The 224,836-nt window shown below is 60.7% G+C and carries 217 protein-coding genes, 3 pseudogenes and 1 riboswitch (1 of these 221 cut by a window edge); of the genes and pseudogenes, 103 read left to right on the forward strand and 117 right to left on the reverse strand.

Going from position 1 to position 224,836, the window contains the following annotated elements:
• From M5B42_RS10365 to M5B42_RS10390, 6 genes are all read right to left on the reverse strand, one after another.
• On the reverse strand, nt 1-819 hold an 819-nt coding region (locus M5B42_RS10365), incomplete at its 3' end, for a F0F1 ATP synthase subunit A (protein WP_248745735.1).
• The gene (locus M5B42_RS10370) at nt 809-1,105 is read right to left on the reverse strand and encodes an ATP synthase subunit I (protein ID WP_152740783.1); all 297 of its coding nucleotides are present in this window, start codon (nt 1,103-1,105) and stop codon (nt 809-811) included. The genes M5B42_RS10365 and M5B42_RS10370, both read right to left, overlap by 11 nt.
• Nucleotides 1,098-1,433, reverse strand: a complete 336-nt coding sequence (locus tag M5B42_RS10375) for an AtpZ/AtpI family protein (RefSeq protein WP_103498173.1) — start codon at nt 1,431-1,433, stop codon at nt 1,098-1,100. The genes M5B42_RS10370 and M5B42_RS10375 overlap by 8 nt, the downstream gene beginning before the upstream one ends.
• Nucleotides 1,426-1,815 carry a F0F1 ATP synthase subunit epsilon gene (locus tag M5B42_RS10380; RefSeq protein ID WP_152740889.1) on the reverse strand — a complete coding sequence of 130 codons (390 nt, stop codon included), beginning with the start codon at nt 1,813-1,815 and terminating at the stop codon, nt 1,426-1,428. Before M5B42_RS10380 ends, M5B42_RS10375 begins: the two co-directional genes overlap by 8 nt.
• Entirely contained in the window at nt 1,805-3,232 is a 1,428-nt protein-coding gene (atpD, locus tag M5B42_RS10385; protein WP_248745736.1) for a F0F1 ATP synthase subunit beta, read from the reverse strand. Before atpD ends, M5B42_RS10380 begins: the two co-directional genes overlap by 11 nt.
• Nucleotides 3,233-3,346: 114 nt before the next feature.
• Entirely contained in the window at nt 3,347-3,994 is a 648-nt protein-coding gene (locus M5B42_RS10390) for a BON domain-containing protein (protein ID WP_103498175.1), read from the reverse strand.
• 309 nt (nt 3,995-4,303) lie between these two features.
• Between M5B42_RS10390 and M5B42_RS10395 the strand changes: the two genes are divergently transcribed.
• The 4 genes from M5B42_RS10395 to M5B42_RS10410 all read left to right on the forward strand — a co-directional run bounded on the left by M5B42_RS10395 (nt 4,304) and on the right by M5B42_RS10410 (nt 7,238).
• The gene (locus tag M5B42_RS10395) at nt 4,304-4,450 is read left to right on the forward strand and encodes a hypothetical protein (protein WP_248745737.1); all 147 of its coding nucleotides are present in this window, start codon (nt 4,304-4,306) and stop codon (nt 4,448-4,450) included.
• Nucleotides 4,447-5,136 carry a 2,3-bisphosphoglycerate-dependent phosphoglycerate mutase gene (locus M5B42_RS10400; RefSeq protein WP_248745738.1) on the forward strand — a complete coding sequence of 230 codons (690 nt, stop codon included), beginning with the start codon at nt 4,447-4,449 and terminating at the stop codon, nt 5,134-5,136. The genes M5B42_RS10395 and M5B42_RS10400 overlap by 4 nt, the downstream gene beginning before the upstream one ends.
• A 223-nt stretch (nt 5,137-5,359) precedes the next feature.
• On the forward strand, nt 5,360-6,508 hold the full coding sequence (locus M5B42_RS10405; protein WP_103498178.1) for an HD-GYP domain-containing protein: 1,149 nt from the start codon (nt 5,360-5,362) through the stop codon (nt 6,506-6,508).
• A 181-nt stretch (nt 6,509-6,689) separates the two neighbouring features.
• Nucleotides 6,690-7,238 (forward strand): cupin domain-containing protein, encoded by a 549-nt coding sequence (locus tag M5B42_RS10410; RefSeq protein ID WP_103498179.1) that lies wholly within the window; start codon nt 6,690-6,692, stop codon nt 7,236-7,238.
• A 397-nt stretch (nt 7,239-7,635) separates the two neighbouring features.
• Here M5B42_RS10410 and M5B42_RS10415 read toward each other — a convergent pair whose 3' ends face one another.
• Nucleotides 7,636-8,517 (reverse strand): SDR family oxidoreductase, encoded by an 882-nt coding sequence (locus M5B42_RS10415; protein ID WP_177098632.1) that lies wholly within the window; start codon nt 8,515-8,517, stop codon nt 7,636-7,638.
• Nucleotides 8,518-8,611: 94 nt separating this feature from the next.
• Here M5B42_RS10415 and M5B42_RS10420 point away from each other — a divergent pair, with 94 nt between their 5' ends.
• The gene (locus M5B42_RS10420) at nt 8,612-9,220 is read left to right on the forward strand and encodes a TetR/AcrR family transcriptional regulator (protein ID WP_248745739.1); all 609 of its coding nucleotides are present in this window, start codon (nt 8,612-8,614) and stop codon (nt 9,218-9,220) included.
• An 11-nt stretch (nt 9,221-9,231) separates the two neighbouring features.
• Nucleotides 9,232-9,359: pseudogene (locus tag M5B42_RS10425) on the forward strand (IS630 family transposase); the annotation flags it as partial.
• Nucleotides 9,360-9,541: 182 nt separating this feature from the next.
• On the opposite strand, the gene M5B42_RS10430 reads toward M5B42_RS10425, so the two are convergent.
• From M5B42_RS10430 to M5B42_RS10450, 5 genes are all read right to left on the reverse strand, one after another.
• Nucleotides 9,542-10,924, reverse strand: a complete 1,383-nt coding sequence (locus tag M5B42_RS10430; RefSeq protein ID WP_103498183.1) for an LLM class flavin-dependent oxidoreductase — start codon at nt 10,922-10,924, stop codon at nt 9,542-9,544.
• Nucleotides 10,925-10,958: 34 nt separating this feature from the next.
• Nucleotides 10,959-11,804: an amino acid ABC transporter permease gene (locus M5B42_RS10435; protein WP_103498184.1), complete on the reverse strand. Its 846-nt coding sequence runs from the start codon at nt 11,802-11,804 to the stop codon at nt 10,959-10,961.
• Nucleotides 11,801-12,505 (reverse strand): transporter substrate-binding domain-containing protein, encoded by a 705-nt coding sequence (locus tag M5B42_RS10440; RefSeq protein WP_248745740.1) that lies wholly within the window; start codon nt 12,503-12,505, stop codon nt 11,801-11,803. Before M5B42_RS10440 ends, M5B42_RS10435 begins: the two co-directional genes overlap by 4 nt.
• A 238-nt stretch (nt 12,506-12,743) precedes the next feature.
• The gene (locus M5B42_RS10445; protein WP_248745741.1) at nt 12,744-13,640 is read right to left on the reverse strand and encodes a LysR family transcriptional regulator; all 897 of its coding nucleotides are present in this window, start codon (nt 13,638-13,640) and stop codon (nt 12,744-12,746) included.
• Entirely contained in the window at nt 13,637-14,806 is a 1,170-nt protein-coding gene (locus tag M5B42_RS10450) for an alpha-hydroxy acid oxidase (protein ID WP_248745742.1), read from the reverse strand. Before M5B42_RS10450 ends, M5B42_RS10445 begins: the two co-directional genes overlap by 4 nt.
• A gap of 153 nt (nt 14,807-14,959) precedes the next feature.
• On the opposite strand from M5B42_RS10450, the gene M5B42_RS10455 reads away from it, so the two are divergent.
• A complete protein-coding gene (locus M5B42_RS10455) occupies nt 14,960-15,622 on the forward strand; it encodes an RraA family protein (protein WP_248745743.1) in 663 nt (220 codons plus the stop codon).
• Nucleotides 15,623-15,680: 58 nt separating this feature from the next.
• On the opposite strand, the gene M5B42_RS10460 is transcribed toward M5B42_RS10455, so the two are convergent.
• From M5B42_RS10460 to xylA, 4 genes are all read right to left on the reverse strand, one after another.
• Entirely contained in the window at nt 15,681-16,817 is a 1,137-nt protein-coding gene (locus M5B42_RS10460; RefSeq protein WP_248745744.1) for a sugar ABC transporter permease, read from the reverse strand.
• A complete protein-coding gene (gene xylG / locus M5B42_RS10465) occupies nt 16,818-18,374 on the reverse strand; it encodes a D-xylose ABC transporter ATP-binding protein (RefSeq protein WP_103495590.1) in 1,557 nt (518 codons plus the stop codon).
• A gap of 32 nt (nt 18,375-18,406) precedes the next feature.
• Nucleotides 18,407-19,408, reverse strand: a complete 1,002-nt coding sequence (gene xylF, locus M5B42_RS10470) for a D-xylose ABC transporter substrate-binding protein (RefSeq protein WP_248745745.1) — start codon at nt 19,406-19,408, stop codon at nt 18,407-18,409.
• A 141-nt stretch (nt 19,409-19,549) separates the two neighbouring features.
• Entirely contained in the window at nt 19,550-20,866 is a 1,317-nt protein-coding gene (gene xylA, locus M5B42_RS10475; protein WP_248745746.1) for a xylose isomerase, read from the reverse strand.
• Nucleotides 20,867-21,019: 153 nt separating this feature from the next.
• Here xylA and M5B42_RS10480 point away from each other — a divergent pair, with 153 nt between their 5' ends.
• Complete coding sequence (locus M5B42_RS10480; RefSeq protein ID WP_103495593.1) at nt 21,020-22,207, forward strand: XylR family transcriptional regulator; 1,188 nt, start codon at nt 21,020-21,022, stop codon at nt 22,205-22,207.
• Nucleotides 22,208-22,378: 171 nt separating this feature from the next.
• Here M5B42_RS10480 and M5B42_RS10485 read toward each other — a convergent pair whose 3' ends face one another.
• From M5B42_RS10485 to M5B42_RS10510, 6 genes are all read right to left on the reverse strand, one after another.
• The gene (locus tag M5B42_RS10485; protein ID WP_248745747.1) at nt 22,379-24,280 is read right to left on the reverse strand and encodes an acyl-CoA synthetase; all 1,902 of its coding nucleotides are present in this window, start codon (nt 24,278-24,280) and stop codon (nt 22,379-22,381) included.
• Nucleotides 24,280-25,236: a fumarylacetoacetate hydrolase family protein gene (locus tag M5B42_RS10490; protein ID WP_103495596.1), complete on the reverse strand. Its 957-nt coding sequence runs from the start codon at nt 25,234-25,236 to the stop codon at nt 24,280-24,282. Before M5B42_RS10490 ends, M5B42_RS10485 begins: the two co-directional genes overlap by 1 nt.
• Before the next feature lie 155 nt (nt 25,237-25,391).
• Nucleotides 25,392-26,480 (reverse strand): VOC family protein, encoded by a 1,089-nt coding sequence (locus M5B42_RS10495; RefSeq protein ID WP_248745748.1) that lies wholly within the window; start codon nt 26,478-26,480, stop codon nt 25,392-25,394.
• A gap of 84 nt (nt 26,481-26,564) precedes the next feature.
• Nucleotides 26,565-27,179 (reverse strand): TetR/AcrR family transcriptional regulator, encoded by a 615-nt coding sequence (locus M5B42_RS10500; RefSeq protein WP_103495598.1) that lies wholly within the window; start codon nt 27,177-27,179, stop codon nt 26,565-26,567.
• Nucleotides 27,180-27,343: 164 nt separating this feature from the next.
• A complete protein-coding gene (locus tag M5B42_RS10505; RefSeq protein WP_248745749.1) occupies nt 27,344-28,012 on the reverse strand; it encodes a TetR/AcrR family transcriptional regulator in 669 nt (222 codons plus the stop codon).
• A 2-nt stretch (nt 28,013-28,014) separates the two neighbouring features.
• Nucleotides 28,015-29,670, reverse strand: a complete 1,656-nt coding sequence (locus M5B42_RS10510) for a bifunctional 3-(3-hydroxy-phenyl)propionate/3-hydroxycinnamic acid hydroxylase (protein ID WP_248745750.1) — start codon at nt 29,668-29,670, stop codon at nt 28,015-28,017.
• Between the two features lie 183 nt (nt 29,671-29,853).
• Between M5B42_RS10510 and M5B42_RS10515 the strand changes: the two genes are divergently transcribed.
• The 6 genes from M5B42_RS10515 to M5B42_RS10540 all read left to right on the forward strand — a co-directional run bounded on the left by M5B42_RS10515 (nt 29,854) and on the right by M5B42_RS10540 (nt 38,634).
• Nucleotides 29,854-31,545, forward strand: a complete 1,692-nt coding sequence (locus M5B42_RS10515) for an AAA family ATPase (protein ID WP_248745751.1) — start codon at nt 29,854-29,856, stop codon at nt 31,543-31,545.
• Between the two features lie 60 nt (nt 31,546-31,605).
• Entirely contained in the window at nt 31,606-31,821 is a 216-nt protein-coding gene (locus M5B42_RS10520; protein WP_248745752.1) for a hypothetical protein, read from the forward strand.
• 117 nt (nt 31,822-31,938) lie between these two features.
• Nucleotides 31,939-33,453, forward strand: coding sequence for a TolC family protein (locus M5B42_RS10525; protein ID WP_248745753.1), 1,515 nt, complete (start codon nt 31,939-31,941; stop codon nt 33,451-33,453).
• A gap of 28 nt (nt 33,454-33,481) precedes the next feature.
• Nucleotides 33,482-34,594 (forward strand): efflux RND transporter periplasmic adaptor subunit, encoded by a 1,113-nt coding sequence (locus tag M5B42_RS10530; protein ID WP_248745754.1) that lies wholly within the window; start codon nt 33,482-33,484, stop codon nt 34,592-34,594.
• Nucleotides 34,591-37,674: an efflux RND transporter permease subunit gene (locus M5B42_RS10535; protein WP_248745755.1), complete on the forward strand. Its 3,084-nt coding sequence runs from the start codon at nt 34,591-34,593 to the stop codon at nt 37,672-37,674. Before M5B42_RS10530 ends, M5B42_RS10535 begins: the two co-directional genes overlap by 4 nt.
• 57 nt (nt 37,675-37,731) lie before the next feature.
• Nucleotides 37,732-38,634 carry a hypothetical protein gene (locus M5B42_RS10540; protein ID WP_248745756.1) on the forward strand — a complete coding sequence of 301 codons (903 nt, stop codon included), beginning with the start codon at nt 37,732-37,734 and terminating at the stop codon, nt 38,632-38,634.
• 120 nt (nt 38,635-38,754) lie between these two features.
• Here the strand turns inward: M5B42_RS10540 and M5B42_RS10545 are convergent, their stop codons facing one another.
• The 8 genes from M5B42_RS10545 to M5B42_RS10580 all read right to left on the reverse strand — a co-directional run bounded on the left by M5B42_RS10545 (nt 38,755) and on the right by M5B42_RS10580 (nt 49,003).
• Complete coding sequence (locus M5B42_RS10545; protein WP_248745757.1) at nt 38,755-39,246, reverse strand: GNAT family N-acetyltransferase; 492 nt, start codon at nt 39,244-39,246, stop codon at nt 38,755-38,757.
• Between the two features lie 177 nt (nt 39,247-39,423).
• Complete coding sequence (atzF, locus tag M5B42_RS10550) at nt 39,424-41,187, reverse strand: allophanate hydrolase (RefSeq protein ID WP_248745758.1); 1,764 nt, start codon at nt 41,185-41,187, stop codon at nt 39,424-39,426.
• Nucleotides 41,184-44,783 carry an urea carboxylase gene (uca, locus tag M5B42_RS10555; protein WP_248745759.1) on the reverse strand — a complete coding sequence of 1,200 codons (3,600 nt, stop codon included), beginning with the start codon at nt 44,781-44,783 and terminating at the stop codon, nt 41,184-41,186. Before uca ends, atzF begins: the two co-directional genes overlap by 4 nt.
• Nucleotides 44,784-44,966: 183 nt before the next feature.
• Nucleotides 44,967-45,593: an urea amidolyase associated protein UAAP2 gene (locus M5B42_RS10560; RefSeq protein ID WP_248745760.1), complete on the reverse strand. Its 627-nt coding sequence runs from the start codon at nt 45,591-45,593 to the stop codon at nt 44,967-44,969.
• Between the two features lie 10 nt (nt 45,594-45,603).
• Nucleotides 45,604-46,317 carry an urea amidolyase associated protein UAAP1 gene (locus M5B42_RS10565; protein WP_248745761.1) on the reverse strand — a complete coding sequence of 238 codons (714 nt, stop codon included), beginning with the start codon at nt 46,315-46,317 and terminating at the stop codon, nt 45,604-45,606.
• Nucleotides 46,314-47,108, reverse strand: coding sequence for an ABC transporter ATP-binding protein (locus tag M5B42_RS10570; RefSeq protein WP_152740817.1), 795 nt, complete (start codon nt 47,106-47,108; stop codon nt 46,314-46,316). Before M5B42_RS10570 ends, M5B42_RS10565 begins: the two co-directional genes overlap by 4 nt.
• Nucleotides 47,105-47,920: an ABC transporter permease gene (locus tag M5B42_RS10575; protein ID WP_152740818.1), complete on the reverse strand. Its 816-nt coding sequence runs from the start codon at nt 47,918-47,920 to the stop codon at nt 47,105-47,107. Before M5B42_RS10575 ends, M5B42_RS10570 begins: the two co-directional genes overlap by 4 nt.
• A gap of 15 nt (nt 47,921-47,935) precedes the next feature.
• Nucleotides 47,936-49,003 carry a putative urea ABC transporter substrate-binding protein gene (locus M5B42_RS10580; RefSeq protein ID WP_177104722.1) on the reverse strand — a complete coding sequence of 356 codons (1,068 nt, stop codon included), beginning with the start codon at nt 49,001-49,003 and terminating at the stop codon, nt 47,936-47,938.
• Between the two features lie 65 nt (nt 49,004-49,068).
• Nucleotides 49,069-49,171, reverse strand: a riboswitch (guanidine-I (ykkC/yxkD leader).
• A 462-nt stretch (nt 49,172-49,633) separates the two neighbouring features.
• Between M5B42_RS10580 and M5B42_RS10585 the strand changes: the two genes are divergently transcribed.
• A complete protein-coding gene (locus tag M5B42_RS10585; protein ID WP_248745762.1) occupies nt 49,634-52,258 on the forward strand; it encodes an EAL domain-containing protein in 2,625 nt (874 codons plus the stop codon).
• On the opposite strand, the gene M5B42_RS32180 is transcribed toward M5B42_RS10585, so the two are convergent.
• A complete protein-coding gene (locus M5B42_RS32180) occupies nt 52,245-53,159 on the reverse strand; it encodes an AraC family transcriptional regulator (RefSeq protein ID WP_248745763.1) in 915 nt (304 codons plus the stop codon). The two genes, M5B42_RS10585 and M5B42_RS32180, sit on opposite strands and share 14 nt — an antisense overlap.
• Nucleotides 53,160-53,260: 101 nt before the next feature.
• Here M5B42_RS32180 and M5B42_RS10595 point away from each other — a divergent pair, with 101 nt between their 5' ends.
• Entirely contained in the window at nt 53,261-53,986 is a 726-nt protein-coding gene (locus M5B42_RS10595) for an SDR family oxidoreductase (protein ID WP_248745764.1), read from the forward strand.
• A gap of 37 nt (nt 53,987-54,023) precedes the next feature.
• Here M5B42_RS10595 and M5B42_RS10600 read toward each other — a convergent pair whose 3' ends face one another.
• Nucleotides 54,024-54,788, reverse strand: coding sequence for a helix-turn-helix transcriptional regulator (locus M5B42_RS10600; RefSeq protein WP_248745765.1), 765 nt, complete (start codon nt 54,786-54,788; stop codon nt 54,024-54,026).
• Nucleotides 54,789-54,886: 98 nt separating this feature from the next.
• Here M5B42_RS10600 and M5B42_RS10605 point away from each other — a divergent pair, with 98 nt between their 5' ends.
• Nucleotides 54,887-56,020, forward strand: a complete 1,134-nt coding sequence (locus tag M5B42_RS10605) for a multidrug effflux MFS transporter (RefSeq protein ID WP_248745766.1) — start codon at nt 54,887-54,889, stop codon at nt 56,018-56,020.
• A gap of 27 nt (nt 56,021-56,047) precedes the next feature.
• On the opposite strand, the gene M5B42_RS10610 is transcribed toward M5B42_RS10605, so the two are convergent.
• A complete protein-coding gene (locus M5B42_RS10610; RefSeq protein ID WP_248745767.1) occupies nt 56,048-56,551 on the reverse strand; it encodes a hypothetical protein in 504 nt (167 codons plus the stop codon).
• A 78-nt stretch (nt 56,552-56,629) separates the two neighbouring features.
• Complete coding sequence (locus M5B42_RS10615; protein ID WP_248745768.1) at nt 56,630-57,217, reverse strand: TetR/AcrR family transcriptional regulator; 588 nt, start codon at nt 57,215-57,217, stop codon at nt 56,630-56,632.
• Nucleotides 57,218-57,478: 261 nt separating this feature from the next.
• Between M5B42_RS10615 and M5B42_RS10620 the strand changes: the two genes are divergently transcribed.
• Nucleotides 57,479-58,069, forward strand: coding sequence for a hypothetical protein (locus M5B42_RS10620; RefSeq protein WP_248745769.1), 591 nt, complete (start codon nt 57,479-57,481; stop codon nt 58,067-58,069).
• A 67-nt stretch (nt 58,070-58,136) separates the two neighbouring features.
• Here the strand turns inward: M5B42_RS10620 and M5B42_RS10625 are convergent, their stop codons facing one another.
• From M5B42_RS10625 to M5B42_RS10640, 4 genes are all read right to left on the reverse strand, one after another.
• A complete protein-coding gene (locus M5B42_RS10625) occupies nt 58,137-58,547 on the reverse strand; it encodes a hypothetical protein (RefSeq protein WP_248745770.1) in 411 nt (136 codons plus the stop codon).
• Nucleotides 58,548-58,551: 4 nt separating this feature from the next.
• Nucleotides 58,552-59,484, reverse strand: a complete 933-nt coding sequence (locus tag M5B42_RS10630) for a hypothetical protein (protein ID WP_248745771.1) — start codon at nt 59,482-59,484, stop codon at nt 58,552-58,554.
• Entirely contained in the window at nt 59,485-59,847 is a 363-nt protein-coding gene (locus tag M5B42_RS10635; protein ID WP_349292770.1) for a YkgJ family cysteine cluster protein, read from the reverse strand.
• Nucleotides 59,848-59,992: 145 nt separating this feature from the next.
• Entirely contained in the window at nt 59,993-60,265 is a 273-nt protein-coding gene (locus tag M5B42_RS10640; protein ID WP_248745772.1) for a hypothetical protein, read from the reverse strand.
• 339 nt (nt 60,266-60,604) lie between these two features.
• Here M5B42_RS10640 and M5B42_RS10645 point away from each other — a divergent pair, with 339 nt between their 5' ends.
• Complete coding sequence (locus M5B42_RS10645; RefSeq protein ID WP_248745773.1) at nt 60,605-60,967, forward strand: hypothetical protein; 363 nt, start codon at nt 60,605-60,607, stop codon at nt 60,965-60,967.
• 199 nt (nt 60,968-61,166) lie between these two features.
• On the opposite strand, the pseudogene M5B42_RS10650 reads toward M5B42_RS10645, so the two are convergent.
• A pseudogene (locus M5B42_RS10650) lies at nt 61,167-61,391 on the reverse strand (transposase); the annotation flags it as partial.
• 145 nt (nt 61,392-61,536) lie between these two features.
• Between M5B42_RS10650 and M5B42_RS10655 the strand changes: the two are divergent.
• Nucleotides 61,537-62,154 (forward strand): C58 family peptidase, encoded by a 618-nt coding sequence (locus M5B42_RS10655; protein ID WP_248745774.1) that lies wholly within the window; start codon nt 61,537-61,539, stop codon nt 62,152-62,154.
• Nucleotides 62,155-62,270: 116 nt separating this feature from the next.
• Nucleotides 62,271-62,450 (forward strand): metallothionein, encoded by a 180-nt coding sequence (locus M5B42_RS10660; protein ID WP_248745995.1) that lies wholly within the window; start codon nt 62,271-62,273, stop codon nt 62,448-62,450.
• Between the two features lie 156 nt (nt 62,451-62,606).
• Here the strand turns inward: M5B42_RS10660 and M5B42_RS10665 are convergent, their stop codons facing one another.
• Complete coding sequence (locus tag M5B42_RS10665) at nt 62,607-62,954, reverse strand: hypothetical protein (RefSeq protein WP_248745775.1); 348 nt, start codon at nt 62,952-62,954, stop codon at nt 62,607-62,609.
• Nucleotides 62,955-63,584: 630 nt separating this feature from the next.
• Between M5B42_RS10665 and M5B42_RS10670 the strand changes: the two genes are divergently transcribed.
• From M5B42_RS10670 to M5B42_RS10700, 7 genes are all read left to right on the forward strand, one after another.
• Entirely contained in the window at nt 63,585-64,781 is a 1,197-nt protein-coding gene (locus M5B42_RS10670; protein WP_248745776.1) for a colicin E3/pyocin S6 family cytotoxin, read from the forward strand.
• An 8-nt stretch (nt 64,782-64,789) separates the two neighbouring features.
• Entirely contained in the window at nt 64,790-65,032 is a 243-nt protein-coding gene (locus M5B42_RS10675; protein WP_248745777.1) for a pyocin S6 family toxin immunity protein, read from the forward strand.
• A gap of 32 nt (nt 65,033-65,064) precedes the next feature.
• Nucleotides 65,065-65,304, forward strand: a complete 240-nt coding sequence (locus M5B42_RS10680; RefSeq protein ID WP_248745778.1) for a pyocin S6 family toxin immunity protein — start codon at nt 65,065-65,067, stop codon at nt 65,302-65,304.
• 135 nt (nt 65,305-65,439) lie between these two features.
• Nucleotides 65,440-65,679 (forward strand): pyocin S6 family toxin immunity protein, encoded by a 240-nt coding sequence (locus tag M5B42_RS10685; RefSeq protein WP_248745779.1) that lies wholly within the window; start codon nt 65,440-65,442, stop codon nt 65,677-65,679.
• 120 nt (nt 65,680-65,799) lie between these two features.
• Entirely contained in the window at nt 65,800-65,970 is a 171-nt protein-coding gene (locus M5B42_RS10690) for a pyocin S6 family toxin immunity protein (RefSeq protein ID WP_349292771.1), read from the forward strand.
• 81 nt (nt 65,971-66,051) lie between these two features.
• Nucleotides 66,052-66,342, forward strand: coding sequence for a hypothetical protein (locus tag M5B42_RS10695; RefSeq protein ID WP_248745780.1), 291 nt, complete (start codon nt 66,052-66,054; stop codon nt 66,340-66,342).
• A 10-nt stretch (nt 66,343-66,352) separates the two neighbouring features.
• Complete coding sequence (locus M5B42_RS10700) at nt 66,353-66,634, forward strand: pyocin S6 family toxin immunity protein (protein ID WP_248745996.1); 282 nt, start codon at nt 66,353-66,355, stop codon at nt 66,632-66,634.
• A gap of 36 nt (nt 66,635-66,670) precedes the next feature.
• On the opposite strand, the gene M5B42_RS10705 is transcribed toward M5B42_RS10700, so the two are convergent.
• Nucleotides 66,671-67,612 carry a LysR family transcriptional regulator gene (locus M5B42_RS10705; RefSeq protein WP_349292772.1) on the reverse strand — a complete coding sequence of 314 codons (942 nt, stop codon included), beginning with the start codon at nt 67,610-67,612 and terminating at the stop codon, nt 66,671-66,673.
• A 98-nt stretch (nt 67,613-67,710) separates the two neighbouring features.
• On the opposite strand from M5B42_RS10705, the gene M5B42_RS10710 reads away from it, so the two are divergent.
• Nucleotides 67,711-68,463, forward strand: coding sequence for an SDR family oxidoreductase (locus M5B42_RS10710; protein ID WP_248745782.1), 753 nt, complete (start codon nt 67,711-67,713; stop codon nt 68,461-68,463).
• A 191-nt stretch (nt 68,464-68,654) separates the two neighbouring features.
• On the opposite strand, the gene M5B42_RS10715 is transcribed toward M5B42_RS10710, so the two are convergent.
• The 3 genes from M5B42_RS10715 to M5B42_RS10725 form a co-directional block, all read right to left on the reverse strand.
• A complete protein-coding gene (locus tag M5B42_RS10715; RefSeq protein WP_283099735.1) occupies nt 68,655-69,350 on the reverse strand; it encodes a tRNA (adenine(22)-N(1))-methyltransferase TrmK in 696 nt (231 codons plus the stop codon).
• A gap of 136 nt (nt 69,351-69,486) precedes the next feature.
• A complete protein-coding gene (locus M5B42_RS10720) occupies nt 69,487-69,960 on the reverse strand; it encodes a hypothetical protein (RefSeq protein ID WP_248745783.1) in 474 nt (157 codons plus the stop codon).
• A complete protein-coding gene (locus M5B42_RS10725; protein WP_349292773.1) occupies nt 69,957-71,081 on the reverse strand; it encodes a saccharopine dehydrogenase NADP-binding domain-containing protein in 1,125 nt (374 codons plus the stop codon). Before M5B42_RS10725 ends, M5B42_RS10720 begins: the two co-directional genes overlap by 4 nt.
• A 149-nt stretch (nt 71,082-71,230) precedes the next feature.
• Between M5B42_RS10725 and M5B42_RS10730 the strand changes: the two genes are divergently transcribed.
• Nucleotides 71,231-71,665 (forward strand): nuclear transport factor 2 family protein, encoded by a 435-nt coding sequence (locus M5B42_RS10730; RefSeq protein ID WP_248745785.1) that lies wholly within the window; start codon nt 71,231-71,233, stop codon nt 71,663-71,665.
• A gap of 11 nt (nt 71,666-71,676) precedes the next feature.
• Here M5B42_RS10730 and M5B42_RS10735 read toward each other — a convergent pair whose 3' ends face one another.
• Complete coding sequence (locus M5B42_RS10735; RefSeq protein ID WP_248745786.1) at nt 71,677-73,074, reverse strand: MFS transporter; 1,398 nt, start codon at nt 73,072-73,074, stop codon at nt 71,677-71,679.
• 96 nt (nt 73,075-73,170) lie between these two features.
• Here M5B42_RS10735 and M5B42_RS10740 point away from each other — a divergent pair, with 96 nt between their 5' ends.
• Complete coding sequence (locus M5B42_RS10740) at nt 73,171-74,046, forward strand: LysR family transcriptional regulator (RefSeq protein ID WP_177099229.1); 876 nt, start codon at nt 73,171-73,173, stop codon at nt 74,044-74,046.
• An 11-nt stretch (nt 74,047-74,057) separates the two neighbouring features.
• Here the strand turns inward: M5B42_RS10740 and M5B42_RS10745 are convergent, their stop codons facing one another.
• Complete coding sequence (locus M5B42_RS10745; RefSeq protein WP_248745787.1) at nt 74,058-74,930, reverse strand: helix-turn-helix transcriptional regulator; 873 nt, start codon at nt 74,928-74,930, stop codon at nt 74,058-74,060.
• A gap of 327 nt (nt 74,931-75,257) precedes the next feature.
• Nucleotides 75,258-76,307 carry a LacI family DNA-binding transcriptional regulator gene (locus tag M5B42_RS10750; protein ID WP_248745788.1) on the reverse strand — a complete coding sequence of 350 codons (1,050 nt, stop codon included), beginning with the start codon at nt 76,305-76,307 and terminating at the stop codon, nt 75,258-75,260.
• A 183-nt stretch (nt 76,308-76,490) separates the two neighbouring features.
• Here M5B42_RS10750 and M5B42_RS10755 point away from each other — a divergent pair, with 183 nt between their 5' ends.
• From M5B42_RS10755 to M5B42_RS10770, 4 genes are read left to right on the forward strand one after another with little or no spacing between them, the layout of a single operon-like run.
• On the forward strand, nt 76,491-77,588 hold the full coding sequence (locus M5B42_RS10755; protein WP_248745789.1) for a fatty acid desaturase family protein: 1,098 nt from the start codon (nt 76,491-76,493) through the stop codon (nt 77,586-77,588).
• A gap of 42 nt (nt 77,589-77,630) precedes the next feature.
• Nucleotides 77,631-77,951, forward strand: a complete 321-nt coding sequence (locus tag M5B42_RS10760; RefSeq protein ID WP_103494329.1) for a MocE family 2Fe-2S type ferredoxin — start codon at nt 77,631-77,633, stop codon at nt 77,949-77,951.
• A gap of 18 nt (nt 77,952-77,969) precedes the next feature.
• On the forward strand, nt 77,970-79,211 hold the full coding sequence (locus tag M5B42_RS10765) for an FAD-dependent oxidoreductase (RefSeq protein WP_248745790.1): 1,242 nt from the start codon (nt 77,970-77,972) through the stop codon (nt 79,209-79,211).
• A 1-nt stretch (nt 79,212) separates the two neighbouring features.
• Complete coding sequence (locus tag M5B42_RS10770) at nt 79,213-80,073, forward strand: sugar phosphate isomerase/epimerase (protein WP_177099224.1); 861 nt, start codon at nt 79,213-79,215, stop codon at nt 80,071-80,073.
• Between the two features lie 49 nt (nt 80,074-80,122).
• Here M5B42_RS10770 and M5B42_RS10775 read toward each other — a convergent pair whose 3' ends face one another.
• Nucleotides 80,123-80,536 carry a MarR family transcriptional regulator gene (locus M5B42_RS10775; protein ID WP_218171198.1) on the reverse strand — a complete coding sequence of 138 codons (414 nt, stop codon included), beginning with the start codon at nt 80,534-80,536 and terminating at the stop codon, nt 80,123-80,125.
• Between the two features lie 139 nt (nt 80,537-80,675).
• Between M5B42_RS10775 and M5B42_RS10780 the strand changes: the two genes are divergently transcribed.
• Nucleotides 80,676-82,217 (forward strand): FAD-dependent oxidoreductase, encoded by a 1,542-nt coding sequence (locus M5B42_RS10780; RefSeq protein WP_248745791.1) that lies wholly within the window; start codon nt 80,676-80,678, stop codon nt 82,215-82,217.
• Here the strand turns inward: M5B42_RS10780 and antC are convergent.
• The 3 genes from antC to antA are packed head-to-tail and all read right to left on the reverse strand — an operon-like array spanning nt 82,181 to nt 85,127.
• Entirely contained in the window at nt 82,181-83,212 is a 1,032-nt protein-coding gene (gene antC, locus M5B42_RS10785) for an anthranilate 1,2-dioxygenase electron transfer component AntC (RefSeq protein ID WP_248745792.1), read from the reverse strand. The genes M5B42_RS10780 and antC overlap by 37 nt on opposite strands.
• A 17-nt stretch (nt 83,213-83,229) precedes the next feature.
• Nucleotides 83,230-83,721: an anthranilate 1,2-dioxygenase small subunit gene (gene antB / locus M5B42_RS10790; RefSeq protein ID WP_103494335.1), complete on the reverse strand. Its 492-nt coding sequence runs from the start codon at nt 83,719-83,721 to the stop codon at nt 83,230-83,232.
• Nucleotides 83,722-83,723: 2 nt separating this feature from the next.
• On the reverse strand, nt 83,724-85,127 hold the full coding sequence (gene antA, locus M5B42_RS10795) for an anthranilate 1,2-dioxygenase large subunit (RefSeq protein WP_248745793.1): 1,404 nt from the start codon (nt 85,125-85,127) through the stop codon (nt 83,724-83,726).
• Between the two features lie 268 nt (nt 85,128-85,395).
• Between antA and M5B42_RS10800 the strand changes: the two genes are divergently transcribed.
• Both M5B42_RS10800 and chrA read left to right on the forward strand, forming a co-directional pair.
• Nucleotides 85,396-86,406, forward strand: coding sequence for an AraC family transcriptional regulator (locus M5B42_RS10800; protein ID WP_103494337.1), 1,011 nt, complete (start codon nt 85,396-85,398; stop codon nt 86,404-86,406).
• 270 nt (nt 86,407-86,676) lie between these two features.
• Nucleotides 86,677-87,870: a chromate efflux transporter gene (gene chrA / locus M5B42_RS10805; RefSeq protein WP_248745998.1), complete on the forward strand. Its 1,194-nt coding sequence runs from the start codon at nt 86,677-86,679 to the stop codon at nt 87,868-87,870.
• A gap of 40 nt (nt 87,871-87,910) precedes the next feature.
• Here the strand turns inward: chrA and M5B42_RS10810 are convergent, their stop codons facing one another.
• Genes M5B42_RS10810 through M5B42_RS10820 form a run of 3 tightly spaced genes read right to left on the reverse strand, consistent with a single transcriptional unit; the run spans nt 87,911 to nt 92,327 of the window.
• Nucleotides 87,911-90,298, reverse strand: coding sequence for a serine hydrolase (locus tag M5B42_RS10810; protein ID WP_248745794.1), 2,388 nt, complete (start codon nt 90,296-90,298; stop codon nt 87,911-87,913).
• Entirely contained in the window at nt 90,250-91,518 is a 1,269-nt protein-coding gene (locus M5B42_RS10815; protein WP_248745795.1) for a putative glycoside hydrolase, read from the reverse strand. The genes M5B42_RS10810 and M5B42_RS10815 overlap by 49 nt, the downstream gene beginning before the upstream one ends.
• Nucleotides 91,515-92,327: a polysaccharide deacetylase family protein gene (locus tag M5B42_RS10820; RefSeq protein WP_248745796.1), complete on the reverse strand. Its 813-nt coding sequence runs from the start codon at nt 92,325-92,327 to the stop codon at nt 91,515-91,517. Before M5B42_RS10820 ends, M5B42_RS10815 begins: the two co-directional genes overlap by 4 nt.
• Before the next feature lie 212 nt (nt 92,328-92,539).
• Here M5B42_RS10820 and M5B42_RS10825 point away from each other — a divergent pair, with 212 nt between their 5' ends.
• Nucleotides 92,540-93,100 carry a nitroreductase family protein gene (locus M5B42_RS10825; protein WP_248745797.1) on the forward strand — a complete coding sequence of 187 codons (561 nt, stop codon included), beginning with the start codon at nt 92,540-92,542 and terminating at the stop codon, nt 93,098-93,100.
• Nucleotides 93,101-93,123: 23 nt separating this feature from the next.
• Here M5B42_RS10825 and M5B42_RS10830 read toward each other — a convergent pair whose 3' ends face one another.
• From M5B42_RS10830 to M5B42_RS10840, 3 genes are all read right to left on the reverse strand, one after another.
• Nucleotides 93,124-93,528 carry a hypothetical protein gene (locus M5B42_RS10830; protein ID WP_177099207.1) on the reverse strand — a complete coding sequence of 135 codons (405 nt, stop codon included), beginning with the start codon at nt 93,526-93,528 and terminating at the stop codon, nt 93,124-93,126.
• Nucleotides 93,529-93,562: 34 nt separating this feature from the next.
• Entirely contained in the window at nt 93,563-94,036 is a 474-nt protein-coding gene (locus tag M5B42_RS10835; protein WP_349292774.1) for a Spy/CpxP family protein refolding chaperone, read from the reverse strand.
• A gap of 260 nt (nt 94,037-94,296) precedes the next feature.
• Nucleotides 94,297-94,722 carry a potassium channel family protein gene (locus M5B42_RS10840; RefSeq protein WP_103494345.1) on the reverse strand — a complete coding sequence of 142 codons (426 nt, stop codon included), beginning with the start codon at nt 94,720-94,722 and terminating at the stop codon, nt 94,297-94,299.
• A gap of 305 nt (nt 94,723-95,027) precedes the next feature.
• Here M5B42_RS10840 and M5B42_RS10845 point away from each other — a divergent pair, with 305 nt between their 5' ends.
• From M5B42_RS10845 to M5B42_RS10860, 4 genes are read left to right on the forward strand one after another with little or no spacing between them, the layout of a single operon-like run.
• Nucleotides 95,028-95,747, forward strand: a complete 720-nt coding sequence (locus M5B42_RS10845; RefSeq protein WP_103494346.1) for an ABC transporter ATP-binding protein — start codon at nt 95,028-95,030, stop codon at nt 95,745-95,747.
• Complete coding sequence (locus M5B42_RS10850) at nt 95,744-96,631, forward strand: efflux RND transporter periplasmic adaptor subunit (protein WP_103494347.1); 888 nt, start codon at nt 95,744-95,746, stop codon at nt 96,629-96,631. Before M5B42_RS10845 ends, M5B42_RS10850 begins: the two co-directional genes overlap by 4 nt.
• A complete protein-coding gene (locus M5B42_RS10855; protein ID WP_248745798.1) occupies nt 96,631-98,124 on the forward strand; it encodes an efflux transporter outer membrane subunit in 1,494 nt (497 codons plus the stop codon). The genes M5B42_RS10850 and M5B42_RS10855 overlap by 1 nt, the downstream gene beginning before the upstream one ends.
• The gene (locus M5B42_RS10860; protein ID WP_152740861.1) at nt 98,121-99,263 is read left to right on the forward strand and encodes an ABC transporter permease; all 1,143 of its coding nucleotides are present in this window, start codon (nt 98,121-98,123) and stop codon (nt 99,261-99,263) included. The genes M5B42_RS10855 and M5B42_RS10860 overlap by 4 nt, the downstream gene beginning before the upstream one ends.
• Here the strand turns inward: M5B42_RS10860 and M5B42_RS10865 are convergent.
• A complete protein-coding gene (locus tag M5B42_RS10865) occupies nt 99,253-100,290 on the reverse strand; it encodes a zinc-dependent alcohol dehydrogenase family protein (RefSeq protein WP_248745799.1) in 1,038 nt (345 codons plus the stop codon). The two genes, M5B42_RS10860 and M5B42_RS10865, sit on opposite strands and share 11 nt — an antisense overlap.
• A gap of 57 nt (nt 100,291-100,347) precedes the next feature.
• Nucleotides 100,348-102,234, reverse strand: a complete 1,887-nt coding sequence (gene ftsH / locus M5B42_RS10870) for an ATP-dependent zinc metalloprotease FtsH (RefSeq protein WP_248745800.1) — start codon at nt 102,232-102,234, stop codon at nt 100,348-100,350.
• A 303-nt stretch (nt 102,235-102,537) separates the two neighbouring features.
• On the opposite strand from ftsH, the gene M5B42_RS10875 reads away from it, so the two are divergent.
• The gene (locus M5B42_RS10875) at nt 102,538-102,792 is read left to right on the forward strand and encodes an Lpp/OprI family alanine-zipper lipoprotein (protein ID WP_152740864.1); all 255 of its coding nucleotides are present in this window, start codon (nt 102,538-102,540) and stop codon (nt 102,790-102,792) included.
• Between the two features lie 155 nt (nt 102,793-102,947).
• Here the strand turns inward: M5B42_RS10875 and M5B42_RS10880 are convergent, their stop codons facing one another.
• The 4 genes from M5B42_RS10880 to M5B42_RS10895 all read right to left on the reverse strand — a co-directional run bounded on the left by M5B42_RS10880 (nt 102,948) and on the right by M5B42_RS10895 (nt 106,272).
• Nucleotides 102,948-103,490, reverse strand: a complete 543-nt coding sequence (locus M5B42_RS10880; protein ID WP_177099253.1) for an Hsp20/alpha crystallin family protein — start codon at nt 103,488-103,490, stop codon at nt 102,948-102,950.
• 189 nt (nt 103,491-103,679) lie between these two features.
• Nucleotides 103,680-104,948: a pyridoxal phosphate-dependent aminotransferase gene (locus tag M5B42_RS10885; RefSeq protein ID WP_248745801.1), complete on the reverse strand. Its 1,269-nt coding sequence runs from the start codon at nt 104,946-104,948 to the stop codon at nt 103,680-103,682.
• Nucleotides 104,945-105,607: an RraA family protein gene (locus tag M5B42_RS10890; protein ID WP_248745802.1), complete on the reverse strand. Its 663-nt coding sequence runs from the start codon at nt 105,605-105,607 to the stop codon at nt 104,945-104,947. The genes M5B42_RS10885 and M5B42_RS10890 overlap by 4 nt, the downstream gene beginning before the upstream one ends.
• A complete protein-coding gene (locus M5B42_RS10895) occupies nt 105,604-106,272 on the reverse strand; it encodes an RraA family protein (protein WP_248745803.1) in 669 nt (222 codons plus the stop codon). The genes M5B42_RS10890 and M5B42_RS10895 overlap by 4 nt, the downstream gene beginning before the upstream one ends.
• Nucleotides 106,273-106,377: 105 nt before the next feature.
• On the opposite strand from M5B42_RS10895, the gene M5B42_RS10900 reads away from it, so the two are divergent.
• Together M5B42_RS10900 and M5B42_RS10905 are read left to right on the forward strand one after the other, a co-directional pair.
• Nucleotides 106,378-107,271 (forward strand): LysR family transcriptional regulator, encoded by an 894-nt coding sequence (locus M5B42_RS10900; protein ID WP_248745804.1) that lies wholly within the window; start codon nt 106,378-106,380, stop codon nt 107,269-107,271.
• 149 nt (nt 107,272-107,420) lie between these two features.
• Nucleotides 107,421-108,257 (forward strand): alpha/beta hydrolase, encoded by an 837-nt coding sequence (locus M5B42_RS10905; RefSeq protein ID WP_248745805.1) that lies wholly within the window; start codon nt 107,421-107,423, stop codon nt 108,255-108,257.
• A gap of 72 nt (nt 108,258-108,329) precedes the next feature.
• On the opposite strand, the gene M5B42_RS10910 is transcribed toward M5B42_RS10905, so the two are convergent.
• From M5B42_RS10910 to M5B42_RS10920, 3 genes are read right to left on the reverse strand one after another with little or no spacing between them, the layout of a single operon-like run.
• On the reverse strand, nt 108,330-109,040 hold the full coding sequence (locus M5B42_RS10910; RefSeq protein WP_103494357.1) for an SDR family oxidoreductase: 711 nt from the start codon (nt 109,038-109,040) through the stop codon (nt 108,330-108,332).
• Between the two features lie 42 nt (nt 109,041-109,082).
• Nucleotides 109,083-109,733: a DsbA family oxidoreductase gene (locus M5B42_RS10915; RefSeq protein ID WP_103494358.1), complete on the reverse strand. Its 651-nt coding sequence runs from the start codon at nt 109,731-109,733 to the stop codon at nt 109,083-109,085.
• Nucleotides 109,730-109,945 (reverse strand): 4-oxalocrotonate tautomerase family protein, encoded by a 216-nt coding sequence (locus M5B42_RS10920; protein ID WP_248745806.1) that lies wholly within the window; start codon nt 109,943-109,945, stop codon nt 109,730-109,732. Before M5B42_RS10920 ends, M5B42_RS10915 begins: the two co-directional genes overlap by 4 nt.
• Nucleotides 109,946-110,239: 294 nt before the next feature.
• On the opposite strand from M5B42_RS10920, the gene M5B42_RS10925 reads away from it, so the two are divergent.
• The 3 genes from M5B42_RS10925 (at nt 110,240) to M5B42_RS10935 (ending at nt 114,010) form a co-directional block, all read left to right on the forward strand.
• A complete protein-coding gene (locus tag M5B42_RS10925) occupies nt 110,240-112,129 on the forward strand; it encodes an ATP-binding protein (RefSeq protein WP_248745807.1) in 1,890 nt (629 codons plus the stop codon).
• 193 nt (nt 112,130-112,322) lie between these two features.
• Nucleotides 112,323-113,561, forward strand: a complete 1,239-nt coding sequence (locus tag M5B42_RS10930; protein WP_248745808.1) for a porin — start codon at nt 112,323-112,325, stop codon at nt 113,559-113,561.
• The gene (locus M5B42_RS10935) at nt 113,561-114,010 is read left to right on the forward strand and encodes a phosphate ABC transporter substrate-binding protein (RefSeq protein ID WP_248745809.1); all 450 of its coding nucleotides are present in this window, start codon (nt 113,561-113,563) and stop codon (nt 114,008-114,010) included. Before M5B42_RS10930 ends, M5B42_RS10935 begins: the two co-directional genes overlap by 1 nt.
• 4 nt (nt 114,011-114,014) lie before the next feature.
• Here the strand turns inward: M5B42_RS10935 and M5B42_RS10940 are convergent, their stop codons facing one another.
• A complete protein-coding gene (locus M5B42_RS10940; protein WP_248745810.1) occupies nt 114,015-116,387 on the reverse strand; it encodes an EAL domain-containing protein in 2,373 nt (790 codons plus the stop codon).
• Nucleotides 116,388-116,735: 348 nt separating this feature from the next.
• The gene (locus tag M5B42_RS10945; protein WP_248745811.1) at nt 116,736-117,638 is read right to left on the reverse strand and encodes a LysR family transcriptional regulator; all 903 of its coding nucleotides are present in this window, start codon (nt 117,636-117,638) and stop codon (nt 116,736-116,738) included.
• 117 nt (nt 117,639-117,755) lie between these two features.
• Between M5B42_RS10945 and M5B42_RS10950 the strand changes: the two genes are divergently transcribed.
• The 5 genes from M5B42_RS10950 to M5B42_RS10970 are packed head-to-tail and all read left to right on the forward strand — an operon-like array spanning nt 117,756 to nt 122,608.
• The gene (locus M5B42_RS10950; protein ID WP_152740877.1) at nt 117,756-118,946 is read left to right on the forward strand and encodes a CoA transferase; all 1,191 of its coding nucleotides are present in this window, start codon (nt 117,756-117,758) and stop codon (nt 118,944-118,946) included.
• Between the two features lie 15 nt (nt 118,947-118,961).
• Nucleotides 118,962-119,930, forward strand: a complete 969-nt coding sequence (locus tag M5B42_RS10955; RefSeq protein WP_248745812.1) for a hydroxymethylglutaryl-CoA lyase — start codon at nt 118,962-118,964, stop codon at nt 119,928-119,930.
• Complete coding sequence (locus M5B42_RS10960; protein ID WP_103494366.1) at nt 119,927-120,322, forward strand: VOC family protein; 396 nt, start codon at nt 119,927-119,929, stop codon at nt 120,320-120,322. Before M5B42_RS10955 ends, M5B42_RS10960 begins: the two co-directional genes overlap by 4 nt.
• Nucleotides 120,319-121,260 (forward strand): D-2-hydroxyacid dehydrogenase, encoded by a 942-nt coding sequence (locus tag M5B42_RS10965; protein ID WP_248745813.1) that lies wholly within the window; start codon nt 120,319-120,321, stop codon nt 121,258-121,260. The genes M5B42_RS10960 and M5B42_RS10965 overlap by 4 nt, the downstream gene beginning before the upstream one ends.
• Before the next feature lie 31 nt (nt 121,261-121,291).
• A complete protein-coding gene (locus M5B42_RS10970) occupies nt 121,292-122,608 on the forward strand; it encodes a dicarboxylate/amino acid:cation symporter (RefSeq protein WP_248745814.1) in 1,317 nt (438 codons plus the stop codon).
• A gap of 31 nt (nt 122,609-122,639) precedes the next feature.
• On the opposite strand, the gene M5B42_RS10975 is transcribed toward M5B42_RS10970, so the two are convergent.
• Nucleotides 122,640-123,014, reverse strand: a complete 375-nt coding sequence (locus M5B42_RS10975; RefSeq protein ID WP_248745815.1) for an antibiotic biosynthesis monooxygenase — start codon at nt 123,012-123,014, stop codon at nt 122,640-122,642.
• Nucleotides 123,015-123,223: 209 nt separating this feature from the next.
• Between M5B42_RS10975 and M5B42_RS10980 the strand changes: the two genes are divergently transcribed.
• Nucleotides 123,224-124,081 (forward strand): helix-turn-helix transcriptional regulator, encoded by an 858-nt coding sequence (locus M5B42_RS10980; protein WP_248745816.1) that lies wholly within the window; start codon nt 123,224-123,226, stop codon nt 124,079-124,081.
• A gap of 57 nt (nt 124,082-124,138) precedes the next feature.
• Here the strand turns inward: M5B42_RS10980 and M5B42_RS10985 are convergent, their stop codons facing one another.
• On the reverse strand, nt 124,139-126,196 hold the full coding sequence (locus tag M5B42_RS10985; protein WP_248745817.1) for a carbon starvation CstA family protein: 2,058 nt from the start codon (nt 126,194-126,196) through the stop codon (nt 124,139-124,141).
• Nucleotides 126,197-126,359: 163 nt separating this feature from the next.
• Here M5B42_RS10985 and M5B42_RS10990 point away from each other — a divergent pair, with 163 nt between their 5' ends.
• From M5B42_RS10990 to M5B42_RS11005, 4 genes are all read left to right on the forward strand, one after another.
• Nucleotides 126,360-127,721 (forward strand): cache domain-containing protein, encoded by a 1,362-nt coding sequence (locus M5B42_RS10990; RefSeq protein WP_152739601.1) that lies wholly within the window; start codon nt 126,360-126,362, stop codon nt 127,719-127,721.
• Between the two features lie 30 nt (nt 127,722-127,751).
• Nucleotides 127,752-128,384 (forward strand): response regulator transcription factor, encoded by a 633-nt coding sequence (locus tag M5B42_RS10995; protein WP_248745818.1) that lies wholly within the window; start codon nt 127,752-127,754, stop codon nt 128,382-128,384.
• 108 nt (nt 128,385-128,492) lie between these two features.
• The gene (locus M5B42_RS11000) at nt 128,493-129,818 is read left to right on the forward strand and encodes an LLM class flavin-dependent oxidoreductase (RefSeq protein ID WP_248745819.1); all 1,326 of its coding nucleotides are present in this window, start codon (nt 128,493-128,495) and stop codon (nt 129,816-129,818) included.
• A 77-nt stretch (nt 129,819-129,895) separates the two neighbouring features.
• Entirely contained in the window at nt 129,896-130,837 is a 942-nt protein-coding gene (locus M5B42_RS11005) for a 5'-nucleotidase (protein WP_248745820.1), read from the forward strand.
• On the opposite strand, the gene kdpD is transcribed toward M5B42_RS11005, so the two are convergent.
• The 7 genes from kdpD to M5B42_RS11040 form a co-directional block, all read right to left on the reverse strand.
• Nucleotides 130,824-133,493 carry a two-component system sensor histidine kinase KdpD gene (gene kdpD, locus M5B42_RS11010; protein WP_248745821.1) on the reverse strand — a complete coding sequence of 890 codons (2,670 nt, stop codon included), beginning with the start codon at nt 133,491-133,493 and terminating at the stop codon, nt 130,824-130,826. The genes M5B42_RS11005 and kdpD overlap by 14 nt on opposite strands.
• Before the next feature lie 26 nt (nt 133,494-133,519).
• Nucleotides 133,520-134,092, reverse strand: coding sequence for a potassium-transporting ATPase subunit KdpC (kdpC, locus tag M5B42_RS11015; RefSeq protein ID WP_248745822.1), 573 nt, complete (start codon nt 134,090-134,092; stop codon nt 133,520-133,522).
• Between the two features lie 12 nt (nt 134,093-134,104).
• Nucleotides 134,105-136,183, reverse strand: coding sequence for a potassium-transporting ATPase subunit KdpB (kdpB, locus tag M5B42_RS11020; RefSeq protein ID WP_248745823.1), 2,079 nt, complete (start codon nt 136,181-136,183; stop codon nt 134,105-134,107).
• A gap of 10 nt (nt 136,184-136,193) precedes the next feature.
• Nucleotides 136,194-137,966, reverse strand: coding sequence for a potassium-transporting ATPase subunit KdpA (kdpA, locus tag M5B42_RS11025; protein WP_248745824.1), 1,773 nt, complete (start codon nt 137,964-137,966; stop codon nt 136,194-136,196).
• On the reverse strand, nt 137,963-138,055 hold the full coding sequence (kdpF, locus tag M5B42_RS11030; RefSeq protein ID WP_248745825.1) for a K(+)-transporting ATPase subunit F: 93 nt from the start codon (nt 138,053-138,055) through the stop codon (nt 137,963-137,965). The genes kdpA and kdpF overlap by 4 nt, the downstream gene beginning before the upstream one ends.
• Before the next feature lie 307 nt (nt 138,056-138,362).
• A complete protein-coding gene (locus M5B42_RS11035) occupies nt 138,363-139,361 on the reverse strand; it encodes a bile acid:sodium symporter family protein (protein WP_248745826.1) in 999 nt (332 codons plus the stop codon).
• A 258-nt stretch (nt 139,362-139,619) separates the two neighbouring features.
• A complete protein-coding gene (locus M5B42_RS11040; protein WP_248745827.1) occupies nt 139,620-140,393 on the reverse strand; it encodes an SDR family NAD(P)-dependent oxidoreductase in 774 nt (257 codons plus the stop codon).
• Between the two features lie 155 nt (nt 140,394-140,548).
• On the opposite strand from M5B42_RS11040, the gene gcvA reads away from it, so the two are divergent.
• Nucleotides 140,549-141,472, forward strand: a complete 924-nt coding sequence (gene gcvA, locus M5B42_RS11045; protein WP_248745828.1) for a transcriptional regulator GcvA — start codon at nt 140,549-140,551, stop codon at nt 141,470-141,472.
• 36 nt (nt 141,473-141,508) lie between these two features.
• On the opposite strand, the gene M5B42_RS11050 is transcribed toward gcvA, so the two are convergent.
• Together M5B42_RS11050 and M5B42_RS11055 are read right to left on the reverse strand one after the other, a co-directional pair.
• Entirely contained in the window at nt 141,509-142,573 is a 1,065-nt protein-coding gene (locus M5B42_RS11050) for an alginate lyase family protein (RefSeq protein ID WP_248745829.1), read from the reverse strand.
• 181 nt (nt 142,574-142,754) lie between these two features.
• Nucleotides 142,755-144,011, reverse strand: coding sequence for an MFS transporter (locus M5B42_RS11055; protein WP_248745830.1), 1,257 nt, complete (start codon nt 144,009-144,011; stop codon nt 142,755-142,757).
• Nucleotides 144,012-144,085: 74 nt separating this feature from the next.
• Between M5B42_RS11055 and M5B42_RS11060 the strand changes: the two genes are divergently transcribed.
• Nucleotides 144,086-144,778, forward strand: a complete 693-nt coding sequence (locus tag M5B42_RS11060; protein ID WP_248745831.1) for a helix-turn-helix transcriptional regulator — start codon at nt 144,086-144,088, stop codon at nt 144,776-144,778.
• Between the two features lie 5 nt (nt 144,779-144,783).
• On the opposite strand, the gene M5B42_RS11065 is transcribed toward M5B42_RS11060, so the two are convergent.
• A complete protein-coding gene (locus M5B42_RS11065; RefSeq protein WP_248745832.1) occupies nt 144,784-145,506 on the reverse strand; it encodes a CerR family C-terminal domain-containing protein in 723 nt (240 codons plus the stop codon).
• A 99-nt stretch (nt 145,507-145,605) separates the two neighbouring features.
• Between M5B42_RS11065 and M5B42_RS11070 the strand changes: the two genes are divergently transcribed.
• The 3 genes from M5B42_RS11070 to M5B42_RS11080 are packed head-to-tail and all read left to right on the forward strand — an operon-like array spanning nt 145,606 to nt 149,712.
• A complete protein-coding gene (locus tag M5B42_RS11070; protein ID WP_248745833.1) occupies nt 145,606-146,712 on the forward strand; it encodes an HlyD family secretion protein in 1,107 nt (368 codons plus the stop codon).
• Complete coding sequence (locus M5B42_RS11075) at nt 146,705-148,291, forward strand: DHA2 family efflux MFS transporter permease subunit (RefSeq protein ID WP_248745834.1); 1,587 nt, start codon at nt 146,705-146,707, stop codon at nt 148,289-148,291. The genes M5B42_RS11070 and M5B42_RS11075 overlap by 8 nt, the downstream gene beginning before the upstream one ends.
• On the forward strand, nt 148,288-149,712 hold the full coding sequence (locus tag M5B42_RS11080) for an efflux transporter outer membrane subunit (protein WP_248745835.1): 1,425 nt from the start codon (nt 148,288-148,290) through the stop codon (nt 149,710-149,712). Before M5B42_RS11075 ends, M5B42_RS11080 begins: the two co-directional genes overlap by 4 nt.
• Nucleotides 149,713-149,753: 41 nt before the next feature.
• On the opposite strand, the gene M5B42_RS11085 is transcribed toward M5B42_RS11080, so the two are convergent.
• From M5B42_RS11085 to M5B42_RS11095, 3 genes and pseudogenes are all read right to left on the reverse strand, one after another.
• Entirely contained in the window at nt 149,754-151,322 is a 1,569-nt protein-coding gene (locus tag M5B42_RS11085) for a sensor domain-containing diguanylate cyclase (RefSeq protein ID WP_248745836.1), read from the reverse strand.
• 162 nt (nt 151,323-151,484) lie between these two features.
• A pseudogene (locus M5B42_RS11090) lies at nt 151,485-151,577 on the reverse strand (AsnC family transcriptional regulator); the annotation flags it as partial.
• Between the two features lie 40 nt (nt 151,578-151,617).
• Nucleotides 151,618-152,073, reverse strand: a complete 456-nt coding sequence (locus tag M5B42_RS11095; RefSeq protein WP_248745837.1) for a GFA family protein — start codon at nt 152,071-152,073, stop codon at nt 151,618-151,620.
• A gap of 265 nt (nt 152,074-152,338) precedes the next feature.
• Between M5B42_RS11095 and M5B42_RS11100 the strand changes: the two genes are divergently transcribed.
• Nucleotides 152,339-153,232: a LysR family transcriptional regulator gene (locus tag M5B42_RS11100; protein ID WP_248745838.1), complete on the forward strand. Its 894-nt coding sequence runs from the start codon at nt 152,339-152,341 to the stop codon at nt 153,230-153,232.
• A 17-nt stretch (nt 153,233-153,249) separates the two neighbouring features.
• Here M5B42_RS11100 and M5B42_RS11105 read toward each other — a convergent pair whose 3' ends face one another.
• The 3 genes from M5B42_RS11105 to M5B42_RS11115 form a co-directional block, all read right to left on the reverse strand.
• Nucleotides 153,250-153,936, reverse strand: a complete 687-nt coding sequence (locus M5B42_RS11105) for an amino acid ABC transporter permease (protein WP_248745839.1) — start codon at nt 153,934-153,936, stop codon at nt 153,250-153,252.
• Nucleotide 153,937: 1 nt separating this feature from the next.
• Entirely contained in the window at nt 153,938-154,666 is a 729-nt protein-coding gene (locus M5B42_RS11110; RefSeq protein ID WP_248745840.1) for an amino acid ABC transporter permease, read from the reverse strand.
• Nucleotides 154,667-154,745: 79 nt separating this feature from the next.
• Nucleotides 154,746-155,552 (reverse strand): ABC transporter substrate-binding protein, encoded by an 807-nt coding sequence (locus M5B42_RS11115; RefSeq protein WP_152739620.1) that lies wholly within the window; start codon nt 155,550-155,552, stop codon nt 154,746-154,748.
• Between the two features lie 214 nt (nt 155,553-155,766).
• On the opposite strand from M5B42_RS11115, the gene M5B42_RS11120 reads away from it, so the two are divergent.
• A complete protein-coding gene (locus M5B42_RS11120) occupies nt 155,767-156,426 on the forward strand; it encodes an isoprenylcysteine carboxylmethyltransferase family protein (RefSeq protein ID WP_152739621.1) in 660 nt (219 codons plus the stop codon).
• Between the two features lie 9 nt (nt 156,427-156,435).
• On the opposite strand, the gene M5B42_RS11125 is transcribed toward M5B42_RS11120, so the two are convergent.
• Nucleotides 156,436-156,870 carry a GNAT family N-acetyltransferase gene (locus M5B42_RS11125; RefSeq protein WP_103496187.1) on the reverse strand — a complete coding sequence of 145 codons (435 nt, stop codon included), beginning with the start codon at nt 156,868-156,870 and terminating at the stop codon, nt 156,436-156,438.
• Between the two features lie 172 nt (nt 156,871-157,042).
• Here M5B42_RS11125 and M5B42_RS11130 point away from each other — a divergent pair, with 172 nt between their 5' ends.
• Nucleotides 157,043-157,966, forward strand: coding sequence for an alpha/beta fold hydrolase (locus M5B42_RS11130; protein WP_152739622.1), 924 nt, complete (start codon nt 157,043-157,045; stop codon nt 157,964-157,966).
• 46 nt (nt 157,967-158,012) lie between these two features.
• Here the strand turns inward: M5B42_RS11130 and M5B42_RS11135 are convergent, their stop codons facing one another.
• Together M5B42_RS11135 and M5B42_RS11140 are read right to left on the reverse strand one after the other, a co-directional pair.
• A complete protein-coding gene (locus M5B42_RS11135) occupies nt 158,013-158,321 on the reverse strand; it encodes a hypothetical protein (protein WP_103496189.1) in 309 nt (102 codons plus the stop codon).
• A 40-nt stretch (nt 158,322-158,361) separates the two neighbouring features.
• Nucleotides 158,362-159,474: an AbrB family transcriptional regulator gene (locus M5B42_RS11140; RefSeq protein WP_248745841.1), complete on the reverse strand. Its 1,113-nt coding sequence runs from the start codon at nt 159,472-159,474 to the stop codon at nt 158,362-158,364.
• 109 nt (nt 159,475-159,583) lie between these two features.
• Between M5B42_RS11140 and M5B42_RS11145 the strand changes: the two genes are divergently transcribed.
• Nucleotides 159,584-160,189 (forward strand): TetR/AcrR family transcriptional regulator, encoded by a 606-nt coding sequence (locus M5B42_RS11145; RefSeq protein WP_248745842.1) that lies wholly within the window; start codon nt 159,584-159,586, stop codon nt 160,187-160,189.
• 2 nt (nt 160,190-160,191) lie between these two features.
• Here M5B42_RS11145 and M5B42_RS11150 read toward each other — a convergent pair whose 3' ends face one another.
• Nucleotides 160,192-160,458, reverse strand: coding sequence for a hypothetical protein (locus tag M5B42_RS11150; protein ID WP_248745843.1), 267 nt, complete (start codon nt 160,456-160,458; stop codon nt 160,192-160,194).
• Between the two features lie 3 nt (nt 160,459-160,461).
• On the opposite strand from M5B42_RS11150, the gene M5B42_RS11155 reads away from it, so the two are divergent.
• Complete coding sequence (locus tag M5B42_RS11155; RefSeq protein ID WP_248745844.1) at nt 160,462-160,854, forward strand: hypothetical protein; 393 nt, start codon at nt 160,462-160,464, stop codon at nt 160,852-160,854.
• Nucleotides 160,855-161,554: 700 nt separating this feature from the next.
• Here the strand turns inward: M5B42_RS11155 and M5B42_RS11160 are convergent.
• From M5B42_RS11160 to M5B42_RS11175, 4 genes are all read right to left on the reverse strand, one after another.
• The gene (locus M5B42_RS11160) at nt 161,555-162,511 is read right to left on the reverse strand and encodes a glycoside hydrolase family 6 protein (RefSeq protein WP_248745845.1); all 957 of its coding nucleotides are present in this window, start codon (nt 162,509-162,511) and stop codon (nt 161,555-161,557) included.
• Nucleotides 162,512-162,624: 113 nt separating this feature from the next.
• Complete coding sequence (locus M5B42_RS11165) at nt 162,625-163,551, reverse strand: sugar ABC transporter substrate-binding protein (protein ID WP_248745846.1); 927 nt, start codon at nt 163,549-163,551, stop codon at nt 162,625-162,627.
• A 98-nt stretch (nt 163,552-163,649) separates the two neighbouring features.
• Complete coding sequence (locus tag M5B42_RS11170; protein ID WP_248745847.1) at nt 163,650-164,438, reverse strand: TIM barrel protein; 789 nt, start codon at nt 164,436-164,438, stop codon at nt 163,650-163,652.
• Nucleotides 164,438-165,457: a Gfo/Idh/MocA family oxidoreductase gene (locus M5B42_RS11175; protein ID WP_248745848.1), complete on the reverse strand. Its 1,020-nt coding sequence runs from the start codon at nt 165,455-165,457 to the stop codon at nt 164,438-164,440. The genes M5B42_RS11170 and M5B42_RS11175 overlap by 1 nt, the downstream gene beginning before the upstream one ends.
• Before the next feature lie 199 nt (nt 165,458-165,656).
• Between M5B42_RS11175 and M5B42_RS11180 the strand changes: the two genes are divergently transcribed.
• Nucleotides 165,657-167,672, forward strand: a complete 2,016-nt coding sequence (locus M5B42_RS11180) for a sigma 54-interacting transcriptional regulator (RefSeq protein ID WP_248745849.1) — start codon at nt 165,657-165,659, stop codon at nt 167,670-167,672.
• A 94-nt stretch (nt 167,673-167,766) separates the two neighbouring features.
• Here M5B42_RS11180 and nhaA read toward each other — a convergent pair whose 3' ends face one another.
• The 3 genes from nhaA to M5B42_RS11195 all read right to left on the reverse strand — a co-directional run bounded on the left by nhaA (nt 167,767) and on the right by M5B42_RS11195 (nt 172,407).
• A complete protein-coding gene (nhaA, locus tag M5B42_RS11185) occupies nt 167,767-169,110 on the reverse strand; it encodes a Na+/H+ antiporter NhaA (RefSeq protein ID WP_248745850.1) in 1,344 nt (447 codons plus the stop codon).
• A gap of 167 nt (nt 169,111-169,277) precedes the next feature.
• On the reverse strand, nt 169,278-170,600 hold the full coding sequence (locus tag M5B42_RS11190; RefSeq protein ID WP_248745851.1) for a chloride channel protein: 1,323 nt from the start codon (nt 170,598-170,600) through the stop codon (nt 169,278-169,280).
• A gap of 133 nt (nt 170,601-170,733) precedes the next feature.
• Nucleotides 170,734-172,407, reverse strand: coding sequence for a methyl-accepting chemotaxis protein (locus M5B42_RS11195; RefSeq protein WP_248745852.1), 1,674 nt, complete (start codon nt 172,405-172,407; stop codon nt 170,734-170,736).
• 395 nt (nt 172,408-172,802) lie between these two features.
• On the opposite strand from M5B42_RS11195, the gene M5B42_RS11200 reads away from it, so the two are divergent.
• A complete protein-coding gene (locus tag M5B42_RS11200; RefSeq protein ID WP_103496210.1) occupies nt 172,803-173,735 on the forward strand; it encodes a chemotaxis protein CheV in 933 nt (310 codons plus the stop codon).
• Between the two features lie 72 nt (nt 173,736-173,807).
• Here M5B42_RS11200 and M5B42_RS11205 read toward each other — a convergent pair whose 3' ends face one another.
• Nucleotides 173,808-174,044, reverse strand: coding sequence for a hypothetical protein (locus tag M5B42_RS11205; RefSeq protein WP_248745853.1), 237 nt, complete (start codon nt 174,042-174,044; stop codon nt 173,808-173,810).
• Between the two features lie 173 nt (nt 174,045-174,217).
• Between M5B42_RS11205 and M5B42_RS11210 the strand changes: the two genes are divergently transcribed.
• Nucleotides 174,218-174,559 carry a hypothetical protein gene (locus tag M5B42_RS11210; protein WP_152739631.1) on the forward strand — a complete coding sequence of 114 codons (342 nt, stop codon included), beginning with the start codon at nt 174,218-174,220 and terminating at the stop codon, nt 174,557-174,559.
• Nucleotides 174,560-174,757: 198 nt separating this feature from the next.
• On the opposite strand, the gene M5B42_RS11215 is transcribed toward M5B42_RS11210, so the two are convergent.
• Nucleotides 174,758-175,036 carry a DUF3077 domain-containing protein gene (locus tag M5B42_RS11215; protein ID WP_177099149.1) on the reverse strand — a complete coding sequence of 93 codons (279 nt, stop codon included), beginning with the start codon at nt 175,034-175,036 and terminating at the stop codon, nt 174,758-174,760.
• Between the two features lie 731 nt (nt 175,037-175,767).
• Here M5B42_RS11215 and M5B42_RS11220 point away from each other — a divergent pair.
• The 3 genes from M5B42_RS11220 (at nt 175,768) to M5B42_RS11230 (ending at nt 178,014) form a co-directional block, all read left to right on the forward strand.
• The gene (locus tag M5B42_RS11220; RefSeq protein ID WP_152739634.1) at nt 175,768-176,448 is read left to right on the forward strand and encodes a hypothetical protein; all 681 of its coding nucleotides are present in this window, start codon (nt 175,768-175,770) and stop codon (nt 176,446-176,448) included.
• Nucleotides 176,449-176,504: 56 nt separating this feature from the next.
• On the forward strand, nt 176,505-177,032 hold the full coding sequence (locus M5B42_RS11225; RefSeq protein WP_152739635.1) for a hypothetical protein: 528 nt from the start codon (nt 176,505-176,507) through the stop codon (nt 177,030-177,032).
• A gap of 466 nt (nt 177,033-177,498) precedes the next feature.
• Nucleotides 177,499-178,014, forward strand: coding sequence for a cytochrome b/b6 domain-containing protein (locus tag M5B42_RS11230; protein WP_247263136.1), 516 nt, complete (start codon nt 177,499-177,501; stop codon nt 178,012-178,014).
• Between the two features lie 3 nt (nt 178,015-178,017).
• Here M5B42_RS11230 and M5B42_RS11235 read toward each other — a convergent pair whose 3' ends face one another.
• The 4 genes from M5B42_RS11235 to M5B42_RS11250 form a co-directional block, all read right to left on the reverse strand.
• Entirely contained in the window at nt 178,018-178,371 is a 354-nt protein-coding gene (locus tag M5B42_RS11235; RefSeq protein WP_103496206.1) for a VOC family protein, read from the reverse strand.
• Nucleotides 178,372-178,452: 81 nt separating this feature from the next.
• A complete protein-coding gene (locus M5B42_RS11240; protein ID WP_103496207.1) occupies nt 178,453-178,932 on the reverse strand; it encodes a VOC family protein in 480 nt (159 codons plus the stop codon).
• Between the two features lie 91 nt (nt 178,933-179,023).
• A complete protein-coding gene (locus tag M5B42_RS11245) occupies nt 179,024-179,185 on the reverse strand; it encodes a DUF2986 domain-containing protein (RefSeq protein ID WP_103496208.1) in 162 nt (53 codons plus the stop codon).
• Nucleotides 179,186-179,359: 174 nt separating this feature from the next.
• Nucleotides 179,360-180,607, reverse strand: a complete 1,248-nt coding sequence (locus M5B42_RS11250; protein WP_248745854.1) for an outer membrane protein transport protein — start codon at nt 180,605-180,607, stop codon at nt 179,360-179,362.
• Between the two features lie 332 nt (nt 180,608-180,939).
• Here M5B42_RS11250 and M5B42_RS11255 point away from each other — a divergent pair, with 332 nt between their 5' ends.
• The 4 genes from M5B42_RS11255 (at nt 180,940) to M5B42_RS11270 (ending at nt 184,250) form a co-directional block, all read left to right on the forward strand.
• Nucleotides 180,940-181,713, forward strand: a complete 774-nt coding sequence (locus M5B42_RS11255) for an SDR family oxidoreductase (protein ID WP_248745855.1) — start codon at nt 180,940-180,942, stop codon at nt 181,711-181,713.
• 76 nt (nt 181,714-181,789) lie between these two features.
• Nucleotides 181,790-182,992, forward strand: coding sequence for a low temperature requirement protein A (locus M5B42_RS11260; RefSeq protein WP_103498727.1), 1,203 nt, complete (start codon nt 181,790-181,792; stop codon nt 182,990-182,992).
• Between the two features lie 6 nt (nt 182,993-182,998).
• Complete coding sequence (locus M5B42_RS11265) at nt 182,999-183,904, forward strand: LysR family transcriptional regulator (RefSeq protein ID WP_177099144.1); 906 nt, start codon at nt 182,999-183,001, stop codon at nt 183,902-183,904.
• A 70-nt stretch (nt 183,905-183,974) separates the two neighbouring features.
• Nucleotides 183,975-184,250 carry a GNAT family N-acetyltransferase gene (locus tag M5B42_RS11270; RefSeq protein ID WP_248745856.1) on the forward strand — a complete coding sequence of 92 codons (276 nt, stop codon included), beginning with the start codon at nt 183,975-183,977 and terminating at the stop codon, nt 184,248-184,250.
• An 8-nt stretch (nt 184,251-184,258) separates the two neighbouring features.
• Here M5B42_RS11270 and M5B42_RS11275 read toward each other — a convergent pair whose 3' ends face one another.
• The 3 genes from M5B42_RS11275 to M5B42_RS11285 form a co-directional block, all read right to left on the reverse strand.
• Nucleotides 184,259-184,750, reverse strand: a complete 492-nt coding sequence (locus tag M5B42_RS11275) for a GNAT family N-acetyltransferase (protein WP_248745857.1) — start codon at nt 184,748-184,750, stop codon at nt 184,259-184,261.
• Between the two features lie 537 nt (nt 184,751-185,287).
• A complete protein-coding gene (locus tag M5B42_RS11280) occupies nt 185,288-186,142 on the reverse strand; it encodes a transporter substrate-binding domain-containing protein (protein WP_152739644.1) in 855 nt (284 codons plus the stop codon).
• A gap of 81 nt (nt 186,143-186,223) precedes the next feature.
• Nucleotides 186,224-187,012: a 2OG-Fe(II) oxygenase gene (locus M5B42_RS11285; protein ID WP_248745858.1), complete on the reverse strand. Its 789-nt coding sequence runs from the start codon at nt 187,010-187,012 to the stop codon at nt 186,224-186,226.
• A gap of 105 nt (nt 187,013-187,117) precedes the next feature.
• On the opposite strand from M5B42_RS11285, the gene M5B42_RS11290 reads away from it, so the two are divergent.
• Nucleotides 187,118-188,014 carry a LysR substrate-binding domain-containing protein gene (locus M5B42_RS11290; RefSeq protein ID WP_248745859.1) on the forward strand — a complete coding sequence of 299 codons (897 nt, stop codon included), beginning with the start codon at nt 187,118-187,120 and terminating at the stop codon, nt 188,012-188,014.
• A gap of 166 nt (nt 188,015-188,180) precedes the next feature.
• On the forward strand, nt 188,181-188,849 hold the full coding sequence (gene lepB, locus M5B42_RS11295) for a signal peptidase I (RefSeq protein ID WP_248745860.1): 669 nt from the start codon (nt 188,181-188,183) through the stop codon (nt 188,847-188,849).
• Nucleotides 188,850-188,980: 131 nt separating this feature from the next.
• Here the strand turns inward: lepB and M5B42_RS11300 are convergent, their stop codons facing one another.
• The 4 genes from M5B42_RS11300 to M5B42_RS11315 all read right to left on the reverse strand — a co-directional run bounded on the left by M5B42_RS11300 (nt 188,981) and on the right by M5B42_RS11315 (nt 195,215).
• Nucleotides 188,981-190,696 carry an amidase gene (locus tag M5B42_RS11300; RefSeq protein ID WP_248745861.1) on the reverse strand — a complete coding sequence of 572 codons (1,716 nt, stop codon included), beginning with the start codon at nt 190,694-190,696 and terminating at the stop codon, nt 188,981-188,983.
• Between the two features lie 147 nt (nt 190,697-190,843).
• On the reverse strand, nt 190,844-192,022 hold the full coding sequence (locus tag M5B42_RS11305) for a cystathionine gamma-synthase (RefSeq protein WP_248745862.1): 1,179 nt from the start codon (nt 192,020-192,022) through the stop codon (nt 190,844-190,846).
• On the reverse strand, nt 192,019-193,395 hold the full coding sequence (locus M5B42_RS11310; protein WP_103498720.1) for a cystathionine beta-synthase: 1,377 nt from the start codon (nt 193,393-193,395) through the stop codon (nt 192,019-192,021). The genes M5B42_RS11305 and M5B42_RS11310 overlap by 4 nt, the downstream gene beginning before the upstream one ends.
• Nucleotides 193,396-193,658: 263 nt before the next feature.
• A complete protein-coding gene (locus M5B42_RS11315; RefSeq protein WP_248745863.1) occupies nt 193,659-195,215 on the reverse strand; it encodes a rhomboid family intramembrane serine protease in 1,557 nt (518 codons plus the stop codon).
• A 134-nt stretch (nt 195,216-195,349) separates the two neighbouring features.
• On the opposite strand from M5B42_RS11315, the gene M5B42_RS11320 reads away from it, so the two are divergent.
• Entirely contained in the window at nt 195,350-196,081 is a 732-nt protein-coding gene (locus M5B42_RS11320; protein WP_248745864.1) for a type 1 glutamine amidotransferase, read from the forward strand.
• A 21-nt stretch (nt 196,082-196,102) separates the two neighbouring features.
• Here M5B42_RS11320 and M5B42_RS11325 read toward each other — a convergent pair whose 3' ends face one another.
• On the reverse strand, nt 196,103-196,813 hold the full coding sequence (locus M5B42_RS11325) for a murein L,D-transpeptidase catalytic domain family protein (RefSeq protein ID WP_152739653.1): 711 nt from the start codon (nt 196,811-196,813) through the stop codon (nt 196,103-196,105).
• A gap of 143 nt (nt 196,814-196,956) precedes the next feature.
• Between M5B42_RS11325 and M5B42_RS11330 the strand changes: the two genes are divergently transcribed.
• Nucleotides 196,957-198,534: a L,D-transpeptidase family protein gene (locus M5B42_RS11330; protein ID WP_248745865.1), complete on the forward strand. Its 1,578-nt coding sequence runs from the start codon at nt 196,957-196,959 to the stop codon at nt 198,532-198,534.
• 86 nt (nt 198,535-198,620) lie between these two features.
• Nucleotides 198,621-200,825, forward strand: coding sequence for an OsmC domain/YcaO domain-containing protein (locus M5B42_RS11335; protein WP_248745866.1), 2,205 nt, complete (start codon nt 198,621-198,623; stop codon nt 200,823-200,825).
• Between the two features lie 56 nt (nt 200,826-200,881).
• On the opposite strand, the gene M5B42_RS11340 is transcribed toward M5B42_RS11335, so the two are convergent.
• On the reverse strand, nt 200,882-201,382 hold the full coding sequence (locus M5B42_RS11340; protein ID WP_248745867.1) for a GNAT family N-acetyltransferase: 501 nt from the start codon (nt 201,380-201,382) through the stop codon (nt 200,882-200,884).
• Nucleotides 201,383-201,531: 149 nt separating this feature from the next.
• Nucleotides 201,532-202,512, reverse strand: a complete 981-nt coding sequence (locus tag M5B42_RS11345; RefSeq protein WP_248745868.1) for a helix-turn-helix domain-containing protein — start codon at nt 202,510-202,512, stop codon at nt 201,532-201,534.
• 107 nt (nt 202,513-202,619) lie between these two features.
• Between M5B42_RS11345 and M5B42_RS11350 the strand changes: the two genes are divergently transcribed.
• From M5B42_RS11350 to M5B42_RS11360, 3 genes are all read left to right on the forward strand, one after another.
• Nucleotides 202,620-203,180, forward strand: a complete 561-nt coding sequence (locus M5B42_RS11350; protein ID WP_248745869.1) for an acyl-CoA thioesterase — start codon at nt 202,620-202,622, stop codon at nt 203,178-203,180.
• A 97-nt stretch (nt 203,181-203,277) separates the two neighbouring features.
• A complete protein-coding gene (locus M5B42_RS11355; RefSeq protein ID WP_283099737.1) occupies nt 203,278-205,224 on the forward strand; it encodes a patatin-like phospholipase family protein in 1,947 nt (648 codons plus the stop codon).
• Between the two features lie 173 nt (nt 205,225-205,397).
• Entirely contained in the window at nt 205,398-206,144 is a 747-nt protein-coding gene (locus tag M5B42_RS11360; protein WP_152739656.1) for an EcsC family protein, read from the forward strand.
• A 4-nt stretch (nt 206,145-206,148) separates the two neighbouring features.
• Here M5B42_RS11360 and M5B42_RS11365 read toward each other — a convergent pair whose 3' ends face one another.
• A complete protein-coding gene (locus M5B42_RS11365; protein ID WP_248745871.1) occupies nt 206,149-206,955 on the reverse strand; it encodes an AraC family transcriptional regulator in 807 nt (268 codons plus the stop codon).
• A gap of 96 nt (nt 206,956-207,051) precedes the next feature.
• Between M5B42_RS11365 and M5B42_RS11370 the strand changes: the two genes are divergently transcribed.
• Complete coding sequence (locus M5B42_RS11370) at nt 207,052-208,008, forward strand: threonine dehydratase (RefSeq protein WP_152739658.1); 957 nt, start codon at nt 207,052-207,054, stop codon at nt 208,006-208,008.
• Between the two features lie 42 nt (nt 208,009-208,050).
• On the opposite strand, the gene M5B42_RS11375 is transcribed toward M5B42_RS11370, so the two are convergent.
• Nucleotides 208,051-208,578, reverse strand: coding sequence for a DNA-binding protein (locus M5B42_RS11375; RefSeq protein WP_349292775.1), 528 nt, complete (start codon nt 208,576-208,578; stop codon nt 208,051-208,053).
• 186 nt (nt 208,579-208,764) lie between these two features.
• Here M5B42_RS11375 and M5B42_RS11380 point away from each other — a divergent pair, with 186 nt between their 5' ends.
• The 6 genes from M5B42_RS11380 (at nt 208,765) to M5B42_RS11405 (ending at nt 214,416) form a co-directional block, all read left to right on the forward strand.
• Nucleotides 208,765-209,097 (forward strand): hypothetical protein, encoded by a 333-nt coding sequence (locus M5B42_RS11380; protein WP_248745873.1) that lies wholly within the window; start codon nt 208,765-208,767, stop codon nt 209,095-209,097.
• A 186-nt stretch (nt 209,098-209,283) separates the two neighbouring features.
• Nucleotides 209,284-209,550 (forward strand): ParD-like family protein, encoded by a 267-nt coding sequence (locus M5B42_RS11385; RefSeq protein WP_103494412.1) that lies wholly within the window; start codon nt 209,284-209,286, stop codon nt 209,548-209,550.
• Nucleotides 209,547-210,359, forward strand: coding sequence for a type I methionyl aminopeptidase (gene map, locus M5B42_RS11390; protein ID WP_248745874.1), 813 nt, complete (start codon nt 209,547-209,549; stop codon nt 210,357-210,359). Before M5B42_RS11385 ends, map begins: the two co-directional genes overlap by 4 nt.
• A gap of 249 nt (nt 210,360-210,608) precedes the next feature.
• A complete protein-coding gene (locus tag M5B42_RS11395) occupies nt 210,609-211,319 on the forward strand; it encodes an AraC family transcriptional regulator (protein ID WP_248745875.1) in 711 nt (236 codons plus the stop codon).
• Nucleotides 211,320-211,475: 156 nt separating this feature from the next.
• Nucleotides 211,476-212,744, forward strand: a complete 1,269-nt coding sequence (locus M5B42_RS11400) for a DUF1479 domain-containing protein (protein WP_248745876.1) — start codon at nt 211,476-211,478, stop codon at nt 212,742-212,744.
• Nucleotides 212,745-212,847: 103 nt separating this feature from the next.
• Complete coding sequence (locus tag M5B42_RS11405) at nt 212,848-214,416, forward strand: GGDEF domain-containing protein (RefSeq protein WP_248745877.1); 1,569 nt, start codon at nt 212,848-212,850, stop codon at nt 214,414-214,416.
• Nucleotides 214,417-214,546: 130 nt separating this feature from the next.
• Here M5B42_RS11405 and M5B42_RS11410 read toward each other — a convergent pair whose 3' ends face one another.
• On the reverse strand, nt 214,547-215,803 hold the full coding sequence (locus M5B42_RS11410) for a Zn-dependent hydrolase (protein WP_248745878.1): 1,257 nt from the start codon (nt 215,801-215,803) through the stop codon (nt 214,547-214,549).
• A 207-nt stretch (nt 215,804-216,010) separates the two neighbouring features.
• On the reverse strand, nt 216,011-216,868 hold the full coding sequence (locus M5B42_RS11415) for a LysR substrate-binding domain-containing protein (RefSeq protein WP_177099122.1): 858 nt from the start codon (nt 216,866-216,868) through the stop codon (nt 216,011-216,013).
• Nucleotides 216,869-217,111: 243 nt separating this feature from the next.
• Here M5B42_RS11415 and M5B42_RS11420 point away from each other — a divergent pair, with 243 nt between their 5' ends.
• The 9 genes from M5B42_RS11420 to M5B42_RS11460 form a co-directional block, all read left to right on the forward strand.
• Nucleotides 217,112-217,945 carry a transporter substrate-binding domain-containing protein gene (locus M5B42_RS11420; protein ID WP_248745879.1) on the forward strand — a complete coding sequence of 278 codons (834 nt, stop codon included), beginning with the start codon at nt 217,112-217,114 and terminating at the stop codon, nt 217,943-217,945.
• 152 nt (nt 217,946-218,097) lie between these two features.
• On the forward strand, nt 218,098-218,919 hold the full coding sequence (locus M5B42_RS11425) for a transporter substrate-binding domain-containing protein (RefSeq protein ID WP_248745880.1): 822 nt from the start codon (nt 218,098-218,100) through the stop codon (nt 218,917-218,919).
• Entirely contained in the window at nt 218,916-220,325 is a 1,410-nt protein-coding gene (locus M5B42_RS11430) for an FAD-binding oxidoreductase (protein ID WP_248745881.1), read from the forward strand. Before M5B42_RS11425 ends, M5B42_RS11430 begins: the two co-directional genes overlap by 4 nt.
• Nucleotides 220,322-221,536 (forward strand): aminotransferase class I/II-fold pyridoxal phosphate-dependent enzyme, encoded by a 1,215-nt coding sequence (locus M5B42_RS11435; RefSeq protein WP_248745882.1) that lies wholly within the window; start codon nt 220,322-220,324, stop codon nt 221,534-221,536. The genes M5B42_RS11430 and M5B42_RS11435 overlap by 4 nt, the downstream gene beginning before the upstream one ends.
• Nucleotides 221,536-222,258, forward strand: a complete 723-nt coding sequence (locus M5B42_RS11440; protein WP_177099118.1) for an amino acid ABC transporter permease — start codon at nt 221,536-221,538, stop codon at nt 222,256-222,258. The genes M5B42_RS11435 and M5B42_RS11440 overlap by 1 nt, the downstream gene beginning before the upstream one ends.
• Nucleotides 222,248-222,922 carry an amino acid ABC transporter permease gene (locus M5B42_RS11445; RefSeq protein WP_248745883.1) on the forward strand — a complete coding sequence of 225 codons (675 nt, stop codon included), beginning with the start codon at nt 222,248-222,250 and terminating at the stop codon, nt 222,920-222,922. Before M5B42_RS11440 ends, M5B42_RS11445 begins: the two co-directional genes overlap by 11 nt.
• Nucleotides 222,909-223,730, forward strand: coding sequence for an amino acid ABC transporter ATP-binding protein (locus M5B42_RS11450; protein ID WP_248745884.1), 822 nt, complete (start codon nt 222,909-222,911; stop codon nt 223,728-223,730). Before M5B42_RS11445 ends, M5B42_RS11450 begins: the two co-directional genes overlap by 14 nt.
• A gap of 29 nt (nt 223,731-223,759) precedes the next feature.
• Nucleotides 223,760-224,359 carry a cysteine dioxygenase gene (locus M5B42_RS11455; RefSeq protein WP_248745885.1) on the forward strand — a complete coding sequence of 200 codons (600 nt, stop codon included), beginning with the start codon at nt 223,760-223,762 and terminating at the stop codon, nt 224,357-224,359.
• Nucleotides 224,356-224,836, forward strand: the 5' portion of a protein-coding gene (locus M5B42_RS11460; RefSeq protein WP_248745886.1) for a glutathione binding-like protein. 176 nt of this gene lie beyond the right edge of the window; 481 of the gene's 657 nt are visible here — the first part of the coding sequence; its start codon is at nt 224,356-224,358; its stop codon lies off the right edge, out of view. The genes M5B42_RS11455 and M5B42_RS11460 overlap by 4 nt, the downstream gene beginning before the upstream one ends.

Below are 224,836 nucleotides of genomic sequence, written 5' to 3' on the forward strand. Positions count from 1 at the left end.
AGGGGGGGGGGGGGGGGAGGGGGGGGGGGGGGGGGGGGGGGGGGGGGTGGGGGGGGGGGGGGGGGGGGGGTGGGGGGGGGGGGGGGGGGGGGTGGGGGGGGGGGGGGGGGGGGGGGGGCATGTGGTTGAGGCAGGTTCAGGGGTTCTGGGTGATTTGCGCGAGCGGGTTGCCGCGGCGATGTAGACCGCCGCCAGGATGCTGAAAATGTAGGCCTGGACCATGCCGGTCAAGAGTCCCAGGGCACTCAGGAGCACGGGAAAGATGAAGGGGGTGATGGTCAGCAGGATGGCCAGGATCATCGTGCCGCTCATCATGTTGCCGAACAGCCGGGCCGCCAGTGCCAGGGTGCGCGACAATTCGCTGACGATATTGAACGGCAGCATGATCACCGTCGGTTTCAGGTAGGCGTTCAGGTATTCAGCCACGCCGCTTTCGGCGATACCGAACAACGGCACGGCGATAAACACGCAAATAGCCAGTGCCGCGGTGGTCGACAGGGAGCCGGTTGGTGGCTCGTAGCCGGGCACGATGGTGAAGAGGCTGGCCGTTCCCACGAAAAGGAACAGGGTGCCGAGAAACCCCAGGTATTTGCGCGGTTGGACCAGGCCGACTTCGCCGATCTGCGTGACGATGCCGGTCACGACAATTTCCAGCAGGTTCTGCCAGCGGCTGCGCTCCAGCCCTGTCGCCAGACGTCGGGTGATCAGATGGGAACCCAGTGTCAGCACCAGCATCAGGCCCCAGGTGAAGGCGATGGTCGCGTTGATCTTGAACAGGCCGTATTGCCACAGCACGATGTCGTCCGGACTAAGGTGCATGGTCACCCTCCAGGTTCACCACTGCCGGGCGCGAGAGCCGCATAATGAGCAGGCGTGCCACGACAAAGCCGGACAAGGCGGCCAGCCAGCGTTGCCAGGTGTCGCCGCAGGCCAGGTAGAGGCCCACCAGCACGATGGTTGTACGCACCAGCAGGCTGGCAAAAAACCACAGCCCGACCCACGGCGACGCCATCGCCCGCCGAACCGTCCACCACAGGCCGCCAAAAAACACGACACCCAGCACCACACCGGCCAGCAGGGGCGCCAAGAGGTTTAGTTCATTCATCGTCATCGGTCTCCTGTTCGTGTATTTCGCGCTCTTCCTTGGCGACCCAATGCCAGGCATTGAAACAGCCCAGCACCAGGCCGGCGGCCATGAGTGCCAGCGTCCATGAGCGCCCGCCCGGGTAGCGCCCATCCAGCCACAGGCCGGCGGCCGCGCCGAGCAGGGTGGGAATCACCACCGACCAGCCGATCAGCCCCATCATCCCCAGGCCTGACCAGACGGTCCGCGTCCTATGGCGTTGAGCCTTGAGTTTGCGGGCCGCCTTGCTGCCGACTTGCTGGCTGAAGGCCTTTTCGCCGGGTGTCGGCTTTTTCTCGTCGTCACTCATGATGCAGGGCGGCGAAGCGGCGAATGAAGCTGCTTTCCAGTTTAGCCAAGGCCGAACGAACGCTTTGCTCTTGCTCGTGCCGGCTGAGGAACTCCCGTTCGATCACCTGGCGCAGCTGCGCAAGGTCCATATTGCCGATCGCATCGCGCACGCACACCAGGACTTCGCCACCGGTTTTAACCAGCACGCCTTCGTCGACCGCCAGGCAGACTTCGCCTCCCTCCCTCGTTTCATAGGTCAGGATGCCCGGCACCAGGGCCGCGGCGCAGTCGAGCCGGTTGGGCAGCAGGCCAAAGGCGCCACTGAGTGATTCGGCAACGATGCGCAGGACCTCGTGCTCCTCGGCGAAGACCTTGAAGGGCAGCAGAATCTTAAGATGCATGCGGGTTGACGGCATTTCCCACCTCCGGGACGTGCTTGTCCATGGCTTCGTCGATACGGCCAATCATGTACAACGCCGCCTCCGGCACATCCTTGAACTCGTCCCGCAGAATACGCTCGCAGCCGTCAAGGGCGTCCTTGAGGCTGACCAGTTTGCCCTGCATGCCGGTGAACTGTTCCGTGGTGAAAAACGGCTGGGTGAGAAAACGCTCCAGCCGGCGTGCACGCGCCACCACATTGCGGTCTTCGCTCGACAATTGTTCGAGGCCGAGCATGGCGATGATGTCCTTGAGATCGGCGTATTGCGCCAGCGTACGGCGGATCTCCTGGGCCAGTGCGTAATGTCGCGTGCCGATAACCCCGGGCGTCGCCATCTTCGAGTTTGACTGTAGTGGATCTATGGCGGGATAGAGCCCCTCGCTGGCCCGTTTGCGCGAAAGCACGATGGACGCCGACAGGTGCGAGAAGGTGTGCATCGCGGCCGGATCGGTGAAGTCGTCCGCCGGGACGTACACCGCCTGGATCGAGGTGATGGCACCGGAGTCGGTATTGGCGATACGGTCTTGCAGTTGGGCCAGCTCGGTCCCCAGGGTCGGCTGATAGCCCAGGCGGGCGGGCATCTGCCCCATCAGCCCGGAGATTTCCATGCCGGCTTGAATGAAGCGGAAGATGTTGTCGACCAGCAACAGCACGTCACGGTGTTCATCGTCGCGGAAATACTCGGCCATGGTCAGCGCCACATGGCCGACCCGGAAGCGGGCACCTGGTGGCTCGTTCATCTGGCCGAACACCATCACCATGTTGTCGAGCACGCCGGCCGACTTCATGTCGCGATAAAGCTCTTCGCCCTCGCGACAGCGCTCGCCAATGCCACAGAAGATGCTGACCCCTTCGTGCTGGCCGACCATATTGTGGATCATCTCGGTCAGCAGCACTGTCTTGCCGACTCCCGCACCGCCAAACAACCCGGCCTTGCCGCCACGTTCCAGTGGCATCAGGACGTCAATGATTTTCACGCCGGTCTCGAACACTTCGGATTGGGTCGTACGGTGCGCGAGCGGAGGCGGTGGGCAATGCACGCTGCGCCAATCCACCTCGGGTGCCGGCAGCCGGTCGATGGCGTTGCCGAAGACATCGAACATCCGTGACAGGATTTCCTTGCCAATGGGGGCCAATAGCGGCCCGCCACTATCCGCGACCGGCATACCCCGGGCGAGTCCCTGGGTGGGGGTCAGGGCGATGCCACGCACCCGTTGTGCATCGAGCTGGGCAAAGACTTCAATAAAAACCTTGCCGTCCACTCCGGCATGCAACAGCGAGTGTATCGGCGGAAGCAGGGAATCGAAGTGAATATCGACGACGCTGCCCCGTACTGACACGATGACCCCCATGTTCGAGAAGCCGGCCATGTTGTTCATGGGGTTGCCCATAAGCATCCAACCACCGGGACGCCACATTCCTGGCTGAACTCGATGCTGATACGGCTCAAGTGAACGACTGCATCCGGCATGGCTGTCCTCCGGGCGATTGAATCAGGCAATCAGCAAGTGATCCTGTACTTTTCTCACGCCGGGCACCGACCAGGCTGCCCGGGCGGCCAACTGGCGTTCACGCCATAGATGAACCTTGCCTTCGAGCTTCACGACATCGCCATCGACCTCGACGTGAATGCCCTTGGCATCGAGCTCGGCATTGCGCTTGAGGGCTTCTTCGATGCGTTGCTGGATATCGACGACGTCCACCCGCGCGCGCAGGGTGATCTGGTTGTTCACACCCAGCACACCGGACAGCTTGCGCACGGCCCGTTCAGCGGTTTCTTTCTGATACTGCCAGTCCACTTCGCCTTCCAGGGTGATCCAGCCTTTCTGCACAATGACCTTGACGGCGTCTTCGGCAATATCGGAGCTCCAGGTGATGATATTCAAGGCGCGGTTGGCGATGGTGTCGTCGTCCATGCCGGCGCCTTTGGCCAGCCGTACCTGTATTTCTTCCGCCACCGCGCGAACGCCCCTGACGCTTTTGACCGTCTGTTCGGCGCTGACTTTCTGAGCGTAGCTTTTGACATGACCGGAGAGCGTGACAACACCGTTGTCCACCGCCACGCCAATATTGGCGGCGTCGATTTCGGGGTGGAACTCAAGCTCTTCCATTATGGTATTGCGCAGACTCAAATCGCTCATGAGGGTGTCCTCTGGCTGATGCACGGGGGAGGGTCGCGAGAACCCGTCAATCTTTTCTACGCCTGAGCACCGGAAAATCATTGAGCTAAATCAACAATGCCTTGTTGAGGTCGATCCCGATGTCGTGTCTTGCGCGTGCGTGGTGTCGCCGCGTTTGCGGATCAATAGATTGGCAGCACAACACTTCAGTAATTTGGCATCGACGCGGGGGTATCCTGTACGTGCTGCTAGGCTATCTTCTCAATCTGGAGTCCATGATCACGGGTGGGGTTGATACAGCCGGACTACATCAAGTGGAGAGACATTGAGATGAACATGCCAACGTTTACGGGGCAGGGCACGGGCCATCAGGCGGTGCTCGATCAGCCCCTGATCGAGCAAGCTGACACGGCACTGGTCGCCATCGACGCGGGCATCGGGGCCTATGTGGGCAAATCGCAAAGGCAAGCATCGTGAGCCGGTTGTTCCTGGTCAGGCATGGCCAGTCGATCTGGAACCTGCAAGACCGGTTTACCGGTTGGGTGGATGTTTCGCTCAGCCAGCAGGGCGTGCTTGAGGCGCAACGGGCGGGGGCGTTGCTGAGGGAGGAGCATTTTGATGTGGCCTTTACCTCCACCCTGTTGCGGGCACAGGACAGCCTGTATGAGATCCTCAGGCAGAATCGCCATTGCGATCAATATGTGCGGGTGCATGAACAGAGCAGTGAGTGGTATGAGCATTTCATGCCGACCGACGGCGATGCTAACGAACTGAAAATCCACGTCTCGGAAAAGCTCAACGAGCGTTACTACGGCGATCTGCAAGGCCTGCAAAAAGACTGGGCCAGCCAGCATTACGGCGCGGAACAGGTGCACCTGTGGCGCCGCAGCTACGATATTCCGCCTCCCAATGGCGAGAGTCTGCAAATGACCGCGGCCAGAACCCTGCCTTACTATCAGGCGCGAATTGTCCCGCATCTGCAGAACGGTGAGAGCGTGTTGATCGCCGCCCACGGAAACTCCCTGCGTTCCATCATCATGCACATCGAGAAAATGACGCCGGAACAGATAATCGACTACGAGTTGGCGACCGGTGTCCCCCATCTGTATACATTCGATAATGATTTACAGCTTGTCGATAAGCGGATTTTCACGGTGGCGTAGGGATTTTCCTACCCTGTTTCCGTTGTTCCTATCCCGGAATAGGGATTCACCGATGGTGAGGGTGCCATTGTTGGGCCAGTATCTTTCCCAGGCAGTCGAGATGTCGGTACGCCGACAAGGAGATGCCCCGACCGAGAGAGCGGCGGTGGGCGAAAAGGCATGACCTACCCCGGCTTTGACACTGTTAGAAGTGCCATAGAATAAAATTCAACGAGGGCAGGTCATGTTGAAATGTCATGAGTTCTGTCAGGCGGCGCCCGACAGCGAGGCAAGGCCTTTTTGGAGGGATCGACCCACTCACTCCGAGTTGGAAGTTGATTGCGTGATGGGGTGCGCCAGTGAAACGCCAGACAGCAGCGTTTTATCAGCCTCAGCCTCTCCCCATGACGCTTCCAGTTCCCCGCAGCCCCCGCGAATAGCGATGAACGACGAGCTGGTTGCCGCCAGGAGCCTCTGCGCAAAATCCCGCGCCGCCGTGGTTGAGATGTTCAGACACGCGCGCATGGGCCGTGCCCTGGAACTGGAAAGCATCGGTGCACTTGTCGATGACATTTCCAGTTCGATTTCACGCCACCCCGACGCGTTTATCAGCCTGGCTCGTCTGAAAAGTCTCGATGATTACACCTATATGCATTCGGTTGCCGTCTGCGCCCTGATGATCGCCTTGGGCAATCAACTGGGCCTGCCTGAAGCATTGATCCGCAGAGTGGGGCTCGCCGGCCTGTTGCACGATATTGGAAAAATGGCTATCCCTGGCGCCGTCCTCAACAAACCCGGGCGATTGACCGACGAGGAATTGCAGTTGGTTCGTACCCACCCTCTGGAAGGAGAAAAAACACTGTCGGCCACCTCGCAGGTGTGCGAAATGGTTGTGGATGTATGCCTGCACCATCACGAAAGATTCGATGGCCAGGGCTACCCGCATCAATTGGCCGGTGAGCAGATCAGCCTCTTTTCCCGGATGGCCGCTGTTTGTGATGTCTATGACGCAATCACCTCCGATCGTGCTTATAACGAGGGCTGGGATCCAGCCGTTGCGGTCCAGAAAATGTCATCGTGGGAAGGGCACTTTGACGATGAAGTATTTCGAGCTTTCTTGAAGTGCGTGGGTATTTATCCCGTGGGGTCGCTTGTTCAACTGAAAAGTGGCCGCATTGGCGTCGTTGTTGAACAGAACAGTCATTCGCTCTTGACCCCCAAGGTGAAGCTGTTCTATGTGCCGGTCTTGAATGTCCATATAACACCCAAACTCGTGGACCTGAGTGATCCGTTGCAGAAGGACCGGATCTGTACGCGTGTGCCTGTCCAGCGCTACAGGTTCAAAGACACCGACTTATTGTGGCAGGAAGAGAGCAAACCCCAACAATCCTGACGAAAGCGCCGGGCTGTAGCGTCTGCATATGCCGCTCGTCGAACCATGACATGACTCGGGCGGCTAGGTTCCGCGCCTGCAAACATGGTCTAATCAGGCGACAATTTGGGGGCGCGGAAATATTTTCGTACGACACCAGCAGGCCGCCCCTCGCAACCCTCAGGTTCTGAATAGGGCTGTCATGGATACCGGTTCACGACTCAAGCTTGTGCGAGAAAGTTACAAGATATCCCAGCGGGAGCTGGCCAGGCGCAGTGGCCTGGCCAATGGAACGATTTCGTTGATCGAATTAAATCGCGTGAGCCCCTCGGTCAGTTCGCTGAAAAAACTCCTCGAGGGGTTTCCCATGACCTTGGCGGACTTCTTCTCCTTCGATCAGCCCGTGGAGGAGCAGCGCTATATCTTCCGCGCCAACGAACAACCTGATCTGGGCCGTGACGGACTCAGGTTGCTGCTGGTCGGTGCCCAGGTGCCTGGTCGGCAAATGCGCATGTTGCGCGAGCAGTACGCCCCGGGGGCAGGCTCAGGGGCAGAGCCGATCGTGCATGCCATCGGCGAGGAGTGCGGGTTGGTCACGCGCGGCACGATTGAGCTGACGGTGGACGGCAAGATCAGCGTACTGACGGCCGGGGACGGGTATTACTTTCCGACGACGCTACCCCATAGTTTTCGCAATATCGGCCAGGATGAAGCCGAGATCATCAGCGCCAACACACCGGCGAACTTTTGATCGCTATCCTCGTGCGTCGGTCCCCCCATGCCTCTGCCTGGGGTTCAATTTGCTTGATTGGGAAGACCTGCGCTTTTTCTCCGCATTTGCCCGTGAGGGATCTGGCAAACCAATCGCGGAGAGGTGCGTGCAGAGGGCCGCAATCTGACAACGAGTCTGTGGTCGCGGGTTTGACCACGGACTCGGTTCTAGGTCTGTCTTATGGCTGAACGGCTAATCCCATAAGGCGAAATGGATGCCAGCGACCTTGTCCAACCTTGCTCTTTACGAGCTCTCTATAGGTTTGCCATTGCCGAGTCATCTTGCCTTAGAACTGCTACTGAACGCCTCCCGAGGAAGAATGCGATTGTAATATGGCTGATACAGGGCAAGAAACAGCTTGCCCTGATACTGGAGATTAGACGTCAGCACCGCCTAAAATATTTTCTAGTTGCATTTCTTTTAAAACACGGTCTTGAATGGGTTGCTTGGCAGCGTTAATTTCATCAACACCCCAAACCATGCCGACCGCTGTGCGTGTAGGGCGTTTGCCAGCAGGCATATCTGCTAGCGCTAAATAAGTATCTACGACCAACTGTGGATCTGGTGCTTGGTCAGACTGCATAAATTTCGCGAACTCTGCGAACATAGCGGCAGGTATCTTTGCTAATTCACCATAGCTGTCCAGCACGTCAATACGGGAAGGCTCTTGCCCTCCTGCACTTAGACCTGTAGGGAACGGGCCTGGTTGCACGATGGCAATATCAATGCCGAAGGGCGCCACTTCGTAACGTAAGCCTTGGACGTAGCCTTCCAAAGCATGCTTGGTGGCGGCGTATGTAGAGAAATACGGCGCCGAAATCTGGCCGACCATTGATGAGGTGTTAATGATCAGACCGGACTTGGCTTCCCGCATAGCGGGCAAGACAGCCTGTATAATGCGCATAGCGCCATAGTAGTTGGTTTCCATCTGTTCCCTGGCTTGGGCAATACTAAATGCCTCCGTAATGCCAAGGTACATTACGCCTGCATTGTTAATCAAAATATCAATCTTGCCCGCTTTAGCCAGCAAACTTTCAATGGCTGTTTTGACGGATTCGTCGCTGGTGACATCCATATCTACAACATGGATGAGCTTGCTATACGCTTCCAGCTCGGTCTTGACTGCGGCGTTCTTGCCTTCTGTGCCACGCATGGTGGCGAACACTCGGTAGCCCTTATCTGCAAAATCTTTCACTGCTTTTAGGCCAAATCCACTGCTGCTACCTGTGATGATTACGTTTTTTTGTGCGTCACTCATATTTTCTTTCCTGGTGGCTTGTCAATTAAATACCGGCTGGTACAATAAGGTGGCAGGGCATCGCATGTCAAGTTAAAATACCAGGTGGTACGAAATGAGCTCAAATCCAACAAAGCCTTCAAGGGGACGACCTAAGACCCTGGACCGTGATCACGTTTTGGATGTGGCAATGGATGCCTATTGGAAAGAGGGCATAGGCAACTTATCCCTTAATGAAATTTGCAGAAGATGTGATATATCGAAGCCAGGTCTTTATCGTGAATTTTGGAATGAAGATGGCTTGATGAAAGCTGTTATTCTTAAATATCAGGAGCAGGTGCTAGATCCTGTGCGGCAGATGTTAAATACAGAAATGCCGTTTCGAGAGGCGCTTGACAACTTAGTGTCATTTGCCACCTCGGTTAGTGATAGTCAAGAGATCCCAAAGGGATGCCTTTTGATAAAAATGCGCGAATCACGCACGCACTTGGGTGAAGCAGCACGAGCACAAATTGATTTCATTCAGGCGCAAGCATTAACTGCTTACTGGAAATGGGTGGAACGTTCAAAGGCCAAATGTGAGTTTTCTGCAGACATGTCATCAGAGTTTGCATCTGCCTATATCGATGCACAGTTAAGTAATGCTTCGTCACAGATCTCTCGTGGTGAGGATCCACAAATTGTAAAGAAAATACTAGTAGTCGCTTTTTCGATGTTGGGATGACTAGTGATCACATGAGCTCTCAGGGCATCGTGCTCAGGGAAGACGAACAAATTGAACTGAGTCGGCGCATAAGATCAGTCCGCGCGACGTTCGTCGGGCGCGGATGATTTTGCTAACCGCTCAAGGTTGTTCTCGTTCGGCAGGCCAGACCTCAAAAATGTAGCTACTGCCTGTGTGATGGCCGAGGTCTATGGCCGTTCATCAACCAGGCCAGCCCCCCGAACATGGCTTTTTCCGACAATCCTTCCACGATGGGAAGTTGGTCACGCATCAGTTCTTCGAGTCCGGGGTCGCGAGCCATGAGTCGTACCTTCCTATGCCCTAGAGCTTCCTGCCGAAACGAAATGATGCTCCGTAGGCCGAGTCGGGTAAATGGTTGCTGCCATCTTCCCTCAGCCTGGACCGGAAGGTTCCGCTATGGGGCTGGGTTCTGTAGAGGCCGCGCTTTTGCAATTCAGGAATGATCAACTCCACGAAGTCTTCAAGCGAGCCGGGACTGATCAACGGATTGATCATGTAGCCGCTGGTGCCGGAGATACGTGCATGCTCCTCGATCCGGTCGACGACCTGTTGCGGGGTGCCGACCAGGATCAGGTCGCTGCCGCGGGTGACCTTGGCAAAGCGCTGTTTTACGTCGCCTGCCGTCAAAGGTTTGCCACTGCCATCGGGGTGCATGACGTAGGACGTCAAGCCTTCGGTATGGGTCGACAGTGCATCACTGTCGGCATAGCGGCTGATATCGATACCGGTGTCGCCGGCATAGCTGACCAGTTGCGCCTGAAGATGGTAGTTGCTTTGCAAAACATCATATTTGCGCTGGGCTTCAATCTCGCTTTTGGCGGTGACAATCCGCAGCACGGTCAGGGACTTCACATCCTCACGCTTACGGCCGCGTGCCTGGGCCTTGGCCCAGATGTCTTCCAGCCCCTGACGAATTTCATGGGGGTTGGATTTGGCGATGAAAATCAGCTCGGCATGCTTGGCCGCGAATTCACGACCCCGACCCGACCAGCCGGCCTGGATCAGCAGCGGTGTGCGCTGTGGCGACGGCGAGGTCAGATGCGGTCCGGCCACTCGATAATGCTCGCCCACGTGATTGATCGGCCGTACCCGGTCACCCCGTGCATACACTTGGCGAGCCTTGTCGGCCACCACGGCATCGTCGGCCCAGCTGCCTTCCCAGAGTTTGTACGCCACATCGAGAAACTCTTCGGCGCGTTCATAGCGGTCATCGTGTTTGATCATCTGTTCCAGGCCGAAATTACGCGCGGCACTGGAGAGATAGGAGGTCACGATGTTCCAGCCCACGCGGCCGTTGGTCAGGTGATCCAGGGTGCTGAAGCGCCGGGCATGAGTGAAGGGGTGTTCGTAGCTGGTGGTGACCGTGACACCGAAGGCCAGATGCTCGGTGACCGCTGCCAGGGCCGGAATGATCATCAGCGGATCGTTGGCCGGCGCCTCCACGGCCCATTTCATCGCGGCATCGGCGTTGCCGCCAAAGACGTCGTAGAAGCCCAGCACATCGCCGAAGAACAGCATGTCGAGGTTGGCCTGGTCGGCAATGCGCGCCAGGTTTGTCCAGTAGCCCAGGGAGTTGATGGCCAGGCGTTCGTCGGCCGGGTGCGTCCAGAGACTTGGCGCACCGCCGCAGCCGACACTGGCTTGTTCGTAGAGGGCAAACAATAGAGGTTTTGGATCGGACATCTTCGTTCCTGAAAAAGTCGTTGAAGGGGTGGACTCACCGCTGGTTCTTGAACCCTTTGCCGTAATGGCGCTCTAGGCGTACCTGTATCAGCTCCAGGCCGATGGAGAGCAGCCAATAGATGACTGCGGCGGTGGTGAGCATTTCGATATAGCGATAGGAGGAGCGGCCATACGACTGCGCCAGGAACATCACTTCCCAGACGCCCATGACCGAGATCAGCGAGGAGTCCTTGAGCATGGAAATGAACTGGCTGGTGGTCGGCGGAATGATCGTGCGCATCGCTTGCGGCAGGACGATGTGCAGGAAGGTCGCTGTGGGGCGCAGGCCGAGGGCGGCTGCCGCTTCCCGCTGACCGGGTGCCACGGCCATGATGCCCGCGCGAAAGATCTCGCTGAGGTAGGCGCCGTAGTTCAGCGAAAGCGCAATGATGCCCGCGCTGATCGCCCCGGGCACCACACCCAGTTGCGGCAGGCCCAGGTAGATCAGCAGTATCTGGATCAGCAGGGGCGTACCGCGGAAAAACGAGGCGTAGAAACTGGCCACGCCGAAGGCTACCGCGCTGGATGACAAGCGTGCCAAGGCCGTCACGAAGCCCAGCAGCAGCGACAGCCAGATCGAACAGAAGCACAGGAACAACGTCAGTGCCGCCCCCTGCAGAAAGCCGTTCGGTCCCAGGCGCAGGCCGACCAGGTTCGGCCATTTATCCAGAATGATCGAGAACTTCAGATCGAAGCTCATGAAAAACAGCACGCACAGTCCGAGCATGACCGCCCAGGTCAGATACAGCCGGGCCCGGAAACTCAATAGAGGGTGCCAGCGGCGCGGCTTGCTGTCGGTTGCCGAAGTCACGGGCGTGGGGGTTGGCTCAAAGGCTGTCATTGGCTGATATCGGCACCGATCCACTTCTGCGAAATCTTGCTGAGTGTCCCGTCGGCTTTAAGCTGGGCAACGATCTGAGTGACCTTGGCATTCCATTGCGCATCGCCTTTTTCGACGGCCACGACGTTGGGTTCCGCATACAAGGTGTCACCGGCAATCTTGAAACGAGGGTCCTGGGCAATCCGTTCGCGGGCGGTGATGAGGTTGGTGACCATGGCGTCAAGACGCACGCCGGTTCCCAGGGCGAGGTCCTGGAAGGCCACCGTTTCATTGTCGTAGGGCGCGACCTGGACCTGATCGAATGGGTACTTCAGGGGTTTGTCCTCGGCACCCTCGATCACCAGATCCTTGTTCAGGTAGGCCTCGTAGGTCGAGGCGCTGATCACGCCGACTTTCTTGCCCGAGAGGTCCTTGCCCGAGACGATGTCATTGTTCTTGGTGTTCACCACAATGACCGCCGGCGACTGGTAATACTCCACCGGGAAATCAAATACTTCAGCGCGTGCCTTGCTCGGGGTCATCGAGCAGACGCATATGTCATAGCGTCCGCTCCAGTGGCCTGCCGCGATCACATCCCATGAAGGGGTTTCCAGATGCAGCTTCACCCCAAGACGCTGTGCCACGGCCTTGGCGACATCGACGTCAAAACCATCCAGCTGGTTTTGATCGTTGAGAAAGGAGAAGGGCGGGTAGCTTTCCATCAAGACACCGACGAGCTCGCCTTTTTTTGTCACTCGATCAAGGGTGGAGCCGGCCAGTGCCAGTGAGCAGTTCGCAAGCAGAGCGAGACCCAGCGGTAGAAAGACTGTTTTTTTCAAAGGCGATTACTCAGGCAGTTGTTTAAAAAGACTGAATAGATTTAAACGCACTATAAAATTGATTTGTAATACTTAAAATGAATATTCAGCTTGGATTGGGCTATATCGTAGGGGCGACGAGCTACAACACCATGCGGCTGAAGTCACAGCACTGAGCCGCCAGGCGCGCCACCTCGACGCTGAGGCCCTGAAGGCGATCGGCACGGTGCACGGCGATGTAGTGGATGGGAGGCAGCGCAGGTTCGGTTTCGATGATCTGCAACCGGCCCTGTTCCACCAGCGGCGCAAGGCACTGGCGAGGCAGGTAGCTGATGCCGATACCGGAGAGCGTCAGCCCCAGTTGGGCGATCAGGTAGTTGCTTTTGATCGTGCGGTTGACCCGGACATCGTTCTGGGCGAGCCAGCGCTCATAGATCAACCCGGTGCCGGAGCCACCTCCCTGGGTCAGCACGGTGTACGAGGAGATGGCCTGCATGTTCATTATCCCGTTGCCCTGATGCAATGAAGGCGCGCACATCCAGGCGTTCTCCACCGAACTCAGCGGGGTGCTGACGAAACGGGCGTCGGCAAAAATGTCGGGCACGATGATCAGGTCGAGCTGATCGTTCTCCAATTTCGCCACCAACTCGGTGCTGAGTTCGATCGAAGGTTCCAGTACCACTTTGGGATAAGCGCTGCGGATGCCCTCGATCAGCACCGGTAGCCAGGTCATCGCGGTCAGTTCGGTGACGCCGATGCGAAAGCGCCGGACCAGCACCTCCTTGGAACTGATGCGCTCAAGCAGGTAATCGCGTTGGCGCAAGATCTCCGAGGCCTGTTCGAACAACTCCGTACCTTTTTCCGTCAGGCGCGCGCTGCGTTTGGATCGATCGAAAATGGGCATGTCAAAGGCGTCTTCCAGTTCCTGGATACGCTTGGAGACGGCTGACTGGGACATGTTCAGTTTCATGGCGGCGGATTCGAAGCTGCCCAGTTCCACAATCCAGTAGATCGCTTCCAGTTGCTTGAACGTGATCATTGCTCAGGCCCGGTTGAGGAAAACAGGTTCTCGACACCCAGGTCTTCGGGCCTGGCGACACCGAGCAGACCCAGGTCGCGCTTGAGCTCAGCGCCGATGAGTTTGAGTGCATGCCGCACGCCTGCTTCGCCGGCCACGGTCGCGGCGTAGTTGAACGGCCGCCCGATAAAGACCGCCTTGGCCCCCAGCGCCATGGCTTTCATGGCATCGGTGCCCCGGCGCACGCCGCTGTCGAGCATCACCGTCATATCCGGTACCGCCTCGACGATACGCGGCAGGATTTTCAGGGGGGCGACGCTCCCATCCAGTTGCCGCCCGCCGTGATTCGACACAATCACCGCATCGGCACCGATGTGTTGGGCCCTCACCGCATCCCGTGGGTTCAGGATGCCCTTGATGATCAACTTGCCCTTCCAGCGGCGACGAATGTCGATGACATGCTCCCAGGTGAGATGGCCTCGGTCCGAAAAGTCCCGCAGTACATTTCTTGAGAGGATAGGTGCGCCGCGAGTCGCGTAATTGTTCTCGAAGTGCGGCATCCCGTGAACGATCAAGGTCCGCAAAAATGTTCCGAGCAACCATCGGGGATGCAGAAGCCCTTGGACGGCCAATCCCAGGCTCGGACGCAGTGGTGTCGAAAAGCCCGCTCTGATGTTGTTTTCCCGGTTGGCGGCTACCGGCGTATCGACCGTCAGCACCAGGGTTTCAACAGGGGCTGCGGCAACGCGATCAATCAGGGCATTGATCTGTTTCCCCTCTCCCGGGAGATAGGCCTGGAACCAGGTACCCGGCGCTTGCTCCATCACCTCTTCCAGGCGGATCAATGAAGAGCCACTCATGATGCACGGTACCTTCGCCTGGGCCGCCGCGCGGGCCAGCACGATATCGCCGCGGTAGCTGGTCAGCGCGGAGATACCCATGGGCGCAATGCCGATCGGAGATGAATAGGTTTCGCCAAGCAACCTCACCGACGTATCGACGTGCGCCACGTCCACCAGCACGTTTGTCAGGAAGCTGTAGTCCAGGAATGATGCCCGGTTTGCGATGGCCGAGAGTTCGTCTTCAACAGCGCCTGATACATAGGCGAAGAGGGGAGCGGGCAACAGGCGTCGCGCCAGGGGCTCGAAATCCTGGAGTGAAAGACAGCGGTGCAAGGGGGAGGGCATAGGGCTCATCCTGGAGGCGTGGGCTGCGGTGCGGCGCAAATATGATTACTAAAAGAGATGCTAAAACATAGATAAATATCGCTAAAAGTATTTTTTGATTCTCCCTAAGATCAAGTCTTCGTGAAAGCACACCTAATAACACCGGGAGATATCATGTTACTTCCAGGCACCCGTATCGAACCATCGCCTGTGCTTGCTTCTGATGCCTTGATCAAAGCATTTGCCTCTGTCGTGACACCTCATATCAGCGACAACATGGGGCGCCATATCGGTGCCCGTGGCCTGACGCGCTACAACCGCACAGGCAAGCTCGTCGGTACCGCACTGACGGTCAAGACCCGTCCAGGCGACAACCTCTACATCTACAAAGCACTGATGATGTTGAAGTCCGGTCACGTGCTGGTGGTGGATGGGCAAGGCGATACCAACAACGCGGTGATCGGCGAGTTGATCAAGTTGTATGCCCTGCAACGGGGTTGCATCGGCTTTGTCATCGACGGCGCCATTCGTGATGTGGCGTGTTTTGAGAGTACCCCGTGCTACGCCAGGACCGTCGTGCACTGCGGCCCTTACAAGACGGGGCCGGGTGAGATCAATGTACCCGTATCTATCGGCGGGATGATCATCCATCCGGGAGACATCGTTGTCGGTGACGAAGATGGGGTGGTGGCGTTCTCTCAAGAGGACGCCGAGGGCGTGTTGGCGAAAGCCCGTGAACACGAAGCACACGAAGAGCGGGTGAAGGCAGAGATCGCGACCCAGGCGATCGAGCAATCATGGATCACCAACGCCCTTGTCAGAGCCGGCCTGATGTGAGGAGGCCATGAGCAGGCCCGGCCTGGTTGATCACGGTAATCGGCAAGCGGCTCTGCACTCAGCGTCGCCCGTTCCGGGTGCTCACATCCACCCATACGGCCAGCACCAGGATGCTGCCTTTGACAATCATCTGCCAGTAGCTGTCGACATCGAGCATGGACATGCCGTTGTCCAGGCTGGTGATGACCAGCGCGCCGAGGAGGGCGCCGTAAACGGTGCCCGAGCCACCGCGCATGGAGGTGCCGCCGATGAAGCAGGCGGCAATGGCGTCGAGTTCGCCCATGGTCCCGGCCGAGGGTGAGCCCGCGGCCAGGCGCGCGGTATTGACCACGCCGGCGAGGGCGCACATCAGGCCCATGATGCCGAAGATCCACAGCTTGACGGCCTGCACGTTGATGCCGGACAGGCGCGTGGCTTCCATATTGCTGCCCACCGAATAGATGCGTCGTCCGAACACGGTCTGGCTGGTGATGTAGCTGAACACCCCCAGCAGCATCAGCAGAAGCAGCACCGGCACCGGGATCCCGTCGTAGCTGTTCAGGGTATGGACGAACCCGGCCAGCACCGCGCCGATCAACACCACGCGCAAGACATCACGTACCAGTGAGTGTGCCGCCAGGCCATGGAGGGCCCGATTGCGGCGTTGTTTCCAGGTCAGGAAAAGTGTCAGGGCGAGCAGCAGTATGCCCAGGCCTGTCCCGACCGTGTGTGGCAAATAACCCTGGCCGACATAGACCAGCGACGGTGATACCGGGGCGATGGTGGTGCCGCCGGTAATCCCCAGCAGAATGCCGCGAAACGCCAGCATGCCGCCCAGGCCCACAATGAATGACGGGATGCGCAGGTAGGCGGTCATAAAGCCGTTTGCCAGGCCAATCATCCATCCGCACAGGGCGACAATGCCCAGGTTCGCCAACAGCGGTACGTGATAGACCACGTCGAGAATCGCCGCCAGGCCACCCAGCAGGCCAAGCAATGAGCCCACCGACAAGTCGATCTCGCCGCTGATGATCACCAGCACCATGCCGCAGGCGAGAATCCCGGTGATGGACATCTGCCGCAGCAGGTTGGAGAGGTTGCGCGGGGTCAGAAACCCACCGTCGGTCTGCCAACTGAAAAATAGCCAGATAATCGCCACGGCGATCACCAGCGCGAGCATTTTGTAGCGGGTGAAGAGTTGTTTGAGCTGATTCATCTACGCGGTTTTCCGATCATTATTGTTATGGTCATCGGGAGAGCTGAGGGCGGCGGTGAGCAACTGTTCCTGGGTGAGTTCGTGGTTGATGAAGTCGCCGCGCAGCTGGCCTTCGCCGATCACCAGGACGCGATCGGAAACGCCCAGCACTTCGGCCAGCTCCGAGGACACCATGATGATCGACACGCCTTCGGCCGCCAGCGCCCCCATCAGCTTGTAGATCTCATACTTGGCGCCGACATCCACCCCGCGGGTGGGTTCATCGAGAATCAGCACGCGGGGGTTGGTCAGGAGCATCTTCGCCAGCACGGCTTTCTGTTGATTGCCGCCGGAGAGGCTGGTGATCGGCAGGAACGGGCTCGCGGTCTTGAGGTGCAGGCGTGAGATTTCCTTGTTGATGCTGCCCAGTTCGGCTTCGGCGTCGATACGGGTCATTCTCGAGTAGTTGCCCAGCACGGCCAGGGTGATGTTCTGGCCGACCCCCAGGTCCGGAATGATGCCCTGGCGCTTGCGGTCTTCAGGGACCATGCACAGGCCGGCGCGGATGGATTTGAGCGGCGTGCGGGTGTCGATCGGCCGGCCGTCCAGCCAGACTTCACCTTCATGGCGGCCGGGGTAGGCGCCGAACAGCGCCGACACCAGTTCCGTGCGACCGGCGCCGACCAGCCCGGCGATGCCGAGGATTTCCCCGCGTTTGAGGACAAACGAAATATCGTCGACCCGTTTGCGCCTGGGGTTGTCGACGTCGTAGCAGGTGATGTGGCGCGCCTCGAAAATCACCTCGCCGATCTCATGGGGTTCGGTGGGGTAGAGCGTGCTCATTTCCCGTCCGACCATCTGGGTGATGATCGTCGGGATGTCCAGGTTCGCCATGGCGGTCGTGGCGATGTGCTTGCCATCGCGAATCACCGAAATGGTGTCGCACACGGCGGCCACTTCATCCAGCTTGTGGGAGATATAGACGCAGGCAACGCCCTTGGCCTTGAGGTCGCGAATGATATCCAGCAGCACCTCGATTTCCGAGCGGGTCAGGGCCGATGAAGGCTCGTCGAGGATCAGCAGGCGCGCCTGCTTGTTCAGCGCCTTGGCGATTTCCACCAGTTGCTGGTAGCCACCGCCATACTGTGAAACCGGTAGCGAGACGTTCATGTCCGGCACCTTGAGCTCACGCATCAAGGCTTCGGCACGGTGGATCATCGCCGGGTAGTTCATGCGCCCGCCGGGCAGCGTCAGCTCGTGCCCCATAAAGATGTTTTCGGCCACCGACAGGTCGGGGACCAGGGTCAGCTCCTGGTGAATGATGACGATTCCGGCGGCTTCGGTGTCGCTGATGGACTGCGCCTTGAGCGGCTGCCCGTCCCAGAGAATTTCGCCTTCCCAGGTGCCATGGGGGTAGACCGCCGACAGGACTTTCATCAGCGTGGATTTGCCGGCGCCGTTCTCGCCGCACAGACCCACGCATTCCCCCGGCTTGACCTTGATATCGATGCCATTCAGGGCTTTGACACCGCCAAAGGATTTGACGATGCCATTCATTTGCAGCAGGTAGTCGGACATAGCGAGGTACTCACAGGGTACAGCTCGGTGGGTCACTGTCCGGCAATCTGCGCCTTGGTATAAAACCCGTCTTTTTCCAGCAGGTCGATATTGTCTTTGGTCAAGGGGATCGGAGTGAGCAGGATGGTGTCGACCTTCTTGCTGCCGTTGTCGGATTGCGAGCTGTAGCTGGGTTTCTCGTTACGTGCCAGTTGCACCGAGAGCTTGGCTGCTTGCGAGGCGATCAGTTTCAGCGGCTTGTAGACGGTCATGGTCTGGGTGCCATCGATCACCCGTTTCACCGCTGCCAGGTCTGCGTCCTGACCCGAGATCGGTACTTTCCCGGCCATCTGCTGCGCGGCCAGTGCCTGGATGGCACCCCCGGCGGTGGCGTCGTTGGAGGCGACGATGCCATCGATCTTGTTGTTGTTCCGGGTCAGGGCATTTTCAACAATGCTCAGGGCTTCGGTGGGGTTCCATTCCTTCACCCACTGTTGGCCGACAATCTTGATATCTCCCTTGTCGATGGCCGGTTGCAGCACTTTCATCTGGCCTTCGCGCAGGACCTTGGCGTTGTTGTCCGTGGGCGCGCCACCGAGCAGAAAGTAGTTGCCCTTGGGCGCCGCTTTCAGCACGCCGCTGGCCTGCATCTCGCCGACCTTTTCGTTATCGAAGGAGATATAGGCGTCTATATCGGCGTTGAGGATCAGTCGGTCATAGGACACCACCTTGATCCCGGCCTTCTTGGCTTCGGCGACGGCATTGGTCAGCACGGTGGCGTTGAACGGCACGATGACGATCACATCGACACCACGGGAAATGAGGTTTTCAATCTGCGAAATCTGCTTCTGCTCGTTGGCATCGGCCGACTGTACGAAGACCTTGGCGTCCATTTTTTCCGCCGCCGCGACGAAGTAATCACGGTCTCGCGACCAGCGTTCCAGACGCAGGTCATCGATGGAGAAACCGATCTTCGGGTGGGCGGCATCGGCCATGACCGGTAGCGAGAGCAGGGCCAGAGCGCTGGCGAGCAGAGTGCGTTTTAGTGCGTTCATGATGGTGCGTCCTTTTATTGTTGTTGGAAAGACACTGCCTGGCGATGAATAAGCTGCCGGTGGAACTGTAGAGCGTCGCAGGGCGCCGCGAGCATGGATTTGTCGTGAGAATGTCACCGCGACGCCGGGGTTCGCCCGTCCTCAGGGGTAGATGAAACGGTTCACCACGCCTTCGAGCATCTCCTGTCGACCGCTGACGGCCTGCGGATTCAACCCGTGGCTGAAGGCATGTTCGGCCAGTGATTCGAGGCTGAACTCACCCGCCAGCACCGCCTGGCCGAGTGGCTGCTGCCAGCCGGCGTAGCGTTGATCCTTGAATTGCTGGAGTCGGTCGTTCTGCACCATGGCCGCCGCGCGCTCCAGGGCCAGGGCGAGGACGTCCATTGCCGCGACGTGGCCGTGGAACAGATCGACCTCGTCCACGCTCTGGCGACGGACCTTGGAGTCGAAGTTGAACCCGCCATTAGTGAACCCGCCGGCCTTGAGGATTTCATAGGTGGCCAGGGTCATCTCCTCGACGCTGTTGGGGAACTGGTCGGTGTCCCAGCCGTTCTGCGGATCGCCGCGGTTGGCGTCGATGCTGCCGAAGATCCCCAATGAGACGGCCGTGGCGATCTCGTGATGGAAGCTGTGCCCGGCCAGGGTCGCGTGGTTGGCCTCGATATTGACCTTGATCTCGTTTTCCAGCCCGTACTGGTGCAGGAAGCCGAAGACCGTGGCGCTGTCGTAATCGTATTGGTGCTTGGTCGGCTCCTGGGGCTTGGGTTCGATCAGCAGGTCGCCTTTGAAGCCGATCTTGTGCTTGTGCTCGACCACCATGCGCATAAAGCGCCCCAATTGTTCACGTTCGCGTTTCAGGTCGGTATTGAGCAGGGTTTCGTAACCCTCGCGACCGCCCCACAGTACGTAGTTGGCCCCTTTGAGCCTTTGGGTGGCGTTCATGGCGCTGAAGACCTGGGCGGCGGCGCAGGCGAACACTTCCGGGTCGGGGTTGCTGGCAGCGCCCGCGGCAAAGCGCGGGTTGCTGAAGCAGTTGGCGGTGCCCCACAGCAGCTTGATCCCGGTTTGTTCCTGATGGCGCTCCAGGTGATCGATCATCTGCGCGAAGTGATTGCGGTACTCCTTCAGCGAGTTGCCTTCCGGGGCGACATCGGTGTCGTGGAAGCTGTAGTAGTCGATGCCCAGTTTGGAGAAGAACTCGAAGGCCGCTTCGGCCTTGCCGATGGCCAGCTCCATCGGATCCCCGGCATGCTGCCACGGACGCTTGAAGGCGCCAGCACCGAACATGTCCGCCCCTGGCCAGACGAAGGTGTGCCAGTAGCAGGCCGCCATGCGCAGGTGTTCGCGCATGGGTTTGCCGAGGACCAGCTTGTCGGCGTCGTAGTGGCGGAAGGCTAAGGGTGAGTCGCTGCTGGGGCCTTCGTAGCGAATCTTGTCGACAACGGGGAAGAACGGCATTGGAATGTCCTTGTTGTTCTTGGCTGTACCCCGATACTAGCAACGGCCCGGTGGCTGAAAATTATGAAAATCACCAAGTCGCAGTGCGATTTTGAGTCTTGAGATTCGTCGTTTGCGCGCCTAGTCTGTGTTGACCGGTCCAGGATCAAAACAATGAAAACCGTCCCGCCCGTCCACCGTATTGCGCTGTTGTTCAACGGCAGCAAGATCTACGATCGAGGCATTATCAGTGGCATCGGCAACTACCTGAGCAGCACCCGTGCATCCTGGGACCTGTTCCTTGAGGAGGATTTTCTCTGTCGGTTGAAAGGGATCGAGCGCTGGCAGGGCGATGGGATCATTGCCGACTTCGACGACCCGCTGATCGGCGAGGCGCTGGCCGGAATCAAGTTGCCAGTGGTGGCGGTGGGCGGGTCCTATCAGGATGCGCGCGCCTATCCGAAGGGCATTCCCTATGTCGCCACCGACAATGACGCACTGATGAAATTGGCCTACGAGCACCTGATCGAGGCCGGGTTGACCCGCTTTGCCTGCTTCAGCCTGCCTGAAGCGCAAGCCAATCGCTGGGCGCAGGAGCGGGAAAAAGCCTTTCGTCGGCTGCTGAAACGCGATGGTTTGCCTGTCGAGGTCTATCGCGGCATGGGCACCAGCGCGCCGCTCTGGGACAGCGCCGTCGAACAGCAGATCGCCTGGTTGCAAAGCCTGCCCAAACCCATCGGCATCATCGCCGTCAGTGACGCCCGTGCCCGGCAGTTGCTGCAAGCCTGCCTGACCGCCGGGATCGCCGTGCCGGAGCAGGTGGCCTTGATCGGCATTGATAACGACCCGCTGACCCGCAGCCTGACCAGGGTGCCGCTGAGTTCAGTGGTCCAAGGCACCGAGACCATGGGCCGGACCGCCGCGCACCTGCTCCACCAGATGCTGCACGGCATGCCGTCCACGGGCACGCAGATACTGATCCCCCCGGATGCGATCAATGTGCAGGCCTCGAGTCTGCATCAACCGTTGGGCGATCCCTATGTCATGCAGGCGCTGCTCTTTATCCGCCAATACGCCTGCCAGGGCATCAAGACCGCACAGGTGGCCGCGTACGTGGGCGTGTCGCGCTCATCGCTGGAGTCGCACTTTCGGACGGTGCGCGGCTGCAGCGTGCACGACGAGATCCTGCGCTTCAAACTGGCGGCGGCGGCCAATGGACTGGAACACACGGATTCGGCGATTGCCGATATCGCGCAGAATTGCGGCTTCAAATCGGCGCAATACCTGCACACGGTGTTCCGTCGAGAGTTCGGCTGTACGCCGCGGGAGTATCAGCAGGGCGTCAATGCAGCGATTCATTGAGTCAATAGATCAAAGTGTCCAGTGGCTCAGGCGTATCAAGAGCGATCGTGATGTTATATTTTCCATTCAGGGGTAGAACGGCAGGGGCGTCGGAAACCTCGGCTTGTCCTTTGAGGTTGACCTTCGAATGATAAGTCACTCCCATTCAGGGTTGCTGAGATACACTCGTTATCAGTCAACCCAGTCAACTTGAAAGTTGTAACGCCCCAGGAGAGGGGCAAGGGTTTTCTGGTGAACTCCGGATTGAATGCGAACTAAAAGTCCTCGGTTACTTTCTTGTACGACGTCGACCGCAATGCCAGAGAGTCCAAGGTGTTCAATCTCCAGTTGTACCGTGCTGGCGATTTCCCGTTGCTGCAGGGCCGGTTTGAATATCTTGCCGACCGCAGTCAGGGGTAACGCCTCGAGTATTTCAATGCGTTTGGGGATGGCTGCGCGTTCGCTGATGCTGAGATTGGCGAACGCCAGCAGCTCTTCGGCGCCGCAGAATTGGCCGGGCTTCAATTGGACATAGGCGACAGGTACTTCCCCTGAATAGGCATCAGGGCTGCCGATCGCGGCCACCAATGCCACAGCAGGGTGGGCCTGCAATACCTCCTCTATTTGCTTGGGGTCGATATTGTGTCCGCCACGAATGATCAATTCCTTTTTGCGTCCGGTCAGCCAGAAATAGCCCTGTGCATCCTGGCGACCCAGATCGCCGGTATTGAGCCAGCGTCGGCCGTCGATATCGATCCACAGTCCCTGGTTGTGACCCTCTTCCAGATAACCGTCGAACAGATTGGGACCGCTGATCGTGATCAGCCCGGTTTCGTCGACATTGGCATCGCGCAGGTATTCCCCGGCCTCATTCAATAGCACCGCGCGCATGTCCTGGTAAGCAAGGCGTATCCCGATGGAGCCGGTGCGTCGCTCGCCATGGGGCGGATTGACGGAAGAAACGCAGGCGCCCTCCGTGAGCCCATAGCCTTCAAGGATATGTACCCCGGTCTGCTCTTCGAACTCGCGCAACAAATCCACCGGCATGGGGGCGGCGCCACACAACGCATAACGAAGGCTGGACAGATCATGGGCACGTGGATTGTTTCTTAGCAGGGCCGCGTAGACGGTGGGCACGCCGGAAAAGAAGTTGATGCCGAAGTGCTCGACCATTTCCCAGAAGTTCGGGATAACGCCAGGGTCCCGGTAGCCTTGGGTCGTGCCCAGGATGACATGGTCACCCTGGCTCCAGGGCATCAGTCCCGTGACCAGTTGTCCATTGACATGAAAAAGTGGCAGGCCGCAAAAGATCACCTGGCCACTCTGGCAAGGTTGTAAGTGCGCGGCCATGGCCCAGGCGTTGAATACTTCCGAGCCATGGGTGCGGGCGGCAATCTTGGGCAGCCCGGTGGTGCCGCCGGTACAGAAGTAAGAAGAACGCTCTTCAGGGCGGATGTGTCTGCCGCTCTTGAGGTGAGTTTCTGGCTGGGCTTCCATCAGCTCGCGCAGATCGTGGATCACGGTATTACCGTGAAAGGCCCGCTCCCTCTGCGCCAAGCTTCTGAGCATGTCGCGCTCAGGCTCGCTGACATAGGGTTCCAGGCTGACCCAGATGATATGCCTGATTCCGGGCAGATCGTTCAATTGATCAGCCAACTTGGCCCACAGATTGTTATCTGGGGTGGGTGCCAGTGTCACCACTACCGAGGCTTTGGCCGAGTTCAGCAAGCTGGCAATCTGCTTCGCCTCCTGCAATGGGTTGATTGCCATGACGATGCCCGCTGCCTCGGCGCCCCAGATAGTGAAATGGGTCTCCGGTAGATTGGGCAGGACGAAGGCGAGTACTTCTCCCGGCACGATGCCCAGGTCGTGGAAGGCATTCGCCGCGCGGGTTATTTGCGCGAAGAGTTGGGAATAATTCCATTCGAAGGTACGCGTGAAGTGAGTGGCGTCAGGGAAGAAGCTCAACGCCAGCGCTTGAGGATTGCATACGGCGGCACGGCGCAAGGCTTCATAGGTGCTGGCGGCCAGATTGCGCTCTGAAAGCGGGGGTTGTTCCAGGTGCTTGATGTCTACCAGGCTCTGCACGCTCATCAGACTTCTCCTACTACCTGATTGCGTTGTATGCCCAGATCGATCAAGCCGTCGGCGCTACGAATATGCGCCTCGACCTTGTCGCCTGGCTTGAGATACTGGGAGCGTTTCTCCTGGGCCTTGAGGAACAGTTTCCACTTGCTGGCTTCGGGTAGCAGGGCGGCGATGCGCTGCTTGCCGGGGGAGGGGATGCTCAAGGCGCAGCCGGCCGGCGTGCCGGTGGCAATCAGGTCTCCCGGGGCAAGATCTTGTACGGACGAAAGCTCGGTCAGGGTTTGCGCGGGGCCGTAGACCAGGTTGGCGGTGCTGTCGTTTTGACGCATCTGGCCGTTGACCGTCAGGCGCAATTGCAGGGCCTTCAGATAATGCATGTCCTCGGCCCCCAGCAGGCAGAGGTGGGGGCCGACCGGGCCAAAGGTACGGAAACTCTTGCCTTTGTAGAACTGCATCTGTGGAATCTGGATGTCACGAGCCGAGTAGTCGTTGACAATAACGACGCCGGCGATGAATTCATGCAGATTGTCGTCAGTGACAGAGACAGGGCCGGTGATCTCGCGTTTCATCACCAGGCCCAGCTCGATTTCGTAGTCCAGGAACTGGACATTGCGCGGCTTGATCAGGTCGCTGTCGGCCGCCACCAGGCAACTGGTCGCCTTGGTGAACATCATGTTGAAGTGCTTTGCGTCGGGGTTCATGCCCGATTCGATCATGTGCTGACGGTAGTTGGCACCCTGGCAAAGGAACTGCTGATTACGGGTCACCGGGGACAGCAACTTGACGTCGCTCTTGGCCAGTTCGATGCCTTTCAGTTGAAGCAAATCGTCGATGGTGTTCTGGCGGATGAACTCGCCGGTCGTGGCAAAGACTCCGGGAACCGGTGTAATAAGGTTCTGGCGTATGACGCCCCATTGGACGGTGTTCTGGTATTCGAAGCGGACAATATGGACAACGGACATTGAAGGCACTCCAGAAGCATTGTTTGCCCGACTTTTGCCAGGCTTAGTTGTTGTATTGGGCCCATGCAGGGCATGTTGTCGGCGTGCGAGCGGCCTGCACCAGGGCGTCGGCGCCACACGCAGCGCACTTGTCGGGTGGTACTGAACAGGCGGACTTATCCGAACAGGCGGGCCAGCGCCATAAGCTTGCGTAGCGTCAAGTCCGGGCTGCGTCGCAGAGTGCGAATCAGCATTCGCAGATTGCCCAGTGTCAGCTTGGGCTGGGTAAAGCTCTTGGGCATGCGTTGCCCCCATTGCGCCATGGCCTCGCGGCTGACCGGATGAATGCCGGTGGGCTGTGTGGCAGTGAAGAGGTCGCCGTCACAGTAGTGCTCGTGTTTGTCTGCCCATGGGTCCTGCCAGTAATCGAAGATCTGGCTCCCCAGAATGTGCCGGCCGATCCCCCACGAATGCTTCCAGCCTCGCTCCCGCAGGACCCGCTGTCCCATGCCCAGTGCATCGGCATCGACCACTTCATAGGCGCTGTGGCTGTAGGTCGCCGTGAATCCCTGGGCAATGGCGAGGGTATGGTGATCTGTTGGAATCTCACCGCGATCCAGGCGCATGAAGGTGACGATGGGGGAGCCATCCGGGAGAACCTGTATATCGCTGGGGATCAGCCCGAAATGCTGTGTATACCAGGCGCAGGTGGCTTGATAATCGGCGACTTCGATGACGACATGACCCAGGCGCAATATTTCCGGGGGCGTTATTGGTGGGCGTTGAGCTCTGTTGATGCGTGGCTGCTTATCCGCCAGATTGAGCGAAAGAGCGGCCCTGTGCGGCAGTGGAACACTTGAGGACTGGCCGCAGATGGCTTCCACGATGAAGCCGGAGGGGTCGAGCAGCCGGACCTGTTTTCCGCCCCCCGGATGTTCGATCCGCTCGATAGCTGAAGCACCCTGGAGCTGGGTCAGGTGATCCAGATCGCCGAGACGGCCGACTTCCAGCCCGTAGCCCAGAAAGCGTGCTTGGGCCGCTCGATGAATACGGTAGCAGTAGGGGCTGGGGTCGGCAGCCCGGAGATAGAGCGTATCCGTGTCCCGGTGACTGACGCTCAGACCGAAGTCGCTCAGAAAGTGCGCCGCTTCATCAAGGTCCGGTCGTTCGAAGATAAGATGGGTGAGGCGTTGAGCTTTGACGCTCGGGGTGGGATGCCGGGCGGGTTGCAACGTGCTCAGTCGAGGTGCTGCGCTATCGTTCATTATTGTTCTCCGAACTTTTTTCGGGCAAAGCAGCGCCGAGCCCCATAAACAACAGGGGCGAAAACCACAGCGGTGGTGAAGGGGTTAGTCGAGCGCCGGGAGTGTGGGCAGTTCCTCGCTCGCCAGTCTCGCAGCCTCCTGTGCCGGCACGCCGAGCGCCCGGAGTACGAATTCCGCCGCGTCGGAACCCGCATCGCGCCAGGTTCTATGACCTTCCAGCACCAGGAACATCGCACCCAGTGCAGTGCTGGAGATCAGCGTAATGACCGAGAGCAGTTGATCTTGTCGGAAGCTGTAGCAGCCACTGGCGTGCCCCTCCAACAGGTCCTTCGTGGCCTGACTGGCGAACATCTCGCGCAGCGCGGCGTTACTCATCGCGAATCGATGAATGAAAGTGCCCCACTGGGGCTCCTCATGGGTGCGTCGGATAAAGAAGCGGATGCCATTGGCCAGACGGTGGGCAGGCTGGGCGAGGGTCTCGAAACTCTTATTGACCCGTTCGTGCATTTCAGCGCTGAGATGGGCCGCAACCGCTTCGAACAGCTGCTCCATGCTTTTCACGTTGCTATAGATCGTCCCGCGAGCAACACCGGCCTCAGTTGCAAGATCGCTGATACTCACGTCAATGGCGCCGCGCTCGGCAAAAAGGCGAAGGGCGGCTTGATGGATGCGTCGCTGTACCGGATTCAGTGATTCCACGCTTTATCTCCAGAGTCGTCTTACAATCAATTGAACACTTGTGTTCAATGTTGGTCAATTGTTTTTTGAGCTGGAGAGCGCGTTTTATCGGTTTATGTCCGTTATCCAAGGGTTTTTGAGGCGTTTTTTCATCGACAGGCTTTGCGTGTTTTGAACATTGGTGTTCAGTTTTCTGGCTGAGTGTCCATGTTCACAACAGGCAGTGGCAAGCTGGCGATTTTCCTGGCTTTGGCTGGCGTGACGCCCAGCGCCTTGAGGACCATTTCGGCGACCCGCACATCGTGTTCCGCCACTGTACGACCCTCGACAACAGCGCGCATGGCCCCGGTGGTGCATGACAACACCAGGTCCAGGGCGATGCCTTCGTCTTCGAATGCAAAAGCACCCTCATGGCGACCTTGGCGCAGGTCGTCAAGTACATGGGTGGCCAGTCGCGAGCGCGTCGCCTCGCCGAAGTGGATGATGCGCAGCAGCGCGCTGGCCCACGGGTGGTCATCGCCGGCTCGGTTGATGAACATCCGCACGCCGACGCAAAGGCGCTCGGCACCGCTGTGCAATCCGCTGCTCAAGACGGAAATGGCATCGGAGAACTCGGTGGCCATGGCGATGCCCACGGCTTCGAGCACTTCGTCGCGAGTGCGGAAGTAGTTGTAGATGGTGCCATTGGAGACCTCCGCTTCCGCGGCGATCTCGAGCAGGGCGATCTCCCCCACCTCCTTGCGTGCGACCAGGCGTCGCGCTGCGTCGACCAGGCCGCGACGGGTGCGCTCACGTTTCTTGTGGCCTCGCGTGAGAGGCTGGGGCGCTGCGGGTGCTGGGGGGGAGGAGGGCATACTCAGGCTCGTAGTCGAGGGGGCTCGCTGATGGTAATGGAAACCCGTTCAACAATGCAGTCGTCGCCCGTTATCAGATCAATGCAGGCTTGAACCAGATGGCCCGCCTGCGCGCCGTCGGCATGGTGCATGACGAGGCGGTCGGGGCGTACCACCACCAGCGTGCCCTTGGCCGCCAGCGGCAGGATGTCATGGTTCAGATCCTCGATAAAGGCGCAATCACCCACCGGACGTTGACCGCGCGGCCCGATATGCAAGAAGTTGCCGCCGGTTCGTTTCCAGGCCTCGACCTGCTCGGCGCAGAGCAGCGACAGCGGGTCGATGCCGAATCCGATCAGGGTCAGGTGGTCTCCGAGCGCATCGTCACTCAGGTGGATCTGCTGTTGGGCATTGCGAACCCAGGCCTGGGGAAAGAGCCCTCCGCGAACCAGCTTGTCACCACGGCGATGAGGGGCGAACAGGCCTTTCCTGAAGATGTTTTTCGGTTTGATGTCCAGCTCTTCGAAGTACTTGCGGGTGGTCGGCATCAAGGCGAGCAGGCGCATCAGGCCATGGGTGAAGAAGGCCGCCAGTTTGCTTCTGGGCATGACCAGGCGTCCCATGAGCTTGGCCATGTCGATCATTGCCTTGGCATGGGGGCGGCGCTCCTCGTCATAGGAGTCCAATATCGAGGGCGAGGCTTGTCCGCGCAGGACCCAGGCGAGTTTCCAGGCCAGATTGGCGGTATCGCGAAGGCCGGCGACCAGGCCCTGTCCGACGAAGGGCGGCGTGATATGAGCGGCATCTCCTGCAAGAAAAACGCGCCCCTGGCTGAAGCGGTTGCAGCAGCGCGCGTGGAACCGATACACCGCCGTGCGCTCGATCTGCAGCTTTTGCGGATCGATCCAGGGGGCGATCAGTCGGGCGATGTTTTGCGGATTTTCCATTTCTTCGCGGGTTTCACCCGGTTGCAGCATGAACTCCCAACGCTCCCTTCCGCCGGGCGCCGGCATGTGCGGCGTGGGCCGCCTTGGATCGCAAAGGAACTCGATGTGATCGATCGCTGACCGGTGCCGATTGCCGGCATCGACAATCAGCCAGTCCTCGGCATAGGTCTGCCCTTCGAAATCCTGGCCGATCAGGGTTCTGACCCTGGAGCTCGCACCATCGGCGCCTACCACGTACTGGGCGCGAACAGAGTGGACTTGGCTCTCCTGGTCCCGGACGGACGCAATGACGCAGCCTGGTGCATCGGTCAGGTGTTCGAGCTCGAAGCCACCCAGGCTGACCACCGACTCGAACCGTGAGACCTGTTCTCGCATCGCCCGCTCGAGGTCGGGCTGATAGAACGTCACCAGTTTGGGATGGCCATCAATGCTCCCGGTGGTATTGGCGCGACTGAAATCCCCGAGGGTCGTGGAGCGCATCCGCACTTCGGGGATCACGATCTTCTCGAAAGCGTCCTGGGCCAACCCGGCGAGTTGCAGGATGCGTAGCGCCTCGTTGTCCAGGGCGATGGCGCGAGGCATCAGCAGGATCTCATGGGCCTTGTCCAGGATCAGTGTCCTTACGCCGTAGCGTCCCAGCAGTGCCGCGAGTGTCGCGCCTACCGGGCCGTTGCCCACGATCAATACATCGACTGCGCTTGGCGGCAGCGTGCCGGCTTTCTTGTTATTCATACCGAGCCCTTGTTGTGGTTGTTTTTTTGGCAGTGAAACCGAGGGTTTCATCGTCAGGCAGCATGAGGTTATGCAAAAATGAGGTTTGTTTCAATATTGATTATTGTGTCATTATATCGAGGTCACTCTTTTTGCCAGCATGGAACGCATAACTGTCTTCATCTGAGCCTGTAGGAGTCGCCTGTGGTGCGTGCGCTGTGTCATCCGAATCCACTGCGGATCCGCTTTGTCGATTTTGAACTCGATGAGGCCAATGCTCGCCTGTCGTGCAATGGAGAGGCGGTGGCGCTGGCGCCGACGCCGTTCAACCTGTTGTGCGCGCTGGCGCGCGAGCCGGGGTCGCTTCTGAGCAAGGATGCGTTGCTTGACGCGGTCTGGGGACACCGCTTCGTCAGCGAGTCGGTGCTGAAAACCGCCATCAGCGATCTGCGCACGACACTGGGCGACTCTCCCCGAGCACCACGTTTTATCGAGACCGTGTCCCGGCGTGGCTATCGCTTTATTGCCACGCCGTCCCTGACGCCTTTGACGCCGACCAGCCTGGCGATAACACCGCAAGCCGTCACGCAAGCGCCGCTGTTTATCGGCCGTGGCGCTTCGCTTTCGCGCTTGCAACGGGCCTGGGTGCAGGCGCAAGGCGGCCAGCGCTCGATGTTCTGGCTCGCCGGCGCGCCGGGAATCGGCAAGACCCTGCTGATCGAGCATTTCATGGCGGGGCTCGACGGCGCCACCTGCGCGCGCGGCCATTGTGTGGAGCCCCTCGGTACTGGCGAGCCGTACCTGCCGGTGCTGGAAGCGATTGCCGGTTTGTGCCGCGTCGACCCGGCGCTGCCGGCACTCTTGCGGAGCGTGGCGCCCACCTGGCTGTTTCAACTGCCGTGGCTGAGTAGCGCCCAGGAGCGTGAGGCGTTGCGGCACGAGCTTGCCGGTGTCGGCCCGGAGCGCATGCTGCGGGAAATGGGCGAGTTGCTGGAGCGTTACACGGAGCAACGCCCCTTGTTGCTGGTCACCGAAGACCTGCATTGGGGCGACAGGGCCACCCTCCAACTGATCGACTACGTCGCCCGGCGACGCGGGCGCATGCGGTTGATGTGGGTGGCGAGTTTTCGCGTCGCCGAGGTGGTGGCGCTCGATCATCCGCTCAGTTCGTTGCGACACGAACTTCGTTTGCAGCGTTTATGCGAAGAAGTGCTACTCGATCCGTTTTCGGAGACCGAGATCGCCGATTATGTCGCTACGCGTTCGGTCTCACTGGCGCGCGATGAAGGGTTCGTGCGGGCGCTGCACGATCACACCGACGGCGTGCCACTGTTCGTCTCGTCGTTGCTCAATGAAGTGATGGACCGTGCGGACGATGACGCCACCGTCGAGGCCCGGCTGGCGAACCTCACGGTTCCCGAGAATCTGGCATCTATCATCGATCATGTGATCGCCAGGCTCGGTCGGGAGGAGCGTGATCTGCTCTCGGCGGCGGCGATATGTTCGGGGGCTTTCCGGGTGGAAACGCTTTCGCTGGCCCTTGAGCGTGACCTCGCTTCGCTGGCTTACGCCTGCGAGGAACTGGTTCGCGGGCAGGTGTGGCTGACACGGTCACGGACGGTCGATGGAGCAGAGGTGTCCGCGCAGGCCTACTCGTTCCGCCACGCGCTCCTGCGTCAGGTGCTGTACGAGCGCACGCCGCTTTCGCTGCGTGTTCACCTGCATCGTCAGATCGGCGACGCCCTCGAGCGTGAGCGGTCGTTCGGCGTGCCGGTCGCCGCGTCAGACCTGGCGATGCACTTCGAACGGGCCAGTCAGCCAGTGATTGCGCTGTCGGACTTCGGCCCGGTCGCGACCATCAGTGCCCACGGCGACCGGATGCCGACCCTTTGCTGACAACTTGATCGGGGCATGGCTTTAGGCTGTTGCCGAACTTCTCCGATCCCGTGGTCTGCAATGGTCCTGAATCCTGAATCCAAGTATCCAAACCGCCGCACGTATGTGCTGAAGCTGCGTAGCGACGCCGCGCCGGGGGGCCTTGCCGGGCGCCTGGAAAATCTGGTGACCGGCCGCCAGTGCGAGTTCTCATCCGTCGAAGAGCTGTCGGCGTCGATTGCCGACGACCTTGCATCGATAGCCGCTGAGCGTGCCGCGGATGCCGCCGGCGAATGACCCCACCTACCCGATGGAACGCTCCATAGGGCGACCTAATCACGACGCTTGGCTGACAACTTGGCGTGCCGCGGACCCTATGCTGGCTTCACCTCGAATTCCTACGAGTCCAATCCGATGTCGCGACTTCAGCTCCTTCTTTCGTTGATCCACCCTGGCGGGCAGACGTCCCGCCCATCTGCCGATTGCCTGGGCGGCCTTGCCGCTGCGGTGACGCTTGCCGTGTCTATCGCGCTGGTCCTGGCGGGCTGTTCCACGCCCATCGTCAAGCCTGTGGTGGACCTGCCAGGCAAGTTCGCCGCGACCACGGCCTCGGGGATGGAGCCCGAAGTCGCATGGTGGGAGGCCTTCAAGGATCCGGTACTGAGCGATCTGGTACGCCGCGCGATGCGCGATAACCGCGATATCAAGATCGCCTCCGAGCGCCTGTGCGCCGCGCGCGCCGGCGAGAGCATCAGCCGCTCCTGGTTGTTTCCGAGCGTCAGCGGGTCCGCCTCCGGTACCGACCGCAGTAGCGGGTACGACACGGCCACGAAGGCGGGCTATCCCGATACCAAAACCGCAAGCGTGGGGCTGGACGTTTCGTGGGAGCTGGATCTGAGCGGCCGTTTGCGGGCCGGCGCGAGCGCGGCCCAGGCCCAGGCGCTGGCCGCGGAACACAGCGTACGTGGTGTGCGCCTGCTGGTGATGAGCGATGTTGCCAGCAATTACTTCACATTGGTCGGTGCACAGCGTCAGGTCGATACCCTGCGGGCCATGTCGGCGATGCAGGACGAGACCTTGCGTCTGGTCACCGCACGCCAGCGCGTGGGCCTGGCAACCGTCTTCGACGTGGAGCGTGCCGAGGCTGACGCGGCCTCCGCGCGTGGGCAGATTCCGCCACTGGAAACCCTGGCGGCGGTGGCACGCCATCGCCTTGCGGTACTGATCGGTGACCAGGCCTTCAATGCCGCCGCCATCGTACCCTCGCGCGGCGATGTAGTGGTGCCTCAGCCGCAGCCCGGCCAGCCGGCCACGCTGCTGGAGCGCCGGCCCGACGTGCTGGAACTGATGGCGCAACTGGATGCGGCCAACGCTCGCCGTCAGCAGGCCGCCGCCGAATGGTTTCCGCGTCTGTTCCTCGGTGCCTCCTACGGCAGCCAGGGCCTGGAACTCAATGGTGTGGGGCTGGGCGCTGCCCGCTATACCAATGTGACGGGCCTGCTGACGATGCCGCTCTTCAACGCCGGGCGCACCCGTGCCATCAATGAGGTTGCCGAGAGCGGCCAGCGTGAAGCGCTGCTGCGTACCGAGGACGGCATCGCCCGTGCGCTCGAAGACGTGGAGAACTCGTTGGTCAGCCTTTCCCAGGAGCGTCGTCGCTCGGCGTCGTTGCAATCGGCTGTGGTGGCCGCGGATTCCGCGCTGGGCCGGGCTCAATCGCTCTACGACCGGGGGCAGATCGACCTGTTGCCGCTGCTGGATGCGCACCGTGTGCGCCTGACGATGCGCCTGAACGCCAACGACAGCAACACTCGTCTGCTGCTCGACAGCGTACAGCTCTACAAGGCGCTGGGCGGCGGCTGGCAGGTTTTCGAGTCCGCGCCTCCCGCCGACACCGCCACTGCCGGCGCCGTGCGTCCACTTTCCTGAATCCCGTCGCTTACAACGAGGAACTGTCTTGAATAACTCAATTACCGCCGTCGGTGTCATGGCCGTCGCCGCGTTACTCTGCGCCTGCAGTCCGGACCAATCGCCGGTACAGGTGCCGCGGCCCGTACGTACCGTCGAACTGCGCTATGACAACGCCCGCGAAGCCAATCGCTATGTCGGCACCGTGCAGTCTCGCCATGAAGTGGACCAGGCTTTCCGCGTGGACGGCAAGGTCGTCCAACGCAAGGTCGAGGTCGGCCAGTTGGTGCACGAGGGTGATGTGCTCGCCACGCTGGACGACAGCGACTACCGGCTGGCCGTGGAAGCGGCGCGGCAGTCGTGGGCCGCTGCGGTGGCACAGGCCCGTCAGGCCGACTCGGACCACCAGCGCCTGGGAGCGCTGAAGGCCGATGGCTCGGTCAGCGTGGCCGATGATGAGCGTGCGCGTACCAGCGCCGAGACTTCCCGGGCGAACGCCGAGGCCGAGGCCCGCAAGCTCGAACTGGCGCGCAACCGGCTCAATTACTCCGTGCTGCGGGCCTCGTGGAGCGGCGTGGTCACGGCCGTGCATTTCGAGGTCGGGCAGGTCGTGACGCCGGGGGCCGCGGTGATCTCGATCGCCGACCCTGGCTTGCCCGAAATCGTCGTCGATGTGCCGGAGGATCACCTGGCTGCCTTCAAGCAGTCGGGCTTCAAGGCCTCACTGGCCAGCGCTCCGGGCCAGACCTTCGCGGTGGCCTTGCGCGAACTGTCGCCGCAAGCCGCGCCGCAGACAAGGACCTACCGCGCGCGCATGAAGCTCCTGGACACGCAACCATTGCCCCTGGGGGCGACCGCCACCCTCGAGGTCGAACGCCAGATGACCGGGCGCCCGGTGGCGGCGGTGCCGGCCACCGCACTGACGCAAAGCGGCGGGCAGCCGGCGCTGTGGGTGGTCACGCCGACGGGCAAGGACCCGGTCGGCACCGTCGAGCTGGTACCTGTGGGGGTGTCGGGCTATCGAAATGACGAGGTGCTGGTCTCCGGCCCACCGGCCGGGGCGCTGATCGTGACCGCCGGTGTCCAGAAGATGGCGCCTGGCCTGAAAGTAGCGCTGCCAGGTGCGGTTTCCCCTGAAACGAAGGCAGTGGTGACGCGATGAGCCATTTCAACCTTACCGATTGGGCGCTGCGTCACCGTGCCATCGTCCTCTTCCTGATCCTCATTGTCGCGGTGGCCGGCCTGTTCAGTTTCACCCGGCTTGGCCAGCTCGAAGACCCGAACTTCTCGGTGCCGTCGATGACCGCCGGCGTCGCCTGGCCAGGCGCGACCGCCCAGCAGATACAGGATGAGGTCCTGAATCGCATGGAGAAGAAGTTCGAGCAGATCGACCACTTCGAAAAGGTGGTCACCTTTGCCCGGCAGGGTTACGGCGGCATGACGCTGACCGTGCGCGGCGGTACCTCGAAGGCCGACCAGCGCGAGGCCTGGTATCAGGCCCGCAAGAAACTCAATGACCTGCGCCTGGAGCTGCCCGACGGCGTGACCGGTCCGGTGGTCAACGACGAATATGGCGACGTGTACGGCCTGATGTACGCCGTCAAGGGCGACGGTATCGACCACGCCGATCTGTCGAATGCCGCCGAGGACATCAAGCGCAGTCTGCTGAAGGTGCCGATGGTCAAGAAGGTCGACCTGATCGGCGAGCAGGCCAAGCGTGTCTATGTGGAGTTCTCGCACGAACGCCTCGCTGCGCTGGGCATCACGCCGCTGATGATCGCCGAGAGCTTGCGCGCGCAAAATGCCTTGCAAGCGGCAGGGCAGGTTGACACGCAAGGGGACCGTGTCGTCGTGCGCGTGAGTGGCCAGTTTGCCAATGAAGATGACATTCGCAATGTGCCTGTCGCGGCCGGTGGCCGGATGATCAAGCTGGGCGACTTCACGACCATCAAGCGTGGTTATGAAGACCCACCGACCTACACCGTGCGTCACAATGGCCAGCCGGTGCTGATGCTCGGCATCTCGATGACCGAGGACGGTAATATCGTCGAGCTCGGCAAGGCGATGGAAGTCGCGGTCGCCCAGCTGCAGTCCGAGCTGCCCCATGGCGTGGAACTGGAGCGCGTGGCCGACCAGCCCACCACCGTGAAAGAGGCCGTCTGGGATTTCGCGCGCTCGCTTATCGAGGCGCTGGTCATCGTGATCATTGTCAGCTTTGTCAGCCTGGGCTGGCGTACCGGTCTTGTGGTGGCGGCCACGGTGCCGCTGGTACTGGGCGGTGTCGCGATGTTGATGCTGGCGATGGGCTGGAACCTGGAGCGTATCTCGCTCGGCTCGCTGATTATCGCCCTGGGCCTGTTGGTCGATGATGCGATCATCGCCATCGAGATGATGCTGGTGAAGATGGAAGCCGGTTGGGACCGTGTGAAGGCCGCCTCGTTCTCCTACCAGTCCACCGCCATGCCGCGCCTGACCGGTGCGCTGATCACCGTTGCCGGGTTCATGCCGATCGGTCTTTCGAAATCGACCACGGGCGAGTATGCCGGTGGCATTTTCTGGATTGTCGGCGCGGCGGTGTTGTTTTCGTGGATCAGTTCGGGGATCTTCACGCCTTACCTGGCGGTCAAGATGCTGCCCAAGGATTTCGGCAAGCACCAGCATGCCGGCGATCCGTACGACACCCGGTTCTTCCGCAAGCTGCGCGGCATGATCGACTGGGCCATCCAGCGTCGCTGGGTGGTCATCGGCGTGACGCTGGGTGCCCTGCTGCTCGCCTTGGGCGGCTTGAAGCTGGTGCCGCAGCAGTTCTTCCCCAGCAGTTCGCGTCCCGAACTGGTCATCGACCTGCGCCTGAAAGAGGGGGCTTCTTTCGCGGCGACGGCCGAGCAGGTCAAGCAGATGGAAACCCTGCTCGGCAAGGACGAGGATGTCCGGTTCTATACCGCCTACACCGGTGCCGGGGCGCCGCGCTTCTATCTGGCGCTCAATCCGGAGTTGCCCAATCCGGGCTTTGCCCAGTTCGTCGTGATGACCCAGGACCTGAAGGCGCGGGAACGGGTTCGTAAGCGCTTGATGGCTTCGGTCGATCAACAGTTCCCGCAGGTCTGGGTCCGTGTCACGCGGCTGGAACTCGGGCCGCCGGTGGGCTTCCCGCTGCAGTTCCGCATTGTCGGGCCTGATACCCAGGTCGTGCGCAAGATTGCCCGTGAAGTGGAGCACGTCGTGACATCGAATGCGAAGGTCCGTGACGTCCAGCTCGACTGGAACGACCCGGTGCGTTCGCTGAAGGTGCAGTTGGACCAGGACAAGGCCCGCGCGCTGGGACTCACGCCGGCTGAGGTATCGCTGGCCACCCAGACCGTGATGAATGGCGCGACCCTGTCGCAGTTGCGCGAGCACGAGGACCTGATCGACATCGTCGCCCGCGCCGTGCCTGGAGAACGCCTGAGCCTCGACACATTGAAGGACATCAACCTCTACACCCGCAAGGGCACCGTGGTGCCGTTGTCGGAAGTCGCGCAGGTGCGCTATGAACTTGAGGAACCGGTGCTGTGGCGGCGTAATCGCGACATGGCGATCACCGTGCGCGCCGATGTGAAGGATGGTGAGCAGGGCGTATCGGTGACGCAGGAGATCCAGCCGCTACTGAAGGATATTCAGGCCAGGCTGCCCTCGGGCTACCGCATTGATGTGGGCGGTGCGGTGGAGGAAAGCGACAAGGCCAACCAGGCACTGCTGGCGGTGGCGCCACTGATGCTGGTCACCATCTTGCTGTTGCTGATGCTTCAGTTGCAGGACTTCTCGCGCATGTTGATGGTGGTCTTGACCGCGCCACTGGGCCTGATCGGTGTAGTGCCGGCGTTGTTGCTGTTCAACGCGCCGCTGGGGTTCGTCGCGATCCTGGGCATCATCGCCCTCGGTGGCATGATCATGCGCAACTCGGTGATCCTCATTGATCAGGTACGGATCGAGATCGAAGAAGGACGCGACCCCTGGAATGCGGTACTGGACGCGGCCATCCACCGGACCCGTCCGGTGCTCCTGACGGCGCTGGCGACGGTGCTGGCGATGATTCCGCTGACGCGCAGCGTGTTCTGGGGGCCGATGGCGATCGCGATCATGGGCGGTCTCACCGTGGCGACGCTGTTGACCATCTTCTTCGTTCCGGCGCTGTATGCCGCCTGGTTCAAGGTTCGCCGCCACACGGCGCAAGCAACTGTCGTCAGTATTGGCAATTGCTGAGTCATTCGGCGGCGGGTCTCCTCTGACTCGCCGCCTTTTCATGGAGCACCCAACACCATGCTGAAAAAACTCGGGCTCGCCCTGGCGGCCTTGCTCGCTGTCGCCGCTATTGCGCTGTGGAGCCTATTCACCCAGTTGGGACCTGCCATCAAATCCGCCATCGAGACCGAGGGCGCCCTGGCCACCCAGACGCAGGTGCTCGTGGGGAGCGTCGAGTTCTCGCCCCTCACCGGCGTGGGCTCGCTTGATGGACTTGCGGTGGGCAACCCCAAGGGGTTCTCTTCGCCCTATGCCGTGGTTGTGGAGCGCATCGCCCTGGAGGTGGAAAGTACTTCCCTTCTCGGCGGTGGCACCGTCATTGTCAACTCCGCCACAGTCATCGCGCCGCAGATCACCTACAAGGCACAAAGCCCCACCGCCACCAGCAACCTGGAAACCATCAAGAACAACGCCCAGGCCTATTCCACCACTCCGGCGGCAATCCTGGCCGGTAGCAAAGCGCGCAAGATCATCATCCGCAACCTCACCGTGATGGGAGGCTCGATCCTGCTTGATATTCCCCTGCCCGGCGGGGCGCTGACGGTGCCGTTGCCTACGTTGCATCTCGCCAATGTCGGCGCGACCACAAACGGCGCGACCCCACCGCAGATCATTCGCGCCGTGTGCGAGGCGCTCGTTGACGAAGCCAAAAAGGCGGTCACCGTAACCATCACCGAGAAGGTCAAATCGGTAGTCGATAAGCTCAAGCTGCCCACGGGCCGGTTGCCAAAGTCGCCGCCACCACCGGCGCTGCGGTCTCCACCGCCGCTGCCATCTGCGCCATCCATGCCATCCCCACCGTCGCTGCCATCTGCGCCATCCATGCCATCCCCACCGTCGCTACCCTCTCCGCCATCCCTACCGTCCTTGCCGCCCGGTCCACCTGGCATGCGGCTCTTGCCGCCGCCGCCTGGTTTTTAACCTGGCCTGGTTGGCGCCGGCCGCCCATGAGCGCTTGCCGCTGATTATTGACTTGCCAGAGTTGGGTGAACTGGCCTCGGGCGGTCGGGGAGGGCGACTTCAGGCCGTGGCGAGCAGGCGTTAGAGGTCCATGACCATCTCGTGCCAGGCCATGCCACCGTGGTCGGAAGGCGAGGGCTGCACGTAGCGATAGCCCATGCGCTGATACAGCGCCACGTGCTGCTCCTTGCACATCAGGTGGATGGTTTTCTTGTCCAGTGTCTGCATGCGCCGGACGAACTCGTCCATCATCCGTGTGGAGTGGCCTTTACCCTGCTGCGCGGGATCCAGCACCACGGACATGATCACCACGTTCGGCGCCTCGGCCGAATGCCCCACCAGTTCCTTGAAGGCCTCATCGGACATCACCACCTCGTGGGCGCAGCCACTGTTGATGAAACCGATGACCTCGCCGCCATCCTCCAGAATCAGAAAACCCTGCGGGTACTGGGCGATGCGCGTTGCAATCTTCTCCAGGGTCGCGGCTTCATCGCCTTCGTAGGCGCAGGACTCGATTTGATAGCAGCGCGCAGCGTCTGACGGCGCGGCATTGCGAAAGCTGAGGGTGGACATTGCGGTTCCTGGTCGTTGGGTGGGTCTTGAGGGAGACGGGAGGCGCTATGTTAGAGCAAGCAGGTGGCGGATGAGGAGGTACCCGGGTGCTTAATTCCATCGCGTTGACGTTCGCCGGGGTTGGGCGCCCCAGGATCAGTGTTGTCTGATGCCGGGGCGCTTGTTCAGGCGATGGACTCAGGACTGCGCGGACAACCAGGCGCGCCAGCCGCCCCAAGCGCTGATATCCGTGGCGCCCTCCAGGCCATAGGCGTCGCAAATGAACCCGGTCTCCCAACGACCATCGTCCAACTGCACCTTACCCAACCCCAGCGGGGCCGGGATCCCGGTCAGGAACGAGCCCAACTCGCTGCTGGGCAATTGCCAGACCTCCACGGCGATGGCCACGCCACCTTCAGCGACCCGGACCATCCCCGGACGCTTCAGCGGGCCGCCGGCCAGTGCGTACAGCCGGTAATCCGGTGAACTCCGGGTCGTTTCGAGCAGGCGCGCGCCGCGTTGCTTGAGTTGCCCGTTAAGCGCCAGGCCGTCAAGGTGCGCGCCGCAGACCACCAGGCGGGCCTGATCATGGCGAGCCTCATGGGCAGGTTTTTTACCGCCCTGATACGCATGGGCGAGGCTCAGCAGGTATTGATCGGTGAAGGCCCGACCCAACAAGGTCACCCCCCAGGGCAAGCCGTTGGCCATGAAGCCGCTCGGTACGGCCACGGCGGCATAGTCCAGCAGGTTCATGAAGTTGGTGTAGTAACCCAGCTCGGCGTTGCGCAGGACCGGCTCTTCGGCAAGCTCGGCCAAGGTCACCGGGCGACCGATGGTGGGCGTCAGTACACAATCCAGCCCGGCCATCAGGCGGTCGCACTGCGCCTTGAGTGCCTGCAGGCGATACTGCGCGCGGAAGGTTTGCACGCCGCTCACCTGGGGGGCTTTCGCCAGCACGGCATGGATCACAGGCAGTAGCGCATCTGGCCGAGCCTGCGCCAGCTCGCCGACGACGCTATAGCGCTCGACCACCCATGGACCTTCATAGAGTAGCCGTGCGGCCTCAAGAAACGGCGACAGGTCGAGACTGACCGCTTCGCCGCCCAATGCCTGCAAGCGCTCGATCGCGGCGGCAAACAGCCCCGGTCCTTCAGTACAGCCGAAAAACTCCAGGTCCTGGGCCCGTGGCACGCCAAATCGAAACGGCCGCACGCTGCCGAACGCCGTGCCATCGTTCCAGGCGGGATTGGCGCGGCTGTATTCATCTTCAGGATCCTGCTGCGCGATCAGCGCCAACAAGCGGCTCGCCTCGGCGGCACTGGCGGTGAAGGTCGTCACGCAGTCGAGGGTGCGACAGGCCGGCACCACCCCGGCCGTGGACAGCAGTCCCTTGGTCGCCTTGAGCCCCACCAGGTTGTTGAGCGCCGCCGGCACCCGGCCCGAGCCCGCGGTATCGGTGCCCAGGGCAAAGCTGGTCAAACCCAGTGCCACCGTCAAGGGCGAGCCCGCGCTGGAGCCCCCCGACGGGTATTCAGCGAGCACGCTGTTACGGCAGGGGCCATAGGGTGAGCGGGTGCCGTTGAGGCCGGTGGCAAACTGGTCGAGGTTGGTTTTACCCAACGGCACCGCCCCCAGGTCGATCAACTGCTGGACAACGGTCGCCGAACGCTGCGGGGTATAGGCGAACGCCGGGCACGCCGCCGTGGTGGGGATACCCGCCAGATCGATGTTGTCCTTGATGGCAAAGGGCACGCCGTACAACGGCAGGCTTTCCATCGTGCTGGATTCAAGGGCGACCAGGTAAGGCTCCAGCTCCTGGGCACTGAGCAGGTGGATGAACAGATTGAAGTCGGGATTCAACGCCTCGGCCTGTTCACGTAGGGCGAGGATCAGGCGACGTGGCGAGCATTCGCCGCTGGCGTAGCGTGCCCGCAGCACGTCCAGTTGCAGATCGGTTTTCATGGCTTTTCTCCTGTAGGGGGGACGGGCTCAATCACGACCACCCGTTGCCCGGCGCGCACCGCCGAGCCGGGTTGCACGAGCACTTCTCGAACAATGCCGGCACAGGGCGCGAGCACCGGAATTTCCATCTTCATCGACTCCAGCACCACCAACGCCGCGCCTGCGGCGACCCGCTCGCCGACAGCGACCTGAACCTGCCAGAGGTTCCCCGCAATGGGGCTTTCCACGCTGGTTTGATGAGCCGGCAAGGGCGCCTCTTCGGGTGCCTCGACAAGCGCTTCGCTGCTTTCGAAGTGCGCTTGGCCGCTGTCGATCCAGCGCCGTCTTTCAGCGGAAAAAGCGCTCTGTTGCCGGTCTCGGAACGCTTGGATGCTGCTCGACTCACTGGCCAGGAAGTCCTGGTAGTCGGCCAGGCGCAATTGGCTGTGCTCGATGTTCAAGTCGAAGCGACCGAGGGGGAAATCGCGACGGATGTGCAGCAACTCCTGCGCGCTGACCGGGTAGAACCGAATCTGATCGAAGAAGCGCAACAGCCAGGGTTTGCCGGAGAACGCCGCCACTTCGCGGTAACGGTTCCACATCTGCAGCGTACGCCCGACGAACTGGTAGCCGCCGGGGCCTTCCATGCCATAAACGCACAGGTAGGCGCCTCCGATACCCACCGAGTTCTCGGCGGTCCAGGTCCGCGCCGGGTTGTACTTGGTGGTCACCAGGCGATGCCGGGGATCCAGCGGCGTCGCTACCGGTGCCCCGAGGTAGACATCGCCCAGGCCCATGACCAGATAGCTGGCCTCGAACACCGTGCGCTGTACTTCATCCAGGTCGGGCAGGTCATTGATGCGGCGAATGAACTCCAGGTTGCTGGGACACCACGGCGCATCCTTGCGCACGGTGGTCATGTATTTTTCAATGGCCAGCTGGCAAGCCGGGTCATCCCACGACAGCGGTAAATGCACGATGCGAGAGGGGACCTGCAAGTCGCGGGCAGCACAGACCGCGTCCCATTCGCCAGCCACGATCTCCAGCAAGTGGGCCAGGGGGAGTTGCTCGGGTTGGTAGTGGACCTGCAGCGAGCGGATACCGGGGGTAAGGTCGATGACCCCAGGCAACGCCTTGGCTTCGAGCGCCTGCATCAAGGCGTGGCCCCTGAAGCGCAACACCAGGTCGAGCTCGGCGGCGCCGATCTCCAGCAGCAGGTGGGTATCACCGGCCAGGCGTGCCACCAGGCGGGTATCATCCTGGCCCAGGTCCAGCACAATGGGGGATTGCAGCCCGATCACGGCGGCGTCCCTGGGGGGCTCGGTGGTCAGCGCCGCGGTGGCGAGTTGGCGTGCCTGGGCGAGATTGGTCGGGATGAACCGCACCTTGTCCCCGGCCTTGAGCTGCCCCAATTGCCAGAGGTCGGCCTCGATCACGGTCACCGGGCACACGAAGCCACCCAGGCTGGGACCGTCGGGGCCGAGAATCACCGGCATATCACCGGTGAAATCCACCGCGCCGATGGCATAGGGGTTGTCGTGGATATTGGACGGATGGAGCCCGGCCTCTCCACCGTCGGCCCGAACCCACTCGGGTTTGGGGCCTATCAGGCGCACGCCGGTACGGCTGGAGTTGAAATGCACTTCCCAGTCGGTGCTGAAGAACGTGTGGATGTAGTCTTCGGTAAAGTATTCCGGTGCGCCGTGGGGGCCGTAGATCACGCGGATGGAGCGCAGCGCCGCCAGCGGCGGTTGCCCGGCAAGCACCGCGCCGGCCGTTGCGTCGGTCAGCGGGGCCAGGTGCAGCACATCGCCGGCTCGCAGCGCCCGTCCACCGTGGCCACCGAACTGACCGAGGGTGAAGGTGCTTTTGCTGCCCAGGTAATCCGGCACCTGCACGCCACCGCGCAGGCATAGATAGCTGCGTGCGCCGGCTCCGGCGATGGTGCCCAGGCTCAATACCGAACCTGCTTGGACCCTAAGCGCGGTATTCATTGCCACTGCTGCGCCATCGAGCGTCACCGGCAACACCGCGCCGGTCACTGCCAGCACGGCGTCAGTATTGAAGCGCAGGCTTGGCCCGCTCATGGTGATCTCGAGACCGGCGCAACCCTCGGGGTTGCCCAGCAGCAGGTTACCCAGGCGCAGCGAGCGGCTGTCCATGGGCCCCGAAGGCGGCACGCCCACGGCCCAATAGCCCTGGCGCCCCGGGTAATCCTGCACGCTGGTCTGGGTACCGCCACTGAGTACTTCGAAGGTGTGGGCGTGATAGACCAGCGCTTCCAGGCAACGGGTCCAGGGCCGGCCGCTGGCGAACGGCACATCGAGCAGGATCTGGCGAAGGTAGTCGCGGTTGGTCTCGACGCCGTAAAGCTGGCTTTCGCCCAGCGCCCGGTGCAGGTGCAGGCGCGCCTGCTCGCGGTCCTCGGCCCAGGTGATGACTTTGGCAATCATCGGGTCGAAGTAGGGCGGGATCTCACAACCGGCCTCGACCCAGGTATCGATACGCAATGCCTGGCCATCGGCCGGCGGGAATTTCACCGCCGTCAGCAGGCCCGGGCTTGGCTGGAAGTCCTTGCCCGGATCTTCGGCATACAAACGGGCTTGCACCGCGTGGCCGCGAGGTCGCAGGCGGGAGCCCAATTCGCCGAGGGGCGGCAAGTCACCCGCGGCCAGTTGCACCATCCAGCGCACGAGGTCGACGCCCCAGACCTGCTCGGTCACCCCGTGCTCGACCTGCAGGCGGGTGTTCACCTCCAGGAAGTAAAAGCGTTGATCGTCGCTGTCGAAGACAAACTCGACAGTGCCGGCGCTGCGGTAGTTGACCGCCTTGGCCAACTGCACGGCGGCGTTGCAAAGGGCTTCGGCCATGCCGTCGGGCAGGTTCGGTGCGGGGGTTTCTTCAAGGACCTTCTGGTTGCGTCGCTGCACCGAGCAATCGCGTACGCCCAGGGCCAATACCTCGCCGGCACCGTCACCGAATACCTGGACCTCCAGGTGGCGGGCGCGCTGGATGTATTTCTCGATAAACACCCCGGCGTTGCTGAAGTTGTTCTGGCCCAGGCGCTTGACGGTCTCAAAGGCTTCCTGCAGCTCCTTGGCGTCGCGGCACACGCGCATGCCGATGCCACCTCCGCCGGCGGTACTCTTGAGCATGATCGGGTAGCCCACCTGCGTCGCGGCCCGCAGGGCGTCGTCGAGGCCGTCGAGCAGGTCGCTGCCTTCCAGCAACGGTACGCCCTGCTGGCGGGCGAGGGCGCGGGCGGTGTGCTTGAGGCCGAACAGCCGCAGTTGTTCTGGCGTCGGGCCGACGAAGGCGATCCCGGCGGCTTCGCAGGCCTCGGCAAAGGCGGCGTTTTCGGAAAGAAAACCATAACCGGGATGAATGGCCTGGGCGCCGCTGGCCTTGGCCGCCGCCAGGATCTTGTCCACCACCAGGTAGGTGTCGGCCGCGGCCCCTTCACCCAGGCTCAGGGCCTGGTCGGCTTCAAGGATGTGGCGGCTGGTGATATCCGCTTCGGAATACACCGCCACGCCCTTGATGTCGAGTTCGCGCAAGGTGCGCAGGAGACGGCAGGCGATGGCACCGCGGTTGGCAATCAACAGTGTGTCAAACATGACGGATTCCCTGGAGGCGGCGCTGGTCCGCCTCGGCTGGGGTGCGGGTCGTCCCACAGTTTTTCGAAAGGGTCTCGGGGTCGTCCCCAGACCGCGATCAAGGCCGCTTGCGAGGCAGCGTCTGGCCCGAGCGACTCTGGCAAATCGTGAACAGCCATAGCCGCAGGGGCTTGAGCCAGGGTTTCAGTCCCATATCAGAAGCTCCGCGGGGGTGGGGTTATAGCCATTGCACGGGTTGTTCAGTTGCGGGCAGTTGGAAATCAACACGATCACGTCCATCTCGGCCCGCAACTGCACGTACTTTCCGGGGGCGGAGATGCCGTCCTCGAAGGTCAAGGCGCCTTCGGGCGTTACCGGCACGTTCATGAAGAAGTTGATGTTCGGGCTGATATCCCGTTTGCCCAGCCGACCATCGTGGGTGCAGGCGCGCAGGTAGTTGTCGCGGCAGCTGTGCATGTGGCGTTTGTCCAGGGCATAACGCACGGTGTTGCTTTCCTGGGCGCAGGCACCGCCGAGGGTGTCGTGGCGACCGCAGTTGTCTTCGACGATGGTCAGCAAAGGGCGGCCAAGATTGGAGTAGAGCACGCTGCCGGTGCTCAGGTAGACGTTGTTCTGGCGTCGCAGGGTGCGTTGGACGTCGTAACGCTCGCGCGGGTTGGCCGCGCTGTAGAACAGCGTGTCAATGGCCTGGTTGCCTTCGAGGTCGAGGATGCGTAGGGTCTGGCCGGCCTTCACTTCGGTGAGCCAGGGCTCGCCCGCCGGGACGGTGGCCCGGTAGACGGCTGATTCGGGATGCAGGTGGGTGGTCATGGGGTCGTCCTCAAGCGAACAGGCGGTCGGTGTTGATGAAGCCGCGCAGGTTTTCGGGGCGCGAAGTCCGGCAGTGTTCGGCGACGCTGGCGTCGGCGTTCATAAAGGTCAGTTGCACCGGTTTGGGCGCGTATTCAGGGGCGGGGTCCATGGGGTGTTGCAGTGCGGTGATGATGAACAGGGTGTCCATCGGCGCATAGAGCTCAATGCAGTCGCCCGCTTTGGAATGCGCTTCGACAAAGTGCAAGGCACCGTGAGCGTCGACGTCGACGCGACTGAACAGATTGACGGTCATGGACAGATCGCAGAGCCCCAGTCCCCACTTGCCCATCTCCACCAGCAGGTTGTCTGCGCCGTTGCGGTAGAACCCGTTGCGCAGCTCCTGATAGCGACCGCGGCCGTACTTCTGTTCGACTTCGTCGGCGCAGAGCACACCACCGAGGCTGTCGCTCCAACCGCAGGTGTCACGGGTGATGGCCGCCAGCACCCGGCCCATGTCCGAGTACAGGCAATGGCCGGCTGTCAGCTTGGCGGTGTGTTGGCACTTGAGGCTGTCAGGCAGGTTCAAACGCTCGGTTTTCTCATGCGCGTTGAACAGCATCAGGCTGACGTTGGCGCCGCCTTGAAGGTCGGTCAGGCGCAGTAGCTGCCCGCGCTTGAGCACGAAGGAAAGGTGGCCGCCGCCGGGCAGGCGTTCGTCGGCAAAAACAGCAGTGTCATTCATGGGGTCAGTCCCAGGATCGGTTGAAGAGCGCTCGCCAGCGAGGTCGCGAGGGCCGCCTGGGCCTCGCTGCGCTTGCTGTTGAGCGGCAGGTCGTAAGTAATGCGGGCCCCATAGGCATAGGGCGCATGGGGATCGACGCGCACCTTGTCGAAAACCATCAGTCGAGTGCCCAGGCTGAAGCCTTCGCTGAGGTCGTGGGTGACCATGAATACGGTCAGCCGGGTTTCGCGCCACAGGTCCAGCAGCAGGGCGTGCATGTCCTTGCGGATGCCGGGGTCGAGGGCGCCGAAGGGTTCGTCAAGCAGCAGCACCCGTGGCTTCATGATCAAGGCCTGGGCGATGGCCAGGCGTTGCTGCATGCCGCCCGAGAGCTGCGCCGGGTATTTGTCCAGGGCATGACCGAGACCGACCTTGTGCAGCAGCGCCGCCGCCTGTTCGCGGGCGGCGCGTTTGCGTTGGCCGAACAGCCGGCCCAGCAGCGGCGCCCGGGGCAGTTCCAGGCCCAGGGCGACGTTGTCCAGCGCGCTCAAGTGGGGGAACACCGAATAGCGCTGGAACACCACACCACGGCTCGGGTCCGGCTCCGCGGCCAACGGTTGACCGTCGAGCAGTATTTCGCCACGGCTTGCTCTTTCCTGGCCCAGCAACAGCCGCAGGAAGGTTGATTTTCCGCAGCCGGACGTGCCGACCAGGGTGCAGAACTCGCCCTCGGCGATACTCAGGTTCAGGCCCTCCAGCACCACATGGTCGCCATACTGCTGCCACACATTGTTGACTTGGATAAAGCTCATGAGCGGGCTCCTTCGTACCAGGGAAAGGCACGCCGGGTGAGCTGCTTCAAGCCCCAGTCCATCAGCCAGGCCAGCAGGGTGATCCACACCACATAGGGCAAAATAACGTCCATGGCCAGGTAGCGGCGCACCAGGAAGATCCGATAGCCCAGGCCATCTTCGGAAGCGATGGCCTCGGCCGCGATCAGGAACAACCATGCCGATCCCAGCACCAGCCGCAGGGAAATCAGCAGCCGTGGCAGCAGTTGCGGCAGGACCACGCGCAGGATCAGGGTCCAGGTCGAGGCTCCCAGGGTCTGGGCCTTGATCAGCAACTCGACGGGGATTTCCCGGGCCCGTTGTTCCAGGTCGCGGGCCAGTATCGGCGTGATGCCGATGACGATCAGCATCACCTTGGAAAGTTCACCCAGGCCGAAGACGATAAACAGGATCGGCAGGATCGCCAGCGGCGGCACCATGGACAGCACCACCAGCAACGGCGACAGCGGCGCGCCGAACAGCGGCAGCGTGCCCGCGGCGATGCCCAGGCACAGGCCCGCCACGGCGCTGACGCCCAGGCCGATGGCCAGGCGTCGCAGGCTGGACGCGGTGTCCTGCCAGAGCACATAACCACCGCTGCGCTTGTCCTCGCTGAAGGCCATGCGTTTCACCGCATCGGTCATCTGCACGGCGCTGGGCAGCAGCTTGTCGTTGGGGTTGTCTGCCAACCGCTGCGCGGAGCCCAAAAAATAGGCACACAACAACAGGGCGAAGGGCAGGATCACCAGCAACAAGCGTGTGGGCCGATCAGGGTGACGATTGATCAGGTGCATGGACGTGTCCTCTGCTTACAGCTTGCCGTCGACCGCCATCTGCACGTAGCCGGGGTCAAAGCGCAGCTTGAGATTGCCCTTGTCGCCGCGAGTGACCTCATGGGCGAAGCGCATGCCGACCGCGCTGCTGTCCTTGGCCGCCTGGCCAAGCAGGCCATGCTCAAAGGAGAAGCCAGAGACCTTGTCCATGGTTTTCGGCAGTTCGGGGCTGTTGACGAAGTCCAGCATCTGCTGCGGTGTACGGAACAGCTGGGTCGTCGCCAATTGCGCCTTGAAACCGGCCAGGTCGGTGCCGGAGGCCTTGGCCATATGTTCCAGGGCTGCTTCGCCGGCGGCGGACTGACTGCCCATCAAGGCCACGACTTCGAACCAGGCGCCGGTCAGGGCTTTACCCAGCGCGGGGTTATCTTTGAGCGTCTGGGTATTGACCACCATCATGTCGATGATCTCGCCAGGGATCTTGCTGGAGTCGAACACCTCGGTGACCCCCGGCTTGGCCTTGATGTCGGCGAGCATGGGATTCCAGGTCGTGACGGCCTGGACGGCGTCGGTGTTGAAGGCGGCGGAAATATCCGCGTCGGACGTGTTGACGACTTTCAGGTCCTTTTCCTGCAGATCGACGCTGTCCAGTGCGCGCGCCAGCAGGTAATGGGAGACCGAAAGTTCGACCAGGTTGACGTTCATGCCCTTGAGGTCGGCGACGGTCTTGCCGCTGCCCTTGATGACGATGCCGTCGTTGCCGTTGGAGAAGTCGCTGACCAGCAGCGCGGTGCTGTCCACGCCACCGGCGGCGGGGATGGTCAGGGCGTCCATGTTGGTCATGGTGCAGCCATCGAACTGGCCGGCGGTGTACTGGTTGATCGACTCCACGTAATCGTTGAGCTGGGTGACCTTGATGTGGATGCCGTATTTTTTGCCCCACTTGTCGACGATGCCTTGGGCTTGCGCATACTCCCAAGGCATCCAGCCCGCATAGATCGTCCAGCAGACGTTGAAATCAGTCTTGGCCGCGGCGTTGGAAGGCAGGCTGACCAGCAGGGCAATACCGGCGGCGAGGAGGGCGGATAGAAGGGGTTTTCGCATGGTAAGACTCCAGTTGAGGATGGGCGGACAGGGAGCAGCGCGACACCTGTATGAATAGGTGGTCTGTCTCCCGGGCTTTTATCCCGCCGTGTAACCTCAACTGGAGGTCGTTGGCTCTCGGACCAGTCACTCGCTTTTCAGCGAGCCGGAACCCTAGCCAACTATTTGCAAATTGTGGTGCGTCTAGCTCGCGCTACTCCTGCACGCCCTGTTCCTTGCGAGAGGCGTGCCAGATCATGGTCTTTTCTCCAACGCCAGGCTCAAGGGGGGAAAGCGGCGAGATACAGCGGATTTTCCGGGGCTGAGTTCGGTTGCTTTGCACCGCCCATCCTTGAGAGATGCTCCGGGTTGGGGCGGCTCGCACTCGATTGGGGCGATCCGGCGAGGCCGGAATATACGACGTTGTTTAAAAAACTCGGGTGTTTCACAGCGGAAATACACGAAACCGTTAAACTGACACCCCAGGAGCGGATTATATCCGTCCAGCTTGTTTTCATCGCAGTGCCTGACACGAGGTGCTTTGGGTGAGAGAGTCGTACACTCGGTTGTAAAGACAGCGTCGCGCTTCCGGTGCCTTACGTGCTCCCAAGGGCGTAGGGCGGTGATTACAGGTATACAGTGGTAAGAGAAATGGACTCTAGCGTCGGGTTGATCAGTGGCGAAGAAGCGGAGCCCTTTTTCGTGCAGACACTGGAGCAGGCAATTGATGCCGTGGTGGTCATTGATGATCACAACTGCGTGGTGTTCTTCAACGGGGCGGCCGAGCAGCTCTGGGGGTGTCCGCGCAGCGAAGTACTGGGCCAAAACGTCAATACCTTGGTGCCCCAGGCTGTCTATGCCCAGCATGACGGTTTTATCAGCGCCAACCGCGAGACCGGGGTCAACAAGATAGTCGGCAGCAGCCGGGATCTGCGTATTGTGCGCAAGGATGGCGAAGAGCGCTGGGGCTCGTTGTCCATCTCGAAAATCACCTTGCAGGGCCGCATTCTCTACGCCGCCTTTCTCAAGGACATCACCCAGGCGCGCTTGAAGGACATCGAGCACCGCTTGCTCTCGATATCCGTCAATGCCACCCGTTCGGCCACCTGTATCGCCGATGCGAATGGAGACCTCATTTATGTCAATGACGGGTTCGTTCGCTTGTTGGGCTATTCCCGTGAAGAGGTGATCGGTCAGTCACTGCTGATATTCTTTACCCCGGGTACCCAAGCCAAGGCGAATGCACAGCAGGTGCTGGAAAAGCTCCTCGGCGGTCAATCCAATGAAACCAGCGCGCTGATCGGCAAGCGCAATGGCCAACGGCTGTGGCTGCATGTTTCCTCGACGCCGGTGTTCGATGCCCGGGGCAAGGTCGAAAACATCGTGATCGTGTTGACCGACATTACCCGGACAAAGCTGCATGAGGTGTTGCAGGACAAGATCATCGGCGCGCTGTTGAAAGAGGCGTCGCTGGAGAGCGTGCTGACCTTGCTGTGTGAGGAGATTGAACACATTGCCCCCGAGGTCGCTGTTTCGATCCTCAGTGTGGACAAGAACGGAATCCTCCACCCCTTGGCCAGCCCGGGCTTGCCGCCGGATTACTCCAGGGCGATCGAGGGCCTGTCAGCCGGTCCGGCCAGTGGCTCCTGTGGCACGGCGGCCTACCGGGGCGAGCCGGTTCTGGTGACGGACATTCACCACGACCCGCTCTGGGCCGACTACAGGGCCCTGGCTCAACAGTTGGCTTTCCAGGCGTGCTGGTCGGTTCCGATCCGCAACGCCGCGGGACGGGTCGCGGCGACCTTTGCGCTCTACTTCCGGGAGTCCCGCGGACCGGATCCTCTTCATACCCATCTGGTAACGGCAGGTATCCACCTGTGCCTGCTGGCCCTGGAGCGGGAAGAGGCCCGGCAGTCCATTCTGCGATTGGCCTTTTATGATGCCCTGACCGGCTTGCCCAATCGCAATTTCCTCCTGGCCCAGGCCGAGCGGACCCTGCTTGAAGCGGCTGAAGAGCAGACCGAACTGGCGGTATTGTTTGTCGACCTGGACCGTTTCAAGCAGATCAACGATGCCCTGGGGCACGCCTCGGGGGACGAACTGCTGCAAGTCATGGCGCAACGGCTGCGCAGTGTGCTGCGGGAGTCGGACATTGTCGGGCGTTTGTCCGGGGACGAGTTCGTGTTGGTGTTGCCACGGATGGGCGCCACCCAGGTCACATTCTTTCTTGAGCGGCTGCTGCTGACCCTCAGCGTCCCGGCCACCGTTGCCGGGACTTGCGTGGTGTTGTCGGCCAGTATCGGCATCAGCCTGTTCCCCAGGGACGGGCAGGATATGGAAAGCCTGCTGCATTGCGCCGATATCGCCATGTACCAGGCCAAGCGCGTCGAACGCGGCAGCTTCAGCTTTTTTCTCGAGGAGATGAACAAGACCGCCCAGGAGCGCTTGATGCTGGAGACGGACTTGCGCAGGGCCCTGGCCGGCGATGAGCTGTATCTGGCTTATCAGCCGCAGGTGGATCTGCGCAGCGGACGTCTGGTGGGGGCCGAAGCGCTGGCGCGTTGGGTGCATCCGACGCTGGGCCCTATCGGCCCCGACCGGTTCATTCCTCTGGCCGAGGAGTGCGGGCTGATCAATGCGCTGAGTCAATGGGTGCTGGAGCAAGCGTGCGAGCAACTGGCGCAGTGGCGTCGGCAAGGGTTGGGGATTCCTTCCTTGTCGATCAACCTGTCGCCGATCAACTTCCACAATCGCAATCTGGCCGAGTTGGTCGACCGGCAATTGCAATATTGCGACTTGCAGCCGAGCGACCTGTGTGTGGAGTTGACCGAGGGCGTCTTGCTGTCCAATAGCGCCAGCACCGAGCAAACCCTCCGTGATTTGCACGCCTTGGGCGTGCGCCTGGCCATCGATGACTTTGGCACCGGCTACTCCAGCCTGGGGTATTTGCGGCGCCTGCCGATCAGCGAGTTGAAACTGGACAAGAGTTTCGTCGACGACCTGGAGCGCGATGCTTCCTGCCGTGCCCTGAGTGAGTCCGTCATAGGTATCGGCAAGGGGCTTGGCTTGCACGTGGTGGCTGAAGGCATTGAACAGATCGCCCAGCGCGACATCCTCGTGGCGCAGGGCTATGAGGTGGGGCAAGGCTATTTGTTCTCGGTCCCGCTGCCGAGTGAGGCGTTTGCACAATGGGTCATGGCGCGTGACACCGAGCGCTGCGTGGACGAAGGCAGCATGGTGATGACAGCGATCACGGACAACCTCAGCCGGCCATAAGTGGATCCGCCTCGTTCTGCGCATAACGCGTGGGCGGCAGCCCGACATGGCGGGTAAAGGCGACGCTGAACGCGCTCGCCGAGCTATAGCCGACGCGTTGTGCAATCTCCGCCAGGCCAGCTTCCTTGCGGCGTAGCAGATTCTTGGCCAGGGCCATGCGCCAGGTCAGCAGATAGGCCATCGGCGCTGTCCCCAGTGCGCGATTGAAGCGCTCGAAGAAGGCCGAGCGGGAGAGGGCGGCCTCTTTCGCCAACTGCGCAATCGTCCAGGCTTGGGTCGGGCTTTCGTGCATTCGTCTGATCGCCACGGCGAGGCGTTCGTCGGCAAGCCCGCGCAAGAGGCCGGGTGAGGTGGCGGGTCCCGCCGTGGAGCGGAGGGCCTCGATCAGCAGCACTTCCAGCAGGCGCTCCAGGATCACTTCCCGCGCCGGCCGCCGCTCGCGGGACTCTTCGCTCACCAGTTGAACCAGGGTGGTGAGTCTTTTTTCGCCGCGAACATGGATCAACCGCGGGAGCAGCGACACCAGCAAAGCCGCGTCCGGCGAGCCGAAGACGCAGTGCCCCACCAGCACCAGCACTTCGTGCGGCCCGTCTTGCACACCCAAGCGGAACCCGCCCTGGAGCTGTGCGACGGGCGCTGTCTCAACCTCCTCGGGCGGCGGCTCAAGACTCGACATCGCAAACCCCGGCGAGGAAGGAATCAGGACAAAGTCGCCGGCCTGGAGCTCGATCGGCTCGCGTCCTTCAACCGCGAGGCGGCACGTACCTTCGAGGATCACGCAGTAGAAAGGCTGCCCGGCTTCCGATCGGCGAACACGCCAGTGACCCGCGCCGCTGACGACCTTCGAGAACGGCGCGCACGGCTGGAGCAGGCTGACGACTTCCGATAACGGATCAATCACGGCAGGACTCCTGCGAATGAGATATGGACTTTCGAGTGTAGCAAGTCCGGATGCGCGGCCGTATCGTTTCCGTACCGCCTATCACCTGCAGGAAGTCATTGATGAAAACCGTTCTGATAACAGGCTGCTCATCCGGTTTCGGCCTTGAAACCGCCCGATACTTTCTCGACCACGGTTGGAAAGTCATCGCCACCATGCGCACGCCGCGCGAGGAGTTGTTGCCAAGCTCCGCGCATCTGCGTGTGCTGGCGCTCGACGTGACCGACCCGCAGAGCATCCAGCGGGTGGTAGAGGCCGCGGGCCCCATCGATGTGCTGGTCAACAACGCCGGGATTGGCATGCTCGGCGCCCTTGAGGGTACGCCGATGGACGCCGTTCGCGATATTTTCGAGACCAACACCTTTGGCACCATCGCACTGACCCAGGCACTGCTGCCCCAGTTCAGGCAGCGCAGGGCGGGCACGGTGGTGAACGTCACGTCGAGCGTGACCTTGAAGCCCCTTACGCTGCTTTCCGTGTACACCGCGAGCAAGGCGGCGATCAATGGGTTTACCGAGTCGCTGGCGCTGGAGCTTCAGCCATTCAATATCCGCGTGAGCCTGGTACTCCCGGGACGGGCGCCTGAAACACGCTTCGGTGAAAACGCGCAGGCGCGAATACTCATCCCTGAGGCGTATGCCGATCTGGCGAAGAACGTCTTTGCACAATGGGCTCAGTCGTCCGAGATCACCTTGGCGCGCGATGTGGCCGAAGCGGTGTGGCGTGCTGCCAATGACCCGGCAGCGCCGCTTCGCATTGTTGCCGGAGCGGACGCTTTGGCGTTATAGCTCCGCTAATGCGCAGGTCGTGGTGCCGCCATCTGGGTCACTTGAGCCACGCCCCCGGTGTCGTGCCGGTCAGGTCCCTGAAGAACGCAATAAACGCGCTGTCACTGGAAAAGCCCAACTCGAAGGCGCTGTAGCTGAGGCTGCGGCCGGTGGATAGCAGCTCAATGGCCCGCATCAACCGCCACTGCTGCCGCCATTGCTGATAGCTCATGCCAGTCTCGCGCTGGAAGATGCGGCCGATGGTCCGGCTGCTGGCGCCGATTTGCTGCTCGAGTACCTGAACGGTCGGTGGCAGTTGTTCGGGCATGGCCAGCAGCGGCTTCAAACGTCTGTCCTGGGGCAGCGGCAACAGCATGGGCTGGCGCACCGCGTCACGAATTTCGCTGAGGCACAGCCCCAGCAAATGAACGAATTTGCCTTGTCGCCAATCGGTGTCGAAATCGGCAATGGCGATGGGTTCCAGGACTGCCCGCAGCAGCGGCGTGACTTCGATCACGCAAACCTGTTGTGGCAGTTCGGCGCACAACTCGGCAGACAGATAAATCGATCGATAGTCCACGGTCTGCTGCATCACCGCGCGATGATTCACGCCCGCGGGGATCCAGGCGGCACGGGAGGGCGGTAGCAGGCACAGGTGCTGCGCCAGTGTGATGCGCGTGCAGCCCTGATGGGTAAACAGCAACTGGCCCCGTTGATGTTGATGGAGGCCGGAGTCGTGATCCCCCAGGGTGGACGCGATACCAATGACCGGTGCGGGGTATCGGTCGGGGTTGAAAGCGTCATGGGTGTCGAGCCAGGCCATCGATTGTCCGATTTCAATGATTAGTTGTCTGAGTCTTGATAATACGACACTTGGCACGCTTCAAACTTGCTGCCTGTTTTCTGGCGAGTGAAGCCGCGATGAAGTCTACAAAGTGGTTGGGGCCGGCGATTGCCCTGTTGATGTTCCCGCAAATCGCGCAAACCCTTTACAGCCCGGCGCTGGCGGATATCAGTCGGGCCTTTGCCGTGGGGCCGCGGCAGGCGGCGCAAACCCTGTCGGTGTACTTCCTGTCCTTCGCTTTCGGCGTGGTGGTGTGGGGGCGGCTGTGTGACCGGATCGGACGGCGGCCGGCCATGCTGTCGGGGCTGTTGTTGTACGCCATGGCGTCGATACTGGCGCTGGCTGCGCGTACCTTTGAGGCCTTGTTGGTCGCCCAGGTGCTGGCGGCATTTGGCGCGGCAGTGGGTTCGGTGGTCACGCAGACCCTGCTGCGCGACCGCTTCAGCGGTTTGGAGCTGGCGCAGGTGTTTTCGCTGGTGGGCATAGCGTTGGCCGCCAGTCCGGCACTTGGACTGTTCGGCGGGGCGAGTCTGGTGCAGGCCTTCGGTTATCGAGGCGTGCTGGGCTGTCTGTTGCTGTTGTCCCTGGGGTTGGCGCTGTGGTCTTGGCGAGCATTGCCAGAAACCCGACCGCAGCACCTGGTCACTGTCGGACTGTTCGAGACCTTGTGGCGCATGGTGCGGGACCTGGACCTCTGGCGTTCGGCGCTGTTGGTGGCGGTATTCAACATTGCCCTGTTCAGCTACTACAGCCTCGCACCGTTCATGTTTGAAAAGCTCGGTTTGAGTGGGCAACTGTTCGGTTACAGCGGCGTGGTTCTGGCCTTGGGGTCGGGTCTTGGTGCCTGGTTCAACAAACGCTTGTTGCGCCGTGGTTTTACCAGTGCCCGGTTAATCCGTGTGGCGGCGTTGTCGGGATTATCGGGTGGTGTGGGTGTGTGGCTGCTGCAGGACAGCGTGCTGTTTGTGTTGGCGATGCAACTGGTGGTGCTGGCGTTCGGCATGGCGATTCCCAATGTCCTGGGTTCGGCACTCTCGAACTATGGTGATCGATTGGGCACCGCCGGTGCGCTGTTCGGTTTGTTGTATTACTTGCTGATTGGTGTGGGGATGCTGCTGGCGGCGTGGTCCCAGGCGTTGGGCCTGACCTTGCTGGTATGCGGCTCGTTGGGATTGCTGTTGGCGCTGATGCCGAAGCAATACCGTGCTTGAGCCGCGTAACCGTCTGATGATCCCGCTTTATGTCCGTACCGAGACCTTGTTCCGCGAATAAATCTGCCGGCATTGCGCAGCAAACCCCACGATGAAAAAGCCTAGCCATACCAGCAGCGTGCTCAGCACCACGGGCGCCATCGGATGATCGGCAATCGGATGCGAGACGGGGAGGCGGGTCAGGGTTTCATTGGTGGCGGGCACGAATGACAGCAGGAAACTGAACGACAGCCCGAAGGCGCTCAAATACGGGCGAGCTCGTCCCAGGAAACTCAAGGCTGGCGCGTATGCACCTGCGAAGGCGGCAAAAAGTACAAAGAGGCCAAACGCATGCCCGGCATTTAAACCACCGGTACTGGAGACCCCAAAGGACGTGGCGACCGTGAGCGTCAAACTGATGAGGTAGAGACTGCCTGCGCGGGTCTTCGGGTCGATCTTGTAATGGCGGATAAAGCTGTAGGTGCCTGCAATCACGGGGATCAGGCTGATAACGGTATGGATGGCGCCTAAAGTCGATATGGGATGAGTCATGGCATCTATCTCTCTACTAGTTGGTTGGGTATAAGGGCAAAATAAAAGACCGGTCTTCACCAGTCTTCTCGGTACGGATCAGCGGGTTGAAGTCAGCCGGCTGATGGACAATTGAACCAGCGCCTGGAAGGTCTCGGGATCGCCGAACCCACGCGCGGCCAGCATGGCTCCATGCACGCTGGCCATGAACGCCTTTGCCTCGATCGTCGAACTGTCTTGCAAGTGAAACTGCCCCGTGGCGGCGCCCTTTTCGAGGACCGATGTGAGCCAGTCGGTCAGGTCCTGGAAATGCCCGCGAACTTCGGCCGCCACTTCGTCAGGAATCGTCGGCAGTTCGACGGCCAGCATCGCGCAAATACAGAACGGAGAGCTGCCACTACGGATACAGGTGGACCAGTAACCGACATAGGCATTGAGCTGTGCCAATGGATCGGCAACCTGCCGAGCGAGCGCCGCCAGGCCTTCCCGTGCTTGCTCGCGATACCGGGCGACCACGACGCGAACCAACTCGGCCTTGCTGGGGAAGTGGTGATGGATGGTGGCCTTGGTGATACGCACCCGTTCGGCTATATCCGCATAACTGAAGCTGTTGTAGCCCCCGACGGCCAGCAATGACTGGGCATACTCGGCGATTTCGGTCGCCTTCGGGGACAGTTCTGTGTTCATAGACAATTCCATAAAATTACCGCGCAACGCTGGATATACTCGGCCCCGTGAGAGGGGGTTGAGTCAGCCTGCTGGCTGTTGGATGGGATAAACCTACTAGTAGGTTGGTTTTCTGTCAAGCGACGGCTCCCTACGAAAGGGAAAGCCTGCGGTCGGTCAAGGGAGGCGATTTACATCTATGTATTTCTACAGGCGGCTCGCGTGGTGGTGCAAGGCATAAAGGCGTTGGGCATCGCGGCGAGCAATCGCCCTGGAGACGCCTTGACCCATGGCAATGCCGTGCTTGAGCAACGACACGCGGTGCTCAGCCAGTCGTATGTTGACGACGGCATCTTCGGCTTCGAAGGGAAGCCCTATGTAAAGGCGGTCGCCGCTGCGGCGCGGGCGTCACGAGCGGGAAACTGCGAGGAACAGGCGTGCCTCGCGTTCGATATGCTCGCCAGTACCGGGATCGCGCCGCTCGAACTGATGTCCCTGCAAAACCACGTGGGAATGGAAGGCTATCAGGGCCCTGCGGTCAGCGGCGCGATTACAGGGGTTGTGGAGGCCGATTACGCGGGCCCTGATCACGTCTTCGTCGTCTGCGGCCGAAGCGCGCAGACCAATCTGCAAGACCCCACGACCTGGAACAACGACGCCGTCATCTGTGATCCTTGGGCGAAGAGGGCCTATTTCGTGGCCGATATGGCGGACGAGATGAAGCTGATCAATCGCGTCAGCGGGGGCAGTATGTCGACCTCGCAGAAATATCGGTTTGAGGGGCAGGGGGGGGGTGAGTTGCGGGCCTTGAAAAAGAGGCTGGCAACGCGAACGTTGCCGCCTCCAGGATCAGCGTGGCGGTGGACTGCGTGAGGTCCGGTATTGCGCCGTAATCAGGCGTTGTGTCGATCACCTTCCGGATAGCCCCGGCGTGCCTGGGTCAGATCTCTATGGTCTTGATGTCCGGATCATACATCGCTCCGATAATCTCCCGTGCACCCGCAAGGGGAGACTGTTTGGTGATATCGACAATGGCGCCTATGGCCAGGCCAATCAGTTCGCTATCGCCACTTTCAATACCCTTATCCAGTCGTTCGAAAAAGCCATTTATCGTCGAGGCCCTTTCCTTGAACACATTTGAAAGGTACTGCTCAAGGATACTTCTCTGAGATTCAATCTGAGCCAGCTTGGTTTCTTTGAACGCGCAGATGGCCGTCCTTTTTGTACCTTCTACCTCGGCAATTTTTTTGTAGTCGGCCCAGGCCGAAACCAGCATATCGAAAGATTTCCCAGCAGCCTCTGTCGGGTTGATAGGAAGGTTTTTAACCAAACTCGCAACTTGTTTTTTCATGAGGTTAGTCCAGGGTCAATATGCCAGAAATAGTGCGTTTGATATCCTTGGTCGCAGCCCCATCCTGGGTAATGATTGGCACATCCAGTACCTTCTTCAAGCCCATACCCAACGCCACCATTCTTTCGAATGCGGGACGGTCACTGTCGTCATCGACCTTGATTAATTCAAAGCGTGTAACCAGTTCATTAATGGTCTTGGCCATCTCCGCAGCGTTGGACCTTATTGCCTTGAGCGCGGTTTTTAGCACTTCCATTTCAGCAATCGCAGTTTCAACTTCAGAGTCGTACTGATGGGCCTTGGTCAAGGCCTCCTCAGCCTTGCCCGCCATCATGAAGCCGCCGATGGCCAGGGCCGGTCCCAACACGATTCCGCCCAAGGCCAGCATTCCGCCAGCCATGCCGAATCCGCCCGCACTCAGTGCTCCTCCGCCCAGCCATGCCAAAGTAGCATTGGTCGCTGCGGCCCCGGAAAGCCCGGAAATGGCTGCGCCGGTGGAGGCACTGGCCAAGGCGCCAACCGAACCGTAGGCCCCGATGGCTGCCAAGGCACCACCACCAATGCCGGAGGCGAGGCCTTTTTCAATGGCCAGAGAGCTGAGCACCAATGTTTCATAGGCCTTCAGCTCATCAATGCTCAGGTCTTCATTAAAGCCTTGTAGGGTGCTTTTGGCGTTCTTCTGTTTTTTGATCGCTTCGATGAGGTGTTTTATCTGTCGAGTGAACGTATGGACTTTCAGTTCTCCCAGTGCTGCCAGCGCCGTTTGGGTTTGGGCACGAGACTCATCCAGCTTTTTTGATGCTTTTTTGTAGTTGTTCTCGGCGGCTTCACCGATTTCCTTGGCCTTGCTGAAATTGCCGGAAGCCTCGACTCCCTTGAATACTCCTGTCGCTGCCAATGCGGCGGCGGCGCCCCACAAAATAAATGGAATAGGCACTTAAGATCCCTCTTGGTTAATTAACGAAATAGATAATTCTTCTGCAGCTTGTATGTCCTTGCAGCTTTGTATATTGGCGGCGATATACTCGTCCCTGCTCATGCTGGCAGACAGAATTTGTTCATGGTAAGCGTCGATTCTGCAGATCAGAGGCCGATCCTCATAAATTTTGCAAAGATTGCTTTCACTATCAAAATTGACGCAGGTGCCATCGCCTCTATTCAAATATGAATAAACAGAAGATTTGTCCAGGTTTTTGCAGCACAGCCCGCACTTGGTACATGGAAACACAATCAGCGCTCCCGGCTGGCGCTGTGGATTTTCAGTGGTGCAGTTAAGAACAATCCCTTGCCCATGATTCACATCCTTTGTGCCGCTGCTTGCGATGACAGTCGAGGCAAAGATAGCTCAGTGCCATTATTCAGTCCACCACAACGTAGCACCGGGTTCTGAATGGCGGAACGATCAACAAAACGGGAAGCCAGCTTCCCGTTTTCACGTAGAGTTGTCAGCCGCCGATGCCGACTGTCTGCCCATCCAATACCGAGTCCATCCTCAGTTGCGCCAGCTCTATTAGATGCACCACACCCATCGCCACCTTGCGGTTTGAACCGGTTTGGTTGTCGGCGTGCTCATAGGCAGTGGCCGCAGCGGATTGCAGAATGGAGTAGACGTTGACCAGTACGTCTTCCTGATATCTAGGGTCAGGCAGATGACCATGCAACACATTATTTGGGGCGGCTTTCGAGCCTGCATCCGGACCGAGGTTATAGTGAGACAACGCCCGATCGGCTATACGAGGGTCAGGATTTTCTAGGAGATTTCGGTCAAGGGAAAGAGAGTTTTCTTGTGGATTGCTGAAATTGTCGGCTTCCGTGTCCGTGAGAAGCGGCGAGCACCATCTGAGAGCACTGTCAGATTATGTGCTGCGTGCTGTTTATTCATACACACGTAACCCTTTTCGTGCTTGAGTGGCGAGTTTGTGGTCGAAGGTTTTTGTGGGAAAAAAACCTTCTTTTTTTATGAAAAGTCTCCTGATTGAAACCAAAGCACGCTCCAGCGATTAGTAGTTAAATAGGGGGGTAGTCAAATAACAGTGTTTCTGAAGGAGCGCTAAGCTATGAGTGAAAATATGCTTGTTTCATTTCGCAATGAAGTACTTCTCAAAGGCCCAGAGTCTACATTGCCCTGCAACTTGGATGAGAGGTGGCTTGATGTGCTTTCGGCGCATATGGAACAATTTTTCGAAAGCGATGTTGATGGTGCGCTATCTCTTCCGTTGGCAGCGGTTGTCCATATTTTGTTTGCGAAGAACGGTGGTGAACCCGTAAGGGAGTCGCAGGATGAACTTATTGAACAGCTATGCAAGTATCGCTTGGAATTGGGCTTCGAAGAAATTAGGCGAAAGACGAATTTGAGCATCGAGCCTGCAAGTTTGGAAACGATTTTGACGAATCGTGATGTTTCTTTTAGCTTCAACTAGCTCAGTTGAGTGAGGGGTGGCTTGTCTCAAACATGACTCTCAATCTTGCTTACATCACACCTGTGATCGATTTGGAGGCGCGACCACCAAATATTGTCACCCATTGAAACCATGTCGGTCATTGGCTCGTCGCACTAGCGGGGGCTGGCGGCAGCAATATCAGGAAGGGTTATTCGGCCCGGTCAGCCAGAGTGCAACGCTTTTGCTCCAACTGCCGAATACTTTGCTGCTCAGGTGTCAGCGGCTTACCGATCCCGGCTTGCCCCAGTTGCTCCGATTCATACTGTTGGACCCAGCGCCGAACCGCCGAATCGACCAGATTGAGATCCCGGCAGACTTGTGAAACGGCCAACCCCTGGTCTGTGATCATTTTCACGACTTGCAGCTTGAAGCTGTCGTCGAATGTCCTGCGCTTGTCGGTCATGAAAAACTCCTCGATAGATGCATTTTCCACCTATCGGGTGTCCGGGGGAAATTAAACCACCACAAAGTCAGCTACAGTTGAGTGATCATTCACAAGGAGGTGGCGATGAGCATCACTGTCTCCTTGCTCCCTGGAGAAAGCACCTGTGTTTACATTCCCCCGAGCACACCAGAAGACGCAATGGCAAGGGCAGGGCAGCCTGCTCGATGGGTTGATCCCATACTTCGGTGGGGACAGCCTAGGCGTGTGCTTTGGTATTAGCGCGCTGTGGATCAAAATCGACGCGCCCTTTGACTGCATTAGTGCGCTACGGGACAAGAAGGAGGAGATCGAAGCTGCGCAGAAGTGGCTGACCGAAGAGATGGAACACGACCCGCTCGTTGCCTTGGACTCTATCGCAAATGAGACGATCGGGCCCAGCTCTATCCCTGGTAGGAGGTACGCCGACGGAGTCGCCAGCCACATCATCCTCGACATTCACCAGGCGAACCAAGCCCAACACTACATCGTTGCGTTCTATTACACGGGCGGTTTGCAGGGAACTGGTGGCCACGCGATTGCAGTGTCCTTCGACGAGGTGGAGATGGGTAAGATCCTCGACCCGAACTATGGTGTCGCCTCGTACCAATCGAGGACCAGCCTGTGCAACGACCTACACGGACTATTGGCGAGCTACGTCGTCCCCAGCGGGCACATTACCGAGAGCTACCTCTTGGAGTTCGACAACGAGAATGTGTTCGGTGATTTTCAGGGCGCGTCCTAGGTGTAGCCATTGTCTCCAATCGCTCTTCAGTTATGTAGGTAGCTTAGAAACACGACACTTTGTCGTACTCGATACTGAGCACGTTCACTGTCGCACAGGCCGCTCGGAAGTAATTCATAGACAGTCGGGTTTCCTATCGGCGGCGCGCGCCAAGCCCCCACTGCACCTGCAAGGTTGGCGAGCATGCGGTCGTGCGTCATAAACACTACTGCTGCCAGGCCTGCGCCGACCATCACCCGAATGGTGAGCCTTGCACTGCCTCCGCCAAATGCTACTGTGCTGACAATCCCAGGTAGAGGTTCTATCGCCTTCCCTGGAGTAGGCGATGGTTGATGAGATAATCAGGCGCAAAGACATCGGCCCAACAATGGTTTGGAAATGTGTCAGGCACCGGATGCTCTCGACCTGCAAACAGAAACGGGAAGCTAGCTTCCCGTTTTCACGTAGAGCCGTCAGCCGCCGATGCCGACTGTCTGCCCATCCAATACCGAGTCCATCCTCAGTTGCGCCAGCTCTATTAGATGCACCACACCCATCGCCACCTTGCGGTTTGAACCGGTTTGGTTGTCGGCGTGTTCATAGGCCGTGGCCGCAGCGGATTGCAGAATCGAGTAGACGTTGACCAGAGCGTCTTCCTGATTCCTGGGGTCAGGCAGATGACCATGCAACACAGTTTTTGGGGCGGCTTTCGAGCCTGCATCCGGACCGAGGTTGTAGTGAGACAAAGCCCGGTCGGCGATACGAGGGTCGATGGTTTCCACGTTGGGTGTTGCAGGTGGATTTGGGGTGATCTTGAACATAGAGTGGTTACTCCCGATCTGTTGAGGGAGCCGCCACATTCGCGACTAAACGAGGGGGTGGCAGCCGTACGCAGGTTAGTCGACCGGTGATCAGGAAACCCGGCGCACCGAAGTGCCCTGCGCACGACCACCATAAAACGGAGGCTGAAAAAAAGCGCCTCGTAGAAGGTGGCGCTGCGCGCCTGATCAAACCAGCGGGCGACTAAACCCGGTCACTGAATTGGCAGTGACGGAATGAAGACTAGCCGCCAGATCAGGCGCAAACAAGCGGCTGGGATTTTCTAGGAAACTTCACTCAATGGAAAGAGAGTTCTCTTGCGAGAGACTGAAATAACTGACCTCCGTGAGAGGTCACGAGCACCCTCTGACCGTCCTGCCAGATAGATGTGCTTCGCTCATTCATTTCGTAGGAAACCTGGACCGTGCTCAGCCAGGCACGGTAATCCACAGGGCCTGCTGGGTGAGGACGCTAAAAGCTTCGCGGGCAAGCGAGCGTCGACCGGCGGCTTGAAGTAGGACCAATCTGTAAGTACTGAAGGGCATTTTGTAAATGCTCTTCAGGGGCTTTATCGCCGTAAAAACTTCCTCCATGTTCCTTCGTACTCCGAACCAGTACGAAGGAACATGGGTTTGAAATGGAGCAACGATTTTTTCGGACGCGACAAAAAAGATTGTCTCTTCTGTCGGCCCGGCCAGCCATGCTCCTGGTGCAAGGAGCCTGACTGGCGGACCGAAAGCTGGGGCTGCTTCGGTGGTGTCGAACAGAAAGAACCCGCCCCGGCGCCTCCGGAGATCCCCCTCAAGAAGGATCCATGGCCGCAGCCGAAACCATCACAAGGCTCGATCTTTGCCAAGTCCTGTGACCCCGCAAACTGGTGCTGTACGGAGGCGGGCACGGCTACGGAACCGGCCTCCCATTTCGGCAAGGTCATGGTGTCGAAAACCAAGGCGATTCCCGCTGGAGCCGCCGTGCTTGGCGCGACGCTGGGAGCCGACGCGGCGCTGGGTCGAATCGCCGGAGGCGGCATCGTCCAACAGGGTTTCCGGTGGATGTTGCGTAGCGCCATGGTGGCCGGTGGTGGTGCCACGGTCTTTATCGCCGGCATGCTCCCCGCTCGCATGGGGGACGGGACCCTGTACAGCGACGACGAACTGCGGCAGATGGCGGCTGCGGCTTCCCGTGTGCGTTTCCAGTTTCGTCATGACGCTGAGGGGGCGTTGCAGCTCTACGGTATTCACACCGGGGCTTCCGGGGACGATAGCGTCCGTATTGTCAAAGCCCAATGGCGGGCCGACGGCCGCACGCTGGAAGCCCATCTGGGCGACGGCATCACCCTGCTCTGGACGCCCAACGGTGGCCCGCTGCTCACCCCCGAACTGACTTTCCCGGAACACACGGATGCGCCGATGGGCAGCATCCTTGTGCATCCCATTGAGGAAGGGGTGGATTCACAGATCGACGGTTATCCCGTCGCCGACGACGTTACCCTTGGCGACCGGATCATCACGTTCCCGCTCGATTCCGGGTTGAAGTCGATTTATGTGGTGTATTCGAAGCCGTTTGGGGGGGATCATTCTTATCATCAAGCGCCTAAGGGGTTGCTGGCTTTCCCTGATGCTACGAGGGTCAGAGTAAAAAGTGGCGTTCAGGGGGGAGGCAAAAAGCGTACTCGCTGGAAAGATCGTAAGGGACGTATTTACGAGTGGGATAGCCAGCACGGGGCGGTCGAAATGTATGACAGGCAGGGTAATCATCTTGGGGAATACAACCCAGAGACAGGTGAACAAACGAAACCGGCCAAGCCTGGTCGGAAAATAGAGAAGTAGGAGATTTTATGCATCTATACATAACTGGTTTCTTATCGGAAGATCATGAAGATGATTCGTTAAAATATGATCTCGATGTCGCCCCTGAGTTTGAACAGGCAGTCATGGATGTGTTGGGCTGGAAAAGCTTAGCGGAGGAAAGTGATGGGGAGCTACCGCTTACCAACCATCAGATTTTACAGATTGCTTCTGTTATCAAAGAGTCGCTACCCAGCGATTTGGACCTGTTTATTGGAGTGGTGAGAGATTAGGCTCTCTACACCGAAGTAGGAGAAAGGTCGTCATGTACCTATGTGTCAGTGGGTTTTTACCTGAAAGCACCTATGATGATTCGCTCAAATTTGAGCTTGATTTGGGCAGCTGTTTTAACGAGCAAGTCGTGCAGCTTCTCGGCCATAAAAACCTAAATGAAATGTCTGCAGCAGAATGGTTGCTGGATAAGGAACAGCTAGAGAAAATAGCTGAGCTTATCGGGCTGCCACTGCCAACTGATTTAAAGATGTTCATTGGTGTACTGGCTTAGGAGGGGCTGATTTTTTAAAGCGGGGCGGTCGAAATGTATGGCAGACAGGGTAGTCATCTTGGGGGGCAGCCCAGAGATAGGTGAACAAACAAAATCAGCCAATCTTGATCGAAGAGTCGAGAAGTAGGAATATTTATGTATCTGTGTATTAGTGGCTTTTTACCCGATAACGCCGATGATGATTCGCTCAAGTTCGAACTTGATCTGGATAGCAGATTTAACGAGAAAGTCATGCGGCTACTCGGTTATGAAAACCTGAATGTAATGGCGGAGGGTGAATGGCTACTGTCTGGGGAACAACTGGAGCAAATATCCGAACTCATTGGGCAATCGCTTCCAACTCACTTAAAGATGTTCATTGGGCTTGAGGAGTGACGGTTAGAGCTTGACTGGGGGGGCAGGCAGACCTGATGGAGCCGGCCGATACTGGCCAGCGGTAGGGTGGTCGCAGATACGGTGATCACCTAGCCGGAAAGTAGAGAAGTAGGAGAATTTATGTACCTGTGCATCACTGGCTTTTTGGTGGACAACTCTGTAGACAGCTCGCTGAAATATGAGTTGGATGTGTGCCCCGAGTTTGAACAGGCAGTCATGGAAGTGCTGGGTTGGAAAAGCCTTGCGGATGAATGTGATGGGGATTTACCGCTAACCAGTGACCAAGTCTAATAGATTGCTTTTGTTGTCAAAGAATCGTTGCCCGACAACCTTGATCTGTTCATCGGTGTAGTGGCTGGAGAGATAAATTAAGTGCCACGCACAACCCACACTGAAGCAGGGATAGGCAGTGATAGACTGGTTGATGACCTGAGATACGTAATTGAAGCATTCGATAAAGAAACCGAGTTGATAGTCTTTGAAATTGAGCTTCCTGACGACTGCGAGGAGCAATTATCAGCGGTCATGGCGTGGTCAGCTCCTCAGCGTGGAGATGAAGGCTACGATCTTAGTACCTCACAGTTGGATGCCATTGAAGCATTGGCGGGTAGAAGATTTTACGACCAACGCTATGTTTTTCAGCTGACCTGTGATGCCTTTTGAGTTATCGGTGATGCATTTGTGGATTAGCGGTTTTTTGGCAGGCGATAACGAGGATGACTCGTTGAAGTACTCCCTGACGGTTCAGCCCGATTTTGAGCAGGCAATAATGGGCGTTCTTGGCTGGGATGGGTTTGATAAAAGTCCTGACGGTGAATGGTTACTGACATCCGAGCAAGTGAGAGAAATTGCTGCCGTCAGGCTTATGATACGAAGCACGAGCTCAACCGAGAACCTGGCGAATGACAATGCATGCACTGACCAAGACGTCTTCCTGATGCCTGGGGTCAGGTAGAGGACCATGCAGCACATATCGGTCAGAAGCAGACATCTAAGCGTTTCGAACGATCTCGTCCCAGACCGTGGGGGTCGAGAAAAGCTCCTCGAGCAGCCCCACAAACGCTTTGACGTTGGGGCTGCCTCGTCGACTTTCCGGCCACAACGCCGTGATGGAAGCCCGGTCCACCGTAAACTCAGGAAAGAGCGGCGTTAATTCCCCACGAGCCACGTAGGGCGCCGCGACATAAGTTGGTGACATACCGATTCCGCCACCCGCTGCAACCACTGCCGCAACGGCATCGCTCGCATCGATGACGATGGCCGAGTCCGGCATCCACTCGATCAGTTTCCCATCCACATTGAACGGCCAGCGCAATGCCTGGCCGGAGCTTTGATAACGAAAGTTCACGCAGTCGTGGTGCGCCAGGTCGCTCAGTTCCAGCGGAGTGCCACGTCTGGCCAGGTAGGTCGGTGAAGCGAAAGCGGCTATCCTATGCGGCCCCAAGGCTTTCGAGATCAGCCGCGAGTCCGCCAGGTTGCCCACGCGTACCGCGACGTCGATGCCTTGCTCGATGATGTCCGCATACGGGTCGCCCAGGCGCAGGTCGATGGCCAGCTTTGGGTAACGCTCGCGAAATCTGGGAATGGCAGGCGCCAGGATGTTCAGGCCGATCGGCGGCGGCGCGGTGACCTTCAATATGCCGGAAGGCTCGGCCCGAGAGGCTACGGCGGCCTGATCGATCTCTTCCACCTCGCGCAAAATACGCAATGCCCGTTCGTACAAATCCCGTCCTTCCGGGGTCAGGGTGAGCGAGCGGGTGGTCCGGCTGAACAGCTTTAGTGCGAAGTGCTGTTCAAGGCGTTGCACGCTTTTGCTGATGGCTGACGGCGAGACAGACAAGTCGCGGGCCGCGGCGGTATAGCTGCCCAGGGAAGCGGCGCGGGCAAAGGCAATGAGACCGGTAAGGCGGTCCAACCCTATTTGTTCCTTCATAGCATGAGTAAAGCGACTTTTGCCCTAATTATCAATCTCGACCCAAGGCTTTAGCCTTTCTCCCATCGACGCCATCCGGGCGTTCAAGGAGATGGACCATGACGACTACACCGGCTCTCAATCAAGCTTTGCCCGCCAATCTGCATGGCCGTACCGTGGTGATTTTCGGGGGGACATCCGGCATCGGTTTGGCCGCGGCCATTCAAGCCAAGGCCGACGGCGCTCACGTGACCGTCATCGGTTCCGATGCCAACCGTGCCGAGCAGGCCGCCCGCGACAATGGCCTGGATGCCTGGTGCGCAGCCGATGTCACCGATAGCCAAGCCCTCTACGCTGCCCTGGCGGATATCCCGAAAGTAGATCATCTGGTGCTCCTTGCCGGCACGTATGTGGTGGGCAAGGTGCTGGATGCCGAGATTGACCATCTGCGCCAGGCATTTGAGGAACGTATGTGGGCGTCGGTGCATGCCATTCGAGCCCTGGGCGAACGCCTGGCGAAAGACGGTTCCATCACCTTTATCTCCGGGATGTTGTCGGAGCGACCCAATGCCCATGGCAGCGCTGTGTTGGCGGCTGCGTCAGCTGCGATGGAAGCGCTGGCTCGGGGTCTCGCCCTGGAATTGGCGCCGATCCGGGTCAACACGCTGTCACCCGGTCCGATCAATACCCCCATTTTCACTAAAGCACTGGGCGACGGGCGGGATGCGTTCGTGGCGGCGCTGGAACAGTCGCTGCCGTTGCATCGTCTGGGCACCGCAACAGAGGCGGGCGCTGCCGTTGTTTTCCTGATGAGCAACGGGTTTATGAACGGCGCCACCTTGAATATCGACGGCGGCGCCAGGCTGGTCTGAGCTCACTGGCTGCCGTCTACCAGTATGCGGCCGAACGGGGCGTGACGTTGCGTGCAGGTGATGGAGCCATGTGTGAACCCTTTGACGTTAAAGGTGCCGGTCACGTTGTGTCAGTGAGTTACTTCAATAAAGAGCTGACGTTCTCCCTTTGAGCTTCAGGACACATCAGTCATAGCGCGAGCTAAAGTCTCTCAAGCCAGCAGCTCGGTGATCCACCGGGCCTGCTGGGCGAGGTCCTGCACCTTCTCCTCCGGTACAGCCTGACGCGCGCGGGCGAAGCTGGTCAGAGTCTTCTGCTTCTCGCGCAACACGCGCTGCCACTTGGCCAGAAACACCGGGCTGCGTGCCTGCATCTGCAACGGGCCGAAGTACAGCTCCTCGGCGGTGTACATCACCGGTCCGGCGCGCTCGGCGACGATGATTTCGTAGTCGAAGCGGTTTTCCCGCAGCAGTTCCTCGCAGAGGATGCAGTAGCCATTTTCCATCAGCCATTGGCGCAGTGGCTGCTCGCCGCCGTTGGGCTGCAGGATCAGGCGTTCCCGGCCGCTCAGGTGTGCCTTGCCGCTCTCGAGAATATCGCGGATGGTTTCGCCGCCCATGCCGCAGATGCTGATCGCCGTGATTCCGTCTCCCGGCTCGATTGCCGTCAGGCCATTGGCCAGGCGCACGCTGATCCGCTGCTCCAGGTCATTTTCGCGCACGGTGCGTTCGGCCGCATGGAACGGCGTCAATGCCACTTCGCCGGCCACCGCCACCGCGATAACGCCACGACGCATCAACGCCACCGGCAGGTAGCCGTGATCCGAGCCGATATCGGCCAGGCGCGCACCTGCGGGCACATGCGCCGCCACACGCTCCAGGCGCATGGACAATGTCTGTTCGTTCAACGGCAACCCCTTTTCACCACGAGCATCCGGCACCTTTGGCCGGATCGGGGCGCGACTCTATCGAGCAATGCCGCGTATTTCAAATGCCGGCGACCAGGGCTATGGTTTCCGCTCGCCTCGGCTCGAAAGCCGACCTTCACACCCCACGCTCCTTGGTAACACCCCGCAGGTACGCCGCCATCGCCGCAAACCGTTGCCGGGTTTCCCATTCGAACACCCGGTTGACCAGCGGATCCAGCATCCACCCCAACCACCGTGGTCGCAGCCGGACGCTAAACGTATAAATCAGCTCCGAGGTTGCATCGTCAATATCACGGTGGCGCATTGAAGCCGCCCACCACTGAAAGCATCCAGCCGGTTCCACAATTACCGCTGCCGCCACTTGAGCAGGCCGGTAGTTAACAAACCGCGTACGCAACGCAAACAGACGTTTCCAACCACGCCCTTGGTTGATCGTGATCGCACCGATATAAGGGTGATTGCCCCCACCCTCGACCGCCGCATGGGACAGCAGCGTATCCCACTGCCGACGCACACTGTGGTTGTGAAAAGCTTCAAAAGCATCGGCGGCCGAGGAGGGCATGATCAGGCTGATTCGACGTTGCTTCATTGCGATTCCTCGACAATGGCAGACGTGAATTTCCAGCGTTGGAATTCAACCTCGAACTCTTCCAACTCCAGTAACCCCATGCACGGGAGCGCTCCCGTCAGGCGAAGTTCGTTCTTCGCCAACTTGCAGGCGAGCAGCACCGCCGCCATGCAGGGAATCTCCGGCCCGTTCCCGCCCGGTGCGGTTAATTGCCATGTCAAACATCCTTGTTTGCCACCCTCAAGCACCCCACGTACTTGAACCTTCATGGCACCCATGTCGCTGCCCAGCGGATCAAGTACCCGCGCGGACAGTGCGTCCAGCCGAGCCGCCCATCGATCGATCGGCAATGGCACGCCAAGCCGACGCAAGGCCGCTGCCAACCAGAGGCAGATATGCTGAATCCCCAGTTCCAGCGCCGCATGGAACTCGACATCGCGCACACCCGGGTATCGGGCAGGAAACAGGGCGAGGTCCGGCACATCGCACGACGCTCCCAGACGCGGGGCCAGGCCCACGAAGCTGAAGCGCCGGATATCCTGCCAACCGTATTGTTTGCGCCATGTGCCGCCATTCCAGCGCGCAAAGGCCAACCCGGCATAACCAAACACCGCCTTGATGGTGGCAATGCCGCGTGCGGCCTGTTGACCGGGGGCGATAACGGTCCTGATGCTGTCTACACGGGCAAAGGACTTGGCCAGGTGATCGACCACTGCGGACGACAACCCGGGCACGCTGCTGGCTCCCGAAATGGCAAGCACCCCAGCGGCTTTTGCCTGCGCGTCTACATTGGCTGAGAAGTGCTCGACAAAGTCCCGACCGTCCGCGAGGTCCAGGTAATGTGCGCCGGCAGCACAAGCCGCCTTTGCGACGCGATAGTCCTGGCCCTGAAAGGGGCCGGCACAGTGGATGACCAAACCCGGCGAAGCTTCGGCGAGACGGGCTTCAAAATCGATGGAATGGATATCAAGGGGGAGGGTGGTTACGGTCTGTCCGGAGCTGAACCTATGGACGCCCCCGCCAGTGCTGCGACTGGCTGCTATCACGGTCAAACCGGGCTCCTGTGCGAGGCGTTGGCAGATACGCGCTCCGAAGTTGCCCAAACCGCCGATTACAATAACGCGCATGACTATCCTTGACATAAGCTCTGATCGGCTAGGGTATAAGGCTGCACCGCACAGTTCAATGAAGGTCGAAGTCCCTCCGCAAATCCTCGATACCTTCAGGGCTCGCGGTGGTCCGCTGAACGTTGAATGCACTCCAGAACAATAACGATACCGAGGAACGCAAGATGTCCGAACTCAAGCTTCACCCGCAAGCCGCCGCGTCGCTGCAACACTGGCATGACATGGTCGCCCACGGCGACCTGGCCGCCTTGCCCGAACTGTTGGCGGCGGATGTGGTGTTCCGTTCTCCCATGGCGCATACCCCATACCCTGGAGTACTGGTGGTCTCGACCATCCTCGGTACGGTGATCCAGGTCTTTGAAAACTTCACCTATCACCGTGAGCTAGCTACGGCTGACGGCCTCAGCGTGGTGTTGGAATTCAGCGCCGAGGTGGCGGGGCGACAGCTCAAGGGCATCGACATGATTCGTTTCGACGAGACCGGCAAGATCGTCGAGTTCGAAGTCATGGTCCGCCCCATGAGCGCGCTGCAGGCACTCGGTGAGGAAATGGGGCGGCGTTTGGCACCCTACCTGGCGGCCGCGAAGGCCCAGGGCTGAAGTTCACGTCTTCAGGCGCCGGCACGACTACCGGCAAGGCGTTGAGCGGGGTTCTTTTTCAAGCCAAAGAACCCCGTAACAATGCTCACCGCCAGCAGTACCACGCAGGCAATCAGTGCCTGTTTCATGCCGAGCATAAACAGCGCTGGCTGCGAGTGCCGGACCAGGCCGCCAAATAGCGCTACGCCCATCACGCCCCCGACTTGTCGCGCCGCATTCAGCAGGCCGGAGGCGACGCCCGCACGGTTTGCAGGAACTGCCGTCAGTACCGCCTGGGTGATTGTTGGAATCACCAGTGCGATGCCACTGCCGGCAAGGAGCATCGGCACGACCAGAAGCGTGTAGGACTGTGCCGCCAGTGCGGGCAGCATCAGGGCGTAACCGCAGGCAGAAACCGTCAGTCCCGCCATCACCAGGACCCGCTCGCTCAGGCGCTCGGCGAGTCGCCCTGCGAGGATATTCATCAACATCAGCACCGCCATCATTGGCAGGAAGGCCAGGCCGGTGCGTTGCGGAGTCAATTGCCAGATCGACTGGAAGAGCAGGCTGAAGGTAAAGACCATTCCGTAGAACACCAGGTTGATGATCAAGCCGATGGCGGTCGTGCTACTGACTGTCCGATCCCGGAACAACTCCAGCGGCAGCATCGCATCGGGGTTGCGCGCCTCCAGCCAGAGAAAGGCGCCGCTGAAGGCGATGCACAACCCCATCACGCCCAGGACAGTCGGACTGGACCAACCCAGTTCGGTGGCTTCGGTCAGGGCCAGGGTCAGCGTTCCCAGCGCAAGTAAACCGGTCACTTGTCCGGGTAGATCAAGGCTGCGTCCGTGCTGCGCTACAGAGGCGGGAGCATGACGCGCGGTCAGCCAGAGACCGATCAGACCGATGGGCAGGTTGATCAGGAAAATGCTGCGCCATCCCCAGCTCTCTATCAGCACGCCGCCGAGCACCGGTCCCGCGGCCAAGGCGATACCACCACCCGCGCCCCACCAGCCGATGGCCCGGCTGCGGGCAACCGGGTCCTCGAAAACCTGGCGCAGCAATGACAGCGAAGTGGGCACCAGCAGCGCGGCACCCAATCCCTGCACCACTCGCCAACCGATCAGGGCGGCCAGGGATGTCGCCAGGCCGCAGCCGACAGAGGCAAGGCTGAACAAGGTGAATCCCGCCATAAACACGCGCTTGGCGCCAAAGCGATCCCCCAGCGCCCCGGCCAGCAGCAGTGAAGAGGCGAATACCAAGCCGTAGGCGTTGACCACCCATTGCAGGTCTAGGACGTTGGCGCCGAATGCCAGGCGGAGCGCATCGAGAGCGACATTGACGACGCTGACATCGATCAGCACGACGACAAATCCGAGGCAGGTGGCCACCTGGGTTAAACCGGGGCGCGAGCGGATCGGGCTGGGCATGGGAGCTTCCTTCACATGGAAAGCCTCTAGCGTACGGACGGTCCTTCTGTTCGAATACTCCATAAACCTGCACAGTTAACCGGAGAAAATGCACCGATGTTTGACTGGGAAAACTTGCGTTATTTCATCGCCGTGGCCCAGACCGGGAGCCTTTCCGCAGCGGCACGGCAACTGAAAGTCGACCACGCCACGGTTGGTCGACGTCTGGGCGCGTTGGAAACCGAGTTGCAAGTGCGTCTGGTCGACCGCTTGCCGCGCGCCTGCCGGCTCACGGCCCTGGGCCGGCAGGTGTTCGAGTTGGCCACGCAGATGGAGGCGAGTGCCTTCGCCGTGGAGCGCGTAACGCGCGCCGAACAGCCGTCGATGACGGGGAGGGTGACCCTGAGTGTTCCCCCTGTGCTCGCCAGCAATTTCTTCGCCCGACACTTGGGGGTATTTCGTCAGCAGTACCCGGGCATCCAGTTGTCGATTGCCAGCCAGGTACAGAGCGTCTCGCTGGGACGGCGCGAGGCGGACATTGCGGTACGGCTGTTCCGCCCGAGCGAGCCGCGCAATGTCACGCGAAGATTGGGCCGGATGCCCTTCGGGCTGTACGCCAGCTGTGACTACCCGCATGCACGGCAACCGGATGATTGGGGCTTCATTATCTATGACCCACAGTATGCGGATATGCCCCATCAGAAATGGATGCTGACGGTCGCTGCTCATCGACCGATCGTCTGTGAAGTCAGCGACCTCAGTACGCAGAAAGTGGCGGCGCTCACGGGGATCGGTGTGGCTGGCCTGCCGCTCTTCATGGGCGAGGAGGAGCCTGGCCTGCAACGATTGCCGTTCGAGGGTGAGGCTTTCCATCGCGACATATGGCTGGTCGTGCACGCCGATCTGCGTAATTCGCCGATGATTCGAGCGGTTATCGACTTCATCGTCGACGCAATGAAGCAGATGTTCGAGATTGAGGTGAGCGATGAGTAGGGATGCCGGGCTCACCCATAGTGATCCTTTCGTGTCCCGGCCTTGGCCTCCGGTGCGGCAGGCATATCTTCTGCAACCGCGGATACATGCTTCGCCCGGCTGGGCACAAACGCCATCCAGCGCGTCAAGCCATGCCGGCCACTGACCCCCAGTTTGGTGGTGGCGCGCTTGAGGTAGGTTTCCACCGAGCTGTTCTTGACGTTCAGGCGCTGGGCCATTTCCGATACGGTGATACCGGTCAGCAGGCCCAGGCAAACCTCTTGCTCGCGCGCGGAAAGGTTGACCGCATCCTGCGCCAGCCTTCCGCTGAAGGCCTGATGCAGGGACTCCAGCTCCGAGTCGGCCTGCGTGGTGCCGGTCCATCGTGTTCCGGGTTGGGCCAGCAGCTGTGCACGGTGCGCCACCAGCGGTAGCAACGTATCGGAGAGGCTCTTGAGCAGCGTCAACTCAGCCACGGAGAACGCCCGCAAACTCGCCAGGCGATGGACGCAGATGACCCAGCGCAGATCGCCACTGCCCGACACCAGATGGCACTGGTGAGTGCTGCGCCGTGGGTGTTGCGGGCTCGGCGGTGTCTTGAGCTGGATCAGCAATGGCGCCTCCATCTCCATGACGCTTTGCAGCAGCGGATGGGGCAGCGTGTCCGGCGCGCAAAGGTCGTGGGGCTGGCCGGCGCTGCCGAGGCATTTGCTCGGGCCGATACGGGTCCGGTCCGCATCCAGGGTCCATTCGCTGAGGTCCAGTCCGTGAATCGGCACCAGGCTGTTGACGAACGCCAGCATATGCTCGGCAAAGGCGTCCTCGGCGGCGCTGGAAACCAGTTCGCCCAGGCGCAGGTAAAGGTACGGATCGTGGCCGTGGGTGAGGTCGTGCGTCAGCTTCATGCTGTTATCTTCCCTGATAGTGATTGTTCGAAAAGTAGCTCCATGCTGGGGGCGCCGTTATCAGTCGATGATATCCGACATTCAATCTCAAGGTTTTATCCTACGTCTGTACTGGGAAATAGGGACGCAAGCTGTAGGCTTTTCAGGTGGAGGGAAACCCTGGCAAACCCCCTATGGCCATTGGCCTTTATGGCTGTCGAAGCCTTCTGCGCAAGGGTTGTCCGGGGCGGCCTTTCAGTCGTTGTCGGGGTTTCAAGGGACAGACAGGGGCGGCAGGCTGCTGTCTAATAGGCGGTTCATCAGCCTGCAAGAAGGATCTTGTTCCAATCAGCCTCGAGCATTCTCCGAGGTCATGATCTGCAAGGGCACATGGATGCGCTGGCGAAGCGGATCGAAGTCCGGCCGGGTTTGCAGCTCCACCATCAGTTCGATCAGGGCCTGTGCCAACAGCGGCGGCTGTGAGTCGATTACCAGGCTGATCAGGCCTTGCTCCAGTGCTTGTCGCGAACGTTCGGTGGACTCCGGCAGGATGCTGCACAAGGTCGGTGGCCGGGGTTGTTGCGCGAGGGCACTGATGATCCCGTCGCCACCGCCGCCGACCACGCACAGGCCGCGCAGATCGTCATGGCGCGCCAGCAGGTCCAGGGCGACCTCCTCGGTGAGATCGTTATTGTCCAGGTTGATCACTGCCTCGAGCATTTTCAGCCCCGGCGCGTGCTGTGCCAGATAGCTGCGCAGCCCGTCGATGCGGGCCTGGTGCCCGAGAAAGCGGTGCCCGCCCAGCAGCGCGGCGACGCTTCCCCGGCGCGCGCCGCAGGTGTGCGCCACCAGCCAGCCCATGGTGCGTCCCACCTCGTGATTGTCCTGGCCGACATAAGGCTCCTGTGCGGCTTCGTCGATATCCGAGAGCAGCGCGACCACGGGTACGCCGGCGGCACGGATCTGGGCGATGCAGGCGTTGATCAATGGGTGGGCGAAGCTGACCACCGCCAGGCTGTCGCATTGCACCGCGAGTTGTTCGATCTGGGCCACGATGGCACTGGGGCTGCGATCGAAGACGTAGTCGAACTGGCAGCTCAGGTTGGCGTCGGGCTGGCGTTGCGCCGCTGCGTTGATCGCCGCTGCAAGGTTGCCGTAGAAGGCCTGGGCGGTGCCGAGCAGGAGAATGCCGAAACGGTAGCTGGGACGTCGTTCGCGGATGCGTTGGCCGATCAGCCGGGCGGCGAAATAGCCGACGGCTTCGGCCGCCTGGAACACCCGCTCAGCGGTTTGCGGGTTGACCGGGGCGCGGGCATTGAGCACTCGGTCGACGGTCGCGACACTCAGGCCGGCCTGTTCGGCGACGGTGGCGATGGTGGGGCGTACACGCGAGTTCATGGCAGGCCTCAGGAGTGCCTTGATAGAAAACTATCAAGCGCTACAGGGACCGGATGATAGCTTGATAGGGAATGAGTGCAAGGGATTGAGGAGCATTTCCCGGCTCCCTATATTTTCCTCCAGCGATGTGATCCCACATCCAGGCAAGCGCCTGAAATCACCCAGCTTGCGGAGAATAAGAAGATGCCCGAACCAAGCGCGACCTTTACCCATGCCCCCCGAGCTTCATCCCGTGATTATCGCCTGACCGGCCCCGAAGCTGCCCGCGCGGTGGAAAAGGGCCTGGCCTCGGGCCAATGGTATCAATCGCCGATACCGCGTAAACATCTCAAGGAACTGATGCAACGTCGCGACGGCCCGGCCTTGCGCGACACTGCGATCTGGCTGCTGGCACTGGTTGCGACGGGCTGGGGCGGCTACTGGTTCTGGGGTTCCTACCTGTGCATTCCGTTCTTCTTCGCCTATGGCGTGCTCTACGGCACGGCCGCCAATCCCCGTTGGCACGAAGCCGGTCATGGTACCGCCTTCAAGACCCGTTGGATGAACGATGCGGTCTATCAACTGGCGAGTTTCATGATCATGTTCGAGCCCCATGTCTGGCGCTGGAGCCATGCCCGGCATCACACCGATACCATCGTCGTCGGCCGTGATCCGGAGATCGTCGAGCCACGGCCGCCCAGCCTGGCGAAGATGTTCCTCAGCCTGTTTGCCCTGCCTCATGCCTACAAAACGTGGTGTTCGGTGGTGCGGCATGCCCTGGGACGGATGGACTCTCAGGAGAAGACCTTCATTCCCGAATCCGAGTGGCCCAAGGTGATTGCCTGTGCCCGTATCTGGCTGGTCATCTACGGCCTGACCGTGGGGGCTGCGTTGTACCTGCAGAGTGTGTTGCCCCTGATGTTCATCGGCTTGCCGACCCTGTACGGCGGCTGGCTGTCCTACCTGTTCGGCCTCTCGCAACACGTGGGGTTGGCCGAGGACACCCTGGACCACCGCAGCAATTGCCGCACGATCCATATGAATCTGCTGCTGCGTTTTATCTACCTGAACATGAACTATCACCTCGAGCACCATATGTACCCGATGGTGCCGTACCACGCCTTGCCACAGTTGCACGAGGCGATCCGCAACGATTGTCCGCCGCCTTACAGCAGCCTGTTCGCGGCGCTCAGGGAGGTTCTCCCGACGATCTGGCGCCAGCGCAAGGACCCGGGTTATTTCATTCAGCGGCCGGTCCCGCAGCCTGCACAGGCTCCAGCCCGGGCCTTGGCCACCAGCTGACACCGGCCCCTTCCTTCATTCAGAACAACAAGAGAGATGGTCATGACAGATCAATGGATCGACGTATGCGCCGTGGACGATATCGATGAAGAAGATGTCATCCGCTTCGACCATGCCCAGCATAGCTATGCGGTCTACCGTTCGGCCGAGAGCGAGTTTTTCGCCACCGACGGCCTGTGCACCCACGAGTCCATTCACCTGGCCGATGGCCTGGTGATGGAGCATGTCATCGAATGCCCCAAGCACAATGGGCGCTTCGATTACCGCTCCGGCAAGGCCTTGGGGGCGCCGGTGTGCGTCAACCTCAAGACCTACCCGGTGCGGGTCGAGGCGGGCCGGGTGTTGTTGGCCATTGCCCACTGAGCGGAGGGCGGTTCTGTCATGAATATTGGCAACGCTCCACTGGTCATCGTCGGCGCCGGACATGCGGGCGGCCGGGCCGCCTTGACCCTGCGCGACGAAGGTTACTCCGGACGCCTGATCCTGATCGGCGATGAAGCCCATCCGCCCTACGAGCGTCCGCCGCTGTCCAAGGGCCTGCTGCTGGGAGCCCAGGCCCTGGGCGATTACAGCTTGAGCGACCGTTCGCAATTGGCCGGGCTGGAGATCGAGCACTTGTCGGGCACCACCGTGCAACACCTGGATACCCAGGGGCATCGATTGCAACTGGCCGACGGTGGCTGGCTGCCCTATGGCCGTCTGCTGCTGACCACCGGCGGTCGGGCGCGGCGGCTGCCCAATGTTCCCGAACACTGGCGCAATGTGCTTTACCTGCGGACCCACGATGAAGCTATGGCCTTGCGTGAGGGCTTACGTCCGGAGACACGGCTGGTGATTGTCGGCGGTGGATTTATCGGGCTTGAAGTCGCGGCCAGCGCCCGGGCCCTTGGCTGCCACGTGACTCTGCTCGAAGCCGGTCCAAGACTGGCCGGGCGGGTACTTCCCCAGCGCTTGTCCGAGGCTTTGCTGGCGTTGCATCGAAGCCAGGGCGTGGAGGTTCGTCTGGGGGTGGTGATCGAGGCGGTGGAGGGCGGCGAGCAGGCCGAGGCGGTGCGTCTGGTGGATGGCCGGCGCTTGCCTTGTGATCTGCTGCTGGTGGGCATCGGCATGCAACCCAATATTGAACTGGCCAGGGCTGCGGGTCTTGAAGTGGGGCAGGGGATTCGGGTCGATGCGCAATTGTGCAGCAGCGCACCGGATGTCTTCGCCGCCGGGGATGTCTGCGAGTTCCGCCTGCATCCGCAAGGGGCTTTTCAGCGCCAGGAAACCTGGCGTAACGCCGAGGCCCAGGGCCGTCATGCCGCGCTCAATCTGCTGGGCGCCGAGTTGCCCTTCGAGATGATTCCCGGTTTCTGGTCCGATCAGTACGACTGGGGACTGCAGACCGTCGGGGTGATTACCGGTAGCGAACCGAGTGTCAGCCGGACGCTTCCAGGGGGCGCTTTCCTGTTGTTCTACCTCGATGCAGAGCGGCGTTTGCAAGGGGCCTGCGCGTGGGGGCCGGGCAACAGCGTCGCCAAGGACATCAAGTTGTGCGAGCGCCTGATTGCCACTCGAGCTCCCCTGGATGCGCACCTTCTGGCCGATCCCGGCGTGCCTCTCAAACCCTTGCTGCGGAGTTGATATGCGTGAATTTCTGGTGTTTCAGTCCTTGTGGGCGATGCTCGATCACCGTGGCCAATGCGAGCAACCCCTGGAGGCGCAACTGGAGCGAATTGCCGTCGCCGGCTTTGATGGGGTTACCGATCATTTCTGGATCGGGCCACACGCGGCACGCCTGAGCGCCGCCGCCCGGGGGCTTGGTTTGCAGATCGAAGGCCAGGCCTTTCCACGCACGGTGGATGACTTGGCGGCGGCGCTGGAGGTTGCCAGCCGCCATGGCTGCCATCACCTCACCTTGCAGGCGGACGTGCGCCCGCGAACCCTGTCCCAGGCGGTCCACCTGATCGAGGGCTGGCAACGGTTGGCCGAGCAGGTGGATTTTCCGATTCTCCTGGAAACCCATCGTTACCGACTGACCAGTGACCTGTTGTTCACCCTCGACCTGCTCGCCGAGATGCCGGATCTCCAATTGCTGGCTGATCTGTCCCACTATGTCGTTGGTCGCGAACTACCGGAGCCGGCCGCTGCCGAGGACGACCAGCAGATCCGGACGATCCTGCACCACAGTTGGGGCTTCCATGGTCGCGTGGCCAGTTGCGAGCAGGTCCAGGTGCCCTTGGGTTTTGCCCAGCATCAACCTTGGCTGGAGCGCTTCCTGGGTTGGTGGCGCTATGGGATCGAGGATTGGCTGAGCCGTCCGAATACCCCGGCCAGCCTGTCCTTCACTTGTGAGCTGGGGCCACCGCCGTACGCCATTACCGGAGCCGATGGCCTGGAGATCAGTAACCGTTGGGACGAGGCGCTGATGCTCAAGGAGCAGATACGTCGGGTGTGGAATGACAGCCTCCAGCCTCGGCACAATGCCCGTCGGCTCAACCTGTGAACCGGTGACAGCCAGGTAATCCGCCAGTCATTGTTTTGCGCTGACTCGATCAGTCGGCGCTCACCGAGTCAGCCGAACCATCCCCCTTGAGCTCATCGGCAAACCGGCGCATCAGGCGCACCAGGTCATCCACATCCTGGTCGTCCCAGGTTGCGAAAATGGCCTGCCCAAGCCTTTCACGTGCTTCATCGATCCGATCGGTCATCACCTTGCCTTTCTCGGTGATGACCGTTTCACGGACGCGGCGGTCGTTCGCGTTCGCCTGGCGGTCGACCAGGGCGAGGCTTTCCAGTTTCGCCACCTGCCGGCTGACCGTGGTGTAGTCGCGTCCCACGCGATCAGCCAACTCGACAACGCCGATAGGGCCTAGCCGTTCAACCAGGACCAGCAGCGGGAACAGTGCACCTTCGAGGGAGATACCGGCTTCTCGAACCATCGCTTCGTCACGCTGCGGGCGGTTCATAACGCCCACAATCTCGACCAATGCCCCATGAAGCTCACGAATCCGAGTATTGATATGTGTATTTTGCACATTTTTTGTTGACACTATTTTCCCTCCGGACTAACACTGATATGTGCAAATTACACATATCGAGGTCGAGATGAAAGCGCAGTGTGAAGTCGATGTACTGATCTGTGGTGCGGGGGCGGCGGGTCTGACGTTGGCGATTGACCTGGCGCGAAGGGGGATTTCCTTTCGCCTGATCGAGAAAATGGATGGCCCGTTCGGCGGTTCCCGTGGCAAGGGCATTCAACCCAGGACCCAGGAAGTCTTCGAGGATCTTGGCATTCTGGACCGGCTTGTCGCGGCGGGCGGGGTATACCCGCTGCAACGGCATTACCGCGACGATGGCGGTTACAGCGATTCCGATCTTATGGAACCTAATGACACGACGCCGGGCGAGCCTTATCAACTGCCGCTGATGGTGCCGCAATTCCTCACCGAGGGCGTTATGCGCGAGCGTCTGCTTGAGCTGGGGCGGCAGCCTGAATTCGGTTGTGAGCTGGTCGCTTTCGAGCAGGACGCGGACGGCGTTACGGCGCAGCTTTCGGGCCCTTCCGGCGAACAGAGTCTGCGCGCGCGCTGGCTGGTGGGTGCCGATGGCGGTCGCAGTTTTGTGCGCAATGCCCTTGGCATCGGCTTCCCGGGCAAGACCCTGGGCGTTCGCGCCATCGTCGCCGATGTGCTGCTGACGGGGCTTGCGCGGGATGTCTGGCACTGTTTCAACGATGGCGACATGCAGCGGCAGCTTTTTCTTTGCCCGCTCGCCGGGACCGAAATGTTCCAGATACAGGGGCCAATTCCGCTCGACGTCGATGTCGACCTTGGCGTCCAAGGGCTGGCAGCCATGGTGGCCGAGCGTACAGGGCGCGACGATATCCAGATCCGGTCCGTGTCCTGGGCATCGGCGTACAACATGAATGCACGGCTGGCGGATCACTACCGTGTCGGTCGGGTGTTCCTCGTCGGGGATGCCGCGCATATCCATCCGCCGACCGGTGGCCAGGGCCTCAATACCAGCGTGCAGGATGCCTACAATCTGGGTTGGAAGCTGGCGGCGGTGGCGCAGGGGGCGCCCGATACCTTGCTCGATACCTACGAGGAAGAACGTCGGCCGGTGGCGGCCGCGATGCTCGGGTTGGCAACCAGGCTGCTCGATGCCCAGACCCGAGGCCAGATGCGCCGTGGCCGGGAAGTGCACCAGCTCGATATCGGTTATCCCGAGTCCTCGCTTGCGCTGGGAAAGGCCATATCTGCCAGCGGCGTGGTCGCCGGCGACCGTGCCCCGGATGCCCCGGTCCGGGGGGCCGCCGGTCAATCGAGCCGACTGTTCGAACTGTTCCGAGGCGGGCATTGGACGCTGCTGGGCTATCAGGTCGAGCGTGGTTCGGTGCAACCACGCCCGGGCCTGCATATCCATGTTTTCGGTCCGCACGGTGACGTGTTCGACTCGGGAGGCCACTTTCACGACGCCTATCATCCGGCGGTCGGCGATTGGCTGCTGGTGCGGCCGGATGGCTACATTGGGGCGATTATCGCGTCCGGGGAGGAGGCGATGCTGGAGGCCTACCTTGAACAGGTCGGGCTCGGCAGCGCGGTCGCTGGTCAGGTCCCCGAGTTGCTGTCGATAAACTTCTCGTAATAGAGATGAAAGCCGTCGACATCCTGTTCGGTCAACCACGTTTTGACCGCCTCTATCATCGGCGGCGGACCACACAAGTAAATGTCGAATGGATTGGCGTTCATGGCCTGGCGATCAAAGTGTTCGGGAATTCGCCCTGTCTTGCCTGGCCATTCCGCCGCCGGCTGGCTGACCACCAGGTGATACTCGAAACCTTCGATGCGGGTTTGATAGTCCGCCAGGCGACTCAGTTCGCACAAATCAGTGTGCTGGTTGACGCCATAGAACAGCTTGATGGGGTGTTGGCATCCGCCCCTGTCGGCAATCTCGTCGAGCATGCCGAGAAACGCCGAAAGGCCCGTGCCGCCCGCCACCATCACCAGCGGCTTGTTGACCTCGCGCAGATAGAAACTGCCCAGCGGGGCCTCGAACTCCAGCGCTTGCCCAGGTTCACAACGTTCGCGGATAAAGTTGCTCATCACACCCTCCGGCAGCAGCCGAATAAGGAATTGCAACTGATTGCCCGGGTTGGGCCGGTTGGCGAAGGAATAGGAGCGCCAGGCATCGGTGCCGGGCACCTTCAGGCGCGCGTATTGGCCGGGCAGGAAATCCAGCAGCCGCTCGCTGGAACTGGCGTCGACATGCAGGATCGCGGTGGTGCCGGAAACCTGCTCGACCTTGGCGATAACGGCCTGTATGCGCTGGGTGGCGCCGGCATTGCACAGGCTTGAATCGAAGTCGAAGTAAAAGGATGCCGCGGACTGCACGCGGGTCTGGCACGAAAGCATCCTGCCTTGCGCCAGATCGGTGTCGCTGAACACTTCGTCGTCGACATAGTCCTGTGTGTACTGGCCGGACTCACAGCTCCCCTGGCAGGTGCCACAGACACCTTCGCGACAATCCAGGGGAATGTTCACACCGTTGCGCAGGGCCGCATCGAGCAGCAATTCGTTGGCCTTGACCTCAAAAAACGAGGTCTTGCCGTCGGCAAAATTGAAAGCCACTTTGTGGGTCATGGCGCGTACTCCGTGGCTTACAGGTGGTAGAAATCGAGCACTGAATTGATCGTGTCGTTGAGCAGCAGCACATGCTTGCGGGCAATCTTCCAGCTCTCGCCGTCGGGCCGCAGGCGGTAGGTGGCGCGGCCGTAGAACTGCTCGGAAGTGGCCATGCGGTAGTACAGCGTCTGCCAGTTGACCCTGACCTCCAGCTCATCGTTTTCCAGCGCCGCGATGCGCACATTGTTGACCATGTGCAAGGTGCGCGGCATCGGGATGGTCGAGGCGGCCTTGCCGGTGCGCAGGCGGAATACCCGATCTTCCAGGCCACCGCGGTTGGCGTAGTAGATCAGCGACATGCCTTTCTTCGGATCGGTGGTGTAGACGTGCTCCGAGTCCCATTGCGGCAGGTGGAACTCGCTGTCCTCGCTGAACAGCTCGAGGTAGGCGTCCCAGTCCTGGGCATCGCAGAGTTCGGCCTTGCGGTAAAGAAATTGCTCCACACGGTATTGCAGTTGCGAATTCATGCTTACACCTCGCGCAGTTGCAGGGGTTGTTCTTCGGCGGCCTTGCGCGCCAGGCCTTCGAGCAGGAAGCGCTGCCAGTTGCCGTGCTGGTTGACGTAGAGCCCTTCGTGGGTGAATTCGGTTCCGGTCAGGGCCGGTTCGATGCCGAGGGTTTCACTGTTGCGGGTCGGCCCGGTAACCCATTTGTCGTGGCCGCGGGAGATGTCACTCCAGCGCTCCAGGCGAGCCTGGAAGCCGCGTTGGGCTTCACGGAATTCCACCAGGTCGTCGGGGGTACCGAGGCCGGAGACATTGAAGAAATCTTCGAACTGGCGAATACGGTTTTCGCGATCGGCATCCGACTCGCCTTTGACTCCCAGGCAGAAGCTGTGGATCTCGGTCTTGTTCCAGGCCAGGGGACGAATGATCCGCAACTGCGAGCTGATCTGGTCGAGGAAAAACATGCTCGGATAGACGTTCAGGTTGCGCAGGCGATGCATCATCCACTCGGCCTTGTCCTGGCCATACTCCTCGATCAGGCGCGGCATGATGGTGGCGTAACCAGGGCGCACCGCCGGGTTGGGCGTATCGCTGAACAGCAGGCTGTGGCCGTTGTTGAAGGAGAACCAGCCATCGTCGGTCTCGGCATCGCCGGCGCCCAGTTTGCTGTAGTCCAGGGTGTCGCCCGAAGCGGTGCCTTTTTCGGCGTTGACCTGTTGGCGATGCTGCACCGTGGCGACATAGTTGTAGTGCACGGTACTGACGTGATAACCGTCCAGGCCGTTTTCGTTCTGCAGCTTCCAGTTGCCGTCATAGGTGTAGGACGACTTGCCGGGCAGCACTTCCAGCTCGCCAGTGGCCGATTGCGCCACCATCATGTCGAAGAACACCCTGGCGTCGCCCAGGTAGTCTTGCAGGCTGTCGTTGCCGTCGACATCCAGGCTGACGAAGACAAAACCCTTGTAGCTTTCGATACGGGCTTTTTTCAGGCCGCGGGTGGCCTTGTCGAAACCCTCGGGGTACTCACCCGGCGCCTTGACCTTGACCAGGCGGCCATCGCTCTTGTAGCACCAGGCGTGGAAAGGGCAGGTGAAGGTCGACTGGTTGCCCTTGCCGACGCGGGTCAGGGTCGTGCCGCGATGCTGGCAGGCGTTGATCAGGGCGTTGAGGCGACCTTCGCCGTCGCGGGTGATGATCAACGGCTGGCGACCGGCACGCATCGTCATGAAGTCGTGTTTGTGGGCGATCTCGCTTTCGTGACAGGCGTAGATCCAGTTCTTCTCGAAGATCAGTTCCATCTCGAGATCGAACAGTTCAGGCTCGGTGAACATTTCCCGGGCGATACGGTAGATGCCTTCCACCGGACGGAAGTCCAGGCAACCCTGGATGAAGGTCTGCCATTGGGCGACGCTTTTCGAATAATGCATGAGTCGGTACCTGTTTCATCGGGCGAATCGGTACCTGCATTTAAAGTGGCCGCCAGCCTTGCGGTCTATCCGCATAGTTGGCGAAGACAGTCCGGAAATTTTGTGGCCGGTAATCGCACACTAAATGCCGGAAACAAGGTCGTCTGCTCACCGGATGACACCCGACGCCCGCCTATTATGTAACGATGACTTGGCGCGGGGATTGCTTCTATACCCGCGAACGTGCCGTCAGAGCGCGTACCGATAAAAGCCTTGTTGAGTAACGCCGATGAGTAGCAAACCCGAACATCATTTTCGAGACATTCATGCCGATCGCTTCGATCTGGCCGGGGCGCACTCATGGATGTCGGCTATCTGCGGCCCCCATTTGCTCTATGCGAGCAAACCCGACAGCATCCAGTTCCACCACAGTGGCAACGTGCTCAAGTCGATGTCGACCACCCTGGGCATCATCGAATACGGCACCGATGTCACGGTCGGCGTCACCGACGTCGACAGCTTCAACAGCTACAGCCTGAGCCTGCCCTTGAGCGGTGAGCAGGAACTGAGCAGGGGCGGGGTGCTGTTACGCTCTGATCGTGATCATGGCGTCATCGTTTCGCCTAACCAGAGCCAGCAATTGAGCATCACCGGCGACTGCCGCAAGCTGCAGGTGGTCATCACCCGCAGTGCCATGCGCAAGACCCTGGAAGACATGTTGCAGCATCCCTTGGACACCCCGCTGTGTTTCGAGCCCGAAATGGATGCGGTGACCGGGTCCGTTGCCTCGTGGTGGCGCACGGTCAGGCACTTTATCGAGGAAATGGAGCGCAGTGAGCTGTACGGCCAGTTGCTGTTCAATCGTGACCTGGAGAGCGCCTTGCTCAAGGGCCTGATCCTGTCCCAGCCGCACAACTACTCCACCGAGCTGCGCGAACGTCTGGGCATCAAGCTGCCGCACTACCTGGTTCGCGCCAAGGACTTCATTCATGCCCATGCCCGTGACGCGCTGAACCTCGACGATATCGAGGCCGCCGCCGGGGTGTCGCGTTTCAAGTTGTTCGAAGATTTCAGGAAGTACTTCGAAATGTCGCCCATGGCTTACCTGAAGAAATACCGCCTGATGGGTGTCCGCCAGGAAATCCTTGAAGATCGCTCGGCCCACAATATCTCGGTGATCGCGATGGGCTGGGGGTTCAGCCATCTGGGGCGGTTTTCCTGCGAATACCGCAAGCTGTTCGATGAGACGCCGAGCATGACCCTGCAGCGGGTCGATGCCCGGCGTGACAGGTCCTTGTAAGGGGCTCCGGCAATAGGCTCCGTGTCGGGTGTCAGGCCCCGATGGATTTCGGATCAGTGGCACCGCCCCAAGGGGGTCGACATGCTTGAGGTCAGACAGTAAGGCTCGCCCACATACATAGACTGAAACCTTTGATTGCCAGGCGGGTGGTCGATGGCACTGGATATTTCTTCTGTACTGCTGCGAGACTTGAGAGGCCAGCCAGCGGATAACCGCTGAATCACAGTGGCCAGCTTGGGAGTCTGTAGATTGTCAGTAGAACCTAATGCCATGGGCGGCAAGCCTGACTCCGCATGGTCGGTGTTCCTGGTGTTCTTGCGCCTGGGGCTGACCTCTTTCGGCGGTCCGATTGCGCATCTGGGCTATTTTCGCGAGGCGTTCGTGGTCCGACGCCAATGGCTCAGCGAGCAGAGTTATGTCGATCTGGTCGCCTTGTGCCAGTTTCTTCCGGGGCCCGCCAGTAGCCAGGTCGGCATTGGAGTAGGGCTTTCACGTGCCGGGCTTCGGGGGGCTGTCGCTGCGTGGGCCGGGTTCACCTTGCCGTCAGCTATCGTCCTGGTTCTGTTCGCCCAGGGGATGTCCATCTGGGGAAGTGCATTGCCCAGTGGCCTGCTGCACGGCCTCAAGATCGTCGCGGTGGCCGTGGTGGCTCAAGCGGTCTGGGGCATGGCGCGCAATCTTTGCACCGATGTGCCTCGGGTGACCATTACCGCCTTCGCTGCCTGCGCCGCCTTGCTGTGGCCCAATGCCTGGGGGCAGATCGGAGTGATCGTCTGCAGCGCTGTCATCGGTTTGCTGCTGTTCAAACCGGCTCAAGGTCGGGCGGCGGAGTCTTTGCCGATCTCGGTCAGTCGCAAAGCCGGGCTGATTTCGCTGGTGCTGTTCTTCGCCCTCTTGGTTGGCTTGCCGTTGGCGATCGAGGTCTGGCCTTCACCCTGGCTTGCCATGGTGAACGCCTTCTACCGTGCCGGTTCCTTGGTCTTTGGTGGCGGGCACGTGGTGCTGCCGTTGCTGCAGGCGGCCACGGTACCCAATGGTTGGGTCGCCAATGATACGTTTCTCGCCGGCTATGGCCTGGCGCAGGCGGTCCCGGGCCCACTCCTGACCTTTTCGGCTTTTCTCGGGGCCTCCATGAGCGTCCAGCTTTCGGGTTGGGCTGGCGCGACGCTGTGCCTCATCGCTATTTTCGTGCCTTCGTTCCTGCTGGTGATCGGTGTGTTGCCATTCTGGGAGCGCCTGCGGCACAGCGTGCGCACCCGGTCGGCGCTTGCCGGGGTTAACGCGGGGGTGGTCGGGTTGCTCCTGGCGGCCTTGTACAACCCGGTCTGGAGCAGCGCAATATTCAAGCCTCAGGACTTCGGTCTGGCGCTGCTGGCCCTGGTCGCCCTGATGTTCTGGAAGGTCCCGCCGTGGTTGGTCGTCCTCGGCTGTGGCTTGCTCGGATGGCTGCTAAGCGTTGTATAGGATGGCGGTGACGCTGCCGTCACCCAGGTGGCTGGCTCGCTCAGTAGCGCAAATTCTCCTGGCGCAGTCGCGCGAAGCGCTCAAGGGACGAGGCATCGAGCGCTTGCGCCGCGTCCGCTGCCGCGCCGTCGTGGATCGCTTGCCACACCGCTTGTGAACCGACCGACGCCCGGGTCGCCGCCAGATCGAAGGTGTCGGGGTAGAGCGCGTGCAGGGTGGTGAGCAGCGTCAAGCCGAGGCTGGCGACGGGACGCGGAGCGGCGGTGGTGTCGCGCACGATGCTGACGCCATGACAGAGTTGACCGCGCCAGGTCGACTCGGTGGGGACGAAATCGATCTTTTCGAAATGCATGCCTGTATCCAGTGCATTCAGCCTGTCTGCCAGTCGGCCGGCATCGATCCAGGGGGCGCCTATCCATTCGAACGGATGCGCTGTGCCGCGTCCGACACTCAAATTCGCACCTTCGAGCAAGCCGACTTCCGGGTACAGGTCCAGTTGCGGCAGCGTGCGCAGGTTCGGTGAGAGCGGCACCCAGCCCAGGCCTGTGTCGGCGAAGGTCATCGAGCGCCGGTAGCCTTGCATCGGCACGACGCGCAGGTCCGCGCCGATGTGCTTGTTGTGGTTGAACAGACTTGCCAGTTCGCCGACGGTCATGCCGGGGAGCAGCGGAAGCGGGAAATAACCGGTGAATGAGGTGTGGCGGCTGTCCAGCAGCGGCCCGCCGAAGCGCTGCCCGCCGAGCGGATCGGGGCGGTCCAGGACAAACAGCGGTATGCCTCGTGCCGCCGCGGCCTCAAGTGCGTAGCCCAGCGTGGTCTCGTAGGTAAAGAAACGCACGCCGGCATCCTGGATATCGAAGACCAGCGCATCCAGCCCCTGGAGCGAGCCGGCCGGGAAGCGCTGTGTCGCACCGTAGAGGCTATGGACGGTGAGGCCTGTGGCGCTGTCGAGGGTGTCGCCGACCCGCTCGTCGAGATCGGTGTTCAGCCCGTGCTCCGGCGAGAACAGTGCTGTCAGCCTGACGCCTGGCGCATGGGCGAGCACGTCGACGGTGCGCCGGCCGTTGGCGTCGAAGCCGCTGCGATTGGTGATCAGGCCCACGCGCAGGCCGGCGAGTGCTGCAAACTGCTGCGCCTCCAGTACGTCGATGCCGGTCTGCACCGGGCCGGTCGAGGTGGGCAACTGAGTGGCGGCCTGCAACGCCGGCCATGCCGACGGTTGCAATCGAGCGATTTGCGCGGTGCTGGTCGGTGTCGCCCGGCTGGCCAGCAGCGCGAGCAACTGGGCACGCAGCGGGCGCGCGTCACCGCGATCATTCGGATGCACGCGGTTGCTCAGGATGACGATGAACTGGTGTGTCTGGGTATCGATCCACAGGCCCGTGCCGGTATATCCGGTGTGGCCGAGCATGCCAATGGGCGGTAGACGATCACGATTGGGCACCAAGGGGGCGGCCAGTTCCCAGCCGAGTCCGCGCCACGGCGGGCTCGCGAGGGGCGAGGCGGCCGTGGCGAGTGCGCTAATGCTCTGCGGTCGCAGTATCGGCGTGCTGCCCACGCGTCCGTCGTTCAGTAGCATCTGCGCGAAGCGGGCGAGGTCGTCCGCCGTGGAAAACAGCCCGGCATTGCCGGAGACACCGCCCATCCATTGGGCGGTCGGATCGTGCACGCGGCCCTGGCGCATGCCGGCCTTGTCCGGGGTTGTCGGGGCACTGCGTGCCGCTCGCCGGACGTCCGGGAGAAAGAGCGTGTCGCGCATGCCGAGCGGAGCAAAGATATAAGCTTGGCAATAGGCATCGAGCGAACGGTGGCTGATCCGCTCGACCAGTTCGCCGAGGACCACGAAATTCAGGTCGCTGTAGATGACCCGTTCACCGGGTGCGCTGCGCGGAGACTCTGCGGCGATGGCCTTCAATACGCCTTCGCGGCCCGGCTGAGCGGGGCGTGCGGGCAGGCCCGCGCGTAGCCCGGAGGTGTGCGCCAACAGGTTGCGCACGGTTACCCTGTCCTTGCCGTGGGCCGCAAAGGCCGGCCAATAGTGTGCAACGGGGGCATCCAGGTCGAGGCGGCCGGTTTCGGCCAGTTGCATGATCGCCGTGGTGGTGGCGATGACCTTGGTCAGGGAGGCGAGGTCGAACTCGGTGTCCAGCGTCATCGGCTCAGGGGCCGGTAGGGTGGCGCGCTGTCCAAAGGCCTGGCGGTAGAACACATGGCTGGCGTCCCCGATCAGCACGACGGCCCCCGGGATACGCCTGGCGGCGATCTGCCCCTCGACGATCCGTGCGGCTTGCAGGCGAGCGGCCGCATCGAGGTCGGCGGCCCCGGCGATCTGTATTGTTGCCAGGCCGGCGAGGAGCACCGAGCCTTTCAGTGCCCCGATCAACGTTGCGGCAAATCGGCGGCGGCGTAGTGATTGTGCGGGTTCCATAACATCCATCCATCGCTGTCGGCGGCGTCGGCAGCCTTTATCTGGGCACTGATCGCGGCGGCGTCAAATACGCGATGATCGAATGCATAATCGCGAAAGGCTTGCAGCCACGGGCGAAAACGCACGCCTGGCAGGTGGGTGCGCTTCACGGCCTCCGCCAGGGAGCGCCTGACGACCTGGCCGGGATCGCTGACCGGGTTGCTCAGGCCCGGCAGTCCCCAGGTGAAACCGGATGGGTAGAGCATCGGCGAAATATAGTCCAGCGGTGCGCCGAGGGTTTCGAGTTGCTGGCCGATGGCGGTGTCGTCGAGATTCCAGCAAACATAGCCGAAGATGTCGGCGGAGACGAATACGTTGTAGGGCGCCAGTCGCGCGCGGGCGGCTTGCAGGAAACCGACGATCGCCGCTGTCCGGTTGCCCCGGGTATTCGGCTGGGCAAAGTGTAATCCGCCCTTGTCGGGAAAGCGCACATAGTCGAACTGGACTTCATCGAAGCCCATTTGTGCTGCCTCCTCGGCGATATCGAGATTGTGCTGCCAGACGTCGTGGGAAAACGGGTCCATCCATTGCAGCTTTTCGTTATCACGCCATGGCGCGCCTTGCGTGGTGTGCACGCTCCATTCCGGATGCGCGCTGGCGAGCGGGTCGTCCTTGAACACCACGATGCGCGCGATCAGGTACAAGTGTTGCGCATGCAGCCTGGCCAGCAGTGCCGGAAAGTCCTGTACCTGCGGTGCGCGCTCGGCCAGATGGGCGGTGGCGCCACTCTTCTCGCGGGCCGCGCTGTGATAGGGCGTCAGGCCGCGATCGCCCTTGACGTCGATTACCAGGGCATTGATGACCGTGCTCTGGGACAGGCTGACGGCCTGGTTGCGCAGGGTCGCGCTGGTCACGCCGAATACCGACAGATAGACCGCTTTCGGACGAAATGGGGTCAATACGAGGGTGATGGGCGTTTCGTCGGACACCTGGGCTTGCGCACGCAGGTACCCGGGCGCGCGAGCTCCGACGCTCGTGGCCGCCTGGGCGGTCTCGAAGCTCCCGTGCTCATCGGTGCGGGTGACGCCGGCCGAGGTGGTGATGATTGCGCCGACCAGTGGCTCCTGCGTGCTTGAGTCGAGCACGACGCCGCTCACGGCCAGGGCTTCCTGGCCTGTCAGCAGGGTGGCAACGGTGAGCAGCAGCGCAATCGCGTATCGCCTTGAGGAACGGAGGGTCATGGTGTGTTCCCCGCTGCGGGTGTCGTCGGGGTATCCGGTTCGCCGAGCAGGCGGGCGAACGCCCTGGCGCCATAGGCGTCGATCATCAGGAAGCGCGGCAGTGCCAGCAGCCGTGCGTGGCGGTCGGTCTTGCGGGCGTCGAGGGTGAAGGCGGCCACGTAGTGCTCTTCGGCGGCCAGTGCGAGCAATTCGTCGTCGTAGATGCCGTAAGGCCAGGCGAGCATGTCGATAGACGCGCCCGTTTGAGCCTCGAGACGGCGACGTGAATTGTCCAGTTGCGTGCGGACGAACTGCTGGAAGTCGGCGGGCGTACGCTGTTTGCGCTCGACCTTGAAATTGGGATGCCAGTAGGTGTGCGACTGGATGTCGAACAGCCCGCTCTGCTTCAGGGTCCGCAATTGCTCCCAGGTCAGCGCATAGGAAGCGTTCGAGATCGCCGATGGATAGATGAACAGCGTGACCGCAAAGCGATCGCGCAACACGATGGGCAGCAGTTTTTCGAAGACCGAACGATGCCCGTCGTCCACCGTGATCACCACCGGCTTCGGCGGCAGCGTCGCATGGGGATCGCGCAGCCAGTCGACCACCTCACGCAGCGGTACGATGTGATAGCCACGCTCGTGCAGGACCTGTAACTGGGCTTCGAAGGTGCTCATGCGCACGGTCATCGAGTCGTCCGCCGTTTCCGAGAAACGGTGGTAAACCAGGATCGCGACACGGGGTTCCGCGGGCGGTGTGACGCCGTCCGTGCCCCAGGCCAGTGCGCAGAGACCCGCCAGCACGACACACACCATGAATTTACCGCACATCTGAGCGCTCCTGCGCAAGTCACGCTCACTCGCGTCATCCGTCTCGCGAATGCGAGGCGGATTCAGTGTGTGTCGAGTCCGGCCGCGTCCATATGATGAAAGTCAAAGCCGTGTGACATGGCACTGTCCGGAGTGCTGACTTGATCTATATCAAGGTTAGCTCATCGTTGCCGCGCGACTGTGTGAAAGGACACTATCGGAGGTCTACGTTCATGAATATCGATGAGGCGATTTCGGGCCGTCGCTCGATACGCGAATACACCACGCAAGCCGTTGACGAACCGCTTATTCAGCGCTTGATCAATGCCGCCATCCAGGCGCCCAGCGCGGTCAACCAGCAACCGTGGACGTTCACGGTGATAAGTGATCAGGCGTTGCTGGATCGGATCTCTCGCGAGGCCAAGGCCCATATGCTCGCGACCATGCCCGCGGGAACCCTGTCCGAGCACTTCCATTCGGTGCTTAATGATGCGGATTTCCAGATATTCTATCAGGCACCGGTGCTCATCCTGATTTCGGGGAGCACCCAAGGCCAGTGGATGGTCGAAGATTGCGCATTGGCTGCCGAGAACCTGATGCTCGCCGCCTATGCCGAGGGGCTCGGCAGTTGCTGGATCGGGTTTGCCCAGCGTTTTCTCGATACGCCGGAGGGGAAGGGCCTGCTGGGGCTTCCCGCCGAATGGTTGCCGGTTGCGCCGATCATCCTGGGGCATCCCAAGTCCGTGCCGGCCCCGGTCCAGCGCAACGAGGCGCAGATCCGCTGGATTGGCTGAGCCGGACGATCAGACTGCTGGTCTTACTTGGGCGCGGGGGGGGTCGCCGGCACCATCCGCCAGCCTTCAGGACACTCGCGCACATAGGGGTAGTAGCCCTTGGCTGACGGACAGTAATACCAGTTTGCCGCAGAGGGCGTCGCGGGCGCGGTGACCACCGGCGGTGCTGCGATCACCACCGAGGGCGGGATATCCGGGTAGTAGTACTCAGGGGCCGGGTAGTAGTAGACCGGATAAGCCGGAGCGTAATACGGGCCGCTGAGACGTCCCGCCTCCCAACCCAGGCCCAGGCCAAGCGCCAGCCCCCACCAACCCGCGCCACCTCGATAACCGCCTCCACGCGGTGCGGCGCTGGCCGGTACCGCGAGACTGGTAGCGATCACAAGCATGCCCACGAGAACGCAACGTTTTACCGAATCGATATTCATGATCTCTGTCCAATAATGGAACGTTCAGTGGCGCCTATTGTTCGACGGTTTCGTCGCGGTCTTCTTCCAGCGCCGGGGTGAGCGATTGCATGGGCATCTGCCAACCATCGGCGGCGGAGGCCCGGTGGTGCATCACTGTCCAGAACAGATCGAAAATGGTCTTCTGTTCGGCGGCCAAGGTGTCGTAGAAGGCCTGGGTACGCACCTGCGCCGCATCCAGGCGTACCAGGTGGGCCTGCATCCACTGGGTCTGGGCGCGCAGGCGCTCTATGCCCCTGGCCATTCTTTCCGGCGTGGTCTGGTCAACCAGTGCCTTCGGGGCGGCGGCGTCCTTTTCACCTTCGCCGTTGTCCTTTTTCAGTTGCTCCTTGGCATCGGCCAGGACCCCTGACGACCAGGTCTCCCAGGCCGGCAATTGCTCCGCTTTCAGATTCAGTTTGCCTTTGAGATCGTCAAGGGTCAGTTGGGTATGTTTGATCCAGTCGAACTCCGAATGGAGTTTGAACATCCCCCCTGACGCTGGCATTTGTGGATTCGCCATGACCTGGGTGGAGGGCAACAGAAAAGCGCTGGCTGCCACCAACAAGCATTGAGCGATCAAACCTGACTTTTTCATCTTCAGCCCCTGCCGGTACCGTGATTGTCAGGTCGAGCATAGGAGTGGCGCACGGGGGGGAATCTGATCTATGTCAGAAGACCCCGAGTGCCTTGATGAATGTTTTCTCAGCGCGCCAATCCGGGAAAAAAGCCTGACGGCGGCCTCGGTAGCTATTTGTTCTTCCAGTATTTCTGCATTTCGAGAAACAGAAACGAGGCGGTCCAGGAAATCAGCACCAGGCCGGTCAGGCCCTGCAGCCCGGTCAGGTACTTGAGGTGGCCGACGGGGGAGATGTCGCCGAAACCGATCGTGGTGTAGGTGGTGAAGGAAAAGTACACGCAGTCCATGAACGAGCCATCGAAGTTGCCCTCCAGGCTTCCCCATTTGCCGGAACTGACCATCAGGTAATAGACCAGGGCGAAGCACCAGACTTCCGCCGCGTGGGCCACCAGCGCGCCGAATACCCCGATGACAATCCTGAAACGGTTCGAGAGCTTGAGTCGGGGCAGCCAGTCGTTTAGCCGTAACAGGCACTCGTAGTGGATCACCACGACGACGATGACGGCCAGTGTATTGATCAGGGTGACTGCCAGCATGGTCGGCCTCCAGCAATGGAAGAAAAATGATCGCCTACCACCCTCGCGCCTGGTACCGATCAGTGCTTTCTACCCTGGGGCGACGAAAAATTATTGAGCTAAATCAACAGTGCTTTTTGTAGACCGATAGATGGCCATTTGTTGATAAAGATCAGGGGGCATTGGCAAGGGCGCCAGATACTTGCCACACCCCCTGGAGTTTCCAACGGAGACCCGGGAAAGCGCGCCGTCACAACCGATGTCCCCAAGGCTGGCAAACACCGCGTAGCTATTTCCATACCTTGGCCTGCCGGGCAGGAGAGATCATGAGTACCGCTCCAGTCGTTTCTACAACGCATCCGGCGATCGTTTCAAACGGCCTGAGCAAATGGTTTGGCGAAGGCAATGCGCGCATGCAGGCGGTCAACCAGGTATCACTGGTCGCCGGGTTTGGCGAGATGGTGTTTATCGTCGGTCCCTCCGGGAGTGGCAAGACCACGTTTCTCAGCATGATCTCCGGCATCCTGCGCCCCGATGCCGGCACGGTGACCATCAATGGCCAGGATATCTGGAGCCTGGGCACTGACCAATTGGCCGAGCTGCGCCTCAATAACATTGGCTTCGTGTTTCAGGACTATCACCTCTTCGCCCGCTTGACCGCCGCCGAGAATGTGGCGATTCCGCTGATTCTCCAGCATCACGACTGGGACGATGCCATTGTCCGGGCTCGGCGCAGCCTGGAAGTGGTCGGCCTCAAGGATCGCGGGGATATTCTGCCGGTCAAGCTGTCCGGCGGCGAACAACAACGGGTGGCCATTGCCCGGGCGATTGTCGGCGAACCACAGATTCTGATCTTCGACGAACCGACCGCGTCCCTCGATGGCGATACCGGGAAAATGATCATCGCCTTCGTCAAGACCCATATCCTCAACCAGCAGCGGTGCATCCTGATCGTCACCCACGATGCGCGGATCAACGAGTACGCCGATCGCATCATTCACATGGAAGACGGGCGCATCACCGAACTGGAACGGGTCGCCTCATGAAAAACCGCCTGCTGTTCGGTGTGGCCGTACTCGGTGTCCTGGCCGGCCTGGTGGCCGCCTATCTGTTTGGGCGCACTCCACAGACGCCGCCGCCGGTCTTCGCCCCGGCGAGCAGTCCCTATGAGACCGCGATTTATGCCAACGGCATTATCGAGAGTGAACAGTCCGGCGGCTCCGACATCGTGATTTACCCGCAGGTGGCCGGGCCAGTGACGCAACTGTTGGTGCACGAGGGGCAGAAGGTGACCCTGGGGATGCCGTTGGTGACCCTTGACGATGCCGTGCCCAGGGCCAATTTCGAGTTGGCACAGGCCAATCTGAGCACTGCCCGGGACCAGTACAGCAAGCGTCTGGCCTCCTACGGCATGGACCCCAAGTCGATCAGCAAGGATACCCTCGATACCGCCAGGGACACGGCGGCCCAGGCCCAGGCGGCGTTGAAGGCCGCGGCGGCGACGCTGGCGCAGTATGCGATCAAGGCGCCCGCGAATGGGGTGGTGTTGGCCATCAACAGCACCGTCGGCAGCTATGTGTCGTCCCAGGGCGCCTATAACACCTACACCGAGGGTTTCACGCCGTTGCTGGTCATGAGTTCCGAGCAGGATCATCTGGCCGTGCGCTGTTACATCGACGAGATCCTGATTGCCCGCTTGCCGGCGCCTGAACATATCCGCGCGCAGATGCAGATCCATGGCACGGAGATCAAGGTGCCGCTGGAGTTCGTGCGGGTGCAGCCCTATGTTTCGCCGAAAATCGAGTTGTCCGATCAGCGCCAGGAGAAAGTCGACCTGAGGGTCTTGCCGGTGATTTTCCGCTTTGAGAAAAAAGACCTCCCGATGGTGTACCCGGGGCAGTTGGTGGATGTTTTCATAGGGCAGAAATAATGGACCAGTCGCGCGTGTTTCGCCCGATGCGGCCCTGTGGCCGCTGGCTGGTCCTCAGCTTGTTGACGCTGACCAGCGCTTGCACCCTCGGTCCGGATTTCTCACGTCCGGTGGCCCCGGCACAGGAGGGTTATATTCGCGATCCGATCAGCGCCACCGTGGCCGCCCAAGGGCAGGCGCAGCGCTTTTTGCCGGGGGCCGAGGTCGCGCCTGACTGGTGGCGGCTGTTCCAGTCCGCTTCGCTGGATGCGGTGGTCCATCAGGCGATTGCCAACAACATGACCCTGCGGGCAGCCGAGGCCAGCTTGCGGCAAAGCCAGGATACGCTCATGGCCGGCTATGGGGTTTTCTACCCGCACCTGGACGTTCACGCGGGCGCCGATCGTGAGCGCAGCGCACCCATCCAGCAAGGACTGGGTACCAAGGGCTCGATCTTCAATGTCGTGACCTTGAGTGGCACGATCAGCTACACCCTGGATATTTTCGGCGGCGAACGTCGAACCGTGGAAGGCCTGCAGGCCCAGGTCGATCATCAGGCCTGGCTGACCCAGGCGGCTTACCTCACCTTGACCGCCAATGTCGTCAATGCCGCCATTGCTCGCGCGGCTTATGCCGCGCAGATCCAGGCCACCGAACAACTGATCGAACTGCAAAAGCAGCAGTTGCAAACCACCCAGGTGCAGGTACGCAGTGGTACGACGCCGTATTCGGCGATCCTCAGCTTGCAAAGCCTGATCGCCAGCAACGAGGCGCTGTTGCCGGCCCTGCGGCAGAAAGTCAGCCAGGCCGAGCATTTGCTGGCCACCCTGGAAGGCGTTGTACCGTCCGAAGTCAAACTCCCGGACATCCAGTTGAGCGGGCTGTCGTTACCCAAGGATCTCCCCGTCAGCCTGCCTTCGGTATTGGTCCGCCAGCGCCCGGACATCCTCTCCGCCGAAGCACAGCTGCACCAGGCCAGCGCCGCTATCGGCGTGGCTACGGCGGCGATGTTTCCCAGCTTCAGCCTGACTGGCACCTATGGCACTGCCGGATCAAGCCCCGGATCATTGTTCGCCGGTGCCGGGCGTTTCTGGAGTGTCGGGCCGTCGATCGATATCCCGCTGTTCCAGGGTGGCAGCCTGTGGTTTGGCCGCAAGGCCGCGATCGATGCCTATCAGCAGGCTGCGGCGGGTTATCGGGAAGTGGTGCTGGAATCTTTTGCCCAGGTCGCCGATACCCTCAAGGCGCTGGAGTTCGATGCCCAGGCCTTGCAAAAGCAGGCCGAAGCCCAGGCCGCCTCCGCAGAGGCCTTGCGGTTGTTGCAAGCCAACTATCGCTCGGGCCTGGTGACCTATCTGGATCTGCTGGCCGCCGATGTGCAACTGCATCAGGTCAACATCGCCTATTTGCAGGCGCTTGCCCAACGTCATCAGGACACCGTCGGCCTGTTCGTTGCCCTGGGGGGCGGCTGGTGGAACCGAGTCGACGCCACCGGCAGCAGGCCCGGCCCATGAAGCACTTCGGCATTCTGCGCATAGGTTTCAAACTCCTGGTCAATGACCGCTCCAAGTTTTCCGCGTTGCTGGTGGGTATTACCTTTTCGGTATTCCTGATGATGCAGATGACGGCGATGTTTGCCGGGATCCTCAACCGGGCCTACTCGACGGTGACCAATATCGGTGCGGCGATGTGGATCCTGGACCCTGCCGTGAACACCCCGACCAGCGTCATCCCGCTGCCGGATTACCTGCTTGATGCAGTGCGCAGCATGGACCAGGTCCGCTATGCCGTGCCGATTTTCATCGGCGGCGCCCAGGTCCGGCTGGCCAGCGGCACTTACCAGTCTGTCAGTGTGATCGGCCTGGATGACACCAGCCTGTTCGGCCGGCCGTTACTGGAGCAGGGGGCCATCGAGGATATCTACGCCGAAAACGCGTTCATCATGGTCCACGATGCCGAGTTTTCGAAGCTGGAGAACCCAAGGATAGGCACCGCCTTCGAGCTCAATGATCATCGCGGCACCATTGTCGGCATTGCCAAGGTCCTCACCAGCGGCCTGACCGGGGTGCCGACGCTCTACACCACCTACCGGCGCGCCATCGAATACCTGCCGACCACCCGGTTCACCATCTCCTATATCCTCCTGGATCCCCGCGATGAAGCGGCCGTGAGCCAGATCAAGCAACAGGTCTCGAAGTTGGGGTACATCGCCCTGACCAAGGACGAGTTCAACCAGCGCATCGCCAATTACTACATCTATCAGACCGGGGTAGGCACCAATATCCTGATGATGACAGTCATCAGCTTTCTGGTCGGTCTGTCGATTTCCGGCCAGACGTTCTACACCTTTATCCTGGAAAACCTGGACAAGTTTGCCGCCCTCAAGGCCATTGGCGCCAAGAGCCGTGAACTGATCTACATGATCCTGTTCATGGCCACGTTCACGGCGATGACCGGTTATGGATTGGGCATCGGCCTGGTCACGCTGATGATCTCCGTGGCGCGCTCCAACCTGCCCAACTACGCGGCCATCATCACGTTCTGGAACCTCGGGCTGGCCTTCGTCATGGTGCTCCTGATCGCCGGGGTCTCCAGCTATGTGGGTATCCGCAAGGTCCTGAGAATCGAGCCTTTCGATATTTTCAGAGGGTAATGACAACTCGCTGGAGCGCATCGTGATCCTGCTCGGTTGCTGGCCAGGGGGTCAGCACGATTGCCCCCTTGACCGCTCCCGCCCTGAGTTGCGCCAAGGCCTGGTTGGCCTCGGCCAGGGGAAAAACCGTGACGTCGCAATGTACCGGTGTACGGCGGATTTCGTCGAAAAATGCCGTGCCGTCGTCGCGCGTGAGATTGGCTACCGAGCGTATGCAGCGTTCGCCCCACAGTAGCCGGTAGGGAAAACCTGGCACATCGCTCATATGAATACCGGCGCAGATCACACAGCCCCCGCGGACCGTGGAGGCCAGCGCCTGTGGGACCAACGGACCGACCGGGGCAAAGATCAGGCTCGCATCCAGCAGATGGGGTGATGGCTGGTCCGAAGGGCCCGCCCAGGTCGTGCCGAGTGCACGAGCATAAGCCTGGCCTTCGGTGTCTCCGGGCCGGGTGAAAGCATAGACTTGCTGTCCCCGGCCCAGCGCCACCTGGATCGCCAGATGGGCCGCCGCGCCGAAGCCGTAGAGACCCAGGTGCTGCGCCGTGCCGGCCATGCGCAAGGCGCGAAAGCCGATCAAGCCGGCGCAGAGCAGGGGCGCGGCTTCAGTCGCGCTCATGCCTTCGGGCAGGGCAAAGCAGAATCGGGCATCGGCCACTGTGTATTGCGCATAGCCGCCGTCCAGGTGACAGCCGGTGAATTGCGCTTGCTCGCAGAGATTTTCCCGGCCCGAGCGGCAGAATTCGCATTCCCCGCATGTCCAGCCCAACCAGGGCACGCCGACCCGCTGGCCGATCCAGCTGGAGGCGACATCGCTGCCGACAGCGATCACTTCACCGACGATTTCATGCCCGGGCACCCTGGGCAGCACCGCCTGGGGCAGTTCTCCGTCCAGCAGATGCAGATCCGTGCGGCACACGCCACAGGCCAGCACCTTGATCAGCAGTTGCCCTTGCAGGGGATGCGGAATCTGCCGCTCCTCCGATTGCAGGGGCTGGCCGGGGGCGTGCAGGACCATGGCATGCATGACGATTCTCCTGAAACAGTGATGTTGCAGCGATCCCGGATCAGCTGCCCATGTTGTTCAGCGGTGCCGCTCGAAGAGAGGCGTGGTCCCGTCCACGGCCTGACCCGATGGGCCGGTGAGGGCGATAACATGACGGGCTTCGCAGGCCGACGGCATCAGGGCGGGGAACTCCTCGGGCGTGAGCGTCTCCTTCTCCATCAGCAGGTTGGCACCGCTATCCAGATCGGCGCGCCGCTGCTTGAGCAGCGCCTGGGCACGTGCGTAGGCTTCATCGAGCAAGACGCGAATACCCAGGTCGATCTCCCGGGCGGTCTGTTCCGAGTAGTCTTTTTCGCCCATGCCAGGCAGATGTTCACCCAGATAGGTGGAAGACCGCCGTTCCAGTACCGACTGGCCGAGCTCGGCGCTCATGCCGAAGCGGGTGATCAACTGCCGGGCGATATCGGTGGCGCGTGCCAGATCGTCGGCCGCGCCAGTGGAGATCTGGCCATAGACGATGTATTCGGCCGCGCGTCCGGCCATCAGCACCACAATCCGATCCTTGAGCATCTGGCAACTGATCAGGAAGTGGTCTTCGGTCGGTCGCTGCAAGGTGTAGCCCAATGAGCCGGCGGCGCGGGGGATAATGGACACTTTGTGCACCGGGTCCATCCCGGGCAGGGTCGCGGCAGCCAGGGCATGTCCCATCTCGTGATAGGCCACGATCAGGCGTTCTTCGGGATGCAGCAGGCTGCTTTTATGTTCAAGGCCCACGACGATGCGTTCTACCGCGTTGGTGAAGTCCTGCAGGTTGACGCTCGAGCCTGCCCGGCGGGTGGCGACGATTGCGGCTTCATTGATCAGGTTGGCCAAGTCGGCCCCGGTAAAACCAGTGGTGATATCGGCAATTCGCTCGGCATCGGTGCCGGGGTCCAGGGTGATTTTCTGCAGGTGGACCTTGAGAATGGCCAGGCGTCCCTTGCGGTCGGGACGGTCGATCAGGATCTGCCGATCAAAGCGACCGGCGCGCAGCAGGGCGGGATCAAGAATTTCCGGGCGGTTGGTCGCTGCCAGCAGGACTACCCCTTCGCGGGGGTCAAAGCCATCCAGCTCCGCCAAGAGCTGATTGAGGGTCTGTTCTTTTTCATCGTTGCCCCCCAGGGTTCCCACACCGCGCGCCTTGCCCAAGGCATCCAGCTCGTCGATGAAAATAATGCAGGGGGCGGCCTGCCGTGCCTGCTCGAACAGGTCACGGACCCGGGCGGCGCCGACGCCAACGAACATCTCGACGAATTCGGACCCCGAGATGGAAAAAAACGGTACGCCGGCTTCACCGGCAATGGCCTTGGCCGCCAGGGTCTTGCCGGTCCCCGGTGGACCGACCAGCAGCGTGCCTTTGGGAATATGGGCGCCCAGGCGCGAGTACTGTTCCTTGTCCTTGAGGAAGGAGACGATTTCCACCAGCTCGGCCTTGGCCTCGTCGATACCGGCGACATCGGCAAAGGTCACGCCGGTATCGCGCTGGACAAAGACCTTGGCCCGCGACTTGCCGACATTCATCATTCCGCCTAGGCCCTGCTTCTCGGCCATGCCGCGGAACAGGAAGTGCCAGACCACCATGATCATGACAAAGGGCAGCAGCCAGCCGATCAAGCCGGTGAGCAGGGTGTTTTCAGTGACCCCGGAGAAGGTGGCATTGGACTGTGCCAGTTCGGTCGCCAGGGCGGGGTCGACGCGTACCGTGCTGAATCGATCATGGCCATTGATGGGTTCTTGCAGCTTGCCGCTGATCTGATCCTTTTCCACTTGCAAGTCACTGACTTTGTGAGCGTCCAGCAGTTGGAGGAACTGGCTGTAGGGCAGGCTTTCCACGGGGTGTTGTTGACCGAGGAACATCTGCAGTGCGGCAAACGCCAACAAGGCGATGAAGAAATACGACAGGTTCCACTGATGAGTCTTTTTCATGACCTTGGCCCAGGGAGCAAAGAGGGGAGAGGGCGGTATTTTCAACGCCGGGCTATTCGGGTTCGTCGTTCATGACGCAGCGCAACAGACCGGCCACTTCCGAGTTCTACGCTTTGGGGCTGGGAAATCATTGAGTTATATCAAAAATGCCTGGATCTGCGGTCCACGGGTGTTGCCCTTTGGGCGAAGGGTTGTGTCCGACATTCGCGCCGTTAGTTGATAAAGATCAGAGTTCGGTTTTCTTCAGCCCCGATACTTTCCGGACCATCTGATTTCTCAAGTGCACTTACCGAGGGCAATACCATGAACAAGTTCCTGTCTGTTGCAGTACTGGGCGTGATGCTGGCGGCAACCGCGGGTTGCAGTCATCAACATGCTCGTGAAATGGATGCGCGCCTGGACTCCGCGGAAAACAATGCCGCGTCGGCCCGCTTAAAAGCTGATGAGGCCTACACCAAGGCCGAGCAGGCAATGGCTGCCGCCGCCCAGGCGCAACGCACGGCTGACGAGGCCAACGAACGGGCCAATCGCATGCTGGAAAAAGCCGCTCGCAAGTAACGACGGTTGTGCCACCCGGCCAGGGAGGCTGGGTTGTTGCTTTACCCTACAGCCCTTGTCGATCAAGGCTTGTTCGATATCGGCGTTCGTCTGCCGATTGGCAAGCAGCAAAAAGCCCCTGCCGGTATTCCGGCAGGGGCGAAGTACCTACCTGTTCAGTCGCCTTTGATCGGTACGACTTTTTCCGCCTTCATGGCGTCGGCTTTCTTCGGCAAGGAGATACTCAATACACCTTTGCTGAAGTTGGCTTCGATCTTTTCCGCCTCGACTGACGTCGGCAAGTTGAAGACACGCTCGAAGCTGCCGTAATGGCGCTCGGTCATGTGATACCCCTTCCTTTTTTCTTCCTTGTCCTCTTTCTTCTCCCCTTTGATGATCAAGCTGCCATTGGACAGTTTGATCTCAATATTTTTCTGATCCATGCCGGGAAGTTCTGCGGTGATTTCGAAGCTTTTGTCTTTCTCGACGATATCCACGGCAGGCATTGCGTGAGTGATCAGTTCCCGACGCCAGAACGGCTCCACATCGAACAGGCCACGTCCAAAGGACGGCAGTCCGGAGCCGTGGGTGAAGTCTTCGAACAGGTGGTCCACCTGTTGCCGCAGTTTTTCCAGAGGGCGCCACAGATCAGTCGTTACCGGGTGGTGGCTGGTCTTGTCTTCGCTATGCAGCGGCATTTTTTTTACGCTATTAGCCATCGTCACATCTCCTCTTGGGTGAGCCGGGGGAAGCAAGCGCCAAGACACTTGCGTTGCCCGGGAAAGTGGGATCGATTCGCCAGTCCTGACAAGGTCGGGTTTCCCGACTGCGACTTCCAATCGATACGGCGCCGTACAAACACGGCTATTTACTGTCACCGTGAATGGGATTGAGAGGCTTGATTTAGATCAGACCGAGGGTAAAAAGCTTCGAGTACCTGGATTGGCGGCGCCCGTTCGGGATCGATCCAGGGCACCGCAGAATTGGCGAATGGCATCGCAGGCCTGACGCAGCGAATCGTCATCCAAGGCATAGGCGATACGGATATAAGGCCCCAACCCGAACGCGCTGCCCTGCACAACGGCGACATCCGCTTCATCCAGCAGCGCATGGGCGATATCTTCATCGTTGTGCAGTACTCGCCCTGCGGGAGAGGTGCTGCCAATCAGGCCGGCACAGGAGGCAAAAGCATAGAACGCGCCCGCCGGACTCACGCATTCCAGTCCTGGTATGTCATTCAGCAGTGCCACCATCAAGTCGCGACGGCGCTGGAAAACCGCCCGGCTTTCCTGGATGAAGTCCTTGGGGCCTTCCAGTGCCGCGAGTGCCGCTTGTTGTGAAACCGAACTCGCCCCCGAGGTCTGTTGCCCTTGCAGCTTTTCCATGGCATCCAGCAACCAGCGTGGCCCGGTGGCAAAGCCGATGCGCCAGCCGGTCATGGCATAGGCCTTGGAGACGCCGTTCATGGTCAGGGTTCGCGTTGCCAGCCGTGGCTCCACCTGGGCCAGGGTGTGGAAGGCTTGATCGTCGAAGATCAGGTGTTCATAGATATCATCGGCCAGGATCAGCACCTGGGGATGGGCCAGCAATACCTCGGCCAGTGCCTGGAGCTCCTCCCGGCTGTACACTGCGCCGGTGGGGTTGGACGGCGAATTGAGGATCAGCCAGCGGGTCTGCGGCGTGATTGCGTCATTCAGTGCCGAGGCGGTCAGCTTGAAACCCGTATCGGCATCACAGACGACGATCCGGGTTTCGCCACCGCACAGCTGGACCATCTCCGGGTAACTGACCCAGTAGGGCGCGGGTACTATGACCTGGTCGCCCTCGTTCAGCGTGGCCGCCAGGGCGTTGTAGATCACCTGTTTGCCGCCGTTGCAGACCAGGGTGTCCTGCCAGGTGACGTCCAGGCCGTTCTCGCGCCGGAACTTGGCGGCCACCGCTTCACGCAGCGAACGGACACCGGCGACCTGGGTGTAGCGGGTGTGGCCGTGTTCGATGGCATCAATGGCCGCTGCGCGTACATGCGCGGGCGTATCGAAGTCCGGTTCGCCCGCGCAGAGTGAAATGATCGTTGCGCCTTGCGCCCGCCGTTCCGCCACCCGGTCCATGATCCGGTAGGTCGCCGACGGTTGCGCGCTGGCCAGGCGCCGGTTCAGGCGTTGAATATCGATGCTCATACTTTCCTCTGCAGGTTGTGATAACCCAATGCGGCCCTGGCTTCTTTCAGGGTTTTGCCTTGGTTGATCAGGGCGCGAATCTCGGCTTCGACCGTTTCGATCTGGCGGGCACAGGCCGCTACTTCGACGGCACGGGCACGGGGCACGATCACCACGCCGTTGGCATCGGCGACCACGATGTCGCGGGCGCAAACCCGGGCGCTGCCGATGGACACCGGTTGGTTGACTGACTGAACCTGTACGCGGTCCTTGCCGGTGCGCATGAAGCGGCCCTTGCTGAAGATCGGGTAGTCATCGCCTAGCGCCTTGTTCACGTCTCGGCAGACACCGTCGATGACGGTGCCGGCAATCCGTCGTGCGCCGGCGTACTGGGTCATGATGTCGCCCCAGACCGTGCAGTCGGTGCGCCCGCCGTTGTCGATGACCACGATGTCACCGGGCGCCACGTCCTCGATAAAGTCACCCACGGTGCCGGGCGGTACGCTGGCCGTGACGTACTGCACGGTGAACGCCGGGCCGACGATCACCTGGCTGTAATTGCCCAGGGGCGCGATCCCGAGGCATTGGCCGGGCAGGCCGAGCTTGTCCATGGCATCGGACACGCCCGGGGTGTCGAGTCCCTCGAAGAGGGCGACCAGTTGGCGGTCTTCCGGGCTCATCGGCTGTGCTCCACATGGATGGCTTCGAACTGGGTGTCATGCATCACCTCGGCCACCGAGCGGCCGTTGCGCACGGCCTCGACCATGCCGTCCTGGCGACGGGCAATGCGTTCGCCAAGGTCGAGCACTTTGTCGATGTGGACAGTGGAGACGAACACCGTGCCGCAGTTGTCGGCGATCACATAGTCATCCTCGCTGACGGCCACGCCGGCCACGTTGATTGTCACGGCGGCATCGACCTGCACCACACGATTGCGCGCGCTGATCATCGTGACGCCACGGCCGTAGACCGGGTAGCCGATCGCTGCGCTGCCGTCGATATCGCGACTGAAACCGTCGATCACCGTGCCGCGTACCTGCTTGGCGGACGCGGCATTGGCGAGGATATCGCCCCAGCAGGAAATGCCTTCGAGACCGCCGGCAATCACCAGTACCCGATCGTCGCTGTCGATCTGTTCGACCACCGGAGTGATCAGGTGCACGGTGGGTGTTTTATCGGACTTGGGGGCCAGCAGTACGGTACTGGCCCGGCCGACGATTTTCGGGCACTTCCACAGCGGACGTAGCCCTACCGTGGCGCCGGGCAGGCCGAGGAAATCGAGCGCATCGGACACGGTGTTGGTGTCCAGCGCCGCCAAGCGTTCCAGCAAACTCTTGTGGGTCATGGGGGAGCCCCTGTGGTGACGGAGGCGCCCAGTGTCGGCGAGGAGGTTTGATAGGTATATTACTAATCACAGAAGCGTTTGATACGCTGAGCCTATGGATAAACCATGATCAATTTCCGTCTGATTCGTCACCTCTGGTTGTTCCTGGCGGTTGCCGAGGAACAGAATTTCGGCCGCGCCGCCAAGCGTCTGGGCATGTCCCAGCCACCGTTGAGCGAGCAGATCCAGGTCCTGGAACAGGCGCTCAAGGTCACGCTCTTCGAGCGTTCGCGACGGGGTGCGAAACTGACCCCGGTCGGGGCCGCGATCCTGCCGGCGGTACGCAAGTTCGCCGAGCAACTGGAACGTCTGGAACTGGCCGTGGAAGAGGCGGTGGCGGGGCAGTCGGGCCTGTTGACCATCGGCGCGATTTCAACGGCCATGTTTGACGTGTTGCCGGGGCTGATCGAACAACTGAAGCGTGAATACCCGCACCTCACGGTGTCGGTGCGGGAAATCGACAGCGTTGAAGCCGTCCCGGCGCTGGAGGCCGGGGATATCGATCTGGCGTTTGCCCGGCTGGACGGTGATCTGGGGGCGTCGATCCGGTCACTGCCATTGACGGAAGATCGTCTGGTGGTGGCATTGCCCGTCGATCACCCATTGGCCTCGCGTTCGCGTATCAGTCTGTCGAGTCTGGCCAACGAAGCCTTGGTGATGTTTTCTCGGAAGGTCAGCCCGGTGTATTTCGATAACCTGATTGCGACCTGTCGGGCCAGTGGTTTCTCCCCGCGTGTCTTGCATGAAGTGCGTTCGGTCGCGTCGCAGATCGCCTTTGTCAGCTATGGCCAAGGTATTGCGCTGGTACCGGCGTCGCTGAAAAAGCTGGCTCCCGCCAATGTGGTGTTTCGGCCGCTGAGCCAGAAGTTGCAGGTGGTCACCACCGCGATGGCCTGGAATACCAGCCGACCCAATCCATTGGTAGAAGCCCTGGTCGCCCGGTTCCAGGCCAAGGTGTGAGCGGGGTGTTGTTCAAGGCTGATAGGTTTTGCATATGAAAACCTTCCTGAATCAGGAATTTACAGAAAACCTGATTCCCTTGAGATTGTCGCCCGTACCGTCGGCAATTCGTGTCCGTGCGAAAACCTTTTGTTCAAGGAGTTACTTCCGTGCCCTCACCGGAAACATTCACCCATACGCAGCTCCCTCTTGCAGTCGAAGGGGTTCAACTGAACGTGGCGGCCATTTATCGTGAGGGTGACTTGGCACCGATTGTCTTCCTGCATGGTTTTGGCTCGACCAAGGAAGACTACGCCGATATCGTGCTGCAGCCGGCATTTGCCGGTCATCCCTTTGTCGCTTACGACGCACCGGGTTGCGGCGAAAGCCAGTGCAATGATTTATCGAGGATCTCCATCCCTTTCCTGCTGCAGACGGCCTTGCAGGTGCTGGAGCATTTCGGTATCGGGCGCTTCCATCTGGTCGGTCACTCCATGGGCGGACTCACTGCGCTGATGCTGGCTCATCAGTTCCCGCAGCGGATACTCAGCTTCGTCGATATCGAGGGCAATATTGCCCCGGAAGACTGCTTTCTCAGTCGACAGATCGTCGATTATCCGGCGGACGATCCCGAGGCTTTTTTTGCCGCGTTTATCGAGCGTACCCGCCAGGCTCCGGCGTATGCCAGTGCGCTTTATTCGGCCAGCTTGCGACACAAGGTGCGGGCCGGCGCGGTGCGCGGGATCTTCCAGTCAATGGTCGAGCTTTCCGATAACGCGGACCTGATGGGCAAATTTCTCGGCCTGAAATGCCCGCGCATGTTCATGTATGGCGAACAGAACGCCTCGTTGTCCTATCTCTCGCATATCCAGGCTGAAGGCGTGCGGCTGGCCCCCATCGCGCAGTGTGGCCACTTTCCCATGTATTCCAATCCGCTTGCGATGTGGCAGCAGATTGCCGATTTTCAGAACGCCGGCCAACGGAGTCCTTTACCCAACATGGATTGAGCCTGGCCGTCGACCTCCAATAAAAACGCCCCGAATCCTGCAGGTCGAGGCGTTCTTCTTCAGCTCAAGTGCTTAGTGACCGGCGCTCTGCCCACCGTCCACATGCAGGATCTCACCCGTCACAAACCCGGCAGACTCCAGGTAGACAATCGCCTGGACGATATCGCTGGTTTCCCCCATCCGCCCGACCGGATGCAGGCGGCCCAGCGCCTCATGGGTTTCTTCGGCATGCATCGGGGTCTTGATGATCCCGGGGCTGACCGCATTGACCCGGATCCCGCGCTTGGCGTACTCGATGGCCAGGGACTTGGTCGCCGAATTGAGCCCACCCTTGGTCAGCGAGGCCAGTACCGACGGCACCCCGTCGATGGCGTGATCCACCAGGCTGGTGGTGACGTTGACGATATGACCCTTGCCTTGTTTCTCCATCTCGCTAATCGCCAGCTGGCTGATGTAGAAGAAACCATTCAGGTTCACCGCCAGCACGTTGGCATAGTCTTCGTGGGTGTAGCCGGTGAACGGTTTGGCGATAAAGACCCCGGCGTTGTTGATCAGGCTGTCGATGCGACCAAAACGGGCGACACCTTCACGGATGACGCGCTCGGCGGTGGCCGGGTCGGCAATGTCACCGGCGACGGTGAGGATGTCCGGGTCTGTGGACGGCTTGACCGAGCGGGCGGTGGCAACCACCCGGTAATCGAGATCACGGTAGGCCTTGACCAGCGCCGCGCCGATCCCTTGGGAAGCGCCAGTAATCACAACGACTTTTTTTGCATGGCTCATGATAAAACCTCGATGGAAAGTAAGGGGGTAGGGCGTGATCAATCAAGCAGCGGCGGAGGCGATTTCCCGCAGCATCTGTTCGTAGTACTCGACCGACTGCGAGCCGGACACCAGATGACGGCCGTTGAGGATCATGGCCGGCACCGAGTTGATGCCGCGTGCGCGGTAGAAAGCCTCGAGTTCACGGACTTCGTCGGCGAACGCGCCGCTGGCCAGCACTTCACGGGCAGGCGCGGCCTGCAGTCCCGCTTCGGTTGCCAGACGCACCAGGGTTTCCCGGTCGCTCGGGTTCTGCCCGTCGCTGAAATAGGCGCGCAGCAAGGCTCGCTTCAGTTCGATCTGCCGACCCTCCTGCAAGGCCCAGAGCAACAGGCGGTGGGCATCGAAGGTGTTGTAGAAATGGCTGCGTTTTTCCAGGTCGAACTGAAAACCGATGGCCTCGCCCCGGGTCATCAACATCTGCTTGCCTGCGGCGACTTCTTCGGCGCTGCGGCCGTATTTGCGCATCATGTGCCGCACCGCGTGCTCGCCTTCGGCCGGCATGTCCGGGTTCAGTTCGAAGGGTTTGAAGGTCAACTCGACCGAGACTTCATCGGCCAGGTTGGCGATGGCCCGTTCCAGGGCCGTCACGCCCAGGGCGCACCAGGGGCAGACCACATCGGAGATGAAGTCGAGCTTGACGGGCGCGTTCATGACGGGTTTTGCGCCAGTTGTTTGCGGTATTGGGTGGTGCTGATGCCGGCGTAACCCCAGTTATCCGTGTCGACTTCCTCGATCACGATGTGGGTCAGGTCCGGGCGTTTGTTGAGCACCCGTTGCAGGGTTTCAGTGATTTCGGCAATCACCTGGGCTTTCTGCTCCGAGGTAACGCCATCGCGGGTTATGCGCACGCTGACAAAAGGCATGACAAGTCTCCAGTGACCTGCCCATCGGCATGATGGCAGGCAGTGGGAGCAATTTATTAGGTTGTTAAACGCGGATAAAGGTGGGGCCAAGAACATCATTAGTGAGGTGGTGTAATGAGTTTTGCGCTTGATCGGCGGGTTCGCTTACCCGGTTTGTGATCTATAGTCCTTATCGGATCAGTTGATAATCTCTTTCGCACGGACGCTACAAGGAGCTCCAGCCCGCTCCTTGGGCCATAACCCCGGCGGATGCCCTCTAGCCTAGAAGTGTTGGTACAACGCAGGGAGCACAGCATGTCGATCCTACGACCAGACGGACTGAGGTCGGCTCCCACTATTGCCAGGTCTGCGAGCGCCATTGCCAGGACCACCCGCGGTTTTTTCCAGCGCGGGCTCGATCAGGTCAAGGAAGCCTATATCCTGTTTCCGCTGCTGGCCGCTGTCCTGTTGCTGGTCATCTGGACGACAACGCTGCACCTCATCAGCAGTGAGCTGGCACGGGCGCAGCGCGGGGCAAGCACGGCCAGCCTGGAGATCGGTGCTACCTATGAGGCACAGATGTTGCGCGCCGTTCACGAAATCGATCAAACCCTCAAGCTGGTCAAATACACCTATGAGGCCGAGGGTGAACGTAACCCCCTGTCCAGGCTCAAGGAGCGGGCGTTGTTGCCGCCGCCCTTGTTGTTTGACGTCAGTGTGGTCAATCCGGACGGCGGTCTGGTAGCGAGCACGCGGGCCTACGAGACGGACACTGTCGCTGACCCGGATGAGCGGCAGGCATTGCTGCATAACGATACGTTGTTGATCAGCCGCCCCTGGAAAAACCCGCCGACGGGAGAATGGCGGCTGCGTTTCAGTCGCCGCCTGAACGCGCCGGACGGCAGGTTCTCGGGCATCGCACGGGTCGAGGTCGACGCGGCCTATTTCGTCAGCAGTTATGACGCCTCGAAACTCGGTGACCGTGGCGTGCTCGGCCTGCTGGGCACCGATGGCGTTTTCCGGGTGCGGCGCAGCGGGGAATCGGTTCGGGCCGGCGATGCGGTCGATTATGCGGCGTTGGTCCCGGACACCGAGGACACCCAAGCACTGTTGGCGACCAATACCTGGGACGGCGTGCGCCGCTACACCAGCGCCCGTCAGCTCTATGACCTGCCCCTGGCGGTGATCGTCGGGTTGTCTGAAGAAGAACAACTGGCCACGGTGACCGGGCAGGCGCATACCTATTTGTGGCGGGCCGCGGGCGGCAGCCTGTTGCTGGTGTTACTGGTCGGCCTGCTGAGCCGGATGAGCTGGCAGCTCGCGCAAAGCCGCTTGCGCACGGCCGAAGCCCAGGCCCAGCTGGTCGCCATTGCGCGTCAGGCCGGGATGGCGGAAATCGCCACCAATGTCCTGCATAACGTGGGCAATGTGCTCAATAGCGTGAATGTCTCCGCCGAAGTGGTTACCCGCAAGTTGCGCACCAGCAAAGCCCTGGGCCTGAGCAAAGCGGTGCAGTTGATGAACGAGCATGCCGAGGATCTGGGTCACTTCATTTCCCAGGACGAGAAGGGCAAGCTGTTGCCGGGCTATCTGAACCAGTTGGTGGACGCTTTGGCGCTCGAACAGAAGAGCATGACCGACGAACTCGATCAATTGACCCAGAGCATCGATCACATCAAGGAAATCGTCGCGGCCCAGCAGTCTTATTCAGGGGCATCCAGTCTTGCCGAGGCTGTACAGGTACCGCAGTTGATCGAGGATGCCCTGCGCATGAATGCCAGTTTCCTCGCTGCCCGCCAGGTCACCGTGGTGAAAGAGTTTGCCGAAACGCCCTGTTTGCAACTGGACAAGCACCGCTTGCTGATGATCCTGGTCAACCTGATAAAAAATGCCGGCGGCGCGATGGACAATCCAGCCGATCGACCTCCGCTGATTACCCTGCATACCGAGATGCTGCCGGAGCAGACCCTGGTCATCAAGGTGATCGACAATGGCGAGGGGATTGCCGAGGAGAATCTGACGCGGATTTTTGCCCACGGATTCACCACGCGCAAAGACGGCCACGGCTTCGGATTGCACAGTTGCATCCTGGCGGCCATGGAGATGGGCGGGGCATTGAAGGTCCACAGCGACGGGCCGGGACAAGGGGCAATCTTCACCCTGGAACTGCCCAGCCAGGTTTCGAGCCCGGCAGCGGCTGCATAACCCGGGCGTATGGGGTTTTGTCGTCTACAATTTTGCTCGTGGTATCGCTGGATTCTATTGAGCCAACGTTACAAGGAATAGAACGAATGGCCGCAGTCCTCCTCGACACTTCATCAGTCAATCGCCAAGCGTGTTCCCGAGCGAAAGCGTGCCCGGATGTATTCGCATCCCCTGTTGCGGTTGCATTGAACCCATGAGGCTCGTACTCAATACGCTGGCCTTGGCCATGGTGACGTTATATGCCGCCACCGTGGAGGCCGACGACGCCACGATGCCCACGTTTTCCCTGAGCAGTTTCGGCACTGCGGGTATTGTTCACTCCAGCGAAAAAAACGCCGACTTCACCTCCAGCATCTACAAACCCAACGGTGCCGGTCACACCCGTAGCTGGGATGCGGATGTCGACAGCCTGATCGGCGCCCAGGTAACGGCCAACTTTACCCGGCAGCTCTCGGCCGTGGTGCAGGTCATCTCGGAGCAGAATTACGACAACAGCTACCGTCCCACCCTCGAATGGGCGAACTTCAAATACCAGTTCACGCCCGATTTCAGCCTGCGCGCCGGTCGCACGGTGCAGCCGGCTTTCCTGCTCTCCGACAGCCGCAAAGTGGGTTACACCCTGCCATGGGTACGCCCGCCGGGAGAGGTCTATAGCCTGGTACCGGTCACCAGCACCGATGGCCTTGACCTCAGCTACCGGCTGCACTTCGGCGACCTGACCAATACCGTGCAGGGCAATGTCGGCCAGGGCGATTTCCGGATGCCCGCCAACACCGGCAGGACCTTGAGCAGGGACGCGTGGGGCATTTCCAATTTGACTGAATACGGGGACTTGACCACCCGCGTCACCTACCAGAAAACCCACGTGACCGTGGAGTCGTTCAATCCACTGTTCGACGGTTTCAGAGACTTCGGTGCGCAAGGCAATGCGATAGCCGACCGTTATGATGTCAAGGGCAAGCCCTTTGAGTTTATCGGCGTGGGGGCCATCTATGATCCAGGCAAGTGGTTCGTCATGGGCGAATGGGGGCATATCGACAGCCATTCGGCAATAGGGACGATAAACGCCTGGTATGTCAGCAGTGGCTATAGAATTGACACCTTCACACCCTATGTCACCTACGCCCGCTCCAAGACGGTCAGCGAAACGTCCAGCGCGGGTCTGACGACATCGGGTTTATCGCCAGACCTCGCGAGCGTCGCGGCCGGCCTTAACGGCGCACTCAACACCCAACTGGCATCGGGCAGCGGCCAGCAGACCCTGTCCGTCGGCATGCGCTGGGACTTCACGAAGAATATGGACGCCAAACTGCAGTACGATCACACGCGTTTAGACAGTAACGCCAGTGGTCCGTTGGTCAATCTCCAGCCGGGCTATGAGCCGGGAGGCTCGTTCAATCTGCTCAGCCTTGCTGTCGATTTTGTCTTCTGATGGCGCCGATCCTGCGGTGTCTCAAACGTGCCGGTTGCACGCTGGCAGGGTTCGCCCTGTGCCTGGGCAGCACGCTTGCCATGGCCGAGGTGGTGGTGGTTGTCGCCGCTGCCAGCCCGGTGCAGGCGCTGACGCGCAATCAGGTGGCGGACATCTTCCTGGGCAAGACCAATCGTTTCCCCAGCGGCAAGCCGGTCACTCCGATCGACCAGACGGAAGGCTCCGCAACCCGTGATGAGTTCTACACCAGCTTCACCGGCAAGTCGGCCGCGCAGCTCAAGGCGCACTGGTCGAAAATCATTTTTACCGGCAGGGGCCAGCCGCCGGAAGCGGTAGCCAATGGCGCGGAAGTGAAGAAACGGATTGCCGGGAATCCCGACAGCATCGGCTATATTGAGTCCCGTGAAGTGGATGCCAGCGTCAGGGCGCTTCCTGCCGACCCGCAATGAGTGGTTACCTGCCGAGGGGCTTGTTGGCTGCCTGTGTCTGGAGCAAGACCCCGAACTGATCGGCGGGCACCGGCTTGTTGAAGTAGAAACCCTGGAATTCGTCGCAGGCGTTGTCCCGCAGGAAATCGGCCTGTTCGCGGGTTTCCACGCCTTGGGCCACCACGGTCAGGCTGAGGGTTCGACCCATTGCGATAATGGCCTCGGTCAGGGCCTTGTCTTCCGCCACGCTGGTGACGTCACGGATAAACGAGCGATCGATCTTGATCGAGTCGAGCGGGAACTGCTTGAGTGCCGAGAGCGAAGAGTAGCCAATCCCGAAATCATCGATGGCGATCCGGATCTTCAGCTTTTTCAGGCCGTTCAACACCTGCAGCGCTCTTTTGACATCCTGCATGAGCAGGCTCTCGGCGATCTCCAGTTCCAGCAGGCCGGGCTCCATGCCGGTCTCTGTCAGTATCGTGGCGAGGTCGGTGAGTAGATTGTCATCGACAAACTGCCGGGCCGTCAGGTTCACGGCGACCCCCAGATGCGGCAGCCCCTGCCGTTGCCAGGCGATGTTTTGCAGGCAGGCCGTTCTCAGCACCCACTTGCCGATGGGCACGATCAAACCGGTTTCCTCGGCGACGGGGATAAATTGCATGGGGGCTATCAGCCCCAGGTCCGGGTGTTCCCAGCGCAACAGGGCCTCCATGCCGGTGATCCGGCCGCTGCGGATGTCGCGTTTGGCCTGGTAGTGGAGCCGGAACTCGTTACGTTCCAGTGCGTGGCGCAAGCCGAGTTCCAGGGTCAAGCGTTCCAGCGACTCGGCGTTGAGTTTCTCGGAGTAGAACTGGAAGTTGTTTTTACCCTGTTGCTTGGCCTGATACATGGCGATATCGGCATGTTTGGTCAGCGTCTGCTCGTCCAGGCCATCCTGCGCATAGAGGCTGATGCCGACGCTGGCGGTTACCCGGAACTCTTGCCCTTGAAGCTTGAAAGGCTTGGCGATGGCCGAGAGGATTTTCTGCGCGGTGTCCGCCACATATTTGGCCTCGGACAGCTCCGGTAGCAGGACCACGAATTCGTCGCCACCCAGGCGGGCGACGGTATCGCCGGCGCGCAGGCAGGCCGTGAGGCGGCCCGCGACTTCCTGCAGCAGTTGGTCGCCGGCATGGTGGCCCAGCGTATCGTTGATGTGTTTGAAACGGTCGAGGTCGAGGAACAGCACCGCCAGTTGCCGATGATCACGGCGCGCTTCACTGATGTTCTGGCTCAACAGTTTGCTGAACAGGCTGCGATTGGGCAGCGCCGTGAGACCGTCGTGGTAGGCGAGGTACTCGACGCGCTCGGCATAGGCGACCTTGTCTTCGGCGGCGCGCAAGCGACTTTGCGCCAGCTGCCAGTTCATGCGGCTCAGCAGGCCGGCCAGAAGCACCAGCAGCAGACTGCCGGCGGCGGCTCGCCACAGGTAAGTCTGCGCTTGCCGGGTCACGGCGGCCAGGCGTTCTTCGGCGGATAACCCGACAATCACCGCCAGGGGAAAGTCATACAGCTGGCGCACACTGGTGTAGCGTTGCACGCCATCCCAGGCATTGGTCGAGAGCCGCGCCTGGGTGTCTTCGGTATTGGGCGCCAGTGTCGCGTAGTCGACGGCATCGCCGGCCAGCACCGACTCTCCGCTGCGTCGTACCCGGAAGATGCCATCGGTGCCCAGGAGTCCGAGTACACCCCGCTCGCCGAGTTTCGAATCGTCATAACTGCTGACGAAATAAGCCGCATCGACTTCGACCCGGGCAATGCCCGAGAACGCGCCGTTCGCTGCGTTGAGCCGACGGCTGAAGCGCAATCGCCATTCCCCCGTCAGCGGATTTTTCCAGGGGCGACTGATCAACAGCGTATCGTTGTGCCGCAACGTCTGTTGTTCATCCGGTTCGGTGATATTTCCCGCTTCGTTGGCGCGAGTACTCGCCACGGGTTCACCGTCCGGAGTGACCACACTGACGTCAAACAACAGGGCCGGCGGCAACAAGGCCCGCTCCTTGAGCTTGGGCAGGGGATTACGCTCACCCTCGGTCTCATAGGTGTATTTGACCAGCTTGAGGGTTTGGTCAATTTCACGAACGGCGCGCAACATCTGCGCTTCGTAGGTAGCGCTGATCTCCAGGCTGGTGGTGGCCGCGTTGCGTTGCGCCCGCGTCTGTTCGATCTTGATCAGGTAGAGGGTGGCCGACCAGATGGCCAGTACCAGCAAGGCGGCCAGCAGCGGGAATAAAATGTAGGCTTCCTTGATCGGTTCCAGAACTCGCCGGAACAGGCTGCCACGGGGCTCGGAAGGGGGGGCGACGGGCGTTGCGCTATCGGGAGCCGATCTCAGTCCGTTTGTCCGTTGGATCGACATGCAGTGCTCCCTGCGTTGTAGCAACACTCTAGGCTAGCGGGCATCCGACGGGGTGATGGCTCGAGGACGGGGCCTTGTAGCGTCCGTGCGAAAGAGATTATCAACTGATCCGGTAGGAACTATAGACCACAAACGACACCTGCCCTCCGAGGGGCACTCCGGGATACCCGATCTATCCCTTCTCTGAATCCTCAATACCGGCAATCAGGTCCGTGGCCAATGCGAATGCCGTCGTTCTGGCGGGAGCGCCCAGCGTCTGCTTTCTGGCACCGGCCGTCAGCACAAACGCCACCCGGTTGAGTGGGATTTTTGTAGGGGCGCGGTTACTTTTCCAGCACGACCGGCGGTTTACCTTTCTGCGCTGCTCAGATACTCAAACAACTTGGCCGCCTCCGGGGCCAGTTGCGCTGCGTCCTTGACCCCGACAAACAAGGTGCGCCGCGCCCAGTCATCGCTCAGGTCGACGGCTATCAGGCGAGTGCCGAGCAGTTCGCTCCGTACCGCCTGCAACGGCAATATCCCGATCCCCAAACCCGCTTCGATCATGCGGCAGATACCGTCGAAGCTGCTGACCTGAATGCGTACCTTGAGGACCTTGCCCGCGCTCACGGCGGCATCGTTGATCCGGCGCAGCAGCGAGCTGCCCTGATTGAGCGCGACGTAATCGAAGCCGAGCGTGTCCGTGAAGGACACACGGCCCGCATTGGCCAGCTCATGGCCGACAGGCACCAGCAGCACCAGGCGATCGTTGCGATAGGGCAGTGTGTAGAGCCCCTCGGCCGGCACGTTGTCGGCAAAAATACCGATATCGGCGCGTCCGTTCTCCACGGCTTGAATGATCGGTTCGCTGAGAGCTTCTTCCAGTCCGATACGCACGTGGGGGTTGGCGTGCAGGAACAGCGTCAGGTCACCCGGCAGGAACTGGACCACCGCCGAGGTGTTGGCGAATAACCGTATATGCCCGCGCACGCCCACCGCGTAATCACTGGCATCAGAGGCCATGCGGTTGACCCCTTCAAGAATCGTCCTGGCGTGCTCGACCATCCCTTGTCCCGCCGCCGTCAGTTCAAGCCCCCTCGGCAACCGCACGAACAACGGACACTGGGTCGTGCGCTCCAGCTCGGCCAGGCGCTTGCTGGCCGCCGAGACCGTCATATTGGCCTTGTCGGCGGCGCGGGTCAGGTTGCCGGCCTCGGCGGCGAAGATCAGCAGGCGCAAGGACAACAGGTCGAAATGCAGGGGATTGATCATCAAAAGAGTCCAAGGCTTTCCAGTTTGGAAAGGATAGTGGCGAAATATGAAATTTTCATCTGCCGGGTTTGTGTCGATTATCCCTGTCACAAGTACTCGACAAGAACGGAAAACGCCATGGATTTACCTCTGCAAGGTGTGAAGGTCGTGGAGCTCGGCCAACTGATCGCCGGGCCCTTTGCGGCGAAGATGCTCGGTGAGTTTGGCGCCGATGTGATCAAGATCGAGCCGCCAGTCACCGGCGACCCGCTGCGCAAGTGGCGCTTGCTGCACGACGGGACGTCCGTCTGGTGGGCCGCGCAGTCACGCAACAAACGCTCGCTGACCCTGGATTTGCGCCAGGCCGAGGCGCAGCAGGTGGTGCGCCAACTGGTGGCCGATGCCGATGTGCTGATCGAGAACTTCCGTCCGGGCACCCTGGAAAATTGGGGGCTGGGCTGGGACACACTGCACGCATTGAACCCCAGACTCATCATGTTGCGCGTCTCCGGTTACGGTCAGACCGGACCCTATCGTGACCGGCCCGGCTTCGGCGTGATCGGCGAAGCCATGGGCGGCCTGCGGCATCTCTCCGGCGAGCCCGGGCGCACGCCGGTCAGGGTCGGCGTTTCTATCGGCGACTCGCTGTCGGCCCTGCACGGGGTGATCGGGATTCTGCTCGCCTTGCGTCACCGTGAACAGAACGGCGGGGAAGGCCAGCAGATCGACGTGGCGCTGTATGAATCGGTGTTCAACATGATGGAAAGCCTGCTGCCCGAATACTCGGTGTTCAACACCGTGCGTGAACCCGCCGGCAGCAGTTTGCCGGGAATCGCCCCGACCAATGCCTATCGTTGTCGCGACGGCGGTTTTGCCCTGATCGCCGGCAATGGCGATAGCATCTATCAACGCCTGATGGAAGTGATTGGCCGCCGTGATCTGGCGAGTGATCCCGACCTCGCGCAGAACGACGGTCGCGTGTTGCAGGTCGAGCGCATCGATGCCGCCATCTCCCAATGGACCGCGCGGCTGGGCCTCGACGAAGTGCTGTCGATCCTGACCGAGGCACGGATTCCGGCCGGCAAGATCTACAACGCCGCCGATATCGCCCAGGACCCGCATTACCGGGCGCGGGACATGCTGCTCGACAGCCAGTTGGACGACGGCACTCCAGTGACCTTGCCCGGCATCGTGCCCAAGCTGGGCAGCACACCGGGCCGCGTAGCGCGCCCGGCACCCACTCTCGGCCAGCACACCCGCGAGATTCTCGACCAGCTTGGCATCGAGCCCGCGCAGCAGGCCGACTGGCGCCAGCGCGGCATCATTTGAACCCGAGGAATGCCCATGCAACGTCTTTTCCTGCAGGAAGTCGCCACCCGTGACGGCTTCCAGAACGAAGCGCGATTTATCGACACCGCCGACAAGATCGCCCTGATCGACAGCCTCAGCCAATGCGGCTTCGCCAAGATCGAGGTCACCTCGTTCACCTCGCCCAAGGCCATTACAGCGCTGCGGGATGCCGAAGCGGTGATGCATGGCATCCGCCGCAATCCGGCGGTGGAGTACACCGTGCTGGTGCCCAATGTGCGCGGCGCCGAGCGGGCCCTGGCGTGCACTATCGATGAAGCCAATCTGGTGATGTCGGTCAGCGAACCCCACAACCGTTCCAACCTGCGCATGAGCCGCGAGCAGTCGTTTGCCCAGCTCAGCGAAGTGTTCAGTGTGATCGGCCAGGCACCGGTGGCGATCAATGTGTCGTTGTCGACGGTGTTCGGTTGCCCGATGCAGGGCGATGTGCCGGTGGGGGAAGTGTTGCACTGGGTCGAGCGCTTTGCCGAACGAGGCGCCCGCGGGGTGACCTTGTGCGACACCACCGGCATGGCCTACCCGAGCCAGGTCGAGGCGCTGTCTCGTGCGGTGCGCGAGCGTTTTCCGGCGCTGCAACTGACCTTGCATTTCCACAATACCCGTGGCATGGCCCTGGCCAATGCCCTGGCGGCCATCGAGGCCGGTGTCGACCGTTTCGACGCCTCCCTTGGCGGCCTTGGCGGTTGCCCCTACGCGCCGGGGGCCAGCGGCAATGTCTGCACCGAAGACCTGCTGCACATGCTGCAGTTGATGGGTTTTGACACCGGGGTCGACCTGGACCGCGTGCTGGCGGCTGCCGCACGGTTGCCGGGGCTGGTCGGCCACGAGATTCCCAGCCAGATCCTCAAGGCCGGCAAACGCCTGGACCTGCATCCGATACCCGCCCATGTCGCCAACCTGGAAAAACAGGTGCCGTCGACCCGAACCCAGGAGCTGCAACCATGATCGACCATCTTGACCATCTGGTGCTGACCACCATCGACCCGGTGGCCGCCGAGGATTTCTATGTGCGGGTCATGGGGATGCAGGTGCAGACCTTCGCTGGCGGGCGCAAGGCGTTCGCCTTCGGCCAGCAGAAAATCAATCTGCACGTGCGCGGTCACGAGTTCGAGCCCAAGGCGCACCTGCCGGTGCCGGGGGCGCTGGACCTGTGTTTTATCGCCTCGATCCCCCTGGACCAGGTGATTGCCCATCTGGCCCGTGTCGACTGGCCGATTATCGAAGGCCCGGTGTTGCGCACCGGAGCCACCGGGCCGATCCGCTCGGTGTACGTGCGTGATCCGGACCTGAACCTGATCGAGATTTCCGAGCTCGTGCAGCCGGAGCGTGCAGTATGAGGGTGGTGTTTCTCGACAGCGCCAGTCTGCCCGTGGGCATTGCACGTCCAGCTTGGGTGACGGACTGGCAGGACCGTTCCGACACGACACCGGAGCAGGTGGTGGAAGCTGCCCGCAATGCCGACGCCGTGATCACCAACAAGGTCCGCATCGGCCGGACCGAACTCGAGCAACTGCCCAACCTGAGATTTATCTGCGTCGCCGCCACCGGCTACGACTGTATCGACCTGGTGGCCTGCCGTGATTTCGCCGTAACGGTGTGCAATGTCCCGGCCTACTCGGCGCAAAGCGTCGCCGAGTCGGTGATCGCGTCGATCTTCGCCCTGCGTCGGCAGCTGTTCGCCTACCAGGCCGCCGCCGTGCGCGACTGGCCGGATTCGCGGCACTTCTGCGTCCATCGCGCGCCGATCCGCGATGTGCAGGGCAGCGTGCTGGGCATCGTCGGTAAAGGCGCCATCGGCCAGGCCACGGCACGTCTGGCCAGTGCCCTGGGCATGCAGTTGCTCTATGCCGAACACCGTGGTGCGATCCCTGTGCGCAAGGGTTACCAGGCCTTTGAAACGGTGCTGGCGCAAAGCGATGTGATCTCGCTGCACTGCCCGCTGACCGAACACACCCGCCATCTGATCGGTGCCGCGGAGCTGGCACGGATGAAACCCGGCGCCGTGCTGATCAATACCGCCCGCGGGCCGTTGGTGGATGAGGCGGCGGTGCTCGCCGCCTTGGACAGCGGTCGCCTCGGCGGCGCGGCCCTCGATGTGCTGGGCCAGGAGCCGCCAACGGCTGACCACCCCTTGCTCACCCAGCGCCATGCCAACCTGATCGTCACGCCCCATGTGGCCTGGGCCAGCCAGAGCAGTCTGCAACGCCTGGCCGACGGCATCCTCGGCAACCTGCACGGCTACTACTCGGGGAACCTGATCAACCTCGTCTCGTAACGGCTTCACCCCCTAACAAGAAGGTCGACCCATGACAACAATAACAATAGGAAAACCGCGCCCTTCAAGGCTGCGCGGGGTGTTTCGCCATCTGTATGTACAGGTGCTGCTGGCGATCGTGCTGGGCATTGTCTTCGGGCATTTCTACCCCAGCCTCGGCGAAGAAATGAAGCCGCTGGGCGACACCTTCATCAAGCTGATCAAGATGCTGATTGCGCCGATTATCTTCTGCACCGTGGTCAGCGGCATTGCCAGCATGCAGAGCCTCAAGCGCATCGGCCGGGTCGGCTTCAAGTCGTTGCTGTACTTCGAGGTGCTGACCACCCTGGCGCTGGTGGTGGGATTGATCGGGGTCAACCTGATGCAGCCCGGCGCCGGCATGCATATCAACCCGGCGAGCCTAGATGCCCATGCCATCGACGGCTACAGCAAGCTGGCCCATGAACAGAGCGTGGTGGGTTTTCTCACCCATATCGTGCCCGGTACCGTGTTCGGCGCCTTTGCCGAGGGCGATATCCTCCAGGTGCTGTTCATTTCCATCCTGTTTGCCTTTGCCTTGCAGATGCTCGGCGCCGCCGGCAAGCCGCTGCTGAACCTGATCGACCTGGTGGCCCAGGCGTTTTTCCGCATGGTCCGGATCGTCATGTACGTCTCGCCGTTGGGGGCCTTCGGCGGCATGGCCTTTACGGTCGGCAAGTACGGCGTGGGTTCGCTGGGGGCGTATGGCAACTTGCTGATCTGCTACTACGTGACGGCGCTGTTTTTTGTCCTGGTGGTGCTCAATCTGGTGGCGCGATTGGCGGGCTTCAGCCTGTGGCAGTTCCTCAAGTACATCCGCGACGAGCTGTTCCTGGTGCTGGGCACCTCGTCTTCGGAGTCGGCCTTGCCGCGTTTGATGGGCAAGCTGGAGCGCCTCGGCTGCGAGAAATCGGTGGTGGGCCTGGTGGTGCCTTCGGGTTACTGCTTCAACCTCGATGGCAGCTGTATCAACATGACGGTGCTGGCGATTTTCATCGCCCAGGCGCTGGATATCCACCTCGACCTCTGGCACCAGGTGACCTTGCTGTTCATTCTGCTGCTGACCTCCAAGGGGGCGGCCAGTATCACCGGCGGAGCGTTTATCACCCTGGCGGCGACCCTTGGCAGCCTGGATGTCATCCCGGCGGCGGGGTTGGTGCTGGTACTGGGGGTCTACCGGTTTATTTCCGAGGGCGGGGCGTTGATCAATGTGATCGGCAACGGTGTGGCGACGCTGTTTATCGCCAAGTGGGAAGGGGCGCTGGACGAAGAGAAGCTGGCGGCCGAATTGCACAAGGGCTGTGCCCGTGAGCGAGAGGTAGAGTCCTGAACGAGTTGTCGTGAGGCAGCCCCAAGACCGCTCAGTCCACGAAAACTGAGCGGTTTTGGGTTTTTGAAGCAGCTTGCCCCGACTTGCTGGCGTTGTTTTCCCCTGCGTCGGGAGCGCCAAGCACAAAGGTCCCGAACTTGAGGGTATCGGCGAGTCGCTCCAGCGTCAGGGCGAACAGGTCCGCCAGGCAAGGCAGGCTGAAATGCGCTTCCATGGTCGCCGACGCGTTCCAGTAGCCGGTCATGATCCAGACGTCATGGCGCGAAGAGCAGCGCGTCAGGCTGTACGAGGTGCAACCGGAGAGGTTCTGCAAGGTTTCAACCAATGCGTTCAGTCGAGCCTGCAGGGCTGTTGAACAACTGTCTCTTGCGTGGATTTCAACGGTGCTGATGGCAACGAGGTGCATGGGGGTTACCTAGGTCAAGGTGGATCGGCCCGTGTGTATTCAGACCCGCGGGAACTGTGTGGCATCGACCCGCATGTCCGTACTCCTGGGTACTCAATAGGATCACCCACACGATACTCAGCCCTCGACTGGACGTCATTGCACAATATGGTCACACTATTTTTCAAAACGGCCAAATGTTCCCTCAGGCCCGAGGTTCAATTTCCTTGATGCAACGTTCATCCGACGATCTGGCGGGCTCACGGGATGTCGATAACATTCCCCGTCCCGTTTATGCCCTGAATGCTTCCCTGGTCTCCGAAGATTGGGAGCATGCCAAGCACCAGCACCGCAAGGCACAACTGCTGTATTCGGTACGCGGCATCCTCAATTGCGAGGTCGAGGACGGGGTCTGGATCGTGCCGCCGCAATGTGCGGTGTGGATCCCGGGCAGCATGCTGCATGTGGCTCGTAGTTCTGGCGAAACGGAGTGCTACTGCCTGTTTATCGAGCCTGAGGCCGTCGCCAATCTACCTCGATTCTGTTGCACCCTTGCGGTCTCGCCGTTATTGCGGGAACTGATCCTGCGGGCGGTGAGCCTGCCACATCTGTATGACGAGCAGGGGCGCGATGCCCGTCTGGTCGCGACGTTGCTCGACGAGTTATGCGAGGCTCCGGTGGAAGACCTGCACTTGCCCATGCCGCGAGACCGGCGGCTACGGCAACTGGCGCAGCGGCTGCTGGACGAGCCTTCGGCCAAGGTGCCGATGAGTGAATGGGCTACGCGTATCGGCATGAGCGAGCGGAGCATGAGCCGGCTGTTGTTGCAGGAAACCGGCGTGAGTTTCGGTCGCTGGCGCCGGCAGTTGCATATCATCCTGTCACTGCGACGCCTGACCCGGGGTGACAGTGTGCAGGCGGTTGCCCTGGACCTGGGCTACGAAAGTTCCAGCGGGTTTGTCACCATGTTCCGCAAGGCGGTCGGCAAACCCCCGGCGCGCTATCTGCTGGAGCGCGTGGTCAACACCACGCGGGAGGGCGGCTTTGCCAATGCGCCCGGTGGTATTGTGCTGGCTGCGGATAAATGAAAAAGGCTCCGTATCTTTCGATACGGAGCCTTTTTCATCTACGTCGGCAATCCTCGATCAAGCCTGCGGAATAGCCTGGAAAGGCGACTCCTTATCCGTACGCTCCTTGCTGCCCCAGGCCGCGACACCGACCTTGATGGCATAGAACAGGATGCTGAAGACCACGAACAGGAACAGTGCCGTCAGCGTGGCGTTGGTGTAGGCGTTGAAGATCACGTGCTGCATCTGGGTGATGTCCTTGGCCGGGGCGATCACCTGGCCGGCGTCCAGCGCGACGCTGTATTTCTTCGCCAGGGCGAGGAAGCCAATGGCCGGGTTGGCATCGAACAGCTTGATGAAGCCGGCGCTGGTGGTGCAGATCAGCAACCAGGTGGCAGGCAGCAAGGTCACCCAGATATAGCGCTGGCGTTTCATCTTGATCAGCACCACGGTGCCGAGCATCAGCGCGATACCGGCCAGCATCTGGTTGGAGATACCGAACAGCGGCCACAAGGTGTTGATCCCGCCCAGCGGATCGATCACGCCTTGATACAACAGGTAACCCCACATGGCCACGCAACCGGCGGTGGCGATCAGGTTGGCGGTCCAGGACTCGGTGCGCTTGAGCGCCGGGACAAAGGAGCCGAGCAGGTCCTGCAGCATGAAACGTCCGGCACGGGTACCGGCATCCACCGCCGTCAGGATAAACAGTGCTTCGAACAGAATCGCGAAGTGGTACCAGAACGCCATGGTGTTTTCACCCGGCAGCACATGGTGGAGGATCTGCGCGATACCGACCGCCAGGGTCGGCGCACCGCCGGCACGGGCCAGCACGGTGGTTTCGCCGATGTCCTTGGCCACGGCCAGCAGGGCGTCTGGAGTAATCGCGAAGCCCCAGCTGCTGACGGTCTGCGCCACGCTCACTGCATCAGCGCCCACCACGGCCGCCGGGCTGTTCATGGCGAAGTAGACGCCCGGATCGATGACCGAGGCGGCGACCATCGCCATGATTGCGACGAAGGACTCCATCAGCATGCCGCCGTAACCGATGTAGCGGGCATGGCCTTCGCTGGCCAGCAGCTTGGGCGTGGTGCCGGAGGCGATCAGCGCGTGGAAACCGGAGACCGCACCGCAGGCGATGGTGATGAACAGGAACGGGAACAGGCCGCCTTTCCAGACCGGACCTGTGCCGTCGACAAACTGGGTCAGCGCCGGCATTTTCAGCACGGGCATGGTGATCAGGATGCCGATGGCCAAGGCCATGATGGTACCGATCTTGAGAAAGGTCGACAGGTAGTCACGGGGTGCCAGGATCAGCCACACCGGCAGTACCGCGGCGACAAAGCCGTAGCCGATCAGCATCCAGGTGATCTGGATTCCGGTAAAGGTGAAGGCCTTGGCCCAGACCGGGTCGGCGGCAATCTGCCCGCCGAGCCAGATCGAGCCGAGCAGCAGGAGTACGCCGACAATGGAGATTTCACCGATACGGCCCGGGCGGATGTAGCGCATGTAGATGCCCATGAACATCGCGATCGGGATGGTCGCCATCACCGTGAAGATGCCCCATGGGCTCTCGGCCAGGGCCTTGACCACGATTAGCGCCAGCACCGCGAGGATGATGATCATGATCAGGAAGCAGCCGAACAGGGCGATGGTCCCCGGCACGCGGCCCATTTCCTCACGGACCATATCGCCCAGGGAACGGCCGTTGCGGCGGGTGGAGAGGAATAGGACGATAAAGTCCTGCACCGCACCGGCCAGCACCACGCCGGCGATCAGCCAGAGCGTGCCGGGCAGGTAGCCCATCTGTGCCGCCAATACCGGACCGACCAACGGCCCCGCGCCGGCAATGGCGGCGAAGTGGTGACCGAAAAGAATGTGTTTGTTGGTCGGCACATAGTCCAGGCCATCATTGTTGAGGACGGCGGGGGTGGCGCGACTGGGGTCGAGCTGCATCACCTTGTTGGCGATAAACAGGCTGTAGTAGCGGTATGCGACGAGGTAGATAGCGACTGCGGCGACTACGATCCAGAGGGCGTTGATGGCTTCGCCGCGGCGCAGGGCCACGACACTCAGCGCAAACGCTCCCAGGACAGCCACGGCAAACCAGACAAGGTGTTTAGCCAGACGGTTCATTGCGTGTCTCCTGCCAACAGTCGGTAGACTGCGGCGGTAATTTTTATAATTGTGTCCGCGGTGCGGAGCTGGCCCAATATCCGTGGATGCGGTCAACAAAAGTATCCGCACGACTACGTACGCAGCCTCTACGTAGTTCTACTGAGAGTCCCTGGAATTCGTCATGCAGCTCAAGCATAAAATCGTTGCCCTGGGGATCCTGCCCCTGGTCCTGGCTATCGCGGTCATCTGCGCGCTGGTGATCTCCCTGAACCGCCAACTGGGCGATCAGCAGGCGCAGCTGATCGAAGACAGCATTCTGGCGAGCAAGCGTGCGGAGCTGAAAAACTACGTCGCCATGGCGCAAAGCCTGATCGCGCCGCTCTATGACGACGGCAAGGGTGACGCCCATGCCCAGCAGCAGGTGCTGGAAGAACTGCGCAAATTGAGCTTCGGGATCAATGGCTACTTTTTCGTCTACGACCGCCAGGGCCGCAGCCTGATGCACTCGCGACAGTCGGAGCTGGTGGGCCAGTACCTCTGGGATATGAAGGACCCCCACGGCCTGCCGGTGATCCAGGCCTTGCTGAAAAGTGCCGAATCCGGGGAGGGCTTTCAACGCTATGCCTGGAACAAACCCTCGACAGGGCAGGTGACCGACAAGCTCGCCTATGTGGTGATGCTGGATAATTGGGGCTGGATGCTCGGGACCGGTATTTACCTTGAGGATGTCGAGCGCGCCACCCTGCAGGCTCGTGACGAGGTGGCCCAGGGCATCCGCAAGACCATGCTGGCGATTGCCGCGGTCGCCCTGGTGGCGGTGCTGTTGGTCTTCGCCAGCGGCATGACCCTGAACGTCAGCGAGCATCGCCTGGCGGACAAGAAGCTTCAGCGTTTGACCCAGCGCATCGTCAGTTTGCAGGAGGAAGAGCGTTCGCGGGTTTCCCGTGAGCTGCACGACGGTATCAGCCAGGTCCTGGTGTCCATCAAGTTTCAGTTCGAGCTGGCCAGTCATGTGCTGGAGAAAGGGCAGGACCGGGGCCTGGGTATTTTGCGAGAGGCCGTCGAGCGCCTGGGGGAGGCGATTGGCGAGGTGCGCAGTCTTTCCCATGACCTGCGCTCGTCGTTGCTCGATACCCTGGGCCTGGCGGCGGCGATCGGTCAGCTCGCCGCCGAGTTCGAGCAGCGCAGCGGGTTGCTGGTGACCTACGACAATAATGAATTCGATTGCCAACTGGCCGATGGGCTGCCGGTCTCGTTGTTTCGTATCGTGCAGGAAGGCCTGACCAATATCGAACGCCATGCCCAGGCGCACAACGTTTCGATTACCCTGCACGGGTCCGCCGAGTCCATCAGGCTGACGGTGATCGACGACGGTATCGGTTTTAACGTCGCCCAGGTCGAGCGGCGTCACGCGGGCATCGGCTTGCGTAATATCCGTGAACGGGTCGAGCATTTTGGCGGGCGCCTGGAGCTGGCGTCGATGCCGGGAAGAAGTGTGCTGGATGTGCTGCTGCCGCTTAAAATGCCCGCTACAAAGTACTGACTCAGCCCACAACAAGAGCGAGCGCCCCTGATGAGCCTGGTTTACCCAATCCGCGTCGCCCTGGTCGACGATCACTCCCTGGTCCGGGATGGGATCAAGGCCTTGCTGGCGATCATGCCCGCCCTGGAAGTGGTGGGCGAAGCCGAGAGTGGCGCCGAGGCGCTGGAGATGGTGCGGCGCTGCCAGCCGGACCTGCTGCTGGTGGATATCGGCCTGAAGGACATGAACGGACTCGAGCTGACCCGGATGTTGAGCAAAACCTACCCGTTGTTGAGGATCCTGGTCCTGAGCATGTACGACAACACGGAGTATGTCAGTGAGTCCGTGCGTTCCGGGGCCAGTGGTTATGTGCTGAAGAATTCCCCTTCACGGGAAATCATTGCCGCCATTGAAGCCATCGCCAGCGGCGGGACCTTCTACAGTGCCGCCATCGCCCAGCGGTTGATCGCCGACAAGCCCGCCGATAACGAGCTGACACCGCGCGAGAGCCAGGTGCTGCGCAAGATGGTCGAGGGCATGAACAACAAGGAAATGGCCCGAGAACTGGATATCAGCGTGCGCACGGTGGAAACCCATCGGTTGAGCATCCGCCGCAAGCTCAACATCGACAAGCCCGCGGCCCTGGTCAAATACGCGATTGACCACGGGATCATTTCGCATTAAATCGGCTTAAGGCCGCAGCGCAATGGCATAAGCCAGCACGTTTGATTATTGGACAGGCAAAGCTCGTCCGGTCGATGCTCGGGAATCTTCTTGACGATGGAGTTCCCCATGAGTGCACGACGCCAACTCAAACTAGGCGCCTTCATGCGTCCGGTCAGCATCCACACCGGCGCCTGGCGTTACCCTGGCGCTTATCCCGATGCCAACTTCAACTTCACCCACCTCAAGCGTTTCGCCCAAAGCCTGGAGCGCGCCCGGTTCGATGCGTTTTTCATGGCCGATCACCTGGCCTTGCTGAATATGCCCATCGAGGCCTTGAAGCGCAGTCATACCGCCACTTCGTTCGAACCCTTCACATTGTTGTCCGCCCTCAGCCAGGCCACCGAACATATCGGCCTGGTGGCGACCGCATCGACCACCTATGACGAGCCGTTTCATATCGCCCGTCGGTTCGCTTCCCTCGATCATTTGAGCAACGGTCGCGCCGGCTGGAATATCGTCACCACCGCCAACCCCGATGCGGCCCTGAACTTTGGCCTGGAGCAGGCCTTTTCCCATGATGAACGTTACGCCCGGGCACGGGAGTTCTACGATGTGGTGACCGGGTTGTGGGACAGTTGGGCGGATGACGCCTTTGTGCGCGATGCCGACAGCGGCGTGTACTTCGATCCGGACAAATTGCACACCCTGGACCACAAAGGCCGTTATCTGAGCGTGCGCGGCCCCTTGCATATCGCCCGTCCCGTGCAGGGGTGGCCGGTGATTGTCCAGGCCGGCTCATCCGAGCCGGGACGCCAGCTGGCGGCTGAAACGGCCGAGGTGATTTTTGTCGCGCCCGGCACCCTGGAGGAGGGCCGGGCGTTTTATGCCGACATCAAGCGCCGCATGCAGCTGATCGGTCGCAACCCGGAACACTTGAAGATTCTGCCCGGGGCCTTTGTGGTGGTGGGCGATACGCAAGAGGAGGCCCGGCGAATCCGCACGCACCTCGATAGCCTGGTGCATGAGCAGAGTGCGATGGCCTCGCTGTCGGTGGCCCTGGGGGTCGATGCCACGAAGTTTGATCCGGACGGGTTTCTCCCGCCAATCCCCGAAACCAATGGCAGCCAGAGCTCCCGCGAACGGGTGCTGGCCCTGGCTGATCGCGAGCAACTGACGGTCCGTCAATTGGCCCAGCGCCTCGGCGGTTATGCCGGTTTGTCGTTCGTGGGGACGGCCCGGAGCATTGCCGATGAGATGCAGCAGTGGCTGGAGACCGAGGGCAGTGACGGCTTCAACATCATGTTTTCCTGGTTGCCGGGCGGACTGGATGATTTTGTCGACAAGGTCGTTCCCGAGTTGCAGGCACGGGGCATTTTCCGGCGTGAATATGAGGGGACGACCCTGCGGGAAAATCTCGGATTACCACGCCCGGAGAATCGATTCTTTTCCTAGGTGCCGGGGGGCAGGCTGGTCACGGCCATCGACTGGCGGTTACTGATAGTATGTCGCCATGACGATGGAGATTGGTTATGCCCTATGAGCTGGATAATCGCTTGGTGATTGGCGTGGCATCGAGCGCTGTGTTTGACCTCAGTGCTTCGGATGCGGTCTTCAAGAGTCAGGGGGAGGAGGAGTATCGGAAATTCCAGGAGCGCAAGCTGGACGAGCCGTTGCCCAAGGGTATCGCCTTTCCTTTTATCAAGCGCCTGCTCTCTCTGAATGATCTGAGCGCCGATCCGCAAGACCCCCTGGTGGAAGTGGTGCTGCTGTCCAAGAATGATCCGGACACGGGGCTGCGGGTGATGAGAACCATCGATCACTATGGGCTGGGGATGACGCGGGCGATCTTCATGCAGGGCAAGTCGCCTTACGAGTACATCCCGGCCTTGAATATTGCGCTCTTTCTTTCGGCCGACAAGACCGATGTGGATGCCGCCATCAAGGCCGGGTATCCGGCGGGTCAGGTGATGGACTCGAAATCCGATGATGACGAGGATGACGATACCCTCAGGATCGCCTTCGACTTTGATGGCGTCCTCGCGGGGGATGAGTCCGAGTCGGTGATGCAGGCGTCCGGGCTGGTGGGCTTTCACGCCCATGAAGTAAAAAATGTGGCGCAACCCCACAACCCGGGACCTCTCAAGGAGTTCTTTGTGCGTATTGCGAAGATCCAGTCGGAGGAAGAGAAATACAAGGCGCAGAACGCCGAGTACAAGAACCGTCTGCGGGTTTCCATCGTGACCGCCCGCAGTGCGCCGTCCCACGAACGGGCGCTGAATACACTGAAGAGTTGGGGCGTCATGGCCAACGACGCTTTTTTCCTCGGCGGCATCGAGAAAGGTCGAGTACTGGCGGTGCTGAAACCGCACATCTTCTTCGACGACCAGTCGGGGCACCTGAAGTCGGCCAGCGCGGTCGTGCCTTCCGTGCATATTCCGTTCGGTGTGACCAATCAGCCTAAGGCTCAATGACCGGCGGCTCTTCCCGAGGCAGGCGCAGGGTGAAGAGCGCACCACCTTCCGGACGGGTGACACCCAGTATGGTGCCGCCATGGGCCTGGGCAATGGCTTTGCAGATGGCCAGGCCCAGACCGACACCCGGAATCGAGCTTTCCTTTTTTCCGCGCACGAATTTACTGAAGAGGGTTTCCTCGTGACCACGAGGCAAACCCGGGCCGTCATCGGCCACCCATAACTCGATAGTCTCAGCCGTGGCCCTTGCCCCCAGGTGGATGGGCGTTTGCGCGGGCGTGTATTTGACGGCGTTTTCGATCAGGTTGATCAGCAGGCGTTCAATCAATACGCCGTCGATATGCACCACCGGTACGTCGTCGTCCAGGACAACCTGCACAGGATGACTGCCCAGGATAGGTTGCAGGGCTTTCAGGGCGCTGCCCACCACGTCCTTGATCGGCTGCCACTGTCGGTTCAGCGCCAGCTTGCCGGACTCCAGATGAGCCATGTCCAGCAGGTTGTTGACCAGGGTATTCATGTGCAGCGCGGACTCTCCGACGGCACTGGCGATCTGTGCGGCATCGCCCGACAGGGGAGGGCTTGTCTGCTTGAGGGCTGCGCTGAGTCCCACCAACACTGACAGAGGCGTTCGCAGGTCATGGGAAATGGCCGCCAGCAGTGAGTTGCGCAAGCGCTCGGACTCCATCTGAACCGTGGTGTCCTGGGCCACATTGACGTAGTGAATCCTTTCGAGGGAGATCGCCAGCAATGAGCTGCAGGTGTCGAGCAGTCGCCGCTGTTCCGGTACCACCAGGCGACTGGCGTCTCGTGGCTGCACCGCCAGTACCCCGCGCACCCGCATGGGCGCCGCCAGGGGTAGATAGAGCGTGGCGCTCGAAGGCAGCGTGTCGGTGCCATAGCCGGCCGGCTCGGTTTTATCGTAAGACCACTGGGCAATGGCGATGTCGACCTGTGGAGGATCGCCGATGATCATCGGGGCCTGCAGCTTATTGTCGTCGTCAGCGACCAGCAGGGCTGATCGTGCACCAAACTCGGCGGCCAGAAAACGGGCGCCAATCTCCGCGACCTGTTCGGTCATCAAGGCCGCCGACAACAGGCGTGACATCTCGTACAACGCCCGCATGCGATCTTCGCGGCGTTGCGCCACCCGTGCCTGGTAGGTCAGGCCGGCGGTCATCTGGCCGATCACCAGGGCGACAACCAGCATGACACAGAAGGTCACCAGGTACTGGACATCGGCAATGGCGAATGAATAACGCGGCGCCACAAAGAAGAAGTCGAAGGATGCCACGGACAAAAAGGCCGCCAGAACGGCCGGGCCTCGACCAAAGCGCACCGCCGCGGCAACGACGGCGAGCAGGAAGATCATGACGATATTGGCCTGCTCCAGGATCTGGGCCAGGGGCATGGCCGCCAGGGTCGTCAAGATGCAGAGTGCCACGCTCCAGAGATAGGGTTGCAACACCAACGGGCTGTGGGTTGCCGTAAAGCCTGTCTCGGTTTGCATCCGCTGGCTGGCGGGAAGAGAGACCTGGATCACATCCAGGTCCGCACCCAGTGCTCCGATGCGATCGGCGATCGCCCAGCGCCAGAATCGACGACGCAGGTGCTCGTCACGGCCCAGCACGATTTTGGACAGATTGTGTTGCCGTGCATATTTGACCAACACCTCGGCAATATCCTGGCCGGCCAGGGTCGAGATTTGCGCCCCCAGGTTCTGGGCCAGCTTCAGGGTCGCCAGAACGCGGCGGCGCTTGGCCTCGGGCAGGCGCTGCAAGGCCGGGGTTTCGACATACACGGCGTGCCACGGCACATTGAGCTGGGCGGCCAGGCGTGCGGTCGAGCGCACGGTCTTTTCCGCATGCTCGTGGGGACCGATGCAGGCGAGCAACGACTCGCGCGTGCCCCAGACCGGCTTGACCGAGGTATTCAGGCGGTACTGCAGCATCTCACTGTCGACCCGGTCGGCGGTGCGCCGCAGCGCCAGCTCGCGCAAGGCGATCAGGTTGCCTTTGCGGAAGAAGTTCTGCACCGCACGCTCGGCCTGCTGGACCAGATAGACTTTGCCTTCCTTGAGGCGTTGCAACAGATCATCGGGTGGCAGGTCGACAATGACCACCTCGTCGGCGGTGTCGAACACATGGTCGGGCACGGTCTCCCAGACCTTGATCCCGGTGATGCCGCCGACGATGTCATTCAGGCTCTCAAGATGCTGGACGTTCATGGTGGACCAGACATCGATACCGGCGCCGAGCAGTTCTTCCACATCCTGCCAGCGCTTGGGGTGGCGCGAGCCAGTGATGTTGGAGTGTGCCAGCTCGTCAATCAGGATCAGGGCCGGTCGGCGCGCCAGAGCGGCGTCCAGGTCGAATTCGGTCAGGGTCCGGTGCTTGTCGACGACCTGTTTGAGCGGCAACTGTTCAAGCCCATCGGTCAGTGCCATGGTTTCGGCTCGGCCGTGGGTCTCGACCACGCCGATCAGCACATCGACATTTTGCAGCTTGGCGGTCTGGGCGGCGGCCAGCATCGCGTAGGTTTTACCGACGCCGGCACTGGCACCGAAAAAAATCTTCAAGCGACCGCGTTTGGCTTGCGCTTCTTCTTCGCGGATCTGTGCCAGTAGCTGGTCCGGATCAGGACGTTGTTCGGCCATCAAGCCCACCCTGGGTCAGTGGGCACTCAATGCGCGGCGTCGAGTGCCAGGTTCAATGCCAACACGTTGACCCGCGGCTCGCCGAGGAACCCGAACAGCATGTTTTCCGAGTGCTCGGCGATCAGCTCGCGGACCCGCTCGACGGGCAGGTTGCGCATACGTGAGACGCGTGCGGCCTGGTAGAGGGCGGCGGCGATACTGATATGCGGATCAAGGCCACTGGCCGAGCTGTAGACCAGATCGGCGGGTATCGTGGCGGTGTTCCCCGGATCGGCGGCGTGCAAGGCGTCGATCCGGCCCTTGATGGCATCGCCCAGGGCCGGGTTCAGCGGGCCCAGGTTCGAGCCGCCCGAGGCCAGCGGATTATAGGCCATGGGGCTGGTGGCGGACGGCCGACTCCAGAAGTACCTGGGGTCACTGAACCCTTGGCCGATCAGCAGCGAACCCACGGCTTTACCATCCCTTTCCACCAGGCTTCCCGCCGCCTGATAGGGGAACACCAGCCGGGCGATCCCGGTGGTGAGCAGCGGATAGGCGAGGCCGGTGATCAGGGAGAGTGCGATCAGCAGGGTCAAGGCGGGACGCAACAGAGCTAGCATGACAGTACCCCCTCAAGTCAGACCGACAGCAGACAAGGCCATGTCGATCACCTTGATGCCGATAAATGGAACGATCACCCCGCCCAGCCCATAGATCAACAGGTTGCGGCGCAGCAGCGAGGCCGCGCCGACCGGGCGGTATTTCACCCCTTTGAGCGCCAGGGGAATCAGGAAGATGATGATCAGTGCATTGAAAATCACCGCCGAAAGCACTGCGGAGTTGGGACTTGTAAGGCCCATGATATTGAGGGCCGAGAGCTGCGGGTAAGTGGAGACAAAGGCGGCCGGTACGATGGCGAAATATTTGGCGATGTCGTTGGCGATCGAGAAGGTGGTCAACGAACCACGGGTCATCAGCATCTGCTTGCCGGTCTCGACCACCTCGATCAGTTTGGTCGGGTTGCTGTCCAGGTCCACCATATTACCGGCTTCCTTGGCCGCCTGGGTGCCCGAGTTCATCGCCACGGCCACGTCGGCCTGGGCCAGTGCCGGGGCATCGTTGGTACCGTCCCCCGTCATGGCCACCAGCCGACCTTCGGCCTGGTAGCTGCGGATCAGTTGCAGCTTTTGTTCGGGGGTCGCTTCCGCCAGAAAGTCATCGACCCCGGCCTCCGCGGCGATGGCGGCAGCGGTGACCCGATTGTCGCCGGTCACCATCACCGTCTTGATGCCCATGCGTCGCAGCTCGACGAAGCGCTCCTTGATCCCGCCCTTGACGATGTCCTTGAGTTCGATGACCCCCAGCACCTTGGCCCCGTCGGCGACCACCAGCGGTGTGCTGCCCCGGCGTGCCACTTCCTCGATGTTGGTTTGCACCGCGGCCGGAAAGCTGCCGCCCAGGCTCTGGACGTGCTTGAGGATCGCCTCGCCGGCGCCTTTGCGCAGTTGCCGGTCACCGAGGTTGACACCACTCATGCGGGTCTGCGCGGAAAAGTGCACGAAGTGCGCATCGAGCGCCGCGATATCCCGTTCCCGCAAGTTGAATTTTTGCTTGGCCAGCACCACGATGCTGCGTCCCTCGGGCGTTTCATCGGCCAGGGACGCCAGTTGCGCCACATCGGCCAGTTCCGCCTCCTTGATGTCCGGCGCCGGCAAAAAGGCCGAGGCATGGCGGTTGCCCAGGGTGATGGTACCGGTCTTGTCGAGCAGCAGCACGTCGACATCCCCGGCGGCCTCCACGGCCCGGCCAGAGGTGGCGATGACATTGGCCTCCATCATGCGGCTCATGCCCGCCACGCCGACTGCCGACAGCAGGCCGGCGATGGTGGTGGGAATCAGGCACACCAGCAGTGAGATCAGCACGGTGAGCGAGACCGGCACACCGGCTTTCACCACGGCAACGCCAAACAGCGAGAAGGGCAGCAGGGTTACCGTGACCCCGAGGAACACGATGGTCAGCGCCACGAGGAGAATCGACAGGGCGATTTCATTCGGGGTCTTTTGCCGCTTGGCGTTCTCGACCATCGCGATCATGCGGTCGACGAAGGTTTCACCGGGGTTGGCCGTGACCCGTACGATGATCCAGTCCGAGAGGACCCGTGTCCCGCCGGTCACCGCCGAGAAGTCGCCGCCACTCTCGCGTATCACCGGGGCTGACTCGCCGGTGATGGCCGACTCATCCACCGAAGCGGCGCCTTCGATCACATCACCGTCGGCCGGTATGAGTGAGTTGGCCAGGTCGCCGGCTTCAACCACCACGACATCGCCTTTGCACAGATCGCTGGATTTGGCCAACTGCCACTCGGCACCGTAGTGGGGCTCGCGCAGTTTCTTGGCCCAGGTTTCCTTTTTGAGATTGCGCAACGAAGCCGCCTGGGCCTTGCTGCGGCCTTCGGCCAGGGCTTCGGCGAAATTGGCGAACAGCACCGTGAACCACAGCCACAAGGCGATCGCCAGGATGAAGCCGGTGCTGGCTTCGCCCTTGCCGCCGAGGGCCTGGACCCACAAGCCGGTGGTGATAATGGCGCCGATGTAGACGACGAACATCACCGGGTTGCGCCACTGGACTCGCGGACTGAGCTTGCGCAGGGCGTCGACGACGGCAGGTCGCAGCAGTGTCGGATCGAACAGGGAGAACGCTTGACGTGTCATGTGCCTGATCTCACTTGAACAGCATGAGGTGTTCGACTACCGGGCCCAGCGCCAGCGCCGGCACGTAGTTCAGCAAGCCGACCAGCAACACCGTGCCGATCAGCAGGACGACGAACAGCATGCCGTGGGTCGGCATCGTGCCGCCGGTCACCGCCAGGCGCTTCTTGCCGGCCAGGCTGCCCGCGACCGCCAGCACCGGCACGATGACGCCGAACCGGCCAAACCAGCAGACGACGGCCAGCAGCGTGTTGTAGAAGGGTGTATTGGCCGACAGCCCGGCAAAGGCACTGCCGTTGTTATTGGCCACAGAAGTCAGGGCATAGAGGATTTCCGAAAAGCCATGGACACCGGGATTGGCGATGCCCAGGCGGCCCGCATCGGTCATGACGGCGACTGCGGTGCCGAGCAGCACCAGCAACGGCGTGACCAGAATGGCGATGGCGACCATCTTCATCTCGTAGGCTTCGATCTTCTTGCCCAGATACTCGGGTGTGCGTCCGATCATCAGCCCGGCGATAAATACCGCGAGAATGGCGAATACCAGCATGCCGTACAGCCCGGAGCCGGTCCCGCCGAATACCACCTCGCCCAGTTGCATCAGCACCAGGGGCACCGCGCCGCCCAGGGGGGTGAACGAGTCGTGCATGGCATTGACCGCACCGCACGAAGCCGCCGTGGTCACCGCCGCGAACAGGCTTGAGGCACTGATGCCAAAACGCAGTTCCTTGCCTTCCATATTGCCCGCGGCATTATCGATGCCCAGCGAGGCGAACTGCGGATTGCCGAGTTGCTCGTAGTGGGTGACGGCGATCACCGCAATCACGAAGAGGATGGTCATGGTTGCCAGCAGGGCCCAGCCTTGGCGTATGTCGCCGACGACATGACCGAAGACGAAGCACAAGGCGGTGGGGATCAGGAAGATCGCGATCAGTTGAAAGAAATTGGTGACGGCGGTGGGGTTCTCGTAGGGGTGCGCCGAGTTGGCGTTGAAGAAGCCGCCACCGTTGGTGCCGAGCATCTTGATCGCTTCCTGGGAGGCCACCGGTCCCATGGCGAGGGTCTGTTTATCGGTACTGCTGGCCACGGTCAGCGGATTGCCCTTGGCGTCGACGCTCGGCTGGCCCGCGGCGTCGAGTACCGGGGCCTGGTACTGCATGACCTCCAGCGTGGTGACGTCCTTGTACGGGGCAAGGTTCTGGATCGCCCCCTGGCTCACAAGGAACAGCGCGAAGATCAGCGACAGCGGCAACAGGACCCACAAAGTGATCCGAGTGAGATCGACCCAGGCATTGCCGATGCTGTCGGCGCTGTGGCGGGCAAACCCACGGACCAGGGCAATCGCCACGACGATACCGGTGGCCGCGGACATGAAGTTCTGCACCGTCAAGGCGAGCATCTGGGTCAGGTAGCTCATCGCCGACTCGCCGCTATAGGCCTGCCAGTTGGTGTTGGTGACAAAACTGGCGGCGGTATTGAACGACGAGTCCGGGGTGATGGCGGGAAACCCCTGCGGGTTGAAGGGCAGCACGCCTTGCAGCCGTTGCAAGGCATAGACGGCCAGCAGCCCCAGGCTGTTGAACAGGATCAGGGCCAGGGCGTATTGCAGCCAACCCATCTGCGTTCCAGGCTGGACACCGGCAAGCCGATACAGCGGTGACTCGACGCGCGAACCGAAGGCGAAGCGGCCTTCCATCACGCTGGTCAACCAGCGCCCCAAGGGCCAGGCCAGAATAACCAGCAGCAAAAGAAAGGCCCCGAGCAGGACCCAGGCTTGAAGATTCACAGGAAGTCCTCCGGAAACAGCAGCGCCGCGACCAGGTAAACCAGCAGGCCGGCTGCTATCAGGCCGCCGAAAAGATAGAAGGCGGTCATGACCGTCTCCTTTTCAGCGCCGCACAGCCGTACGCCATGCCCACCAGGCTGATGAAGAACAGTGCACCGAGTACCAAAAAGATGAAGTCCATGGCATTTCCTCCAGTGATGGAGGGAGCATAGCCGGACATCTAGAAAATGCTTACAAGGATTGGCGCAAGCCAAAGGCTCTGCGCCAGTGGTGTGGCTTGAGGTCATGACCCGTTTTTGTTGGCGGGAATGACCTGGAAACTGGCTCACCTGAAAAGGCAGTCAGGCGCTTCCAAACGGGTGCGATCCAAATCGCTGATTCATGGATTGGAAACCATCAAGGATCGACCTGGCCCATCAGCTCAGCCACCGACTCCTGCCGTTTGGCATAACGCTGGGCCAGCACCGCACAGACCATCAGCTGAATCTGATGGAACAGCATCAGCGGCAGGATCAGCACGCCGATGGTGCTGCCGGCGAACAGCACCTGGGCCATCGGCACGCCGGTGGCCAGGCTTTTCTTCGAGCCGCAGAAGAGGATGGTGATGCGGTCTTCCTGGTCGAAGCCAAAGGCCTTGCCCAGCACGGTGGACGCCAGCAGCACCAGCCCGAGTATCACGCCGCAGACCACCACCAGGCCGGCCAGGTCCCAGAGCGGGATCTGATGCCAGATGCCTTCGTTCACCGCTTCGCTGAAGGCGCTGTAGACCACCAGCAGGATCGAGCCCTGGTCAACGAACTTCAGCCAGGCCTTGTTACGTCCCACCCAGGCACCGATCCAGCGTCGGGCGATCTGCCCGGCAATGAACGGCAGCAGCAGTTGCACGCTGATCTTCAGGATCGCATCGAGGGTCGAGCCACCGCTGCCGTGCACGTCCAGCAGCAAGGTCACCAGCAACGGGGTGAGGAAGATGCCGAACAGGCTTGATGCCGCCGCGCTGCAAATCGCCGCCGGCACATTGCCCCGGGCCAGGGAGGTGAAGGCAATCGCCGACTGCACCGTGGCCGGCAGGGCGCAGAGGTAGAGCATGCCCATATACAGCTTGTCGCCGATCAGCGGAGACAGCAGCGGCTTGAGCGCGACGCCCAGCAGCGGGAACAGGACAAAGGTCAGGCTGAACACCAGCAGGTGCAGGCGCCAGTGGCCGGCACCGGCGATGATCGATTCGCGCGACAGTTTGGCGCCATGCAGGAAGAACAGCAGGGCAATGGCGATATTGGTCAACCAGCTGAAACCGACGGCGACCTGGCCACTGGCGGGCAGGAAGCTGGCGAGAAGCACCACGCTGACCAGGGTCAGGGTGAAGTTGTCGGGCAGGAAACGAGGGCGAGTCATCAGGCGGGTCATCCAGAAGCCAGAAACAGTAGAGGGACTTTAGCCTGTCTACGGATTGCCGACTAACGCCAATAAGTCCATGAATGTCGCCTAACGGACATAACGTAGCGCCCAGCCGTATTCATGGCCACGCTCCGGGAAAAAAGCCGGAAAGCCCGCACGGCCCATGACTCCGGGGCGATGCAGGCGTGTTTCAGAGGACCGTCGTCAGTTTTGTTCGAACGCTGCATTCCAATCCAGCATGTTTTCTCCCATGGCTCAGATACGGCCGGCAGTGACGCCACCATCGACGGGCAATACGGTGCCGGTAATCCACGACGCCTGTTCCGAAGCCATGAACAGGATGGCCTCGGCCACATCGCCAGGCTGACCGTTGCGCCCCAGCGGGTGGAAGGCGTTGAAGGTCGGTAACACGGCCTTGACTTGTTCGCTGTCCATGAAGGTGTTGTACACCGGCGTTTCGACCACGGCGGGGGCGACGGTGTTGATGCGGATATTCGACGACGCCAGCTCGATGGCCAGGTTGCGGGTCAGGGCATGGACGCCGGCATTGGCTGCCGAGTAGGCCGCCGACGGCGTCGCGCCAATGGCTTGCAGGGCCCACAGGGAGCCGGTCTGCACGATGGCGCCGCCGCCACGTTGCTGCATGGCTTTGGCGGCCGCCTGGGCCATGAAGAATTTGCCCTTGAGGATGATATCGACGAAGCCGTCGTATTCCTGCTCGTCCAGCTCGAGGAAAGGTTTGGGGTTAAACACACCCGCGTTGTTGATCAGAATATCCACGCCGCCGAACTCGGCGCTGGCCAGCTCGACCAGGGCCTGAGCCGTGGCGGGCTTGGCGATATCGGCCGCGAGGAAACGCACTTGCTTGCCGGTGGGGTCGATCTGCACGGCGGCTTTTTCCAGTTTCGCCTCGTCACGGCCGCTGATCACCACGCTGGCGCCTTCGGCCACCAGGCGTTGCGCCACTTCCTTGCCGATGCCTGAACCGCCGCCGGTGACGATGGCGACCTTGGAAGAAAATCTTTTCATGTTTTTGCCCTGTGCTGGGTGAGTGAAATAACCTGAACCGTTCTACGCTGGGTCTTCGTTGCTGTAGTGCTTCGGCTTGGGTGCTATTCTTCGCCTTGCCAGCAGGGCTCACAAATCAGAAGTTTTTTTCATTCATTAAAGAAAATCTTTAGCAGATGACCGCACCAACCTATCTCAACGCGCTTCGCGCATTCGAAGCGGCTGCCCGGCACCAGAGCTTTTCGGCCGCGGCCGCAGAGCTTCATGTCACTTCCGCGGCCGTGGGCCAGCAGGTGCGCACGCTGGAGGCGTGGCTGGGGATTGCCCTGTTCAATCGTGCTTCTAGTGGTTCGACGCGGCTGGTGCTGACCGATGTCGCGCGCAAGGCGCTGCCGGATATTCGTGACGGCTTTGAGCGCCTGAGCGTTGGGCTGGCGCGCTTGAAGGAGGGGAGGCTCAGCACCGGGCTGACCGTAACGGTGAGCCCGGCGTTTGCCGCCAAGTGGCTGTTGCCACGGATCGAGCGTTTCCAACTGGCCTATCCGCAGACCGATGTGCTGTTGGACACCAATCTCAGGCCCGTGGATTTCATTGCCGAAGGCATGGATATCGGCGTGCGTTATGGTGCGGGACGTTGGCCGGGATTGACCGCGATCAAATTGATGGACGAGGAAATGTACCCGGTGTGCGCGCCCAGCTATCCATTGCTCAAGGCCGGGCGATTACCGGGCAAGCGCCTGGCCGAGGCGACACTGATCCATGATTTGTCGATGGCCGGCGATCCGGCCTACCCGACGTGGCGGACCTGGCTCGATATTTCGGGATACGGCGATATCCAGGCGGAACACGGGCTGCGCATCAACAACTCGGCGGCCGTGCTGCAAGCGGCCATCGATGGCCAGGGCCTGGCCCTGGGGCGCAGCGTGATGTTACGCGATGACCTGGCGGCGGGTCGGCTGATCCGCCCCTTTGGCGAAGCCAGTCATCCATTGGTGTTTGCCTACTACATCGTCTATCGACCCGAGATGGAGGGGTTGGCAAAGATCCAGGCGTTCCGTGACTGGCTGCTTGAGCAGGCGTCCCCCAGCGTTGGAGGCTGAGTTCCTCTCTTTCCTTGAAGAAAATATTACCCGTGCCTATTTCAGGTAACAGGCCCCGATCCAGTCCTGAGGGTTTGGTGACAGTTGCCGGGCCAGGGGCAAGTAACGGGCATCCAGTTGCGCGGCGAGCCAGTAGAGTTTGTTGCTGCTTTTCGGCTCCCAGGTGCCGCTGTACCCGGCCTCTCCGACGTTGGCACGGTCGCGGTCAAACTTCACGCGGGTATGCACGAACTCCTGATGGCTGCGTTGACCGTTGGCATAGGGCACCAGCCAATCGAGCGAACGGACCAGGGAGGAACCGGTGGGGGCGGTGTAAGTCAGCCAGTTGCCACCGTAGGGCTTGGCCGCCAGGGCCGCTTGAACCATTGGCTCCAGGTCATAGACGACATAGTGCAGCGCATCGCGTTCCCTGAAGTCGAACACCGAGCCATCCGGCAAGAGGTTGTCCGCGACCTGTTGCTGGAACAGCTGGAAGGCCTGTTCGAGCATGGCGTGATCAGCCAGTGCGGCGGCGGCCATTGTCACCAGCTTGACGCGATGGCTCTGCCAGTTGTTGATCTCCTTACCGCCCTTCGAACCGTGGAACTGCCGGATTTGCGCGATGTAGCCGTTTCCGAGTTCGCGCAGGAAAGCCTGGCTGGCGGCCCGCGTTTGCGGGCTGAGTGCGTTGGCGGTGAGGGTATAGGTATCGATCAGTTGATCGAGATTGGTCTCGTCAATCGGGTTGAAGTCCGGCTGATAGGTGCGGGTCCAGGCGGCAAGCCCCTCGTCGACCTGTTGCAGATAGCGCGGATCGGCGCCCAGGCGCCAGGCCAGTGCTGCCTGGCGCAGTACCGGCCAATCCTTTTCCGCCGCGATGCTCTGCTCGCGAATGCCCTGGTTCGGCAGGGTGCCCTCCGTATGCAGATGGGGCTGGGCGTGGGTGCCATCGCCGAGATGCCCTTGTGCGGCAGCCAGCAGATGCTTGGCGGATGGGCTGGTGGCGACGGGTTGGCAGAGGCTCATGATTTGAGGTGAGGTGGTGGCACTCGAGAGCGTGCTGACCAGTGCTGCGACGATACCGAAGGCCCATGCTGCAGTGCCGGGAAAAACTCGTGACATGCTCTATCTCAACGCTTGATAAGTGAAACCAGTGCGGCTGGCAAGTGTTGGAAAAACTAGCACAGCGTGGTTTCTTTCTTGATGAAACCGGCGAGCGGTAACCGCCACGAAGAGGACGACAACGGCCATGGCGCTCAACACTTCGGCGGCTTGCAGCAAGTAGACCCGGTCAAAGCCGCCGTCAGCGTGAGGGCCGGCTGAATTCCGGAATTTTTTGAGCCGAATGCTGGTTACCCACTACTAGAGCCAGTATCGCCAGGCCCTGGATTCCGGCCGCCAGCCCCAGCAGCAGGAGTTCGCCATGGGACCCGCCGACCAGTGATTTAACGGCGCCAAAGAGCGCCGGCGCAAAGGCATAGCAGCCTTGGGCGGTAGCGACGATCAGCGTCACCACGCGCTGTGTTTGCTGGCGCGGGAATTCCGCTTGGGCAATCAGCGGCGGCAAGGAGGTGGCGTTGCCGATCCCCGCGCCAAACAGGATGACCCCCAGCCACAGCAGATCGGGGAAGCTGCCTAATCCGGTCATGACCAGGCAGCCGAGCAACTGGCAGCCATAGCTCAGGCAGGCAACGGTGCGCCGGTTGGCATTGGGTGGCATCAGCCAACCGACCAGAAACCGGCCGGCGATGGCGCTTGCCGTTGCCAGGCCCATCGCCAGGCCGGCCTTTGCCTCTGTGACGTGATCGACCAACAGCAGGAACAAGTGGGTAATCAGCCCGATCTGGGCGAACAATCCCAGGGACATGGCGGCCGCCAATGTCACGAATCGACGATTGCACCATAGCGAGGTTGCCTTGCTACCCGGGGAGACGGTCGGCTGCTCAGGTGGCTGATCCGCCCCATCGGCATATTGCCCGAGGTCTTCAGGTCGAACCTTGAAGACCTTGATCGACAGCACGGCAATCGTCGTTATCGACACCAGGCCAACCCCTAGCGCGGCCTGGGTGAAGCCGATCCGGTCGATCAGGAACACCCACGCGGATGAAAAGATCACCCCGCCGATACTGGCGCCGTTGTAGGCCATTGCCAGGGCCGCCGGACGCTTGGCCATAAACCATGGGGCGATCAGCGCGTTGACGGCGGCGGCGCCCATGCTCACCCAGCCCAATCCACTGAGCAGTGCGGCCAGGAACAATTGGTAGGGTTGATCGGCTACCGACCATCCATAAACGCCGATGCCGAGCAGGATCGATCCGAGCACAGTGGTGCGGGGCAGGCCCAGGCGCTTGTACAAGACGGGCAGGTTCACCACCACCAGGGTGCCCGCGAGAAAGTGCAGGGTGACGGCGGCCGAGCACAAGGGCAGCGACCAGCCGGTTCGCTGAATCACCGCGTAGAGAAAGATCGGCGGACCGTAGAAGCCGATCCCCCAGCCGAATACCGCCATCACAAAGGTCGCCGCCACGACCTTTCGGCCAAAAAAATTCGATTGCTGCATGGGTGAATCCCTTCAAGTGGTTTGGCATCAGTATGATGATGAAAAAACCGCGATACTTCGCGAGGGAGTGAACTATGGATGTCGAAGCGGCTGATCTTTCCCTGGCGGCGGTGGCCGGTGCGATTGCCGATCCGGCCCGCTCGCGGATGCTTTGCAGCTTGCTGGATGGGCACGCGCGCACGGCCACGGAATTGGCCGCCGTGGCCGATATCGGCGCGTCCACCGCCAGCGGCCATTTTTTGCGTTTGCGTGAGCAGGGGCTGGTGGAGATGCTGGTCCAGGGTCGGCATCGCTATTACCGATTGGCCAATCCCCAGGTGGCACATGCGCTGGAGGCCTTGTTATCGCTGACTGATCGGCGCATGACGCCGTTTCAGCCCAGCACGCCTTCGGCCTTGAAGCGGGCCAGGACCTGTTATGACCATATCGCCGGGGAAGTCGCGGTCAAACTGCATGACGCCTTGTTGCAGGCGAGCTGGATCGAAGAGCAGGGCAAGGACTATGTCCTCACGGAAACGGGCAGCGCTTCGTTGGCGCGCTTGGGTATCGATATCGAAGCCGTATCGCGCCAGCGCCGGCGCCTGGCTTATCCCTGCATGGACTGGAGCGAGCGCTCACCGCATATCGGCGGTGCGTTGGGCGCAGCCCTTCTGGACCTGCTGCTCAAGCGCGGCTGGGTGAACCGCCATCTCGACTCCAGGGCCCTGAATCTGACGCCGAAAGGCGCGAAGAGCCTGGCAACCGCGTTTGGCCTCCAGGCTCGTTAAAGGCATCACTGCGCCGTTTCCGCGCCTGCCGCGTCGCGCTCACTGACCAGCGCCAGCAGCGTCAGGCGATTCTGTGACAGCATCACGTTGCGCACGGTTTCCATGCGTTGCTGGTCGATGGTGTCCCAGCCCAGGGCCCGCAAAATGGGCGCGCGCTTCACGCGAAACAATGTGCCCTGGCTGTTGAACGCCATCGCCCGGATGATCGTGATTTCGTCATCGGCGGGCAGTCCGCTCAGGCGCCCGACGATGCTGCGGGTGACGTGGGACAGACGTTTATTGAGGCCCTGTTCCATCAGCGTCGCAGCGGACGGTGGGCCCAGGCCGGCTTGCTCGCAAGCCATGAAGCGACGCCAGTCGGCGGATTGCGGCGTCTCGAGAATGAACGACAGGAAGACGCCGAGAATTTCCAGGTAGCGCTCGGTCAATGTCTGGTCATCGGCGTGGGGATCGTCCAGCGCCTCTTCGGCAGCCGAAACCACGTCCGTCAATTGCACCCAGATCTGCGCGAGGATGTGCTCGACGCACGCCAGGTAAACCCCTTCCTTGTTGTCGAAATAGTATTGCAGCGCCGGCGCATTGACCCCGGCAGCGGCTGCGATCTGACGTGTCGAGGCGCTTTCGAAACCATGGGTGGCGAACTGGTCCACGGCGGCTTCGATAATCCGCAGGCGCGTTTCTTCCCCGCGCTGGTAGCCGCCTTCATTTGCTGGTCGATGTCGTGCCATGGGTAAGCCTGGAAAAAGAATGCCCGGACAAATTATATCACTTGACATAAATTCGCCATCGCCGCATTTTTTACCAACTGGAATATTTTGGAGTGCGGCATGTCCGTCGATCAGCCTATCGGTCAACACGGTCGCCTTGAGCCCGTGGCTGACAGCAATCTTTCCGAGCGCCGCAACAAGCCGCCACGAGCCTTGATCGGGGTCGGCGTTGTCGCGCTGCTGGCGCTGATCGGCTGGGGCGCGCACTGGTGGTTCAGCGGGCGTTTTATTGAAAGCACCGATGACGCTTACCTGCAAGCCGACAGCATGACCGTGGCGCCCAAGGTCGGTGGGTATGTCGCGCAAGTGCTGGTCAGTGACAACGAAACCGTGAGTATCGGCCAGCCGCTGGTGCGCCTGGACCCGCGCAAGTATCAGGCGGCGCTGGACGAAGCCCAGGCCACCGTGATCTCGCACCAGGCCGATGTGGCCCGGGCCGAAGCCGAGCTGGTGGAGCAGGGGGCCAGTATTGCCCAGGTTCGCGCCCAACTGGACGGCGCCAACGCCGACCTGCGGCACGCCCAGACCCAGGTCAAACGCTACGCGCCACTGGCCCGTTCCGGCGCCGAGACGGAAGAGCATCTGGCCGACCTCAACAATCAACTGGCCCAGGCCAGCACCGGCCTGACCGCGCATCAAGCCTCGTTGCGCGCGGCCGAAACCCGCATCGGCACGCTCAAGGCGCAATTGCAGCAGGCCCAGGCACAACTGGCGGTGGCCCAGGCCAGTGCCCGGCAGTCGCAGCTGGACCTGGACGACACCACGGTGATCAGCACCCTGGCCGGCCGGGTGGCCGATCGCAGTGTACGGGTCGGCCAGTTCACCCAGCCCGGTACACGCCTGCTGACCGTGGTGCCGGTGCAGGCGCTGTACCTGACGGCCAACTTCAAGGAAACCCAGATTCACCATATGCAACCCGGCCAGGCGGTCACGGTGCACGTTGACGCGTTGGGCAGTGAAGATCTGAGCGGGCATATCGACAGCCTCTCGCCCGGCACCGGTTCGCAGTTCGCGCTGTTGCCGGCGCAGAACGCCACCGGCAACTTCACCAAGATCGTCCAACGGGTCCCCGTGCGTATCCAGCTGGATGTACCCGAGTCGGCGCGCGCGGTGCTGATGCCGGGCCTGTCGGTGACCGTCGACGTGGACACCCGCCACCATGGCTAACGCCGCGACGGTCGCCACCACGCAGGGCGCGCCGCAGGAGGCCAATGCCTCGGTGACCGACTGGATCGCGGTCGCGGCCGGTTCCCTCGGTGCCTTGCTGGCCACGCTGGACATCTCCATCACCAACTCGGCCTTACCGCAGATCCAGGGGCAGATCGGCGCCTCGGGCACGGAAGGCACCTGGATCGCCACCGGCTACCTGATGTCGGAGATCGTCATGATCCCGCTGGCGGCCTGGCTGACCCGGGTCTTCGGCTTGCGCCGGTTTCTGATGGGCACAGCAATGGCTTTCACGCTGTTTTCGTTTTTCTGCGGCATGTCCAGCAGCCTCACGGGCATGATCCTGGCGCGCGTCGGCCAGGGCTTTGCCGGTGGCGCGATGATCCCCACGGCACAGACCATCATCGGCACCCGCTTGCCCCGGCACCAGATGGCAATCGGCATGTCGATGTTTGGCCTGACCGTTTTGCTCGGGCCCTTGATGGGGCCGGTACTGGGCGGCTGGTTGACCGAGAACGCCAGTTGGCGCTGGTGCTTTTTTCTCAACCTGCCCATCAGCCTGGCGCTGATCGCCTTGCTCTGGACCGGCATCCGCCCGGAAAAAGCCGACCTTCAACAGTTCATCAAGGCGGACTGGATCGGCATCCTTGGCCTGGCCCTGGGTTTGAGCTCGCTGACGGTGATCCTGGAAGAGGGCCAGCGTGAACACTGGTTCGAGTCCTCGCTGATTGTCGGTCTGAGCCTGCTGATGTTGCTGGGTTTTATCCTGATCGCCATCGGCCAGTTCACGGCCCGCCAGCCCATCATCAAGCTCAGCCTGATGCGTAACCCGCGCTACGCCAGCGTGATTCTGATCGTGTCGACGGTGGGGGCGGCCATCTATGGGATTTCCTACCTGCTGCCGCAGTTTCTCAACAGCATTGCCGGTTACAACGCCCAGCAATCCGGGGCAATCATGCTGCTCTCCGGCGTACCGGCGTTCATGATGATGCCGATCCTGCCGCGGCTGATGCAGCGCTATGACAGCCGTTGGCTGGTGGGCACCGGACTGGTGCTGTTCGTGATCAGTTGCATGATGAGCCTGAACCTGACGGTCGATAGTGTTGGCCATGATTTCGACGCCTCGCAGCTGGTGCGCGGGTTCGCCCAGATCCTGGCGATGATGCCGCTCAACCAGATCACCATGGCGGCTGTCCTGCCCCACGAAAAAGGCGAGGCGGCGGGGCTCTACAACATGTCGCGCAATATCGGCGGCTCCATCGGGCTGGCCCTGACCGGGGTGCTGATCGATCGGCGCAGCAGCTACCACGACGCGATGATTCGCGAATCGCTGACGGCCAACAGCACCTTGGGCCAGGACCATATGGCGGCGCAGACGGCGTCCTTCATGAGCCAGGGCGGTGACCAAGCCCTGGCGCAATTGCAGACGGTCGGCCAGTTGAGTCGCGACATCGCCTTGCAGGCGTCGGTCATGACCTTCACCGATTGTTTCTACCTGCTGGGTATTGCCTTGGCCCTGTGTATTCCCCTGGCCCTCTTACTCAAGAAACCGACCCTTGCGCTGAGCCCTGCACGATGATCGATAGAACCTTGATTTCGGCCCTGATCGTGGGCCTGCTCGCCGGTTGCACCGTCGGCCCCGATTACCACGGCGCGCCCGCGGTTGCCGAGAAAACCGTGGCCGCGGGACGTTTCGCCCACGCGGACCCGGTTGCCGTCAGCACCCCGGCGGTTGCCCACTGGTGGCGTGAGCTGGGGGATGCACAACTCGACAGCCTGGTGGAAACCGCCCTCAACGACAGCTCGGATATTCGCGTGGCCCAGGCGCGCTTGCGCCAGGCGCGGGCCGGGCTGCACGGCCAGCAGGCCGCCGAGCTGCCCAAGATGAGTGCCAATGCCACGGCGATTCGTATGCGCTCTCCCGACCTTTCCAGCCTGACGGGGCAGCAGAGCAGTGGTGGTCGCGGGCCGCTGTCGCTGTATCTGACGGACTTCGATGCCAGCTGGGAAGTCGATATGTTTGGCGGTACACGTCGCGCCATCGAGGCCGCTTCTGCCAGTGCCGATGCCTCGGCCGAGAGCCTGGCCGATGCCCAGGTGCAACTGGCCGCCGAAGTCGTGCAGACCTATGTCGGTTTGCGTGACCAGCAAACCCGCCTGGCCCTGGTCGATGCCTCGGCGGGCCTGGAAGCCCAGGTGGTCGATCTGACCCGGCAGCGTCGCAGCCGTGGCGTGGCTTCGCAATTGCAGTTGGAACAAGTCACCACCCAATGGCAGACCACCCGTGCGCAGCGCCTGCCGTTGCAGGCGCAGATTATCGAGTCGCTGGATCAACTGGCGGTGCTCTGTGATCTGGAACCGGGCGAACTGGACGGCCGGCTCGGTCAACCGGGTGCGTTGCCGAGTGTCCCCGCCAGTGTGCCGATCGCTGACCCGGCGGCGCTGATCAAATCCCGCCCGGACATTCGTGCCGCCGAACGTCAACTGGCCTCCAGCACCGCGCAGGTCGGCGAGAAAAAGGCCGACTGGTTTCCCAAATTGTCCCTGACGGGGGACCTCAGCTTCAGTGCCGCGGCGCCTTCGCATCTGGTGCGTACGGACAACGCCACCTGGTTGCTGGTCCCGCGCCTGACCTGGAACGCCCTGGACTTCGGTCGTGTAGCAGCCGATGTCGACAGCGCCGAAGGCGGCGTCGACGAAGCCCGGGCCCATTACCGTGGCGTGGTCCTCGGCGCGTTGCGCGACGCGGATACCGCCCTGGCGCGCTACGGCCACCAGCGTGAAAACGTGGTCCTGCTCCGTGATATCGAAGCCTCATCGGCCCGCGCGGCGAGCTTGACCCGAGAACGCTACGACGCCGGTACCGCCAGCACCCTGGACTGGCTGAATGCCGAGCGCACGCGCTTTGATGCCGAGCAGAATCGAGTGAGCGGGGACAGTGAATTGCTGAAGGATTTTGCTTCGTTGCACAAGGCCTTGGGGTTGGGCTGGCAGGGCTGAGTCAAGCTGCAGTGCTGGCAGCGTGCCGCCGATGAAGCCCATCAGGCCAGGGCGCTGGACAGATTGTTGGAAATAACCGTCCGGTTTCGGCCATTGGATTTTGCGACGTACAGGGCTTTGTCAGCGATATCGATCAACTGCTCGGGGGTGTCGGCCTTTGATCCGGACAAGGCACTGATGCCAATGCTGATGGTGACGACCTTGGCCGGTGATTCACAGTGTTGAATGGCACTGCGCTCCACGTCTGTTCGGATTTTCTCGGCGATGATAAAAGCGCCGACATAATCGGTACCAGGGAGGACGATGGCAAATTCCTCTCCGCCATACCTGGCCGCAAGATCATGTTCCCGAGTGATATTTTTCTTGATCAGGGTGCTCACGGATTTCAGGCATTCATCGCCTTGTACGTGGCCGTAATGGTCGTTGTACTTCTTGAACAGATCGATATCGATCAGGATGAGGGCGAGGTCATCGGGTTTGCGCTTGGCTTTACTTATTTCCGAGTCGATAAACAGGTCGAACTTGCGGCGATTCGAGAGCCCGGTCAAGCCATCTTCGAGTGCCAGTTGGCCGAGCGCCTTGTTCGCCTCGATGTAGGCTCTTTCGGAATATTGCAGTTCTTTTTGTGCTTGAATCTGCTGGCTCATGATTTTTATCAGGCGATAGCCCAGCAGGCCGAGAATAAGCAGCAATATGGACGATATGATAAAACTGGCAAGGGACTCTCGACGCCAGTCCGTCAATATTTCATCTTTTTCAAAAGCCGCGATGACCACCAGGGGATAGCCATCGACGCGGTGAAAACTGATGATGCGGACGACATTGTCAATAAATGACCTTATTGTTGCGGTGCCCGAGGCGACACCCGGCGTCAATAAGGCGAATACCTCCCCGCTTGAAATGTCCGTACCCACCTCAGTGTCGTGAAAGGGGTGACGCACGATGATCTGCCCTGCCGAGGAGGTGAGATTGATGATGCCATTCTTGCCCATGTCGATGCTGTCGTAGAGGTTGAGGAAGTATTTGAGATAGACAGTGGCTATTGCCACGCCTGCAAAGCTGCCGTCAGGATGATCGATCCTGCGCGATAGGGTGATGACCCATTCGTTTGTCAGGCGGCTGCGGATCGGAGGGCCCAGGAATGGAGTGGAACCGGCATGGTCGCGATGGTAGATGAAATAGTCGCGGTCCGAGTTGTTCAAGTTGGATTGGTTTCTATCGTTTGAGTTTAATAACCAACGTCCTTGTTCGTCGTAAATGGAAAAGCCATAGATTTGTGGTAGGCGTTTTTGTTGAGCTTTTAATATGATCTCCAGATTTTTCAGCTCCTCCGGCCCAGTGCCTTCAACGTTGATCCGTTCCTGGACACCGAGTATCGCGGTATCGGCTTGGGTGAGGGTGGCGGCTATGCTGGACGACAAGGCCTTCGAGAGGTTTGACATCTCGATCTCTTTTTCATGCAGGTGATACCCCAGGGAGTTGGAGATTCCCCAGAGGCTGATGCCGATCAATGAGATGCACACCGCTGTCACAAAGAGAATCACATGACTGATCTTGAGCTTGGTATCCGCCCACTTGGCGCTGAAAGCTGAAGTCGTTTTTGTGAGCATGAACAACACATCCATGTGGTTGAAATGGCTTTGTATAGCTTATGTTTCTTTTACTAAAGTGAAATCATCTTTTTGGGTGTTTTTGTTGTGTTATTTAATCTTTTTGAGTGTGATTCAAGGGCGTTTTGTCTTGCCGAGAAGTGTAGCGGACAGGCGCTGATATCACAGCGCGAGTGCTCGATCCTGAATGACTTGCTTCATCACGAGAGTTGAGCTGAGACGCTGCACATTGGGCAGCACGGACAGTCGCTCATCGCGCTGGTATTGCTGGTTGAACAGCGCCTTGCTTGAATCCTTATGCCTGATGCCGCTGCGCATACTGCTGCGCCAGCGTTATAAAGTCCTGTGATTCGGGGAACGCCTCGAAGCCATGCACGGCCCCGGTGGTGACCCAAGGCAGCTTTTCACGAGTCCAGGTTTCAATGAACGGAGCGAATTGTCGTGGGTTATCCAGCAGACTGGAGCGGACACCGACGATCGCTTCGTTGCCCGCTGGGCGGGTAAACAACCAGCTCAGGCAATGAGGGCAGAAGTAGTGTCGCGTTATCCCGTGCAAGCCGCCGATCACCGGCTCGCCTTGGGTGATCACGAACTGCTCGTTCGGCACTAGCGCACTGAGGGAGAACGCACTGGCCGACATTTTCTGGCAGCCGGTGCAATGGCAGGCCGTGGTGATGATCGGTGGGGCGCGCAGTTCAAAAACGACCTGGCCACAGCGACAACTGCCGTAGGCGAATACTGGGTGACTCATCACTACCTCCTTTCCTCTTGACACTTTAGCGAACGCTACTGGCGTCTGGCCCTGTGGCCAGGTGGGCAGCCCGTCCGGCAGGATCAGCCTGGGTGTAGTTCATGGCGCGACAGCGGCATTGGTCAGTGAGTGGCATGGGTAAAACTCCTTCAAGGGTAGAGGTGGCGGACGAAGCGGGGTGTCCGTGGGATATGCTTGACCAGCATGAGGCCGCGCCTCACGAAAGAAAATTAGCCAAAATTGCCCAGCGGCTCACAGGAAATGTATGAACGCGCCTCAGCTACAGTGGGAAACCCAGCGTGCCTTTCTGGCGGTATTGCGCACCGGCAGTCTATCGGGGGCGGCTCGTTTGCTGGGCATCGCGCAGGCCACCGCGCGTAGGCGGATCGAGGCGTTGGAGCAGAGCGTGGGCGTCAGCCTGTTTATCCGCTCACCAGCGGGTCTGCTGCCGACGGAGATGGCCAAGGACCTGATCAGCCATGTCGAAGCCATGGCCATGGCGGCTAACGCGTTCAATCGAGCGGCGTCGGCGGATGCGCAATTGTCGGGCGGCACGGTGCGCCTGACCAGCAGCAAACTGCTCGGGGTCGAGCTATTGCCGCCCATGTTGCGCACGCTACGCCAGACCTACCCGCAACTGGCTGTCGAGCTCAGTGTGTCGAACCGTCTGCAGGCGCTGGCCCGGCAGGAGGCCGATGTGGCGGTGCGTATCCGTCGGCCGACCGAAGCGGCGGTGGTCACGCGCAAGGTCGGTGATCTGCAAATCGGCCTGTATGCCACCCCTGAACTCCTGGCGGAGCAGGGCGCGCCGGATACCGTTGCGCAGTTGGATGACTATCCGCTGATCGGGCCTGACCGCAATCTGGTGGAACTGCAGTTTCTGCGCGAGCGCGGCTTCGACTGCACGGCGCAGCGCACGCTGATTCGTACCGATGATCACCTCGCACAACTGGCGGCGTTGCGCGCGGGGTTGGGGATCGGCGTCTGTTCCAGCCAACTGGCCCGACGTCACGGACTGATACGCGTACTGCCCGGACAGGTGGAATTTTCCGTGGATGTCTGGATCGCCATGCACCAGGACATGCGCCGGGTTCAGCGTATTGCCTTGGTGTTCGATGCGCTGGGAGCATCGCTGACGCAGTTTCTGGGGACTGACTAAGTCCCCGGGTTGCCAGATCAGGCGTGCTTCACCGTCTGCTTTCTGCTCGCGAAATTGGCCAGCAAGTCGAGACTGGAGCAGAACACAAAGTAGACCAGCGCCACGAACAGGAAGATCTCCGTAGGGTGGACCATCACCCGGTTGCTGACCTGGGTCGCCACGAAGGACAGTTCGCCGACACCGATCACATAGGCCAGGGAGGTGTCCTTGATCAGCGAGATCCACTGGTTGAGGAACGACGGCAGCATGATCGGCAAGGCTTGCGGCAGGATGATCAGGCGCATGACCTGGACGGGTCGCATGCCCAGCGCGCGGGCCGCTGCCCATTGGCCGTCCGGCAGGCTCTGGATACCGGCATGGACCGAGTACGCCAGGTAGGCGCCGCCGATCAGCGACAGGGCGCAGACCACGGTGAACAGCGCCGGGATATCCACGTGGAAGATGATCGGCAGCAGGAAGTAGCTCCAGAAGATCAACATCAGTACCGGGATCGCCCGCAGGAAACCCAGCACCGTGATCAATATTCCCCGTGGCCAGCCCTTCAGGCTGCTCAAGGCTATGCCCAGTACCAGGCCCAGGAGGGCGGCGGATACTCCGGACAGTACGCTCAGCACCAGGGTCAGGGCCGCGCCGCCCAAGGGACCGTCGGGGTAGGCGCCGATCAGGAAGTACTCGAGGTTGTCGCTGATAACGGAAAAGTCCATGTCATGCGGCTCCCTGGCGATAACGTTTGGTCTGGCGGATCCATTGGCCGGCCGCTTCGAGCAGCGCAATGCTGAAGATGTAGAGCAGGGTGGCGAAGCCGAAGGCCTGGAAGGTCTTGAAGGTTTCGGTCTCCACCTGGCGCGAGGCGTAGGACAGCTCGGCGAGGCCGATGGCCATGGTCAGCGAGGAGTTCTTCAACGCATTCATGTATTGCCCCAGCAGCGGCCCGAGGGCGGTGCGCAAGGCTTGGGGCAGGACGATATAACGCCACACCTGTGCCGGCCGAAAGCCCATGGCCACGCCGGCCTCGCGTTGCTGCGGGCGCACCGAGGCGACACCGGCGCGAAATTCTTCGGCGATAAAGGCCGAGGTATACAGCGTCAGCCCCCAGAAACCGGCGATGAATTCAAAGGACGGCCAGCTGATTTCAATGCCGGCCAGGCTGACTTCATGGGGCGTGTTCAGCCAGCTCACCAGTCCTTCGGGCAGCAGGGCACTGAGGCCGAAATACCAGAAGAACAATTGCACCAGCAGCGGCGTGTTACGAAACAACGCCAGGTAGGCCCGTGCCGGCCAGGACGCCAGGCGCGAGCTGCCCAGGCGCGCGAGGCAGACCAGGAAGCCGAGCCCGGTGGCCACCAGGCAGACCACGGCGGACAGGGCCAGGGTGAGGAGAAAGCCATCGAACAGCCATTTCAGGTAATGCGGGCCCAGCAATTCACCAAACATCAATCACGGTGTCCATCCAGAATACAAAGAGCCCGCGCGGAAAACCGCGCGGGCTGTGGGTGTACGACGGGGAGGGCGATCAGCTCTTGTCGCCGATCTTGTACAGGCGGGCCAGCGGTGTCTTGGTGTCCGGGCCGAACCAGGTGTCGTAGATCTTCTGCGCCTGGCCTTTGCTTTCCAGCTCGACCAGCGTCTGGTTGACCAGGTCGGTCAGGGCGGTCTCGCCCTTGGGCAGGCCGACGCCGATCAGGTCATTGGAAATGGTGAAGGGCGGCACTTCGTACTTGTCCTTGTCCGGGACGTTGGCCAGCAGGCCGATCAGCTTCGGACCGTCCTGGGTAATGGCCTGGACATTGCCGTTGCGCAAGGCGGTGAAGGCGAACGGGGTGTCGTCATAGGCGATGACTTTGGCGCCGGGGAATTTCTCGCGCAGCACGCCTTCGTTGACCGTGCCCTTGTCCACGCCGACACGCCATTTGTTCAGGTCCTCCTGGGACTTGAGGGTGCCTTTCTTGACGATGAACTGCTGGCCGGAACTGAAGTAGGGAATGCTGAAATTGACCTGCTCGGCGCGCTCCGGGGTGATGGTGAAGTTGGCCAGGACCAGGTCGACCTTGTTGGCGACCAGCAGTGGGACGCGGTTGGCCGGGTTGGTCGGTTGCAGTTGCAGCTTGACGCCCAGCTTGTCGGCGATGGCCTTGGCGTAGTCCACGTCCAGGCCTTCGATCTGTTTGCTCTTGGCATCGATAAAGCCGAAAGGCGGGTTGCTGTCGAACGAGGCGACGCGCAAAACGCCGGATTTCTTGATGTCCTCCAGGCGGTCGGCATGGGCCAATCCCGAGAGGACGGCGAGGGTGAGGGCAGTGAGGGCAGTTAATTTCTTCATGGGTGATCTCAACACTTAGTGGATGATTCTGGTGCCGAGTCTTGCAGTCCATGAATAAACAATAAAAGAATATAAAAGAATTTGTTGATACTTTTATGGAATAAGTCGGATTTCCGGGGACTTCGTGTAAACCGCGGGCTAGAGCGTTGCCGATCACTGGCTCGGACGAATGCTTCTACACTGAAAGCATCAGGTTTATCCCGTCGAGGGCAATATGAAAATCTCACTTCGCTTGGCGTTTTTCAGCGTGGCGGCGACGCTGGGCTATCTCGGGCTGGCGGTGTGGGGATTCGGTGGCTGGTCGGCCTTTGCTGCCCAACCCGCATTGCTCGCGATCGCCGTGGTGACCCTGTTGTTGGCGGGCTCAGCGCTGTTTACCGAAGCCAACCTCAGCTCCGGCGTGCGCGAGGATCGCGGCAATCGCTGGGTGATTCCGGTCATCGGCGCCCTCGGCTTGCTGCTGGTGGGGCTGGTGCCCTGGACGGCTCGCCTGGGCTGGTGGACCTTTGGTGGTGAGGGCGTGCGTTGGCTCGGCGTGCTGCTGTTTACCGTTGGCGGTGTGTTGCGGATGTGGCCGGTGTTTGTGCTGGGCAAGCGCTTCAGCGGGCTGGTTGCGATCCAGCCGGGGCATCGGCTGGTGACCACCGGGCTCTATCGGGTTTTGCGTAACCCGAGCTACCTCGGGCTGCTGGTCAACTCGCTGGGCTGGGCGCTGGCCTTTCGCTCCGGTGTCGGGGTGTTGCTGACGGCGTTGACGCTGATCCCGCTGATTGCGCGCATGCACTCGGAGGAGGCCTTGCTCAAGGCCGAATTTGGCGAAGAGTACGAGGCTTATCGTGCGCGCACCTGGCGCCTGTTGCCCTGGGTATATTGAGCCGTTCCGTCACGCGTTCTGATTGCCCGAGCGGGTAAACGAATAGCGGTCGATATCCTGCCGGAGCTGCCAACCCTGGCTTTGCCAATAACGGGCCGCGTCCTCATTGGTCTTGAACACGTCGAGATGACACTTGAGGATGCCGTGGGTTTCCAGGATCGACAGGCAGCGTTCGACCAGTGCATTGGCGATGCCCTGGCGCCGATAACGGGGCAGCACGAGCAAGTGCTGCAAGTAGCCCCGACGACCGTCATGCCCGGACATGATGCAACCGCCGAGTTCGCCGTCGACTTCAGCCACGAAGCTCATCCCCGGGTTTCGCTCCAGGTAGCGGGCGGTCGACTCACGGGAGTCGGCGTCACGCAGGGAAATGCCGGGTGTATTGCGCATAAGGTCGATGACCGCCTGGTAATCGTCCATCGTCATGACACGGATATTGATCATGGGGCTGAGCCTGGCTGTGTGGATTGTCCGGCCTGGCAGCCTATCAGAAGCCACTCAAGCGTTGGCATGCCGATCCGCCAAGGCACCTTGCTGGCGGATGCCTGTTCTGTTTTTATGACTCGACCGGTCGCGCGGAGACTGGTTTCGCCAACCCTGTTCCGGAGAAGTGTTGATGTTCCTGATCCTTGCCCTGATCGTCCTCCTCGTCGTATGGGGATGGTGGACCTATCCACGTGTAGGAGGTCTGCTGTTTGACCTGATCACGAGTCTGGAAGCACGGCTCTCCCGGGTGAAGGAAGTCCCGGTGGCGATTGAGCGGATGACCTTGTCGACCTTTCAGGGCGGGACTCAAAGCAACACGCCGCCGCTGTTGCTGATCCACGGTTTCAGTGCCGACAAGAACCTCTGGCTGCGCTTTGCGCGATCCTTCGTTGCTGACCACCGGGTGATCATTCCCGACCTGGCCGGGCACGGCAAAAGTGGTTTCGAAACGGGTGGCGACTACAGTATCGCGACCCAGGCGCAACGCATGGTCGAACTGCTGGACGCCAGCGGGATCGACAAGGTGCATGTGGTCGGCAGCTCCATGGGCGCTTACGTTGGCACCTGGCTGGCGGCGCATTTTCCGGAGCGGGTGCTGTCCCTGGCGTTGATGGGACCGGTGGGGGTCAACCTGCCGCAACCCAATGAAGTGGAAGAGTTGGTCAAGCAAGGCAGGAACCCTTTTCTGATCCACTCGCGGGCGGAGTTCGATCGGTTCTTCTCCATGACCATGGCCTCGCCCCCCTGGATACCTGGCGTGTTGCTGGCGGCGGAGTCGCAGACCTATATCGATCGGCGTCCTGAACTGGCGGAAATCTTCGACGACTTCCATGACAGCCCGCGGATGGAGCCCTGGCTGAACAATATCCGTGTCCCGACCCTGCTGCTGTGGGGGCGTGAAGACCGCATGGTCCCCCTGGCCAGTGCAAAAACCTGGATCGCCGGCATCCCCCATGCGCGCCTGGAGTGCTGGGACGGCGTGGGCCATCTGCCGATGGTCGAGCGCCCGGAGCAGACGGCGGCGCAGTATCGTGAGTTTCTGACGGCGCAATAAGCGATGGACGCGCCACCGCTCTTTTCGCCAAGAGCGACGCCAGGGGTCAGGCTCGGGAGGAGGGCGCACGAACCTTGCCGAAGTGCACGGACAGGTAAGTCCCAATCGCCAGGGCTCCGACCATCAGTGCGATGAACTCCGAATTTAAGCCGACAGTCACGGGCTGTCTCGACAGCAGGGCAAGGCCCACCAGCAGATTGAAGGCACCCCAGAGAAAATTCACCAAGGGTGACGAGGGGCCTTTTCCTCGTGGTTTTGCAAAGGGCGTGGGAAAGACTTGACCGCACAATCCGGCAGCGATGTGCGGAAGGGCATTGCAAAGAAAAACACCGGCAAAAAACGCTGTGATGGACATGGATCACCTTCAGGCTGGGCATGGATAAAGGTTGCTGGTTTCAGCTATCGGTAGCGCGGCTTGTCGGGGCGACACGCCGGGAGATGAAGGCCGCGATTGCCGGTCCGGCCAGCAGCACCACGCCGAAGCGCGCCATCTGCATAGTCATGACGAAGGGCACGTCGACGTGGCTGGAAGCGGCGATGATCGCGACGGAATCCGCGCCGCCCGGGCTGGTTGCCAGGTAAGCGGTGAGCGGGTCGATGCCGGCGGCAAAGACGAACACCAGGGCCAGGCAGCCACAGATCGCGATCAGCGCCAGGGTGCTGGCGAGGATCGCCGGAAAGGCTTTCAGGGCGTACCTCACCAGTGGTCGGGTGAAGGGCAGGCCGATCCGCCAGCCAATAACCGCATAACCGAGTGCCAGCAACCAATGGGGGATCTCGATGCTGATCAAGCCCTGATGCGTGAGGAAGATCCCGCCGATCATCGGCACCAGCAGGGAGGCCACCGGTATTTTTGCCAGGCGTGCGACCAGCGGGCCGGCGGCCACAAGGGCCAGGGTCTGGGCCAGTGGTAGCCAGTCAATGCTCGGAAGCCAGATGACCGAATGCACCTCATGCACCACGCCGGCACCGGTGAAGTGGGTAATCAGCGTGGCGATGACCGCCACCAGGATCACGCGGGTGTACTGCATGCAGGCGACGAGTTGCGCGTCGGCCCCGGCGTTCTCGGCCATCAGGATCATCACCGTGGCGGCGCCCGGGCTCAGCCCCCAGATAACGGTGGTTCCCGGCAATACCCGCAGGAGGGTCAGTCCCCAGCCCAGCAAACCGGCGGCGACGACGACACCGATCACGCCCAGTACAAACAGCGGCCAACTGCCGATGGCGGCACCGGCAAGCGATTGCACCAGGGTTCGGGCAATCATGCAGCCCAGAATGCCCTGGGCGAAGGCGGAGGCCAGCCCTGGAATCCGCACCCGGGTGTTGACGAAGGTGATGGCGGTGATAACGGCGCCTAGCATGGGGCCGAGCAGCAGGGCAGCTGGAATGCCGACCCAGGTCAGGGCCAGGGCGAACAGGGCTGACAATCCCAGGAGCACGCTCCACTGTCCTATCGAGGCGAGCTTGCCGGTTCTGGAAATGGCGAGATGAGCATCTGCGTTGGACATGGAAACCCCTTGATGAAACCGGACTGGAGGCTGGGCGTTGCTTCGGGTCGGTGCGATGCTAGAATGAGAGGATATCCTCTAGTAAAAATAGTGAAGGACATCCTCTCATATGTCAACAAAACCTATCGCCAAGGGTCAGGAGCCCAAACGTGCCAAAGGGCATATTCGTGTGGCGGCCATTCTGGAAGCTGGGGTCGAGCTGTTTACGGAAAAGGGTTTTGATGCGACGACAATGACGGAGATCGCTGCGCGCTCGGGGACGGCGATTGCCTCGCTCTACCGGTTTTTTCCGACCAAGGAGTCCGTGGCTGAGGCGCTGTTGATGAACTACGTCGAGCACGCCTTTGAATCTCTCGCTGAGCTGGGCGCGCAAGCCCGCACCATGACAGCGTCGGAACTGGCTTCTGCGTTTATCGACTTCAGTCTCGCGCTGCAGTCCGAGCGTCAGTTCGCCATCAACCTGGTGGATGTCGCGGGGGCCAGCGAAAGCCGGCGGCAACAGTTTCGCAAGGCCATGGTGGAAGGTATCGAGGTGGCATTGCGTGAGGTGATTCCGTCCCTGGCCCCGGCCAAATCGAAGGCCGTGGCCATGACGCTGCTGAACGTGTTCAAGGGCGTGGGACGGATCAGCGGGGAGGCGCCCGCCATGCAACAGGTGCTGCTGGCGGAGGCCAAGGATATGGTTCGGCTTTATCTTTCGGCGCTGGAGGCCTAGGTCTATACCGGGTTTTCGTCAACGTCGACCTGATTGATGCGGTTGTACACGTCTTGCAAATGGGCAAAGTCGGCGCAATAGAGGTCTTCGATGACTTTGGTGTCGGTGATGGGCCGTTCGAAGGTATGGCCAAAGTCATCGGGGGCGTCGAGGCCTATCGTGCGTTTACTGGCCTTTTCAGCGCTGAGGGGGGGCTTGCGAGCGAGCACTGCTGCCGAAGCGGTGCAATCCCGATATCCTGTCGGGCTTACTTCACTAACGCGGATCACGCCATGTCCAGGTTATCCTTCGCCATCCGAATACTGTTCGCGTGTTGCCTGTTGATCGCTACCGCTAACCACTTGCGGGCAGATTTTCAGCACGGATTCTTCTGGGACTACGGGTATGGGGAAAGTGCGCACTGGGCCAGCCGTGTGTTCTGGGGCGCGTTGACCTTCCTTGATCCGTTGGCCGCGCTGCTGCTATTCATCAAGCCCAGGGCAGGCATTGCCCTGACCGCCGCGATTATCGTGGCTGACGTTGCCCATAACACTTACTACGTCGCGCTGAATCAGCAGTGGCTGGCGTCTTTCTATCTGTCTCAGGTGGCCTTTCTTGTCGCGGTCATGCTGCTTTCGCCCAGGGTCTGGCAGGCGACGCCAAGCCGTCTGCGCCTCGATTCGTAAGTCCTATCAAACTGAATGATTGCTGAACGACCTTCGGATGGAGGTGAATCAAGCCAAATGCCGCACATGTAGGCCATGTTGTGTCTGATATTGTCTGGCCATTACTTATGCTTAAGCGTTGGGTCAAATAAATTCAGCAAGGGATAATGCGATTTGATCAGGTACAGCTCGTTGAATGGAGCAGGGCGCTACGCCTTGTTCTGCATGGTTCTATGCATACTCAGCTTGCCCTTTCAGCTATTTCCGTCCCATTCTGATTTTGGCCTTCAAGGAGAAACAGTCGAATCGTTCACGGGGACATTCATTCACGTAATACATAGTAAGGGCTCGGGCGTCAGCCTCCTGACGAAGAACCTGGAAACTGGACGCTATCAGATGTTTTCAGTCGGCCCCCTGAGTATTTTCAGCGATAGAGTTCGTCACCTCAGAGGGCAACCTATTGAGCTGAGCCAGATCGCAGGCCAAGTGCTGACCTGTCGGATCAACGGTATCGAATTCTGCGCCGCGCGTTGCTGGGATGCGACCAGTTGCATTGCATTTGAGCGCTCGGGTAGTGACAGGTTCAGCAAAGCCGTCCCATGGATGTTTTTGGCTTTCGCTACGTTCTTCGTGATGTTGTCCTTCGTACAGCATCTGCGCCGTAAGCGCTTGGACAGGGTACAAGCGTGATTCCAAGCTGGTTTTGCCAGACGTAGCCCTGCTAATTCCCGTCAATCAAATGCTCAGCCAGATCGGGACTGAACGTTCCGGCTGCTGGGCCACCGTGGCAGTTTCGGGTCGCTGAGGACGAACCATCCGAGTTGCCCGGAATCTTGACCCAGACAGCCAGCACCTCCGGGGTGATTGCCTGGGGTTGTAGGCCGATCTTGCGCCCCGAAGGATTGCACCAGTCACCGGAAGTGGCGCCATTACCGTTGCGGCTGGTATCGATCACCATGGATTTTGCATAGCCGTAATCAGCGGACAACGTGGCATTGATCGCGTCGCCGTAGATACGGGATTGATCGAGGGTGTAGAAGTTGGAGACGTTCAACGCAAAGCCCCGCGCATTCTTCATGCCCGCCGCATTCAAGTAGCCAGCCATGGTGCCTGAAGGTTTCCAGCCCGCATTCCCCGCGTCCAGGTAAACAGCGGCGGAGGGCGCATGCTGTTTGAACCCGGACACCGCGTAATTGAGCAAGGCCAGGCGTTCATCGCGCTTTTGTGGGGGCAGGCATTCGCTGTCTGCCAGTGCATCCGGTTCCAGAATGACCACGGCAGGCTTGTCGCCAATGCCGGTGATAAAACGATCTATCCAGTCTCGATAATCCGCAGCATTCGCCGCACCGCCAGCAGAGGCTCCACCGCTACAGTCACGTCCCGGCAAATTGTACGCAACCAGGATAGGGATCTTGTCGGTCTTGTTGGCCGCTTCAACGTAATGGCTGACGGTCTCGGTGAGCTTGTCCGTTGTCTGGCTGGTGCCGGTCAGCCAGCGGGCGCTGGGCACACCGGCAATCGACGCCTGGATTTTTGCCGTAAGAGGGGACTGGGGGTTCGCCTTCACCCATTGCGCGGCAGTTGATCCGGGATTGACGTAAAAGCCATCGGCGGCATAGGCCGCCGACTGTAGTGATATGAAGATGATACAGGCGGTGAGAATGGCTGCCTTGGGCATTAACTGCTTCTCTGCAAAACAGGGCGGTTGCGCATGTCGAGCGTAACATTCCTGGCACGGTGCTGCTTTTCACTATTGAAGGAGGGGGCCTTGCGCCACCCTCCAATTCGACACTACTTGTAGTGCTGCTCAAACATCGCCACCTGCTCCGGCTTGATCAGCTGGAACGGCACCCACACATCCGGTTCAACCGCTTCGCCCTTGATCATCTTGATCGCCGACTGGACCGCCACGGTCGCCTGGGCCTTGGGGTCCTGGAAGACCGAGGCTATCAGCATCCCGCGCTTGATGGCCGCGAGGCCGTCAGGCAGGCCGTCGATGCCGACGATCGCAACCTCGCCCTTGGCCTTGCCGGCCTGCTGCAAGGCCATGGCGGCGCCAATGGCCATCTCGTCGTTGTTGGCCACAATGGCGTCGAAGTGGGTGCCCGCCAACAGCCAGTTGCTGGTCAGGTCCATCCCTTTGTTGCGCTGCCACTCGGCACTTTGCTGCTCGACAATCTTGATCCCGGGATAGTCCTTGAGCACCTGTTTCACACCCTCGGTTCGGTCATGGGTGGCATTCTGCGCGAGGTCGCCCATGATGATCGCCAGGCTGCCTTTGCCCCCCAGCTTTTCGGCCAGATAACGCATCTGCAGTTGTCCGGCCTCGATATCATTCGACGCCACGGTGACCACACCCTTGGGCAGGGTACGTTCGTCCGGGTGGCGGTTGACGTAGACCAACGGGGTCTTCGCCTCGACGGCAGCGCGGGTCATATTGGCGGTGGCGGAGGTGTCCACCGGTAGGACGATCACCGCATCAACCTTCTGGCTGAGAAAGCCCTCGACCTGGTTGAGCTGACGCACCACATCGCCCTGGGCATCCTCGAACTGGATCTGCACGCCCTCCTGTTTGGCGGCGGCTTCCAGGCCATTGCGCACATAGGTCATGAAGTTGTCGTCAACCCGGGCAATGCTGACGCCGATGCGATAACCGGCGCTGGCCCATTGGCTGAAGAGCAGTAACAGCGTGGCAAAAAGCAGTGTGTAGCGACGCATGATGGTTTTCCTTTTGTTGTTATGAGTTGAAATTCATCAAGATCAAACATGAAGACCTCCGGCGCACTGCAAGTTGAATCCGCCGGAAGTACCGGTCCTCAATCAAGCGTGAACGCCTGCCGAAAGCGCTCAAGTGCCGTTTCGCTGTCGCCGCTGGCCCACCCCTCGAGCCCGACCACGCCGGTATATCCCATGCCGAACAAGGCCCTGGCAATAGCCGGATAATGAATCTCGCCGGTGCCGGGCTCCTTGCGTCCGGGGACATCGGCGACCTGGATTTCGCCGATGGCGGGGCCGGCGCGCTGGATCAGTTCGATCAGGTTCCCTTCGCCGATCTGCGCATGGTAAAGGTCCAGGTTCATCTTCAGATGCGGGCTGCCCACGGCCTCGATCAGCGCCAGGGTGTCATCGGCGCGGGCGAACGGGGTGCCGGGGTGGTCGACCTCGGTGTTGAGGTTTTCCAGCAGGAACACCCGGCCGGCGTCTTCACCCAGGCGGGCGATTTTTTCCAGGGTCTTGCAGGCGCTCAGCCACATGCGGCCGGTGGTGCAGGCCACCGGTTTGACCGGCAGGCCCTTGTCGCCCAACCCCGTGCCATGCAGGTTGAGGCTCGGGCAGTTCAGTTGTGCGGCCACGGCCAGGGATTCCCGGGCGCTGTCGAGCAACTGGCGGATCTCTTCGGGGTCGGTCAGGTTGCCCGAGATATAGCCGGTCATGGAGGTGAAGTCGGCGCCGGTGGCGACCAGGGCGGCGATGTCCTTTTTTGTCCAGTCCCAGATTTCGGCGCTGAAGCCCAGTGCATGAATGCGTTTGACGCGCTCGGTAAACGGCAGGTCGAGGAAAACCATTTCGGCGCTGATCGCCAGCTTGAAGGGTGAGAAGCTCATCAATGGGCTCCTTGCACACGTACGGTTTTACCTTGCTGGAAGGACTCGATACAGGCGCGGGCAATGGCCAGTGCCGCCCGGGCATCTTCGCCGCTGGCCAGGGGTTTTTCCCCGGAACGTACACAGCCGACAAAGTGATTGAGCTCGGCAATGTAGGCATCACGCAGCAGGTCGGTGTCCAGGCGCAGCGTGTCGGCCTGGATACCGCCGGCCAGATAGCGCACCAGGTCCGAGTCATTGACGTTGCCCATGGTCAGCATGCCGGCGCTGCCGAAGACTTCCCCGCGCACATCGTAGCCATACACCGCCTGGAAGTTGGCCTCGGCCGTGGCGATGGCGCCGTTGTCGAAGCGGATCGTCACCACGGCGGTGTCCAGCAGGCCCTTGTCCTTGTACTCCGGGGCGATCAGGGCATCGGCCATGGCATGCACCTCGACGGCTTCAGCGCCCGGGTTGAGGTAGCGCAGGGTGTCGAAGTCATGGATCAGGGTTTCGAGAAAGATCACCCACTGCGGTGAGGCGGCCGGGTTGTTCAGCGCCGGGTCGCGGGTCAGCGAGCGCAGCAGTTGCGGCGTGCCGATACGGCCGGCGACCACATCCAGGTGGGCGGTGCGAAAGCTTCTGGCAAAGCGCCGGTTGAAGCCGACCTGCAGCGTGACGCGGGCATCGGCGGCGGCGGCGATGGCGCGGTCGGCTTCATCCAGGGTGATGGCCATGGGTTTTTCGCAGAACACGCCTTTGCCGGCGCGGGCGGCGCTGATCACCAGTTCGGCATGGCTACGGGCCGGGGCGGCAATCAGGACGGCGTCGATCTCGGGGTCATCGAGCAGTTGCTGTGGATCGGTATAGACCCGTGCCACGCCCAGCTCCGCCGCCAGGCGGGCGGCCTGGCCGGGCACCGGGTCGGCGATAGCACTCAGGCAGGCACCGGGAATGTGCCGGGCGGCGGTCTGGGCATGAAAGCTGCCCATGCGACCGGCGCCGATAAGTCCCAGGCGCATGATCTTGGATGTGCTCATGAAAAATGACTCCGTCTTATTGTTGTTCATAGGGCTTGGCAGCAGGCAATGCCGTGGCTGGTACAAGGCATGGGAGCAAAGGCTGTGCCAATATTTAACTACTTGATATTTAAAGGATTTATCTATGGGTATTTGAAGTGATTGTTCAATCGGATGACATGTCTATACTGACATGTCAAAAATATGAACACTTAGGCGGATGTTGATGACGGTGAACCCACAACTGATGGCCTTCAGTGCGCAGGATCTCGACTATCTGACCGCCTTGGGTCCCGCATCCTTGAGCGAGGGGCCGATTGCCGCCCTGGAGCAGGCTTGGTTGGCTTGCCGGCAAGGGCATCAGGATCGACCGGAAGGGGTCAGGCAGGTGATCTGGGACTCCTGGCGGCGCAGTGTCAGTGCCGGTCTCGATCCCGAGGACGGCGAGTATCGTCTGGTGACTCCGCAGGCTCTGAGCGCAACGCTGTCGGCCAATCGCGCGCTGATCACCGCCGCCGCGGAAGTCATGCGCGGGTTGCTGGCCTACAACCCCAGGGGTCATATCAACCTGACGGATGCCGAAGGAACGACCCTGTATTTCTGCGGCCTGGACCTTACGCCCGTGGGCAGCCGATTGCTGGAGTCGGTCCAGGGCACCAACTGCACGGGCTTGGCACTGGCCGAAGACCGCCTGATGTACGTGCTGGCCGAGGAAAATTTCGGCACTGGCCTGCGTCGACGGCGCATGCACTGTGCCGCCGCACCGATCCGCGATGCCCAGGGCCGGACACTGGCCATGCTGACCCTGACCGCGGAGCCGGGCTGGTTCCATTTCCATACTTTGGGTACCGTGCAGGCGGCCGCCGAAGCCGTGTCGCGGCAGATGGCCTTGCAGACCCTGCTGGATGAACAACAAGCCGTCCTTGAGGTGCTCAACGAAGGGCTGGTGGTGCTCGATGAGCGCGGCTGCATCAAGGCGCTCAACCGTTATGCCCGGCAACTGTTTCGCGTCGGCCGGGACCTGCTGGGCAGTCCGTTCGAGCGCCTGGGGCAGAGCGAGCTGACCGCCGAAATGCTGCTGCGCAGCGGCGAGGGGTTGCGGGATCTGGATTGCACCTTCGAGCTGCCTGACCGCAGCCACCTGGCGTGCCTGGTGTCGGTGTGCTCACTGGAGCAGGGCGGACGGATTGTTTCGCTGCGGGAGAACCGCCGTATCCGCGAAATTACCCGACGCATTATCGGCACCCAGGCCAGTTACACCTTCGAAACCATCCAGGGCAGTTCGCGGGCCATCCAGGACGCCTTGCACCTGGGCCGGATCGCCAGTCGCAGTGATTCCACCACCTTGATCCTGGGGGAGAGCGGCACCGGCAAGGAGCTGTTCGCCCAGGCGATCCATAACGCCAGCGAGCGTTGCAGCGGTCCGTTTGTCGCGGTCAATTGCGGCGCCATTCCCCGCGACCTGGTGCAGAGCGAACTCTTTGGTCATGTCGAAGGCGCCTTTACCGGCTCGGCCCGTGGCGGTTCGGCCGGGAAGTTCGAACTGGCCGATGGCGGTACCATCTTCCTCGACGAAATCGGCGATATGTCCTTCGAAGCCCAGGTCAGCTTGCTGCGGGTTTTGCAGGAGGGCGAGGTGACGCGGGTAGGGGCGAAAAAATCCCAGCGGGTCGATGTGCGCATTATCGCCGCCACCCACCGCAACCTGAGCCAGGCCGTGGCCGATGGGGCTTTTCGCGAAGACCTTTACTACCGGCTCAATGTTCTCAATTTGACGGTCCCGCCGCTGCGGATGCGTCGCGAGGATATTCCCTTGCTGGCGCGATATTTTCTCGGCCGTTGTGCCCAGTCGCTACGCAAGTCGGTGTTGGACCTGTCCCCCGAGGCCCTGGAGATACTGTTGGCCTACCACTGGCCGGGAAATGTCCGCGAGCTGGAAAACACCATCGAGCGCGCGACCAACCTGGCGATGACCGAGTTGATCCAGCCGGGCGACCTGCCGCTTGAAATCAAGCAGCGGCTCCAGCCGCCGGTACCGGGCCGTGTTCCTGAGCCCCGGGCGGCGTTGGACCTGGGCACCCATGAGATGAACGCGATCATCGCGGCCCTCAAGGACACCCGAGGCAATGTCCGCGTCGCCGCCAAGCAGTTGAACGTCTCCCGTGGCGGGCTGTACAACAAGATGCAGCGCTTCGGACTGAACGCCGACGCGTTTCGTGATGCGGCAAGCGGTTGAGCTGCTGGCTCGATCCGCTTGCCTTGGAAGTGACGCCGTGCAGGCCTCGATGGTGCGGTTCCAGTCGTCCGTCTTGCCGACGCCGGCGACCCATTTATCCTTTCAACCGGGTCCTCCCCCAGAGCAACCCCAACACCGCCGCCAGGGACGACGCGGCGAGCACGCTCAGTTTTGCCGCCGAGAGTAGTCTCGGGTCGGTAAACGCCAGCGACGAAATGAAAATCGACATGGTAAATCCGATACCCGCCAGCAGGCCGACCAGGGCGACACCACTCCAGGTCACGCCTTCAGGCAGCCTGCAGATGTTCAGCTTGACCAGAACCACGCTGGCCAGCATGACCCCCAGGGGCTTGCCCAGTACCAGCGCCAGTATCACGCCCATGAACACATGCAGGGACAGCCCATCGTCCAGATTGACCCCCTGCAGGCTGACGCCCGCGTTGGCCAGTGCGAAGAGCGGCATGACGCCAAACGCCACCCACGGATGCAACCCGGCCTGAACGCGCTGGACCGGCGGCAACATTTCCCGCTGGGCCTGCCGGAGTTGCTTCAGGGGTTTGGCCACGGTCTGTGGGCTATCGCCCGAAGCGGAAAATCGATCCATCAGCTCCTGGAACGTCCGCCCGATAGTCTCCAGCGGCTGTTCCTTGGCGGGCCGGGAGCTGACCGGGGTCATCAGGCCGAGCATCACGCCTGCCAGGGTCGGATGCACGCCGGTCTTCAACAGCCCGAACCAGACAATAGCCCCCGGCAGCAGGTACGCATAAGCCTTGCCGATGCCCATCCGCTGAAACACCAGCACCAGCAACAGGCCGCCGGCCGCGATCACCAGTCCCAGGTAATCCAGGCTGGCGGCATAGAAGAGGGCAATGATCAGGATGGCGACGATGTCATCGATAATTGCCAGGGCCAGCAACAGGACGCGCACCCCGCTTGGAATCGATTTGCCCAACAGGGCAAGGACACCCACGGCGAAGGCAATGTCCGTGGCGGTGGGTACGGCCCAGCCGTTGGCTGCCGGGGTACCGTGGTTGAGCAGGGTGTAGATGATCGCCGGCATCAGCACGCCGCCCAAGGCGGCACCCAGGGGCAGGGTGGCCAGCTTCAGGTTGGCCAGTGCCCCGTCCTTGATCTCCTGGCGGATTTCAGCACCCACCACCAGGAAGAAGATGGTCATCAGCCCATCGTTGACCAGAAAGTGCAGTGAGCGCGAGACCGCGAAATCGCCCAGGCCCAGCGTGAGCGGGGTGTTCCAGAAATGTTCGTAGGAGTCGGCGACGGGGCTATTGGCCCAGATAAGGGCCGCAATCGCGGCCAGCAGAAGCACGATGCCGCTGACGGCTTCGATATGCGAGAAGCGCTCCAGGGCCGACAAGGCGCGTTCGGTCAGAGCCTGGGGGCGAGGGATGGAAGGCAACGCTGGGTGTCTTTCAGGCACAGCAATTCTCCGTTGGCGGCCCGACCAACGTTTATGCTTTAACCTGCGCTGTGCCGTATGCAGCAGCGCACCCAGCGCGATGATAAGAACCTGATGGGCGAGATGCAAATCCCCTGTGCCACGCGACTCGATGGAGGCCTGCTGGCTCGTCGCGACCCAGCCCTGGGTTATGGGGTTTCTTTTTTAGAGGCGCTGCCATCGTCCGAAGACTGAAGAAACCCCCGGGCCATCTGCTGGTACAGCTCGGGGCTCATCCGTGAACTGACCGCCTTGGCAATCAGCGCAACGGCCATGAGGCTGATCACCATCCCATGGCTGTCGATCATCTCCATCACAATGATCGCGGAAGTGATGGGGGACTGGGTCACGGCGGCCAGGAAACCCACCATGCACAGGGCAATCATCGGCTGTGCGGCCAGGCCGAAAAAGTCGGCGGCATTGGCCCCCACGGCGGCGCCGACCGCCAGGGACGGGGCAAAAATACCGCCGGGAATACCGGAAAAATAAGTCGCGAGGGTGGCGAGAAAGCGCGTGACAGGCGCGTGCCAAGGCAGGCCGGTATCGGAGGCAATGATATGGGTGGTGATGCCGTAACCGCTGCCAAATGACATCCCGCCACTCAACCAACCGAGGACCGCCACCAGCAGCCCGCAGACGCCTGCGAACCAGACCGGGTGGGTGCGGCGCCACTCCCAGATGATGAAATGACGATGGCGCTGGGGCCAAAGCAGCATGCGGCTGAACAAACCACCCAGCAGCCCGCAGCCGACACCCGTTGCCAGCGCCGCCAGGGCGATGTCGAGTGTGATCTCCTGAACGTTGAAGTGACCGAAATAGTTGTAGTTGCCCTGCAAGGCGATGGCGACCATCCCCGACAGGATGATGGTGCTGAGCAGCACGCCACTGGTTCTGGTTTCCAGCTTGCGTCCCAGCTCCTCCACGGCAAACGCGACACCGGCGAGGGGCGTATTGAACGCGGCGGCGATGCCCGCCGCGCCGCCGGCGAGGATCAGGTCTTCGCTACGGATGATCCGAGCATTGGGCAGGTAGCGATGAAAGAAATGCATGATCGAGGCGGCGACCTGGACCGAGGGGCCTTCGCGTCCCGCGGAAAAGCCGCCGGTCAGCGCCAATGTGCCAAGGCCTATCTTGGCGAAGGCGATACGCAACGACACCAAGTGGTTGACCGGCGCGCCCTTGTGGGCCAGGCGGGTGGCGGCGATCACCTGGGGAATGCCACTGCCCTGGGCTCCAACAAAAAAGCGCGTGGTCATCCACACCACCAGCATGCCGACCAGTGGTGTGTAGATAAACGGCAGCCAGGGACGTTCGGCGGTGTGCAGGGCAAATTGTGTCAGCGCAAGGTCCGCCAGCCGGGCGAACAGCACCACCAGTAATCCGGCGAGGGTCGCGGCAGCCCAGAGGGTCACGCGAGTGCGCCAGCGCAGGGAGGCAAAACGACGACGTAGCAACAATAACGGTTTGATCACCCGACAGGATTCCAGTTGAGGTTCAGGACGGCGCAAGGAGCAAGATTAGCCCGATAAGCGATCCCCTCCAACGGGTTTCGCGTGTATCGAAATGCTCATGCGCCGAGCCCTGCCTGACCTACGGCGCCACCTGTTACAGCGAAAAGCGCGCCAGCATCCCATCCAGCTCCACTGCCAGACGCCCCAGCTCCTGGCTGGCATTGCTGGTTTGCGCCGCACCGCTGGCGGTCTGCATGGACAGATCGCGGATGCGTACCAGGTTATGGTCCACTTCACGGGCTACCTGGGCCTGCTGCTCGGCGGCGGTGGCGATCACCAGGTTGCGCTCGTCAATGCCGGCCACCGACCTGGAGATGCTCCCCAGCACATCCTTGGCCACCTGCGCCCGCTGGCGTGTGCGACCGGCCTGGGCGGCGCTTTCGGCCAGGGCCACGACCGTGTCGCCGGTGCCCTGATGAATACCGTCCATCATCTTTTCGATTTCCCGGGTTGACGCATCGGTGCGCTGCGCCAGGCCGCGCACCTCATCGGCCACCACGGCAAACCCGCGCCCCGCGTCACCGGCCCGCGCCGCCTCGATGGCCGCATTGAGCGCCAGCAGGTTGGTCTGGGCGGCCACGCTGCGGATCACCTCCAGCACCTTGCTGATGCCCTGGGTCTCCACCGCCAGGGCCTGGGCACGAAGACTGGCCTGTTCGACCTGATCGGCGAGGACGCCGATATCGGCCATGGTCTCGTCCAGTTGCTGCTGGCCTTCGCGCACGGCGGTGCTGGAGCTGCGGGACTCGCTGGAAGTCTCCACCGCATTGCGCGCCACTTCCTCCACCACCTGGCTCATCTGGGTGACGGCGGTGGCGGCATGTTCGATCTCGCCGTATTGCTGGTGCAGGTCCTGGGCGCTGTCATGCATGATCGCGCCCATCTCCTGGGTAGCCGCGTTCAGGCGGCCGACGGCGCCACCGATCTGATTGATCACCGCGTGCAGTTGATCGCGCATATGCCCGAGCATCTGCAGCAGTTGCGCCACCTCGTCCTGGCCATGGGCGACCACCAATTGACTGAGATCGCCCGCGGCCACGGTCTTGGCCACCTGCAAGGCCTGGCGCAGCGGCCGGGTGATGCTCACGCTCAGGCGCCAGGCCTGCAACAGCATCAGCACCAGCGCCACGCCGATGACAATCGGTAGTAACAGCTGGACCTTCTTGAAGGTGCTGGCGGTGTTTTCCAGGGCCTGCGCGGTGGTCTGCTTGTTCAGCTCGCGGAGCAATTGCACCTGCATGTCCATCATCGAACCCTGGTTGGCCAGGTCGTTGTTGGACAGGTTGGTGGCCTCGCTCATTTTCTTCTGCTCGACCAAGTCGATGGCCTGCTTGAACAGGGTGACAAATTGCTGCGAAGCGTCCTGCAGCAACTTGATCGAGTCCCGCTCGGTGCCTTCCGGGACCTTGGCCAGGTACTCGGTAAACCCCTGGTTCACCTCGGCACTGAGCTGTTGCAGGTTGATCTTGCGGTTGGTCAGTTCGGCCGGGTCGTTGGCATACACCAGCAACAGCGCGGCTTCGGTGCGCATCTTGGCCAGGTCGATGGCGATGGCGTCGGCCTGGGCGATACTCGACAGCGGTCCTTGCTCGATCAACTCGCCGTCATGGCGAATGTGCTGCATGGCCGTCAGGCACAACCCGCCCAGGGCGACCAGCAACAGGGCACAGAGCCCGAAGCTGGCCAGCAGGCGCTTGCCGATACTCAGGCGGCGCAGCAGGGCAGGTCGTTGGGAGGGCTTGCGGAGAAAGGCGAAACGAAGGTTCACGGCGTCGGGCTCTTAATGAGGAACTACGCCAGCGGTTGTAACAATATTGCATGATGGCTTTATGACGCTTTTGTGGATAACGGGAATTTCATGTTCGAACGGTGATGGCATTGCCCCTTGCAGACGGAGAACGATCAGACGAGCTACGCTCTAGGGAATTTCCTACCCTATGTCCTGTTATCCCTACCCAAAAATAGGGATGCACCGATGGTGGCGGGGCGCGCATGCAGCGATGATTTTTTCACGCCAGTCAGTGCTCACAGCCTCTATTGCGCGATCCGCCTGATTGCGTTTACGCATTTCGGAAGCACTGCGCAGGTGACGGACCAACGATATCCAACCACACCCGAGCAGTGTTGGCGGGGATTGGCAATTGAATGCTCAAGGGGGTGGTGATGGCAGGTCTGATGGATTCCGTGAACAGTCGAACTCAGCTGGTGGGGCAGAATCGCCTCGAATTGCTGTTGTTCCGCTTCGACGAACACCAACTCTATGGCATCAACGTGTTCAAGGTGCGAGAGGTCATGCCCTGTCCGGCGTTGCATATCATGCCCAAGTCCCACCCCGTGGTCTGCGGTGTGGCCAATATTCGCGGTACCTCCATCCCGATCCTGGACCTGGCGCGGGCTACCGGTTTGCCTGGGGTCCAGGACATGGCCTCGGCGTTTGTGATCATTACCGAGTACAACACCAAGACCCAGGGTTTTCTGGTCTCGGCGGTCGAGCATATTGTGAACCTGAACTGGGAGGACATTCATCCGCCACCCAAGGGCAGTGGCTCCGATCATTACCTGACCGCCGTGACGCGGATCGATAACCGGCTGGTGGAAATCATTGATGTCGAGAAGGTGTTGTCCGAGGTGGCGCCCACCAGCGAAGTCATCTCCCTGGGGGTGATCGATGCCCAGACCAATGCCAAGGCCCCCGAATTCCTGGTACTGACGGTGGACGACTCGGTCGTGGCCCGCAAGCAGGTCAGTCGCTGCCTGGAGTCGGTGGGTGTGAAGGTGATAGCGCTCAACGATGGTCGCCAGGCCCTGGACTACCTGCATGGCATGCTCGACGAGGGAAAGTCGCCGGCGGACGATCTGCTGATGATGATCTCCGATATAGAAATGCCGGAGATGGACGGTTACACCCTGACGGCGGAGGTGAGAAATGATCCTCGGCTGCAGAAGCTGCATATTGTTTTGCACACCTCCTTATCCGGCATTTTCAACCAGGCGATGATCAAGAAAGTCGGGGCGGACGACTTTTTGGCCAAGTTTCGCCCCGATGACCTGGCCAGTCGCGTGGTTGAGCGTATACAGGCGGTCGGGAAGGGCTGATCGTCTGTCGTTGCTCAATGCAGGAGGAGGCCGTGGGCCTTGTGCGGGTGAGGCACCACTCATACTCGGCCGCTAAAGCCAGGTATTCACCACCCGCCGATCCAGCTCCTCCCACTCCGCCATGCCCAGCACCCGGGTGGTGTTCAAACCGCGCAAATAGCCGCGCAACTGATTGGCGGTGGCCTGGAGAAGCTCGGGGTCGACCGGGCTTTCGGCCAGCAGTACGGATTCGTACTGGACCAGGTAATCGGCCACCCGCTCACGGAAATCGGGCAAAACGGCGTCGCGGATCAGGTCGAATGTTCTCAAGGAGACCTCCTTATGAGTCTTTTATTGTGGTGATGGGGTGTGTCGCTGCCTGCACGGCGGACAACTATTGCTAGACGTAATACTCACCATCACGAAACGCAAGTTCTACTTTGTCGACAATAACCGGAAAATCGCCGCCATCGAACACATTGCTTATTTTCAGGAAGAGATTGATGCGCCCTTCATTTGTGCTTGCCATGGCCTTGGGCTCTTTGTTGCTGGCCGGTTGTGCCTCCGCGCCGAACGACCCGACCCTGACCTTGCAGACCAGCAAGACCCCAGCCCAATACGCCGACTGCGTCGTACCGAAATTGCAGCACAGCGCGTTGAACCCGACCGTCTCGCAGACCCAGCGCAGCTACCGGATCGTGGTGACGAGCAAGGTCTCGGCGGACAACGTGCTGGAGGCCCACAAGGCTGGGACGGGTGGCAAGGTGTTCGTCTACGAGCGGCATTTGCTGGCGTCGAACTTTCTGCCTTCGAGTTTTGAACGTGCGGCTCAGGATTGCATCTGACGTCGGCGAGTAAACGCTTTTTATCGCGCTCCTTTGGTTGGCCGCAACCGACCCATTTTTTTGCCCCGCACCGGATTCGGTTGTGGGGCTTTTTTTGTTATGGGATGAGCAATGTATGGCCTGCTGGTGGTACTCGGTGGACGAAACGCCGGAGGAGGGCGGCAACCTGAAGGCTACCGCCGGCTGCCCAGTCTCAGCCTAAGCCTTTTGGCGAGACAGTATTCTCTGGTTCAGATCATCGACCACCGCTTTGCCCATTTCACAAAGGTAGTGGGACGCCCAAGCATAACGTTCCCCATCCTTCTCCATGGCAGCGTCCAAGGCCAAGTGCTTTGCGCAGTAAAACAGATTGGAGGCGTATTCCATGGCGTCCTTTATCGGAATATCGGGGTTGACTCGGAACAACTCCTGATCCCCCGCGCCGCAGGAGGCAAAGGTAATGACGCCGAGGGTCTTGATCGGGGGATAGTCGTTCATTGGACACCTCCAGCAATTACGAAGGTGCCCGAGGTGTGAAGGTCGAGCGAAGCGAGTACGTGCATGGTAAAGCTCCTACGTCTAAGTGAGAGCCACCGCATTCGTCCCAGGCGATATACGCAGGTTGGAAGCTGGAGGCATAGATCTGGCAGGACCTGAGTCCTCCCACGCACTGATGCCATCAGCAAAGTTGCAGACGAAAAATGCCTGTAATCGTGACCGGTAGCGCCTGTGCGCTATGTCTTCGGGTTTCCAAGCCCGGTCGCCGAATAGGCGGCGACTACCGAAGACTAGTGTTCGGTCTCTACCGCGACAAGGTCAGGATTATTACCGATTGTGGCGAGGAGGCATTTTGGAGGACTGCGACCTCGGCGGGGGGGGCAGGTGGGCGACTATACGAAAAAAGATGGTCATGACGGACTCAAGGCGGTGCATAGGCGTTCAACATAGGTCGGATTGCAGCACTATCCAGACCAGCACAATCAGTAGAATTGCCTTGAATACGGCAGTGGCTAATTAGTAGCATGCGGCCCCTGCTATGGACCCCCGTTCACACCCGAAACCCATTGGCCAATACAGGCCGCACCTCTTCAGAGTTTCCCGTTATGGCTCGCAGGACGCGTACCTTACTGATTATCCTTTTGCTGTTGTCGGCTGCTGCTCTCTGGCTCAATGTCGATTGGTCGAGGCTTGGAAGGTTCTACCATGGTCTCCGTCTGGCACAGGCATCGATGCTCACAGACGAGCAAAACAAGCAGATTCTCCAAGGCTTGAAAAAGGACTTCGGCGAACAGGCGAGTTTCTCTTACACCGTCAGTAGCGACCACAACGGCACCGTCACCAAGACGGTCCGGGCGATACTGACGTGCAGTTCCATCAATCCTCCGCGCTACCTTGATGCGGTCGTTCACCGGGTGCATGACGCCGGGCTGGGTTGGCCCGACAAGGTCGAATTTGTCTATACCTGCGGCTTTGTCAGGCCACCGTCTTTCGAATTAACGCCTCGGGAAATGTCACAGGCCATGGAGGAGCGGGCTAAAGAGGACTTCACGTGCAGGGATGTTCGTGCCGGGACGTACTCGATACCGGGCACTCAGACACAGCAATCCATGTTTGTGCAGGACGGCGCTGTTGATATGAAGTTTTCCAAGGACGAAGACGGAAGGGTTGTAAAAGCACAATGGACGACAGGGGAGCAATTCATGCAACCCAAGGAGCAGCTCCGGCTGATGCGTTGCATGACCTATGCGTTGCTGCGAACCCTCGCGCCAGAATTGTCGACGCAAGAGGTTCAGACAGAGGCCGACGCCATCTGGCCGGCCAACGGCGATTCGGCCTCGGTGAAGATAGGTCGTTATACGGTCGAATCCAAGTCCAAACCGTTGGAGATGGTCGCCTATCCTGTGCGTTGAGCTTGGTTGGCGTCTATCACGAGCAAGCTTGCTCAAAAGGTATCAGGGAGCGGTTGATGGACGGGAACAACAAGTTTTTCTGGTATGCGCTGTTAGCTGGAACGGTTGCGCTCAGCGGTTGTACTTCACTACTTCAGGGTCAGCAGTATCTCTTCCCCCGGCCGGACGAACCTTCAGCGACGGTTCGTCTTGCATACGAACATGGCACCACCCTGGACGCCATGACCTTCAACGAATCAGGTTGTTACGCGGGCTTCACGCCATTGCCAAACACTGACGGTCTTATCGAAGCGCCGGTAGCCGTGGGCAAAGAGCTGGTATTGACGTACCGACGAGTACTCGCGGATAGCGTGTGTCAAATCCCTTTTTCCTTCACGCCTCAGGAAGGGGCTACTTACATCCTGAAGTCGGGCTTCTGGAGTGAGTCCAGAACGGGCATCCTGCCCATCTTTACCAGAGACCAACATTACTGCGGGCTTGGCGTTATTAAAAAAATCGGGACTCAGGAGAGCGTCGAACCCGTTCAACAGCTGCACATCAAGACGGGTTTTGCGTGTCTTAGGTTCGTCAGACAGGAGCAATAAACTGGTTGTTTCGGTGGGTCAGTTTTGCATCGGTACTGACAGTTTCCAGGCGAAGGGTGGCAACTGTACGCAGGCTGGAAACCGGGAAATCAGGACCCCGGCAGACCCGAAGGTCTCCCGCGCACAGCCGCCATGACACAGATAAGCGGGCACAAAAAAACGCCTGCAATCGTAATCCATGGAGGCGTCGAGCGCCTGATTTCTTGCCGGGTTTCCAGGCCCGGTCGCTGAATGAGCAGCGACATTCAAAGACTAGTGCCCAGCCTGCACAGCGACAAGCCCGGGAGTATTACCGATTGTGGCGAAGGGATTTCATTGACGCAGAGCATCCAAACCCCGCAAACACGGGGGGTAGGGCGCCCAAACCCTTGCAGTGTGCATAGCGGGATAGTACCGTTGCACTGCAAATAGAAATGCAAATCCTTCTTACTAATCGGTGCCGCACGATTTTATGGACCACCCCGTCTTGCAATCACCCCCCAAGCCCTATACGACCACCCGTATCTACCTGCATTGGATCTCCGCGCTGGTCATCCTCTGGGCTACGTTGAGCGGCTTTGGTGTGACCTTGCTTCCCGTGCATCACCCCGTTCGCCAGTGGGTGGAAAGCATCAATCCCCAAATAACCACGGTGTTTATTCCGCTCTTTGCCTGGCGCCTGTGGTTATACCTGAGCGCCTCGTCCGAACAGCCGACAGGCCCCCGAGACCTGCAGAAAAGCATCGCCAAGCTGACCCACACCCTGATCTATTTCTGCGTAAGTGGCGTACTGCTGACCGGTGTGGTGATGATGAACCATCCCGTGCTGTTGCTTGGGATCATGCCATTGCCGCAGTTGCTTCACTCGGTGCCAGCCCTGGCAGAGGTTCAACAACTGCATCATCTGCTCTGCACGATGCTGGTCGCGCTGCTGGCATTGCACTTGGCCGCAGTGGTGCGGCATCAGTTCCGAGGCAACCCGGTGCTGCGCCGGATGCTATGAAGTTCAGCCACTGTGTTGCAACACATTGATCAACGTACCCAGCGGATCACGCACGAAGAAGCGCCGAACGCCCCAAGGTTCGACGGTCAGCGGGTAGGGGATCTCGTAACCCGCACGTTGCGCCCGCTCGAAGACCTCGTCGAGGTTGTCCACTTCGATGGACAGCTGCGGAACCGGCGCGCCGGAACCGCCTTCGCTGGCAATGCTCAGCTGTGCGAGGGCCTGGCTGTCGGAGGCCAGGGTGACGATCCAGCCGTGGTCCATCACCGGGGCGATATCAAACAGCTCGCTATAAAAGGTTGCGACTTCGGCGGGGTGCTGGCTGGTCAGGTTGGCGACGATACGGCGGATGGTCATGACGGGCTCCAGATGGGACAGGAGCGTTCAGCATAGTCGGATTGCCAATCTATCCAAACACCCGGCCCCGAGTCGTACGGCTTAACCCTTCAGCGCCGCTTCGATCACCGCGATATCAATCTTTCTCATGCCCATCATGGCCTCGAACGCCCGCTTGGCCGCGGCTCGATCAGGGCTGGCGATCGCTGTCGTCAATACACGTGGGGTGATCTGCCACGACAGCCCCCACTTGTCCTTGCACCAGCCGCAGGCACTTTCCTCGCCGCCGTTGCCGATAATCGCGTTCCACAGGCGATCCGTTTCGGCTTGATCGTCGGTCGCCACCTGGAACGAAAACGCCTCGCTATGTTTGAACACCGGGCCGCCGTTCAGCCCGAGACAAGGGATGCCCATCACGCTGAATTCGACCGTCAGGACATCGCCCTGTTTGCCCGAAGGGTAGTCGCCAGGTGCACGGTGGACGGCGCTCACCGCGCTGTCCGGGAAGGTCTCGGCATAAAACGTCGCGGCCTCCAGGGCGGTGCCGTCGTACCAGAGACAAATCGTGTTTTTGCCGGTCATCTTGAGTCTCCACGATTGGGGAATGGTCCGTGGATTTTAGTCGATGACAGATTGGAGCGATTGCCGAGCATGCCGTGATGCCCGTTATCGATCAGCTTTCAGGGGAGATGATGGGGGCCTGACCGGCTTCAGCCGCCAGTTTCAATCGGTCAGCTTTACTGATGTATGTGTTTTTGCTCTTGGGGGCCAATTTGGCACTGGCCTTTTTGGCGTTGGCCTTGAATAACTGCTTCAGCTTTTTTTGACGATTCATATTTTCCTACTCGGCTTGTCAATGCTTGAATGGTATCAGCTCCTTGATCGGCTTGAGAAAACAAAACACCCCGCGAAAGCTGACCTTCGCAGGGTGTGGGGGGCTCTCATCAACCTGCATCAGACCTTGCAGGTTCTTCTAGCCAACAATCGAGCGCTTCAAGCTCGCCGTGAATCAGAACTTGTAGGTAAAGCCCAGGCCGTAGCCCCATGCGCTGTTTTGGTACTGGGCGCTGTAGGAGCCTTTCTGCGGGTTGTTCAGGTTGATGTTGACGTCTTCTTCCTTGAGGTAGGAGACGGCGAGGTCGATGGTCAGGTCGTCGGTTGGGCTGTAACCGGCACCGACGCTGACAACACGGCGATCACCCGTTGGGATGCGCACGGAACGGTCGGTGTTGTTGGTCGGTGCCTGGTCGACCGACAGGCCGCTGCGCAGGACCCATTCCTTGTTGACCCGGTAGGACACGCCAATGGCCGAGGCCCAGGTGTCATGCCAGTTCTGCGCTTCGGTGCTGGTGGTGAGCTGGCCGGCGAGCGGGCCGGTCACACCCTGGTTGTTGATGGTGATGTCTTGCAGGCGGCTCCAGCGGGTCCAGGTGGCACCGCCATAGACGGTCCACTGATCATCCAGTTTCTGGGTGATCGAGAAGTCCACGTTCTCTGGCGTGGTGATATCCAGGGAGGTCTTGTAGCGGGCGTTGGGAATAAAGGGCGTGAGGCCGGTGACGCTGGTGTGGCCGTCCAGCGAGTAGCTGACCTTGGAATGGTAGGTCAGGCCCAGGCGGGTGGTGTCGGTCGGTTGGACAATCACACCGACGTTGTAGCCCACCGCGGTGTCGTCGCCCTTGACGTCGACAAAGCCGTTGCCGATCGGCAGCGTGGAGCTCAACTCGCCGTTGATACGGTTGAAGGTCGGACCGAAACCGATGGAAACCACGTCGTTGATGGCGTAGCTGACCGTCGGTTGCAGGGTCACAACCTTGACCTGGCTCTTCTGGCCGTAGTTGCTGCCGGCAAAGCCGCTTTCATAATCGGTGATCAGGCCGAAAGGTGCGTAGGCCCCCAGACCCACTGCCCAGCCGTTACCCAGCTGTTTGACGAAGAAGGCATTGGGTACGGATGTGAACGGGACCATATCACCGTCGTTGGTGCCGCCCGGGCGACCGCCGCTGGTGTTCTTGATATCGGTCTTGGCATCCAGCACCGCGACACCGGCAGTGACTTGGTCGCGCTTGAGCAGCGACATGCCGGCCGGGTTACCGTAAAGGGTGCTGGCATCTTCGGCGGAAGACGAGCGGCCCGCATAACCGGTGCCCATCCCGCTGATGCTTTGTTCGTTGATGGCAATACCACTGGCGAAAAGTGGGCTGGAGGCGAGGGTAACGGCAAGGCTAAGTGTGGTCTTGAGTATGACTTTTTTCATTATTAGAACTCTGGGGGTAATCACGTGCGGCGCAAATTACCAATGTTTCAGTTTTGATGCTATAGGCTGAATGGCTTGAGATAGAGCGGTTTGTAGGGCAATCCGACGAGAAAATGCCGGGTTTTATGGAAAATAGGTGTTTGTGATAACGGTCGATAGAAGTGGCTGATGAGTCATGGCTTTTTCAGGTGCGGGGATCTTTCTGAGACTTTCTCCGCTCGCCACTGACGATTGGTCGTAATACCTGGACAGTTCATCCAGCCTTCACTGGCTTATCTTTGCGCAATGCCTCTCTAGACTGTGGCGTACTTTCATCAGCCAGGAGCTACGCCATGCCAGACCATTCCATCAACGGTAAAGTGGTGCTTGTCGCCGGTGGCGCCAAGAATCTGGGGGGGCTTATCGCTCGGGACCTGGCGCAACAAGGTGCGAAGGCTGTGGTGGTGCATTACAACAGCGCCGCCAGCCAGCCGGACGCCGAGGCCACTGTGGCGGTGATCAAGGCCTTGGGCGCCGAGGCCGTGGCGTTGCAGGCCGATCTGACCACGGCCGGTGCGGTGGAAAAACTCTTCAAGGATGCGGTGGCGGCGGTGGGGCGGCCGGACATTGCGATCAACACTGTCGGCAAAGTCTTGAAAAAACCGATGTCCGATATCAGTGAGGCCGAGTACGACGAGATGATGGCGGTCAATGCCAAGTCCGCGTTCTTCTTTATCAAGGAGGCGGGTAAACAGCTCAACGACAACGGCAAGATCTGCTCCATCGTCACCTCGTTGCTGGGGGCGTTCACGCCTTTCTATGCGGCTTATGCCGGTGGCAAGGCCCCCGTCGAGCACTTCACCCGGGCCGCGGCGAAGGAGTTGGGCGCACGCGGTATCTCGGTGACGGCGGTAGGCCCGGGCCCCATGGACACCCCGTTCTTTTACCCGGCTGAAGGCCAGGACGCGGTCAACTACCATAAAACCGCAGCGGCTCTGTCGCCGTTCTCCCATACCGGGCTGACGGATATCGCGGACGTGGTGCCGTTCATTCGCCATCTGGTCAGCGACGGCTGGTGGGTCACCGGCCAGACGATCCTGATCAACGGCGGCTACACCACCAAGTGAGCCGATAAAAAACATTGCAACCCCGGCATGGCGCGTTGACACTTTTTCCCGACACTACCAGGCCACGGGGTTGGACATGAGCGTAAACCAGCACGCGCCTCATCCTTTGCTTCGCCATCGCGACGGCCATCATGCGCGGGTGACCTTCGAAGAACTCATGTTCGATCTGGTGTATGTGTTCGCCGTGACGCAACTCAGTCACGGCCTGCTCAATCATCTGACCGGGGTCGGGGTGATGGAGACCCTGGTCCTGTGGTTCGCCGTGTGGCTGGGCTGGCAGTACACCGGTTGGGTCACCAACTGGTTCGATCCCGAGACGCCGTTGATACGGGGGCTGATCTTTGCCCTGATGATCCCGGCCCTGCTGATGGCCGCCAGCATCCCCGAGGCTTTTGCCGGGCGCGGACTGGTTTTTGCCCTGGCCTATGTCTCGATACAGGTCGGGCGCACGGGCTTTATCGTGTTGCAACTGCCCCGTGAGCATCCCCTGGCGCCCAATTTCAGACGCATGCTCGGCTGGGTGGTGGTGGCCGCAGTGTTCTGGGTGGCCGGTGCCTGTGTGGACGGGCCGCTGCGCATTGGCCTCTGGTTGATCGCCGTGTTGTGCGAGTACATCTCGCCCATGTTCGGTTTCGCCTTCCCCGGCCTGGGACGTTCGCGTACGAGTGACTGGACCATCGAAGGCGGCCATCTGGCCGAGCGCTGCCAGTTGTTCGTGATTGTCGCCCTGGGCGAAACCCTGCTGGCCAGCGGCGCGGTCCTGGGCGAAACCGGGCATTGGGAGATGCCCATCCTGCTGGGCCTGGGAGCGACGTTCCTCGGTACCCTGGCGATGTGGTGGTTGTACTTCGGGACCGCCGGCAAGGACGCCACGCAGCGCATCACCAGCGCCGACGATCCGGGCCGTATCGGCGCCTACTTTCACTACATCCACGCCATTCTGGTGGCGGGGATCATCACCACGGCCGTGGGTAACGATCTGGTGATGCTGCATCCCGACGGGCAGCTGTCGACGGTCGATGCCATTACCCTTGTGGCCGGTCCGATGATCTACCTGTTCGGCAGCATTCTGTACAAGCGTGTGGTGTATCGGGTGGTGCCCAAATCCCATCTCGCCGGGCTGCTGTTGCTGCTGGCGCTGGTGCCCGTCGCCTATACCACGGACCTGCTGATGATGAGCTGGCTGACCACGGCGGTGATGCTGGTGGTGTGTGTCATCGAAGGACGCGTGGTCAGGCGCTATCGAGCCCGGCACGCCCACGCAACCCTCAAGCATTGACGGCCTATGGACAGAATTGAGCAGTACCGGGTCTTTCTTCAGGTGGCCGAGCTGGGCAGTTTCATCCAGGCCGCGCGGGTGTTGAAACTGCCACGGGCGACGGTGTCCGCGGCTGTGCAGAAGCTGGAGGCGGATGTCGGCACGCGCCTGCTGCATCGCACCACGCGCAAGGTCAGCCTGACCGCCGACGGCAGCCAGTTGCTGGAGCGTGCACGGCGGGTGCTGCTGGATATCGATGATATCGACCAACTGTTCCAGACCCATCAGCAGCACGTCTTGGGGCGGCTGAGTGTCGATGCACCCAGTCGCATCGCCCGGCGCCTGATCATCCCGGCATTGCCCGACTTGCTGCGTCGCTACCCAGGACTTCAACTCTGTTTGGGCTCCACTGATCGGGCCATCAATCCGATAGAGGAGGGGGTCGATTGCGTGATCCGTTTCGGCACGCCAGAGAGCAGCAGCCTGGTGGTAAAACCCTTGGGGCAGGTGCTACTGGTCAACTGCGCGAGCCCGGGATATCTGGCCGAATGGGGTGTGCCGGAGCATCCCGATGATCTGGAGGACGGTCATCTGTGTATCGGCTACGCGCCCACCCTCGGTGGCCAGGAGTTACCTTGGGAATACGTCCTCGAGGGTGTCGAACAGTCCCGGGCACTGCCCAGCCAGGTTGTTGTGAACAACGCTGAAAACTATATCGCCAGTTGCTGTGCCGGGCTGGGACTGATCCAGGTACCGCTGTTCGATGTCCGGCATCTGCTGGAGGCCGGGGTTCTGGTTGAAGTCATGCCCGCGTACCGTGCGGCACCCATGACGGTTTCGGTGTTGTATCCTGATCGGCGACAGCGCTCGCGCCGGCTCGGCATGTTTATCGAGTGGTTCGCGACGCTGATCGAGCCTTTTCTAGCGCGCTGATCGAAGGCGGCTTCAGCCGGGAATTGACGCTGGCCAGTTTCCGCTCCCCATCACCTATCTTCGAATGGTCATGCGGGTGTTGGTATTGAGCCCGCAGGACTCAGCGCTGCTTCTGGAAAATATCGCCGTGTTGCCCCGCTACAAAGGACAAGGTATCGGCAAGGCGCTGATGGCGTTCAGCGAAGATTACGCGCGCAAGACGAACTGTGATGCCATCCAGCTTTACACCCATCAACTGATGACCGAAAACATCGCTCTCTACCATGCGCTGGGTTATCAGGAAACTCACCGCGCCACGGAAAACGGGTTTGCTCGTGTCTTCATGCGCAAACCCATGCTTGGCTGAGATTTCCCCTACGAAATGGTTTTTGCCATTTCAGACGTCGCTGCCCAACCCAGGAGTTCATACACCGGCTTGCCGGCCTTGGTCGCGTGCAGCACGGCGAAACTTACGCCTCGTTGGGCAAACTCGGCTTCAGCCAGCCTCATCAGGGAAGCCGCCAGGCCCTGCCGTCGATAAGCCGGGTCGACGAAAACGTTGAGCACATAGCCGCGCTGGTCGGAAGTCGGGTGGGACGGATGAGGCGGCCAGTCGATGGTCATCAGGCCTATTGCTGCCACGGGCTGAGCGTTGTCCGTCAGCGCAAAACCGTAGTAGCGGCCATCGGATAAGCGCTGCTGCAACCAGGGCCGGAAGTGCTCGGTCATCACCCGCAATTCCGAAGGGCCTCCCCCCGCTTCAAGGAACATCGTTTCGCGATGCGCACAAATGATCTCGCGGTCATCTGGCCCTAGCCGACGGACTGCCAAGCCTGAAAAGTCGATGTTGCCGGGAATCTCTTTCATCAATTGCACCTGAGCGGAGCGGTCGATGCTAGGCTAGGGCGGCCAGGAGCAGAATGTTAGACACAGATTGAATAAAAGCGCGCCATACAGCGGCCGTAGCGCATACGCCCGCTCTTTAATTCAACGCGGGTCATGACAGAGGGGCTTGGGGTGCAGTCAAGCACGCCAGGGCACCTCATTGAAAAGTATCCGTGACTAAAAAGAAATGATCCCCACACGGCCGCGCCGAAGAGGTCGTTTCATTGTGTATCGATTGTTCGGGCCGATTAAGTGGGTTGTCCGTTTCGTCGTAGACAAGGCTTTGGAAAATATTCGCGCTGCCGGCCCCACCGGTTCCACCCCAGTCCCATTCCTGATACTTCGGCGACGGTCCGGGCAGGTTGCGAGCCAGTTCCATGTAATGACTACGCGTCAGTTGAAAATGAATCCATTCGGGACTGATTTGATAATGACTCGATGCTGCCAATAGCCCGATCGTCACCACAGGCGCCGCAACGCAAGGAGGGGGCGCCCAACGCCGTCCCTCCCTTCGGGGCGTTAAGGCGCTATATCGGCCTTGAACCATTTTTCCGAGAGTTTCTTGACTGTCCCGTCCGCCAAGGCTGCGCTCAAAGCCTGGTTAAACCGGGCCTTCAAGTCCGCATCGGACTTTCTGAACGCCAGCGCCTCACCCGGGCCCCAGATCGGTCCGCCAATCTTCGGGCCGACCATCTGCACCGCCTGGTTCTCGGGATTTTGCAGCGCGGAGGAAAAGAACGTCACGTCGTCAAAGGCAAAATCAATGCGGCCGGCGTTCAGGTCCATCATGTGCTCACCGGACTTCTTGTAGGTCCTGATGGTTGCCACGCCCTTGAAGTTTTTCTCCACAAAGTCCGTGTAGGCGGTGCCCGACTGGATGCCGATGGTCTTGCCTTTGACCAGGGCCTTGAGCTTCTCGATGGCGGCTTGATCCTGGATGGGGTCACCGCTGAGTTTTACCGTCTGCGTGCTTGGCGCGGTTGCGATCATCGCCGGCGTGGCACTGACGAACACACCTTGTGTGGCCGCATAGGGCCGCGAGAAATCGACGATGGCCTGGCGCTCTGGCGTAATAACGATGGCGTCCATCAGCATGTCGAACTTGCCGGCATTCATCCCGGCGATCATGCCGTCCCAGTCCTGGGCCTGGAGCTTGCACTCAAGCTGGATTCTCGCGCACAGGTCCTTCAGCAACTCAGGTTCGAAACCGGAAATCTCGCCGTTCGGCAGGGTGCTGTTCCAAGGTTCATAAGCCCCCTCGGTGGCCACCCGGACGGTGGTCCAATCCTTGGCCGTGGCCATGCCGGTGAACAGCACGCCGCTCAGGGCGCAGCAGGTAAAAAGGGTGCGGGTGGAGCGAGTGATGGCGTGCATGTGTTTCCCCAAAGAGTTCGAAAAGGTTCGGCAGGGGCAAGCAGTGACGGGTGATCTTCTTGTTTGAGTGGTACGGATGGATCAGGCCGTTCGGCCATAGAAGCCCAGCTGTTCCTCGACGCTGAACAGCACGTCGGGTTTTTCGTAGTAGGAGAACACCGCCACCATGCGTTCCCGGGCACCGTGCACGGGGGTGACGCGATGGGCCGTGTTCTTGCCGCGAAACACATTCAGCGTGCCCGCGCGCAAGGTGAGTGTCTGCACCTGCGGATCACGCCCTTCGAGCAACTCGGCGACGCCGGCATAGTTGGGATCATCGGCGCTACGCAAGTCGCTGCGGTACTGGAACTCACCGCCCTCGTCGGGCGCTTGGAGCATCAGCGTGGTGGTGAACTCAGAGCGATCGAAGTGCCAGTTCAAGGTCTCGCCGTGGCGATAGCTCATCACGTTGACGCGGGCCAACGGGTCGGCCATCAGGTGCAATTGCGGCTTTTCCATCACCGCGGCCAGAAAGGCCAGCAGCGGCGGGTACTCGTACACCTCGTTCACCAGGCTGCCCTTGAGTTGATCGGCGCACAGGGTATGGCTGACCGTCTCGACCTGGCGCAGCGCCGGGTGATCCGCCGGCAAACCCTCGATTGTCGGTTTGAAGTAAATATTGTGGGTGCGGCTGTGGGTATGGGATTCACGGCTCATGGTTGGCCGAATGTGCTCAGCCGCCTGACGCACCGCGTCGGCCATGATGAAGCCTTCCAGGTTGAACATGCCGTTGCGCTTCAATTCGGTACGGCACCTATCGACCAGTTCATTCCACCCATCGCTGCCTTCGCGGTCGAGTGGAAAGCGCTCAAGATCCATGACGTTGTTCATGATGACCCTCTCGTTGTAGATGGCCCAACTTACCCTACGAAAAACTTCGCAACAACGGCACAAATTGTTAGGCTCCCCCTAGTAAAACTTATGGGAAGAGCGCTTATGCAACGCTTACCACCGCTCAATGCCGTGCGTACATTCGAGGTCGCCGCGCGCCTGGGCAGTTTCGTGTTGGCGGGGGCTGAGCTGGGGGTGTCATCCGCGGCCGTCAGCCAGCAAATCCGTCATCTGGAAGACTTCTTCGGCAAGAAGCTGTTCGTCCGCAACGGTAATCGCCTGGCCCTGACCGATGCAGGCTTGGCGATGTACCCGCAAACCTCGCGGGCGTTGAACGAAATTGCCGCGATGACCCTGCGTACCCTGGAAGGCGAGATTCGCACTCGGCTGATTGTCAGCGTGCCGTTTTCCCTGGCGGAATGTTGGCTGGCGCCCAAGCTCATGGAGCTTGTGGAGTTCTACCCGCAACTGTCGGTGGATGTCCGTGTGGAGGACGACCCCGTTGACCTCGCCCGACATGACGTGGACCTGCGCGTCAGTTACGGGGACTATCACTATCCTGCGTGTGAGGCCATTCCCTTGTTCCATGACGAAGTGCTGCCGGTGTGTGCGCCGGAGTTGTGGTACCGACATGGGAACAAGGACTTTGACCTCGCGCTTGTTCACGAGAGCCTGTTTATTCATACGCAATGGGGGGCCAATTATGCGTCGCACCCTACGTGGAGCGACTGGTTTGCCGCCGAGCGGTTGGACAGCCCGCCGGACCCGGCCCATGGACGGCGCTCGGGGTTATCGAGTTTGTCGGTGACGTTGGCCAAGTTGGGCATGGGCATTGCGCTGGGGCAGAAGGCGATTGCCCAACGGGAGTTGGAGGCGGGGCGCTTGATCGCGCTTTCCGCTGTTTCGTTGAAGCTTGGGCATGGGTATTGTGCGTTTGTGCCGGGGGCCAAGCGGGGGCGGGGGGATGTCGAGCGATTGTTGGCGTTGTTGGGGAAAAGCTGAACCCTCCGTCCCGGCCGAACAACACACTCCGAGACCGGCATCGCCAGTCGCTCCGCTGTTCATGTAAGCTGTTTGCGCTGTAGTAAACGTTGGCAAAAAATGACCCTGGGTTGCTTGGCGGATGCCAGGAGCGTTCTCTGCAGCCCTTTCTGTATTGCGAGGATGTATGCGACGTTGGTTGAGCCGGTACCGTTACGCCATTATTTTCTGGCTGTGCTTTGGCGTTTTCCGCACATCCTTGGCCGATTGGAATCCCATCCCCTCCGGATCCATGCGCCCGACCTTGGTTGAGGGGGATGTGGTGCTGGTGAATCGGGTGGCTTACGACCTCAAGTTGCCTCTCACTGATATCTCCCTGGTCAAGGTTGATAATCCTCGCCGGGGCGATGTCGTGACCTTCACCTCACCCAAGGATGGCATCCGCTTGATCAAGCGGATCGTGGGTATTCCTGGCGACACGCTGGAAATGAGGAATGAGGTGCTGTGGGTCAACGGTACCCCTGCAACCTACCTGAATGCGCAGGACATCATCGAGCCGATCGCTTCTGGTCAATCTGTCCCGGGTATCAAGCTGACCGAACGCGCGGACAAGAGTCAGCGCTCCGTTCAGTTTATGCCGACGGTACGCGCCTTACGGAATTTCGGTCCTGTTGTGGTGCCTGTTGACCATTACTTCATGTTGGGGGATAACCGTGATGACAGCGCGGACTCAAGGTATATCGGCTTTGTGCCACGCCGGCTGTTGATCGGGCATGCGCACCATATCCTGGCATCGGCTGAGATCATGGATCACTGGATGCCGCGATTTCGCCGATTTGGCTCGCCGATATTGTGATGTCACCCCGTGCCGCAGGATTTGACCGGGTTGCCGGATTGCCCTCCCGGACACCAGCGTTATTACCTGAAAAAAGCCCTCCAGGGCTGAAAGGGGATTGGAGCCCGCACGGCCCCAATCCCATCTCCCGGTTACCGGTTGCCTGTCGCCAATGCCGGCGTACGAGGCGGGATCAAGCGCTTGGTCCCGGTCGATTCAAACGCCGAAGCGAGATGAAGCAGCGCTGAGTCGTCATACGCCCGGCCAGCGAAGGTCAGGCCGACCGGCATGCCGATATCCGCCATGACGCCCATCGGCACAGTGACCGTGGGCACACCCAGATGGCGGATGGCGAGGTTGCCGTTGGCGACCCAGATGCCGTTGCTCCAGGCGATATCCGCCGACTGCGGATTGATATCGGCATCCGCCGGACCGACGTCGGCCACCGTCGGGAAGAGCACCGCATCGAGCCCCAGGCGATCCATCCACTCCTCGAGATCGATACGACGGGTCTGTTCAAGCCCACGCAGTCCGTCAGCCAGGGTGCTGATCTCGTTCCAAGGGGTAATGCCACGCTCTGCCATCCGCACATACTCGTCCATGCCGGCGGCCAGGTCGCCTTCGCGGTTGGGCAGGGTGCCGGGGTCGTGGGGGAAAATCTTCGGCCCGTCCACGTCTACCAGACGGTTCAACGCCGGATCGCCGTTGGCCCGCAGGAAGTCATCGAAGGCCCAGGCCGACAGATCCCACAACTCATGGTGCAGGAACTCCTTGGACACCAGGCCCCGGGTGAACACCGTCGGCGTACCGGGACGATCACCTTCGCAATTGGAGACCAGCGGGAAGTCGACTTCCACCACCTCGGCACCGGCCGCTTCGAGGGCCTTGCGCGCGGCTTCCCAGAGATCGATCACGGAAGCGCGGGTGTTGATGCGTTGCCCCGTCGGACCACCGATCCCCGGCGCCTCGCTGGTGCCGGCTTCGGGATCGGCGTTGATGAACATACGCGGTACACCGAAGCGTTTGCCGGCGAGTGCATCGGTACCGGCGGCCAGTGCGCCATAGGACGTGGGACGCACCGAGGCCACGCTCGGAATCGGTACCCAGGGTTGCATTCGCCACAGATCGCCACGGGTGTCGGTATCTTCCGCCACCACCACGTCGAGCACTTCGAGCAGGTCGGCCATGGTCCTGGCATAGGGCACGACCACATCCATGGTCGGGGTCAGCGGCCAGTTGCCGCGCACCGAGATCACGCCCCGGGAAGGGGTATAAGCACACAAGCCATTGTTCGAAGCCGGTCCACGTCCGCTCGACCAGGTTTCTTCCGCAAGGCCGAAGGCCGCGAAGCTGGCCGCGGTTGCGGTCCCGGCGCCATTGGATGAGCCCGAGGCGAACGGTGCGGTGAGGTAGCCGGCGTTGTACGGGCTTTCCGCCCGGCCGTAGACCCCGCGCTGCATGCCGCCGTTGGCCATGGGCGGCATATTGGTCTTGCCCAGGCAGATGGCACCGCCGGCGCGTAGCCGTTCGATGGTGAACGCGTCGCGATGGGCGATCAGCTTGGCGAAGGCCGGACTGCCGGAAGCGGCGGTAAGCCCCTTGACCAGATAGCTGTCCTTGGCTGTATAGGGAATGCCATCGAGTGGCCCCAGTGTTTCGCCCTTGGCCCGGCGAGCATCGGAGGCCTGTGCTTCCTTGAGGGCATCGGGGTTGCGAACCACTACCGCGTTGAGGGCGGTAGGCGTGTCGGGGCCGTCGTAGGCGTCGATCCTGGCGAGATAGGCCTGGACCAGCTCAACCGCCGTGGTCTGGCCGGATTCGAGCGCAGCACGCAGCTGGGCAATGGAAACTTCGGTTACTTCGATCATGTTGTTATCGCCGACTGCGGAGGGGGCGTGATGGGGATTGGCATTACAGGGGATGCTGGGCCACTCAATCAGCCCGATGGAAAACGCAGTTTAAAATAAAGGCGGCAGGCCACCAACTTTCATTGAGGGTGGCCTGCGCTGCGGGGTTTAGATCCGTGCCAATGCCTGTGCCAGATCCGCCCGCAGGTCTTCGACATCCTCGACACCCACCGACAAGCGCACCAGCCCATCGCCGATGCCAAGTTGCGCGCGGGTTTCAGCAGGGATGCTGGCGTGGGTCATGATCGCCGGGTGTTCGATCAGGCTTTCCACGCCGCCCAGGCTCTCGGCCAGGGCGAAGATCTCCACGCTTTCGAGGAAGCGCTTGGCCCCGGCCAGGTCGCTTTTCAGGTCAACCGAAATCATCCCGCCGAAGCCACGCATCTGCCGACGCGCCAGTTCGTGCTGTGGGTGTGACGGCAGGCCCGGGTAGTAGACGCGCGCCACCTGTGGCTGACGCTCCAGCCAGGTCGCCAGGTCCAGGGCGTTGCTGCAATGGCGCTCCATGCGCAGCGACAGGGTCTTCACGCCGCGCAGGGTGAGGAAGGCGTCAAAGGGTCCGGCAATGGCGCCCACCGAGTTTTGCAGGAAGCCCAGGCGTTCGGCGAGTTCGGCGTTTTGCCCGACCACCGCGATGCCGCCGATCACGTCGGAGTGGCCGTTGAGGTATTTGGTCGTGGAGTGCACCACGATGTCGAAGCCCAGCTCCAACGGACGCTGGATCCACGGACTGGCAAAGGTGTTGTCGGCGACGCAGATGATGCCGCGATCGCGACAGATGCGGGCGATGGCGGCAAGGTCGGTGAGGCTCAGCAGGGGATTGCTCGGCGTCTCGACCCAGACCATCCGCGTAGTGTCCTGCAGCGCCGCTTCGAAGGCGTTGAGGTCGGTCAGGTCGACGTAGCTGAAACGATGCCCGGCGCTGCGTTGGCGAACCTTGTCGAACAGGCGAAAAGTGCCGCCGTACAGGTCATTGCCGGAGACCACATGGGCGCCGGCGTCGAGCAGTTCGAGCACGGTGGAAATCGCCGCCAGTCCGGAGGCAAAGGCGAAAGCCTGGGTACCGCCCTCAAGGTCGGCCACGCAGCGCTCCAGGGCAAAGCGTGTCGGGTTGTGCGAGCGACCGTAGTCGAAGCCCTTGTGCACCCCGGGGCTCTCTTGCAGATAGGTGGAGTTGGCGTAGATCGGCGGCATCAGCGCGCCGGTGGTCGGGTCCGGCGACTGCCCGGCATGAATGACACGGGTAGCAAAGGCGCGGGGAGCGGCGGACTTGTCGTGCTGACTCATGCAAGGGATCTCCGTAAGTGATTGAGCAGGTCGACGCGGGTAATCAGGCCATGGAAGCCCGAGGCGTCGGCAATAATCGCCACCAGCCCGCGAGCCAGCTCGGCCTGCAGTTCAGCCAGGCTGGCGGTGGGGGCCAGGGTTTGCAGTTTGTTGGTCATGACGCTGGACACGCTCAGACGGAAGTGTGTCGCGTCGTCATGCATACCCAGCAGGATATCCGATTCGTCGATCACGCCCACCAGTTGTTGGCCGTCCACCAGCACCGGCAACTGCGACACGTCCGCCAGGCGCATGCGCTGGAAGGCGGTGAGCAGGGTATCGTCCGGACCGACGCTGATCACCCGGCCATCCTCGAAGCGCCGTGCGATCAGGTCGCGCAGATCGCCGTAGTGCTTGTACTTCAGCAAGCCCTGGTCGTTCATCCACTGGTCGTTGTAGACCTTGGACAGGTAACGGGTGCCGGTGTCGCAGACAAAGGTGACGACGCGCTTGGGTTCGGTTTGCTCGCGACAATAACGCAGCGCCGCGGCCAGCAAGGTGCCGGTCGAGGAGCCGCCGAGAATGCCTTCGGCGCGCAGCAGTTGGCGGGCATGGTCGAAGCTTTCTTCGTCGCTGATCGAATAGGCCTTGCGCACGCTGGAGAGGTCGGCAATCGACGGGACGAAGTCTTCGCCGATGCCTTCCACGGCCCAGGAACCCGCGGTGCCGATGGTGCCGCTGCGGCTGTATTCGGCCATTACCGAGCCGACGGGATCGGCCAGGACCATGGCCAGGTCCGGTTGTACGCGTTGGAAGAAACGGGTCAGTCCGGTCAGGGTGCCGGCCGAGCCGACACCGACGACGATGGCGTCCAAGTCGTGTTGGGTTTGTGCCCAGATCTCTGGTGCTGTACTGGTTTCATGGGCCAGAGGGTTGGCCGGGTTGTTGAATTGATCGGCGAAGAACGCGTCGGGAATATCCCGCGCCAGCCGCGCGGCGACGTCCTGGTAGTACTCGGGATGGCCCTTGCCGACATCGGAGCGGGTGATATGCACCTCGGCGCCCATGGCCTTGAGGTGCAGGACTTTTTCGGTGGACATCTTGTCGGGGACCACCAGCACGACCCGATAGCCCTTGGCCCGGCCGACCAGGGCCAGGCCGAGACCGGTGTTGCCGGCAGTCGCTTCGACGATGGTGCCGCCGGGACGCAGGCGCCCATCGCGCTCGGCCGCATCGATCATTGCCAGGCCGATACGATCCTTGATCGAGCCGCCAGGGTTCTGCGATTCAAGTTTGAGGAACAACGTGCACGGGCCGGTATCGAAGCGGCTGACGCGCACCAGCGGCGTATTGCCGATCAGTTCGAGTACGGCGGGGCGGGAGTTGTTCGGCATGTGTCACCTCGTTACGGGGGCGTTCGTATTGGATGGACAGCAGGCTGGGGCGGCTGGTTGCAGATAAATCTATCGCTTGGAACATAGGCCGGGATTGCCCCGGCCGCAACCTGGAGGCGGCCAATCATGGACAGACTGGTGACGGTGAATGTGTTCACCCGATCGGGTTGTTCAAGGTTCCATCGGGCCCGTGATACGCGCATTGGCCTCCCTGCGGCGTTGAGCGTGCCGCTGGTGATCAGCAGGCTCGGGGATGGCCGCTTTCAATGACGCCCACCTTGCTTGTTGGCCGCGGCCAGTCGCTGAAGCACGGCGATCTGTTCCATCGAGTCACTCTTGAGCGTCTTGACCTGGGCCAGCAATGCCGGATCCGGCGTGGGCTCGCGCGCGATCATGATTGAGCTCAGGCGACACATTTTTCGCATGTCGTCGAAGTAGCGCAGCATGGCTGACTTGACCACGATTTGCGGCGAATTGGCGGGTAGGCGGGCGTTGTCAACGGCGGTATACAGTTTGTTCCATTGCGGGACGACCTCTCGTGAGATGGCGATGGCTATCATCGCTCTTTTGCCTGGCGTATCCGTAGGTTGGCGCAGGAGCGCGGCCATCTCTTTCATGGTTTTTTGCTCGGTCGGGCCGAGGCTGAGAACCAGTGCCCTGAATTGAATCTCTTCACGGGCAGTCTCGCTGGAGCGCGCCAACGGGTAAACCGATGCGATCAGGACGGCGAGTACCAGTGCACAGGAAAACAAGGTGCTTTCAAGCGCCACTTTTGTGCGAGCTGTCGGGTTGAGCGAGCTGGCCAGGGTCAAGCCAAGTAACACGCCGCCCAGCAAGCCGCCGAGATGGGCGCCGTTGTCGATGCCCGGGTGGGTAAAACCGTAGAGCAGGTTGTACCCGATGAGTACCAGTATGGAGACGCGTTGCTGTACGGCAATCGACTTCGGTAACTCGTGGCGGTATTTCAGTACGAACACCAACAGTCCACCGAACACCCCGAAAATCGCCCCTGACGCCCCCGCACTGTTGATCATCGGATGCCATAGCAAACTGGCAATGCTGCCGGTGACACCGGCAAACAGATACAACATCAGGAATCGGCCGCTTCCGTACAGGCGCTCGGCCAGTCGGCCGATCTGGTACAGCGTGAACATGTTGAGCATCAGGTGGATCAGGCCGAAATGGACGAACACCGATGTGAGCAGGCGCCACCATTGCCCCGTCAGTGTGTCAGGGCCGAAGTTCGTGCCCCATTTGACGGTCATTGCCAAGTTCTGCGCCATGACACCAACACCACCCGCGCACATCGCGAGGTAAACCAGCACGTTGATCGCGATCAGCCCGTAGGTGGCCCATGTGATCGGTGCCAGTGTCCGGATCCGTTCGGAGTAGCTGGACAGGGCTATTTGCTCGGCCTCATGGGCAGGCGTTGCGTGTCCGGGGAGCCATTCGAGGATTTGTTGTGCTGCGTTGCGGCTGGATGCGATCAGGAAGACGTGTTGGATGCCGTCGGGCCCATGAATGTCGAAATAGACATACTTTCTGATGGTTTTGGCATCAAAGATCTGGCTGCGCGGGATGACCCGTTTCGTTTCGGTGGAACCTTGGAACAGCCTGCGACTGGACTTGATGAGTACGACTTCCTCATCGGTGACGCAAAGCTCTCCTTTCCTGAACATGGAGCGCAGAACAGCACCGCGTTGCCCTCGCTTGGGCCTGACGGCGAACCGGGCCCTGAACGTTCCCATGAGCTTGCTGCCCGGAATATCCGGGAGTTCCGGGGGGAGGGTGAAGACCATCGTGGGTTCAATCCGCTCCATGTTCTGCGCTTCCTGTCGACTTATTGGTATGCGGCAAAATGCTATCAGTAAGGCTCCTCTCACATGATGAAAGATGACTGGACTTCATCCTCAAGGGCGGGTACCAAACAGGGACTGTCACCAGAGGAGTTCCAATGAAAGTCCATTTCGTCGTTCACGAAGCATTCGAGTCGCCGGGTGCCTACGAGGCCTGGGTTGAAGAACGTGGCTACGAGGCAAGCTACTCGCGGGTTTATGAGCGTCATGCTTTCCCGGACGTGGATAACATCGATCTGTTGGTGGTGCTGGGCGGTCCTCAGTCACCGGCCACCACCCGGGAAGAGTGTCCGCACTTCGACGCCGCGGCCGAATGTGCGCTGATCGCCAAAGCCGTTACGGCGCAAAAGGCCGTGGTGGGGGTCTGCCTCGGTGCTCAACTGCTCGGTGAGGCACTGGGGGCCGGGTTCGGTCACAGTCCCGAGAAAGAGATCGGCAAGTACCCTATTACCCTGACCGAGGCGGGGAAGGACAACGACAAGGTCGCTCATTTCGGCGACGTCCTTGAGGTCGGGCATTGGCACAACGACATGCCCGGCCTGACCGAGAACGCCAGGATCCTGGCCTATAGCGAAGGCTGCCCGCGGCAGATCGTTGAATACGGTCCGCTCGTGTATGGCTTTCAATGCCATATGGAGTTCACCCTCGATGTCGTGGAGCGGCTTATCGCCGCGTCGGAGAGCGAACTCGTGGAGGCCACTGGCCGCCGTTTCGTCCAGCAACCGGCAGCCCTTCGGGCCAATGACTATGGGCAAATGAACCAGAAGCTCTTTGGGTTTCTGGACAAACTGATGGCGCAGTACAGGCTGCGCCAAGACCATCCGAGGTAGAGGTGCTGTTTCCCCTGGGGATCAACCGCCGGGGACGGTGGCACTGGCCATCTGTTGGGGTTTGCAGTTGAGATAGGCCGAGGATTTCAGCCAGTGCTTGTCGGGGTACCAGACAAACATGAACTGGCCGTCCTTGAGTTTGTCGACCACCTGCCGCGCCACTTGCGGGCGGACGGCGGGGCAGCCCTGGCTGCGGCCGAGACGGCCTTCGCGCTTGCTCCACAGCGGGCTCACGTAGTCGGCTGCATGAATCACGATGTCACGGTCGCGGGCGCGGTCATTGAAACCGGGCTCCAGGCCGTCCATGCGCAGGGAATAACCATGGGTGCCCTCGTAACTTTCCTGGGTGCGGAACAGGCCCAGGCTGGATTGATAACTGCCCACCTGATTGGAAAATTGGGTGGCGAAGTTCTCTCCGGATTTTTGTCCATGGGCGACCAGGTCGCGCAGCACCAGGGTCTTCTTGCGCAGGTCGAAGATCCACAGGCGCCGCTTGGTCGAGGGTTGCGAGTAGTCGATCACCGCCAGGCGCTCGGATTGTTCGAGGCCGCTGTTGATGGCGCATTGCATGGCGCTCAGGGCGTTTTTCAGAACCAGGGGGTTGAGTTCCGGCGCCGCGTGGGCGAGTCTGCGGTACAGCGTCGGTTCATGGCCCTTGGCGGCCAGGGCAGAACTGCAGGGTGCAGCCAGGGTCAGAATAATCAGGCAGAGTCGGGAGCAAGAAGTCAGCATGTTGAAGAGTGCCTCGGCCGTCAATCCAGGCTCGCGCCTCCCAACGGTCTTCGGGCAGCGTGGTCACAGGCTGCCTGAAGGTTTTTCGCTTCTGTTGCAGCTGTGAACTATCAATGCGACGACCGTGGATTGGAGTCAAGCCGTTGTTCAAAAAACACGCATATTACTTGAGCATTTACCTGCTCGTGGCACCACTGGTCGCGACAGCAGAAGACCTGCTCACCGATCTGCCCATGCCTTTGCCGTCGTTCCTGACGCAGTTGTCGACCGAGTGCCCGGGCCTGGTCGCACAGTTGGACACGTCGGCACAGCAGCGTTTGCAGGCGTTTTACCAGTCTCAGAATGATGCGCCTGTCTGGTCCGTCAGCGGGCGTCTGTCGGCCTTGCAGGCGCAGTTGCCGTTGTTGGCCGATGACGGCCTGGACCCGGCGCGTTACCCGTTGCCCCAGGACACGGGAGCCGGCAACGCGCTGTGTACCGATGTCGAAATCAGCCGGCAGTATCTGCAAGCCTTGCAGGACCTGCGTTACGGTCGTTTGCAGCAGGCGCGCTTCGAGCCGCTCTGGCATGCACAGCCGTCGACCCGGGACGTCGACGCCGAGGTCCTGACGCTGGCGGCGACGGGGCTGCAGGATATGGCCCTGGCCTTTGATCAGGCGCGGCCGAATATCGAGTTGTACCGCAGCCTGCGGCGGGTCTACGCGGAGCAGCGTCTGCAGCCATTGGCCCATTGGCAAGCGATCGCGGCTGGAACCTTGCTGCGTCCCGGCATGGAGGACGCTCGGATACCCGCGCTGGCGCAGCGAATGCTCGCCGAGGGCTATCTGGAGAGCCTGCCCGGCGGTCCTGAAAAAACCTACGGTGAGGAGCTGAGCAGCGCGGTCAAGCACTTCCAACTGAGCCATTCGCTACAGGGGGATGGGGTGATCGGGCCAGGCACCCTGACCGAGCTGAATATCAGCCCGGCACTACGGCGCGAGCAGCTGCGCATCAACCTTGAACGCTTTCGTTGGCTGGCACCGGATCTGGAGCCCGAGGGCGTGCTGGTCAACGTCGCGGCGGCCCGGTTGAGTGTCTATCACGACGGCGCGCCGGTGTGGCAGACACGCCTTCAGGTAGGACGTGCCGATCGGCAGACACCGCTATTGAAATCCCGGGTCACCCGGCTGACCCTGAACCCGACCTGGACCGTGCCGCCGACCATCATGCGTGAGGACAAGCTGCCGGCTATCCGTCAGGATCCGACCTACCTGAGCCAGCAGAACCTGCAGATCCTGGACAGTGCAGGCAATCCCCTGGCGGCGGACGCCATCGACTGGGAACGGCCCGGCAATATCATGCTGCGCCAGGAGGCCGGTCCACGGAACCCGCTGGGCAAGATCGTCCTGCGGTTCCCCAATCCCTTTTCGGTATACCTGCACGACACCCCCAGCCAGCCGCTATTTGCCAAGGGGCCGCGGGCTTTCAGCTCGGGTTGTGTGCGGGTCGAGCAGCCGATGCACCTGCGGGACCTGCTGCTGACCCCGGCGGAACGTGCACGGACCGAGGAGTTGCTGGCCAGCGGCACCACCCATGAATTCAGGCTGGTCGCGCCGGTGCCGATCCTGCTCGGTTATTGGACGGTGCAAGTCGCTGGTGACGGAACCTTGCTCTATGCCCCGGATATCTATGGGCATGATCCGGTACTGTTGAAGGCCTTGGGAGGTGCGTCTAGTCATTGAGTGCGGCGATTAAAAGCACAAGACTTCCAACTGAAAAACCGGATAATGGCGGCCAATTATTTGTCTCGTTATTTTGGTAATCCCGCATGGAAATCAAGGTCAATTTTCTCGACAACCTTCGGCTTGAAGCCAAATTCGATGACTTCACGGTGGTGGCCGATCAACCTATTCGCTATAAGGGCGATGGATCGGCCCCCGGCCCGTTCGATTATTTTCTGGCTTCGTCGGCGTTGTGTGCGGCTTACTTTGTGAAGTTGTACTGCGAAACCCGCAATATTCCCACCGACAATATCCGTCTTTCGCAGAACAATATTGTTGATCCGGAAAACCGCTACAACCAGATTTTCAAGATTCAGGTCGAGTTGCCGGCGGATATCTCCGCCAAGGACCGCCAGGGCATTTTGCGTTCCATCGACCGTTGCACGGTAAAAAAGGTCGTGCAAACCGGGCCTGAGTTTGTGATCGAGGAAGTGGAAAACCTGGATGCCGATGCCCAGGCATTGCTGATGCTCGGCCCGGTTTCGGACGCCGCGACCTATATTGCCGGCAAGGATCTGCCGCTGGAACAAACCATCGCCAATATGTCGGGCATTCTGGCCGGCCTGGGCATGAAGATTGAAATCGCTTCGTGGCGCAATATTGTTCCCAATGTGTGGTCGCTGCATATCCGCGATGCGCATTCGCCGATGTGTTTTACCAATGGCAAGGGCTCGACCAAGGAAGGCGCATTGGCCTCGGCGTTGGGCGAGTTTATCGAGCGACTGAATTGCAATTTCTTCTACAACGATCAGTTCTGGGGCGAAGACATCGCCAATGCGGCGTTTGTGCATTACCCGAACGAACGCTGGTTCAAGCCTGGCCGCAAGGATGAGCTGCCGGCTGAAATTCTCGACGAGCATTGCCTGGCGATCTACAACCCCGATGGCGAGTTGCGTGGCTCGCACCTGATCGATACCAACTCCGGTAATGAAGAGCGTGGTATCTGCTCGTTGCCGTATGTGCGTCAGTCGGATGGCGAGGTGGTGTATTTTCCGTCCAACCTGATCGAGAACCTGTTCCTCAGCAATGGCATGAGCGCCGGTAATACATTGGCCGAAGCACAGGTTCAGTGCCTGTCGGAAATCTTCGAGCGCGCGGTAAAACGCGAAATCCTCGAAGGTGAAATCGCACTGCCGGATGTGCCACAAGAAGTCCTGGCGAAATACCCCGGTATCCTGGCCGGTATCCAGGGTCTGGAAGAGCAGGGCTTTCCGGTGCTGGTGAAGGATGCGTCGCTGGGCGGGGAATTCCCGGTGATGTGCGTCACCCTGATGAACCCACGCACTGGCGGTGTGTTTGCCTCGTTCGGGGCGCACCCAAGCTTTGAGGTGGCGCTGGAGCGCAGTCTTACGGAGCTGTTGCAGGGTCGCAGTTTTGAAGGTCTGAACGATCTGCCCCAGCCGACCTTTGAAAGTCACGCGGTGATGGAGCCGAACAACTTTGTGGAACACTTTATCGACTCCAGCGGCGTGGTGTCGTGGCGTTTCTTCAGTGCCAAGTCGGATTTCGAATTTGTTGAATGGGATTTCTCCGGCCAGGGTGAAAACTCCAATGCCGAGGAAGCCGCGACCTTGTTCGGTATTCTTGAAGACCTGGGCAAAGAGGTCTACATGGCCGTGTATGAGCATATCGGTGCAACGGCCTGCCGCATTCTGGTACCGGATTACTCGGAAATTTATCCGGTGGACGATCTGATCTGGGATAACACCAACAAGGCGCTGTTCTTCCGCGCCGATATCCTGAATCTGCACAGCCTCGACGATGCCGACCTTAAAGCCCTGGTCAAGCGTCTGGAAGAAAGCGAGCTGGACGACTACACCGATATCACCACCTTGATCGGCATCGAGTTTGACGACAATACGGCTTGGGGTCAGTTGACGATCCTGGAGTTGAAGCTGCTGATCTATCTCGCTTTGAAGCAATTTGACGAGGCGAAAGAGCTGGTGGAAACCTTCCTGCAGTTCAACGACAACACGGTCGAGCGCGGGTTGTTCTACCAGGCCTTGAATGTGGTGCTGGAGGTGCAGATGGACAACGAGCTGGAATTGAGCGATTACGAGGTCAATTTCCGCCGGATGTTTGGCAACCCGCGGATGGACGCCGTGATCGGTTCGGTCGAGGGTAGCGTGCGCTTCTTCGGCTTGACGCCTACCAGCATGAAGCTGGAGGGGCTTGATCGGCACCTGCGCCTGATCGACAGCTACAAAAAACTGCACGCGGCGCGGGCCAGGGTGACGGCGTTATCCAGCTGAAATAGTGCTGACAAAAAAGCACCTCAGGTGCTTTTTTGTTTTTTTGCGGCCGGTCTCTAGAGCGAAAGGATGAATAGATATTCATCCTTCGTCTTGTCCATACCGAGTTCATGTTCAAGCAGAAACCCGCACCGGCTCAGTACTTTTTGTGAGCCAATATTGTTCTTGTAGGCAATGGCCAGCAGTTGCGTAAGGTTCCAGTGCGTCCGTGCCTCCTGGATAAGATGCTGCAGTGCCAGGGTGGCGAGTCCCTGCCCGCAAAAGCGTTGATCAATCCGATAACCGACTTCTGCACAACCCTCTGGTGAGTTGATGTTTTTCAAGTTGGCTCGACCGACTATTCCCTCACTGGCTTCTTCGATAACAAAGGGATGCCAGGTACCGAGAGCAAAGTCGGACAAATAGCGCTCAATATGATCGGTAACCCCTTGCCGTGAGTAGAAGGACGGGGCACGGGCGTCAATTTGAGATTCGAACCATTCACGGTTATGGGTTTCGAATCTCAGCAAGGCTTCAATATCCGTTTCTTCTAGCGTGCGAACACTGAATGTCTGCATTGGTTCGCGCCTCCTTGCTTGAATGCTCTTGGGCGTGGGTCTTCGCTTGCGAGTATTATCAGCCTCACTTGAGTAATCAACGCTTTTTTGTACAGTAATGCTCAGTTTGTGCCGCGCTTCAGCGGTCTTCTAGCAGGCCCCTGGCCCCCTCAATCCGTGAAAGCATGATTCGTAACGGGCTGAAATTGCTTCCGGTTGGCGGCCGGTAACAAACCGACTCGCTGCTGGAAGAGCCGGCGAAAGGAGTTGCTGTCTTCGTAACCCACGGCGTTGGTAATGCTGCCCACGCTCATTCGAGTCGACTCGAGCAACTGCTTTGCCCGCTCCAGCCGTAGTGTCTGTAGATAGAGCAGTGGCGGGTAGCCCGTGGCGTCCTTGAAGCGCCTTTTGAAATTCCTGACACCAAACGCGAATTGTTGAGCGATGTCGTCAATCAGCACCGGTTGCTGGAAATGCGCGTCCAGCCAATTCTGAACCCGCAGTATCTCTTCATCCCCGTGAAGTTTTGGCGGTGTCCACGTGGCATAGGTCGACTGCTGGGTTCGTATCTTGTCGACCAGCAAATACTTGCTGCACTTGCGGGCCAGATCGAGCGACGCGAAACGCCGGACCAGAAACAGCAGAAGGTCCATGGCGGCGCTCGCACCGCCGCTGGTGATCAAGCGATTGTCCTCGTAAAGCATCTGCGCTTCATCCAGGCGCACCTTGGCGTAACGGCGACGGAAGAGGTCGGCAAAGGCCCAATGGGTCGTGCCCCGGATGCCGTCTAGCAGCCCTGCCTCGGCCAGCATGAAGGCGGCCGTGCACATGGACGCCAGCACCGCCCCTTGCGCATGCTGCTGCCGTAGCCATGGGCCATGATCGGCGAAGGTCGGCAGGGCGTCTTTCAGGGTGAAAAGAAAACCGGGGATCAGTACCAGATCGGTATGGGCTATCGCCTTGATCGACCGGTCCACCCGCAGCTTCTGCCCGCCCCATGCCGCGACATCAGCACCTGTCAGCGAAGCACAGACCACCTCGAACGGTGGGCTGGCGCTGTCGGCGAACAAGTTGGCGGCACTCAGCACTTCAAGGGCCAGGGTGGCGCTTGCGGCGGAGCATTGATCAACCAGGAGCAGGGTGATATGCATGAAGGTCCAGTTGCGCTTTTCGCATGAAATAAGTCATTTATGCACCTACTGTAACCCAACGGGCTCCCCGTAAAGTACGCCGCTCTTTCCCTCACATCGGTGTATTCATGAATCTGTGGTTCAGACTTCTGCTCATGTTGTTCCGTCGCCCTTGGCGCAAGCCCGTTGACGGCTTGGCCACCACCGTCATTCGCCTGCGTGTCTGGCCGTCTGATCTCGATCTCAACCGGCATGTCACCAATGGTCGGTATTTCAACCTGGCCGATGTGGGGCGCATGGACTTCGTGCTGCGCAGTGGCGCCTATCGCGCGGCCTTGCGTCACCGGGCCGTGCCGATCGTGGGGGATACCTGGGGCAAATTCCGTCGCGAGTTACGGCTGTTCGAAGCCTTCGAAATTCACAGCAGGATTCTCGGCTGGGACCACAAGTGGAGCTTTATGGAGCACCGCTTCGTGAGCAAGGGGCGGGTGGTCGGTACCGTGGTGATGCGCGGTCTGTTTCGCTCTGCCCGGGGCCCGGTGGCTCCAGGTGAGTTCGTCCGCGAGATGGGTCTGACCGAGCAGCCGGCGGATATGCCTAAATGGCTGACGGATTGGTCCAACTGCTGTGATGACATGAGTGCCGATATTCGAGAGCAAGAGCATCAACCGGCTCAGCTTCAGCGCTGAACGAAGCGATGGGTAACAAAAGGCCACTACTCCCTGAAATCCTGGCTAAACTGACGGCTGCTTCTTCCAAGGAATAGCACTGAAGGCGGGTTTAGCCATGGAATCCAGTCGCCCTGTTATCGGAGTCATTTTACTCACTTCCCTCGTCTCAGGATGTGCCTCCAGGGCAAACTTTCCTGATCATCCACACGATTGGGTGGATGTGAGAACCCCCCTCGACCTCGCCGACACAACCTCTATTGCACGTGACTATGCAGAAGAGCGTACTGACCGCCGGGAGCCACGAGTCGGACTTGCACTTTCGGGCGGAGGTACACGTGCGGGTATGTTTGCCTTCGGAGTGCTGAACGGCCTGAATGACGCTAACGTCCTTGATCAAGTGGACATTATTTCTTCCGTTTCGGGTGGCGGGTATGCGGCGTATTGGCTTTTCGCTCGTCGACTGGAGGCTGATCAAGGGAGCTTCGATTACCGCTTGGCTTTTGCTGACTGCAGACCGGATTGGTGGGTCAGGTATGATAAACAGGACCAGGGCGTCAACCTGGCTTTACTTGAACAAGGAGGCCAGGACAGAGATAACTTGGGGTTCTGGAAGATGGAGCCTTGTTCCAGATCCAGTTCGGAGGATGGTCAGCAGTGGTCAGGCTCGGATGATCGCTACCGCTGGCAGGCCCATATTGCCCGCTATCCGGACGTGTTTCGTAGAGATTCGGTCGTCTTTGATGGCACCAACGGCGGTGGCCCGATACTGACCGCTCTACCGGTGATTACCCTCTCGCTTTTTGAGGTGCTGCGCTTTCCCTTTGTCTCGAACGGATATCTAGGTTCCAGCTATGAGAAGGGTATCTCTCGCACCTGGGGCCTGACACCTCTTCCTCGATCGAAACGAGCCGATGAAAAGGTCGATTTCTCAAATGCCGATAACGATTTCCTGGGTGGTCCCTATGTCAAAGCCAAGGAGCATACCTGGGGGAAACTCCGGCAGTTGGACCTCAAGTTGCGTCATTCATCACAGCCACTCCCACTGTGGGTGGTTAATACCACCGTGCTTCCCAAGCAGGTCGATCCGAACACCCGTGCGATTTTCGAGCTGACGCCGTTCAGCTACGGTTCAGAGGCATCAGGGTATCTGTCAACGACGGAATACACCGATGTCATTTCAGAAATCCCCAGCTCTGTGCGAGCTTCCGCAGCGGCGGCTGATGCTCAAGGACTGGGTACCAGCCATTGGCGGAGTGCTCAGCGTGTCAGTGCCTTGTTTCCCGCGCTACGTTGGGGGGTTGGTGTCGACGATCACAAATTTGGTAGTGATGTCGGTTCATTCCGGCTGAGTGATGGCGGCGGTTCGGACAATATGGGGCTGATCAGTCTTGTGCGCCGTGGTGTGCGTGACATTATTCTGGTGGACGCGGAAGCGGATATCGAAGGCCGGTTTGAAGGCGTGTGCTGGGACCGTGAGATTCTCAACCACGCGGGTTACGATTTGCGGTTCCCGATGCTGGAGCGTTTTTCCGAGTTATGTGCGCAGCGCATTTCCGAGCGCGATAGCAAGAACAGTGACGACACTGCAGCACCCCGGCGCGCCTACAACGTCAGTGCCTGGCGTAACCCCATAATCAAAGGCGAAATAGTCGCCCTGGATTCCAAGGATCTCAGTCATGTGCTGCCTCCCATTCGTGTCTGGCTGGTGAAGCTGGCGTGGAATCAGGAGAAGGTGCACGACGCTCTGGATGCCACGCAGTGCGAGACTAAAGAACACCCGGTCTCGTGTCTTCTGACGGTCTTCCATGCCCATCAACCCTATACAAATACAGCCCTGGAGGAATATCAGATGTTTCCTCACCTATCGACCGGGGGAGCGACCTGGAACTCCAGCACGACGCTGTTCTGGGCATGGCGGGAGCTCGGCCGTTCGGCGGCCTCGCTATTCGAAGTGACCCCCACCGGGCTGGGCATCAAATCCGGGGCCAGAACTCCCGATATGACACCTCAACCGCTGCTGTACAGGTCGCCTGGACGTCAGGCCGTGTCGAGTGCCAGATAGCACGAGAGGTCATATCGCAAGAAGGCGGCTGTCGCGGGATATTGATCTAATGCCGGCCTATGACTTGCCTTTTCCATACAGTGGCCGCACCTTGATACTCACGTTGCCACAGGGATGCACTGGAGCTTTTTGTCCTGTAGCTGTCCTGCCAACCCAGTATCGAGTACGGATTGATGAGCTTCTCGGAAGACGATCGAAATGAGCTGCAATGTGCAAAGAACCTGCTGGAGAACCCCGGCTTCGTCGCCAAGCTGACGAATATTATCGGCATGCCCATCGAGGTCGCACTGGCGCAGTTACCCAAAAGCATCACCAAAAGAATTGCCGGTATCACTCAATCAGCACTGGTGAAGGCCCTCGATGCCGCGGTGTTTACCATGAAGGATATTCCGGGTGAGGGGCCTTCCAATCTCTGGCACAAGACCGGCATCGCCGTCAGCGGGGGCGTCGGCGGCTTTTTCGGTTTTGCCGGGCTCAGTGTCGAGTTGCCGCTCTCAACCTCAATCATGCTGCGCTCCATTGCCGATATCGCCAGGAGTCATGACGAGCGCATTGATACCGACGAGGCGAAACAAGCCTGCCTGGCGGTCTTTGCACTCGGCGGTCGATCAACCAAGGACGATGATTCGGAAACCGGCTATTACACCGTGCGGGCCGCGTTGGCGAAGTCCCTGTCGGATGGCTCGATACTCAAGCTGATCGCCACCATTGCCGAACGCTTCAGCATCCACGTGGGGGAGAAGGCCGCCGCGCAAGCCATACCGGCGATCGGCGCGGTGGGCGGCGCGCTGATCAACCTGGCCTTTATCAACCACTTCCAGGACATGGCGCGCGGGCATTTCATTATCAGAAAGCTGGAGCGGCGCTACGGACAAGAGGCGGTCCAACAGCTGTACCAGTCCCTTCCAGCGCGCGGATAGCCGATCACCCACGCATGTCTCGCGGACTGACGCCCAGACGTTGCCTGAACGCCGTGGCCATATGGGCCTGGGAGGCAAAACCGCAGGCCTGGGCGATGTCCGCCAGGCGCTCCGCCGGGTTGCGCAACAGGTCCCGGGCGCGGACCAGGCGTCGATCGATCAGGTAGCTGTGGGGGCTCTTGCCCGTGGCGTCCTTGAACGCCCGTATGAAGTAGCCTTCGGATAACCCCAGCACCGCCGCCATCGCCTGCACACTCAACGCCCCGTCGAGCCCGGCGTCAATGAACTCATCGAGCAGGCGCAACCGCTGGGTAGTCATCGAACCCCGCAGAGGTTCCGACAACCGATCCTCTCCCGCCGCTCGTTGAACCAGGGCCAGTGCCCAGGCCTCCCAGTCGTCCTCCACCGAGGCCCGCAACAGCGCACTACGCATTCGTTGGGCGAGGGCAATGGCCTGCCGATCGATGCGATTGTTGAACGCATGGTCCCCCGCCAGCGGCGTGCCGTCGGTGCGAATCAGCCGCAGGTACTCACCGCCCTTGGGCGATTCGGAAAACACATCACACCCCGGTGGTATGAACGCCAGGCCGTTGGGCGTGGCGACAAATGGGCGGATCCGGTCGCTGCCAATCGCGTGCTGGCCGCGCTGGCTGTCGAAGGCAAAACCAATGGCGGCCTGGGTTGCGATATAGCGGGTTTCGTAGCTGGCCGCCGGTAGCAATTCGATCACCCACGGCCCGGCCTCGGCCCGACGGACCGGTTCGCGCAGGGGCGGTGACGGCAAGCTGTTTCGGCGATTCATAGGCACCATCTTACTGAAGGGCACGCCTGAAGGTCAGGTCAATTTTCTGAAAGCCCGCAGCTTGTGCGTCTGCCTAGACTGGGCAAAACCTCAGAGAGAATAGCCATGCACGGACTGACTCGCGACGACATCGAAAACGCTGCCCGCCAGGTATACCAGGTGATGCCCGCCACCGCCCAATATGCCTGGCCATTGCTGGCCGAACGCTTGGGGTGCACGGTTTGGGTCAAGCACGAAAACCATACCCCCACCGGGGCTTTCAAGGTGCGCGGCGGCATTACCTTCATGCACTGGCTCAAACGTACCCACCCGGACACCCGAGGCGTTGTCACCGCCACCCGCGGCAACCACGGCCAGAGCATCGCCCTGGCGGCCCGGGCGCTGGGCTTGAGAGCGTTGATCGTGGTGCCGCGGGGCAATTCCGTGGAGAAGAACAACGCCATGCGCGGCTTTGGTGGCGAGGTCGTCGAGTTTGGTTGGGATTTCGACGAAGCCCGTGAGGAGGCTGCGCGCCTGGCTGAGGGGCAAGGCCTCTACCTGGTGCCGCCGTACCATCCCGAGTTGATCAAGGGGGTTTCCACTTACGCGCTGGAGTTGTTCAAGGCGGCGCCGGACCTGGACACCGTTTATGTGCCCATCGGTTGCGGATCGGGAGTTTGTGGGGTGATTGCCGCCCGCGATGTGCTGGGCCTCAAGACCCAGGTGGTGGGCGTGGTATCGACTGAAGCGGACGCCGCGAAGTTATCCTTCGAAGCCGGAAAAATACTGGAAACCGCTTCGGCAAATACCCTGGCCGACGGTATGGCCGTACGTAAGCCGATCCCCGAAGCTTTTGCGGTTTATGCGGCGGGTGCGGCGAGGATCGTATCGGTGACGGACGAGGAGGTCAGCGAGGCCATGCGCGTGTATTACAGCGACACCCACAACCTGGCCGAAGGGGCAGGGGCGGCGGCGCTGGCGGCGCTGATGCAGGAGCGTGGTGCCATGGAAGGGAAGAAGGTGGGGATCATTCTGACCGGTGGGAATGTCGACCGGCCGGTGTATGCGAAGGTGATTGGCTGAGACGCTAGCCGGCTGCGAGGCCGATTGTTGCCTGGAGCTTCTTCAGGCACGCTCGACCAGCGCCTTGATTTTCTCTGCGGTGCTGTCGTTGAGCGGGGTGTAGACGATCATGCCCAGATCCGGCCGACCGTCGATGGAAAACGCCGAGTGCTCCAACTCGATGTGCCCCAGTTCAGGGTGCAGCAAGCGCTTTACGCTTTCTCCCTCTGCATAACCGTGCACTTCATGATGGCGCCATAACGCTGCGAATTCCGGGCTGACGGTGCAAAGCTCGTCCACCAGTACGCTGACCTCGGATACCAACCCGGCGCGTGCCACATCCGCTCTGAACGCACCGACCACAAAACGCGACACACTCTCCCAATCATGCTGTTTGGCGCGGACCGCCGGATCGCAGAACAGGAACCGCAGGATATTGCGTTGTCCAACCGCCAGCGTGCTGTAGTCCGTCAGCACGACAGCGGCGGCCCGGTTCCAGGCAATGATGTCCCAAGTGGCACTCTTGATGATGGCCGGGCTGGCCGGCAGGGAATCAAGCACGCGCTGCAGCCTGGGGGTGATGCCTTCCACAGGCGTGTAGTGGACTTCCGGTGGCCGACCCAGCGCCCGCGTCGCGTCCGAGCTGGCGGGAAATATTTTGTTGGAAGCAGGCGTCAACCTGTCGGTGGTGCGATTACCCCAAGTCCACAACCCACTCAAGCAGGGCCATATCACACCGCTTGTTGCCGTTGCGCGCGAAAAGGGCATCTCGCGTACGTGGGTGAAGGCCGTAACCGTTGGCCGGCGGGCCATCTCTTCGATGCCGCGCGTCTATACCGCCTGGCCCTGGAGAAAGGCGAGCCGGGGGCGCGTTATCACGCCGTTGGCGAAGAAGGCGTCAGCAGTCGCGAAATAGCCGAGGCGATTGGCCGGGGTCTGAATGTACCGGTGGTGTCGATCACGGCTCAGGAAGCCGTGGCGCACTTTGGCTGGCTGGAGATGTTCGTCAGTCTGGATATGCCGGCTTCCAGTGCCCAGACACAAGCACGCCTGGGTTGGCATCCGACAGGGCCGCTGCTGATCGCCGATCTTGACGAAGCACATTTCTAAGAGCCATTCAGGGGGCAGTTTTCTACCCCCCCTTGCGATCTGTCGCGGAACCTGTGGAAGCGCCCTGGAGCGGGCGATCGTACTGACACATGGGCTGCGCGACAGTCACCTCGCACGATGAAATTGCGATCCCGCACCGTTATCGACTAATATACGATTCATATATATTTCATATTGGATAAGTCGATGGGCATCGTAAAAATTTCAGAGGGTATGCATGAGCATCTGCGCGTCGCCAGCGATGCCTTGAGTCGTTCGATCAATGCCCAGGCCGAGCACTGGATGCGCATCGGCATGCTGGCGGAGCTGTATCCCGACCTGGATCACCGCGACATCAGTCGTTTGCTGATTCGGGCCGAACTGGCCGGCGGCCTTGATTTGAAGCAGCTGTGTGCGCTTGCCGATCTTTCCCAAGGCTCCCAGGTCCATGCGGCACCAGGAGCCCAGCAATGAAAACCAACGTCAAGATCAATACCCAGGCGGAAATAGCCCTGTCCGGCGCGGCGGGCAAACTGGCCGCCGAGGTGCTGGCCATGATCACGCCCCACGTCAAGGCGGGTGTTACCACCGACGAGCTGGATCAGCTTTGCCACGATTACATCGTCAATGTGCAGAAGGCCATTCCCGGTAATGTCGGCTACCACGGCTTCCCGAAAACCGTGTGTGCCTCTGTCAACGAGGTGGTCTGCCACGGCATTCCTTCGGCCAAGGTGCTGAAGGATGGCGATATCGTCAATATCGATATCGCCGTGGTCAAGGATGGCTGGTACGGCGACACCAGCCGCATGTACTTCGTCGGTGAGCCCAGCCCGCAGGCTCGGCGTCTGGTCAAGACCACGTATGAAGCCATGTGCGCGGGTATTCGCATGGTCCGCCCCGGCGCGACGCTGGGCGATATCGGTCACGCGATTCAGAGCGTTGCCGAGCGCGACGGCTTCAGTGTGGTGCGCGAGTACTGCGGCCATGGTATCGGCAAGATCTACCACGATGAGCCACAGGTCCTGCATTACGGCTATCCGGGTCAGGGCCTGACACTGAAAGCCGGGATGATTTTCACCATTGAACCCATGCTCAATGCCGGCAAGCGCCATGTGAAAACCCTGAGCGATGGCTGGACGGTGGTCACCAAGGATCAGACCCTCTCGGCCCAGTGGGAACATATGGTGGCGGTCACCGACGACGGCTTCAAGGTGTTGACGCCTTGGCCTGACAGCGTCGACGACTATCCCGCCATTGTTCAGGCGCCTATCAGGCCATCGTAAGCAGGCAGCGCCTGCGGGAAGTGTGACTGGTGACGCCCAATGATACGATTGTGGCGTGCTCACTTCCCTCTAAGGCAGTAATGGTTCATGAAGCCCAGTTTCGAGAAGGTACCCAGCGCAGCGGATACTTCCTGGACCTTGCTGAACAGGCGCCTTGCGCAGGCGATACCCTTTGAGTGGCACCATCATCCTGAGTACGAGCTGACCCTCACGTTGAACAGTTGAGGGCATCGCTATATCAGTAATGATGTGGCGCTGTACGACGATGGCGATCTGGTCCTGATCGGCCCTAACGTCCCACACAGTTGGTCCTCCGCCGAACTTATTGATCCGACCGGACCGCACATTGCCTTGGTCATCTGGTTCTCCGAGGCTTGGGTGCAGGCTCTGGTCAAACTGTGCCCGGAGATGGGGGCTGTCCGCGCCTTGTTGGTAGCCGCTCGGAATGCCCTGCGTTTCAGTGACGCCGCTTCTGGCGAACTGCGCCCTATCATCGAAGCGATGGTGGATCAGGACGCTACGCAACGGCTGATCTCACTGCTGACGGTGCTGAACAGGCTCGCCCGGGATGTGCATGCCGAGAAAATTGCCCCCGCCTGCAGCACTCAGGCCTTCACTGCAATCACCGAAGATGCTCGTATCCATCGGGCCCTTGATTACATTCACGATCACTACGCGAGCGCGCTGAGTCTTTCAGCGTTGGCGGAGATGGCCTGCGTCAGCGTTTCAGCCTTTCATCGCATGTTCAGGAAGCACACGCGGTGTACGGTGTTGGAGTACATCGTCCGGTTGCGCGTCGGACACGCCTGCGCATTGTTGATGCAAGGCAACGTGGCCGTTTCGATCATTGCCGGGCGGGTGGGGTACTCGTCCCAAGCGCTTTTCAACCGGCAGTTCAAGGCGCAAAAGGGCATGACCCCTTCGGAGTTCCGGCAGCGGCACGGGCACCATTTCCAATAAGCCTGCCCATGGCGACCTGTCAGGCCGTTAATCGAATGGCGCCATGGGCGCAAGGAAGGAAGCCAGAATCGTATTGCTCAACGCTTGAAATGTGGCTGCCGCCAAGCACCGCCCAATGTTTTGATGCCTGTACGAACAATAAGACGCAGGTGTCTCATGAATCAGTATCAAGCATTCGAAAGCGCGACGCTCCCGGACAACTACAAGGACAGCATCGTCAAAATGAAAAAGACCTTGCGCGCGCAGATAGGCGATGTGGAGTCCTTGTTTGCCGAAGTCTGTGGGTTCATTACGGCCGAGATCGCCTCGATCAAGGCGCAGGAGGCGCTGACCGGTTCCGGATGGCCAGTCCTAGAATTTGACGCCATCGCCGCGGGTGAGGTGAGCGAAGAGCAACTTGCAGGAATCAGGCGCCGGGGCTGTCTGGTGATCAAAAATCACTTCCCCAGAGAGCAGGTCCTGGCATGGGACAAGGGGCTTCTGGAGTACTTGGACAAGAATGACTTCGACCGGATTTATCGCGGGCCGGTCGATCAATTCTTTGGCAACCTCGAGGCCTCGCGGCCGGAGATTTTTCCGATCTATTGGTCGGTTTCACAGATGCAACTGCGCCAGGATGCGCGCATGGGCACCGCGCAGTCATTTCTGAACCGGCTGTGGAAAATTCATTCCCAAGGTCAGCAGTGGTTCAACCCGGATATCAACGCGCTTTACCCGGATCGCGTACGCCGTCGTCCACCCGGCACCACTTCCCGGGGGCTGGGGCCGCATACCGACTCGGGGGCGTTGGAGCGCTGGCTGCATCCTGCCTACTTGAAGGTCTTCGACAAAATCTACCGCAATGACTTCAAGTCTTACGATCCTTGGGATGCCGCGTATCGTACCGAGGTCGATGAGTATGCCTACAAGGACACGGTGAAATGCTCCGCATTCAGGACCTTTCAAGGCTGGACCGCATTATCCGATATGCGCGCCGATCAAGGTGTATTGCATACCTTGCCGATCCCCAAGGCCATGGCCTACATGCTCCTGCGTCCCTTGCTCGATGATGTGCCGGAGGATGAGCTGTGTGGCGTCGCGCCGGGCAAGGTACTGCCGGTTTCGCAACAGTGGCATCCGCTGCTGGTCCAGGGGCTGACGCCCATCCCCGATGTGCAGGCGGGGGACTCGGTTTGGTGGCACTGCGATGTTATCCATAGTGTTGCGCCCGTGGAGGATCAAGAGGGCTGGGGTAACGTCATGTATGTGCCCGCAGCCCCGATGTGCCCGAAAAACCGCCAATATGCCAAGGACGTTTGCCGAGCGTTCGAGGCCGGCGAGTCGCCGGATGATTTTCCGCCTGAACACTACGAAGCGTCATGGAAGGGCCGTTTCACGGTTGAGCAGTTGAACGCCTTCGGGCGCAACGGTTTGGGCCTATCCTGAAGGGGGGCTTGCATCGTGAGCGCCTCTCATGACCAGAAATGTGAGGTGTCGGTGAAAATCGCATAAGCTACATCACATCATTTCAACCACACGGAAGGGTTTCATGATCACAAAAGCGACCTCGTTTCTAAGGACCGAATGGGCGAATGCCAAGCTCAAGCTCGGCCATGTGGTGCTTTTTGTGGCAGCGGTCTGTATCTCATTGATCGCGATCAGCATCTGGGGGATGTTCAACTCTTTGGAGTACCACTTGCATGACAAAGAGATCCAGATGTCAAACCTTTCCAAGGCCTTGTCATCCAGTATCGCGGCGACGCTCACTCAAGCCGACACGGTGATATTGGGTATTCAGGGACAAGTGGAAGTTGAGGGCACCGGGGCGCAGACCCTGGAAAGGTTGGGGGCGATACTGAAAAACCAACAAAAAAGCCTGCCGCAAGTCCATGGTTTTTTTATTTATGACGAGCAGGGGCGCTGGTTATTCAACTCAAACGGCGCAACTCCGCCGGGCCTCAACAATTCGGATCGCGACTATTTTATCTACCATCGCGATCATGCCAGCTCGGCGCCCTATATTGGCCCCTCCATACGCAGTCGCTCAACAAATGAATGGGTCATGACCATCTCGCGGAGGCTCAATCACCCGGACGGCAGTTTTGCCGGAGTGACCATCGCCACGATCTATCTTAACTATTTTCTCAGTCTCTATGACGGCATCGACATGGGAGCCAATGGGCTGATCAATCTGGCTTCCTCCACAGGGCGTATCGTCGTACGCAAACCTTTTCGCGACGCTGATATCGGCACCGATATTTCAACGGGGGAAGTCTTTGCGTTGCTAAAGCCTGAGATCAGCTCGGGCACTGCTACCATAAGGTCATTTATTGACCACGTTGAGCGGGTCATCAGCTTTCAGCGGGTCAATGGCTACCCCCTGGTGGTGATTGCGGCCTTTGACAGAAGTGAAATACTGGCGGATTGGCGTAACGAATCCTTTGCCAGCTTTCTTATTTCATCGGTATTGCTGATTGCGCTCAGCGTTCTTGGCTATCGGCTGATCAAACTCATGAGCCAGCAGATTCAGGCGCAAAAGGAATTGCTGCGCTCTGAAAAAAATTATATCGAGGCCAACAAGGCGCTCGGGCAACTGGCGCTCGAGGATAGCCTGACGGGCCTGCCGAATCGCCGTAAGTTTGACTTGTTTATCAGGGCGGAGGTCAACAAGGCAAGACGCAGACCTGATGACATTGCCCTGATCATGATCGACGTGGATCTGTTTAAAAAATACAACGATCATTACGGTCATGTGCAAGGCGATGAGTGTTTGAAGGTGGTCAGCGCCATTATCAAGAAAAACATCACGCGAGAAGGCGATCTGGCCGCGCGGTATGGAGGAGAGGAGTTTGCCATCATCCTCTCGAATACAGACTACGTGGGTGCCTTTATTATCGCCGAAAGAATTCGAACTGAAGTGGAGGGTTGTTCCATTCAACATGATGAATCGCCGGCCAAAGTCGTCACCATCAGTGTGGGCATCAGTGCGTTGTCAGGCTCAAGAATGGACACGCCTGAGAACTTGATCGATATCGCTGACAAGGCACTGTATGTCGCCAAGACCAGTGGTAGAAATCGGACCGTTATTTCCAATCATCTTTCGGATGCGACGGTTTGAGCTGAAACGGCCAAGTGCCGACGGCATTCAAGCGCTTGCCAACCACGCCTGTTGGCGGGCCCGAAGCGAATCCGCGGACTCACCCACCAGCTTCGCTTAGACGCCGGTGGCCTGTGGTTTTCGGGGAGTGCTACAGCTGGACGTTCAGGCGATGGTTGACCACATCCAGGAGCACCTCGGCACCTTTGATCAACTGATCGTCATCGGTGTGCTCGCGCGGGTTGTGGCTGATGCCGCCACGGCTGGGTACGAAGATCATCGCCGACGGGGCAATTCTCGCAATCATCTGTGCGTCATGGCCCGCGCCCGAGGTCATGCGCTTGTGGCTGAAGCCGAAACTCTGGGCGCTGGCTTCGATCTCGTCGGCCAGGCCGGCGTCGAATATCACCGGTTGGAAGCGCACCAGTTGTGTGGTGCTGATATGCACGCCCTCGGCCTCCGAAATTTTGGCAAGGAACCGGGAAAGTCGTTGTTCGGCGGCTGCCAGCCGTGCTTCATCGGGATCACGCAGGTCCACGGTGAAGCTGGCCTTGCGCGGTATGACGTTGATCACATTCGGCTCGAAATTCATGCAGCCGACGGTGGCCAGGGTGGTGTCGTCCGAGTCCATGGCGATCTTGCGCAGTTCGGCCACCACCGCGCTGGCGACGTAGCCGGCGTCATGACGCAAGCGGGTAGGGGTGGTGCCCGCGTGGTTGGCATTGCCTTGCACGATCACCTGTTGCCAGGAGATTCCCTGGAGGTTTTCCACCACGCCGATCAAGGTGTTTTCCGCCTCGAGGATCGGCCCCTGCTCGATATGCAGTTCCAGGTATTCGTGGGGGACGATGGCTCCCGGTTGCAGGTCGCCGGCATAGCCGATGCGTGCCAGCTCTTCGGCGAGGCGCGTGCCGTCCGTGCCGATGGTGGCCAAGGCGTCCTCAATCGACAGTCCCCCGGCGTACACCAGTGAGCCCATCATATCCGGCTGGTAGCGAACACCTTCCTCATTGGTAAACGCACCGATGACAATAGAGCGCGCCGGAAGCACCCCGGCCTCGCGGAAGGCGCGCGCCACGGCCAGACCGGCCAGCACCCCATAGCAGCCGTCCAACGCCCCGGCATTGGTCACCGTGTCGATGTGCGAGCCGATCATCAGCGGGGCTTGTCTATCTTGATCAGCAGCGCTACGGAGTGTGCCGAAAATGTTGCCGATTCGATCAATCTGGATCTCCAGATCCAGCTCTTTCATCCAGGCTACGAGTTGGTCGCGCGCGGACTTATCCGCATCGGTCAGCGCAATTCGGGTGCGTCCGCCGTTCAAGGGATCAGTACCGACTTCGCCCAAGGTACGGAGTTGCTGAAGGAGAATCGTGCCGTTCAGGCGAAGGTCGGGAAACGGGCTCATAGGGCTCTCCGGGCAGTTGATGGTCCGGCCTGTTCATGAGTGGACGGCGGTTATCGGGTAAATATTATTTCAAGGGTACGCACTTATTTATTGATTTTTGGTGGATAAATGGATTTTTATTCCATTTTTAGCGCTGTCCCCGAAGAGCCTGGGTTACGGGCTGACGGTCATCGCGGCGGTGGAGGTGGGGAATGAGCGCTTGAGCGCCTACAACCCCTGGCTGCTACGAATCAGATCATAGGCCCGGCGCACCAGCGGGTTGACCGTGTTGGGGCGGATCCACAGGTGATAGGTCACATCCGGCAAACGCGGCAAGCCATCGTTTTCCCCCAGTACCCGCATATCCGGCCCCAGCAGTTCCATGCTGCGCGGCGTCACGCCGAGTCCGGCACGAATCGCCGCCTTGATGCCGATCAGGTTCGAGGCCAGGTAGGCCTGGCGCCAGGCAATCCCCTCACGCTCCAGTGCTTCCATGGCATAGCGCCGGTAGATACTCGGTTCTTCCACCAGGATCAGTGGCAGCGGTTCGCTGGGGACATGGATGTACTGCGCCGAACAGATCCACCACACCGGCGAGGTGCGCAGGGCAAAACCTTGCAGCCGCGAGTCTTCGCGGGTGGAAATGACCATGTCGATCTTGCCCCGGTGCAGGTCTTCCATCAGGTAGGGGCTGCGGCCGACATCGATTTCCAGGCGCAGGCGCGGTGCCGAGCGGGCGATATGGCTGAGGATCGGCGGCAGGATGGTGTCGGCGATATCGTGGGGCGAACCGATGCGCAGCACGCCACTCAAGTGGCTTTCCTGCAGGGCATTGAGCGCCTCGTCATTCAGCGACAACAGTTGCCGGGCATGACGCAGTAACTGCCGCCCCGGCTCGGTCAGCTGTTTCTGCCGGCCCTGTTTCTGGAACAGGCTGACGCCCACCTGCTGTTCCAGGCGTTGCATCTGCTGGGTCACGGACGATTGCGTGCGCGCCAGGTGCTGGCCGGCTTCGGCAAAACTGTGATGGTCCACCACCGCGACGAAGGTGCGAAGCAGTTCCAGATCCAGGGTCGGAGAGGGCATGGCGGCTCGAATTCATATCAAGGGCGATTGCCAATAGATTACAGATGCTGATGTATTTGGCGAGCCTAAATTATTCTGAACGCTGAAAGTCCCAGTAAACAGGGGATATGCCGTTTTTCTCAAAAGCTAATAACCAGAAAGTTATAACAATATTAGATATTTGAATTTCCGTTCGTCCCTGGCGCTCCCTAGCATGCAGGTCAACAAGGTCGGGATACGCCGATTGCCATCGAGGGGATAGTCATGTCGTTCAAGCGCACACCGGGCCAACGCCTGCTTCCTGCTTTTATCGGCGCCGTGCTGGCGTTGGGGGCGGTGGCTGCGGCCCAGGCCGATACCACCCTGGACAAGATCGAGCAGCGCCACAAACTGGTGGTCGGCGTGCTGTTGTCCGGCGGGCCGTTCGGTTCCATCGATCCGTCGACCCAGGCGCCCAAGGGCCTCAATGTCGATTTGGCCAATGCCCTGGGCCAGGACCTGAAGGTTGATGTCGAACTGGTGCCGGTGCTGCCGGCCAACCGCGTGCAGTTTCTGCAGCAGGGCAAGGTTGACCTGCTGATCGCCAATATGGAGTGGACGCCGGAGCGCGACGGCCAGTTGGGGCATGTGCCGACGCCGTTCTACAGGGTCGGCGGTACCGCGGCGGTGTTGAAGAGCAGCAAGATCACTCGCTGGGAAGACCTCAAGGGGCAGCCGGTGTGCACCTCCCAGGGTAGCAGCTACGTCAAGCCGCTGAGTGAACTGGGCGCGCAGTTGAAAGCTTTCAAGAGTTCTTCGGAGTCCCTGCTGGCACTGCGCGGCAACAACTGCGTGGCGGCGGTCCACGATGCGACGCTGATCAATCCGCTGCTGGCGGGCAACCCGGAGTGGCAGGACTATCGCGCCATCACCCCGGAGTTGAACCCGGCCCCGTCAGTGATCTGGACCCGTCAGGGCGAGGTCGATACCCAGAAGCGCTTGGACACGGTGGTCCAGGGCCTGCACCGCAGCGGCTGGCTGATCGAGGCCGAGAGCCGTAATCAGATCTCGCCGAAGTCGCCGGCGCTGGTGGAGCTGCATAACCAGTTCAAGGGTTGATTCTCACGCCGATTCGCAGGCAGCCCCGTTCATTGTAGGAGCATGGCTTGTCGGGACGCCGCACTGCAGCGAAGGGGTCCGTAAGACCGCTAAAAGCTTCGCGGGCAAGCCCTGCTCCTACAGACCGATGTTGCATTCAAGGAATACTCTACATGCTCAGATTGTTGCCCCTCGCCCTGGCGCTCTTCGCCTCCCTGGCCCAGGCCGATGCCACCCTCGACAAGATCCAGTCGCGGCACAAGATCAGTATCGGCGTGATCCTCAGCGGTCCACCGTTCGGCACCATCGACCCGGCCACCGGTGCTCATCAGGGCTATAACGTCGAGCTCGCCAAGGGCCTGGCCCAGCGCCTCGGCGTGGAGCTGGAAAGCGTCTCGGTACTGGCACCCAACCGCGTGCAGTTCCTGCAACAGGGCAAGGTCGATGCGCTGATCGCCAATATGCAGTTCACCGAAGAACGCGCCGAGATCCTCGACTATGTGCCCACGCCTTACGAAGAAGTCGGCGGCGCGGCGCTGATTCGCAAAGGCGCCGGCATCACCCGTTGGGAAGACCTCAAGGGCAAGCCGGTCTGCGTTTCCCAGGGCAGCAATTTCACCAAGCCATTGCAGGAAGTCTATGGCGCGCAGATCAAGGCCTTCCGCAGCCAGTCCGAATCGCTGCTGTCCCTGCGCGGCAATGGCTGCGTGGCCGCGGTCCACGTCAGCCCGACCATGCACAGCCTGCTCGACGAGGCCGAATGGTCCGGCTACGAAATCCCGCTGCCCACCGACCTGATCCCGTCGAATTCGGTGATCTGGGTGCGCAAGGGCGAAAAGGATATCCAGGCCCGTCTCGACGCGATTGTCCGTGACTGGCACCGCAGTGGCTGGCTGATCGAGCTGGGCAAGCGCACCGGCATGCCGCCCTCTCAAGCGCTGTTGCAGTTGCATGAGCAGTTCAAGGATGCGGCTCCACTGGCGCAGCTCCCATGAGTGGGTTGTTCGCGCAGTTGCAACAACTGCTGGGCGCGGCCCATGTCCAGGACTCCATCGCCGGGAGCGCGTTCCTCAGCGACAAGCACCGTGTCTACCATGGCCGGGTCGTCGCCGTGGTGCACCCGGCCAGTACCGAGGAAGTCGCCGCCGTGGTGCGGGTCTGCGCCCACCATGGTGCGCCGCTGGTGGTGCAGGGTGGCAATACCGGCCTGATGGGCGCGGCCACTCCGGACGCCACGGGCAACAGCGTGTTGGTGTTGCTCGACCGCATGAACCGCATCCGCCAGATCGATACCGACAACGACACCGTCACCGTCGAGGCCGGCTGTATCCTGCAGAACCTGCAGGACGCGGCCCGTAACGCCGGGCGCCTGTTTCCCCTGAGCCTGGGTGCGCAAGGCAGTTGCACCCTGGGCGGCAATCTCGGCACCAATGCCGGCGGCACCGGTGTGTTGCGTTATGGCAATACCCGCGAGCTGACCCTGGGCCTGGAAGTGGTGACCGCCGACGGTGATATCTGGAACGGCTTGCGCGGTCTGCGCAAGGACAATACCGGCTACGACCTGCGCGACCTGTTTATCGGCAGCGAAGGCACCCTGGGCATTATCACCGCCGCCACCTTGAAACTCTTTCCGCTGCCCAAGGCCCAGAGCACTGCGTTGCTGGCATTCGACTCCCTGGAGCAGGCGGTGACCTTCCTGTCCCATGCCCGCGCCGGTTTTGGCGCCGACCTGACGGCTTTCGAACTGATGTCCGCCGCCTGCCTGGCGTTGTTGCGCCAGCAATTTCCCGATGACCCGCAACCCTTCGCCCAGGCACCGCAAGCCTGGTTCGCGTTGCTGGAGCTGTCCGACAACCACAGCGCCGAACATGCCCGTGATGCTTTCGAGCGGGTGCTGGGCGAGGCCTTCGAGCTGAATCTGTTGGCCGATGCGCTGATTGCCGAAAGCCTGGCCCAGAGCGCCGCGCTGTGGCAGTTGCGGGAAAACATGAGCGAAGCCCAGGCCCGCGAGGGGCGCAATATGAAGCACGATATCTCGCTGCCGATCTCGCGCATCGCCGACTTCGTCCGCGAGACCGATGCCTTGTTGCAGGAACATTTCCCCGGCGTGCGCAACCTGACTTTCGGCCACCTCGGCGACGGCAACCTGCACTACAACGTCGCCGCGCCCCTCGGCCAGCCGGTCGAAGCGCATATGGCCCACTACGCGGCGCTCAGCGCCCTGGTGCATCGCAATACCCACGCCCACGGCGGTTCCATCAGCGCCGAGCACGGTATCGGCCAACGCAAGCGCGCGTTGCTGGCCGAGGTCAAGAGCCCGGTGGAGCTGGACCTGATGCGCCGAATCAAACAGGCCCTCGATCCCCGTGGGTTGCTCAATCCAGGCAAGGTGCTGCCATGACTGTTCGACTGTCCAAACGGGTGCAGAAGGTCTCGCTGTCGGCCAATGCGGCGGCCAAGTCCCGGGCCACGGCCTTGCGCGACGGCGGTCGCGACGTGCTTGACCTGACCACCGGCGAGCCGGATTTCGATACCCCGTTGCATATCAAGGAAGCGGCCTGTGCGGCCATCGCCGCCGGCGCGACCAAATACACCGCGACCCCGGGCGTACCGGCGCTGCGCGAGGCGGTGCGGCGCAAACTCCAGCGCGAAAATCGCCTCGACTATGCCGTGCCCCAGATCGTGATCGCCAACGGTGCGAAACAGATCATCTTCAATGCCTTCGCCGCGACACTCGACGAGGGTGACGAAGTGCTGGTGCCGGTGCCGTACTGGCCGTCTTTCCCGGACAGCGTGCGGATCAATGGCGGCGAACCGGTGTTTATCCACTCGACCCTGGAGCAGGGCTGCAAGCTGACTCCGGCGCAGCTCAACGGCCTGATTGGTGAGCGCACCCGCTGGCTGATCCTCAACAGCCCGGGCAACCCCAGCGGTGCGGTCTACAGCGCCGATGAACTGCGGGCGCTGGCCGAGGTACTGCGCCGCCATCCCCAGGTGCTGGTGCTCCTCGATGAACTGTACGAGCACATTCGTTTCGACGGCCAGTCGCCGCTGAACCTGCTCAATGTCGCGCCGGATCTGCAGGAGCGCTGCCTGCTGGTGGGCGGGGTGTCCAAGACCTATGCCATGACCGGCTGGCGCATCGGCTTTGGCGCCGGTCCCCAGGCACTGACCACGGCCATGAGCGTGGTCCAGTCGCAATCGGCGTCCGGTGCTTCGTCGGTCAGTCAGGCGGCGGCCCTGGCGGCTTATGAAGGCGGGCTGGATTTCCTCAAGCCGCAAGTGGCGGCCTATCAGGAGCGCCGCGATCTACTGGTGGCCGCCTTGAGCGAAGTCGACGGGCTCGAAGTGCTGCAACCCGAGGGCGGTTTTTTCGTCTTTGTCCGTTGTGCCGGCCTGATCGGCCGCCTGCGCCCGGACGGCCAGGTCATCGGCAGCGACAACGAACTGGTGGATTATCTGCTGGAGGAGGGCGTCGCCGGGGTCGCGGGGAGCGCCTATGGCCTGTCGCCGTGGTTCCGTCTGTCGATCGCCACGGCCACCGACAGCGTGCGTGAGGCCGGCCGCCGGATTGCCGCCGCCTGTGCCCGGCTGGGCGAGGGCCCGGCGTGATGGAAACCTTTGTGCAGTGGGCCGCCCACCTGGGGCTCAACTACCGCTTCCTGCTGGACGGCTACCAACGCGGCAGCCTGATCGACGGGGCCTGGACCACGCTGCTGCTGTGTGTGCTGACCATTATCGGCAGCCTGTTGGCGGGGCTCACCCTGGCGGCGATGCTGACCAGCGGGAACAAGGCGCTGTCGCGTCCGGCGCGGCTATTTATCGAGGTCACGCGCAATACGCCGACCCTGGTCCAGCTCTACTGCGCCTTCCTGGTGCTGAACATGCTGCTGACCCAGGCGGTGGGCGCGGCCAACCCGCTGACGCCGTTTGCCTGGGTGGTGATCGTGATTTCCCTGCACAAGGGCGCCTTCCATGCCGAAGCCCTGCGCGCCGGGATCGAGGCGGTGCCGGCGGTGACAATGGAGGCCGCCAGTTCCCTGGCCTTCAGTCGTCGCCAGTTGCTGTGGAATGTGCAGTTGCCGCTGGCCCTGCGCTTTGCCCTGCCGTCACTGGTGAACAACCTGATCGACCTGGTGAAGATGACCGCCGTGGCCTCGGCCATTGCCGTAGGTGATATCACCTACGCCTCGATCATGATCTGGACCCAGAGCGACAACGTGCTGGAACTGATGATTCTGATGCTGAGCTTTTTCGGGATCCTGAGTTTTATCGTCAACTGTGTGGGCCGGGCGTTGGAAGCGCGGTTGAGGATGCCCGGTTATGGTCATTGAGTCCTTGTGGCAATGGTCGCCGGCGCTGGCCGTGGGCTTTGCGCAGAATATCCTGATCAGCCTGCTGGCGATTGTCATCGGCTCGCTGCTGGGTTTGCTGATCGGTGCGCTGGGGCTGTCGCCGCTGCGGATCCTGCGCCTGCCGGCACGGCTGTGGGTGCAGCTGTTTCGCAACGCGCCCTGGCTGGTGCTGATCTACTTCACCACCTACGTGTTTCCCTTCGAGATCCATATCGGCGGCACCTACCTGCCGTTTCCCGACTGGCTGAAAGTCACCGTCGGCCTGGCGCTGCCGGCCAGTGCCAACGTCGCCGAGATCTTTCGCGGGGCCATCGGCTCGATTCCCGGCACCCAGTGGGAAGCCGCGCGCTCCCTGGCCTTCAGTCGCGGCCAGTTGTTTCGCTCGATCATCCTGCCGCAGTGCTTCAAACGCATGCTGCCGCCATGGATGAACCTCTACGCGGTGATCACCATGGGCACGGCACTGGCGTCGCTGGTGGGCGTGCATGACCTGATCGACACCGCGCAGATCGCCAGCAACACCGTCAACCGCACCGGCTTCACCGTGCTGATCTACTTCAGCGTGCTCGCCTTGTTCTTTGCCTATTGCTACCCGATTTCCCGTCTGACCCAACGCCTGGAGCGACGCTATGCCTTCTACTGAACCCCTCGTCAGCCTGCGCGACCTGCACCTGTCGTTCGGCGCCAACGCGGTGCTCAAGGGCATCGACCTTGATGTGCAGCGTGGCCAGGCCGTGTCCATCATCGGGCCTTCGGGTTCGGGCAAGTCGACGATCCTGCGTTGCATCACCGGGCTGCTCAAACCCCAGCGCGGGAGCATTCGCGTCGGCGCCACCGAGGTGCACCAACTGCACCGCGAGGCCGAGCTGATCGAGTTGCGCAAGCGGGTCGGCTTCGTCTTCCAGCAATACAATCTGTTCCCGCACCTGTCGGTGCTGGACAACCTGTTGATCGCCCCGTGCAAGGTACTGGGCCGCAGCCGCGCCGATGCGGAGAAGGAGGCCCGGCAGTTGCTCGCCAAAGTGCGCATGGAGCACAAGGTCGACGCCTTTCCCGGGCAACTGTCCGGCGGCCAGCAACAGCGGGTGGCGATTGCCCGGGCCCTGGCCATGCGCCCGGAACTGATCCTGTTCGATGAAGTGACCTCGGCCCTCGACCCGGAAACCGTCGGCGAAGTACTGACGGTGATTCGCGAGCTGACCGAAGAGGGCATGACCTGCGTGCTGGTGACCCATGAAATGCGCTTTGCCGAGGAGATCAGCGATCGGGTGTATTTCACCGAAAACGGCCTGATCGTCGAATCCGGCAGCGCCCACCAGGTGTTCCAGCAGCCGCAAAGCGAACGCACCCGCGAATTCCTCCGGCATGCCCTGGGCGATGCCGGCCGTCGCTACCTGCAACCCGATCCGTATTTGCTGAGCAATATCAGCCGCTACAGCCTGTCCGTCTGACCGTGATCCACCCGATAAGGAGCCTGCCCATGAGCACCACCGAACGCGCCAACGTGATCGAATCTTTCCTGGTGAAAATCCGTGCCATCCATCAGCGCGGTGTTGACCGTGCCGCTTTGCAAGAGATCGTCGCCCTGTTGGAAGACCTTGCCGAGCGCCGCGACCTGTTCAACTTCGAAGCCTTTCCGGCACCGGTGGCGGGTGAGGGGAGTACCGCCTTCCGCTATCGCCTGAACGACGATGGCGAGACCCCGACCCTGTACCTCAACTCGCTGCTGCCGGGCAAGAACACCATCGCCCACAACCACGAAACCTGGGCGGTGATCAGTGCTGTCGAGGGCCAGGAACTCAACCGCGTCTATGCCCGCGGTGACGACGGCAGCGACCCTCGACGTGCCGAGCTCAAGCTTGAGCGCGAAGTGGTGGTCCAGCCGGGCATCTCCATCGCTTTCCTCGGTGAAGACCTGCACAGCATCCGTGTCGATGGCGAGCAGGCGACCCTGCATTTCCATCTCTACGGGCGTCCGCTGGAATCCCTCAATGGTCGCTATGGCGTGCAGGACGACGGCAGTATCCTCAACTACAACGCTTCGCAGATGGCGCCTTCGATCAAGGCCTACGCGGCATGATCGACCTCCATTACTGGCCGACGGCCAATGGCTTGAAAGTCGGGATTCTGGTCGAGGAGCTGGGGCTGGAATATCGCCTGCTGCCGGTGAACATCCGCCAGGGTCAGCAGCGTGAAGCGGCGTTCCAGCAGATCAGTGCCAATGGCCGGATTCCGGCCATTGTCGATCACCGGCCGGCCGACAACGGCGAGCCCCTGAGCTTGTTCGAGTCCGGGGCGATTCTCAACTACCTGGCCGACAAGACCGGGCAGTTCCTCCCGCCGGCCGGCAGCCGCGAGCGGCGGCGGGTGCAGGAGTGGCTATTCTGGCAGGTGGGGCATATCACGCCGTACCTGAGCCAGTGGCAGCTGTTCCGGGAAAAGGCCCCGGAGCCGATTCCCTTTGCCCTCGACCTGCTGCGGGGCGAAGCCACCCGGCTGTATGAAGTACTGGAGCGACGCCTGGCCCAGCAGGACTTTGTCGCGGGTGAATACAGCA

Source organism: Pseudomonas sp. MWU12-2037, from assembly GCF_023242345.1.
Lineage (GTDB): Bacteria > Pseudomonadota > Gammaproteobacteria > Pseudomonadales > Pseudomonadaceae > Aquipseudomonas > Aquipseudomonas gingeri_D.

What these genes read in the sequence shown, in the direction of transcription:
- M5B42_RS10370 (WP_152740783.1), bottom strand. Translation starts at nt 1,105, where the DNA reads ATGAATGAACTAAACCTCTTGGCGCCCCTGCTGGCCGGTGTGGTGCTG.
- M5B42_RS10375 (WP_103498173.1), bottom strand. Translation starts at nt 1,433, where the DNA reads ATGAGTGACGACGAGAAAAAGCCGACACCCGGCGAAAAGGCCTTCAGC.
- M5B42_RS10380 (WP_152740889.1), bottom strand. Translation starts at nt 1,815, where the DNA reads ATGCATCTTAAGATTCTGCTGCCCTTCAAGGTCTTCGCCGAGGAGCAC.
- atpD (WP_248745736.1), bottom strand. Translation starts at nt 3,232, where the DNA reads ATGAACAACATGGCCGGCTTCTCGAACATGGGGGTCATCGTGTCAGTA.
- M5B42_RS10390 (WP_103498175.1), bottom strand. Translation starts at nt 3,994, where the DNA reads ATGAGCGATTTGAGTCTGCGCAATACCATAATGGAAGAGCTTGAGTTC.
- M5B42_RS10395 (WP_248745737.1), top strand. Translation starts at nt 4,304, where the DNA reads ATGAACATGCCAACGTTTACGGGGCAGGGCACGGGCCATCAGGCGGTG.
- M5B42_RS10405 (WP_103498178.1), top strand. Translation starts at nt 5,360, where the DNA reads ATGTTGAAATGTCATGAGTTCTGTCAGGCGGCGCCCGACAGCGAGGCA.
- M5B42_RS10410 (WP_103498179.1), top strand. Translation starts at nt 6,690, where the DNA reads ATGGATACCGGTTCACGACTCAAGCTTGTGCGAGAAAGTTACAAGATA.
- M5B42_RS10415 (WP_177098632.1), bottom strand. Translation starts at nt 8,517, where the DNA reads ATGAGTGACGCACAAAAAAACGTAATCATCACAGGTAGCAGCAGTGGA.
- M5B42_RS10420 (WP_248745739.1), top strand. Translation starts at nt 8,612, where the DNA reads ATGAGCTCAAATCCAACAAAGCCTTCAAGGGGACGACCTAAGACCCTG.
- M5B42_RS10430 (WP_103498183.1), bottom strand. Translation starts at nt 10,924, where the DNA reads ATGTCCGATCCAAAACCTCTATTGTTTGCCCTCTACGAACAAGCCAGT.
- M5B42_RS10435 (WP_103498184.1), bottom strand. Translation starts at nt 11,804, where the DNA reads ATGACAGCCTTTGAGCCAACCCCCACGCCCGTGACTTCGGCAACCGAC.
- M5B42_RS10440 (WP_248745740.1), bottom strand. Translation starts at nt 12,505, where the DNA reads ATGGAAAGCTACCCGCCCTTCTCCTTTCTCAACGATCAAAACCAGCTG.
- M5B42_RS10445 (WP_248745741.1), bottom strand. Translation starts at nt 13,640, where the DNA reads ATGATCACGTTCAAGCAACTGGAAGCGATCTACTGGATTGTGGAACTG.
- M5B42_RS10450 (WP_248745742.1), bottom strand. Translation starts at nt 14,806, where the DNA reads ATGCCCTCCCCCTTGCACCGCTGTCTTTCACTCCAGGATTTCGAGCCC.
- M5B42_RS10455 (WP_248745743.1), top strand. Translation starts at nt 14,960, where the DNA reads ATGTTACTTCCAGGCACCCGTATCGAACCATCGCCTGTGCTTGCTTCT.
- M5B42_RS10460 (WP_248745744.1), bottom strand. Translation starts at nt 16,817, where the DNA reads ATGAATCAGCTCAAACAACTCTTCACCCGCTACAAAATGCTCGCGCTG.
- xylG (WP_103495590.1), bottom strand. Translation starts at nt 18,374, where the DNA reads ATGTCCGACTACCTGCTGCAAATGAATGGCATCGTCAAATCCTTTGGC.
- xylF (WP_248745745.1), bottom strand. Translation starts at nt 19,408, where the DNA reads ATGAACGCACTAAAACGCACTCTGCTCGCCAGCGCTCTGGCCCTGCTC.
- xylA (WP_248745746.1), bottom strand. Translation starts at nt 20,866, where the DNA reads ATGCCGTTCTTCCCCGTTGTCGACAAGATTCGCTACGAAGGCCCCAGC.
- M5B42_RS10480 (WP_103495593.1), top strand. Translation starts at nt 21,020, where the DNA reads ATGAAAACCGTCCCGCCCGTCCACCGTATTGCGCTGTTGTTCAACGGC.
- M5B42_RS10485 (WP_248745747.1), bottom strand. Translation starts at nt 24,280, where the DNA reads ATGAGCGTGCAGAGCCTGGTAGACATCAAGCACCTGGAACAACCCCCG.
- M5B42_RS10490 (WP_103495596.1), bottom strand. Translation starts at nt 25,236, where the DNA reads ATGTCCGTTGTCCATATTGTCCGCTTCGAATACCAGAACACCGTCCAA.
- M5B42_RS10495 (WP_248745748.1), bottom strand. Translation starts at nt 26,480, where the DNA reads ATGAACGATAGCGCAGCACCTCGACTGAGCACGTTGCAACCCGCCCGG.
- M5B42_RS10505 (WP_248745749.1), bottom strand. Translation starts at nt 28,012, where the DNA reads ATGCCCTCCTCCCCCCCAGCACCCGCAGCGCCCCAGCCTCTCACGCGA.
- M5B42_RS10510 (WP_248745750.1), bottom strand. Translation starts at nt 29,670, where the DNA reads ATGAATAACAAGAAAGCCGGCACGCTGCCGCCAAGCGCAGTCGATGTA.
- M5B42_RS10520 (WP_248745752.1), top strand. Translation starts at nt 31,606, where the DNA reads ATGGTCCTGAATCCTGAATCCAAGTATCCAAACCGCCGCACGTATGTG.
- M5B42_RS10525 (WP_248745753.1), top strand. Translation starts at nt 31,939, where the DNA reads ATGTCGCGACTTCAGCTCCTTCTTTCGTTGATCCACCCTGGCGGGCAG.
- M5B42_RS10535 (WP_248745755.1), top strand. Translation starts at nt 34,591, where the DNA reads ATGAGCCATTTCAACCTTACCGATTGGGCGCTGCGTCACCGTGCCATC.
- M5B42_RS10540 (WP_248745756.1), top strand. Translation starts at nt 37,732, where the DNA reads ATGCTGAAAAAACTCGGGCTCGCCCTGGCGGCCTTGCTCGCTGTCGCC.
- M5B42_RS10545 (WP_248745757.1), bottom strand. Translation starts at nt 39,246, where the DNA reads ATGTCCACCCTCAGCTTTCGCAATGCCGCGCCGTCAGACGCTGCGCGC.
- atzF (WP_248745758.1), bottom strand. Translation starts at nt 41,187, where the DNA reads ATGAAAACCGATCTGCAACTGGACGTGCTGCGGGCACGCTACGCCAGC.
- uca (WP_248745759.1), bottom strand. Translation starts at nt 44,783, where the DNA reads ATGTTTGACACACTGTTGATTGCCAACCGCGGTGCCATCGCCTGCCGT.
- M5B42_RS10560 (WP_248745760.1), bottom strand. Translation starts at nt 45,593, where the DNA reads ATGACCACCCACCTGCATCCCGAATCAGCCGTCTACCGGGCCACCGTC.
- M5B42_RS10565 (WP_248745761.1), bottom strand. Translation starts at nt 46,317, where the DNA reads ATGAATGACACTGCTGTTTTTGCCGACGAACGCCTGCCCGGCGGCGGC.
- M5B42_RS10570 (WP_152740817.1), bottom strand. Translation starts at nt 47,108, where the DNA reads ATGAGCTTTATCCAAGTCAACAATGTGTGGCAGCAGTATGGCGACCAT.
- M5B42_RS10575 (WP_152740818.1), bottom strand. Translation starts at nt 47,920, where the DNA reads ATGCACCTGATCAATCGTCACCCTGATCGGCCCACACGCTTGTTGCTG.
- M5B42_RS10580 (WP_177104722.1), bottom strand. Translation starts at nt 49,003, where the DNA reads ATGCGAAAACCCCTTCTATCCGCCCTCCTCGCCGCCGGTATTGCCCTG.
- M5B42_RS10585 (WP_248745762.1), top strand. Translation starts at nt 49,634, where the DNA reads ATGGACTCTAGCGTCGGGTTGATCAGTGGCGAAGAAGCGGAGCCCTTT.
- M5B42_RS10595 (WP_248745764.1), top strand. Translation starts at nt 53,261, where the DNA reads ATGAAAACCGTTCTGATAACAGGCTGCTCATCCGGTTTCGGCCTTGAA.
- M5B42_RS10600 (WP_248745765.1), bottom strand. Translation starts at nt 54,788, where the DNA reads ATGGCCTGGCTCGACACCCATGACGCTTTCAACCCCGACCGATACCCC.
- M5B42_RS10605 (WP_248745766.1), top strand. Translation starts at nt 54,887, where the DNA reads ATGAAGTCTACAAAGTGGTTGGGGCCGGCGATTGCCCTGTTGATGTTC.
- M5B42_RS10610 (WP_248745767.1), bottom strand. Translation starts at nt 56,551, where the DNA reads ATGACTCATCCCATATCGACTTTAGGCGCCATCCATACCGTTATCAGC.
- M5B42_RS10615 (WP_248745768.1), bottom strand. Translation starts at nt 57,217, where the DNA reads ATGAACACAGAACTGTCCCCGAAGGCGACCGAAATCGCCGAGTATGCC.
- M5B42_RS10625 (WP_248745770.1), bottom strand. Translation starts at nt 58,547, where the DNA reads ATGAAAAAACAAGTTGCGAGTTTGGTTAAAAACCTTCCTATCAACCCG.
- M5B42_RS10645 (WP_248745773.1), top strand. Translation starts at nt 60,605, where the DNA reads ATGAGTGAAAATATGCTTGTTTCATTTCGCAATGAAGTACTTCTCAAA.
- M5B42_RS10665 (WP_248745775.1), bottom strand. Translation starts at nt 62,954, where the DNA reads ATGTTCAAGATCACCCCAAATCCACCTGCAACACCCAACGTGGAAACC.
- M5B42_RS10675 (WP_248745777.1), top strand. Translation starts at nt 64,790, where the DNA reads ATGCATCTATACATAACTGGTTTCTTATCGGAAGATCATGAAGATGAT.
- M5B42_RS10680 (WP_248745778.1), top strand. Translation starts at nt 65,065, where the DNA reads ATGTACCTATGTGTCAGTGGGTTTTTACCTGAAAGCACCTATGATGAT.
- M5B42_RS10685 (WP_248745779.1), top strand. Translation starts at nt 65,440, where the DNA reads ATGTATCTGTGTATTAGTGGCTTTTTACCCGATAACGCCGATGATGAT.
- M5B42_RS10690 (WP_349292771.1), top strand. Translation starts at nt 65,800, where the DNA reads ATGTACCTGTGCATCACTGGCTTTTTGGTGGACAACTCTGTAGACAGC.
- M5B42_RS10700 (WP_248745996.1), top strand. Translation starts at nt 66,353, where the DNA reads ATGCATTTGTGGATTAGCGGTTTTTTGGCAGGCGATAACGAGGATGAC.
- M5B42_RS10705 (WP_349292772.1), bottom strand. Translation starts at nt 67,612, where the DNA reads ATGAAGGAACAAATAGGGTTGGACCGCCTTACCGGTCTCATTGCCTTT.
- M5B42_RS10710 (WP_248745782.1), top strand. Translation starts at nt 67,711, where the DNA reads ATGACGACTACACCGGCTCTCAATCAAGCTTTGCCCGCCAATCTGCAT.
- M5B42_RS10720 (WP_248745783.1), bottom strand. Translation starts at nt 69,960, where the DNA reads ATGAAGCAACGTCGAATCAGCCTGATCATGCCCTCCTCGGCCGCCGAT.
- M5B42_RS10725 (WP_349292773.1), bottom strand. Translation starts at nt 71,081, where the DNA reads ATGTCAAGGATAGTCATGCGCGTTATTGTAATCGGCGGTTTGGGCAAC.
- M5B42_RS10730 (WP_248745785.1), top strand. Translation starts at nt 71,231, where the DNA reads ATGTCCGAACTCAAGCTTCACCCGCAAGCCGCCGCGTCGCTGCAACAC.
- M5B42_RS10735 (WP_248745786.1), bottom strand. Translation starts at nt 73,074, where the DNA reads ATGCCCAGCCCGATCCGCTCGCGCCCCGGTTTAACCCAGGTGGCCACC.
- M5B42_RS10740 (WP_177099229.1), top strand. Translation starts at nt 73,171, where the DNA reads ATGTTTGACTGGGAAAACTTGCGTTATTTCATCGCCGTGGCCCAGACC.
- M5B42_RS10745 (WP_248745787.1), bottom strand. Translation starts at nt 74,930, where the DNA reads ATGAAGCTGACGCACGACCTCACCCACGGCCACGATCCGTACCTTTAC.
- M5B42_RS10750 (WP_248745788.1), bottom strand. Translation starts at nt 76,307, where the DNA reads ATGAACTCGCGTGTACGCCCCACCATCGCCACCGTCGCCGAACAGGCC.
- M5B42_RS10755 (WP_248745789.1), top strand. Translation starts at nt 76,491, where the DNA reads ATGCCCGAACCAAGCGCGACCTTTACCCATGCCCCCCGAGCTTCATCC.
- M5B42_RS10760 (WP_103494329.1), top strand. Translation starts at nt 77,631, where the DNA reads ATGACAGATCAATGGATCGACGTATGCGCCGTGGACGATATCGATGAA.
- M5B42_RS10765 (WP_248745790.1), top strand. Translation starts at nt 77,970, where the DNA reads ATGAATATTGGCAACGCTCCACTGGTCATCGTCGGCGCCGGACATGCG.
- M5B42_RS10770 (WP_177099224.1), top strand. Translation starts at nt 79,213, where the DNA reads ATGCGTGAATTTCTGGTGTTTCAGTCCTTGTGGGCGATGCTCGATCAC.
- M5B42_RS10775 (WP_218171198.1), bottom strand. Translation starts at nt 80,536, where the DNA reads ATGAACCGCCCGCAGCGTGACGAAGCGATGGTTCGAGAAGCCGGTATC.
- M5B42_RS10780 (WP_248745791.1), top strand. Translation starts at nt 80,676, where the DNA reads ATGAAAGCGCAGTGTGAAGTCGATGTACTGATCTGTGGTGCGGGGGCG.
- antC (WP_248745792.1), bottom strand. Translation starts at nt 83,212, where the DNA reads ATGACCCACAAAGTGGCTTTCAATTTTGCCGACGGCAAGACCTCGTTT.
- antB (WP_103494335.1), bottom strand. Translation starts at nt 83,721, where the DNA reads ATGAATTCGCAACTGCAATACCGTGTGGAGCAATTTCTTTACCGCAAG.
- antA (WP_248745793.1), bottom strand. Translation starts at nt 85,127, where the DNA reads ATGCATTATTCGAAAAGCGTCGCCCAATGGCAGACCTTCATCCAGGGT.
- M5B42_RS10800 (WP_103494337.1), top strand. Translation starts at nt 85,396, where the DNA reads ATGAGTAGCAAACCCGAACATCATTTTCGAGACATTCATGCCGATCGC.
- chrA (WP_248745998.1), top strand. Translation starts at nt 86,677, where the DNA reads ATGGGCGGCAAGCCTGACTCCGCATGGTCGGTGTTCCTGGTGTTCTTG.
- M5B42_RS10810 (WP_248745794.1), bottom strand. Translation starts at nt 90,298, where the DNA reads ATGGAACCCGCACAATCACTACGCCGCCGCCGATTTGCCGCAACGTTG.
- M5B42_RS10815 (WP_248745795.1), bottom strand. Translation starts at nt 91,518, where the DNA reads ATGACCCTCCGTTCCTCAAGGCGATACGCGATTGCGCTGCTGCTCACC.
- M5B42_RS10820 (WP_248745796.1), bottom strand. Translation starts at nt 92,327, where the DNA reads ATGTGCGGTAAATTCATGGTGTGTGTCGTGCTGGCGGGTCTCTGCGCA.
- M5B42_RS10825 (WP_248745797.1), top strand. Translation starts at nt 92,540, where the DNA reads ATGAATATCGATGAGGCGATTTCGGGCCGTCGCTCGATACGCGAATAC.
- M5B42_RS10830 (WP_177099207.1), bottom strand. Translation starts at nt 93,528, where the DNA reads ATGAATATCGATTCGGTAAAACGTTGCGTTCTCGTGGGCATGCTTGTG.
- M5B42_RS10835 (WP_349292774.1), bottom strand. Translation starts at nt 94,036, where the DNA reads ATGTTCAAACTCCATTCGGAGTTCGACTGGATCAAACATACCCAACTG.
- M5B42_RS10840 (WP_103494345.1), bottom strand. Translation starts at nt 94,722, where the DNA reads ATGCTGGCAGTCACCCTGATCAATACACTGGCCGTCATCGTCGTCGTG.
- M5B42_RS10845 (WP_103494346.1), top strand. Translation starts at nt 95,028, where the DNA reads ATGAGTACCGCTCCAGTCGTTTCTACAACGCATCCGGCGATCGTTTCA.
- M5B42_RS10850 (WP_103494347.1), top strand. Translation starts at nt 95,744, where the DNA reads ATGAAAAACCGCCTGCTGTTCGGTGTGGCCGTACTCGGTGTCCTGGCC.
- M5B42_RS10855 (WP_248745798.1), top strand. Translation starts at nt 96,631, where the DNA reads ATGGACCAGTCGCGCGTGTTTCGCCCGATGCGGCCCTGTGGCCGCTGG.
- M5B42_RS10860 (WP_152740861.1), top strand. Translation starts at nt 98,121, where the DNA reads ATGAAGCACTTCGGCATTCTGCGCATAGGTTTCAAACTCCTGGTCAAT.
- M5B42_RS10865 (WP_248745799.1), bottom strand. Translation starts at nt 100,290, where the DNA reads ATGCATGCCATGGTCCTGCACGCCCCCGGCCAGCCCCTGCAATCGGAG.
- ftsH (WP_248745800.1), bottom strand. Translation starts at nt 102,234, where the DNA reads ATGAAAAAGACTCATCAGTGGAACCTGTCGTATTTCTTCATCGCCTTG.
- M5B42_RS10875 (WP_152740864.1), top strand. Translation starts at nt 102,538, where the DNA reads ATGAACAAGTTCCTGTCTGTTGCAGTACTGGGCGTGATGCTGGCGGCA.
- M5B42_RS10880 (WP_177099253.1), bottom strand. Translation starts at nt 103,490, where the DNA reads ATGGCTAATAGCGTAAAAAAAATGCCGCTGCATAGCGAAGACAAGACC.
- M5B42_RS10885 (WP_248745801.1), bottom strand. Translation starts at nt 104,948, where the DNA reads ATGAGCATCGATATTCAACGCCTGAACCGGCGCCTGGCCAGCGCGCAA.
- M5B42_RS10890 (WP_248745802.1), bottom strand. Translation starts at nt 105,607, where the DNA reads ATGAGCCCGGAAGACCGCCAACTGGTCGCCCTCTTCGAGGGACTCGAC.
- M5B42_RS10895 (WP_248745803.1), bottom strand. Translation starts at nt 106,272, where the DNA reads ATGACCCACAAGAGTTTGCTGGAACGCTTGGCGGCGCTGGACACCAAC.
- M5B42_RS10900 (WP_248745804.1), top strand. Translation starts at nt 106,378, where the DNA reads ATGATCAATTTCCGTCTGATTCGTCACCTCTGGTTGTTCCTGGCGGTT.
- M5B42_RS10910 (WP_103494357.1), bottom strand. Translation starts at nt 109,040, where the DNA reads ATGAGCCATGCAAAAAAAGTCGTTGTGATTACTGGCGCTTCCCAAGGG.
- M5B42_RS10915 (WP_103494358.1), bottom strand. Translation starts at nt 109,733, where the DNA reads ATGAACGCGCCCGTCAAGCTCGACTTCATCTCCGATGTGGTCTGCCCC.
- M5B42_RS10920 (WP_248745806.1), bottom strand. Translation starts at nt 109,945, where the DNA reads ATGCCTTTTGTCAGCGTGCGCATAACCCGCGATGGCGTTACCTCGGAG.
- M5B42_RS10925 (WP_248745807.1), top strand. Translation starts at nt 110,240, where the DNA reads ATGTCGATCCTACGACCAGACGGACTGAGGTCGGCTCCCACTATTGCC.
- M5B42_RS10930 (WP_248745808.1), top strand. Translation starts at nt 112,323, where the DNA reads ATGAGGCTCGTACTCAATACGCTGGCCTTGGCCATGGTGACGTTATAT.
- M5B42_RS10935 (WP_248745809.1), top strand. Translation starts at nt 113,561, where the DNA reads ATGGCGCCGATCCTGCGGTGTCTCAAACGTGCCGGTTGCACGCTGGCA.
- M5B42_RS10940 (WP_248745810.1), bottom strand. Translation starts at nt 116,387, where the DNA reads ATGTCGATCCAACGGACAAACGGACTGAGATCGGCTCCCGATAGCGCA.
- M5B42_RS10945 (WP_248745811.1), bottom strand. Translation starts at nt 117,638, where the DNA reads ATGATCAATCCCCTGCATTTCGACCTGTTGTCCTTGCGCCTGCTGATC.
- M5B42_RS10950 (WP_152740877.1), top strand. Translation starts at nt 117,756, where the DNA reads ATGGATTTACCTCTGCAAGGTGTGAAGGTCGTGGAGCTCGGCCAACTG.
- M5B42_RS10955 (WP_248745812.1), top strand. Translation starts at nt 118,962, where the DNA reads ATGCAACGTCTTTTCCTGCAGGAAGTCGCCACCCGTGACGGCTTCCAG.
- M5B42_RS10960 (WP_103494366.1), top strand. Translation starts at nt 119,927, where the DNA reads ATGATCGACCATCTTGACCATCTGGTGCTGACCACCATCGACCCGGTG.
- M5B42_RS10965 (WP_248745813.1), top strand. Translation starts at nt 120,319, where the DNA reads ATGAGGGTGGTGTTTCTCGACAGCGCCAGTCTGCCCGTGGGCATTGCA.
- M5B42_RS10970 (WP_248745814.1), top strand. Translation starts at nt 121,292, where the DNA reads ATGACAACAATAACAATAGGAAAACCGCGCCCTTCAAGGCTGCGCGGG.
- M5B42_RS10975 (WP_248745815.1), bottom strand. Translation starts at nt 123,014, where the DNA reads ATGCACCTCGTTGCCATCAGCACCGTTGAAATCCACGCAAGAGACAGT.
- M5B42_RS10980 (WP_248745816.1), top strand. Translation starts at nt 123,224, where the DNA reads ATGCAACGTTCATCCGACGATCTGGCGGGCTCACGGGATGTCGATAAC.
- M5B42_RS10985 (WP_248745817.1), bottom strand. Translation starts at nt 126,196, where the DNA reads ATGAACCGTCTGGCTAAACACCTTGTCTGGTTTGCCGTGGCTGTCCTG.
- M5B42_RS10990 (WP_152739601.1), top strand. Translation starts at nt 126,360, where the DNA reads ATGCAGCTCAAGCATAAAATCGTTGCCCTGGGGATCCTGCCCCTGGTC.
- M5B42_RS10995 (WP_248745818.1), top strand. Translation starts at nt 127,752, where the DNA reads ATGAGCCTGGTTTACCCAATCCGCGTCGCCCTGGTCGACGATCACTCC.
- M5B42_RS11000 (WP_248745819.1), top strand. Translation starts at nt 128,493, where the DNA reads ATGAGTGCACGACGCCAACTCAAACTAGGCGCCTTCATGCGTCCGGTC.
- M5B42_RS11005 (WP_248745820.1), top strand. Translation starts at nt 129,896, where the DNA reads ATGCCCTATGAGCTGGATAATCGCTTGGTGATTGGCGTGGCATCGAGC.
- kdpD (WP_248745821.1), bottom strand. Translation starts at nt 133,493, where the DNA reads ATGGCCGAACAACGTCCTGATCCGGACCAGCTACTGGCACAGATCCGC.
- kdpC (WP_248745822.1), bottom strand. Translation starts at nt 134,092, where the DNA reads ATGCTAGCTCTGTTGCGTCCCGCCTTGACCCTGCTGATCGCACTCTCC.
- kdpB (WP_248745823.1), bottom strand. Translation starts at nt 136,183, where the DNA reads ATGACACGTCAAGCGTTCTCCCTGTTCGATCCGACACTGCTGCGACCT.
- kdpF (WP_248745825.1), bottom strand. Translation starts at nt 138,055, where the DNA reads ATGACCGCCTTCTATCTTTTCGGCGGCCTGATAGCAGCCGGCCTGCTG.
- M5B42_RS11035 (WP_248745826.1), bottom strand. Translation starts at nt 139,361, where the DNA reads ATGACTCGCCCTCGTTTCCTGCCCGACAACTTCACCCTGACCCTGGTC.
- M5B42_RS11040 (WP_248745827.1), bottom strand. Translation starts at nt 140,393, where the DNA reads ATGAAAAGATTTTCTTCCAAGGTCGCCATCGTCACCGGCGGCGGTTCA.
- gcvA (WP_248745828.1), top strand. Translation starts at nt 140,549, where the DNA reads ATGACCGCACCAACCTATCTCAACGCGCTTCGCGCATTCGAAGCGGCT.
- M5B42_RS11050 (WP_248745829.1), bottom strand. Translation starts at nt 142,573, where the DNA reads ATGTCACGAGTTTTTCCCGGCACTGCAGCATGGGCCTTCGGTATCGTC.
- M5B42_RS11055 (WP_248745830.1), bottom strand. Translation starts at nt 144,011, where the DNA reads ATGCAGCAATCGAATTTTTTTGGCCGAAAGGTCGTGGCGGCGACCTTT.
- M5B42_RS11060 (WP_248745831.1), top strand. Translation starts at nt 144,086, where the DNA reads ATGGATGTCGAAGCGGCTGATCTTTCCCTGGCGGCGGTGGCCGGTGCG.
- M5B42_RS11065 (WP_248745832.1), bottom strand. Translation starts at nt 145,506, where the DNA reads ATGGCACGACATCGACCAGCAAATGAAGGCGGCTACCAGCGCGGGGAA.
- M5B42_RS11070 (WP_248745833.1), top strand. Translation starts at nt 145,606, where the DNA reads ATGTCCGTCGATCAGCCTATCGGTCAACACGGTCGCCTTGAGCCCGTG.
- M5B42_RS11075 (WP_248745834.1), top strand. Translation starts at nt 146,705, where the DNA reads ATGGCTAACGCCGCGACGGTCGCCACCACGCAGGGCGCGCCGCAGGAG.
- M5B42_RS11080 (WP_248745835.1), top strand. Translation starts at nt 148,288, where the DNA reads ATGATCGATAGAACCTTGATTTCGGCCCTGATCGTGGGCCTGCTCGCC.
- M5B42_RS11085 (WP_248745836.1), bottom strand. Translation starts at nt 151,322, where the DNA reads ATGCTCACAAAAACGACTTCAGCTTTCAGCGCCAAGTGGGCGGATACC.
- M5B42_RS11095 (WP_248745837.1), bottom strand. Translation starts at nt 152,073, where the DNA reads ATGAGTCACCCAGTATTCGCCTACGGCAGTTGTCGCTGTGGCCAGGTC.
- M5B42_RS11100 (WP_248745838.1), top strand. Translation starts at nt 152,339, where the DNA reads ATGAACGCGCCTCAGCTACAGTGGGAAACCCAGCGTGCCTTTCTGGCG.
- M5B42_RS11105 (WP_248745839.1), bottom strand. Translation starts at nt 153,936, where the DNA reads ATGGACTTTTCCGTTATCAGCGACAACCTCGAGTACTTCCTGATCGGC.
- M5B42_RS11110 (WP_248745840.1), bottom strand. Translation starts at nt 154,666, where the DNA reads ATGTTTGGTGAATTGCTGGGCCCGCATTACCTGAAATGGCTGTTCGAT.
- M5B42_RS11115 (WP_152739620.1), bottom strand. Translation starts at nt 155,552, where the DNA reads ATGAAGAAATTAACTGCCCTCACTGCCCTCACCCTCGCCGTCCTCTCG.
- M5B42_RS11120 (WP_152739621.1), top strand. Translation starts at nt 155,767, where the DNA reads ATGAAAATCTCACTTCGCTTGGCGTTTTTCAGCGTGGCGGCGACGCTG.
- M5B42_RS11125 (WP_103496187.1), bottom strand. Translation starts at nt 156,870, where the DNA reads ATGATCAATATCCGTGTCATGACGATGGACGATTACCAGGCGGTCATC.
- M5B42_RS11130 (WP_152739622.1), top strand. Translation starts at nt 157,043, where the DNA reads ATGTTCCTGATCCTTGCCCTGATCGTCCTCCTCGTCGTATGGGGATGG.
- M5B42_RS11135 (WP_103496189.1), bottom strand. Translation starts at nt 158,321, where the DNA reads ATGTCCATCACAGCGTTTTTTGCCGGTGTTTTTCTTTGCAATGCCCTT.
- M5B42_RS11140 (WP_248745841.1), bottom strand. Translation starts at nt 159,474, where the DNA reads ATGTCCAACGCAGATGCTCATCTCGCCATTTCCAGAACCGGCAAGCTC.
- M5B42_RS11145 (WP_248745842.1), top strand. Translation starts at nt 159,584, where the DNA reads ATGTCAACAAAACCTATCGCCAAGGGTCAGGAGCCCAAACGTGCCAAA.
- M5B42_RS11155 (WP_248745844.1), top strand. Translation starts at nt 160,462, where the DNA reads ATGTCCAGGTTATCCTTCGCCATCCGAATACTGTTCGCGTGTTGCCTG.
- M5B42_RS11160 (WP_248745845.1), bottom strand. Translation starts at nt 162,511, where the DNA reads ATGCCCAAGGCAGCCATTCTCACCGCCTGTATCATCTTCATATCACTA.
- M5B42_RS11165 (WP_248745846.1), bottom strand. Translation starts at nt 163,551, where the DNA reads ATGCGTCGCTACACACTGCTTTTTGCCACGCTGTTACTGCTCTTCAGC.
- M5B42_RS11170 (WP_248745847.1), bottom strand. Translation starts at nt 164,438, where the DNA reads ATGAGCTTCTCACCCTTCAAGCTGGCGATCAGCGCCGAAATGGTTTTC.
- M5B42_RS11175 (WP_248745848.1), bottom strand. Translation starts at nt 165,457, where the DNA reads ATGAGCACATCCAAGATCATGCGCCTGGGACTTATCGGCGCCGGTCGC.
- M5B42_RS11180 (WP_248745849.1), top strand. Translation starts at nt 165,657, where the DNA reads ATGTTGATGACGGTGAACCCACAACTGATGGCCTTCAGTGCGCAGGAT.
- M5B42_RS11200 (WP_103496210.1), top strand. Translation starts at nt 172,803, where the DNA reads ATGGCAGGTCTGATGGATTCCGTGAACAGTCGAACTCAGCTGGTGGGG.
- M5B42_RS11210 (WP_152739631.1), top strand. Translation starts at nt 174,218, where the DNA reads ATGCGCCCTTCATTTGTGCTTGCCATGGCCTTGGGCTCTTTGTTGCTG.
- M5B42_RS11215 (WP_177099149.1), bottom strand. Translation starts at nt 175,036, where the DNA reads ATGAACGACTATCCCCCGATCAAGACCCTCGGCGTCATTACCTTTGCC.
- M5B42_RS11220 (WP_152739634.1), top strand. Translation starts at nt 175,768, where the DNA reads ATGCTCACAGACGAGCAAAACAAGCAGATTCTCCAAGGCTTGAAAAAG.
- M5B42_RS11225 (WP_152739635.1), top strand. Translation starts at nt 176,505, where the DNA reads ATGGACGGGAACAACAAGTTTTTCTGGTATGCGCTGTTAGCTGGAACG.
- M5B42_RS11235 (WP_103496206.1), bottom strand. Translation starts at nt 178,371, where the DNA reads ATGACCATCCGCCGTATCGTCGCCAACCTGACCAGCCAGCACCCCGCC.
- M5B42_RS11240 (WP_103496207.1), bottom strand. Translation starts at nt 178,932, where the DNA reads ATGACCGGCAAAAACACGATTTGTCTCTGGTACGACGGCACCGCCCTG.
- M5B42_RS11245 (WP_103496208.1), bottom strand. Translation starts at nt 179,185, where the DNA reads ATGAATCGTCAAAAAAAGCTGAAGCAGTTATTCAAGGCCAACGCCAAA.
- M5B42_RS11250 (WP_248745854.1), bottom strand. Translation starts at nt 180,607, where the DNA reads ATGAAAAAAGTCATACTCAAGACCACACTTAGCCTTGCCGTTACCCTC.
- M5B42_RS11255 (WP_248745855.1), top strand. Translation starts at nt 180,940, where the DNA reads ATGCCAGACCATTCCATCAACGGTAAAGTGGTGCTTGTCGCCGGTGGC.
- M5B42_RS11260 (WP_103498727.1), top strand. Translation starts at nt 181,790, where the DNA reads ATGAGCGTAAACCAGCACGCGCCTCATCCTTTGCTTCGCCATCGCGAC.
- M5B42_RS11265 (WP_177099144.1), top strand. Translation starts at nt 182,999, where the DNA reads ATGGACAGAATTGAGCAGTACCGGGTCTTTCTTCAGGTGGCCGAGCTG.
- M5B42_RS11270 (WP_248745856.1), top strand. Translation starts at nt 183,975, where the DNA reads ATGCGGGTGTTGGTATTGAGCCCGCAGGACTCAGCGCTGCTTCTGGAA.
- M5B42_RS11275 (WP_248745857.1), bottom strand. Translation starts at nt 184,750, where the DNA reads ATGAAAGAGATTCCCGGCAACATCGACTTTTCAGGCTTGGCAGTCCGT.
- M5B42_RS11280 (WP_152739644.1), bottom strand. Translation starts at nt 186,142, where the DNA reads ATGCACGCCATCACTCGCTCCACCCGCACCCTTTTTACCTGCTGCGCC.
- M5B42_RS11285 (WP_248745858.1), bottom strand. Translation starts at nt 187,012, where the DNA reads ATGAACAACGTCATGGATCTTGAGCGCTTTCCACTCGACCGCGAAGGC.
- M5B42_RS11290 (WP_248745859.1), top strand. Translation starts at nt 187,118, where the DNA reads ATGCAACGCTTACCACCGCTCAATGCCGTGCGTACATTCGAGGTCGCC.
- lepB (WP_248745860.1), top strand. Translation starts at nt 188,181, where the DNA reads ATGCGACGTTGGTTGAGCCGGTACCGTTACGCCATTATTTTCTGGCTG.
- M5B42_RS11300 (WP_248745861.1), bottom strand. Translation starts at nt 190,696, where the DNA reads ATGATCGAAGTAACCGAAGTTTCCATTGCCCAGCTGCGTGCTGCGCTC.
- M5B42_RS11305 (WP_248745862.1), bottom strand. Translation starts at nt 192,022, where the DNA reads ATGAGTCAGCACGACAAGTCCGCCGCTCCCCGCGCCTTTGCTACCCGT.
- M5B42_RS11310 (WP_103498720.1), bottom strand. Translation starts at nt 193,395, where the DNA reads ATGCCGAACAACTCCCGCCCCGCCGTACTCGAACTGATCGGCAATACG.
- M5B42_RS11315 (WP_248745863.1), bottom strand. Translation starts at nt 195,215, where the DNA reads ATGGAGCGGATTGAACCCACGATGGTCTTCACCCTCCCCCCGGAACTC.
- M5B42_RS11320 (WP_248745864.1), top strand. Translation starts at nt 195,350, where the DNA reads ATGAAAGTCCATTTCGTCGTTCACGAAGCATTCGAGTCGCCGGGTGCC.
- M5B42_RS11325 (WP_152739653.1), bottom strand. Translation starts at nt 196,813, where the DNA reads ATGCTGACTTCTTGCTCCCGACTCTGCCTGATTATTCTGACCCTGGCT.
- M5B42_RS11335 (WP_248745866.1), top strand. Translation starts at nt 198,621, where the DNA reads ATGGAAATCAAGGTCAATTTTCTCGACAACCTTCGGCTTGAAGCCAAA.
- M5B42_RS11340 (WP_248745867.1), bottom strand. Translation starts at nt 201,382, where the DNA reads ATGCAGACATTCAGTGTTCGCACGCTAGAAGAAACGGATATTGAAGCC.
- M5B42_RS11345 (WP_248745868.1), bottom strand. Translation starts at nt 202,512, where the DNA reads ATGCATATCACCCTGCTCCTGGTTGATCAATGCTCCGCCGCAAGCGCC.
- M5B42_RS11350 (WP_248745869.1), top strand. Translation starts at nt 202,620, where the DNA reads ATGAATCTGTGGTTCAGACTTCTGCTCATGTTGTTCCGTCGCCCTTGG.
- M5B42_RS11355 (WP_283099737.1), top strand. Translation starts at nt 203,278, where the DNA reads ATGGAATCCAGTCGCCCTGTTATCGGAGTCATTTTACTCACTTCCCTC.
- M5B42_RS11360 (WP_152739656.1), top strand. Translation starts at nt 205,398, where the DNA reads ATGAGCTTCTCGGAAGACGATCGAAATGAGCTGCAATGTGCAAAGAAC.
- M5B42_RS11365 (WP_248745871.1), bottom strand. Translation starts at nt 206,955, where the DNA reads ATGGTGCCTATGAATCGCCGAAACAGCTTGCCGTCACCGCCCCTGCGC.
- M5B42_RS11370 (WP_152739658.1), top strand. Translation starts at nt 207,052, where the DNA reads ATGCACGGACTGACTCGCGACGACATCGAAAACGCTGCCCGCCAGGTA.
- M5B42_RS11385 (WP_103494412.1), top strand. Translation starts at nt 209,284, where the DNA reads ATGGGCATCGTAAAAATTTCAGAGGGTATGCATGAGCATCTGCGCGTC.
- map (WP_248745874.1), top strand. Translation starts at nt 209,547, where the DNA reads ATGAAAACCAACGTCAAGATCAATACCCAGGCGGAAATAGCCCTGTCC.
- M5B42_RS11400 (WP_248745876.1), top strand. Translation starts at nt 211,476, where the DNA reads ATGAATCAGTATCAAGCATTCGAAAGCGCGACGCTCCCGGACAACTAC.
- M5B42_RS11405 (WP_248745877.1), top strand. Translation starts at nt 212,848, where the DNA reads ATGATCACAAAAGCGACCTCGTTTCTAAGGACCGAATGGGCGAATGCC.
- M5B42_RS11410 (WP_248745878.1), bottom strand. Translation starts at nt 215,803, where the DNA reads ATGAGCCCGTTTCCCGACCTTCGCCTGAACGGCACGATTCTCCTTCAG.
- M5B42_RS11415 (WP_177099122.1), bottom strand. Translation starts at nt 216,868, where the DNA reads ATGCCCTCTCCGACCCTGGATCTGGAACTGCTTCGCACCTTCGTCGCG.
- M5B42_RS11420 (WP_248745879.1), top strand. Translation starts at nt 217,112, where the DNA reads ATGTCGTTCAAGCGCACACCGGGCCAACGCCTGCTTCCTGCTTTTATC.
- M5B42_RS11425 (WP_248745880.1), top strand. Translation starts at nt 218,098, where the DNA reads ATGCTCAGATTGTTGCCCCTCGCCCTGGCGCTCTTCGCCTCCCTGGCC.
- M5B42_RS11430 (WP_248745881.1), top strand. Translation starts at nt 218,916, where the DNA reads ATGAGTGGGTTGTTCGCGCAGTTGCAACAACTGCTGGGCGCGGCCCAT.
- M5B42_RS11435 (WP_248745882.1), top strand. Translation starts at nt 220,322, where the DNA reads ATGACTGTTCGACTGTCCAAACGGGTGCAGAAGGTCTCGCTGTCGGCC.
- M5B42_RS11440 (WP_177099118.1), top strand. Translation starts at nt 221,536, where the DNA reads ATGGAAACCTTTGTGCAGTGGGCCGCCCACCTGGGGCTCAACTACCGC.
- M5B42_RS11445 (WP_248745883.1), top strand. Translation starts at nt 222,248, where the DNA reads ATGGTCATTGAGTCCTTGTGGCAATGGTCGCCGGCGCTGGCCGTGGGC.
- M5B42_RS11450 (WP_248745884.1), top strand. Translation starts at nt 222,909, where the DNA reads ATGCCTTCTACTGAACCCCTCGTCAGCCTGCGCGACCTGCACCTGTCG.
- M5B42_RS11455 (WP_248745885.1), top strand. Translation starts at nt 223,760, where the DNA reads ATGAGCACCACCGAACGCGCCAACGTGATCGAATCTTTCCTGGTGAAA.